At 39.5% G+C, this 230,686-nt stretch carries 218 protein-coding genes and 1 tRNA gene (2 of these 219 cut by a window edge); 134 read left to right on the forward strand and 85 right to left on the reverse strand.

Annotation, left to right across the window (positions count from 1 at the left end; all coding sequences use genetic code 11):
* Positions 1–292, reverse strand: partial view of a hypothetical protein gene (locus IA57_RS09250; protein ID WP_036122393.1) — the 5' portion only. It extends 62 nt beyond the left edge of the window; only the first 292 of its 354 coding nucleotides appear in the window; it begins with the start codon at positions 290–292; its stop codon lies off the left edge, out of view.
* A 139-nt stretch (positions 293–431) separates the two neighbouring features.
* Here IA57_RS09250 and IA57_RS09255 point away from each other — a divergent pair, with 139 nt between their 5' ends.
* The 9 genes from IA57_RS09255 to IA57_RS09300 all read left to right on the forward strand — a co-directional run bounded on the left by IA57_RS09255 (position 432) and on the right by IA57_RS09300 (position 10,546).
* On the forward strand, positions 432–2,048 hold the full coding sequence (locus tag IA57_RS09255; RefSeq protein ID WP_036122394.1) for a CTP synthase: 1,617 nt from the start codon (positions 432–434) through the stop codon (positions 2,046–2,048).
* Between the two features lie 74 nt (positions 2,049–2,122).
* Complete coding sequence (yidC, locus tag IA57_RS09260; protein WP_036122397.1) at positions 2,123–4,024, forward strand: membrane protein insertase YidC; 1,902 nt, start codon at positions 2,123–2,125, stop codon at positions 4,022–4,024.
* 75 nt (positions 4,025–4,099) lie between these two features.
* Positions 4,100–4,810, forward strand: a complete 711-nt coding sequence (locus IA57_RS09265; RefSeq protein WP_036122400.1) for a toxin-antitoxin system YwqK family antitoxin — start codon at positions 4,100–4,102, stop codon at positions 4,808–4,810.
* A 288-nt stretch (positions 4,811–5,098) separates the two neighbouring features.
* The gene (gene mnmA / locus IA57_RS09275; RefSeq protein ID WP_036122406.1) at positions 5,099–6,298 is read left to right on the forward strand and encodes a tRNA 2-thiouridine(34) synthase MnmA; all 1,200 of its coding nucleotides are present in this window, start codon (positions 5,099–5,101) and stop codon (positions 6,296–6,298) included.
* A 9-nt stretch (positions 6,299–6,307) separates the two neighbouring features.
* Positions 6,308–7,252: an NAD(P)H-dependent flavin oxidoreductase gene (locus tag IA57_RS09280; RefSeq protein WP_036122409.1), complete on the forward strand. Its 945-nt coding sequence runs from the start codon at positions 6,308–6,310 to the stop codon at positions 7,250–7,252.
* Positions 7,253–7,369: 117 nt separating this feature from the next.
* The gene (locus IA57_RS09285) at positions 7,370–8,755 is read left to right on the forward strand and encodes an MATE family efflux transporter (protein WP_036122411.1); all 1,386 of its coding nucleotides are present in this window, start codon (positions 7,370–7,372) and stop codon (positions 8,753–8,755) included.
* The gene (locus IA57_RS09290) at positions 8,742–8,972 is read left to right on the forward strand and encodes a hypothetical protein (protein ID WP_036122414.1); all 231 of its coding nucleotides are present in this window, start codon (positions 8,742–8,744) and stop codon (positions 8,970–8,972) included. Before IA57_RS09285 ends, IA57_RS09290 begins: the two co-directional genes overlap by 14 nt.
* A gap of 3 nt (positions 8,973–8,975) precedes the next feature.
* Positions 8,976–9,548, forward strand: coding sequence for a phosphatase PAP2 family protein (locus IA57_RS09295; RefSeq protein ID WP_036122416.1), 573 nt, complete (start codon positions 8,976–8,978; stop codon positions 9,546–9,548).
* A gap of 56 nt (positions 9,549–9,604) precedes the next feature.
* Positions 9,605–10,546: an NAD-dependent epimerase/dehydratase family protein gene (locus IA57_RS09300; RefSeq protein WP_036122417.1), complete on the forward strand. Its 942-nt coding sequence runs from the start codon at positions 9,605–9,607 to the stop codon at positions 10,544–10,546.
* Here IA57_RS09300 and meaB read toward each other — a convergent pair.
* Both meaB and IA57_RS09310 read right to left on the reverse strand, forming a co-directional pair.
* On the reverse strand, positions 10,541–11,629 hold the full coding sequence (meaB, locus tag IA57_RS09305; protein WP_036122419.1) for a methylmalonyl Co-A mutase-associated GTPase MeaB: 1,089 nt from the start codon (positions 11,627–11,629) through the stop codon (positions 10,541–10,543). The genes IA57_RS09300 and meaB overlap by 6 nt on opposite strands.
* Positions 11,613–12,188 (reverse strand): DUF2911 domain-containing protein, encoded by a 576-nt coding sequence (locus IA57_RS09310; RefSeq protein WP_036122422.1) that lies wholly within the window; start codon positions 12,186–12,188, stop codon positions 11,613–11,615. The genes meaB and IA57_RS09310 overlap by 17 nt, the downstream gene beginning before the upstream one ends.
* A gap of 172 nt (positions 12,189–12,360) precedes the next feature.
* Between IA57_RS09310 and IA57_RS09315 the strand changes: the two genes are divergently transcribed.
* The 4 genes from IA57_RS09315 to IA57_RS09330 are packed head-to-tail and all read left to right on the forward strand — an operon-like array spanning position 12,361 to position 15,670.
* On the forward strand, positions 12,361–12,912 hold the full coding sequence (locus IA57_RS09315) for an RNA polymerase sigma factor (protein WP_036122429.1): 552 nt from the start codon (positions 12,361–12,363) through the stop codon (positions 12,910–12,912).
* Positions 12,896–13,465, forward strand: coding sequence for a hypothetical protein (locus tag IA57_RS09320; protein ID WP_036122431.1), 570 nt, complete (start codon positions 12,896–12,898; stop codon positions 13,463–13,465). The genes IA57_RS09315 and IA57_RS09320 overlap by 17 nt, the downstream gene beginning before the upstream one ends.
* Positions 13,466–13,469: 4 nt before the next feature.
* Complete coding sequence (locus IA57_RS09325) at positions 13,470–14,951, forward strand: hypothetical protein (RefSeq protein ID WP_036122434.1); 1,482 nt, start codon at positions 13,470–13,472, stop codon at positions 14,949–14,951.
* 26 nt (positions 14,952–14,977) lie between these two features.
* Complete coding sequence (locus tag IA57_RS09330; protein ID WP_036122435.1) at positions 14,978–15,670, forward strand: peptidoglycan DD-metalloendopeptidase family protein; 693 nt, start codon at positions 14,978–14,980, stop codon at positions 15,668–15,670.
* Here IA57_RS09330 and secA read toward each other — a convergent pair.
* The 5 genes from secA to IA57_RS09355 form a co-directional block, all read right to left on the reverse strand.
* Entirely contained in the window at positions 15,667–19,023 is a 3,357-nt protein-coding gene (gene secA / locus IA57_RS09335; protein ID WP_036123288.1) for a preprotein translocase subunit SecA, read from the reverse strand. The two genes, IA57_RS09330 and secA, sit on opposite strands and share 4 nt — an antisense overlap.
* A gap of 153 nt (positions 19,024–19,176) precedes the next feature.
* Positions 19,177–19,398 carry a DUF2795 domain-containing protein gene (locus tag IA57_RS09340; RefSeq protein ID WP_007648604.1) on the reverse strand — a complete coding sequence of 74 codons (222 nt, stop codon included), beginning with the start codon at positions 19,396–19,398 and terminating at the stop codon, positions 19,177–19,179.
* Between the two features lie 138 nt (positions 19,399–19,536).
* Positions 19,537–20,109 (reverse strand): cob(I)yrinic acid a,c-diamide adenosyltransferase, encoded by a 573-nt coding sequence (locus IA57_RS09345; protein WP_036122439.1) that lies wholly within the window; start codon positions 20,107–20,109, stop codon positions 19,537–19,539.
* Between the two features lie 53 nt (positions 20,110–20,162).
* Positions 20,163–20,945 (reverse strand): O-methyltransferase, encoded by a 783-nt coding sequence (locus IA57_RS09350; RefSeq protein WP_036122441.1) that lies wholly within the window; start codon positions 20,943–20,945, stop codon positions 20,163–20,165.
* Positions 20,946–20,954: 9 nt separating this feature from the next.
* The gene (locus tag IA57_RS09355; protein ID WP_036122445.1) at positions 20,955–22,820 is read right to left on the reverse strand and encodes an ABC-F family ATP-binding cassette domain-containing protein; all 1,866 of its coding nucleotides are present in this window, start codon (positions 22,818–22,820) and stop codon (positions 20,955–20,957) included.
* Positions 22,821–22,926: 106 nt separating this feature from the next.
* Here IA57_RS09355 and IA57_RS09360 point away from each other — a divergent pair, with 106 nt between their 5' ends.
* The 12 genes from IA57_RS09360 to IA57_RS12380 all read left to right on the forward strand — a co-directional run bounded on the left by IA57_RS09360 (position 22,927) and on the right by IA57_RS12380 (position 34,930).
* Complete coding sequence (locus IA57_RS09360) at positions 22,927–23,721, forward strand: polysaccharide biosynthesis/export family protein (protein WP_036122448.1); 795 nt, start codon at positions 22,927–22,929, stop codon at positions 23,719–23,721.
* A 1-nt stretch (position 23,722) separates the two neighbouring features.
* Complete coding sequence (locus tag IA57_RS09365; protein WP_036122452.1) at positions 23,723–26,188, forward strand: polysaccharide biosynthesis tyrosine autokinase; 2,466 nt, start codon at positions 23,723–23,725, stop codon at positions 26,186–26,188.
* Between the two features lie 735 nt (positions 26,189–26,923).
* Positions 26,924–27,769 (forward strand): ABC transporter permease, encoded by an 846-nt coding sequence (locus IA57_RS09370; protein WP_036122454.1) that lies wholly within the window; start codon positions 26,924–26,926, stop codon positions 27,767–27,769.
* A 138-nt stretch (positions 27,770–27,907) separates the two neighbouring features.
* The gene (locus IA57_RS09375) at positions 27,908–28,267 is read left to right on the forward strand and encodes a four helix bundle protein (RefSeq protein ID WP_036122456.1); all 360 of its coding nucleotides are present in this window, start codon (positions 27,908–27,910) and stop codon (positions 28,265–28,267) included.
* Positions 28,264–28,440 (forward strand): hypothetical protein, encoded by a 177-nt coding sequence (locus tag IA57_RS12660; protein WP_169738985.1) that lies wholly within the window; start codon positions 28,264–28,266, stop codon positions 28,438–28,440. The genes IA57_RS09375 and IA57_RS12660 overlap by 4 nt, the downstream gene beginning before the upstream one ends.
* On the forward strand, positions 28,437–29,657 hold the full coding sequence (locus IA57_RS09380) for an ABC transporter ATP-binding protein (RefSeq protein ID WP_229730302.1): 1,221 nt from the start codon (positions 28,437–28,439) through the stop codon (positions 29,655–29,657). Before IA57_RS12660 ends, IA57_RS09380 begins: the two co-directional genes overlap by 4 nt.
* Before the next feature lies 1 nt (position 29,658).
* The gene (locus IA57_RS09385) at positions 29,659–30,720 is read left to right on the forward strand and encodes a DegT/DnrJ/EryC1/StrS family aminotransferase (RefSeq protein WP_036122459.1); all 1,062 of its coding nucleotides are present in this window, start codon (positions 29,659–29,661) and stop codon (positions 30,718–30,720) included.
* A gap of 10 nt (positions 30,721–30,730) precedes the next feature.
* The gene (locus IA57_RS09390) at positions 30,731–31,672 is read left to right on the forward strand and encodes an LbetaH domain-containing protein (RefSeq protein WP_036122462.1); all 942 of its coding nucleotides are present in this window, start codon (positions 30,731–30,733) and stop codon (positions 31,670–31,672) included.
* A 7-nt stretch (positions 31,673–31,679) separates the two neighbouring features.
* Positions 31,680–32,159, forward strand: a complete 480-nt coding sequence (locus tag IA57_RS09395) for a DapH/DapD/GlmU-related protein (protein ID WP_036122465.1) — start codon at positions 31,680–31,682, stop codon at positions 32,157–32,159.
* Complete coding sequence (locus IA57_RS09400) at positions 32,156–33,088, forward strand: glycosyltransferase family 2 protein (protein ID WP_051881027.1); 933 nt, start codon at positions 32,156–32,158, stop codon at positions 33,086–33,088. The genes IA57_RS09395 and IA57_RS09400 overlap by 4 nt, the downstream gene beginning before the upstream one ends.
* Positions 33,089–33,108: 20 nt before the next feature.
* Positions 33,109–33,972 carry a glycosyltransferase gene (locus IA57_RS09405; protein WP_160171688.1) on the forward strand — a complete coding sequence of 288 codons (864 nt, stop codon included), beginning with the start codon at positions 33,109–33,111 and terminating at the stop codon, positions 33,970–33,972.
* Positions 33,973–33,979: 7 nt separating this feature from the next.
* Complete coding sequence (locus IA57_RS12380; protein ID WP_051881028.1) at positions 33,980–34,930, forward strand: glycosyltransferase family 2 protein; 951 nt, start codon at positions 33,980–33,982, stop codon at positions 34,928–34,930.
* Positions 34,931–35,000: 70 nt separating this feature from the next.
* Here IA57_RS12380 and IA57_RS09415 read toward each other — a convergent pair whose 3' ends face one another.
* The gene (locus IA57_RS09415) at positions 35,001–35,222 is read right to left on the reverse strand and encodes a hypothetical protein (protein WP_169738984.1); all 222 of its coding nucleotides are present in this window, start codon (positions 35,220–35,222) and stop codon (positions 35,001–35,003) included.
* A 267-nt stretch (positions 35,223–35,489) separates the two neighbouring features.
* Positions 35,490–36,239, reverse strand: a complete 750-nt coding sequence (locus IA57_RS09420) for a hypothetical protein (RefSeq protein ID WP_036122475.1) — start codon at positions 36,237–36,239, stop codon at positions 35,490–35,492.
* 532 nt (positions 36,240–36,771) lie between these two features.
* Between IA57_RS09420 and IA57_RS12385 the strand changes: the two genes are divergently transcribed.
* The 22 genes from IA57_RS12385 to IA57_RS09530 all read left to right on the forward strand — a co-directional run bounded on the left by IA57_RS12385 (position 36,772) and on the right by IA57_RS09530 (position 60,633).
* Entirely contained in the window at positions 36,772–37,737 is a 966-nt protein-coding gene (locus tag IA57_RS12385) for a glycosyltransferase family 2 protein (protein WP_051881029.1), read from the forward strand.
* On the forward strand, positions 37,716–38,693 hold the full coding sequence (locus IA57_RS12390) for a glycosyltransferase family 2 protein (RefSeq protein WP_051881030.1): 978 nt from the start codon (positions 37,716–37,718) through the stop codon (positions 38,691–38,693). Before IA57_RS12385 ends, IA57_RS12390 begins: the two co-directional genes overlap by 22 nt.
* Position 38,694: 1 nt before the next feature.
* Entirely contained in the window at positions 38,695–39,627 is a 933-nt protein-coding gene (locus IA57_RS12505; RefSeq protein ID WP_160171689.1) for a glycosyltransferase family 2 protein, read from the forward strand.
* Positions 39,628–39,728: 101 nt separating this feature from the next.
* Positions 39,729–40,925: a glycosyltransferase family 4 protein gene (locus IA57_RS12395; RefSeq protein ID WP_051881031.1), complete on the forward strand. Its 1,197-nt coding sequence runs from the start codon at positions 39,729–39,731 to the stop codon at positions 40,923–40,925.
* A 155-nt stretch (positions 40,926–41,080) separates the two neighbouring features.
* Positions 41,081–41,338, forward strand: coding sequence for a GIY-YIG nuclease family protein (locus IA57_RS09445; protein WP_036123310.1), 258 nt, complete (start codon positions 41,081–41,083; stop codon positions 41,336–41,338).
* A 293-nt stretch (positions 41,339–41,631) separates the two neighbouring features.
* Positions 41,632–43,029: an asparagine synthase-related protein gene (locus IA57_RS09450; protein WP_036122478.1), complete on the forward strand. Its 1,398-nt coding sequence runs from the start codon at positions 41,632–41,634 to the stop codon at positions 43,027–43,029.
* Positions 43,026–43,883 (forward strand): glycosyltransferase family 2 protein, encoded by an 858-nt coding sequence (locus tag IA57_RS12400; protein ID WP_051881032.1) that lies wholly within the window; start codon positions 43,026–43,028, stop codon positions 43,881–43,883. The genes IA57_RS09450 and IA57_RS12400 overlap by 4 nt, the downstream gene beginning before the upstream one ends.
* Position 43,884: 1 nt before the next feature.
* Entirely contained in the window at positions 43,885–44,898 is a 1,014-nt protein-coding gene (locus tag IA57_RS09460; RefSeq protein WP_036122481.1) for a glycosyltransferase family 2 protein, read from the forward strand.
* Positions 44,895–45,953, forward strand: coding sequence for a glycosyltransferase family 4 protein (locus tag IA57_RS09465; protein WP_036122483.1), 1,059 nt, complete (start codon positions 44,895–44,897; stop codon positions 45,951–45,953). Before IA57_RS09460 ends, IA57_RS09465 begins: the two co-directional genes overlap by 4 nt.
* Positions 45,950–46,798, forward strand: coding sequence for a sulfotransferase family protein (locus IA57_RS09470; RefSeq protein ID WP_036122486.1), 849 nt, complete (start codon positions 45,950–45,952; stop codon positions 46,796–46,798). The genes IA57_RS09465 and IA57_RS09470 overlap by 4 nt, the downstream gene beginning before the upstream one ends.
* 4 nt (positions 46,799–46,802) lie before the next feature.
* A complete protein-coding gene (locus IA57_RS09475; protein WP_036122489.1) occupies positions 46,803–47,966 on the forward strand; it encodes a glycosyltransferase family 4 protein in 1,164 nt (387 codons plus the stop codon).
* Positions 47,967–47,975: 9 nt separating this feature from the next.
* Positions 47,976–49,070: a hypothetical protein gene (locus tag IA57_RS09480; protein ID WP_036122493.1), complete on the forward strand. Its 1,095-nt coding sequence runs from the start codon at positions 47,976–47,978 to the stop codon at positions 49,068–49,070.
* Positions 49,036–49,893, forward strand: a complete 858-nt coding sequence (locus IA57_RS09485) for a sulfotransferase (RefSeq protein ID WP_036122497.1) — start codon at positions 49,036–49,038, stop codon at positions 49,891–49,893. The genes IA57_RS09480 and IA57_RS09485 overlap by 35 nt, the downstream gene beginning before the upstream one ends.
* A 21-nt stretch (positions 49,894–49,914) precedes the next feature.
* On the forward strand, positions 49,915–51,348 hold the full coding sequence (locus IA57_RS09490; RefSeq protein WP_036122500.1) for an MBOAT family O-acyltransferase: 1,434 nt from the start codon (positions 49,915–49,917) through the stop codon (positions 51,346–51,348).
* 2 nt (positions 51,349–51,350) lie between these two features.
* On the forward strand, positions 51,351–52,229 hold the full coding sequence (locus tag IA57_RS09495) for a hypothetical protein (protein ID WP_036122503.1): 879 nt from the start codon (positions 51,351–51,353) through the stop codon (positions 52,227–52,229).
* A gap of 104 nt (positions 52,230–52,333) precedes the next feature.
* Positions 52,334–53,653, forward strand: coding sequence for a glycosyltransferase family 2 protein (locus IA57_RS09500; protein ID WP_036122506.1), 1,320 nt, complete (start codon positions 52,334–52,336; stop codon positions 53,651–53,653).
* Between the two features lie 236 nt (positions 53,654–53,889).
* On the forward strand, positions 53,890–55,002 hold the full coding sequence (locus IA57_RS09505; RefSeq protein WP_036122509.1) for a glycosyltransferase family 4 protein: 1,113 nt from the start codon (positions 53,890–53,892) through the stop codon (positions 55,000–55,002).
* Between the two features lie 277 nt (positions 55,003–55,279).
* Positions 55,280–55,576, forward strand: a complete 297-nt coding sequence (locus IA57_RS09510) for a GIY-YIG nuclease family protein (protein ID WP_036122513.1) — start codon at positions 55,280–55,282, stop codon at positions 55,574–55,576.
* 123 nt (positions 55,577–55,699) lie between these two features.
* Positions 55,700–56,845: a glycosyltransferase gene (locus IA57_RS09515; protein WP_084176760.1), complete on the forward strand. Its 1,146-nt coding sequence runs from the start codon at positions 55,700–55,702 to the stop codon at positions 56,843–56,845.
* The gene (locus tag IA57_RS09520; RefSeq protein WP_229730301.1) at positions 56,829–58,202 is read left to right on the forward strand and encodes an O-antigen ligase family protein; all 1,374 of its coding nucleotides are present in this window, start codon (positions 56,829–56,831) and stop codon (positions 58,200–58,202) included. Before IA57_RS09515 ends, IA57_RS09520 begins: the two co-directional genes overlap by 17 nt.
* Complete coding sequence (locus tag IA57_RS09525; protein ID WP_036123323.1) at positions 58,162–59,178, forward strand: glycosyltransferase family 4 protein; 1,017 nt, start codon at positions 58,162–58,164, stop codon at positions 59,176–59,178. Before IA57_RS09520 ends, IA57_RS09525 begins: the two co-directional genes overlap by 41 nt.
* A gap of 57 nt (positions 59,179–59,235) precedes the next feature.
* Positions 59,236–60,633, forward strand: a complete 1,398-nt coding sequence (locus IA57_RS09530) for an exopolysaccharide biosynthesis polyprenyl glycosylphosphotransferase (protein ID WP_036122516.1) — start codon at positions 59,236–59,238, stop codon at positions 60,631–60,633.
* A gap of 44 nt (positions 60,634–60,677) precedes the next feature.
* Here IA57_RS09530 and IA57_RS09535 read toward each other — a convergent pair whose 3' ends face one another.
* On the reverse strand, positions 60,678–61,844 hold the full coding sequence (locus IA57_RS09535) for a lipoprotein N-acyltransferase Lnb domain-containing protein (protein WP_036122519.1): 1,167 nt from the start codon (positions 61,842–61,844) through the stop codon (positions 60,678–60,680).
* A gap of 17 nt (positions 61,845–61,861) precedes the next feature.
* A complete protein-coding gene (locus IA57_RS09540) occupies positions 61,862–62,935 on the reverse strand; it encodes a putative type IX sorting system protein PorV2 (RefSeq protein WP_036123326.1) in 1,074 nt (357 codons plus the stop codon).
* A gap of 127 nt (positions 62,936–63,062) precedes the next feature.
* On the opposite strand from IA57_RS09540, the gene IA57_RS09545 reads away from it, so the two are divergent.
* The 3 genes from IA57_RS09545 to IA57_RS09555 are packed head-to-tail and all read left to right on the forward strand — an operon-like array spanning position 63,063 to position 65,087.
* On the forward strand, positions 63,063–63,815 hold the full coding sequence (locus IA57_RS09545; RefSeq protein ID WP_036122521.1) for a CDP-alcohol phosphatidyltransferase family protein: 753 nt from the start codon (positions 63,063–63,065) through the stop codon (positions 63,813–63,815).
* A 9-nt stretch (positions 63,816–63,824) separates the two neighbouring features.
* Positions 63,825–64,694, forward strand: coding sequence for a DUF808 domain-containing protein (locus IA57_RS09550; protein ID WP_036122524.1), 870 nt, complete (start codon positions 63,825–63,827; stop codon positions 64,692–64,694).
* Positions 64,695–64,706: 12 nt separating this feature from the next.
* The gene (locus IA57_RS09555; RefSeq protein WP_036122527.1) at positions 64,707–65,087 is read left to right on the forward strand and encodes a DUF1428 domain-containing protein; all 381 of its coding nucleotides are present in this window, start codon (positions 64,707–64,709) and stop codon (positions 65,085–65,087) included.
* A 13-nt stretch (positions 65,088–65,100) separates the two neighbouring features.
* Here IA57_RS09555 and lptB read toward each other — a convergent pair whose 3' ends face one another.
* The 4 genes from lptB to IA57_RS09575 form a co-directional block, all read right to left on the reverse strand.
* Complete coding sequence (gene lptB, locus IA57_RS09560; RefSeq protein ID WP_036122529.1) at positions 65,101–65,844, reverse strand: LPS export ABC transporter ATP-binding protein; 744 nt, start codon at positions 65,842–65,844, stop codon at positions 65,101–65,103.
* A 75-nt stretch (positions 65,845–65,919) separates the two neighbouring features.
* Complete coding sequence (locus IA57_RS09565; RefSeq protein WP_036122532.1) at positions 65,920–66,267, reverse strand: carboxymuconolactone decarboxylase family protein; 348 nt, start codon at positions 66,265–66,267, stop codon at positions 65,920–65,922.
* Positions 66,260–67,087, reverse strand: coding sequence for a twin-arginine translocase subunit TatC (tatC, locus tag IA57_RS09570; protein ID WP_036122536.1), 828 nt, complete (start codon positions 67,085–67,087; stop codon positions 66,260–66,262). Before tatC ends, IA57_RS09565 begins: the two co-directional genes overlap by 8 nt.
* A complete protein-coding gene (locus IA57_RS09575; protein WP_036122539.1) occupies positions 67,087–68,052 on the reverse strand; it encodes a KpsF/GutQ family sugar-phosphate isomerase in 966 nt (321 codons plus the stop codon). Before IA57_RS09575 ends, tatC begins: the two co-directional genes overlap by 1 nt.
* A 197-nt stretch (positions 68,053–68,249) precedes the next feature.
* Here IA57_RS09575 and recQ point away from each other — a divergent pair, with 197 nt between their 5' ends.
* Together recQ and IA57_RS09585 are read left to right on the forward strand one after the other, a co-directional pair.
* On the forward strand, positions 68,250–70,451 hold the full coding sequence (gene recQ, locus IA57_RS09580; RefSeq protein WP_036122542.1) for a DNA helicase RecQ: 2,202 nt from the start codon (positions 68,250–68,252) through the stop codon (positions 70,449–70,451).
* A 93-nt stretch (positions 70,452–70,544) separates the two neighbouring features.
* Positions 70,545–71,477, forward strand: coding sequence for a peptidylprolyl isomerase (locus IA57_RS09585; protein ID WP_036122544.1), 933 nt, complete (start codon positions 70,545–70,547; stop codon positions 71,475–71,477).
* Positions 71,478–71,540: 63 nt separating this feature from the next.
* On the opposite strand, the gene IA57_RS09590 is transcribed toward IA57_RS09585, so the two are convergent.
* Complete coding sequence (locus IA57_RS09590; protein ID WP_036122546.1) at positions 71,541–72,104, reverse strand: thioredoxin family protein; 564 nt, start codon at positions 72,102–72,104, stop codon at positions 71,541–71,543.
* Between the two features lie 48 nt (positions 72,105–72,152).
* Between IA57_RS09590 and IA57_RS09595 the strand changes: the two genes are divergently transcribed.
* Genes IA57_RS09595 through IA57_RS09605 form a run of 3 tightly spaced genes read left to right on the forward strand, consistent with a single transcriptional unit; the run spans position 72,153 to position 74,431 of the window.
* Positions 72,153–72,488 (forward strand): tRNA-binding protein, encoded by a 336-nt coding sequence (locus IA57_RS09595; RefSeq protein ID WP_036122549.1) that lies wholly within the window; start codon positions 72,153–72,155, stop codon positions 72,486–72,488.
* Between the two features lie 3 nt (positions 72,489–72,491).
* Positions 72,492–73,394, forward strand: a complete 903-nt coding sequence (locus IA57_RS09600; protein WP_036122552.1) for a bile acid:sodium symporter family protein — start codon at positions 72,492–72,494, stop codon at positions 73,392–73,394.
* A complete protein-coding gene (locus IA57_RS09605) occupies positions 73,391–74,431 on the forward strand; it encodes a 1-acyl-sn-glycerol-3-phosphate acyltransferase (protein ID WP_117595845.1) in 1,041 nt (346 codons plus the stop codon). The genes IA57_RS09600 and IA57_RS09605 overlap by 4 nt, the downstream gene beginning before the upstream one ends.
* Positions 74,432–74,470: 39 nt before the next feature.
* Here IA57_RS09605 and IA57_RS09610 read toward each other — a convergent pair whose 3' ends face one another.
* The gene (locus IA57_RS09610) at positions 74,471–74,854 is read right to left on the reverse strand and encodes a PUR family DNA/RNA-binding protein (RefSeq protein ID WP_117595847.1); all 384 of its coding nucleotides are present in this window, start codon (positions 74,852–74,854) and stop codon (positions 74,471–74,473) included.
* Between the two features lie 125 nt (positions 74,855–74,979).
* Positions 74,980–76,728, reverse strand: coding sequence for an ABC transporter ATP-binding protein (locus IA57_RS09615; protein WP_036122558.1), 1,749 nt, complete (start codon positions 76,726–76,728; stop codon positions 74,980–74,982).
* Between the two features lie 142 nt (positions 76,729–76,870).
* Here IA57_RS09615 and IA57_RS09620 point away from each other — a divergent pair, with 142 nt between their 5' ends.
* From IA57_RS09620 to yajC, 4 genes are all read left to right on the forward strand, one after another.
* Entirely contained in the window at positions 76,871–77,974 is a 1,104-nt protein-coding gene (locus tag IA57_RS09620; RefSeq protein ID WP_036122561.1) for a Leu/Phe/Val dehydrogenase, read from the forward strand.
* Between the two features lie 80 nt (positions 77,975–78,054).
* Positions 78,055–78,999, forward strand: a complete 945-nt coding sequence (gene nusB / locus IA57_RS09625; RefSeq protein ID WP_084176746.1) for a transcription antitermination factor NusB — start codon at positions 78,055–78,057, stop codon at positions 78,997–78,999.
* A 62-nt stretch (positions 79,000–79,061) separates the two neighbouring features.
* A complete protein-coding gene (locus IA57_RS09630; protein ID WP_036122566.1) occupies positions 79,062–79,556 on the forward strand; it encodes a DUF1573 domain-containing protein in 495 nt (164 codons plus the stop codon).
* A gap of 1 nt (position 79,557) precedes the next feature.
* Positions 79,558–79,851 (forward strand): preprotein translocase subunit YajC, encoded by a 294-nt coding sequence (yajC, locus tag IA57_RS09635; protein WP_036122568.1) that lies wholly within the window; start codon positions 79,558–79,560, stop codon positions 79,849–79,851.
* Positions 79,852–79,902: 51 nt separating this feature from the next.
* Here yajC and IA57_RS09640 read toward each other — a convergent pair whose 3' ends face one another.
* Entirely contained in the window at positions 79,903–80,499 is a 597-nt protein-coding gene (locus tag IA57_RS09640; RefSeq protein WP_036122570.1) for a YdeI/OmpD-associated family protein, read from the reverse strand.
* A 179-nt stretch (positions 80,500–80,678) separates the two neighbouring features.
* Here IA57_RS09640 and IA57_RS09645 point away from each other — a divergent pair, with 179 nt between their 5' ends.
* On the forward strand, positions 80,679–83,081 hold the full coding sequence (locus IA57_RS09645; RefSeq protein ID WP_036122572.1) for a TonB-dependent siderophore receptor: 2,403 nt from the start codon (positions 80,679–80,681) through the stop codon (positions 83,079–83,081).
* Positions 83,082–83,087: 6 nt separating this feature from the next.
* On the forward strand, positions 83,088–84,224 hold the full coding sequence (locus tag IA57_RS09650) for a PepSY-associated TM helix domain-containing protein (RefSeq protein WP_036122576.1): 1,137 nt from the start codon (positions 83,088–83,090) through the stop codon (positions 84,222–84,224).
* A 34-nt stretch (positions 84,225–84,258) separates the two neighbouring features.
* On the opposite strand, the gene pepT is transcribed toward IA57_RS09650, so the two are convergent.
* Entirely contained in the window at positions 84,259–85,500 is a 1,242-nt protein-coding gene (gene pepT / locus IA57_RS09655) for a peptidase T (RefSeq protein WP_036122579.1), read from the reverse strand.
* A gap of 73 nt (positions 85,501–85,573) precedes the next feature.
* On the opposite strand from pepT, the gene IA57_RS09660 reads away from it, so the two are divergent.
* From IA57_RS09660 to IA57_RS09700, 9 genes are all read left to right on the forward strand, one after another.
* Complete coding sequence (locus IA57_RS09660; protein WP_036122582.1) at positions 85,574–86,593, forward strand: quinone-dependent dihydroorotate dehydrogenase; 1,020 nt, start codon at positions 85,574–85,576, stop codon at positions 86,591–86,593.
* A gap of 1 nt (position 86,594) precedes the next feature.
* Positions 86,595–87,212: a LysE family translocator gene (locus IA57_RS09665; protein ID WP_036122585.1), complete on the forward strand. Its 618-nt coding sequence runs from the start codon at positions 86,595–86,597 to the stop codon at positions 87,210–87,212.
* A 52-nt stretch (positions 87,213–87,264) separates the two neighbouring features.
* Positions 87,265–88,128 (forward strand): hydroxymethylglutaryl-CoA lyase, encoded by an 864-nt coding sequence (locus IA57_RS09670; RefSeq protein WP_036122587.1) that lies wholly within the window; start codon positions 87,265–87,267, stop codon positions 88,126–88,128.
* A 150-nt stretch (positions 88,129–88,278) separates the two neighbouring features.
* Entirely contained in the window at positions 88,279–89,436 is a 1,158-nt protein-coding gene (locus tag IA57_RS09675; RefSeq protein ID WP_036122590.1) for a porin, read from the forward strand.
* A 101-nt stretch (positions 89,437–89,537) separates the two neighbouring features.
* Positions 89,538–90,065: an FMN-binding protein gene (locus tag IA57_RS09680; RefSeq protein ID WP_036122591.1), complete on the forward strand. Its 528-nt coding sequence runs from the start codon at positions 89,538–89,540 to the stop codon at positions 90,063–90,065.
* A 1-nt stretch (position 90,066) separates the two neighbouring features.
* Positions 90,067–90,576, forward strand: coding sequence for a hypothetical protein (locus IA57_RS09685; protein ID WP_036122594.1), 510 nt, complete (start codon positions 90,067–90,069; stop codon positions 90,574–90,576).
* Positions 90,577–90,660: 84 nt separating this feature from the next.
* A complete protein-coding gene (locus tag IA57_RS09690) occupies positions 90,661–91,365 on the forward strand; it encodes a hypothetical protein (protein ID WP_036122596.1) in 705 nt (234 codons plus the stop codon).
* 72 nt (positions 91,366–91,437) lie between these two features.
* Positions 91,438–92,910, forward strand: coding sequence for an IMP dehydrogenase (guaB, locus tag IA57_RS09695; RefSeq protein ID WP_036122599.1), 1,473 nt, complete (start codon positions 91,438–91,440; stop codon positions 92,908–92,910).
* A 53-nt stretch (positions 92,911–92,963) separates the two neighbouring features.
* A complete protein-coding gene (locus IA57_RS09700; RefSeq protein WP_036122601.1) occupies positions 92,964–93,605 on the forward strand; it encodes a sterol desaturase family protein in 642 nt (213 codons plus the stop codon).
* Here the strand turns inward: IA57_RS09700 and IA57_RS09705 are convergent.
* On the reverse strand, positions 93,602–94,273 hold the full coding sequence (locus IA57_RS09705; RefSeq protein ID WP_036122603.1) for an SIR2 family NAD-dependent protein deacylase: 672 nt from the start codon (positions 94,271–94,273) through the stop codon (positions 93,602–93,604). The genes IA57_RS09700 and IA57_RS09705 overlap by 4 nt on opposite strands.
* Before the next feature lie 58 nt (positions 94,274–94,331).
* Between IA57_RS09705 and IA57_RS09710 the strand changes: the two genes are divergently transcribed.
* A complete protein-coding gene (locus tag IA57_RS09710) occupies positions 94,332–94,988 on the forward strand; it encodes a TrmH family RNA methyltransferase (RefSeq protein ID WP_036122607.1) in 657 nt (218 codons plus the stop codon).
* A gap of 36 nt (positions 94,989–95,024) precedes the next feature.
* Positions 95,025–95,399 carry a VOC family protein gene (locus tag IA57_RS09715; RefSeq protein WP_036122611.1) on the forward strand — a complete coding sequence of 125 codons (375 nt, stop codon included), beginning with the start codon at positions 95,025–95,027 and terminating at the stop codon, positions 95,397–95,399.
* Here the strand turns inward: IA57_RS09715 and IA57_RS09720 are convergent, their stop codons facing one another.
* The 4 genes from IA57_RS09720 to IA57_RS09735 form a co-directional block, all read right to left on the reverse strand.
* Positions 95,400–96,188 (reverse strand): carboxypeptidase-like regulatory domain-containing protein, encoded by a 789-nt coding sequence (locus tag IA57_RS09720; protein ID WP_036123332.1) that lies wholly within the window; start codon positions 96,186–96,188, stop codon positions 95,400–95,402.
* Between the two features lie 291 nt (positions 96,189–96,479).
* Positions 96,480–98,222: a DEAD/DEAH box helicase gene (locus IA57_RS09725; protein WP_036122614.1), complete on the reverse strand. Its 1,743-nt coding sequence runs from the start codon at positions 98,220–98,222 to the stop codon at positions 96,480–96,482.
* A 211-nt stretch (positions 98,223–98,433) separates the two neighbouring features.
* Positions 98,434–98,895, reverse strand: a complete 462-nt coding sequence (locus IA57_RS09730; protein ID WP_036122615.1) for a hypothetical protein — start codon at positions 98,893–98,895, stop codon at positions 98,434–98,436.
* A gap of 82 nt (positions 98,896–98,977) precedes the next feature.
* Positions 98,978–99,553, reverse strand: coding sequence for a non-canonical purine NTP diphosphatase (locus IA57_RS09735; RefSeq protein ID WP_036122618.1), 576 nt, complete (start codon positions 99,551–99,553; stop codon positions 98,978–98,980).
* Between the two features lie 163 nt (positions 99,554–99,716).
* On the opposite strand from IA57_RS09735, the gene hpf reads away from it, so the two are divergent.
* Complete coding sequence (hpf, locus tag IA57_RS09740) at positions 99,717–100,016, forward strand: ribosome hibernation-promoting factor, HPF/YfiA family (protein WP_036122621.1); 300 nt, start codon at positions 99,717–99,719, stop codon at positions 100,014–100,016.
* Here hpf and rlmH read toward each other — a convergent pair.
* A complete protein-coding gene (gene rlmH / locus IA57_RS09745; RefSeq protein ID WP_036122624.1) occupies positions 100,013–100,486 on the reverse strand; it encodes a 23S rRNA (pseudouridine(1915)-N(3))-methyltransferase RlmH in 474 nt (157 codons plus the stop codon). The two genes, hpf and rlmH, sit on opposite strands and share 4 nt — an antisense overlap.
* Before the next feature lie 3 nt (positions 100,487–100,489).
* Positions 100,490–101,191 carry a hypothetical protein gene (locus IA57_RS09750; protein WP_131505682.1) on the reverse strand — a complete coding sequence of 234 codons (702 nt, stop codon included), beginning with the start codon at positions 101,189–101,191 and terminating at the stop codon, positions 100,490–100,492.
* A 146-nt stretch (positions 101,192–101,337) separates the two neighbouring features.
* On the opposite strand from IA57_RS09750, the gene nadC reads away from it, so the two are divergent.
* The 3 genes from nadC to priA are packed head-to-tail and all read left to right on the forward strand — an operon-like array spanning position 101,338 to position 105,595.
* Positions 101,338–102,195: a carboxylating nicotinate-nucleotide diphosphorylase gene (nadC, locus tag IA57_RS09755; RefSeq protein ID WP_036122631.1), complete on the forward strand. Its 858-nt coding sequence runs from the start codon at positions 101,338–101,340 to the stop codon at positions 102,193–102,195.
* Between the two features lie 3 nt (positions 102,196–102,198).
* Positions 102,199–103,137: a YihY/virulence factor BrkB family protein gene (locus tag IA57_RS09760; RefSeq protein WP_036122634.1), complete on the forward strand. Its 939-nt coding sequence runs from the start codon at positions 102,199–102,201 to the stop codon at positions 103,135–103,137.
* 1 nt (position 103,138) lies between these two features.
* On the forward strand, positions 103,139–105,595 hold the full coding sequence (gene priA / locus IA57_RS09765) for a replication restart helicase PriA (protein ID WP_036122637.1): 2,457 nt from the start codon (positions 103,139–103,141) through the stop codon (positions 105,593–105,595).
* Positions 105,596–105,598: 3 nt separating this feature from the next.
* Here priA and IA57_RS09770 read toward each other — a convergent pair whose 3' ends face one another.
* Positions 105,599–106,294, reverse strand: a complete 696-nt coding sequence (locus IA57_RS09770) for a LytR/AlgR family response regulator transcription factor (RefSeq protein ID WP_036122639.1) — start codon at positions 106,292–106,294, stop codon at positions 105,599–105,601.
* A gap of 194 nt (positions 106,295–106,488) precedes the next feature.
* Between IA57_RS09770 and rpsF the strand changes: the two genes are divergently transcribed.
* The 5 genes from rpsF to hisS all read left to right on the forward strand — a co-directional run bounded on the left by rpsF (position 106,489) and on the right by hisS (position 109,690).
* Positions 106,489–106,827: a 30S ribosomal protein S6 gene (gene rpsF, locus IA57_RS09775; RefSeq protein ID WP_036122642.1), complete on the forward strand. Its 339-nt coding sequence runs from the start codon at positions 106,489–106,491 to the stop codon at positions 106,825–106,827.
* A gap of 2 nt (positions 106,828–106,829) precedes the next feature.
* On the forward strand, positions 106,830–107,129 hold the full coding sequence (rpsR, locus tag IA57_RS09780; protein ID WP_036122644.1) for a 30S ribosomal protein S18: 300 nt from the start codon (positions 106,830–106,832) through the stop codon (positions 107,127–107,129).
* A 12-nt stretch (positions 107,130–107,141) separates the two neighbouring features.
* The gene (rplI, locus tag IA57_RS09785) at positions 107,142–107,603 is read left to right on the forward strand and encodes a 50S ribosomal protein L9 (RefSeq protein WP_036122648.1); all 462 of its coding nucleotides are present in this window, start codon (positions 107,142–107,144) and stop codon (positions 107,601–107,603) included.
* A gap of 121 nt (positions 107,604–107,724) precedes the next feature.
* The gene (locus IA57_RS09790; RefSeq protein ID WP_036122649.1) at positions 107,725–108,192 is read left to right on the forward strand and encodes a DUF6495 family protein; all 468 of its coding nucleotides are present in this window, start codon (positions 107,725–107,727) and stop codon (positions 108,190–108,192) included.
* Positions 108,193–108,319: 127 nt separating this feature from the next.
* On the forward strand, positions 108,320–109,690 hold the full coding sequence (hisS, locus tag IA57_RS09795) for a histidine--tRNA ligase (protein WP_036122651.1): 1,371 nt from the start codon (positions 108,320–108,322) through the stop codon (positions 109,688–109,690).
* A gap of 67 nt (positions 109,691–109,757) precedes the next feature.
* Here the strand turns inward: hisS and IA57_RS12590 are convergent, their stop codons facing one another.
* A complete protein-coding gene (locus tag IA57_RS12590; protein WP_036122654.1) occupies positions 109,758–118,115 on the reverse strand; it encodes an HYR domain-containing protein in 8,358 nt (2,785 codons plus the stop codon).
* A 690-nt stretch (positions 118,116–118,805) separates the two neighbouring features.
* On the opposite strand from IA57_RS12590, the gene IA57_RS09805 reads away from it, so the two are divergent.
* Positions 118,806–120,251: an ATP-binding protein gene (locus IA57_RS09805; RefSeq protein ID WP_036122657.1), complete on the forward strand. Its 1,446-nt coding sequence runs from the start codon at positions 118,806–118,808 to the stop codon at positions 120,249–120,251.
* 77 nt (positions 120,252–120,328) lie between these two features.
* Here the strand turns inward: IA57_RS09805 and IA57_RS12640 are convergent, their stop codons facing one another.
* Entirely contained in the window at positions 120,329–120,466 is a 138-nt protein-coding gene (locus IA57_RS12640) for a hypothetical protein (protein ID WP_160171690.1), read from the reverse strand.
* Between the two features lie 60 nt (positions 120,467–120,526).
* Positions 120,527–120,600: transfer RNA gene (locus IA57_RS09810), tRNA-Met, on the reverse strand.
* 178 nt (positions 120,601–120,778) lie between these two features.
* On the opposite strand from IA57_RS09810, the gene IA57_RS09815 reads away from it, so the two are divergent.
* Both IA57_RS09815 and IA57_RS09820 read left to right on the forward strand, forming a co-directional pair.
* Positions 120,779–121,165: an START-like domain-containing protein gene (locus IA57_RS09815; protein ID WP_036122659.1), complete on the forward strand. Its 387-nt coding sequence runs from the start codon at positions 120,779–120,781 to the stop codon at positions 121,163–121,165.
* A gap of 69 nt (positions 121,166–121,234) precedes the next feature.
* On the forward strand, positions 121,235–122,083 hold the full coding sequence (locus IA57_RS09820) for an aminotransferase class IV (protein ID WP_036122661.1): 849 nt from the start codon (positions 121,235–121,237) through the stop codon (positions 122,081–122,083).
* Here the strand turns inward: IA57_RS09820 and IA57_RS09825 are convergent.
* The 5 genes from IA57_RS09825 to IA57_RS09845 all read right to left on the reverse strand — a co-directional run bounded on the left by IA57_RS09825 (position 122,076) and on the right by IA57_RS09845 (position 126,626).
* Positions 122,076–122,636 carry a YqgE/AlgH family protein gene (locus IA57_RS09825; RefSeq protein ID WP_036122664.1) on the reverse strand — a complete coding sequence of 187 codons (561 nt, stop codon included), beginning with the start codon at positions 122,634–122,636 and terminating at the stop codon, positions 122,076–122,078. The two genes, IA57_RS09820 and IA57_RS09825, sit on opposite strands and share 8 nt — an antisense overlap.
* A 128-nt stretch (positions 122,637–122,764) precedes the next feature.
* On the reverse strand, positions 122,765–123,037 hold the full coding sequence (locus IA57_RS09830) for an HU family DNA-binding protein (RefSeq protein ID WP_036122667.1): 273 nt from the start codon (positions 123,035–123,037) through the stop codon (positions 122,765–122,767).
* Between the two features lie 196 nt (positions 123,038–123,233).
* Complete coding sequence (gene fmt / locus IA57_RS09835; protein WP_036122670.1) at positions 123,234–124,184, reverse strand: methionyl-tRNA formyltransferase; 951 nt, start codon at positions 124,182–124,184, stop codon at positions 123,234–123,236.
* Positions 124,174–126,084, reverse strand: coding sequence for a RecQ family ATP-dependent DNA helicase (locus IA57_RS09840; RefSeq protein WP_036122673.1), 1,911 nt, complete (start codon positions 126,082–126,084; stop codon positions 124,174–124,176). The genes fmt and IA57_RS09840 overlap by 11 nt, the downstream gene beginning before the upstream one ends.
* On the reverse strand, positions 126,084–126,626 hold the full coding sequence (locus tag IA57_RS09845; protein ID WP_036122675.1) for an AAA family ATPase: 543 nt from the start codon (positions 126,624–126,626) through the stop codon (positions 126,084–126,086). Before IA57_RS09845 ends, IA57_RS09840 begins: the two co-directional genes overlap by 1 nt.
* A gap of 91 nt (positions 126,627–126,717) precedes the next feature.
* Between IA57_RS09845 and IA57_RS09850 the strand changes: the two genes are divergently transcribed.
* From IA57_RS09850 to murA, 3 genes are all read left to right on the forward strand, one after another.
* Positions 126,718–127,011: a DUF493 family protein gene (locus IA57_RS09850; protein WP_036122678.1), complete on the forward strand. Its 294-nt coding sequence runs from the start codon at positions 126,718–126,720 to the stop codon at positions 127,009–127,011.
* Between the two features lie 62 nt (positions 127,012–127,073).
* The gene (locus tag IA57_RS09855; RefSeq protein ID WP_036122681.1) at positions 127,074–127,706 is read left to right on the forward strand and encodes a DUF4290 domain-containing protein; all 633 of its coding nucleotides are present in this window, start codon (positions 127,074–127,076) and stop codon (positions 127,704–127,706) included.
* Between the two features lie 9 nt (positions 127,707–127,715).
* Entirely contained in the window at positions 127,716–129,026 is a 1,311-nt protein-coding gene (gene murA, locus IA57_RS09860) for a UDP-N-acetylglucosamine 1-carboxyvinyltransferase (RefSeq protein ID WP_036122683.1), read from the forward strand.
* Between the two features lie 53 nt (positions 129,027–129,079).
* Here murA and IA57_RS09865 read toward each other — a convergent pair whose 3' ends face one another.
* Genes IA57_RS09865 through IA57_RS09885 form a run of 5 tightly spaced genes read right to left on the reverse strand, consistent with a single transcriptional unit; the run spans position 129,080 to position 132,396 of the window.
* Positions 129,080–130,384 carry a cryptochrome/photolyase family protein gene (locus tag IA57_RS09865; RefSeq protein WP_036122685.1) on the reverse strand — a complete coding sequence of 435 codons (1,305 nt, stop codon included), beginning with the start codon at positions 130,382–130,384 and terminating at the stop codon, positions 129,080–129,082.
* Positions 130,377–130,958 carry a pseudouridine synthase gene (locus IA57_RS09870; RefSeq protein ID WP_036122688.1) on the reverse strand — a complete coding sequence of 194 codons (582 nt, stop codon included), beginning with the start codon at positions 130,956–130,958 and terminating at the stop codon, positions 130,377–130,379. Before IA57_RS09870 ends, IA57_RS09865 begins: the two co-directional genes overlap by 8 nt.
* Positions 130,955–131,419 carry an SRPBCC family protein gene (locus IA57_RS09875; protein ID WP_036122691.1) on the reverse strand — a complete coding sequence of 155 codons (465 nt, stop codon included), beginning with the start codon at positions 131,417–131,419 and terminating at the stop codon, positions 130,955–130,957. Before IA57_RS09875 ends, IA57_RS09870 begins: the two co-directional genes overlap by 4 nt.
* Positions 131,420–131,884 carry a TspO/MBR family protein gene (locus IA57_RS09880; RefSeq protein ID WP_036122694.1) on the reverse strand — a complete coding sequence of 155 codons (465 nt, stop codon included), beginning with the start codon at positions 131,882–131,884 and terminating at the stop codon, positions 131,420–131,422.
* Positions 131,884–132,396 carry a glutathione peroxidase gene (locus IA57_RS09885; RefSeq protein ID WP_036123335.1) on the reverse strand — a complete coding sequence of 171 codons (513 nt, stop codon included), beginning with the start codon at positions 132,394–132,396 and terminating at the stop codon, positions 131,884–131,886. The genes IA57_RS09880 and IA57_RS09885 overlap by 1 nt, the downstream gene beginning before the upstream one ends.
* 187 nt (positions 132,397–132,583) lie before the next feature.
* On the opposite strand from IA57_RS09885, the gene IA57_RS09890 reads away from it, so the two are divergent.
* Positions 132,584–133,429, forward strand: a complete 846-nt coding sequence (locus IA57_RS09890; RefSeq protein ID WP_036122697.1) for a DUF2911 domain-containing protein — start codon at positions 132,584–132,586, stop codon at positions 133,427–133,429.
* An 83-nt stretch (positions 133,430–133,512) separates the two neighbouring features.
* On the opposite strand, the gene IA57_RS09895 is transcribed toward IA57_RS09890, so the two are convergent.
* The 9 genes from IA57_RS09895 to IA57_RS09935 all read right to left on the reverse strand — a co-directional run bounded on the left by IA57_RS09895 (position 133,513) and on the right by IA57_RS09935 (position 143,019).
* A complete protein-coding gene (locus tag IA57_RS09895) occupies positions 133,513–135,195 on the reverse strand; it encodes a sodium:solute symporter (protein WP_036122701.1) in 1,683 nt (560 codons plus the stop codon).
* Between the two features lie 108 nt (positions 135,196–135,303).
* Positions 135,304–137,826: a PIG-L family deacetylase gene (locus IA57_RS09900; RefSeq protein WP_036122703.1), complete on the reverse strand. Its 2,523-nt coding sequence runs from the start codon at positions 137,824–137,826 to the stop codon at positions 135,304–135,306.
* A 104-nt stretch (positions 137,827–137,930) separates the two neighbouring features.
* Positions 137,931–138,998 carry a magnesium/cobalt transporter CorA gene (gene corA, locus IA57_RS09905; protein WP_036122706.1) on the reverse strand — a complete coding sequence of 356 codons (1,068 nt, stop codon included), beginning with the start codon at positions 138,996–138,998 and terminating at the stop codon, positions 137,931–137,933.
* A gap of 23 nt (positions 138,999–139,021) precedes the next feature.
* On the reverse strand, positions 139,022–139,564 hold the full coding sequence (locus tag IA57_RS09910) for a mechanosensitive ion channel domain-containing protein (protein WP_036122708.1): 543 nt from the start codon (positions 139,562–139,564) through the stop codon (positions 139,022–139,024).
* Positions 139,565–139,622: 58 nt separating this feature from the next.
* Positions 139,623–140,210, reverse strand: a complete 588-nt coding sequence (locus IA57_RS09915) for a Maf-like protein (protein WP_036122711.1) — start codon at positions 140,208–140,210, stop codon at positions 139,623–139,625.
* Positions 140,210–141,124 (reverse strand): geranylgeranylglycerol-phosphate geranylgeranyltransferase, encoded by a 915-nt coding sequence (locus IA57_RS09920; RefSeq protein ID WP_036122713.1) that lies wholly within the window; start codon positions 141,122–141,124, stop codon positions 140,210–140,212. Before IA57_RS09920 ends, IA57_RS09915 begins: the two co-directional genes overlap by 1 nt.
* 9 nt (positions 141,125–141,133) lie before the next feature.
* On the reverse strand, positions 141,134–141,664 hold the full coding sequence (locus tag IA57_RS09925) for a KdsC family phosphatase (RefSeq protein WP_036122716.1): 531 nt from the start codon (positions 141,662–141,664) through the stop codon (positions 141,134–141,136).
* Positions 141,654–142,412 (reverse strand): Rossmann-like and DUF2520 domain-containing protein, encoded by a 759-nt coding sequence (locus tag IA57_RS09930; protein WP_036122719.1) that lies wholly within the window; start codon positions 142,410–142,412, stop codon positions 141,654–141,656. The genes IA57_RS09925 and IA57_RS09930 overlap by 11 nt, the downstream gene beginning before the upstream one ends.
* Positions 142,413–142,431: 19 nt before the next feature.
* Positions 142,432–143,019 carry a Crp/Fnr family transcriptional regulator gene (locus IA57_RS09935; protein ID WP_036122721.1) on the reverse strand — a complete coding sequence of 196 codons (588 nt, stop codon included), beginning with the start codon at positions 143,017–143,019 and terminating at the stop codon, positions 142,432–142,434.
* A gap of 76 nt (positions 143,020–143,095) precedes the next feature.
* On the opposite strand from IA57_RS09935, the gene IA57_RS09940 reads away from it, so the two are divergent.
* The 3 genes from IA57_RS09940 to ccsA all read left to right on the forward strand — a co-directional run bounded on the left by IA57_RS09940 (position 143,096) and on the right by ccsA (position 147,059).
* The gene (locus tag IA57_RS09940; RefSeq protein WP_036122723.1) at positions 143,096–143,389 is read left to right on the forward strand and encodes a hypothetical protein; all 294 of its coding nucleotides are present in this window, start codon (positions 143,096–143,098) and stop codon (positions 143,387–143,389) included.
* Positions 143,390–143,398: 9 nt separating this feature from the next.
* A complete protein-coding gene (locus tag IA57_RS09945; RefSeq protein ID WP_036122726.1) occupies positions 143,399–143,788 on the forward strand; it encodes a group III truncated hemoglobin in 390 nt (129 codons plus the stop codon).
* Between the two features lie 88 nt (positions 143,789–143,876).
* Positions 143,877–147,059 carry a cytochrome c biogenesis protein CcsA gene (gene ccsA / locus IA57_RS09950; RefSeq protein ID WP_036122728.1) on the forward strand — a complete coding sequence of 1,061 codons (3,183 nt, stop codon included), beginning with the start codon at positions 143,877–143,879 and terminating at the stop codon, positions 147,057–147,059.
* A 55-nt stretch (positions 147,060–147,114) separates the two neighbouring features.
* On the opposite strand, the gene IA57_RS09955 is transcribed toward ccsA, so the two are convergent.
* On the reverse strand, positions 147,115–147,486 hold the full coding sequence (locus IA57_RS09955; protein WP_036122731.1) for a hypothetical protein: 372 nt from the start codon (positions 147,484–147,486) through the stop codon (positions 147,115–147,117).
* Positions 147,487–147,656: 170 nt separating this feature from the next.
* Here IA57_RS09955 and IA57_RS09960 point away from each other — a divergent pair, with 170 nt between their 5' ends.
* The 7 genes from IA57_RS09960 to IA57_RS09990 all read left to right on the forward strand — a co-directional run bounded on the left by IA57_RS09960 (position 147,657) and on the right by IA57_RS09990 (position 153,057).
* Positions 147,657–148,286, forward strand: a complete 630-nt coding sequence (locus tag IA57_RS09960; RefSeq protein ID WP_036122734.1) for a Crp/Fnr family transcriptional regulator — start codon at positions 147,657–147,659, stop codon at positions 148,284–148,286.
* Between the two features lie 62 nt (positions 148,287–148,348).
* Entirely contained in the window at positions 148,349–149,143 is a 795-nt protein-coding gene (locus tag IA57_RS09965; RefSeq protein WP_036122736.1) for a sulfite exporter TauE/SafE family protein, read from the forward strand.
* Positions 149,144–149,214: 71 nt separating this feature from the next.
* The gene (locus IA57_RS09970) at positions 149,215–150,627 is read left to right on the forward strand and encodes an MBL fold metallo-hydrolase (RefSeq protein ID WP_036122738.1); all 1,413 of its coding nucleotides are present in this window, start codon (positions 149,215–149,217) and stop codon (positions 150,625–150,627) included.
* A 119-nt stretch (positions 150,628–150,746) separates the two neighbouring features.
* A complete protein-coding gene (locus tag IA57_RS09975) occupies positions 150,747–151,085 on the forward strand; it encodes a rhodanese-like domain-containing protein (RefSeq protein ID WP_036122742.1) in 339 nt (112 codons plus the stop codon).
* A gap of 116 nt (positions 151,086–151,201) precedes the next feature.
* On the forward strand, positions 151,202–152,152 hold the full coding sequence (locus IA57_RS09980) for a c-type heme family protein (protein WP_036122745.1): 951 nt from the start codon (positions 151,202–151,204) through the stop codon (positions 152,150–152,152).
* A gap of 9 nt (positions 152,153–152,161) precedes the next feature.
* Positions 152,162–152,458 (forward strand): thioredoxin, encoded by a 297-nt coding sequence (gene trxA, locus IA57_RS09985; RefSeq protein WP_036122749.1) that lies wholly within the window; start codon positions 152,162–152,164, stop codon positions 152,456–152,458.
* Positions 152,459–152,460: 2 nt separating this feature from the next.
* Positions 152,461–153,057 (forward strand): methyltransferase domain-containing protein, encoded by a 597-nt coding sequence (locus IA57_RS09990; protein ID WP_036122752.1) that lies wholly within the window; start codon positions 152,461–152,463, stop codon positions 153,055–153,057.
* A gap of 5 nt (positions 153,058–153,062) precedes the next feature.
* Here the strand turns inward: IA57_RS09990 and IA57_RS09995 are convergent, their stop codons facing one another.
* Positions 153,063–154,061 carry a metal-dependent hydrolase gene (locus IA57_RS09995; protein WP_036122755.1) on the reverse strand — a complete coding sequence of 333 codons (999 nt, stop codon included), beginning with the start codon at positions 154,059–154,061 and terminating at the stop codon, positions 153,063–153,065.
* Between the two features lie 270 nt (positions 154,062–154,331).
* Between IA57_RS09995 and IA57_RS10000 the strand changes: the two genes are divergently transcribed.
* From IA57_RS10000 to IA57_RS10055, 12 genes are all read left to right on the forward strand, one after another.
* A complete protein-coding gene (locus IA57_RS10000) occupies positions 154,332–155,642 on the forward strand; it encodes a TolC family protein (protein ID WP_036122759.1) in 1,311 nt (436 codons plus the stop codon).
* Positions 155,643–155,647: 5 nt separating this feature from the next.
* Positions 155,648–156,730, forward strand: a complete 1,083-nt coding sequence (locus IA57_RS10005; protein WP_036122762.1) for an efflux RND transporter periplasmic adaptor subunit — start codon at positions 155,648–155,650, stop codon at positions 156,728–156,730.
* A gap of 62 nt (positions 156,731–156,792) precedes the next feature.
* The gene (locus IA57_RS10010) at positions 156,793–159,987 is read left to right on the forward strand and encodes an efflux RND transporter permease subunit (protein ID WP_036122765.1); all 3,195 of its coding nucleotides are present in this window, start codon (positions 156,793–156,795) and stop codon (positions 159,985–159,987) included.
* A 1-nt stretch (position 159,988) separates the two neighbouring features.
* Positions 159,989–160,294, forward strand: a complete 306-nt coding sequence (locus IA57_RS10015; RefSeq protein WP_036122768.1) for a hypothetical protein — start codon at positions 159,989–159,991, stop codon at positions 160,292–160,294.
* A 16-nt stretch (positions 160,295–160,310) separates the two neighbouring features.
* Complete coding sequence (locus IA57_RS10020) at positions 160,311–160,505, forward strand: YgaP family membrane protein (RefSeq protein WP_036122771.1); 195 nt, start codon at positions 160,311–160,313, stop codon at positions 160,503–160,505.
* A gap of 54 nt (positions 160,506–160,559) precedes the next feature.
* Positions 160,560–161,114: a YeeE/YedE family protein gene (locus IA57_RS10025; RefSeq protein ID WP_036122774.1), complete on the forward strand. Its 555-nt coding sequence runs from the start codon at positions 160,560–160,562 to the stop codon at positions 161,112–161,114.
* Between the two features lies 1 nt (position 161,115).
* Positions 161,116–161,529, forward strand: a complete 414-nt coding sequence (locus IA57_RS10030; protein WP_036122775.1) for a YeeE/YedE family protein — start codon at positions 161,116–161,118, stop codon at positions 161,527–161,529.
* Between the two features lie 77 nt (positions 161,530–161,606).
* Positions 161,607–161,945: a DUF4870 domain-containing protein gene (locus tag IA57_RS10035; protein ID WP_036122777.1), complete on the forward strand. Its 339-nt coding sequence runs from the start codon at positions 161,607–161,609 to the stop codon at positions 161,943–161,945.
* A gap of 128 nt (positions 161,946–162,073) precedes the next feature.
* Entirely contained in the window at positions 162,074–164,992 is a 2,919-nt protein-coding gene (locus IA57_RS10040) for a sensor histidine kinase (RefSeq protein WP_036122778.1), read from the forward strand.
* 3 nt (positions 164,993–164,995) lie between these two features.
* On the forward strand, positions 164,996–165,748 hold the full coding sequence (locus IA57_RS10045; RefSeq protein ID WP_036122782.1) for a LytR/AlgR family response regulator transcription factor: 753 nt from the start codon (positions 164,996–164,998) through the stop codon (positions 165,746–165,748).
* 104 nt (positions 165,749–165,852) lie between these two features.
* Positions 165,853–168,387 carry a T9SS type A sorting domain-containing protein gene (locus IA57_RS10050; RefSeq protein ID WP_036122785.1) on the forward strand — a complete coding sequence of 845 codons (2,535 nt, stop codon included), beginning with the start codon at positions 165,853–165,855 and terminating at the stop codon, positions 168,385–168,387.
* A gap of 8 nt (positions 168,388–168,395) precedes the next feature.
* The gene (locus tag IA57_RS10055) at positions 168,396–168,953 is read left to right on the forward strand and encodes a hypothetical protein (protein WP_036122788.1); all 558 of its coding nucleotides are present in this window, start codon (positions 168,396–168,398) and stop codon (positions 168,951–168,953) included.
* Positions 168,954–169,110: 157 nt separating this feature from the next.
* Here the strand turns inward: IA57_RS10055 and dnaN are convergent, their stop codons facing one another.
* From dnaN to IA57_RS10075, 4 genes are all read right to left on the reverse strand, one after another.
* The gene (gene dnaN, locus IA57_RS10060; protein ID WP_036122790.1) at positions 169,111–170,229 is read right to left on the reverse strand and encodes a DNA polymerase III subunit beta; all 1,119 of its coding nucleotides are present in this window, start codon (positions 170,227–170,229) and stop codon (positions 169,111–169,113) included.
* Positions 170,230–170,317: 88 nt separating this feature from the next.
* Positions 170,318–172,699, reverse strand: coding sequence for a gliding motility-associated ABC transporter substrate-binding protein GldG (gene gldG, locus IA57_RS10065; RefSeq protein ID WP_036122793.1), 2,382 nt, complete (start codon positions 172,697–172,699; stop codon positions 170,318–170,320).
* A 5-nt stretch (positions 172,700–172,704) separates the two neighbouring features.
* Positions 172,705–173,001, reverse strand: coding sequence for a putative quinol monooxygenase (locus tag IA57_RS10070; RefSeq protein ID WP_036122796.1), 297 nt, complete (start codon positions 172,999–173,001; stop codon positions 172,705–172,707).
* Between the two features lie 3 nt (positions 173,002–173,004).
* Complete coding sequence (locus IA57_RS10075) at positions 173,005–173,841, reverse strand: SAM hydrolase/SAM-dependent halogenase family protein (RefSeq protein ID WP_036122799.1); 837 nt, start codon at positions 173,839–173,841, stop codon at positions 173,005–173,007.
* A gap of 109 nt (positions 173,842–173,950) precedes the next feature.
* Here IA57_RS10075 and IA57_RS10080 point away from each other — a divergent pair, with 109 nt between their 5' ends.
* A complete protein-coding gene (locus tag IA57_RS10080; RefSeq protein ID WP_036122801.1) occupies positions 173,951–174,904 on the forward strand; it encodes a PhoH family protein in 954 nt (317 codons plus the stop codon).
* On the forward strand, positions 174,905–175,855 hold the full coding sequence (locus IA57_RS10085) for a phosphoribosylaminoimidazolesuccinocarboxamide synthase (RefSeq protein ID WP_036122804.1): 951 nt from the start codon (positions 174,905–174,907) through the stop codon (positions 175,853–175,855).
* A 70-nt stretch (positions 175,856–175,925) separates the two neighbouring features.
* On the opposite strand, the gene IA57_RS10090 is transcribed toward IA57_RS10085, so the two are convergent.
* Positions 175,926–176,834, reverse strand: a complete 909-nt coding sequence (locus IA57_RS10090; RefSeq protein ID WP_036123338.1) for a DsbA family protein — start codon at positions 176,832–176,834, stop codon at positions 175,926–175,928.
* A gap of 213 nt (positions 176,835–177,047) precedes the next feature.
* Between IA57_RS10090 and IA57_RS10095 the strand changes: the two genes are divergently transcribed.
* Positions 177,048–177,404 (forward strand): winged helix-turn-helix transcriptional regulator, encoded by a 357-nt coding sequence (locus IA57_RS10095; protein ID WP_036122807.1) that lies wholly within the window; start codon positions 177,048–177,050, stop codon positions 177,402–177,404.
* 45 nt (positions 177,405–177,449) lie between these two features.
* Here IA57_RS10095 and IA57_RS10100 read toward each other — a convergent pair whose 3' ends face one another.
* Together IA57_RS10100 and IA57_RS10110 are read right to left on the reverse strand one after the other, a co-directional pair.
* On the reverse strand, positions 177,450–178,595 hold the full coding sequence (locus tag IA57_RS10100) for an META domain-containing protein (RefSeq protein ID WP_051881036.1): 1,146 nt from the start codon (positions 178,593–178,595) through the stop codon (positions 177,450–177,452).
* 127 nt (positions 178,596–178,722) lie between these two features.
* Positions 178,723–179,640 carry an AraC family transcriptional regulator gene (locus tag IA57_RS10110; protein ID WP_036122811.1) on the reverse strand — a complete coding sequence of 306 codons (918 nt, stop codon included), beginning with the start codon at positions 179,638–179,640 and terminating at the stop codon, positions 178,723–178,725.
* Between the two features lie 230 nt (positions 179,641–179,870).
* Between IA57_RS10110 and IA57_RS10115 the strand changes: the two genes are divergently transcribed.
* From IA57_RS10115 to IA57_RS10135, 5 genes are all read left to right on the forward strand, one after another.
* A complete protein-coding gene (locus IA57_RS10115; RefSeq protein ID WP_036122813.1) occupies positions 179,871–181,367 on the forward strand; it encodes an aldehyde dehydrogenase family protein in 1,497 nt (498 codons plus the stop codon).
* 68 nt (positions 181,368–181,435) lie between these two features.
* On the forward strand, positions 181,436–181,798 hold the full coding sequence (locus IA57_RS10120) for a DUF779 domain-containing protein (RefSeq protein ID WP_036123346.1): 363 nt from the start codon (positions 181,436–181,438) through the stop codon (positions 181,796–181,798).
* An 8-nt stretch (positions 181,799–181,806) separates the two neighbouring features.
* Positions 181,807–183,714, forward strand: coding sequence for an acetate--CoA ligase (gene acs, locus IA57_RS10125; protein WP_036122816.1), 1,908 nt, complete (start codon positions 181,807–181,809; stop codon positions 183,712–183,714).
* Between the two features lie 75 nt (positions 183,715–183,789).
* Complete coding sequence (locus IA57_RS10130) at positions 183,790–184,374, forward strand: Crp/Fnr family transcriptional regulator (RefSeq protein WP_036123349.1); 585 nt, start codon at positions 183,790–183,792, stop codon at positions 184,372–184,374.
* A gap of 125 nt (positions 184,375–184,499) precedes the next feature.
* Entirely contained in the window at positions 184,500–185,063 is a 564-nt protein-coding gene (locus IA57_RS10135; RefSeq protein WP_036122818.1) for a YceI family protein, read from the forward strand.
* 23 nt (positions 185,064–185,086) lie between these two features.
* Here IA57_RS10135 and IA57_RS10140 read toward each other — a convergent pair whose 3' ends face one another.
* Positions 185,087–186,310: a multidrug effflux MFS transporter gene (locus IA57_RS10140; RefSeq protein WP_036122820.1), complete on the reverse strand. Its 1,224-nt coding sequence runs from the start codon at positions 186,308–186,310 to the stop codon at positions 185,087–185,089.
* Positions 186,311–186,589: 279 nt separating this feature from the next.
* Here IA57_RS10140 and IA57_RS10145 point away from each other — a divergent pair, with 279 nt between their 5' ends.
* The 5 genes from IA57_RS10145 (at position 186,590) to IA57_RS10165 (ending at position 191,485) form a co-directional block, all read left to right on the forward strand.
* Entirely contained in the window at positions 186,590–187,687 is a 1,098-nt protein-coding gene (locus tag IA57_RS10145) for a sensor histidine kinase (protein ID WP_036122825.1), read from the forward strand.
* 11 nt (positions 187,688–187,698) lie between these two features.
* Positions 187,699–189,024, forward strand: a complete 1,326-nt coding sequence (locus tag IA57_RS10150; protein ID WP_036122827.1) for a sigma-54-dependent transcriptional regulator — start codon at positions 187,699–187,701, stop codon at positions 189,022–189,024.
* Between the two features lie 363 nt (positions 189,025–189,387).
* On the forward strand, positions 189,388–190,683 hold the full coding sequence (locus tag IA57_RS10155; protein ID WP_036122831.1) for a Glu/Leu/Phe/Val family dehydrogenase: 1,296 nt from the start codon (positions 189,388–189,390) through the stop codon (positions 190,681–190,683).
* Between the two features lie 11 nt (positions 190,684–190,694).
* Positions 190,695–191,108, forward strand: coding sequence for a GreA/GreB family elongation factor (locus IA57_RS10160; RefSeq protein ID WP_036122833.1), 414 nt, complete (start codon positions 190,695–190,697; stop codon positions 191,106–191,108).
* Positions 191,105–191,485 (forward strand): hypothetical protein, encoded by a 381-nt coding sequence (locus IA57_RS10165; protein ID WP_051881037.1) that lies wholly within the window; start codon positions 191,105–191,107, stop codon positions 191,483–191,485. Before IA57_RS10160 ends, IA57_RS10165 begins: the two co-directional genes overlap by 4 nt.
* A gap of 75 nt (positions 191,486–191,560) precedes the next feature.
* Here the strand turns inward: IA57_RS10165 and IA57_RS10170 are convergent, their stop codons facing one another.
* From IA57_RS10170 to IA57_RS10200, 7 genes are all read right to left on the reverse strand, one after another.
* The gene (locus IA57_RS10170) at positions 191,561–193,102 is read right to left on the reverse strand and encodes an acyl-CoA carboxylase subunit beta (RefSeq protein ID WP_036122835.1); all 1,542 of its coding nucleotides are present in this window, start codon (positions 193,100–193,102) and stop codon (positions 191,561–191,563) included.
* Positions 193,103–193,371: 269 nt separating this feature from the next.
* Positions 193,372–193,674, reverse strand: coding sequence for a GIY-YIG nuclease family protein (locus IA57_RS10175; protein WP_036122838.1), 303 nt, complete (start codon positions 193,672–193,674; stop codon positions 193,372–193,374).
* 257 nt (positions 193,675–193,931) lie between these two features.
* A complete protein-coding gene (gene accC / locus IA57_RS10180; RefSeq protein ID WP_036122841.1) occupies positions 193,932–195,386 on the reverse strand; it encodes an acetyl-CoA carboxylase biotin carboxylase subunit in 1,455 nt (484 codons plus the stop codon).
* A gap of 44 nt (positions 195,387–195,430) precedes the next feature.
* Positions 195,431–195,913 (reverse strand): acetyl-CoA carboxylase biotin carboxyl carrier protein subunit, encoded by a 483-nt coding sequence (locus tag IA57_RS10185; protein ID WP_308418514.1) that lies wholly within the window; start codon positions 195,911–195,913, stop codon positions 195,431–195,433.
* Between the two features lie 32 nt (positions 195,914–195,945).
* Positions 195,946–196,641, reverse strand: coding sequence for a PrsW family intramembrane metalloprotease (locus IA57_RS10190; RefSeq protein WP_036122843.1), 696 nt, complete (start codon positions 196,639–196,641; stop codon positions 195,946–195,948).
* A gap of 4 nt (positions 196,642–196,645) precedes the next feature.
* Positions 196,646–197,194: an NUDIX hydrolase gene (locus IA57_RS10195; RefSeq protein WP_036122846.1), complete on the reverse strand. Its 549-nt coding sequence runs from the start codon at positions 197,192–197,194 to the stop codon at positions 196,646–196,648.
* A gap of 272 nt (positions 197,195–197,466) precedes the next feature.
* Positions 197,467–198,555 (reverse strand): M42 family metallopeptidase, encoded by a 1,089-nt coding sequence (locus IA57_RS10200; RefSeq protein ID WP_036122849.1) that lies wholly within the window; start codon positions 198,553–198,555, stop codon positions 197,467–197,469.
* Between the two features lie 129 nt (positions 198,556–198,684).
* Between IA57_RS10200 and IA57_RS10205 the strand changes: the two genes are divergently transcribed.
* Together IA57_RS10205 and trhA are read left to right on the forward strand one after the other, a co-directional pair.
* Positions 198,685–199,359 (forward strand): DUF4294 domain-containing protein, encoded by a 675-nt coding sequence (locus IA57_RS10205; RefSeq protein WP_036122851.1) that lies wholly within the window; start codon positions 198,685–198,687, stop codon positions 199,357–199,359.
* A 5-nt stretch (positions 199,360–199,364) separates the two neighbouring features.
* The gene (trhA, locus tag IA57_RS10210; RefSeq protein ID WP_036122852.1) at positions 199,365–199,991 is read left to right on the forward strand and encodes a PAQR family membrane homeostasis protein TrhA; all 627 of its coding nucleotides are present in this window, start codon (positions 199,365–199,367) and stop codon (positions 199,989–199,991) included.
* 13 nt (positions 199,992–200,004) lie between these two features.
* Here trhA and IA57_RS10215 read toward each other — a convergent pair whose 3' ends face one another.
* The 3 genes from IA57_RS10215 to IA57_RS10225 are packed head-to-tail and all read right to left on the reverse strand — an operon-like array spanning position 200,005 to position 201,868.
* The gene (locus IA57_RS10215) at positions 200,005–200,433 is read right to left on the reverse strand and encodes a DUF4268 domain-containing protein (RefSeq protein WP_036123356.1); all 429 of its coding nucleotides are present in this window, start codon (positions 200,431–200,433) and stop codon (positions 200,005–200,007) included.
* 19 nt (positions 200,434–200,452) lie between these two features.
* Positions 200,453–201,136, reverse strand: coding sequence for a ZIP family metal transporter (locus IA57_RS10220; protein WP_036122854.1), 684 nt, complete (start codon positions 201,134–201,136; stop codon positions 200,453–200,455).
* A complete protein-coding gene (locus tag IA57_RS10225; protein WP_036122858.1) occupies positions 201,137–201,868 on the reverse strand; it encodes a class I SAM-dependent methyltransferase in 732 nt (243 codons plus the stop codon).
* A 91-nt stretch (positions 201,869–201,959) separates the two neighbouring features.
* Here IA57_RS10225 and IA57_RS10230 point away from each other — a divergent pair, with 91 nt between their 5' ends.
* From IA57_RS10230 to IA57_RS10240, 3 genes are all read left to right on the forward strand, one after another.
* Complete coding sequence (locus IA57_RS10230; protein ID WP_036122860.1) at positions 201,960–203,117, forward strand: THUMP domain-containing class I SAM-dependent RNA methyltransferase; 1,158 nt, start codon at positions 201,960–201,962, stop codon at positions 203,115–203,117.
* A 100-nt stretch (positions 203,118–203,217) separates the two neighbouring features.
* A complete protein-coding gene (locus IA57_RS10235) occupies positions 203,218–203,427 on the forward strand; it encodes a hypothetical protein (RefSeq protein ID WP_036122863.1) in 210 nt (69 codons plus the stop codon).
* A 17-nt stretch (positions 203,428–203,444) separates the two neighbouring features.
* Entirely contained in the window at positions 203,445–204,080 is a 636-nt protein-coding gene (locus IA57_RS10240; protein ID WP_036122866.1) for a hypothetical protein, read from the forward strand.
* A gap of 73 nt (positions 204,081–204,153) precedes the next feature.
* Here IA57_RS10240 and recG read toward each other — a convergent pair whose 3' ends face one another.
* Positions 204,154–206,253 carry an ATP-dependent DNA helicase RecG gene (gene recG / locus IA57_RS10245; RefSeq protein WP_036122869.1) on the reverse strand — a complete coding sequence of 700 codons (2,100 nt, stop codon included), beginning with the start codon at positions 206,251–206,253 and terminating at the stop codon, positions 204,154–204,156.
* A gap of 97 nt (positions 206,254–206,350) precedes the next feature.
* Between recG and IA57_RS12730 the strand changes: the two genes are divergently transcribed.
* The 3 genes from IA57_RS12730 (at position 206,351) to IA57_RS10260 (ending at position 210,990) form a co-directional block, all read left to right on the forward strand.
* Positions 206,351–208,042, forward strand: coding sequence for a peptide-N-glycosidase F-related protein (locus IA57_RS12730; protein ID WP_229730291.1), 1,692 nt, complete (start codon positions 206,351–206,353; stop codon positions 208,040–208,042).
* A gap of 89 nt (positions 208,043–208,131) precedes the next feature.
* Positions 208,132–210,090, forward strand: a complete 1,959-nt coding sequence (locus IA57_RS10255; protein WP_036122872.1) for a M1 family metallopeptidase — start codon at positions 208,132–208,134, stop codon at positions 210,088–210,090.
* A gap of 9 nt (positions 210,091–210,099) precedes the next feature.
* Positions 210,100–210,990, forward strand: coding sequence for a patatin-like phospholipase family protein (locus tag IA57_RS10260; protein WP_036122874.1), 891 nt, complete (start codon positions 210,100–210,102; stop codon positions 210,988–210,990).
* A gap of 3 nt (positions 210,991–210,993) precedes the next feature.
* Here IA57_RS10260 and IA57_RS10265 read toward each other — a convergent pair whose 3' ends face one another.
* Complete coding sequence (locus tag IA57_RS10265; protein ID WP_036122877.1) at positions 210,994–211,512, reverse strand: DUF7935 family protein; 519 nt, start codon at positions 211,510–211,512, stop codon at positions 210,994–210,996.
* A gap of 62 nt (positions 211,513–211,574) precedes the next feature.
* Positions 211,575–213,137: an FMN-binding glutamate synthase family protein gene (locus IA57_RS10270; protein WP_036122880.1), complete on the reverse strand. Its 1,563-nt coding sequence runs from the start codon at positions 213,135–213,137 to the stop codon at positions 211,575–211,577.
* 138 nt (positions 213,138–213,275) lie between these two features.
* Here IA57_RS10270 and IA57_RS10275 point away from each other — a divergent pair, with 138 nt between their 5' ends.
* Complete coding sequence (locus IA57_RS10275; protein WP_036122883.1) at positions 213,276–215,597, forward strand: ATP-dependent helicase; 2,322 nt, start codon at positions 213,276–213,278, stop codon at positions 215,595–215,597.
* Positions 215,598–215,600: 3 nt separating this feature from the next.
* Here IA57_RS10275 and IA57_RS10280 read toward each other — a convergent pair whose 3' ends face one another.
* Complete coding sequence (locus tag IA57_RS10280; protein WP_036122885.1) at positions 215,601–216,464, reverse strand: alpha/beta hydrolase; 864 nt, start codon at positions 216,462–216,464, stop codon at positions 215,601–215,603.
* 54 nt (positions 216,465–216,518) lie between these two features.
* Here IA57_RS10280 and IA57_RS10285 point away from each other — a divergent pair, with 54 nt between their 5' ends.
* Positions 216,519–217,139 carry an L-threonylcarbamoyladenylate synthase gene (locus IA57_RS10285; protein ID WP_036122886.1) on the forward strand — a complete coding sequence of 207 codons (621 nt, stop codon included), beginning with the start codon at positions 216,519–216,521 and terminating at the stop codon, positions 217,137–217,139.
* Between the two features lie 58 nt (positions 217,140–217,197).
* Here IA57_RS10285 and IA57_RS10290 read toward each other — a convergent pair whose 3' ends face one another.
* From IA57_RS10290 to IA57_RS10300, 3 genes are all read right to left on the reverse strand, one after another.
* A complete protein-coding gene (locus IA57_RS10290; protein WP_036122888.1) occupies positions 217,198–218,055 on the reverse strand; it encodes an OmpA/MotB family protein in 858 nt (285 codons plus the stop codon).
* A 106-nt stretch (positions 218,056–218,161) separates the two neighbouring features.
* Positions 218,162–219,142: a glycosyltransferase family 2 protein gene (locus IA57_RS10295; RefSeq protein ID WP_036122891.1), complete on the reverse strand. Its 981-nt coding sequence runs from the start codon at positions 219,140–219,142 to the stop codon at positions 218,162–218,164.
* Complete coding sequence (locus IA57_RS10300; RefSeq protein ID WP_036122893.1) at positions 219,139–219,585, reverse strand: type I restriction enzyme HsdR N-terminal domain-containing protein; 447 nt, start codon at positions 219,583–219,585, stop codon at positions 219,139–219,141. Before IA57_RS10300 ends, IA57_RS10295 begins: the two co-directional genes overlap by 4 nt.
* Before the next feature lie 26 nt (positions 219,586–219,611).
* Here IA57_RS10300 and holA point away from each other — a divergent pair, with 26 nt between their 5' ends.
* The gene (gene holA / locus IA57_RS10305) at positions 219,612–220,616 is read left to right on the forward strand and encodes a DNA polymerase III subunit delta (RefSeq protein WP_036122896.1); all 1,005 of its coding nucleotides are present in this window, start codon (positions 219,612–219,614) and stop codon (positions 220,614–220,616) included.
* On the opposite strand, the gene IA57_RS10310 is transcribed toward holA, so the two are convergent.
* From IA57_RS10310 to uvrA, 7 genes are all read right to left on the reverse strand, one after another.
* Entirely contained in the window at positions 220,613–221,092 is a 480-nt protein-coding gene (locus IA57_RS10310) for a hypothetical protein (protein ID WP_036122899.1), read from the reverse strand. The genes holA and IA57_RS10310 overlap by 4 nt on opposite strands.
* 5 nt (positions 221,093–221,097) lie before the next feature.
* Positions 221,098–221,478, reverse strand: coding sequence for a DoxX family protein (locus IA57_RS10315; RefSeq protein ID WP_036122902.1), 381 nt, complete (start codon positions 221,476–221,478; stop codon positions 221,098–221,100).
* Between the two features lie 17 nt (positions 221,479–221,495).
* Complete coding sequence (locus IA57_RS10320) at positions 221,496–223,106, reverse strand: class I SAM-dependent methyltransferase (RefSeq protein ID WP_036122906.1); 1,611 nt, start codon at positions 223,104–223,106, stop codon at positions 221,496–221,498.
* 81 nt (positions 223,107–223,187) lie between these two features.
* On the reverse strand, positions 223,188–225,599 hold the full coding sequence (locus tag IA57_RS10325) for an alpha-ketoacid dehydrogenase subunit alpha/beta (RefSeq protein WP_036122909.1): 2,412 nt from the start codon (positions 225,597–225,599) through the stop codon (positions 223,188–223,190).
* 180 nt (positions 225,600–225,779) lie between these two features.
* Positions 225,780–228,605 (reverse strand): gluzincin family metallopeptidase, encoded by a 2,826-nt coding sequence (locus IA57_RS10330; RefSeq protein ID WP_036122911.1) that lies wholly within the window; start codon positions 228,603–228,605, stop codon positions 225,780–225,782.
* Positions 228,606–228,743: 138 nt separating this feature from the next.
* Positions 228,744–229,430 (reverse strand): LOG family protein, encoded by a 687-nt coding sequence (locus tag IA57_RS10335; RefSeq protein ID WP_036122913.1) that lies wholly within the window; start codon positions 229,428–229,430, stop codon positions 228,744–228,746.
* 33 nt (positions 229,431–229,463) lie between these two features.
* A protein-coding gene (uvrA, locus tag IA57_RS10340) for an excinuclease ABC subunit UvrA (RefSeq protein ID WP_036122917.1) crosses the window boundary here: on the reverse strand, positions 229,464–230,686 show its 3' end. 1,612 nt of this gene lie beyond the right edge of the window; the window shows 1,223 of its 2,835 coding nt (coding positions 1,613–2,835); the start codon falls outside the window, past its right edge; the stop codon is at positions 229,464–229,466.

The following is a 230,686-nucleotide window of genomic DNA, read 5'->3' on the forward strand; positions in this document are numbered from 1 at the left end:
GTATAAGGTTGTCCTTAATAACATACCACTCGCTTACGTCCAATTTAAAATCATCTTGTATGGCGGTATACCTTACACAAGCTTTGTGTTTGTTGTACATGGCATCGTGAATCACAAAGGTGTGGTTTAAAAACTTATTTTTGTTGTTATAAACTAATTCAAGGTAGGTTTGTTGGCCTTCTATGGTTCCAAAAGGGCTAGTATGTTTAAATTTTTCCGAAATGGGCAAGCTGTTAATCGCGCCCGCTTCCCAACACGAAAACCATTTTTTTATTAAACGTTCTGTTGCCATAGCTGTTTAATCTTGTAAGCTAAGATAAGCAATTTGGCACTTAAGAAATTACCGATTTAAATTATTGGGTTTATTTAGTACAGCAATACTTTAATAACAGTTTTAATTTCGTAAATTTGCCTGCGTTTAAAAACGCAAGATGACAACAACTACGAAATACATTTTTGTTACAGGAGGGGTAACCTCTTCATTAGGAAAAGGAATTATTGCAGCCTCTTTGGCAAAATTACTTCAAGCACAGGGCTACCGTACAACCATCCAGAAATTGGATCCGTATATTAATGTCGATCCAGGAACCTTAAACCCATACGAACATGGCGAGTGCTATGTTACCGAGGACGGTGCCGAAACCGATTTGGATTTAGGCCATTACGAACGATTTTTAAACGTAAACACCAGCCAGGCCAATAACGTAACCACTGGGCGTATTTACCAGAGTGTTATAGAAAAAGAGCGCCGTGGAGAGTTTTTGGGGAAGACCGTTCAGGTTATTCCACACATTACCGATGAAATTAAAGAACGCATTCAAATCCTTGGCAAATCGGGCGATTACGACATTGTAATTACCGAAATAGGAGGGACCGTTGGCGATATAGAGTCATTGCCCTACATTGAAGCAGTTCGCCAATTAAAATGGGATTTAGGCGAGAACAACGGTATTGTTATTCATTTAACCTTAATTCCGTTTCTATCGGCAGCAGGCGAGCTAAAAACCAAACCGACCCAGCACAGTGTAAAAACATTGATGGAGAGCGGGGTGCAGGCCGATGTTTTGGTTTGCCGTACCGAACATGAACTGCCTAACGATTTGCGTACCAAATTGGCCTTGTTTTGTAATGTTAGGGAAGAAGCCGTTATTCAATCTATCGACGCATCAACCATTTACGATGTGCCTAACCTAATGCTAGAGCAAGGTTTGGACAAAGTTGTTTTAAAACGATTGGCCCTAGAGAGTGCCAAACCAGATTTAACCCAGTGGAACCAATTCTTACAACGTCATAAAAACCCAAAATCAGAAATTACCATAGGACTAATTGGTAAGTATGTTGAGCTTCAAGATTCTTATAAATCTATTTTAGAAGCCTTTATTCACGCTGGCGCCGAAAACGAGGTAAAGGTAAATGTAGAGGCCATTCATTCCGAGCATCTAAACGCCCATAGCGTAAAAGAAAAGCTATCACATTTAAACGGTGTTTTGGTAGCACCAGGCTTTGGCGAGCGTGGTATTGAAGGTAAGATTGCTGCCGTGCGTTATGTACGTGAGCACAACATACCGTTTTTCGGGATTTGTTTGGGCATGCAAATGGCCGTTATCGAGTACTCTAGAAATGTGCTAGGCCTAGAAGATGCCAATTCAACAGAAATGGACCCCGAAACCACCCATCCTGTAATTAATTTAATGGAAGAACAAAAGCATGTAGAAGACAAAGGGGGGACCATGCGTTTGGGAGCTTGGACGTGCGAATTAAAAGCGGGCTCTATTGCGAGTGCTGTATACAACCAAGAGCTTATTACCGAAAGACACCGCCATCGTTTTGAGTTTAACAGTGCTTACCGCGAACAATTAGAAACCGCAGGCATGACTCCTACAGGGTTTAACCCCGATACAGGACTGGTAGAAGTGGTCGAAATCCCTTCACACCCTTGGTTTGTAGGCGTGCAGTATCACCCAGAATACAAAAGTACAGTTGCAAAACCACATCCGTTGTTTGTGGCATTTGTTAATGCTGCCTTACAGCATAAAAATAATAATTAAGTGCCACTATGGCATTATAAATGGTTTAGGATAGGTTTTTGATTTAAACCCATCTTGAGATTTTAAGTAGACATATGGAAGAAAAAAAACTGGATATTAACTCTATAATAGGGTTTGTCTTAATTTTTGGAATTTTAGTATACATGATGTATACCAGCCAGCCAACCCCAGAAGAGTTGGAGGCTCAAGAAAAAGCAAAGCAAGAACAAGTAGAAGCCGAAGCGCAGACTGCCGCCAAACAGCAGGACAAAGTCGTGTCTTCAGAAGACTTTACAGCGCCTTCGCCTACCGATTCGTTAAAATTAGAGGCCCTTAAAGGAAAATTAGGCGCATTGGCCTATTCTTCTACGTTGCCATCGGCAAAAGATACCCACACCGTGGTAGAAAACCAGGTGCTGGCGCTAAAGTTTAGCAACAAAGGGGGGTATTTGTCGGAAATAAAACTAAAAGAATTTGTCAATTTTAAGGCCGAGCCAATTTATCTTGTAAAAGATGGCAATACAGATTTCAATATTAATTTTGGCACCACCGACAACAGAACGCTAAACACACGGGATTTATTTTTCGAGCCTACCATTACCAAAAATGGCGAGAATACCGTAGTGTCTATGAAACTTAAAGCGGGCCCACAACAGTATCTAGAGTACCGTTACGAGTTAAAGCCAGACGACTATATGATAGACTTTACCATCCGTTCACAAGGAATGGGTAATGTTATTAACGGCTCGCAGGCAATCGATTTAAATTGGGACCTACAAACCTACCGCCAGGCCAAAAGTATTTCGTACGAAAACCGTTATACCGAAATGGTTTACGAATACGATGGTGGTAAAGACAGTTACTTAGGCCAAAGCGAACTAAGCGACGATACCGAAAGCAGCGTGACCTACGTGGCTTACAAGCAGCATTTTTTCTCTTCGGTATTATTGGCAGACGAACCGTTTTCTACAGCTAGCTTAGTGTCTAGAAATTTGGTTAAAGACGAGACCATCGATACGGTTTACACCAAGGCATTTGCATCTAAACTGCCTTTAGAACTTAAAGGCGGCGAGCTTAACAAAACCATGGATTGGTATTTTGGTCCCAGCGATTACGAAGTGTTAAGCAGCTATAACCGTAACCTCGATGAAATTATGCCACTGGGCTGGGGGATTTTTGGTTGGATAAACCGTTATGTGTTCATTCCAATGTTTAGCTTTTTAAGCGGCTTCCTACCTTATGGTATTGCCATTATTGTAATGACCATCTTAGTAAGATTAGTCATGTCGCCCGTAACATACAAGTCTTATGTGTCCCAGGCTAAAATGAAAATCCTTAAGCCAGAGATTACCGAAATTAACGAAAAGCACAAGGACAACCCCATGAAAAAGCAACAGGAAATCATGGCCCTGTACAGCAAAGCAGGCGCAAGCCCAATGGCTGGGTGTTTACCGGCATTAATGCAGCTGCCTGTGTTTTATGCGCTGTTCATGTTTTTCCCATCGGCTTTTGATTTAAGACAAAAACCGTTCCTTTGGGCCGAAGATCTCGCGTCTTACGATACCATCGTTAATCTGCCATTCAACATCCCATTTTATGGCGATCACGTAAGTTTATTCCCCATCTTAGCGTCTGTGGCCATCTTTATTTACATGAAAATGACAACAGGACAGCAAATGGCCTCGCAACCCACACAAGAAGGGATGCCAGATATGGGGAAAATGATGAAGTATATGATTTATATTTCACCATTAATGATGTTGTTCTTCTTTAACAACTATGCTTCTGGATTAAGTTTGTACTACTTTATCTCTAACTTAATTACCATTGGTATTATGTTGGTAATTAAAAACTACATTATAGACGAAGATAAAATACACGCTAAAATTCAGCAGAATAAAAAGAAGCCTAAAAAGCAAAACCGTTTTCAAAAGAAAATGCAGGAAATGATGGAGCAGGCAGAAGAGCAGAAAAAAGCGCAACAACGAAAAAAATAAAGATAAAGCTGCCTTTTTTGGCAGCTTTTTTGTTGTAATATTATAAAGGATTAACCGTTATTAAATAAAAAGAGTATGCGAAAAATAGTGGGTTTTATAGGCGTGTTGTTACTCGTGGTCAATGGGGCTTTTGCTCAAGCAGTCAACCAATTTGATGCCAATGGCAAACGCCACGGCATTTGGAAAAAGAATTTCGAGGGCACTCAAGTACTGCGCTATCAGGGCGAGTTTAACCACGGTAAGGAAGTAGGCGAGTTTAAGTTCTATAAAAACGTTAACAACAAAGCGGTTTTAACAGCCTCAAAACAGTTTAAAGCCGATAGCGACATAGCGCTAACCACATTTTACGCATCCAATGGCAAAGTGGTAAGCAAAGGGCAGGCCATTGGCAAAACCCGAATAGGCAAATGGACCTATTTTCATAACAACTCCGATAAAATCATGACTCAGGAGCATTACAACAGCAACGGAAATTTAGATGGCGAGAGCATGATTTATTACGAAAATGGCCAGACGGCAGAGCACAGCCATTTTAAAGACGGCAAATTACACGGGCAAGCACTGTGGTACGACGAGTCTGGAGCACTTATAAAAGAATACAATTATATTGAAGACAAGTTGCACGGAAAAGCCAATTTTTATGGCCCCAAGGGGGAACTAAAACTAAAAGGACAATATAAAAACGACAGGCGCGACGGCATTTGGACCTATTATAAAAACGGCGTTGTAGAAAAAGAAGAAGACTACACCAGGAGAAGCAAAAACCCCTATAAAAAACAAGAATAAAACCCTAGGGTTTACCGCATAAAAAAAGCTCCTTATTTCAGGAGCTTTTATATTATTTAGGTATTTCACATGATGAGTAAGCTATTAATCAATCCAAATGGGGAAGTTACCTAAACATAAGTGGCTGCAATATAAATAAAAATCATACGTTTTCACAAAAAAAATACCATAAAAATGAAAGTTTTTATTTAAGTAATTGATAGTTAGCGGGTTGTTTTCTTTGGGGTGCAGCAGAAAGCGACCAGCTATTAATTTTCCTCTTAAAATAATGTATCTTTGCAACCAATTATGAATAAGAAAAAACGTGTTATAGTAGGCCTTTCCGGAGGCGTAGATTCCAGTGTAGCAGCGTACCTTTTAAAGGCGCAGGGCTACGAGGTTATAGGCCTTTTTATGAAAAACTGGCATGACGATACCGTAACCATATCTAACGAATGTCCTTGGTTGGAAGACAGCAACGACGCCATGATTGTTGCCGAAAAATTAGGCATTCCGTTTCAAACGGTCGATTTAAGCGAACAATACAAAACGCGCATTGTAGACTACATGTTTAATGAGTATGAAAGGGGGCGAACACCAAACCCCGATGTGCTTTGTAACCGGGAGATTAAATTTGATGTTTTTATGAAAATTGCCCTCGACCTAGGAGCCGATTATGTGGCAACAGGACATTATTGCCGTAAAGGCACCACTCTGGCAAGCAATGGCGAAGAAGTTTACCAATTATTATCAGGGGTCGATACCAATAAAGACCAATCGTATTTCTTGTGTCAGCTGTCGCAAGAGCAGTTGTCAAGAGCCTTATTTCCCATAGGGGAACTAACAAAACCAGAAGTGCGGCAAATAGCGGCAGAACAAAATTTAATCACAGCCGATAAAAAAGATTCCCAAGGACTTTGCTTTATAGGAAAAGTGAGGTTGCCAGAATTTCTTCAACAGCAGTTAAAGCCCAAAGAAGGTCTTATTGTTGAGGTGCCGGCAGACCATGAAAAATATACCGATAAAGCACCCGAATTTGCCTCTAAGGAAGCCGAGCTAAAATACCTGTCCAGAAAACACACCTACACCTTAACCGATGGCAAGGTGGTAGGCAAACACCAAGGCGCCCATTTTTTTACCAAAGGGCAACGCAAAGGGCTAGGGGTTGGCGGTACCGTAGCGCCTTTATTTGTAATAGACACCAATGTTAAGGATAACATTATTTATACCGGCCAAGGCAACACACATCCGGGATTGTACAAACGCGGCCTTTTTATAACCAACGATGAGCTGCATTGGGTTAGGGAAGACCTCGCGTTAACCACCGGCCAAACCATGAAGGTTATGGCACGCATTCGCTACAGGCAACCTCTACAGGAAGCCACACTGCACAAAGTAGACACCGGACTTTATGTGGCATTTAAGCAGCCGCAGTCCGCCATAACCGAAGGCCAGTTTGTTGCATGGCATTTAAACGACGAGCTTATAGGCTCAGGAGTAATATCGTAAAGGGTTTATATGAAACACAATAACATAACACAACTGTTTAACATTCAACATCCAATTGTTCAAGCTGGAATGATCTGGAATAGCGGATGGCGTTTGGCAGCCGCTGCTAGTAACGCAGGTATTTTAGGCTTAATAGGAGCCGGAAGCATGTATCCTGAAGTGCTTCGAGAACACATTCAAAAATGCAAGAAAGCCACCCAAAAGCCTTTTGGGGTTAATGTGCCCATGCTGTATCCGGATATTGAAAAAATCATGGACATCATTGTTGAAGAAGGCGTGAAAATTGTATTCACTTCTGCCGGAAACCCTAAAACCTGGACCAAGTGGTTACAGGACAGAGGCATTACGGTTGTTCATGTGGTAAGCAGTGTTAAGTTTGCACTTAAAGCACAAGAGGCTGGGGTCGATGCCGTAGTTGCCGAAGGCTTTGAAGCAGGCGGGCACAACGGCCGCGACGAAACCACGACCTTAACCTTAATTCCTATGGTAAAGGAGCAATTGGAAATTCCTTTAATTGCTGCAGGGGGTATTGCCACTGGGCAAGCCATGCTAGCGTGTATGGTATTAGGAGCCGATGGCGTGCAGGTAGGAAGTCGTTTTGTTGCGAGTGAAGAAAGCTCGGCCCACCAAGCTTTTAAGCAGGTTGTTGTCGATGCCAAAGAAGGCGATACCCAACTTACCTTAAAAGAGCTAGCACCGGTAAGGCTCGTTAAAAACAAATTCTATCAGGACGTTCAGGAGCTGTATAGAAAAAGCCCTTCAATAGAAGAACTAAAAGAATTGTTGGGACGTGCGCGGGCCAAACGTGGCATGTTTGAAGGCGATTTAGAAGAAGGCGAACTGGAAATAGGCCAAATAGCAGGCCTTATTCATGAGGTAAAGCCTGTCGCCCAGATTGTCGCCCAAATGCTAAACGAATTTGAAGTCGCTAAAAAAAATGTGTCAACCCTGTAATACGAGTTGTCTAATGCACTTTTAGGGGAAATTATCTTCTTTTACGGTTAAGGAATTAAAGGTTTTTTTAACGAAAACAAAACGGGTTATCAAAACCTAAAACTTTACTTTTGCCAAATGGTTTTGAGCAACTATACAAAAGAATTTCGTTATAACTGGAAACTGGCAGCACCAGTAATGTTAGGGATGCTAGGGCATACCTTTGTTAGTTTTGTCGATAACATTATGGTGGGGCAGCTGGGAACGGCAGAATTGGCAGCCGTATCTTTGGGCAACAGCTTTATGTTTATTGCCATGTCGTTGGGCATTGGCTTTTCTACAGCCATAACACCTTTGGTAGCAGAAGCCGATGCCGCCAAAAATTTTAAGCAAGGAAAATCGGCTTTTAAACATGGATTACTTTTGTGTTTGCTGTTAGGCATAGCCTTGTTTTTGGTCTTATTCTTTTCAAAACCTTTAATGTACCTCATGAAACAGCCCATAGAGGTAGTCGAACTGGCATTGCCGTATCTAGATTTGGTAGCCTTTTCGTTAATTCCCCTAGTGGTTTTTCAGGCCTTTAAGCAGTTTAGCGATGGCCTGTCCATGACCAAATACCCCATGTACGCAACCTTATTGGCCAATGTGGTAAACGTACTGCTAAACTACATGCTTATTTTTGGGAAATTTGGATGTCCTAAACTGGGCATCGTAGGGGCGGCCTACGGCACATTAATCTCTCGAGTAATTATGGTCGCGTTTTTATGGGTGCTGTTAATGAACCATCACAAATCAAAAGACTTTGTAACCAACATTAAAATTTTTGTTTGGGACAAGCTCATGTTAAGAAAGCTTGTCAATCTAGGCTCGCCTAGTGCCATGCAAATGTTTTTTGAAGTGGCCATATTTACAGCGGCCATTTGGTTGAGTGGGCTGTTGGGGAAAAATCCACAAGCAGCCAATCAAATAGCCCTTAACCTATCATCAATGACCTTTATGGTGGCTACAGGCTTAAGTGTTGCAGCCATGATACGGGTAGGGAACCAAAAAGGCTTGCAAAACTACTTGGAGCTACGCCGCATAGCCATATCCATCTTTTTACTCGGCATTATTTTAGCCTGTGTTTTTGGCCTGTTCTTTTTAATCATGCACAACCAGTTGCCCAAGCTGTATGTCGATTTTGACGATGTCGTAAACTTTAAGGACAATACAGAAGTGGTCTCTATTGCAGCCACCCTTTTAATTGCCGCGGCTATTTTTCAGATAAGCGATAGCATTCAAGTTATCATGTTGGGCGCCCTAAGAGGACTGCAGGATGTAAAATTACCAACCCTAATCACTTTTATTTCGTATTGGGTGGTGGGCTTCCCCATAAGTTATGTTCTAGGCAAAGAAACCGCTTATGGTAGTTTCGGAATTTGGCTAGGCTTGTTGGCAGGGTTAACAACTGCCGCAATTTTATTGTATATTCGTTTTAATTTTCTGACTAAAAAACTAATTGATTCAAAACATGGAGCTTCCTAAATTTTTATTGGGCGACAATACCGATCTCCCAGATACAGCGTTTGTAATACATACCGATTTCCCGAGATTTATCTTAAACCTTGAAAACGATGATGTTGAGTGGTTGGAAGATTTTGACCAACACGACCAAAAGGAACTGGAAACCGAAGCCGAAAACCTAATTCAACAAGCGCTAGACTTTTACGATAGGGAAGTGGCACGCTACGAAGCAAACTAAGCGATGTTAGAACAGTTACTGCAATTCGATACCGATTTGTTTTTGTACCTAAATAAGTTAGGCACAGAAACTTGGGATGGCTTTTGGATGTTTTATACCACCAAGTTTAACTGGATTCCGTTTTATGCCGTTCTTTTGTACTTTATTTTTAAACAGGAAAACCGCAAGATGTTTGTTGTAATCCTATTGCTTGTTGTGGCCATGGTTACTTTTACCGATCAGGTAACCAACTTGTTTAAACACGGCTTAATGCGCCCTAGGCCCTGCCATGAGGAGGCGCTGCAAAGCCTAATGCGTTTGGTTAAGCCGTATTGCGGCGGAAAATATGGCTATTTTTCTGGCCACGCCTCCAATTCTATGGCCGTAGCCATATTTAGTGGCTTACTGTTGCGCAAACGCTTTAAAAACGTTATTTGGATGATGATTGTTTGGTCTATTGCCATGGGGTATAGCCGCATTTATATCGGGGTTCACTATCCGTTAGATGTGTTAAGCGGCCTGGTGTTTGGTGCGCTTTCAGGCTATATGTTCTATAGGTTGAGCCTTTTTTTAAGAATGAGGTTCCGTTTGGCTTAGCAACTAGTAAAACCAATTTTTAACAGACCTTTTTAAAGGTGTAGTTTACTTTAATTATGAAAATACTTGTAACAGGTGCTGTAGGGTTTATAGGCTCTCATACTGCCGAACGGCTATCGGATTTAGGCCACGAAGTAATCGGGGTCGATAACTATTCGCCTTACTACAGTGTGGCGTTAAAACAGTTAAATGCCCAGGCCCTTAAGCAAAAAAACATAACGATTATCGATACCGATCTTAGAGAAGCGAATTTAAGCTCAAGGCTTCCAAACGATATTGATTACATTTTTCATTTTGCTGCACAGCCCGGCATTTCAAGTACCTCTACGTTTGAAGATTATTTTAGCAACAACATTCTCGCCACCAAGAACCTGATCGATTATGCCTTAGCACTACCGGCGTTAAAGCTGTTTGTAAACATAGGCACCTCTTCAATTTACGGTTTAGAAGCGACCTATCCCGAAGAGAAAGCACCCAAGCCGGCATCGCATTATGGCGTAACCAAATTGGCAGCAGAGCAGTTGGTGCTTCAAAAATCACGCGAAAAGCAATTGAAGGCCTGTTCGCTGCGGTTGTATTCGGTTATTGGCCCAAGAGAACGCCCAGAAAAAATGTACACCAAGCTTATTGCTAACGGACTTAACGATGAGGCTTTCCCGCTTTTTGAAGGCAGCGACAAGCACCTGCGCAGTTTTACCTATGTGGGCGATATTGTAGACGGCGTGGTATCGGTTATTGGTAAGGAGGCGGTTGTTAATGGCGAAATTATTAATTTAGGGACAGAGGTCGAACACACCACCCAAGAGGGCATCGAGACGGTAGAACGTGTTTTGGGAAGGTCAATAAAAATTGAACTGATGCCAAAACGTCCGGGCGACCAATTACGCACCAAAGCCAACATCGATAAAGCTAGAGAATTGTTGGGGTATACCCCCCAAACCACGTTGTTAGAAGCTGTAGAAAAACAGGTGGCGTGGTATAAAGAAAACCTGTTATAACGCTTTTTCTAAGGCCAATAAATATTCGGCGGCAGCAAAAGGCGTCGTTTTATTCTGCGCTACAAGCGCTAATTGTTCGGCTAAGGCAGTCTTAATTTTCGTATGGTTAAAAAACCGCTGATTTAGCTGCTCTTCTATGGTTTGCATTAACCAAAACTTGTTTTGTTCTTGGCGATGATGCTCAAAAAAACCGTTGGATTTGGTTTGGGTTATGTAGGCCGATAGCAGCTCCCATATCTTATCGATGCCCTCGTGTTTTAAGGCGCTACACAAAGTAACTTTTGGCGTCCAGCCAGAAGCCTTTTGAGGATAAAGATGCAATGCCCGGTTAAATTCTACCTTAGCGAGTTTGGCAGCCTTAATGTTATCGCCATCAGCTTTGTTTATGGCAATGGCATCGGCCATTTCAATAATGCCGCGTTTTATGCCTTGCAATTCATCGCCCGCACCAGCGAGTTTTAACAGTAAAAAGAAATCGACCATACTGTGTACGGCGGTTTCGCTTTGTCCAACCCCAACCGTTTCAATAATAATGGTATCAAAACCGGCTGCCTCACATAAAATAATGGCTTCCCGGGTTTTTCTGGCAACACCACCTAATGCATTTCCAGAAGCAGAGGGCCGTATAAAGGCATTGGGGTTGTTTACTAGGGCTTCCATACGGGTTTTATCGCCCAAAATACTGCCTTTGGTTACCGTACTACTGGGGTCTACGGCCAAGACGGCCACTTTTTTCCCCAGAGTGGTTAAATAGCTGCCAAAGGCTTCAATAAAAGTACTTTTACCTACCCCCGGAACCCCTGTAATGCCAATTCTGGTCGAGGCATTGGCATGTTCCAAACAGCGCTGTATAATGGCCGAAGCCTTTTTGTAATGCTCGGGGTTTTGACTTTCTACAAGGGTAATGGCCCGACTTAAGGCCGTAATATCTCCCTTAATAATGGCCGCGGTAAGCGCCTTGGCAGAAAGTTGCTTTTTGCGTTTTTGCTTAATAAAAGCAATATGCGCGGCATTGGTAATCTCTGGATCGGGAACACCACCTTGCTCATTTAGGGCTGATATGTGCTTATTTTTTTTCGTCAAATTGTGTTAAGGGAACGGCAATTTTTACATTGTCCCAAGCCATGGTTAACGATAGGTCGTCTAAAGCATTGTCAAAACCAATCGTAAATTGTTCAACAACAGTGTTTAGCTCCTCAACGGGAACTTCAATATCAATCATGTCGAATTTGGGATCGCGCATGGGGTTCATTTCCATGTCTACACCCCAAGGGTATTGTTTGGCATTAAACATCACATGCCAGCTGGAGTCGCTAGGAATGGTCCATAGCGTATATTTTCCTGCCGGAAGCGAATCGGTATGCACTTTTAGGGGCTTGTTGGTTTCAAAAGTAGTGGCCTCGTTTGCCCCGGTACGCCATACCTTTTTGTAAGGTACCAAGCCGCCAAAAACCTCACGCCCACGTTTAGAAGGCCTGTTGTAAAATACGTTCAGCTTCAAATCGTTTTTGGTAAACGATATGGTGTCTTTCGGGCTTAAGGGCTTGCTTAATAGGCTGTCATCAATAAAATAGGCGTATATAAAAACTCCAACGGCAGCCAGAACCAAGAGCCGTAAAACCCACTTCAAAAATCTATTCATAAGGCAATCGTCATTTAAAATTTAAAGATAACTAAAAGTCCTTCCCAGTAAAAGGAAACGGTAAAATCTTAACGAAATTTTTAATACCTTAAAAAAAACGTTTCATTTTTTGCAACAATACAATTTTGTTGTCGTCTTTAAGGTGAACTAAACCAATAACCAAAAAAGCCCAATGCTTAAAAACGGCATTATTAAACAATGTAAACAGAATAACCGTATGGCACAAATGCAGTTGTACAACCAGTACTGCAATGGTATGTATATTGTGGCCTACAGATTCTTGAAAAACAAAGCCGATGCCGAAGATGCGGTGCAGGAAGCTTTTATAAAGGCCTTCTCTAAACTCCATCAGTTTACAGAGGATGTTACTTTTGGTGCTTGGTTAAAACGTATTGTCGTTAACCGCTGTATCGATGTTTTAAAGTCCCAAAAACAACAGGTGTTGAACTTAGAGGACAACCACCTTAAGGTGGTCGATACCGCAACAGACGACAACTGGTTGGTCGACGACAGTGTGACCGTAGAAGCCGTAAAGCAGGCCATTGAGGATTTGCCCGACAAGTACAGATATGTTGTTATGCTGTATTTGTTGGAAGGCTACGACCATCAAGAGATTGCGAGCATTTTAGATATTTCTGAAGTGGCTTCACGAACACAACTGTCTAGAGGCAAGAAAAAATTACAATTACGTTTAAAACCTTTAAAAGATGGCACAAGACATTAAATCGTTGCTTAAAAACAATCAATCAAGCGAACAGATTCAAATGCCGGAAGGGCATGATAAGCGGTTTTTAGAACGCCTAGAGGCCTCATTCCCTCAGGCTACAGTTTCCAAACGCGCCTCTTGGCGGTGGCAAGCCATAGCGGCCAGTATGGTGGTTGCTTTGGGCTTGGGCTATGTGGTATTTCAGGAGTTAAAAACACCGGAAACGCAAACCGTAGTGCATACCAAAACAGCTGAAAGCCCCACTAAAACGCTAGGCGATGTGTCTCCAGATTTAAAGAAAGTCGAGGATTACTATCTGGCCAGCATTAGCTACGAGCTTTCTAAAGTTAAGGTCACCCCAGAAAACAAGGAACTTTTTGATGGCTATGTAGGCCGTTTAGAGGAATTAAACAACGAATACCAAAAACTGTCTGACGAGCTTACAAAAAACGGGCCTAACGAATTTACCGTAAACGCCCTGATTAACAACCTTAAAATGCGACTGAATTTATTGTACCGCTTAAAGGAACAATTGCAAGCGTTTTCAGACCACAATCAAAAAACAATTTAAACACATGAAACCTTTAAAATATATAGTAAATCTGTGCTTGGCCTGTTTGGTTTTGCCAGCGGTAGCACAAGAAAGAATGGAGAAAATCTCCCAGTCGATAAACGTTAACGAAGGCGTGACCATCGATTTGAACACCAGTTATACCAATTTGGAAATAGATACCTGGAACAAGGACATTATAGAAATTGAAGCCTATATTGAAAGCGACAAACTTTCTGAAGCAGCCTTAAAAGATGCCATCGATGCTTGGCAATTGGATATAGATGGTAGCAAAAGCCATGTTACAATAAACACTGCCGGTAGTTTTGGCTCCTGGGATGGAGATGCCGCTTTTTTCGATGGCGCTTACCGCGATAAGCTTCGCCAATTGGAGTTGCAACTGGCCAACATTCCAGAGCCTCCTTTAGTAGAAGCGTTTAATTTACCAGAGATGCCGCCACTACCCGAAATGCCTGCCTTACCCGCTTTGCCCGAGGGCATTGAAACGCTTAAGTTCGATTACGATAGGTATAAAAAAGAAGGGGAATCCTACTTGGATAAATGGAGCGAGGAGTACGGTGAGAAATTTGGTGAAGAATATGCCGAGCGCATGGAAGCTTGGGCCGAAGAGATGGAAAACAGTCCGGATATGAAAGCCTTCGAAAAGCGCATGGAAGCCTGGGGTGAGCAGTTTGGCGAGCAGTTTGGCGAACAGATGGAAGCTTGGGGCGAACGTTTTGAAGCGCGCATGGCGCAGCGTGAAAAGGCGATAGAAAAACGCCACGAAGCCCATGAAAAAAGAGCCCAACACCGCGAGCAGTTTCAAGAGGCACGCGAAGCACAGCGTCAAGCCCGTATGGAGGCCAGAGATCATGCCCTAGAAGCCAGAAAGCAAGCCCATTTTGAACGGTCTGAAAATCAAGAAGTCCTACGAAAAACCATTCGGATAAAAATGCCCAAAAAAGCTAAGTTACAGCTTAATGTAAGGCATGGGGCACTAAAGTTTGTTTCAACTGTAAAAAACACAAAAGCCGTATTAACCCATACGGCTCTTGTTGCCAATAGCATTGATGGAAGCCAGACGTCCATCAATGTATCGTATTCGCCTGTACAAATACAGCAGTGGCACGCTGGCGAACTGCTGCTAAACTTTGTAGATGTGGCCAATTTGCAAATGGTTGACCAATTGGTGTTAAACGCCAATTCGTCTAATGTGCAATTGGGGAAAATAAACAACAATGCCGTTATTTCAGGGAGTTTTGGCGATTTGAATATCGCAAACATCAGCAACGACTTTAACACCATTAATGTTGTTTTAGAAAATAGCGACGCCCAGCTAAAACTACCAACAACCAATTACAATTTGCAGTATGTGGGCAAACACTCCAAGTTAGAGCATCCAGACAACGCGGCCCAAAATACGCTAACCAATTTTTCTACAGGCGACTTTTCAAGCCATAAAACCATTGTGGTGAATGCCAAGTTTAGCGAGGTGGTTATGGAGTAGTTCCAATAGTTTGTTATTTTTGGGCTATGAACCCAATTACTTTCCATCAGTTTTTAGAAACCTTAAGCCAAGAGTCGGCTTCTGTATTAAACCCAGAATTGCAACCTCAGGATTATGTCCCGATTAACCTTTCTGAAACCAACCCGCAGCTGCACACATTTAACGTGGCGTCTTCTTTAGCGTGGGAGGCTTTTATCCAGGCACATTTAAACACACATCAGGCTAAGGTTGCTTATGGCGGCTATTTAGAACAGCGCAATATTTATAAACGCAGCGGTTATTTTAATCCGTCTAGTAATAATGTGGAGCGCAACATACATCTAGGTGTCGATTTCTGGCTAGATGCCGGAGAAGCTATTTACGCGCCATTAGAGGCCACCATACACAGTTTTAAAAACAACACCAATTATGGCGATTATGGGCCAACCATAATTTTAAAACACGATATGGGGCAGGAGGTGTTTTATACCCTTTACGGGCATTTAAGCATGGCGTCAATTGATGGTCTTACTGTTGGAAAAACATTAAAAAAAGGCACGCCCTTTGCCACTTTGGGGGCAGCAGAGGTTAATGGCGATTATGCGCCGCACCTCCACTTTCAAATTATTCGTGATATGGAAGGCTACCAAGGGGATTATCCTGGGGTATGTAGCAAAAAAAATCTGGACAAGTTTGCTGCAAACTGTCCAGATCCTAATCTTTTATTAAAGGTATATTAATCTTCTACAAGTACCCAATCGCCTTTTTCCAGTAATGGAATGGCTTGCTTGTACTTAAGCGATTTGTTTTCGCCGCTCATCACGTGTTTTATGGTAACACGGTCGTTACGGCCAATTTTTGGTTTGTCGCGTACAATGGTTTCTATAGGCTCGGCCTGTTGTTGGGTATTCCCAGCAGCACGGCTTTGGGCAGCGCGTTCATCCATGTTGGGGATGTCTTCTTTAGAGGTTTCCAATTGCTCTTTTTGGCGGGTTTGTTTGGCCTCGCTAATGGCATTGGCATCTTCGCGGGGAAGCTCGCCTTTAAACAAGAAGGAAATCACATCTTTGTTTACTTGGTCAATCATGCCCTTAAACAACTCAAAGGCTTCAAACTTATAGATTAATAATGGGTCTTTTTGTTCGTGTACGGCCAATTGCACCGATTGTTTTAACTCGTCCATTTTACGTAAATGGGTTTTCCAAGAGTCGTCAATAATCGCTAAGGCAATGTTTTTTTCAAAGTCGGTAATTAACTGCTTTCCTTGAGTATTATACGCTTTTTCCAAATCGGTAACCACCTGTAGGGTTTTTACGCCATCGGTAAAAGGCACCACAATGCGCTTAAATTTATCGCTTTGGTTTTCGTACACATTTTTAATTACGGGGTAGGCCAGTTCGGCATTGCGGTTCATTTTTTCGCGGTAATGCGCAAAGGCGGCTTTGTAAACAATCCCGGCAATTTCTATAGGTGTTTTTTTGTTAAAATCGGCCTCGCTTAGGGGCGCACTCATAGAAAAGTAGCGAATCAGTTCGAACTCAAAGTTCTTAAAGTCGTTTGTCGCTTTGTTGGCTTCTGCAATGTTCTCAGACGTATCGTAAATCATGTTGGCCAAATCCACACGCAAGCGCTCTCCAAACAAGGCGTGGTGGCGGCGTTTGTAAACCACCTCACGTTGGGCGTTCATAACATCGTCGTATTCCAGTAGGCGTTTACGTACCCCAAAGTTGTTTTCTTCTACTTTCTTTTGGGCGCGTTCTATAGATTTTGAAATCATAGAATGCTGAATCACTTCGCCTTCTTCAAGCCCCATACGGTCCATCATTTTGGCAATACGTTCGCTACCAAACAGACGCATGAGGTTGTCTTCTAACGACACGTAGAATTGCGAACTTCCAGGGTCACCTTGACGACCTGCACGACCACGTAACTGGCGGTCTACACGTCTGGAGTCGTGGCGCTCGGTACCAATAATAGCCAATCCGCCGGCGGCTTTTACCGCTTCGGTTAATTTAATATCGGTACCACGACCAGCCATGTTGGTGGCTATGGTTACCTGTCCTGGGCGGCCTGCTTCGGCAACAATATCGGCTTCTTTTTTATGTAATTTGGCGTTTAATACGTTATGAGGGACTTTTCTAATGCTTAGCATTTTTCCTAGTAACTCACTAATCTCTACCGAGGTTGTACCAATAAGAACCGGGCGTCCGGCTTGCGATAAGGCGGTAACCTCCTCGATAACGGCATTGTATTTCTCGCGTTTGGTTTTGTATACCAAATCCTCACGGTCATCGCGGGCAATGGGTTTGTTGGTAGGAATTTCTACCACATCCAATTCGTAAATTTCCCAGAATTCGCCAGCTTCGGTAACGGCAGTACCGGTCATACCGGAAAGCTTGCGGTACATTCTAAAGTAGTTCTGTAAGGTCACCGTTGCAAAGGTTTGCGTAGCGGCTTCAATTTTTACATTTTCTTTGGCTTCGATAGCTTGGTGAAGGCCATCGCTATAACGGCGGCCATCCATAATACGACCCGTTTGCTCATCGACTATCATTACCTTGTTGTCCATAACCACATATTGAATGTCTTTTTCAAACAGGGCATAGGCTTTAAGCAACTGGTTTAAGGTGTGTATGCGTTCCGATTTTATTCCGAAGTCACGGAAAAGGTCTTCTTTGGCTTCGGCTTCGGCTTCTTTAGAGAGGCCTTGGCTTTCTATTTTAGAAATTTCCATACCTATTTCCGGCATGATAAAGAAGTTGGGGTCGTCGGCACCAGAAAGGTATTCTACCCCTTTATCGGTAAGCTCTATTTGGTTGTTCTTTTCATCAATCACGTAATATAAGGCTTCGTCTACCTTAGGCATTTCGCGATTGTTGTCCTGCATGTAGAAGTTTTCGGTTTTCTGAAGCAGTTGTTTAACCCCTTCTTCACTTAAAAACTTAATAAGGGCTTTGTTTTTTGGAATACCTCGGTACACGCGCAACAGCTGAAAGCCGCCTTCTTTGGTATCGCCATCGGCAATAAGCTTTTTGGCATCGGCCAATACACCCGTTAGGTATTTGCGTTGTACGCTTACAATATCGTCTACTTTGGGTTTTAGTTCGTTAAACTCGTGGCGATCACCTTTAGGAATAGGCCCCGAAATGATTAAAGGGGTACGGGCATCGTCAACTAACACCGAATCCACCTCATCTACAATAGCAAAGTGGTGTGGGCGTTGTACCAAATCGTCTGGAGCATGCGCCATGTTATCGCGCAGGTAATCAAAACCAAATTCGTTGTTGGTACCATAAGTAATATCGGCATTATAGGCTTTTTTACGCGCTGCCGAGTTGGGTTTGTGGTAGTCTATACAGTCTACGGTTAGCCCATGAAACTCAAAAATAGGCGCCATCCAAGCGCTATCACGTTTGGCTAAGTAGTCGTTTACGGTTACTAAATGCACCCCTTTTCCTGCTAGGGCATTAAGGTATACGGGTAGGGTAGCCACAAGGGTTTTACCTTCCCCTGTTTGCATTTCTGCAATTTTTCCTTGGTGCATGGCCACACCGCCTATGAGCTGTACATCGTAATGAATCATGTCCCAGGTAATGGCTTTTCCGGCGGCATCCCAAGAATTGGCCCAAACGGCCTTGTCATCTTCTAGTACAACATAGCTTTTGTCGCCCGAAAGCTCCCTGTCGAAAGCGGTTGCGGTTACGGTTAGCGAGGGGTTGTTGGTAAAGCGTTTAGCTGTTTCTTTAACAACGGCAAAGGCTTCGGGGAGGATGTCGTTTAAAACGGCCTCGGTAGCGGTGTAAATCTCATCCTTAATCTTATCGATATCTTGGTAGATTTCATCGCGTTTATCAATGTCCTCGGTATTTTGGGCTTCTTCTAGTAAGGCGTTTATGTTATCGTTGAAAGGCTTACGGGCTTCGGCAATTTGTGCTTTAAAGCTTTCGGTTTTGGCTCTTAGGGCGTCGTGCGACAACCCTTCTAGGGCACTTTCAAACGATTTTATTTTAGTTACGATAGGCATGATAGCCTTAACGTCCTGTTTAGATTTGTCTCCGACAAATAGTTTTAGTACAGAATCTAAAAAACTCATGTGTGTTATGTTTATTTTATAGGGTTGGCTTATGGCCAACTCCTGTGGGTGCTCGTTTAACCTAAGGGGTTATAAGTAAGATAACCGTTGTTCAGGTTGTGTTAAGTACACAAAAAAAGCCTCTTTTAAGAGACTTTTTTGTGTTTGTTTATATTAATATTCGTCCTCGTTCCAGAGGTAATCTTCGTCTGTTGGGTAATCAGGCCAGATTTCCTGGATCGATTCGTATTGATCGCCTTCGTCTTCTATAGACTGAAGGTTTTCTACTACTTCAAGTGGGGCTCCAGTTCTAATGGAGTAGTCAATCAGCTCATCTTTAGTAGCTGGCCATGGAGCATCACTTAAGTAAGATGCTAATTCTAAGGTCCAATACATTTGTAATTCGGTTTTATTTTTCTGCAAAAATAAATTTTTACATCAAAAAGTCAAGAAAAAAATGAATTATTTATACAATAATAGAAAGAACGCTTTTTTGCTGTTGAAAGCCGTTGGAAATCCTGGTGTTTTTTTTAGTTACAATTTATCAGGAATCCATTTAATTTCTTTAGCGTTTAAGTCGTAGGTCAACTTTCGTGCCAACACAAAAAGGTAGTCAGAAAGGCGGTTTAAATACATTAAAACCTTATCGTCTATGGGGCTTATGTCGTTAAGTGCAGCAGCTAAACGCTCGGCACGTCTACAAACACAGCGTGCAATATGACAGAATGACACGGTTTGGTGCCCGCCAGGAAGTACAAAATGTGTCATGGGTGGGAGCGCCTCATTCATAGCGTCCATTTCTTGCTCTAAAACGGCAATGTTTTCTGCTGAGATTTTAGGGATGTTTAAACGTTCTTTGCCACTTTTAAGTACGGCTTTTTCCGGGTCGGTGGCCAATATGGCTCCTAAGGTAAACAAGCGGTCCTGAATGTGGGCTAACAAGTCTTTATGGTGTTGTGCGATAGCCTGATCTCTAATTAGGCCAAGGTGCGAGTTTAACTCGTCTACCGTGCCGTAACTTTCAATGCGAATGTGGTGCTTGGGCACTCGTGTTCCTCCAAAGAGGGCTGTGGTGCCTTTATCGCCGGTTTTGGTGTATATTTTCATCTGTGGTATGCGGTATGTTTTACGTTCGCTAAAGGTAGCAAGTAATCTGCCAATTAGAAAAGGAAAGGGAGTCTAATTTTAAAATCTTGTTTGGCCTGTTCTTTTCTGAAAAAAACCAGCCCCCATAAGAAGGTGTCTATGGTAACGGTCACTTTGGGGTGTGTTTTTATAAGCTCCCATGCGGCGGCCATGTCTGGATTCCAATTAATGTCATCAAAAATAAACACAGTATCGTTATGGGCGTGTGGCAAAAGGGTCTCAAAATAGCTTAAAGTGGCTTTTTGGGTGTGGTTGCCATCAAAAAATACCAAGTCGTAGGGGGGGTACTGGGGAAGTTGTGTTAAGACTTCTGAAAAGGAGCCGTTAAGACAGCTTACATTGGGATAAGCTTTTAGGTTTTGCTGGGCCAGTTTGGCCAGGTTGGGGCAGCCCTCAATGGTGGTTACACGATGGTTTGGGGCTCCTATACCCAGCGCTTGTGTGGCTAGGCCTAAGGAGGTCCCCAGTTCTAGGGAGTTACGGCATTTAAAGTACTGGCTTAGGCGGTACAGCAGTTTGGTTTTCGCCAAGGACGAGCCCGAATGTCTGGCAATAGTGGCAATTTTACGGTCGGGCGTCTTGCTGCGTTTCGATCCAGGGCCGAGGTCGGTAATGCTAACAATCGCTTGGTTTTTAAGGAGGGTCTGCCTATAGCTTTTTAATTTGCCGTAGGCAGCGTATGGGGTTTTGTCGTATAGGCACTGGGTAATTAATTGGTATACAAAAGGCGAGTGCACGTCATGCTCGTTGGTGGCATGCAACAGGAATTTTAGGTATTGGGTTAGTTGAAACATCATAGAATGCGACTAGTCTTCCAGTTTAGAGGATAATTCAAACCAGCGTTCTTCCTTAAGTTCTATATCGTTTATAAGCTCCTGAAGTTCCAACGAAAGCGTATTGATGTCCTCCTGTGTTAAATCGGGGGAGTTAAACTTGGCTTCCAAGGCTTTTTTGTCGAAGGCTAAGGTGCTTAGTTTGCTTTCTATGCTTTTAAGTTCTTTTTGTTCGTTGTAGGAAAGTTTGCTTCCGGCATCTTCCCGCCAGTTGGTTTTTTCCTTTTTTACGGGAGCTTCTGCTGCTTGGGGCGCTGGTTGGCTGCTTTCGTAAGCCCTGTAATCGGAATAGTTTCCGGGGAAATCCTCGACCACACCTGCTCCTTTAAACACAAAAAGGTGGTCGGTAATTTTATCCATAAAATAGCGGTCGTGCGAGACCACAAGCAAGCAGCCTGGGAAATCCAATAAAAAGCTCTCCAACACATTAAGGGTAACAATATCGAGGTCGTTGGTGGGCTCGTCTAAAATAAGCACATTGGGGTTTTGAATTAATACGGTACACAGGTACAGGCGTTTTCGCTCGCCACCACTAAGTTTTTCAACAAAATCGTATTGCTTTTTACGGTCGAATAAAAAGCGTTCCAAAAGCTGCTGCGCACTAATTTGGCGTCCTTTTTTTAGCGGGATGTAATCGCCAAATTCCCGAACCACCTCAATCACTTTTTGCTGGGGTTTTATAGTTATGCCCTTTTGGGTATAGTAGCCGTATTTAACGGTAGATCCCACAATAACCTTCCCTTGGTCTGGGGTGTCTGTTTGTGTAAACAGGTTGAGGAATGTGGATTTTCCGGTGCCATTTTTGCCTATAATGCCTACGCGCTCGTCGTTTTTAAAGGTATAGTTAAATTTATCCAACAGCACTTTGTCGCCCAAGCGTTTGGAGACGTTGTGAAACTCGACCACCTTATTGCCCAGCCGCTCCATATTAAGTTCGAGTTGCACCTCGTGGTCATCTCTGCGCTTTTTGGCCAGTTGCTTGATGGTTTTAAAGTCGTCTATTCTGGACTTGGACTTGGTTGTTCTTGCTTTGGGTTGGCGGCGCATCCAGTCCAATTCTTTTTTATAGAGTTGTTTGGCCTTGCCGGTTTCAACGGTTTCCCGTTCTATTCTGGCGTCCCGTTGCTCTAGGTAGTAGCTGTAATTGCCTTTGTAGCTGTAAAGTTGGCCTTGGTCTAGTTCTAGAATTTCGTTGCACACCCGTTCTAAAAAATAGCGGTCGTGCGTTACCATAAACAAGGTAATGGCCGCTTTAGCAAAGTAGGCTTCCAGCCACTCTATCATTTCCAGATCCAGGTGGTTGGTGGGCTCATCTAAAATAAGCACATCGGGTTTTTGCAAAAGGGCCATGGCCAAGGCCAAGCGCTTTTTTTGTCCGCCAGACAGATGCTTTATTTTTTGGGAGAGGTCCTCCAGTTTTAGCTGCGAAAGGATTTGTTTGTATTGGGTTTCAAAATCCCAAGCCTGGTGCACATCCATCAGGTCGAAAGCCTTTTGGTAGGCTTCGGTATCTTCGGGCTGTTTTAGGGCTTTTTCGTATTGCGCAATGATTTTTAGCGTTGGGTTATCGGTATTAAAAATACTTTCCTCTATGCTTAGGTTGGGGTCGAGTTTTGGCTCTTGGGGCAGAAAGGCCTTTTTTATGTCGTTCCTATAAATAATGCTTCCCGTATCGGGGGTGTCATCGCCGGCCAACATGTTTAAAATAGAGGTCTTTCCGGTGCCGTTTTTAGCGACCAATGCAAGTTTTTGGTCTTTGTGTAGGCTAAAGGAAAGGCCCTCGAACAAGGTGCGTTCGCCGTAGGCTTTCGAAATGTTTTCAACAGTTAGGTAATTCACTTAAATCAGGCTTTTTGCAAAGAAACACATAAATGCCAAAATTAAAGCCATAAGTTTTGTTATTCCTTGTTAAAAGTTATATTTGTGAATAAACATGGTTTTGTTCATGAAGACATTAAGGGGGCTTTTCCTACTGTTGTTAGCCGTTTTTTCGGTATCCTGTATCCCGCATAAGGATACCTTATATTTTGTAAACAAGTCGATGGCCTTAGATTCCTTACAGGTGGTTAAGGAAATGCAAAAGCCGTATCGGGTGCAAATAAACGACATCCTTACCATACGGGTAAAGGCTCTGGATCAAGACAATGTGCGTATTTTAAATCCCATAGACAGTCCTAACCTAAACATGACCAGCGGCGAGAAGTCGTATTACGATGGCTTTACGGTCGATGCCCATGGAAACATACGCATGCCTACCTTAGGAACGATTAATGTGTTGGGGTATACCACCGAAGAGATTGAAAAACTTTTAGAGACCAAATTATTAAGCGAGCAGTTTAAGGCCACGGCCAACATATTTGTTACCGTAAAATTAGCTGGAATGCGCTTTACCGTTATGGGCGAAGTGGGCAGCCCGGGAACCAAAACCTTGTTTCAGGAGCAGGTGAATATTTTTGAGGCCATTGCCAATTCGGGCGAGATTCCGGTAACGGGCAACAAAAAAGAGGTGTTAATTGTTAGGCAGTATCCGCAGGGGCAAAAAGTGCATCATATCGATTTAAACGATACCGCCGTAATGCAATCGCCATTTTATTACATTCAGCCCAACGATATCATTTACGTAAAACCGCTAAGGCAGAAAACCTGGGGTACTGGGGAGACCTTTATGCAAAATGTGGCTACCGTAGCCACCTTACTCTCTTTAGTAACCACTTCTATTTTACTTTTTAACCGTTTGTAAGATGGCGTATACCGAATTTGACGATCAGGATTTTCAGGATAAAGGGGGGATAACCTTCGATTTTAAAGGCTACCTGTTTAAGGTGCTTAACATGTGGAAACTGGTGGTTTTAAGCATTGGTTTGGCCCTGATTGTCGCTTATTTGATTAATGTGCGCAAGCAAAACGTTTACCGTTTAAGCTCGTTGGTATCTGTTGAAAACGAACAAAATCCATTCTTTACAGCCAATACCAGCATTTCCTTTAACTGGGGCGGCGTTTCGGGAAAGATGGGAAAAGTAATTACCTCCTTACAAACCCGTACCCATAACGAAAAGGTGGTAGATAGCCTGCAGTATTACATGAGTTATCTGGTGGAGGGGAAGTACCATATGGTCGACATTTATAAAAAAGCCCCTTTTGTGGTGCATTTAGATGCGACCACGCCACAAGTACTGAATAAAAATCTGGGCATTCGGTTTATCGATTCGGAGCGCTTCGAGCTTTTTGCCGAGTTCGCCAGCAACCAGGCTACGGGACAACGCTACGATACTAAGGAAAAACAGTCGGTCGAAACACCACAAGGAGCCTTTAAGAACACCTATCGTATGGGAGAAGCCATTGACTTGCCTTTTTTTAAGGCAACCCTAACATTAAGAAATGCACGCCCCATTAAACCGGGAAGCGTTTTTTATGTTCGTTTTTTAAACTTCGATGGCGTAGTAAATGCCTATAAAAACCGCATTAAGGTAGCGCCTTTTAACAAAAGCTCTTCGGTATTGCAATTGTCGTTGTCGGGGCATAATAAAGATAAGCTGGTGGATTACCTAAATGCCACCACCAGAATACTAAGTGCGTTAGAGCTGGAGCGAAAAAACCTGTATGCATCAAACACCATTAAGTTTATTGATAGCAGCTTGGCTAAGGAAAGTCTGCGTTTAAAGGATGTTAACGATGAGATGAACAATTTCAGACGACAGAACAAGGTGTTTAATGTAAGCAGTGAAATGACTGAAACCTCTGCGAGGCTAAAAGACTTTGAGCAACAACGGGAAGAGGAGGGCAATAAGCTAAAATATTTAGATGCTCTAGAGGATTATTTACGCACCAAAACCGATTATACCAACATAGCAGCCCCAACATCGGTGGGGATTAATGAGGGGAATATTTTAAGCAGCGTTACAAAAATCACCCAATTGGCCATCGAGCGCCAAAACTTGGAGTATACCACCAAACCCGATTCGCCTTTGTTTATGGATTTGGATCGGCGTATCGATTCGGAAAAGAACGTGCTTTTAGAAACCCTAAACGCCACCAGAAAAACCATCAATATTTATTTAAGCTCCATTAACCGCAACATTGCACAGTTGGAAGGAAAGCTTAATGAGTTGCCACAGGACGAGCAGGAATATTTAAAAATTCAGCGCAAGTTAAGCATTAGTCAAGAGGCCTATAATGTGTATATGAACAAGCGCAGTGAGGCCGCTATTGTTAAGGCTGCCAATGTCTCGGATATTGTTACCATCGATGAGGCTAAAGACATAGGAGGGGGGTTGATAGGCCCTAACAAATCGCTAAATTATATGATGGCGTTAATGATTGGGTTTTTCACCCCCATGCTGCTTATTTTTATCATTTATTTGTTAGATAGCACCATACACGGCTCCGATGAGGTTGAACGCTTGTCGTCCATTCCCATTCTTGGACTGTTGGGAAAATACCGCTATCACAACAATTTGGTGGTGTACGAAAAACCCAAATCGGCCGTATCAGAATCCTTTAGGGCCATTCGTTCCAGCTTGCAGTTTATTTTGAACAGGACTAAAAAAGAAGGTGCAAAGACCATACTCGTCACATCTTCGGTAAGTGGTGAGGGCAAGACCTTTTGCTCGATAAACATCGCGACTGTTTATGCACTTTCAGGAAAGAAAACCATACTGTTGGGACTGGATTTAAGGAAGCCTAAGATTTTTGATGATTTTAACCTGAGTAACGACCGCGGCGTGGTTAATTACCTAATAGGCGACAATACAATTGAAGAGGTGATTAATACCACCCACATTGAAAATCTGGATGTGGTGGTATCTGGGCCGGTACCCCCAAACCCCTCCGAGCTGTTAATGGGAGACCCTATGGATGCGCTTATCGCACAACTAAAGGCCACTTACGATATTATTGTTTTAGACACTCCACCCTTGGGCTTGGTAACCGATGCTTTAGAACTGGTAAAATATGCCGATACTTCCATTTTTATGGTGCGTTTGGATTACACCAAAAAAGGCATGCTACAACTTATTAATGCCAAATACCGCGCCGGAGAGATTAAACACATTAGTTTTGTGCTGAATTTCTACAAGCACAAATCCAACCAAAATTATGGTTACGGTTACGGCTACGGTTATGGTTACGGCTATGGCGTGTACGGTAAAGGGTATTTAGAAACCGAAAAGCCCTCGTTCTGGAAACGCCTGCGAGCCATTTTTAAATAAGTTTTTTAAGAGACCTTCATGCACTGCGTTGACACTTCGATTGCACTCAGCGTGACAATTCTGAATGACATGGGCTGTTTTAAGTTTAAAAGCGTTTTCGTTTTACGATTCACCACTCACAACTCCCGTCTTGATTCTTAATACTTAATTCTTAATTCTTGCTTCTCACGCTTCACGCCTTTATTGTGTTTTTAAGAGATTCTTCGTTTCGCTGGCGCTCACTCTGAATGACATGGGCTTTTTTTAGAGGGGTCTGAGCCCCGGCCCTAAAGGGGGAATCTTGTTTTGTTTTATTTATTTGAGAAGGTCTGAGCCCCAGCCCTAAAGGGGGAGTCTTGTTTTGTTTTTTCTATTTTATTGTGTCTCTTTTTGCTGTTTTTTTCCGTTTTATACCTTCTTGCTTATTATGCTCTTTCTCCTTTTTCATTAATAATCCTCCAATTTAATTATTAATATATTTCTCCTTTTGCAAACATAGGATGACATGGGCTGTTTTAAGTTTAAAAGCGTTTTCGTTTTACGATTCACCACTCACAACTCCCGTCTTGATTCCTGGCTCTTAATTCTTAATACTTAATTCTTAATACTTAATTCTTGCTTCTCACGCCACACAACCCACAACATCATATCAACCATAAAGCTCCAACAAACTTACCCCATGCGTTTTTTTATACGAGAGTTTTTGTTTGTCATAGCAATTGTTATCTTAGCCTTTAAGAAGTATTTAACAACTGTATGGGCTTAGAAACGCGCGTGTACCAAAAGGAAAATAACCTACGGTTTGGAAAGCTGTTACGGGCATCGTTAACCGATATGGTGTCCTCCCGGTTTTTAGCCACCCAATTAGCGGTTCGCGACATAAAAGCCCAGTACCGTCAATCGTATTTTGGGATTTTATGGGCCTTTATTACACCATTAACCACCGCTTTTGTTTGGATATTCCTTAACAGTACGGGTACCATTAGGCTAACCGATACCGGAGTGCCCTATCCGGTGTATGCGTTTTCAGGAACCTTGTTGTGGTCTATTATTAAAGAGGCAATCAATACGCCCATCTCTAGCACCAATGCAGCAAAATCTATTTTAACCAAGATTAATTTTCCTAAGGAAGCCTTAGTGGTGTCAGGGATTTTTAAGTTGCTCTTTAACAGTGCGATAAAAGTCCTTTTGCTAGTCGTGTTTATTTTTGTGTTTGGTGTCGGGTTTCATTGGAGTTTATTACTGTTACCGTTTGCGTTATTAGCCGCGGTATTTTTTGGAATAACCATAGGCTTGTTTTTAACCCCTATTGGCATGCTGTATAAAGATGTAGGGCGATTGATTAGTTTCGGACTAGGGTTTGTCATGTACGTCACACCTGTAGTATATGCTATTCCTAAAGAGGGTATTATGAGAAGCATCATGCTATGGAATCCGTTTACCCCTGTTATCGTTACGGCGAGAGACTTGGCTTTAGGACAACCATTACAGTTTTTACCCTATTATATCGGATTATTATTAGCTTGTGTGCCACTGTTGTTTGTAGGCTTGGTGTTTTATAGAGTGTCTATTCCTATTATTGTAGAACGAATGAGTGCGTAGAGGAGGTGTTAGTTATCAGTTATCAGTTATCAGTTATCAGTTATCAGTTATCAGTTATCAGTTTTCTGTTACAACCGACAACCGACAACCCACAACCGACAACCCACAACCGACAACCGACAACCGAAATAAAGAAAAATGAAAAGTTATAAAGATTTAGAGGTTTATGTGTTAGCTTTCCAATATGCTATTGAAGTACACGAATTAACATTAAAGCTCCCTAAGTACGAACTTTACGAGCAAGGAAGTCAGTTGAGAAGATCATCTAAATCTATAAAAGATAATATTGTTGAAGGCTATGGGAGGCGTGGTTACAAGCAGGACTTTATTAAGTTTTTAGTGTATGCACATGCATCGCTTTTAGAATGTTTAAGCCAGTTAGAAATGATAGAGCAGTTATACGAATTAGACGTAAATGATTTAATTTCAAAATATGATGCCTTAGGAGCAAAAATATATAGTTTTAAAAATTATGTAGAACAACATTGGAAAGTTTGAAGTTCTCAGTTAACAGACAACCCACAACCCACAACCGACAACCCACAACCCAAAACCGACAACCGATAACCGACAACCCGCAACCCACAACCGAAAACAGACAACCGAAAACAGACAACCCACAACCCACAACCGACAACCGACAACCGATAACCGACAACAGTAACAATTGAAGAACAACGAACACAACATACAATCCGATAGGGAAGTCCTCGTAAAAGTAGAAAACCTCAGCAAAAAATTCTGCAAAGACCTCAAGACCAGCTTATGGTATGGTGTTAAGGACTTGGTAAGCGGGGTTCGTGGCAACAAGCACGAGCGCGAACTGCGCCCCAAAGAGTTCTGGGCGGTAAAAGATGTGAGTTTCGAGCTGCGCCGTGGGGAGTGTTTAGGCCTGATAGGGCATAATGGCGCAGGAAAAAGCACCCTGCTTAAAATACTAAACGGCCTCATTAACCCCGATGCCGGTAAAGTCACCATCAAAGGCCGTGTGGGGGCACTTATAGAGTTAGGGGCTGGCTTTAACCCCATACTTACAGGGCGCGAAAACATTTATAACAATGGGGCGGTGTTAGGGTTTTCACGGCAAGAAATCACCCAAAAGCTAGACGACATTATTGCGTTTGCCGAGCTAGAGGACTTTATCGATATGCCCGTACAACATTACAGCAGTGGCATGAAAGTACGCCTAGGCTTTGCGGTAGCGGCCCAAATGGAACCCGATGTCTTGATTATTGATGAGGTGTTGGCGGTGGGAGATTTAGGGTTTGTATTAAAGTGTTTTAAGCAAATTGATACTATTTTGCCCAACACGGCTATCGTATTTGTAAGCCATAGTATGCCTATGGTGTCCCGTATTTGTAACCAGATGATTTTAATGGAGCATGGAAAACCTAAGTTTCAAGGAACTAATGTTGCTAAAGGCATAGATTTGTATTATACGCGGTTTGCTAATAATGAAAGCAATGTGGTGTTTGATGATGGGAGTTTAGAGTTTTTGTCCCACAATTGCGATTTAGAACAAGGTCAAGTGTTGAGAGGACAAGATATAGGAATAAGCCTTTGTTTTGCTATAAAGAAAGGAGCTCTTAAAGTGGTACCTACCGTATATATGGAGATAAAGGATAAAGATTTAAGGCCTGTGGCAGGAGTGCAAAGTGGCCAAGAATCTATTGAGGTTAAAGATGCCAAGTATTTAAAGTATTATTTTACCATTAAAAACTCAATGTTTACACTAGGGGCTTATGGTATTGATATTAGTGTAAAAGATGCTGAAAGCAACAGCCCCATTTTGAGGGTGAACAATTTTATAAAATTTTCGGCTGTAGGAGATAAGAGTATGTGGGTTCCCTTTGAACTACAAACAGATGTAGCTGTAGAACTTAAATGATATGATAAACGTAACCAAAACCTTTTTACCCCCTCAAGAGGAATATCAAGCTATTTTACAACGGGCTTGGGATACGGGTTGGATGACCAATAGAGGCGTTTTGGTACAAGAACTTGAAGCTAAACTAAAAGACTATTTAGAAGTTGGCAACATCATAGCCATGACCAATGGCACCTTGCCGTTACAAATAGCAATAAAAGCCTTAGGGTTAACAGGGGAAATTATTACCACCCCCTTTAGTTATGTAGCTACGACCAGTAGTATTATTTGGGAAGGCTGTACGCCTATTTTTGTAGATATCCATCCAGAGTATTTAACTATAGACGAGACCCAAATAGAAGCCGCAATAACCCCAAAGACCACAGCCATATTGGCAACACATGTCTTTGGAAACCCCTGTGATGTAGAAGCGATACAGGTTATTGCTGATAAGTATGGGTTAAAAGTGATTTACGATGCCGCCCATTGTTTTGGGGTAAAATATAAGGGGCAGCCTATTTTTAACTATGGCGATGTGAGTACCTGTAGTTTTCATGCGACCAAGTTGTTTCATACGGGAGAAGGAGGCGCTTTGTTTTGCAAGCCTGAGTATTACGATGTCATGTTTTCCCATCACAACTTTGGGCATGAGGGACAGGAAGCCTTTAAAGGTTTGGGAATAAATGCCAAGATGAGCGAACCCCAAGCAGCTATGGGCTTGGCGGTACTGCCGTATATGGAAACCATTTTGGAACAGCGAAAACAAGTAGTGGCATCTTATAATGAGGCTTTGGCTAGTTTGCCTCTAAAACCATTAAAATTACGGGAAGGCACCCAGTGGAATTATAGTTATTACCCGGTGATTTTTGAAAATGAAACACAGTTGCTCAAGGCTAAAATAAAGCTTAACGAAAATAACATATTTCCTAGACGCTACTTTTACCCAAGTTTAAATACCTTACCGTATTTAAAAACTGATGCAATGCCAATAGCAGAAGCCATATCTAAACGGGTAATGTGTTTGCCGTTGTATCTGGGATTATCAAAAAATCAAATAAAGGGTATAGTGAGTAAGTTTATTTAAAAAAATATAAATGAAATTAGATTTTAAAGAAATAAAGGAATTTTTAAATAAACATGCAATTTCATTTAAGTGTAATGATTCGATTGTAGGTAAATATGAATTAGCTTCTTTGTTTAATCCTGTTGATTTCGGGTTTTATTTTTTTACAGGCACTGATGCTAAGATATTACAAGTAAATCATTCTTTGTTTCTTGTTTCTAATGATTTTAAGGTTACTATGGACTGTTCAAATCAGTATGTTTATTTACTTGAACATGACCCGCAACATGTTTATTACTTAATAATGCTTGAGTTTTTTGGAACTAAATCAACAGGTGTTATAGCAGCTACATCAAGAGTCGATCCAGAGGTGAAACTAGGCAATAATGTGCAGATTGATGATTTTTGTGTTATTGAAAAGGATGTTATTATTGGAGATAATGTTATTATTGGTAGTCATTGTAAAATTCATAAAAACAGCGTAATTCGAAAAAATACTATTTTAGAAACCATGTCTGTAATTGGAGCTAGAGGTGTTGCCTGGGTGTGGGATAAAAATCAAGAAGAGAAAATATTACAGCCGCAGTTAGGCGGGGTAGAAATAAAAGAAAATTGTTTTTTAGGAGCTAATACAGTAATTGTAAGAGGTTCTATTAATGAAAAAACAACTATAGGGGCTAGCTCCTATTTAGCTCCAGGTTGTAGAATTGGGCATGGTAGTATTTTAGGAAATTATGTGCATTTAGCTAACAATGTAATTACAGGAGGGAATACAGTTATTGGAGATTATTCTTTTGTAGGGTCTGGAGTTGTTTTTAGGCCAAAAATTAAAATACATGCCAAAACCATAGTAGGGGTTGGAGCCGTTATTGTTAAAAACACAAGTGAGGAAAATAAACTTTTAAAAGGAGTGCCAGCTCAAGAATACGATATTCAAAATCAAATGTCTGGTATGCCTAAGCCAAAACAATAAATTTATTATGATTTCAAGTAAAGCAAAAATAGGTGAAAATGTAGAAATTGGTAACTATGTAGTAATAGAGGATGGCGTAGTTATAGGAGATGGAACCATTATTAAAAATTATGTTGAGTTAAGGGAAAATACAATTATTGGAAAAAATTGCTTCATAGATTCGAGAGTAAGTACTTCAGGGAACTGTATTATTGGAGATAATGTTACTTTAAGGTATGATTCTATTATTGCAAGAGGTTGTGTGATAGGAAGTAATACTTATGTTTCTCCTAGAGTAATGACAAATAATTTAGATTCGGGTAAAGAAGCAATTGGAGGAGCAAAAATAGGAGAAAATTGTTTTATTGGGACAAACACAGTTTTGCAACATGGAATAGTGGTTGGAGATAATTCAATAACTGGCTCTATGTCTTTTATTACAAAGGATGTACCATCTAATGAAATTTGGATTGGGATCCCTGCTAAATTCTATAAAGAAAATTTATGAGGCCGTTACTAAGTGTTTGTGTTGTAACCTACCAACATGTTAATTACATCAAACAATGCCTAGATGGCATTCTCATGCAGGAAACCACATTCCCATTTGAAATTATCTTGGGGGAAGATGAAAGTACAGATGGTACCCGTGAGATTTGTATAGACTATGCCAATAATTACCCCGATAAAATAAAACTGTTTTTACGCTCACGTAAAGATGTGATTTATATAAACGGCAACCCTACAGGACGTTATAATTTTATAGAAAATTTAAAAGCTTGTAGCGGTAAATACATTGCTTTATGCGAAGGAGACGATTATTGGACAGACCCTTTAAAGCTACAAAAGCAGGTAGATTTTTTGGAAGGAAATGAAGATTTTACCATATGTTTTCATAAGGTGAAATTGTTGAAAGGTAGTGAACTAGAAGAATCGGATGATATTACAATTGAAAGGTATAATAAAATAAAAAAATTACCAGTTACTATAAATGAATTGCTGCGTTATGGTAATTTTATACACACCCCTTCTGTAATGTTTAGAAATACATTAAAGGAATTCCCTTTTGAATTATATTCGTCTCCTATAGGAGATTATTTTCTATATATTATTTTGGCCAGTAATGGTTATATAAAACGATTGGAGGATGAAATGGCGGTTTATAGAGTAGGTGTTGGATTATATTCTGGTTTAAATGCTCTATCTTATCAAAAAAACATTTTGAAGTATCAATCATGTATTTTATCATATTTAAATAATGATGAGTATAAAAATTTGCTTTTAGCAAAACAAATACATTGTATAGATGAGTATTTTAATCAATTTAGTCGCAAATTGCCTAATGATAATATTTTAATTAAGAAATTAAGTTTTAAAAAATTGGTAAAACTACTTGTGTTAAAAATAAAGAATAAATGTATTCTCAAAAAATCTACATAATTATTGTATCCTACAATGGGATGAATTGGATAGATCAATGTCTAAAAAGCTGCGGTGATTATCCTGTAATTGTAGTTGATAATGCTTCTGCCGATGATACGGTAGGTTTTATAGAACAGCAGTTTCCAAACGTCACATTATTAAAACAAGACACCAATTTAGGCTTTGGGCAAGCCAATAATTTAGGTGTTAGTTATGCGCTAAACCATGGTGCAAAGCAGGTGTTTTTGCTTAATCAAGATGCGTATTTGGAAGAGACTACCATTACACAGATGGTAGAAGTACACAAACAGTATCCAGAGTATGGTGTTTTGAGTCCGATGCATTTGAATGGTAGAGGTGATACTTTAGATTATAATTTTCTAAATTATATAAAACGCTCTAAAACATTTTTAACAGATTGTTTTTTACCCCAAAAGTCTACAAATAAAAATCACTTAGTAGAGATAGAGTTTGTAAATGCCGCATTATGGTTAATTTCTAAGGAATGCTTAAAAGAGGTAGGTGGTTTTAATCCTTATTTTTTTCTATATGGTGAGGATAGAGATTATATTAATCGGGTTCATTATAAGGGGTTTAAGCTAGGTGTGGTTTTAAATACCTTTGGGTATCACGATAGAGTTCAAAAAGACTCCATATCTAAATCACAAAAAATTGATACCACTTTATTTGAAGTACAACTATTAAACCCAGCTTCAAAAGTTAACTTTAAAGATGAAAGCATTATATTGTATAAATCTTTTATTAAAAATCTTTTCAGATTAAAGTTTAACAACTGCAAGCGTATTTTAAAGAAGTTGAACGTATTACGTTCCAATTTAAATGAATTAGAGACCTATTCGAGTTTGAGTAAGTCTAATAAAAAATTTTTATATATAAAGTAGTTTTTTTTTGAAAGCAAATAAACGAGTATCTATTATCATTCCAGCCTACAACCGCGCCCATTTAATAGGCGAAACTCTAGAGAGTATTTTGGCACAAACCTATGCCAACTGGGAATGTATAATTGTTGATGATGGCTCTACTGATAATACGGTTAAGATGGTTTCTAGCTATGTGGCAAACGATAATCGGTTTAAGTTGTTTGAGCGCCCAAATACCAGATTGAAAGGGGCTAATACGTGCCGAAATATTGGTCTGGAACAGGCGCAGGGTGATTATGTGGTGTTTTTTGATAGTGATGACTTAATGACGCCAGATCATTTGGAAACTAAAATTCAAGCTATAGAAATAGGTGATTTTGATTATTGTATAACCAAAACCGAGTATTTTAATTATGATACTGATTGTCTTGCTGAATATTACAAGTTTGATACTTGCGAAATTACACCTTATAATTACGTAAGTCAAATGATAAATTGGTTAACCTTAGACGTTTGCATAAAGGTATCCATTGCTAAATCTATATCTTTTAATGAAAATTTACAGTCAGGACAAGAATATAACTATTACTGTAAATTGGTACATAAATCTGTAAATGCTAGTTTTATTGATAAAGTTGTTTCTTTACGTAGGCATCATGAGCAATCTATACGGGCTGGTTTAGATGATAAGTTTAAATTAACTCAAAGTTATTGTAGAGCAAAATGGCATACTTATTTAGACATAAAACATCAAGCGAATAAAGAAACACGTTTGTTGCTATTGTGTATTTGTTTGCATGCTACTTATAAAGAACGACAGATTTTAGTCGCAGAAAAGAAGTTGTTTTATTGGCAAGTGTTTAAGGAGTTAGGAATAAGAGGTATGTTTTTAGGACCTATGTTATGGTCTTATAACGTTTTTGGGAAAGGGTATGTGTTTAGAAAAGAGTTGTTTAAGGCCTTTCCGGATTTGCCGTAGTGAGTCGTGGTTTGGTGGGGTTAAAAGCCAAGACAGGGAAAGTGAGTATTGCGGTGTGAGAGATTTTGTATTAGGCTGATTTTTTATCATTGGTTGTTTTTATGCCATTAACCATGTTAAAAACCTCTTTGTAGTCTAACCCCATATAATCACAGAACTCGCGTATGGTGAGTGCTTGGTGTTTTTCTTTTTCGTAAACATCTTTAATCGTACGCACTAGTGTTTGTGCTGTTGTTTGCGATTTTCCTATAATTATAGCAACCTCTTTAGGGTATATGCATAATCTTTTCATTCCCATTATACAATAAATTAAATTTCTCTTTGCTTTTTAGATTCATCGTTTTCATAATAAAAAAATTTAAAAATAGTTTGGTTTTTAGCAATTTAGGGAAACTCATTAAGAGTTTTAACATTTCGTGTTAATTCTTCTTAACAGCTTATCAACATTTAACACAATTACTCCTACAAAAAGTAATATCTCTATCGTGTTTTTTTGAGACTTTATAATAAAACACCAAGCCAATAAACCATATTAGCCTGGTGTTTAAACGCTACACAACTATACTACCTCTAAAATTTGTAAGGCATTAAAGGTTCCGTTTTTAAGCAGATACTGCACGTTGTTAATTTCCTGGAAAAAAGCCACCTTAAGTAAATAAAAGGCCTGCCCACTTCCAGTAGCTGGTGCTACGGGCGTTAGGGTAACGGTTGTTGCCGTGCCATTAATAGGCAGGTTTTCTATGTTACTTAATTGCATGTCCTTAGTTTCGGTATCGAAATCTAGATTTAGAAATCCACAACTAAACTCGACATGTGTTGCGCCTTCAGGGATGTTTAACTTTTGATCTGGTGTTAGATCATCTATTATCACTTCGCCTGTTGCGGTGTTTAACGTCCAATCGCTTAGCAACACTTCAGATAGGCTTGATTTTCTATTAAAATCGAACCCTTTTAAAGGCAGTTTTCCTTCTGGTGTTTGAATGCCTACAGCTACATTTCGCTTCCCTCGTATTGATGTTAGGTCGGCATTTTTTACTTGCGACATCACTTGTGTTAATCGGGATGCTAACTTACTGTCTTTAGCATTAGACACCATATCAATAATAGCTCGTCTTAATAGCTTTCCGCTGGAAGCGCTAGACCCGAACTCGCTATTGTTTTCACGTGTTCTTTGAAACGCTGGGTCGCTTTTAATACGGTCTTTACTTACGCCGCCTTTGGTTCTCATGCGGTATCCGTCTTCGGTCTTGTAGAAGTTTACATCGTCTAACGATCCTTCTACTTTAAAAAGGCTTTTATATTTAGCCATAACTTTAAATATTTATGTATGCTATTGTGCATACGAGTTAAACAAAAATGACATTGCGTTGCTATAGCTTTTTAATTGGTGCACCTATGTATGAGCTCCTACATATAAATTTCAACTGCAAGATCTATTAACGACAATGCTTGAGACAAATATATTTTATACTCCAAAGTCTCTTTTTTGATTTTTAGGTGTTTAGGGTGTAGTTGTTTTTCTTTTATGTTTTATCATTTTTTTGATGTTTTGATATGCGGTTCTTTGTTTTAGAGGGCTTTTGATTATAAATGGTTCTTATTTTGATTTTTGCTGTTTTTCGTTGTTTTTGCTGTTTTTTAGTGTTTTTCGTGTTGTGATTCTGTTGGGTATTTGTACGGACTATGTACGGCGTATCTACGGGGTATGTACGGCGAAGTGATGAGACGTGACCCGTCCTAAAATAACTATACACAAACCACGTGTATGAAAACATCAAAACAACCAACTAATACCTAAATACTCACAGCGGTTCATTATATTAGCTATCTAATTATTAAACATGCCAGAACACCCACTAGTTTCCATTATTATCCCTACCTATAATAGGGCGCATTTAATAGGTGAAACCTTAGACAGTGTGTTAGCACAAACCTATGCCAACTGGGAGTGTCTTGTGGTGGATGACGGTAGTGCTGATAATACCGAAGATATTTTAAAAACCTACATAAGGAAAGACTCACGCATACAATACCATAAACGACCGGACAGCCATTTACCAGGAGGTAATGGGGCACGAAATTATGGGTTTGAGTTAAGTAAAGGCGAGTATATACAATGGTTTGATAGTGATGATTTGATGTTGCCGGGGTTTATTGAAAGAAAGATGGATGTATTTACAAAAGACTTAGAGCTTGTAATATGTTCTGGGTTTTATGTGAGTAGTAGTTTAGTTAAACAAAACAGTATTGATTTAAACCTTCAAACATTTTTGTATAAAGATTATGTTTTGTGGGATGTCCATATATTAACACCATCAGTTTTATTTAGAAAAAACTTTTTAGAGGATAAAATGTTATTTAGTGATAAAATAACCAGAGGACAAGAGACAGAGTTTTTTTCCCGTTTGTTTTTTAAATTACCAGCGAAGCGTTTTAAAATTTTACATGCCCCTTTATTTTTATATAGACAACATAAAAACACAAAAACAGCTGTAAATAAAGAATATATTTCAGAATTTAAGTATTCTCAAAGCTATATTTATTTAGAAAACCTTAAACGGTCTATAAAGATAGAAGACAAAGAACTAATTACACATTGCGTGCAAACACTTTTGATACATTTTAATAAAGGTTTAAAATATAAAGATGAAGCCACAACAGAATATATTTTCACCAATTTAGTTCCAATTTTGAAAAACAGTCAGTTTAAGTTTTATTTAGAATTCAAAATCATAGGTGGGTTGATGTTATTATTTAAAGCAAGTAGTTACCAAGTTTACAAACGATGGAAGGATATAAAAATATGATAGATGCTCCTTTGATATCCGTCATCATCCCTACCTATAATCGTGCCCACATTATTGGAGAGACGTTGGATTCTATTTTAGCCCAAACTTACACCCATTGGGAGTGCATCGTGGTGGACGATGGGAGTACGGATGGTACAGAAGACCTTATGGCAGAATATATGGAAAGAGATATTAGGTTTCGGTATTACCACAGACCGGCTGAAAGGCCTAAAGGACCTTGCAGTTGTCGCAATTATGGGTTTGAACAAAGCAAGGGTGATTATGTTAATTTTTTTGATAGTGATGATATTTATAAACTCAAAGCATTGGAGACTTGGTTGGGGCATTTTAAAAATGATATAGACACTGTTGTTTCTAAAGTTGAATTGATAAGATTTAATGATTATAAGCTATTAAAGACTTATGATATAGCTTCAGATAAGCTCTTGGAAGATTTTTTTACTGGCCGTATTAATTTTTTTGTTTGTGGGGCGTTATGGAAACGGGATTTTTTGATAAATAAAAAAATGCTTTTTGATGAAACTCTTAGAAATGGAGATGATTGGGACTTTAATTTAAGAATGCTATATAACAATCCACGTATAATATTCCTAGACTCTGCCATAGTGCAAAATAGGGTTCATGAGAACTCTTTATCAAAAGAAAGATCGAAGCTTAATAAGGATGAGCTTAAATCTTATTTCACTACCTTAACATTTCATTTGCAGGAGATAAAAAAAGAACCATCAATAGATAAAGCATTGGTCGAGGATTATGTAATATCAAGATACTATGCCTATTTGAAATTGGCTTTAAGAAAGGGAGATGGAGTCAAGTTTTATATTTTTTTGGAATTAGTGAAAAGGGAGTTTTTATTAAAATATTATCTTCTAATACCTAGAACTATTATGGGATTTTTGATTTATGTTTTGTCTAATAGAGGGTATAACCTGCTGAATCTTAAAAATAAATAAATTGGAATCCTTAATATCTATCATTATACCAACATATAATAGAGCACATTTAATAGGTGAAACAGTTGAATCGATACAAAATCAAACGTATGAGCAATGGGAGTGTATTATTGTGGATGATGGTTCTACTGATGATACTGAGGAAGTAGTTTTAAAGTATATAGAAAAGGATATGCGCATCACTTACTACAAAAAACCAAGCAATTTGCCTAAAGGGCCCTCGGCTGCCAGGAATTACGGGTTTACTAAAAGTAAAGGGATGTATATTAATTGGTTTGATAGTGATGATTTGATGCATCCTGAAAAGCTGGAAACAGATTTAAAACATTTAGCTTCTGGGGATTTTGATTTTACCATTAGTCAGTCTTCATTTTTTAGAAAAAACGGAACGCCAAAGAAAATGTATTGGAACACCTCTCTTTGGAGTGAAGACCCCATTAATGATTTTATAACCAAAAAAATAGGATGGAGCATTAACGTACCTTTATGGAAAAAAATAAGTTTGGAAAGGTGTCAGTTGAAGTTTGATGAAAAGCTAATGACAGGAGATGATTTTAAATATCATATACAGGCCATGCAATTTGGATTAAAGCCAATAGTAACTAATCAAGTTGCAGTTAGGCAAAGAGAGCATGACTCTAGACTGAATAACTATCCTTTAAAAGCACCTTATAAATTAAAAGTTAATGAATACTTGATTATTAATAAAAATGATTTGAAATTAACCACAGAGACGGTATTTAGTCTAAAGGTGCAATTTCATAAGCAGTTTACTAGTTTGTTAAAGCATAAAGAGTTGTGCAAGGCTTATACTTGCATAAAAAAAAGGAGCTTATATGATTTAAGTTTCTCTCAAAAGAAAAGACTGTACGTGGGGGTGTTGATGGGGGGGGTATATAAAGTATTTGGGATAGGATATTCCTTTCTTAAATAAGGGTTTAGATAAAGATGATTCTTTTAATATAAAAGATGAAATTAAGATGTGGTTGATTTGGAGCTTCTGAAAAATTTAAGAAGTTTAATTAGTTGAAAATTATGAGGAAACAGCTTAAAATAGCCATTTACACAGGCACCATCCCGTCATCAACCTTTATCGAGCATCTGATAGAAGGGGTTGCCAAGCACCATAAGGTCTTGTTGTTTGGCACCATTAAAAAGGCGGTACAGTATAACAACCCCAACATGACCATCATCGAAACCCCAACCAAGCAATTTAAAAATGTGTGGTTAACGGGTATTAGAAGTTTTAGGTTGCTTTTCAAGTCACCAAAACTATTAAATATGGCCATTCGTCAAGCCTTAACCTATACAACACGCTACGAGCAGTGGATGCGGTTTTCGCGTTTTGTTCCGGTGTTATTACATCAACCCCATGTATTTCATCTACAATGGGCCAAAAAACTCTCGCGTTGGCTCTTTTTACAAGAAGCCTATGGGGGCAAAGTGGTGGTGAGTTTACGAGGCACACACATTCATATTTCGCCAAAAGCCGATGCCGCTTTAGCCCAAAGTTACCACGATTACTTTCCAAAAGTCGATGCCTTTCATGCCGTATCGCAAGATATGAAAACCGAGGCTTTGTCTTATGGAGCAACAGCAGACAACGTTAAAACCATTTACACGATATTACCAGATGCTGTATTTAACCATTTTACACCTGCTAAAGCAGTTAATGAAACTCTAAATATAGTTTCTGTAGGGCGTTACCATTGGGTAAAAGGCTACGATTATGCGCTTAAAGCCATTAAGTTGTTAAAAGCACAAGGGATTCAAGTAACGTATACCATTATTGCCTCAAAGCCAGTACCAGAAGATATGCTGTTTATGGTTAATGATTTGTCCCTAGAAGATGTTGTGGTCTTTAAAGATCATGTGCCTCAAGACGCATTGTTTGCCTATTTAAAAACATTTGATCTGTTTTTGTTACCCAGTTTAAGTGAAGGCATAGCGAACGTCGTTTTGGAAGCTATGGCTATAGGTCTTCCAGTAGTTTCTACCAATTGTGGTGGTATGCCCGAAGTGGTGCTACCTAACAAAACAGGTTGGTTGGTACCTATTCGCGATCCCGAAGCTATGGCACAAGCCATTACCGATATGCATAAAACCCCTAACGAGCAATTACAAACCATAACCCAACAAGCACACGATTTTGTAAAAACGCAGTTTAATGCTAAAGATAGTATACAACAGTTTTTAGCGTTGTATGAAGCGGTTGTTAGGGAGCATAAATAGATAACTTTCACATCTTTGTTGTGCTCCTGTCTGCCTATAGTTAGATATTTCAGCACTTTCCTGTTCACAACTTTTTGTCATGCTGAACTTGTTTCAGCATCTCTTTTATTTAAAACCAATTAATTTTTGTACTTTTTAAGTAAACACAAAAAAGCTTGAAGAGGACGTATCACAATTACTGGGTTTACATTATAACTAATAAACCAAGAGGCGTCCTATACATAGGAGTAACAGGAGGGATTGATGATAGAATGGAGCGTCATATAAAGGGTGAAGGAGCCGCGTTTGCAAAAAAGTATAATCTTACTAGATTGGTGTACTATGAAGAATTTCAATATGTGGAAGATGCTATAAAACGAGAAAAGCAATTGAAAAATTGGCATCGAGGTTGGAAAATTAATTTAATCGAATGAAATAATCCTAATTGGAAGAATTTGTGGAAACCTTTAGACCCTGAAACCAGTTCAGGGTGACAGGTTTTAATTATATTTTGGCTAACTTTTGTTTCCGCACTTTCTTGTTAATAATTGTCTGTCATGCTGAACTTGGTTCAGCATCTCTTAAAAGTTGTGAGACCCTGAACCAAGTTTAAGGTGATTTTATTTTTTGTAATCTTCACCACCCACTACTCACATCTCACATCTCACTACTAACTACTATTTGCAATCTCCACACTTATAGCTATATTAGAGCTCTCGAGGAAACCATGACCATAAAAACACCCATCATACCAACCCAGCAAACGTTTGCGAAGCGTAACGCCCCACATAAGCTAAACTTACAAGCCATTTGTGTGTTTGCCGCAACAGGCTTTTTTTTAGACCAGGACACCTACTGGACCGATGAGGTGGTCTTACCGCCGGCAACAACAAACAAGCTAGATAACCAAGGGGTTTTATTGGAGTCTAAACCGTGGTTTTCTTGGTACAACACACCAAGGGAACGCCCGTTTCAGGAGGTGGTCGACGAATTTTCGGAACTGTTTAAGACCATTGTGGCTGAACAAATAGGGGAGCAACCCGTTATTTTACCATTGTCTGGCGGACTAGACAGTCGTACCCAGGCGATTGTGCTTAAAGAACTACAAGCCAACGTACAGGCCTATAGCTACCAGTTTGAACAAGGCTATAACGAAACCAAAATAGCCGAGCAAGTGGCCAAACAGAGTGGGTTTGCGTTCGATGCATACACCATTCCCAAAGGCTATTTGTGGGATAAGATAGATGACTTGGTAAAAATGAATCAAGGGTACTCCGATTTTTGTAGCCCGCGTCAATTGGCCGTGCTCAACCAATTAAAAGCCTATCAAGGCGTCTTTTCGTTAGGCCATTGGGGCGATGTGCTGTTTGATGATATGGGAGTGGCCGAAGAAATCTCGCTCGAACAACAAGTAGAAGTAGTGATAAAAAAAATAACCAAACGTGGCGGTTTGAAATTGGCACAAACCTTATGGCAGGCTTGGGGACTGGAAGGCAACTTTTACGATTATTTTCATGCCCGTATTAAAACCCTGTTAGCACAAATAAACATCCCCCACAGTGCCAATGCCCGCATACGCGCCTTTAAAAGTTTGTATTGGGCGCCGCGATGGACCAGCGTTAACCTAGCTGTTTTTAAGGATGCCCATCCCATAACCTTACCCTATTACGACCATAGGATGTGTAAGTTTATTTGTGAAATACCCGAGCGCTACTTGTCAGCACGCCAAATACAAATTGCCTACATCAAACAAAAAGCCCCTAAATTGGCAAAATTAACGTGGGATTTGTACCATCCGTGTAACCTGTATAATTACCAAACCTATTACACCTATAAAGGCCTGCCAGGGCGAGCGAAACACGCCTTACAGTACCGTGTAAAACGCTTTTTAGGGCAGACCACCATACAGCGCAACTGGGAATTACAGTTTTTAGGGAAAGATAACGACCACCATTTGCAACAGGCTTTGTTTTCTAAAGCATTTAAAACCTTTGTACCTTCCAAAGTAACCCAAGAAATGTATCATGGGTTTACATCTAAAGACCAAGTGCATTATGCCCATGGGGTAAACATGTTGCTGACTTTGTCGAAGTGGAATGACTTGCAAAATAGTAGTAAAGTATGACAGTATCAATTATACTACCTAACTATAACCATGCACCTTATTTAGAGGAGCGTTTAGACAGCATACTTAATCAAACTTACACCAATTTTGAACTCATTATTTTAGACGATAATTCTTCAGATAATAGCTTGGATATTTTACAAGCTTTCAAAAGCCATAAAAAAGTGAGTCATTTTATTGTCAATAGAAAAAATTCAGGATCACCTTTTGAACAATGGAAAAAGGGATTAGATTTGGCTAAAGGCGATTATGTTTGGATAGCAGAAAGTGACGATAAAAGCGATTATGATTTTTTAGAATCACAATTAAGAACAATTAATAGAGAACAGGCTGATATTGTTGTGGCGGCAACACAAAAGTTTAATTCAAAAGATGTTTTAGGGGAGGTAAAGCACCCTATTTTTAGAAATAAATTTAAGCTGAGTTATACTATGGATGATATTTTATATTGCCCATTACTTAATGTTAGTGCTATGCTTTGTAAAACTCATTTAGTTAAGAAAGCAATTTTTTTTAAAGACTTTAAATTAATTGGAGATCGTGTGTTTTACCATGAAGCTTTTTACAATTGTAAGTTTGTTTTTAATACCACTACAAATTCCTACTTTAGAAAAGAAGGAGAAAGCGTTTCTACATTAAAGTTTAAGGGAATAGATTATTTGAAAACGTATTTTAAGGAACATTTACGGTTTATTATTTATGTATATAATGACCGACAAATTTCAAAACAACTGTTTAATAGTTACCTTACAAGGTTTTTTAATCGTGTGAGGCATAGAACAAAAAGAAAAGAAAAGTTTGGTTTTAAATTTTTCAGTATATACTTACTATACATAAAAAATCTAAAAAGATAGTATGACTGCAGCCATTGTTATGACCGTAAAAAATGAAGCGAGATTATTACGCAGTAATATTTTATATCATTTAGGGATAGGGGTTAAAAAAGTGTTTGTTTACTTTGACGGTACTACAGACAATGGGCGAAGCACTATTATAGATTTGGATCATGTGGTTTGTACTAACAGTGTATCGGTTACTTCTATGCAACAATATGATTTTTTAGCCCCTTTTTTAACAAAAGCTAAGTTGCACCATACCGCAAGGCAATGCCTAAATACTTATCATGCATTATTACAATGTAAGCAAGAAGGGATTGATTGGTTGGTGTCTTTAGATGCTGATGAACTTTTACTAACACCAGAGTTAGGAAATCAAACACTTCAAAGTTTTTTAAAAAGCGCCTCAAGTTTAGATTTAGATGTGGTTAAATTACAGCCTATGGAAGTTGTGAATAGACAAATGCATTATAATAATGTTATAATAGAAGAAACACTCTTTAAACGACAGAAAAACTTCACGTCTAAATGGGATCAAATTTATAGACGCTTTTACAATCCTTATACTACATCTTATGAAAAGAAATCGTATTGGCTGGGTCATACTATGGGAAAAGCTATGATTCGGGTTGCTGCAGGAATTATGCCCAAAACAGTTCATAGATACCAAAAGATTGATGGCGCAAAATTGCAAATAAAAACTATGGGACATGTTTTACATTATCATGTATATGATGCTGAGGATTTTATTAAAAAGTACAAAAACTTTAAGCATCGCCCTGATACTTTTTTAAGCGGTCATAAAATAGAAGATCTTAAGCAGCTATGGATAACTTTAGTGAATGATTCGAAATATAGTCAGGAAGATTTAGAGTATTATTATAAAACCAATGTTCTTTTTGATACCAAAGCTGAAAAACGCCTATATCGAACACGTGTGTTTAATGTTCTAAAACGCAAGGAGTCTGCCGTAGTACAAATCACGCACCCCAAGACTATTTTGGAAGAGCAACTTAAACACGATAGGCTATGAGCATACAGCCTAAACATATACTGTATACAATCCCTAATTTTGACACTGCAGGGAGCCAATATGTATTAACCTATTTAATAAAACATTCCCCAAAAAATTATACAGTTTATATAGGTGTAGATAAGGCCATTGCACTTGTTCCAGATGTCGTTCCAAAATCACAACGCTTACTCATAAAAAAAAGTGGCGATTTATGGCGGGATGCCTTAAAGTTTTCAAAACAACTAAAAGCAAATAATATAGATATAATTCATTCTTGGGATTATAGGTCGGAATTAGTTGAAGTAATAGGGGCAAGATTAGCTAGAGTGCCTTACATTTTTACTAAAAAAAACAATGCTTGGAATAAACGCTGGCATATAAAAAGTTTGTTAGCTACACATATTGCTTACGATAATCCCGATATGAAAATGCGATTCTTTAATTACTGGTATTTGGGTAAGAAAATAAGTTTTATTCCACATGGAGTAGATATCAACCAATTTCAACCTGAGATAAACAGAGAATTAAAAACATCAAGTTTTAATATAGGCTGTGTTGGGCAAATTAATAAAAATAAAAACCAAGAGTTTTTGGTGTCTTTATTGCCTGAGTTACCACAATTTGTAAGGTTGTATCTGTATGGTAAATATGATTCTGCGTATTTAGAATATTTAAAAAAAATAGCTGAAGAATTAGGGGTGATAAACCGAGTTACTTTTGGTGATTATATATCAAATAATGAGCTTCCAAAAGTATTGACGCAATTGCAGGTGTTTATATTACCGTCTAGGCAGGAAGGGTTGCCAGTTGCTGTTTTGGAAGCCTTGGCATGTGGTGTGCCTGTACTGTGTTCAGATTCAGGAGGAGGCGCTAGGTATATATTTAGGCTAGGTAAAGGAGGTGATGTATTTCAATTAAATGATAAGGATAAAGTGTTAAAGTGGTTAAAACAATGTTATACAAACAGTACATTTTATAATAAAAAACAAACAGAAGCTCGCGAAGTGGCCGAAATGTTTAATGCCGATTATGAGGTAGAGGCTTATCACAAGTTATATGATAAATTATTATGAAAACATATAAAAAGCACTTAGTTATTGTAGGGTCTGCAAGGAGTGGAACTAGTTGGTTGGCAGAGCTTATTGCGCGGCAATATCGCTATCGTTTGTTGTTCGAACCAGAACATCCTATTAATACAAAGCAAGGCGCGTTAATTTGTGACCAGTTTTTTACTGAAACTTATAATACCCCAGCCGCCAAGGCTTATTTAAAAAAGGTTTTTGCAAATAGAGTAGATAGCGACTGGATAGGTCAATTAAGCCATAGAAAATATAAAAGACATTTGTGGCCATTTATTCCAAAGCAGTATATTATTAAATTTGTGCGCTGTAATTTATCCGCAAAGTATGTTAACGAACACTTTAAAATTCCTTTAATACATATTTTACGAAATCCTTATGACGTAATTGCTTCGCAACAGCGTGTGGCTTTTCCTTGGCTTTTTAATTTGGAGTATTTTAAAGAACAAGAGCATTTAGTTGATTTGGTTCTTGAGCTGTTTGGCTTTGATTTAAAAACCATAACTCAATATAGCAACATAGAAACTCTAGCAATTAGGTGGTGTCTGGAAAATGTTATTCCCTTAGAAGTGCAAGATGCTTATAAATTTAAGTCTAGAATTGTAAGACACGAAATATTAACAAGTCGGGTTGGGGAATTTCTAGATTTATGCGACTTTTTTCATTTAAACCCAATTCAAGGCATCGAAAGAGAGTTTCATCGTCCATCAAGTAAAACACACCCTAAAAGTCAGGTTAGAAAGCAAGGATATAAGCCCAATAGACTCACAAATTCAGATATAAAAAAAGTAAATGCTATTTTAGATACTTTTGAAACGCAATTATACCCTAGACAATAACCTTATGAAAATCGGCCTCGTTTTATCGCAAGCACCCGCATATTCCGAAACCTTTTTTAAGGCAAAAATTAAAGGCTTACAAAAAAGTGGATTTCAAGTGGTCTTGTTTTGTCAGAATAACAAAACAGGGTTTAAGGGGTGCGAGCTCAAGCTGTTTTCAAAAGTGGCTAAAAACCCCATACTTCAAACCGCCTATATGCTGCGCGTATGTTTGGGGTTACTCCCGTATTGGCGACGTGTAAAAGCATGGTATCACCTAGAGCAACCAAAACAATTAAAAACATTTTTAAAGCAGGTCTATATAAACGCCCCAATTTTAAAGTCAAACTTAAACTGGTTACATTTTGGCTTTGCTACCATGGCATTACAACGAGAAACACTAGCCAAAGCCATAGGAGCAAAAATGGCGGTAAGTTTAAGAGGGTATGATATAGAAGTGTATCCGTTAAAGCATTCAAATTGCTATCGTTTATTATGGCAACATGTCAATAAGGTACATGCTATTTCTAGGTATTTGCTTGAAAAGGGGTATGGCCTAGGATTGCCTAAAGCAACATCACATGCCATTATTACGCCAGCCATTAATACGAATTTGTTTAATAACCAAAACGTCAACCAGAGGAGTGCCCCGTTACAAATAACGACCGTTGCTCGGCTACACTGGATAAAGGGGTTGTTAGAAACCTTGGAAGCACTAGCGCTGGCCAAAGCACAAGGGCTTGATTTTAGGTATCAGATAATAGGGGAGGGTACCATGCGGGAAGAATTGTTGTTTGCCATGCATCAATTAGGACTTCAAAAACAAGTTACTTTAATGGGAAAGATGTTGCCTCATCAGGTATTAGAAGCTTTAAAGCGAACGGGGGTTTACATACAGTATAGCCATTCTGAAGGGTTCTGTAACGCGGTATTAGAAGCCCAAGCCATGGGGTGTTTGTGCTTGGTGTCTGATGGTGGTGCGCTTCCAGAAAATGTCATTAATGGCAAAACCGGTTGGGTGGTGCCCAAACAACAGCCCAAACACTTGGCTAAAAAGCTCTTAGACATTGTTGCATTGCCCCAAACCACCAAACAGCAGCTAAGCCAACAGGCCAGAAACCGCGTAAAGACACAGTTTACGTTAGCACAGCAGCAAGAACATTTCAAGCAATTTTATCAAACCATCTAAAGTGTGCTAATGAAGTTGTATTACCCACAAGACCATTATAATGCAGCCCATAGGGGCGAAGTGTTTCCTTTACTAAAACCATTTCTAAAGGCAGAGGGGTTTACCGATGCCGAGCGGATAAAATTGTACGGGGTTTCCCAACAGGATTACACGTTTGTAAATAGCATACAAGAGGCCGAAGTGGTTATTTTGCCCATGTCGTGGAATTACTATATAGAATTTAAAAAAATGGATATGGCAATGGCTTTAATTAATAAGGCTAAAGAGCACGACAAAATGGTTTGGACTGTTAATTTGTACGATATAGGGGTGAAACTTAAAGGACTTGAAAACATTAAGGTTTTTAGAACGAGTGGTTTTCGGTCAAAATTACCAAACTGGCATATAGGTAGACCTGTCTTTATAGGAGACCCTTTGTTTAGGTTAAATAGGTTACAAATTCCTTTTTCTTATCCCAAATTTCGTATTCGTCCTTTAATTGGTTTTTGTGGATTGGCTAGTGGAAGTAAATATAAAAGGCATATGGATTTGCTGAAAATAATGACTAAGAATTTTTTAAGCATGATAGATTTGAGTCATTATGAAAGGGATACTTTACTATCGGCAGCTTACGAACGCTTTGGAATGTTAAAACAGTTAGAGTTAAATAAAGAAATAGATACAGTCTTTATTTATAGGAATAATTATAGGGCAGGGGCAAGAACTCATGAAGATAGGGAAGCGTCATCTCGTGATTTCTTTAAAAACATTATAGCTTCTCAATACATTCTTTGTATGCGAGGTGCCGGAAATTTTTCAGCGCGGCTGTATGAAACCTTAGCCATGGGACGCATTCCGATTTACGTAAATACTGATGGATTGCTACCTTTACAGGATGCTATAGATTGGAAACAGCATGTGGTTTGGGTAGAATATAAGGATAAGGATAGCTTATATGAGAAAGTTCTTGAATTTCATAAAAGTTTAACCGAAGAAGATTTCTTGCAGTTATGTAGAGCAAATAGACAATTATGGGAGTCTAAATTAAAAATGGCCTCTTTTTTTAAATATCACTTAGCAAAACATAAGAATGAAGATAATATTATTGATAGGGCAAAGGGTTAGGAGTGGAACAAATTTTATAGCGTCTACATTAGGGCAACACCCTGATATAGTTATGGTGCCCGAGAGTACAACCTTAGGCGAGTTCAATTTGTTTAGATCTAATGAGATAAAACATGTATATAACCAAATTTCGGGAGCAAGTTTTGGGCTCAATTTTAACCAAGAAGATGAAGCGTTATTTTTTAAAAAATATGGAGAAATGTGGATTGAGGTTTTATGTGAAAAATACAACTTGCCTAAGGATAAGGTTATTTTTATAAAGAGCCCCATATTGTCCAATGTTGAATTGTGGTTGAAAGCTTTCCCTAATGCTAAAATTCTGATTGTTACAAGAGATGGTAGAGATAATGTAATTTCGTCTGTTAAGACATCTAATGATTTTAGGTCATGGCATTCATTTTGGCTTAAATTTAAAAAAAGAGCTAATTATTTTTCTGGGCGATCTTTTATAAACCATACAAAGGATTGGAGAGATACGGCTAGACAAGTTTTTAGACTTTCTCCTCATAATAATTTAAAAGTTATGAAATACGAGGAGCTTAACAATTCTAAAAAGGGGGTAGAGGATATGCTAAGATTTTATGGCTTAAAAATCAATGAGAATATCTTAGAGCGTTGTTTAAAAGCTCCAGTTGTTGGTAGTTCTGTAGGAGTTAACAGTAACGGCATAAGGAAGCCTAATTGGAAGCCGGATCAGGAAAAGTCAAAATTTGTTTTCTCTAATAAATGGGTGTTTTGGGGAATGGGAAAAAGAATGGTTTTTAAGATGTTAGCGGGTAAAGAACTAAAAGAACTTGGCTATGAGACAGATAATAAGTGGTAGTCCTTTAATTAAGCTTTAAGTATGATTTTTAACTCACTGGATTTTGCACTCTTTTTACCTTTGGTGTTTGTTTTATATTGGTTTGTATTTAATAAGAGTTTGCAAAGGCAAAACATATTGGTGGTTATTGCTAGCTATGTGTTTTACGGTTGGTGGGATTGGCGCTTTTTATCTTTAATTATATTCAGTACGCTCGTAGATTTTTTTATAGGGAAGCAATTAGGAAAAACCTTGTCTTCTTCTAAACGTAAACTTTTACTATGGGGGAGTATCGTAGTAAACATAGGTTTTCTGGGGTTCTTTAAATACTACAATTTTTTTGTTGATAATTTTATAGACGCTTTTGCACTTTTCGGCCAACAAATTTCACCTAACAGTTTAAATATTATTTTGCCCGTAGGCATTAGTTTTTATACCTTTCAAACACTTAGTTATACCATAGATGTATATCGTAGGCGGTTAGAACCTACAAAAGATATTGTGGCTTTTGCAGCCTTTGTTTCCTTTTTTCCTCAATTAGTTGCTGGCCCTATAGAGCGGGCGACACACTTGTTGCCACAGTTTAAGCATAAAAGGGTTTTTAATTACACTAAAGCTGTTTCAGGTATACAATTAATCGTTTGGGGACTGTTTAAGAAAGTGGTTATAGCCGACAATTGTGCGCAATTTGCAAACGATATTTTTGAGAATTATAACCAATATTCAACGGCAACATTGGTTTTAGGGGCGGTATATTTTGCATTTCAGATTTACGGTGATTTTTCTGGCTATAGCGATATTGCTATTGGAACGTCAAGACTATTGGGTTTTGATTTAATGAAAAACTTTGCAACCCCATATTTTTCTAGGGATATTGCCGAGTTTTGGAGACGATGGCATATTTCCCTGTCCACATGGTTTAGAGATTACCTTTACATTCCCTTAGGAGGCTCTAGAGGCGGAACTTTTATGGTGATACGTAATGTGTTTGTCATTTTTTTAGTCAGTGGGTTTTGGCATGGAGCCAATTGGACTTTTATTGTATGGGGCTTTTTAAATGCGCTGTATTTTTTACCTTTAATACTTTTAAAACGCAACAGAGTGCATACAAATACCATTGCTGAAAATACTTGGTCGCCCTCTTTTAGGGAAATAATCCAAATGGGCACTACTTTTGCTTTAACCTTGGTAGCTTGGATTTTTTTTAGAGCAAATTCTGTTACTGAAGCTTTTCAGTATATAAAACGTCTATTACTGTTCGAACTAGATATGGAACGTTTAACTATCGAAAGGTTTTCTGTAGAAATCCTGCCTTTAATTGCCTTACTTGTAGTAATTGAATGGTTTTCTAGAAATAAAGAACAGCCATTACAAAATGTAAAATACCCCATGCTGTTTTGCTGTAGTTTGATACTCTTGATTTTTATGTTTGGAAGTTATTCACAGTTGTATGAATTTATATATTTTCAGTTTTAAACATGTCTAAATTTTTAAGGTATATTTTTATTTTACTGGGTATTAGTTTATTAATGCTTGTAGTTTTAGATGCTTTGTATACTTATGTTTATACCCATCCAAGACATGTGAGAAATAAAGTAATCTGGATGAAAGAGATTCCATCTTCAGAAAAGTTTGACTACGCTGCTTTTGGCTCTTCCCGTACGTTTTATAACCTCGACCCATTGCAGATTGAAAAAGAAACAGGACTTAAGGGTGTTAATATGGGGTATCCAGGAGCAAATACTTTTGAAATTATGTTGATGGTAAAAATGTTTCTACAAAAATTTGAAGTGAAACGTATATTTATACAAGTCGACGACCAATACAATAAAAGCCATTATGATAGGACAGCTATTATTCCTTTTATGCCATTTATACATGATGATATTATTTATGAAAACATTAAGAAGGTTGAAACAAATGCAGTATACTTAAAGTATATTCCTTTTTATAGGTACATGAAGTATGATTCTAAATTAGGGTTTAGAGAGTTAATGATGACCAGTTTTAATGAAGTTAACCAATTTGAGGTAAATTACGGGTATGCGCCTACAATGAAGAAAAACATGAAAGAAAGTAATAGCCCATACAAGTTTAAATTAAAGGATGTTAAAAACAAACATATTGTCGAGCTTTTAAGGGTGTGTAAAGAGGAGCAGGTGGAGGTTATGTTTTACACATCGCCCATATATAACCCTGAGGGCAATTTAGAACTTCTCAATACCCATTTGCCAAATTATAAAGACTTTTCTAATTCAATTCTTGCCCATGATATGTTTAATGATCCTTATCATTTAAATACCTCAGGGACAAAAATGTTTACTAATTTATTCATAACAACTTATTTTGAGAATTGATTTTTATGAAACAGGAAGTTCAATATAAAAATAATAGGTTTCTTTTATTTTGGGAGTGTCATATAATGCCTTCGGTAAGATGTAACACCTCTAAACATTAGTATATGCTATTCCAGTTCTACAAATACATCCAGCCTACCCATTATTTCTTGTTGCGCCAAGAGGTGGGCGGAGTATTTCCAAACCCAGAAGGGTTACCCAAAACGGTGTTAGAACAAGTAACACCATTGCCCTATGCCAGCCCTTTAGCGCAAGCCTACGATAAGTCGTGGCAAGCCCTACAAAAAGGATGGGTTGGAGCAGCAGCACCCTTAACCCATATAGAGCCGCTTTCGGTATTGGACAACTACCAGTTTGTTCGGGCCTATTTTAAAACCCCTTGGGTATGGTATGTGTTGTTGCTTAGACTGTTAGCAGGTAAGCACCCCTTAAACGAATTACAGGCCTTTTTAAAAAGCAGGCACATGCCTAAAGCCTCACTCTACAAGCCTCAATTGGCACAACCGGAATGGCATAGCATAGCTTGGCCAAAAAACCAACCTTTGGTAAGCGTGGTTATCCCTACCTTAAACCGATATCCATATTTAAAGGATGTGCTAAAAGATTTGGAAAAGCAGGAGTATAAGAACTTTGAAGTACTGGTTGTCGACCAATCCCAACCGTTTCAAGAGGCATTTTATAACGACTGGCCGTTCCCCTTAAAGGTCATTCGCCAAAAGGAAAAAGCCTTGTGGCTGGCCAGAAATACCGCCATAAAACAAAGTCAAGGCGAATATATTTTACTGTTCGATGACGACAGCCGCGTGGCCCCCGATTGGATAACAAACCACCTAAAAGGATTAGAGGCCTTTAAAGCCGACATATCGTCGGGAGTTTCCATATCTAAAGTAGGAGATAAAGTCCCTGAGCATTATAGTATATTTAAAATAAGCGACCAGTTAGACACAGGCAATGCGATGATTAAAAAAGCGGTGTTTAAGAAAATAGGACTGTTCGACAGACAATTTGAAAAGCAACGAATGGGCGATGGGGAGTTTGGTGCACGGGCGCATGTTCATGGCCTGCTAAACGTGTCTAACCCCAAAGCCAAACGCCTACACCTAAAAGTGGGCACAGGAGGGTTGCGCGATATGGGCAGTTGGGATGCCTTTAGAACAAAAAACCTGTTAGATCCCAGACCCATACCAAGCGTGCTCTATTATTTTAGACGCTATTATGGAAATCAAGCCGCCAAATATGCCATTCTAAAAACCGTACCATTATCCATAATGCCATATCAATTTAAAGGGCATAAGGTTTTAAAGGTTGTAGGAGTTTTTGTTTCCCTGCTATTGCTGCCCTTGGTGGTTTTTCAAGTGTTTAAAAGTTGGCGTTTGGCGAGTAAAAAGTTAAAAGAAGGCCCGATGATTGAAGCATTAGAATAAAAAATGAAGTAAAGAAGCCACATAAAAGCAAACAACACCTCATTGCGAACCAAGTGAAGCCATCTGTTTATTACAACGCTAAAACAAAAAGATTGCCATACTTCAGTACCAACAACCGACAACCAACAACCAACAACTAGCAACCAACAACCAACAACCGACAACCAACAACCAACAACCGACAACCAACAACTAACAACCAACAACTAACAACCAACAACAGACAACCAAACCCAATGAAAAAAAACATCCTCATAGTCACTTCCGAATTCCCACCCTTACCAGGAGGCATAGGAAACCATGCCCATCAGTTGGCCTTTCATTTGTCTCAGCAAGGGCATCAGGTCACGGTTTTGGCCGATTACAGAACCTATGAGCAGCAAGAAGAAAGCCAGTTCGATCTTCAGCAGCCCTATACGGTTAACAGAATTTCTAGAAAAAAGAACCGCTGGTTAATGTACCTAAACCGAATTAAAAGCTATCGCCAAATGTACTCAAAAGCTGATGTGGTGCTAGCCTCAGGGAAGTTTTCACTTTGGTTGGTAGGCTTGGGGTCTGTAGGCTTTAAAAAACGCCCTAAATTAGCAGTTTTACATGGGACGGAGGTGAATTTTCAAAAACCACTGTTAAAATGGAGTATCAATCAAGCGTTAAGGCAATTCCATAAAGCCATTGCAGTGTCTCAGTTTACAGCCAACTTGGTAAAGAACTTACCTTTGGAGGTACAAATCATCCCCAATGGCATTACCTTGGAAGATTGGCAGCAGCAAAAAACCGTTCAAAAACGAGAGGAGCAGGATTTCCCCATTTTAATAACCGTTGGGAACTTAACCGAACGCAAGGGGCAGGCCAATGTAATTAAAATGATGCCACAGCTGTTAGAGCAGTACCCAAACCTTCGCTACGACTGTGTGGGGCTACCTACCGAATTAAAAGCATTAGAACAGCTAACTCACGAACTTGGCGTAGCCGAACGGGTACACTTCCATGGCCGATTATCAGATCAGGAGTTAAAAGAGAAACTCCTCCAAAGCGATGTGTTTGTAATGTTAAGCCAACAAACAAGCGCCGGCGATGTAGAGGGGTTTGGCATAGCTATTTTGGAGGCCAATGCCTTGGGTATTCCAACCATTGGGGCTTTGGGGAGCGGGATAGAAGCGGCCATTGCACAAGGGAAATCAGGATTTTTAGTGCCTAATACAGATGCTCAAGCCTTTGAAAAAGCACTGCAAGCCATCTTAAAGGCCAAAGAGCAGTTCCGCCAAGGCGCTTTGCAACGAGCAGAAGCCCACAATTGGAAAGTAATTGTAAAACAGTATCTGGAGGTGATAGAGGCGTTGTTCGTTTAAAGAATTCCTATTTAGAAGCAAGGTGCCTAACGTTTTTCATGTTCAAATTATAATACAATTAATAAATAAAGTAACATTGTCATGCTGAACTTGTTTCAGCATCTCTTTTCAATATTCTTTTTAATAATAACAAGCCCTTGAAACGCTTGCCTGTCGTTATAGAGGAGTTCAGGGTGACAGGTTTTAATTATATTTTGGCTAACTTTTATTTCCGCACTTTCTTGTTAATAATTGTTTGTCATGCTGAACTTGGTTCAGCATCTTAATTTTTAAGTTTGTGGTAAAGCGAGCCTATCATAACTATTGGGTCTATATTTTAACAAATAAGCCAAATGGAACACGTTATATTGGAGTGACGGGGGGTATAGATGATAGGATGGAAAGACATGTTGAAGGTAAAGGAAGCTCCTTTTTAGCAAAATATAAACTTAAACATTTAGTGTATTATGAGGAATTCCAATATGTGCATGAAGCCATAAAAAGGGAAAAGCAATTAAAAAATTGGCACAGACAATGGAAAATTAATCTTATAGAGAAAGTGAACCCTGAATGGCAAAATTTATGGAAACCTTAGCGTAGAAAAGATCCTGAACCAAGTTCAGGATGACAGGGTGTTCATAATTAACATAAATTCCCCCAGACCACTAAAATAATAACTCAGGAATCTTATATTTGAAAGGATAACGTACACATGCTTTTGAAACTGCTCATTATTTCCCATACCGAACATTATCAGACTGCGGAAGGCACCATAGTAGGTTGGGGGCCAACAGTTACCGAAATCAACCACCTAACAAAGGTCTTTGATGAAATTACCCATGTGGCCATGTTGCATCGGGGAGAAGCACCGCCAAGTGCACTGCCATATACGAGTCCTAACATTAAATTTGTAGCGCTGCCGCCATTAGGTGGACAAAGTTTAAGCGCAAAAATGCAACTGCTTACACAGGCGCCAAAAGTATTACGTACGGTTTCTAGAGAGTTAAAGCAAGCCGATTATTTTCAGTTTCGGGCGCCCACAGGGATAGGGGTTTACCTCATGCCGTATTTAACGTGGTTTGCCAAAACCAAAGGCTGGTATAAGTATGCCGGAAATTGGAACCAAAAGCACGCTCCCGTAGGATATGCCATACAGCGTTGGTTGTTAAAACAGCAGCAGCGCCCAGTAACCATCAACGGACAATGGCCAAACCAACCCAAACAGTGTATCACGTTCGAAAACCCTTGCCTAACCGATGCCGAACTAACCTTAGGGGAAACCTTGGCCAAAACCAAGGTGTTTTCGGAAAAACTTAACCTGTGCTATGTTGGGCGTTTAGAAACCCCAAAAGGGGTAGGACGTATTATTGAAGCCTTAAAGCTGCTGCCCCAAGCTTTAAAACAACGTATAGGAACCGTACATTTGGTAGGCGATGGGCCAGAGCGACCTAATTTTGAAGCCGAAGCCAAGAAAGCTGGTGTGGATATAACGTTTCATGGGTATTTGCCCCGAAAGGCCGTGTTCGAGATATATAAAGCCTCACATGTTTTTGTAATGCCCACAACAGCCTCCGAAGGATTTCCTAAGGCCATTGCCGAAGCCATGAACTTTGGGTGTGTGCCTGTGGTATCATCCGTATCGGCCATTGGGCAATATATAACGCATGGGGTTACAGGGATTTGTCTGTTAACACCTACGGCACAGGGGTTGGCAACCCAATTGGAACAGGTGTTGGGCATGGAGTCTAGCGCTTTAAGTGCCATGCTTGCCCGTCAGCGTGAACTTGTAACCCGTTTTGGATTTACACATTATAACACCCGAATTAAAAATGCTATATTAAGCCAATTTGAGAGTAACGTTTAGAGATTATAACGCCGATAATTATTTAACCCTAATCCTGTTACACATAGGAATGGGCTTGGCTTTGTATGCCATTCCGGTAGTAGGAAAACTTATTTTTGTTGGTGCTTTTTTGTATTTTTTCCTGAAGATAGTTATGGTTCCCAAAAAGGAAAAAACCCGTGCAGTTTTGCTGGGTTGCGCTTATTTTGTAGGAGCTGAGGTACTGTTCAGAATGACCAAATCGGGCTTGTCGTACGAAGCTTCAAAATACATTGTCATCCTGTTTACCTTAATGGGCATTTTTTACCGCGGGGTATCGGGTAAAGGGCATCCGTATTTTATGTACCTTATTTTGTTGGTGCCCGCTATTGTTGTGGCTTCCATAACCTTAACATTCGATGCGCGTTTTAGAACCAACATCGCCTTTGTGTTAAGCGGCCCAGTGTGTCTGGGAATTGCTGCGTTGTTTTGTTACGATAGGAAAGTGTCGCAATCGCTGCTATTAGAGGTGTTAAATTACATGGTGTTGCCCATTATTGCGACCACCTGCTATTTGTTTTTGTATACCCCAAGCATAAAGGATGTGCTTAGCAGTACGGCATCAAACTCGGCAGCCTCTGGAGGGTTTGGCCCGAATCAGGTTTCGACGATTTTGGGTCTGGGCATGTTTGCCATGGTGGTTCGTATTTTTTTAAGGTCGCCAGGTACAGTCCTAAAAGTGCTTAACCTCGTGGTGTTTGGTGCTATGACCTATCGCGCGTTTGTAACCTTTAGCCGTGGCGGCGTTATCGCTGCTGTTATTGTTGTGGCAGCCTTCCTGTGGGTGTTGTTTTGGCGTTCGAATGCGCGTCAAAAAAACCAAATTGTAGGGTCGTTTGCGCTTTTTGTTGTTGCTGCAGCAGTGACTTGGATGATTAGTTCGCAGCAAACCATGGGACTATTAGATAAACGTTATGCCAATGAAGATGCTTTAGGGCGTGAAAAAGAAGATGTTGCTACGGGACGTCTAGACCTGTTTATGGAAGAAATGGAAGGCTTTTTGGGGCATCCGTTTTTTGGCGTTGGTGCCAGCCGAACTAAAAATATGCGTGTAGAAGCAGGAATAGGGCATTTGCCCTCCCATAATGAGATAGGACGCTTACTCTCTGAACATGGTATTATGGGCATATTAATCCTGCTTATTTTAATCTTTACGCCTTTGGCCTACCGGACGACCAATAACAGAAACCTATTTTTTTATGCTTTTTTGGCCTTTTGGTTTGCCACCATCAACCACTCGGGCATGCGTATTGCCGCCCCATCCTTTGTTTATGCACTAGCTCTTTTAAATGTCACGTATGCTAAAAAACATCCTGTACATAGGAAACAAATTAAGTAGTCCCAAGAGCAATGTCTCTTCCATAAGCACCTTAGGGCCTTTACTGGAGCAGGAGCACTATAGGGTGTATTATGCGTCTGCTAAAGTTAACAAGCTGGCCAGGCTTTTCGATATGGTTAAACAGGTTGTGTTGTTAAGGCATCGGGTAGATGTTGTTTTAATAGATACCTATAGCACGTGGAATTTTTATTATGCCCTTGTGGTATCTCAGCTTTGCCGCCTATTTGGCTTGCGTTACATCCTTAGTTTAAATGGAGGCAATTTACCGTATCGTTTGCAGAAGTTCCCCAAATGGAGCAACTTACTTTTTAAACCGGCATACCGCATGGTGTCGCCATCGTTATATTTAAAAACACAATTCAAACAGTATGGCTATCCTGAAGTTACGTACATCCCCAATAACTTGCTGCTTGCGCAATACCCCTTTCAGGAGAAAACATACCATACCGTAAAGCTGCTATGGGTACGTTCTTTTTCGAAGATTTATAACCCTAGCATGGCCGTTCGGGTGCTAAAGCAATTGCTAGACGATGGGGTAGCGGCATCGCTTTGTATGGTGGGGCCAGACACCGGCGATGGGTCTCTGCAAGACACCAAGGCGCTAGCAGAATTGTTAGGGGTTAGGGTAACCTTTACCGGAAAGCTTTCAAAACCCGAATGGATTGCTTTGGCACAGGACCATAACATGTTTATAAACACTACAAATTTCGATAATGCACCTGTGAGTGTCCTTGAGGCCATGGCGCTTGGGCTGGCTGTTGTATCGACCAACGTTGGTGGCATGCCCTACTTAATCACCCATGGGCAAGAAGGGGTGTTGGTGCCGCCAGAAGCACCAGAAGCCATGGCAAATGCGATAAAAACATTGGCCACGCAGACAGTAAAAACCAAAGCGATGGCAGTTTCAGCTAGGAAAAAGGTAGAACGTTTTGACTGGCCGGTAGTAAAAACCCAATGGTTTGCGCTTTTGCAATAAGAACGCTTGGATAAGTTATAGAACTTATTATCTTTAACAGCAACTTTTGTTTAACCAATGGCCAATCGCGTAAAACGAATCCATTTTAACATTTCAGAACGAAAGGTTCTGCTTAGAATGGTCGATATAGTAGCTGTGTTGGGAATGTTGTTCCTGGCAGGCTATTGTTTTGCCTTCGATTACTTTAAATTTGCTTGTGAAAACTGGTCTTGGAGTCTGGTTTTAACCCTTTATTTAAGTGTCTTTGGCACCGTGTTCGAACTTTACGACCTAAAACAGGCCAGTCGTATTGATAAGGTAATCTCCAACATTGCCCTAACCACCTCTACAGTTGTCCTCTTTTATTTGCTAACCCCTTATTTTACGCCTTCTTTGCCCACCAACCGCTTACAACTGGTTTATTTTTACGTGGCCATCTTTTTAGCGTTGCTACTTTGGCGTTTGCTGTATCTTAACGTTATTTCGAAACCCCGATTTTTTAAAAAGGTGCTGTTGGTTGGCGAAACAGCCAACATTCAAAACATTGTAGAGGCTTTAAGACAAGCCGATTCCAATTATAAAATAATAGGCTTTATAAATTGTGAAGCATCTAAAGCCGAAGCCATAAAATATAAAGGCCTAACAGAGTACCAGCCCATGGCCTTACACGAGGTTATCCGGGAGGAACAGGTCTCGGAAATTGTTGTCGCAGCATACCAGGCAGAAGCCATTATTCCTGAATTATACGACGAGTTGATAGCCTTGCTAGAACACGGCTTTGCCATTAAGGAATTCACCCAAGTTTATGAAGATATGACCCAAAGGGTGCCCGTGCAATTTGTAGGGAAAGATTTTTATAAGTACTTCCCCTTTAGCCGTAACAACCGAAACAAATTTTATTTGTTCTTCCATCGGGCTATGGATGTGTTTATCGCTGCTGTTGGAATACTGGTTGGGCTAGGGCTAATGCCTTTTGTTTTGTTGGGGAATGTTTTTGGCAACCGCGGCCCTTTGTTTTATTCGCAAGAACGCGTTGGCATGCATGGCGAGCACTTTAACATTGTAAAATACAGAACCATGGTTAAAGATGCCGAAACCCAAGGCGCCGTTTGGGCCACCAAAGGCGATGTAAGGGTTACGCCTTTTGGCCGGTTTTTAAGAAATACCAGATTGGATGAGTTCCCCCAGTTTTTTAACATTCTTAAAGGCGATATGAGCTTGATAGGCCCAAGGCCGGAACGTCCAAGCTTTGTTAAGGAGTTGGCAGAGGTTATCCCTTTTTACAAAACCCGCCATATGATTAAACCCGGGCTAACGGGTTGGGCGCAGGTTAAAGTGCGCTATGGGGCTTCGGTTCAGGACAGCCAAACCAAATTGCAATACGATTTATACTACATTAAACACCGAAGTTTTATGCTGGACATTAAGGTGTTGGTAAAAACATTAAGCACCATACTGTTTTTTAGAGGCCAGTAAGAGGGGCGAAAATAATTGGAGTATCCCTATTAGAGCACAATAAACTAACGGCTGCTTTTAATTAAAAAAACATACCTAAGCATGAGCGCAAGCAGTAAGGGCATGAGCGCAAACGCAAACTGTTGCACCCCGCTAATCCAATGCAGTCCCATAAGCGCTAAGCATATAACAAGCAGTTTAAGGTATTTGCGGACCCATGGTTTTAAAGGGGCCTTTTTCCAAACCGATGTTATGATAATAAGGTTAAGCGGGAACGCCCAAAGCAGGTTGTAATTGTTGGCAGTAGCTTGGTGGTTGGTTGCGAACCACAACAGCATAAGCGCAATACCGATACAGCCTGTTATGCCAAAAATAAGCACATCCAAACCTCTGCTGCGTGTTTGGCGTTTGGCATCGCGATAGGTGATGTAACCTACTATACCACCCAGTATTAAAAAGATGACCAAAGGGCTAAACATTAAAGCGCTTAGTGAGGTGGTTTTGGCCGTTGTTGTAGGCGTGTGTATGGGTCTTGATGTGGCGACCAATGGGGTTTGGTTTAGGGTGGCACCTTCGAAAAGTGTGTGTATATACGCCGGGAGAAACATGTGTTCTTCTAGGTTGGCCGTTTTGTCTATTACAGCCCCTAAGGCAATATCAATACCCAAGCTGCCCCAGGTGTTCCAATGTAGGTTGTCTTGAATTAAGGTGCGAAACGTTTTTGGACTAAAGTTGGCCGGTGGGTTAAACACAACAGGCTCCTGGGCCGTTTGCACCACGACTTCTTTAATTTTTGTCGCGCAGTTATCGTAAAAGAAATCGTAAAGATAGTACCGGTTTTCGGGCTTGTAATTGTTGTTTAAAAAACTATAAAGCGCTTGTTTTTGTGCTTGTGAAAGTTGCAGCACTTGTTCTTGAATGCTGCGGTTTTGCCAGGTGTAAAACCCGTAAATGTCTTTGTAATTCGATTTTCCTATCGCGTAGTTTAACTTACCGGTAGCAAATTTTAAATAAAAATTAGGGGTGTTAAAATCAAAACGCCCATAATCAAAAGTAATGTCTAGGTTGTTTGTGGGGTCTTTTATACGAAAGGCATTGTGGCCAAAAGCATCGTTTAGACTGCTTCCCGGACCAATGGTTAAAACGCTTATTTGCGCCTGATTGGAAAGGGGGCGGTGCTGGGCTTGTAGGGTAAAACCAATAAGCAGAACAAGCCAAAAAAACTGTTTCATAGCGGGGTGTTTTTTTACTATCGAAAGATACTAAAATCCAATTTTAAGGAAAAGACATTGGAGTATAAAGCGACACTTTGGTCACCAATATCGGTAAAGGCATAATCTATTTGAATGCCCTTATATTTAAACCCAACACCCATGCTGGGCTGAAAACTTAGGCGCTCGCTATTATCGTACTCCAGTTCGTTTTGGAAATTACCCAAGCCGCCTCTTAAAAACACCATATCAACATAGCCAAACTCCAAGCCCAAAGCAGGGTTAATACTGGCAAACGATGTAGAAATAATGTCGTTGGTCTCTTGAAACCTAACGTTTAAGTCCAATTCGGCTAAGATGGAATAATCGTAGCGGACAATAAATTTTTTGGCAACGCCTATTTGCAGTTTCGGAATGGTAATTTCGGTGGTTTCGGGAAGTTCTTGGTTTTCACCTTCTACAGCATTTTGTACGGTAGCAAATTCATCTTCATCGATACTCCAGGCATTGTATGTGGTGGTAATGTCCCTGGCCATAATACCAAATTTCCAGTCGTTTCGTGTTTGAAACTGAATGGCGGCATCTAGGCCAAAGCCCCAAGAGGAGGCAAAATCGCCAATAATCCGGCGTATGACTTTAGCGTTAATCCCGTAGTTTACCCCTTCAAAAGGAAGCGCTCGGGCATAGCTGAAGGTCACACCATAGTCGGCGGTAGAAAACGTGCTAATGCGGTCGTAATTTATTTGGCCTTGGTCGTCTATTAATTGGGTGGTGTTTAGAATATCGTCAACCGCAAAGCGTATTACCGATAGCCCAATGCTACTGCGGTCGTCCAAAGGCATAGCAAAACCTATGTAATCGTAATTGGCAATGTTGGCAAAATAGCTGGAATGCATAAGGGCAAGGGCTTTATCTTCCAGATGAAGCAGACCGGCAGGATTCCAGTAGCCCGAGTTAACATCGGCACTGTGGGCCGTAACAGCATTGGCCATGCCCAAAGCAGCCGCATCAACCCCAATATTCATAAATTCGTTAGAGTATTTTCTTGCCGTTTGGCTAAACATACAAACGGTTACTATAAAACAGCTTAGCGTAGCCAGAAACTTTTTCAAAAACAATTTTTTATGCAAATATGCTATTATTTTTCAATATATTAAACTTGAAAAGGCATTAGATATTGTGCGGTTTTTGTTTTAGACGCAAATAGTTTGCTATTTTTACACCAGATAATTTTTTAAGATGAAGAAACACCTTCCCAATGCTCTAACGTTATTAAATCTGCTTTGTGGCTGTTTTGCCGTAGTTTTGGCTGTAAACAACAATTTTGTTGCTGCCGGACTGTTTGTGTTTGCAGGTATTTTTTTCGACTTTTTTGATGGCCTAGCAGCACGAGCCTTAGGGGTGCAGAGTGCCTTGGGCGTACAGTTAGACTCTTTGGCCGATATGGTAACCAGTGGCTTGGTGCCTGGTATCGTGATGTTTAAATTGTTAACGCTGGCTAGCGATCAGGCTGCATTGGTAGAAATTTCGGGCGGCTGGGAGGCGGCAAACACCTGGCAGGGGTTTGCATTTGCACCAATAGCGTTACTGGGATTTTTAATAACCTTGGCATCAGCCTATAGATTGGCCAAGTTTAATATAGATGAAGACCAACAAACCTATTTTAAAGGCTTGCCCACACCAGCTAATGCCCTTTTAATTTTGTCGCTCCCCATGATTATCGAATACCAACAAAGCGATGCCATGAATGCCATTATTGTTAATGTGTGGACCTTAGTTGGGGTAACGCTAGTAAGCAGTTATTTGTTGGTAAGTCCTATTAAATTATTCGCCTTAAAATTTAAAACATGGGGGTTTAAACCTAATGCCGTGAGGTACATATTTATTATCCTAAGTCTAGTGGCTCTGCTGTTGTTTCAGTTTGCGGCCATTCCTTTAATTGTTCTATTGTATTTTATGCTATCGTTAACGTCCCAATCTCAAATTGTATAACACTATTTTATGGCTTCAGGTATTTTTGCATTATTGGATGATATTGCCGCATTGATGGACGATGTGGTGGTTATGAGCAAGGTAACCACTAAAAAAACAGCAGGCATTTTAGGAGATGATTTGGCGGTGAATGCCGAAAAGGCTTCCGGATTTGTGTCTTCTAGAGAGTTACCTGTGTTATGGGCCATTACCAAAGGATCGTTTTTAAATAAGGTGATTATATTGCCCATCGCTTTTTTGTTGAGTGCCTATTTGCCTTGGATGGTAACCCTTATTCTAATTTTAGGAGGCTTGTATTTGGCTTATGAAGGCGCAGAGAAAATATACGAATATGTGGTGCCCCACCAGCATAAAGATGAAACCAAAGCGACACTTGCCGAGGCGCCTTCTGAAGCCTTGGAGCAGGCAAAAATAAAATCGGCCATTGTTACCGATTTTATCTTATCGGTAGAGATTATTATTATAGCCTTAGGGGCTGTTATGGACCAAACGTTAACCGTACAAATTTTAGTGGTTACCATAGTGGCCTTAATAGCCACCGTTGGGGTTTATGGCATTGTCGCCCTTATTGTTAGAATGGACGATTTGGGCTTGGTGTTAGTAACCTCCAGCAAGGGGCGTAAAACTTTTGGGTACCATCTTGGGCAAGGGCTAATTAAAGCATTACCAATAGTGGTAAAGAGCTTGTCGGTAATTGGTACCATAGCCTTGTTGCTTGTAGCAGGAGGTATCTTTGTCCATAACATTGCTTTTTTACACCATGTTATGGAGCAATGGCCTAGCCTGATTAGGGATTTTTTAATAGGGCTTGTTGTAGGAATCGCAGTTTTAATTTTAGTTACAGGGTTTAAAAAGCTACTAAAACTAGTTAAACCATAAGGTAGAGATTACATGGCAAATTATATTGATGGTTTTGTTTTTCCTATCCTTCAAAAAAACTTGAACGCCTATCGCGATGTCGCTGAAAAGGTAGCTGAAATTTGGAAGGAATATGGTGCCTTGGCTTACTTTGAGTATGTTGGTGACGATTTAACTCTAGAAGGAACGCGTTCTTTTATGGATGTTTTAGAAGCAAAAGAAGATGAAGTGATTGTATTTGGTTGGGTTGTTTTTCCTTCAAAAGAGGTTCGGGATCTGGCCAATAAACAAGTGCCTGAAGATTTGAGAATGACAACATTGGTAGCGCCATTAACCCAGCCGGAGCGATTAATTTTTAATGCCAGTAGAATGGTTTATGGAGGCTTCCAGGCGCTCGTTAAATCAAACGAATAGCGCGTTTTGGGAATTAAATGTTTCTAATTTTCTTTTTGCGCAGTTCAAAATTCTGCCCTAGGTACACTTTACGCACCATTTCGTCATTTGCCAGTTCTTCTGGTACACCAGCTTTTAAAATGCGTCCTTCAAACATGAGGTAGGTTCTATCGGTAATGGCTAGAGTTTCCTGCACGTTATGGTCGGTAATAAGAATTCCAATGTTTTTCTCGGTTAGCTGTGCCACAATACGCTGAATGTCTTCAACAGCCACAGGGTCTACACCGGCAAAGGGTTCGTCTAATAAAATAAAACTGGGGTTCGTGGCCAGAGCTCGGGCAATTTCTGTACGCCGGCGTTCACCACCAGAAAGGAGGTCACCACGGTTTTTGCGAATGTGTCCTAAGCCAAACTCTTCAATTAGCGCTTCCATTTTTAGGTGCTGTTCTTTTTTACTTAGCTTGGTAAGCTGTAGCACGCTTAAAATATTGTCTTCAATACTAAGTTTTCTAAACACCGAAGCTTCTTGGGCCAAATAGCCAATACCGCTTTGAGCCCGTTTGTACATGGGAAATTTGGTAATGTCGGTTTGGTCTAGAAAGATGTTGCCGCCATTGGGTTTTATTAAGCCCACAATCATGTAGAACGAGGTTGTTTTTCCTGCACCATTGGGGCCCAACAGCCCAACAATTTCACCTTGGTTAACTTCCAAGGAGACGTTTTTTACAACTTTTCGTCCGTTGTAGGACTTCATTAAATTTTCGGCTTTTAACTTCATAGGATGAAAATCTCTGGGGCTAAAATAGTAAAAACGTTAGAGATTGGTTTTTGTATTGGGCAATTTATTATAAGTTTAACGCTGTTCTTCTAAAGCTTCAAGATACTCGTAAGCACGTCTTAAATGCGGAATAACAATGGTGCCACCAACCAAAGTTGCAATGCCAAGGGCTTCGGCAATTTCGGCTTTAGAGCCTCCAGCATTTACCGTGCCTTCTAAGTGGTACTTCACACAATCGTCACATCTTAACACCGTAGAGGCGACCAGCCCTAAGAGCTCCTTGGTTTTTACGTCTAAGGCGCCTTCTTGGTAGGCATTGGTATCTAAATTAAAAATGCGCTTTATTAGCTTGTTGTTGTCTTCAAGAATGCGCGCGTTCATTTTAGAACGATAGGTATTAAACTCGTCTATAATATCAGCCATGTTGTTTCTGTTTTTGCTTTTGTTCTTTTTTTAGAACAACTTTTGAAATGTAAATACTTACCTGGTATAGAATGAGTATTGGAATGGCCACAATAACCTGACTTGCAATATCTGGCGGCGTTATAACAGCCGAAAGAATGAGCACAATAACCAGGGCAAATTTTCGATATTTTTTCATGGCTTGGGGGGTAACCAGACCAATTTTGGTTAAGAAGTATATGATAATGGGGAGCTCGAAAATAATTCCCGATGCCAAAACCGAAGAGCGCACCAACGAAATGTAAGAGCTGATATCGATTTGGTTGTCGACCATTTCGGAGATGTTGTAATTCACCAAAAAGTTGATGGAAAGCGGGGTAACAATATAGTACCCAAACAGCACACCAATAAAAAATAAAATTGAAGATATAATGATAAACCCCCTAGAATGCTTGCGTTCGTTAGGGTGTAAGCCCGGACTTAAAAACTTCCAGAATTGGTAAACAACATAAGGAAAGGCAATAACCAAACCGCTAAAGATTGCCGTCCAAATATCGGCAGAGAACTGTCCGGCCATGGTACGGTTTTGTATGATTAGCGGAAGCTCTTCGTTACAGAAAGAGGTGTCTACACCAATATAGTTGGCCGATTGGCACAGCATGTTATAGGTGGGGAAACTCATGTCTAGCGGCGCGAAAATAATCAGGTTGAAAATTTCCTTGCTAAAAATAAAGGCTACAGTAGCCGCTGCCAAAATACCAAGGGTTGCCCGTATTAGGTGCCATCTTAAATCTTCCAGATGATCTAGGAACGACATCTCATCTACCTGCTTTTTTGCCATTATATAATCCCTTCTTTAATTAAATCGTGTAAGTGCACCACGCCGGCATAGTTGCCCTGGTCCTCAACCAAGAGTTGCGATATGCCGTTTTCTTCCATAAGTTCCATGGCATCGACTGCTAGAGCATCGGCGGCAATGCGCTTGGGGTTGGTGCTCATGATGTTTTTGGCTGTTAGCGCCATAATATTGTCGGTTTTGCTTAGCATACGTCTTAAATCGCCATCGGTAATAATACCAATGATTTTGCTGTTTTCAACAACAGCCGTAACGCCAAGCATTTTTTCAGAAATTTCTATAATCACATCCTTGAGGGAAGTTTCTGGACTTACTTGGGGTTTTTGGTTGATTTCCGAAAGATCGTTAACACGCAAATACAACTTCTTACCTAGAGCGCCGCCGGGGTGGTATTTGGCAAAATCTTTGCTAGAAAACCCTTTTAGTTCCAGCAGGCAAACGGCCAAGGCATCGCCAATAACCAATTGGGCTGTTGTGCTTGTTGTAGGAGCCAGATTGTTTGGGCACACTTCTTTTTCAACATACGCATTTAAAACAAAATCGGCCTGTTGCCCTAGAAACGAATTTTTGTTGCCTGTTAAGGCAATCATTTTGTTTTTGGCATTCTTAATTAAAGGCACCAACACCTTAATCTCTGGCGTGTTGCCACTTTTAGAAATGCAGATAACCACATCGTCTTCAAGAATAAGTCCTAAATCGCCATGAATGGCATCGGCAGCATGCATAAATACCGCTGGGGTTCCTGTCGAGTTCAGGGTGGCTACAATTTTTGTGGCAATTATGGCACTTTTTCCTATGCCCGTTATAATAACACGGCCGTTGGAATGGTAAATGGTATTAATGGTATTAACAAAATCGTCGTCTATTAAGTCGGCCAAATGGGCTATAGCTTTGCTCTCTTCAAGAATGGTGTGCTTTGCCGTTTTGATGATGGCATTTTTATTATTCAAAATTTATCATTTTTTTAAGTTGACGCTTTTAAAGATTTTTTTATCTTTAAAGTATTAGAAGGCTAGTTTGCCAAGTTGGATTATAGCCTTGATGCAAAGCTAAATAAAAAAATAAGAGGGATTTTAAAATGTATGCATATTTCGTATCGATGCCTTTTATTTTTAATTTTTAAAACCGTATATATTAAATTTTATTCATGGGGATTGTTGAAAGTGACTTACATGCAGCTTTAAAAAAATATTTTGGCTTCGGCAAGTTTAAGGGCTTACAAGAAGATGTTGTAAAGAGTATTTTATCACGGCAAAATACCTTTGTAATTATGCCTACAGGTGGCGGGAAGTCGCTCTGTTACCAACTGCCAGCGCTTATGCAGGAGGGTACGGCCATTGTGGTATCGCCCTTAATTGCTTTAATGAAAAACCAAGTTGATGCCATTCGCGGCGTATCGGAAGAGTGGGGTATTGCCCATGTGTTAAATTCCTCTTTGACCAAAACCGAGACCAAACAGGTGAAGGCCGATATTGTTAATGGGGTTACCAAATTACTTTATGTCGCCCCAGAATCGCTAACCAAAGAGGAGCACGTCGATTTTTTAAAGACCCAGAAAATATCGTTTATGGCCATAGACGAAGCCCATTGCATTAGCGAATGGGGGCACGATTTTCGTCCGGAATACCGCAACTTACGCCAGATTATTATGCGTATTGGCGATAACATTCCTATTATTGGACTTACGGCAACAGCAACCCCTAAAGTACAGGAAGATATTTTAAAAAACCTAGGCATTACCGATGCCAATACCTTTAAGGCCTCATTTAACCGGCCTAACCTATATTATGAAGTACGCCCAAAAACCAAACAGGTCGATGCCGATATTATTCGGTTTATAAAACAGCACGAAGGCAAATCGGGTATTGTTTACTGTTTGAGCAGAAAGCGCGTAGAAGAACTCGCACAAGTACTTCAGGTAAACGGCATAAAAGCCGTGCCCTACCATGCGGGACTAGATGCCAAATCGCGAGCGAACCACCAGGACATGTTCTTAATGGAAGAAATAGATGTGGTGGTGGCAACCATAGCCTTTGGTATGGGGATAGATAAACCCGATGTGCGGTTTGTAATCCATCACGATATTCCTAAAAGCATAGAAAGCTATTACCAAGAAACAGGCCGCGCCGGGCGCGATGGTGGCGAAGGCCACTGTTTGGCCTTTTATGCCTATAAGGACATAGAAAAGTTGGAAAAATTTATGTCTGGTAAGCCCGTAGCCGAGCAGGAAATAGGCCATGCCCTCTTGCAGGAAGTTGTTGCCTATGCCGAAACCACAATCTCCAGACGAAAGTTTATCCTGCATTATTTTGGTGAAGCGTTTGATAACGCTACCGGTGAGGGAGGCGATATGGATGATAATGTACGCTATCCCAAAAAGCAACACGAGGCTAAAGACGATGCTGCCCTAATTTTAAAAGTGGTCGATAAGACCAACCAAAAGTACAAGGCTAAAGACTTGGTTAACGTACTGGTCGGTAAGGCCAATGCCTTAATTAAATCGCATAGAACTGACGAGCAGCCCTTTTTTGGTACTGGGAACCACAAAGAAAAAGCCTATTGGATGGCGCTAGTACGCCAAATTCTGGTTGCGGGATATTTAAAAAAAGACATTGAAACCTATGGGGTTATTAAGCTAACCCCGGCAGGAAAACAGTTTATTGCTTCGCCAAGTTCGTTTATGATGACCGAAGACCACGATTTTAGCGATGCTTCAGACGGTCAGGTTATTACTGCGGCCAAAGGCGGCGGCGGTGTGGCCGACGAGACCTTAATGCGCATGCTTAAAGACTTGCGAAAACGCAATGCCAAAAAATTGGGCGTGCCCCCGTTTGTCATCTTTCAGGACCCCTCGTTAGAAGATATGGCGCTTAAATACCCCGTTACTTTAGATGAGTTGAGCAATGTACACGGTGTGGGCGATGGGAAAGCCAAAAAATACGGTAAGGACTTTATTAAACTTATTTCGGATTACGTAGCGGAAAACGGAATTAGCCGACCAGATGATCTGGTTGTAAAATCGACCGGAAGCAACTCGTCACTTAAATTATACATCATTCAAAACATAGATAGAAAATTGCCGCTAGATGACATTGCCGCATCGAAAGGGATGGAAATGGCCGATTTTATCAAGGAAATGGAAGCCATAGTTTACTCGGGAACCAAGTTGAATATAGACTATTGGGTAGACGATTTGCTGGACGAAGACCAGCAGGACGAAATTCACGAGTATTTTATGGAAGCCGAAACCGATAAAATAGATGTAGCCATTGATGAGTTTGATGGCGATTACGACGATGAAGAACTCCGGTTATACCGCATAAAATTTATTAGCGAGGTGGCCAATTAGCCACTGTAGTGTTTTCATCTGATATCCATCTTTTAAAAACTTCTTCCTTCACGTGGTAATTAGTATCTTTGCAGCTCATTAAAAATAAAGCACATGCAAGACGGATTATACGCAAAATTCAACACGACAAAAGGTGCCATTTTGGTAGCCTTGGAATTCGAAAAAACGCCAGGTACGGTAGGTAACTTTGTAGCTTTGGCCGAAGGTCAATTAGAAAACTCGGCAAAAAAGCAAGGCACACCGTATTACGACGGCTTAACCTTTCATCGTGTTATCCCAGATTTTATGATTCAGGGCGGATGCCCATTAGGAACCGGAACAGGAAACCCAGGTTATCAATTTGACGATGAGTTTCATCCGGATTTAAAACACAATGGCCCTGGGGTACTTTCTATGGCCAATGCAGGTCCAGGTACCAACGGTAGCCAGTTTTTTATCACCCATGTGGAAACTCCTTGGTTGGATGGCAACCATACGGTTTTTGGTAAGGTTGTAGAAGGACAGGACGTGGTTGATGCCATTGCCCAAGGCGATAAAATTGATACCTTGGAAATTGTACGGGTAGGAGATGCCGCCGAGAAATTTCATGCGATTGAAGCCTTTAGAACCTTTGAGGGAGCTAGAGAAAAACGCATTGCAGAAGAACAAGCTGCAAAAGATGCCGAGCTAGATAAACTGGCCGCAGGCTTTAAAAAAACCGATAGCGGACTCCGTTACCAAATTATTCAAGAAGGCAACGGAAAGCAACCTGCAAAAGGCAGCACGGTTAAGGTGCATTATAAAGGACAGTTGGCCGATGGTACGGTATTCGATTCGTCCTATAAAAGAAACCAACCTTTAGAGTTTGCCGTAGGGGTAGGCCAAGTTATCCCGGGTTGGGACGAAGGTATTGGCTTATTAAACGTAGGCAGCAAAGCGCGCTTGGTAATACCAAGTGATTTAGGCTACGGAAGCCGTGGTGCTGGAGGCGTTATTCCACCTAATGCTACCTTGATCTTTGATGTAGAACTTATGGATGTTAAGTAAGTTTCTGTAGTAGAGAATAACCATATATAAAAAAAAGCCGCTTTATTTAGCGGCTTTTTTTTGTTACTGTTCAGGTTTCCATTTAATATTACAGCCAATACTGGGCTTTTGTGTTTTTGTGTTTTCTTCATGGTTTAAAAGGCATTCTAGGGCGTGCCTTATATCTGCTCCAGTAACGGGAATTTCGTTGCCTGGTCTAGAGTCGTCCAATTGGCCGCGATAAATCAGTTTTAAATCTTGGTCAAACACATAAAAATCTGGAGTACAAGCAGCGTTATACGCTTTGGCGACTTTCTGGGTTTGGTCGTAGAGATACGGGAAAATAAAATCCTGATCTATGGCATTTTGCTTCATTTTGTCTGGCGCATCATCGGGATAGTTGGCAACATCGTTACTGGAAATAGCAATGGTGTTAATCCCTTTACTTTTATAGTCTTTTGCCAATTGGCTTAACTCGTGATTAATGTGTTTAACAAAAGGGCAATGGTTGCAAATAAAAGCCATTAAAGTGCCATTAATGCCTTTTAGGTTGTCTAGCGAAAAGGTTTCTCCAGAAACGGTATCTTGCAAGATAAAATGAGGCGCATTGGTGCCTAAGGGAAGCATATTTGAAGGAGTTCGTGCCATTTTTGTGTGCTTTTTTTCAAATGTCGCAAATATTTATACTTTTAGAAAATGAAAAAACCCATAAATTTTGAAGATTTTGTTAAAATAGATCTTCGCGTAGGTACAATATGTGCTGTTAACGATTTTCCAAAGGCTAGAAAACCAGCTTATCAGTTGGTTATAGATTTTGGCCCCTTAGGAATTAAAAAATCCTCGGCACAAATAACAACCTTATATAGTAAAGCCGATTTGCTAAACAAGCAAATTGTTGCTGTTGTTAACTTTCCTAAAAAGCAAATCGCTAATTTTATGAGCGAGTGCTTAGTGGTAGGCGCAGTAAAAGAAGCCGATGTGTTTTTGCTTAGCCCAGAACATCAGGTCCCTAATGGCAGTAGTATCTCGTAATTTATGCAGGAGTTAGATTTGGTAAAACTAAACTTTAGTACCCAAGGCCTGTGGGTTTTAAACATCGCCTTGGCTATTGTAATGTTTGGTGTTGCCCTTGGCATTACGTTAGACGATTTTAAGCGCTTAATCAAGTTGCCTAGGCTGTTGTTTTTGGGGCTTTTGTCTCAGTTTGTTCTGTTGCCTCTGGTCACTTTTGCTTTTGTTTGGGCGACCAACCCGCAGCCTAGTATTGCCTTAGGCATGTTTATGGTAGCAGCTTGCCCCGGTGGAAATATTTCTAATTTTATGACCCATTTGGCTAAGGGAAATACAGCATTGTCGGTAAGTTTAACAGCTTTTACAACACTTATGGCCATTGTAATGACCCCATTTAACTTTCAGCTTTATAGCAGTTTGCACCAACCTACGGCTGGCCTATTACGGGATGTGGCACTAAGCCCTGTGGAGGTGTTGAAGGTTGTTGGAATGGTTTTAGGATTGCCCCTAATTTTGGGCATGCTTGTTAGATACCGATTTCCAGAGCGAGGTATTAAGCTGTCTAAAGGGTTAAAACCGTTTTCTATTGTGGTGTTTGTAGCCATTGTATGTATCGCTTTTTCTAAAAATTTTGATGTTTTTACAGGCTACGTAGATCGCGTATTGGTCTTGGGCATTGGCCATAACATCTTGGCTCTATTTTTAGGGTGGTGTTTGGCCAAAAGCTTTGGTGTTTCGCTTATGGACAGAAAAGCCATAACGCTGGAAACGGGCATACAAAACTCGGGCTTGGGGTTGCTCTTGATTTTTACTTTTTTCGATGGGTTGGGCGGCATGGCCATTATGGCTGCTTTTTGGGGCATTTGGCATGTGGTTTCGGGCTTGGTTTTAGCGTATGTATGGTCTTTTAAAACAACAACCCATTGAAACATATTTGGCTACATACGGTAAGAGCCTATGTGCGATTGGGCTTGTACTTTTATTACAAAAGGATTAGGGTTGTTAGGCAGGCGCCTATTCCTAAACAGGCACCTATTATTTTTTTAAGCAACCACCAGAATGCTTTGGTCGATGCCCTTTTAATCGCGACAACCAGCACCCGATTTACCTATTTTTTAACCCGAGCGAGTGTGTTTAAGCACCCTATTGTAGCCAAGTTGTTAAGTAGCGTACAAATGCTTCCTGTGTTTCGGGTAAGGGATGGCTGGCAGACCATTAAAAACAATCACAATACTTTTGACCATTGTGTGGCATTGCTTGGCCAAAACAAAACAGTGTCGCTTTTTCCAGAGGGCAACCATAACATAAAACGCACTGTTAGGCCATTAAGCAAAGGGTTTACCAGAATTGTTTTAGATACGTTAAAGGCTCACCCCACTTTAGAGCTTAAACTTGTACCGGTGGGATTAAATTATCGGGAGGGAACAAGGTTTCCCGATGCGGTTACGTTAATGTACGGGAAAGCGATAGAGGTTCGGGAGCTGCTTAAAACCGAAACAAACGACCAAAAGGCTTCTATGCTCTTAAAGCAAAACGTTCAAGAAGCTCTAAAAACACTAACCACACATATTGCTCCAGAGCATTACGAAACGCATTTGGAGCACTTGCATGAACAGCAAGCAGACTTTTTTTATCCAGAACACCTAAACGCTAGCTTGGCTTCGGGGGGTGTGACCTACACCGGGCCAACATATAAAAGGTCTTTTGGTATGTTAAGAGGTGTTTTTAAAAGATTACTAATATTTAATCTGTGGTTGCCCTTTTTGGTTTGGCGTTATAAGGTGCTTCCAAAAATTAAAGAGGTGGAGTTTATTGCAACCTTTCGGTTTGCTTTGGCCATTACTTTGGTGCCGTTATGGTTGTTGCTGGTAGCTTGTATTGTAGGCGCTGTTTTTGGATGGGCGTTTGGAGCGTGGTATTTGGGGGCATCCTTAGCCTTAGCCTTGGTGTATGTTAAGATGTAGCAAAAAAAAACTGCTTGGAGAAAGCAGTTTTTTAGTGGGTTAAATATCGTCAAAATCGATATCGGTGAATTTTTCAGGCGATGTTGTTGCAACCACCTCTTCAGAGTCGAAGGTGTCGTTATCGCTATCAAAATGTTCCTTTTTAAAATCTTTTTGGTGTCTTTCGCTAATAACTTCTTCTCCTTTTTCGTTAATGATATAATCGGTCATTTCCTGTAGGATATCATTAAATTCGCTAAAATCCTCTTTGTATAAGTAGATTTTGTGTTTTTTGTAATGGAAGGAGCCGTCGTCGTTTGTAAATTTTTTACTTTCTGTAATGGTTAGGTAATAATCTCCTGCTTTTGTAGATCTTACATCAAAGAAATAGGTTCTTCTCCCTGCTCTTAATACTTTTGAAAAAATCTCTTCTTTCTCCATCATAATCATTTAAATTCGTATTGTTTTGTTAAAAACGTAATAAATTAAGTTGTCCAAAAATCTAAAAAAAATACAAATCGACCAACAAAAATGCCATTTCTTTTTAGGGGACTATTTTCCTGTTAAACTTATTCGCTTAACTGTTTTAAATATAGGTCTTTATAATATCCGTTCTGTTTTACAAGCGAGCTGTGGTTGCCACTTTGTATGATGTTTCCGTTGTCTAGGACAATAATATGATCGGCATTTTTTGCCGAAGAAACCCGGTGGCTTACAATTATGGTTGTTTTGTTTTTTGAAAGGGTGTTTAAGTGCTTGAGGATTTTCTCTTCGGTTTCTGTATCTACGGCCGATAGCGAGTCGTCTAGCAGTAATATTACGGGGTCTTTAACAATGGCACGGGCAATAGAAACACGTTGTTTTTGCCCTCCCGATAGGGTAATGCCCCTTTCGCCCAGCACCGTATCGTACCCTTTGTTAAACTTAACAATGTTTTTATGAACTTGGGCTTGTTTGGCCGCCGTGATAACATCTTCATCGGTGGCATCTTCCTTACCAAACTTAATGTTGTTTTTAATGGTGTCGGAAAACAAGAAGGCATCTTGCGGCACATAGCCAATGGCATTTCTTAAATCGGTGAGGTTTATGTGGTCTATGGGTTTTCCGTCAATTAATAATTCTCCACCTTCAATGTCGTACAAACGGCCAATTAAATCAAGGATGGTCGATTTTCCTGAGCCTGTTTTACCAATAATAGCAAGGGTTTTGCCTTTTTCTAGAGTGAAAGAAACGCCCTTTAAGGCCTGAATGTTAGTATCGTCGTAGGTAAAGGACACATTTTTAAAACTAATGTTTCCTTCTATAACATGGCGCTCTTGGGTTTTGTTGGCAATTTCTGGGGTGAGTTTTAAAAAGGCATTAATGCGTTTTTGGGAGGCTTCTGCCTGTTGAACAATAGAGGTTACCCAGCCCACCGTAGCTACAGGCCAGGTTAGCATGTTAACATAAATAATAAACTCGGCAATGGTGCCTAAGCTTTCAATTTCCCCATCGATGTATTGTTTACCGCCTATGTAAATAACCATTAAATTACTTATACCAATGAGGAGGATCATCATAGGAAAGAAAAACGACCTTACTTTAACCAAATCGAGTTGCTTTTGACGGCTCTCTTCAGAAAGACTATTAAAATCTGCCGCTGTTTGAGGTTCTATCCCATAGGCTTTCACAATTGAAATGCCGCTAAAAGTTTCTTGGGTAGAAGACGATAGCTTAGACAGGTATTCCTGTACAACCGTACTTCGTTTATGGATTTCCTTACTTAGTTTGTATATAGCTACCGATAGGATAGGGAGGGGCAACACCGTGTACAAGGTTAGCTTAGGCGCTTGGTTAAACATGTAAATAAGGGCAATAATAAAAAGCGTAATGGTGTTAATGCTGTACATAATGGCTGGGCCAGCATACATGCGTACGCGGCTAACATCTTCGGTAATACGGTTCATTAAATCGCCGGTGCGGTTTTGCTTGTAAAAGTTTAAGGACAGTTGTTGGTACTTTTGGTATACTTCGTTTTTAAGGTCGAATTCAATATAACGCGAAACGTTAATAATGGTTTGTCGCATTAAGAAGGTAAAAATACCAGCCACAATCGAGGCGCCAATAATTAAGAGGATGTTTTCTAGTAAGGCCTGCTTAAAAACCGAAATATCTGTTATGGTATTGTTATTCCAGTGTTCTACCACGGTAAAAATCTCACGAACAAGTCTAGGGGTGAAAAGCAGAAAAATTCTGGCAACGATAGTAATAACAATGCCAAGAATGATTCGATATTTATATTTTAAAAAGTATTTATTAAGGTGCTGGAGTTCTTTCATTTGTTTAATTAGTACGAGCTACATTTTCTTTGTATTGTTTTTTTATTTATTGGTATAGTATGTTGCACATTTTATAAGATTAAGTTAATTTTGCACCGTGTTTTTGAAGAATTCTCAAAACACTTAATTATAACAAATTATTATGTTAACAGAGGTGAAAAAAAACAGCAAAGAACTTATGGCAGACCCAGTTTTTGGTCAGCTTTCATTTGACAATCACGAACAAGTCGTTTTTTGTAGCGACAAAGATACGGGATTACGAGCAATTATAGGTATTCATGACACAACTTTAGGCCCAGCCCTTGGTGGGACTAGAATGTGGGCCTACCAAAACGAATGGGAAGCTTTAAACGACGTGCTTCGTTTATCACGAGGGATGACCTACAAATCTGCGATTACAGGGTTGAACTTAGGAGGCGGAAAAGCCGTGATTATTGGCGATGCCAAAACACAAAAAACACCTGAGTTAATGAAAAAATTTGGGGAGTATGTGCACTCGTTAAGCGGGCGCTACATTACGGCCGAAGATGTTGGAATGGAAACTAGCGACATGGATTTGGTTCGTGAAGTGACTCCTTATGTTACTGGAATTTCAGAAGATAAAGGCGGGTCGGGCAACCCATCGCCTGTAACAGCCTATGGCGTTTTTATGGGCATGAAAGCTGCTGCAAAACATAAATTCGGTACCGATTTATTAGAAGGTAAACGTGTTTTTGTTCAAGGAATTGGGCACGTTGGCGAAGCGTTGGTAGAGAATTTAGTTGAAGACGGTGCCATAGTAACCATAGCCGATATAAATCAAGAGCGTTTGGCGTATGTGCGCGACAAATACGGAGTTACCATTTACGGCGGCAACGACCTTTACACCGAAAGCATGGACATTTATGCACCTTGTGCTTTAGGAGCCACTATAAACGACGATACGTTAAGCAAATTACAAGCTAAAGTAATTGCCGGTGCTGCCAACAACCAATTGGCCATAGAGGACAGACATGGTAAAATGTTGCAGGACAAAGGCATCGTGTACGCTCCAGATTTTTTAATCAATGCAGGAGGAATTATTAATGTTTACGCCGAATTGGAAGGGTATAACAAAGCCGAGATTATGCGTAAAACGGAAAATATTTACAACACCACCTTGGAGATATTAAACCATGCCGATGCTAACGGCATAACCTCTAACCAAGCCGCTTTAGAGCTGGCAAAAAAACGCATAGAGGCCAGAAAGCAAGAAAATAAAAGCTAATTGTATTAAAAATACTATTTTTGTAGGGCAAAACTCTTTAAAGGGTTTTGCCTTATTTAATTGTAATAAAGTTCTTTTAAATGCTTAATAGAAGACACATTCGAATAAAAGTCATGCAAACTGTTTATGCCTTTAAAGGCGGCGAGAGCGGTGCTTTCGATAAAGAACAGAAGTTTTTGTTGCAGAGTTTAGACAAAACATACAACCTATACCTTTTAATGCTGTCTTTGCTTATAGAGGTTCAAAAAAAAGCCCAGGATCACCTCAACAAGAGCATGCAAAAGCACTTGGCTACCGAGGCCGATAAAAACCCCAACAGAAAACTGGTTAACAACGAAGTTTTACAACTGCTAATGGCTAGCGAACCATTGCAAGAAGCTCTGGAAGATTATAAAATAACCCACTGGCATTTTGACGATGAGTATGTCGATATTGTGTTTAAAGAGCTGTTGGCCAGCCCACTTTATGCCGATTACATGAAAACCAGAGTGTCCGACTTTAAAGAAGATAAACTCTTTTTAATCGACCTTTACCGCGATATTATTGCGCCAAACGAAAAACTTTACGATTATTTAGAAGATACCCACATGACCTGGGTAGACGACTTACCCCTAGTTAACACAGCCATTTTAAAGCTGTTACGTAAAGTTAAACCCAATGCCCCTTCGCGTTTCTTTACACCAGAATTGTATAAAGACGATGACGATAAGGATTTTGCCGTGTCTCTGTTTAGAAAAACTATACTAAACCAAACAGCATTTAAAAAAATTGTTGAAGACCGTACCAAAAATTGGGATTCCGACCGTATTGCCGACATAGATTATGTGTTGCTTATAATGGCCATATGCGAAATTAACAAATTCCCGTCAATACCAGTAAAAGTAACTATTAACGAGTATCTGGAAATCGCCAAAGAATACTCTACTCCCAAAAGTAGTATCTTTATTAATGGAATTTTAGATAAGCTTGTAAAAGAGCTTCAAGAAAGCGATACCTTAAATAAAACAGGGCGGGGGTTGATGTAAACAGAATAAATTAGTACATTTACTGACTTTAAAAATAAACATTAAATTAAAAAATTAGCCCAATGAAAAAAGTAGTATTAGGTTTAGCAGCCCTTTGTATGGTTGCTTTCACGTCTTGTAAAGAAGATGCTTCGAAGAAAATTGATGAGAACAATGTAGCAGAAGCAGCAGAAAGAGATGCCAACGCTTCTAAGTTTCCTGTAATGACTTTCGAAAAAACCGAGCATGATTTTGGTGAAATTGAGAGCAAAACACAAGTAGAAACTGTTTTTAAATATACTAACACAGGTGAAGCACCATTAGTAATTACCGATATTAAAAGTACCTGTGGTTGTACCGTTCCTAAAGATTGGGACAAAGCACCATTGCAACCAGGCGATACTGGCGAGTTTACTGTAAAGTTTAACGGCTCTGGAAAAAACAAAGTAACCAAAACGGTTACAGTTACTGCCAATACTAAAACTGGTAATGAGCAAGTAAAAATTACAGCTTTTGTAAAAGCAGACCCTAATGCCGCCGTTCAACCAGCTAAAGCAATGGTACCACAAGTAAAATAATATGGGAGAAGGGATTGCAAGTTTTTTGCCTTTCATCTTAATGTTTGCTGTGATCTATTTCTTTATGATCGCACCGCAAATGAGAAAGCAAAAACAAGAAAAAAAGTTTGCCGCCGAACTTAAAAAAGGCGATAAAATAATTACTAAAAGTGGCTTACACGGGAAGATTGTTGAGTTAAACGACAAAGACAGTTCTTGTGTGATAGAAACCCTAGCAGGAAAAATTAAATTTGAACGCTCGGCAATTTCTATGGAGTTAAGCAAGAGCTTAAATGCCCCTGCAAAAACAAAGTAACCCACGTTTATATAAAATTAAAGCGCCTCCAAGTGGAGGCGCTTTTTTTGTTTAACAATTTTTGTATTTGTCGTACAAACCACAACCTTGTAAAATAAGCGGTTTAATTTTATCCAGTCTAGAGTGTTTGGTCGCCTCTCTTTTGGCGCTTGTAATATAGTCGCAGTACTCCCTTTGTTTTCCCGGTGTTAAGGCGTTAAAGCTTTGCAATAGGTTTTTTTCCTGTTTTAAAGCAGCTTTAAGAAGTTCCGGAACCTCTACAGTGCGGCCCTTTTTTTCTGGTTTAAGCTGTTTGCCTAGTTTTTGATTTTCGATGGCTTCTTTAACATAGGCCAGAACCAAGTTGGCATCAATATCTGCAAGTTTAGTAAAGCGCATTTGGCGTAAGGCTTTGGTTTTTTCCTGTGCCTGCTCCAAAACGTTTTTTTCATCTTTTAAAAACACGCCGTTAAAAAACCAAATGCCAAAATGGTTTTTAAAGGCACCTAAACCAACAGTGTTTTTGCCATCGACAGTGTAAACCGGCGCGCCCCATTTTAAAGTTTCTTCCATAGCGGTAGAGCGCATAATTTGCCGCAATTGTGTTAAGGCCTCAGCAAATTTTTCGTGTTTTTCAATGTATCCTTCTACCGTAGTAATTTTTCCCATAAGGCTATTTTCAGATTTTGAATATTAAAATACAAAAAAAAGTTTTTTTAACGAGACTTATAATCAATCCCTTACAATTTCTTATTTAAAATAATTCTAAATAAATTTTTTTATGTCTTTTCTGAATGATAGTTTTGCGCATCTATTTAAAACAAGTCTAAATAAAAATAATACTCAAAATGCAAAAATGTTTACTGCTGTTTACTTGCCTAATGGCTCAACTTTGTTTGTCGCAAGCAAGTGTAACAGGAACCATAACCGAAAATAATGGAACGCCCATACCTTACGCTATTGTAAGTCTTTCAGAAGGTGCTTATGTCACCACCACCGATGAGGAGGGGCGCTTTATGTTACGAGAAGTTGCTTTAGGTACTCATAACATCACAGTCACATCAATGGGGTTCAATCCCATACAACAAAGCATTTCTATACAAACGCCTACCGTACACACATTTAATGTTTCAATGACCTTTAATAATGCCTTAAATACCGTTGAGGTTTTTGGAAGACGTCTTAAAAATCCAGATAAAATTGAAGCGTTAACACGTTTGCCTCTTGAACCTTATAAACAAATACAAAGCATCTCGATTATTGGCGAAAAGCTAATTGCAGATCAGGGAAACCTAACCATATCCGAAGCGACCAAAAATGTGCCTGGCGTATACACGTTTGCTACCTATGGCAACAAACGCGAAAGTATGTCGTCTAGAGGGTTTAGAGGAATTCCCATTCTTAAAAATGGGGTGCGTGTACACTCCGATTTTCGGGGTGTAGGCATCTTAACCGATATGCAAGGAGTAGACAACATTCAGGTGCTTAAAGGCGCTGCTTCTGTAACCCAAGGGGTCGCTACCGATCTTGGAAGCCCGGGAGGGGTGGTTAATATTGTTACCAAAACCCCTAAATACGATTTTGGTGGAGAAGTATCCCTACGGGTTGGAAGTTTTGGACACGTAAGGCCTACGTTCGATGTTTATGGCCCAATCGGGCAGTCTAAAAAAGTGGCTTTCCGGGTTAATGGCGCCTTAGAGCGCGCCGATAGCTACCGAAGCAAGATTTCTTCTGAACGGTTTTACATTAACCCATCTTTAGAATGGAAGATTGACGATAAATCGACCTTAACCTTGGAAATGGATTATTTTGATGACAGTAGAACCCCAGATTTAGGTACCGTAAACTTAGCAGAAAATGATGTGAATGCCATTTATAATTTGCCTCACGAACAATTTTTAGGGTTTAAGAACGATCGCTCGATAACACAAAACAGCACTTATGCCATACGGTTTAACAGACAGTTAAACAAAACATGGAACATGAAAGCTGCGTTTTACAAATCGCATTTGCAGTTAGAAGATAAAGGAGCAGGCCTAGGAAATGCGGTGGACGTAAATGGCGTAACAAATTATAACATGAGGACACGGAGCTATGCGGTATCGTCCAGATCAGACGACAATAGTGTTTTGCAGGTAGACCTTATAGGAAACGAGGTGTATACTGGAAAAATAAAGCACACCCTTCAAATGGGGTTCGATTACCGAGCGTCAAGCTACCAAACAAGCAGCCATACAGGAGGAACTTATGATACCAATGGCGATTTTGTACCGTTTTCAGATACTATAGACGTATTTGCTGATAACACACATACATTGCCTAATTTAGCTCTAGGAAATACGCGTTTGGGAGGCGGTAAAACAAGAGCTTTAGGAGTGGTAGCGCAAGATGTGGTGTCCTGGACCAATTGGTTTAAAACCTTTGTTGGCCTACGATACAGCACTACCGAAACTATAGGAGAGGTCGAGAACACAAAAAGCGACGCTTTTAATCCGTTAGGGGGACTTGTCTTTACACCAATCTCACAAATCAACATCTTTGCGTCGTATACCAATAGTGCTTACCCACGAACCGCAGCCAGATTAGGCGCCAATGGCGAACCTTTAGGAAATGAGCGTTACGATCAATTGGAGGCTGGGGTTAAAACCACTTGGCTAGACGATAGGTTGCGATTTAATGTCACGCTATTTAAAATAAACAACAAAGACATAAATCTACCTGTTTACGATGATACCTGGTCTACCATTCTGTATTATGAAAAAGGAGGGAATGACCAACGTCAAGGGGTTGAAGTAGAATTAACAGGCCGTATTTTAGATAACTTAGAAGTGATTACGGGCTATAGTTATATAGATGCACAGTACAAGGCTCATACGGCTTATGTTTATGGATCATCTCCTTTAAATACGCCAAAACATACTGCAAATGCGTATGCCAATTACCAATTTAAAGGTGCTTTAGAGGGGCTGTCGTTGGGAGCAGGAGCCTATTATACGGGAGAACGCCCTATAAACGATTGGAGTTCTGGTGCTGTTACCCATCAAGGCATTGTACCCAACCAAAAGCCTTTTCAGGTAGCTGCTTATACCTTAGTTAATGTCCAAGCCGCATACCAATTTAACGGGCATTGGAAAGCCAAGCTTTTGTTAAACAATGTGTTTAATGAAATAGGTTACAACGCCTATAGAACGCGGTTTATTAACCAAACAGACCCGAGAAGTTTTGCCGCAGTATTAACCTATTCGTTTTAAGAAGGGATGGCCAAAAAAAGTTATACATTAAAAACGTTTATTAACGACATCCACTTGTGGCTTGGTATCGCAAGTGGTGTTGTTTTGTTCTTAGTTTGTTTAAGCGGTACCATTTTAACTTTTGAAAAAGAGATAAAATCGGCTTTGGCAGAAACCCTAGAGGTAACGCCAAACGAAGGCGGGGCGTTGCCAATGGAAACATTAATCGCTAACCTAATACCTAAGGGACAGGTTTTAAGGGTAACCATACCGGCAGAAATCAACCAGCCGTATGTGTTTAGGGTTAAAACATCGCCTAGCGATAGGCGCGGCACAGTTGTTTATGTAAACCCATTTACGGGAGCTGCCTTACAACCGGAGAAGGGGCCTTTAGACGCTTTTTTTATGAGCATGTTTAAAATGCACCGTTGGATGCTTATGGACATTTCAATAGGGCGTCCTATTGTGGGCGTAGCAACTATTATCTTTCTTATCCTATCGGTAACGGGGCTGGTGTTGTGGTTTCCTAAAAAACTAAGTTGGAAGCAATTTAAGCCCAGGTTTAAGATTAAATGGTCGGCCAGTTGGAAGCGCATTAATTACGATTTGCACAATACCTTGGGATTTTATGCGTGTATTTTTTTAATCATCATGGCTTTAACAGGATTAAACTGGTCGTTCGATTGGTACAGAGCGGGTGCTAGCCAGGTTTTGGGTGCCAAAGTTTTTGATAGGAGCCAGCCTCAATTTAGCCTGAATGCAAGTGAAGCGCCAGAGCTGCCCTTAAAAAACATTCTTACGGTTGTTAACCAGTCGTTTGACTATAAGGGCGATGTTACCTTAAGTCTGCCTTCAGAAAAGGCCGATTTTTTCACCATAAGAAAGCAAAACGCCAAAGGGTTTTCGCCAGTGGTGAGTAACCGTTTGGTGGTGTCTAAACAAGGCGAGGTGTTGTTTAAGGAGATTTTTTCTGAAAAACCATGGAATGCTCAAATAGCGGCCTTGATTAAACCCATACATACCGGCGAGATTTTTGGCAGTTTTTCTAAGGTGATTTATTTTCTGGGGTGTTTAATAGCGACGAGCTTGCCCATAACGGGAACGCTTATTTGGCTGAATAAACTTAAAAAGAAACGTAAAAAGAAAAAAGCAGCCACGGTTTAGTGGCTGCTTTTATAGGAATTTTAAAAACGGTGTTTTATTGGTGTTTTGCTGCGGTTAATTCGGCGATTTTGCAAATAACCTCGGTCGCTTTAATAATGCTTTCTACAGGCACATATTCGTAACGCCCATGAAAGTTGTGGCCACCGGCAAAAATGTTGGGGCACGGCAAGCCCATATAGCTTAGTTGCGACCCATCGGTGCCACCGCGAATAGGCTTAATAATAGGCTCTATGCTCAGTTGTTTCATGGCATCTTCAGCAATATCGACTATGTGTTTTACGGGCTCGACCTTTTCTTTCATGTTGTAGTATTGGTCTGTAATCTCGATATGAACTGCTTCGTTTTCGTATTGGGAGTTTAGCTCGTTGGCCAATTTTTCCATAACGTCCTTGCGCGCCTCGAAATGATCTTTGTCGTGGTCACGAATAATGTATTCCAAAACAGTTTCTTCAACATCGCCTTTTATGTTGTGTAAGTGGAAAAACCCTTGGTAGCCTTCGGTGTGTTCTGGTGTTTCTAACCTAGGCAGCGAGTTAATAAACTCTGTGGCAATGTACATGGAGTTTATCATTTTGCCCTTGGCATAGCCAGGGTGTACAATTTTTCCTTTAATTTTTACAACAGCTCCAGCCGCGTTAAAATTTTCGTATTCTAATTCGCCTACTTGGCTGCCATCCATGGTGTAGGCCCAATCGGCACCAAATTTTTCGACATCAAATTTGTGTGCTCCGCGCCCAATTTCTTCATCTGGGGTAAAGCCTACCTTTATTTCGCCGTGTTTTATTTCGGGGTGCTGAATTAAATATTCCATGGCCGAAACAATTTCGCAAATCCCTGCTTTGTCATCGGCTCCTAAAAGTGTTGTGCCATCGGTAGTAATTAATGTTTGTCCAATATACAGCTTTAGGTCGTCGAAATAGTCTGGAGAGAGTACAATGCCTGCTTCTTTATTTAATAGAATGTCATTGCCGTCGTAATTAGGAATGACTTTAGGGTTAACATTTGCCCCAGTAAAATCTGGCGAGGTATCGAAGTGGGAAATAAAACCAATGGTTGGTACGTGGTGCTCAACATTGCTAGGCAAGGTGGCCATAATGTAAGCATTTTCGTCTATGGTTACCTCGGTTAAGCCAATGGCTTTAAGTTCGTCTACCAGTTTATTGGCCAAATCCCATTGCTTTTCGGTACTTGGTGTGGTATTCGATTTTGGGTCGGACTCCGTGTCAATCGTTACATAGCTTATAAAGCGATCAATAATCTGTTGTTTGTTTATCATTGTGAAGTTTTGTGGTAGTTAATAACAAAAATCGTTTTCAAAAATACTATTTTTGTGCCACAATTCTTATATAATGTACAAAGCTTTCATACGCCCAATTTTTTTCTTGTTCGATCCAGAGAAAATTCACCACTTTACCTTTTCGCTTATCCGTTTTTTAAACAAATTGCCTTTTGTGCCTGCCCTTTTTAAAAAGTTGTATTGGGTAGAAGACCAGCGCTTAGAAAAGCAATTGTTTGGGCTTACATTTAAAAATCCGGTAGGATTGGCCGCTGGTTTTGATAAAGATGCTAAGCTGTATAGTGAGTTGGGAAATTTAGGATTTGGTTTTATAGAAATAGGTACTTTAACCCCAAAGGGACAGCCTGGAAATCCCAAGAAACGTTTGTTTAGGTTAAAAGCAGACAATGCTATAATTAACCGCATGGGCTTTAATAATGGTGGGGTAGATGAGGCCGTAGCGCGCTTAAAACAAAACAAAAACGTTTTAATAGGCGGTAATATAGGGAAGAATAAAGTGACCCCTAACGAAGCGGCTACCAACGATTATGTGTACTGCTTTAATGCCTTATTTGACTATGTTGATTATTTTGTGGTGAATGTAAGTTCACCAAATACCCCTAATTTAAGAGCTTTGCAGGACAAAGAGCCCTTAACCGAATTGTTACAGACTTTAAAAGATCTGAATGCCAAGAAGCCTGAGCAAAAGCCCATACTGCTTAAAATAGCACCAGATTTAACAAATGACCAATTAATGGATATTATTGATATTGTTCATACAACCAAGATTGATGGGGTAATAGCCACCAACACAACAATCTCTAGGGATGGTTTGCAGTCTGAAAACAAAACCGAAGCCGGAGGTTTAAGTGGTAAGCCACTAACCAATAGATCTACAGAAGTTATTCGGTTTTTAGCAGAACAAAGCAACAAGGCATTTCCTATTATTGGTGTAGGCGGTATTCACTCGGCTGCCGATGCCTTAGAAAAATTAGATGCTGGTGCCGATTTGGTACAGTTGTACACTGGTTTTATTTATGAAGGCCCCAAACTGATAAAAAGCATTAACAAAGCCATATTAAACCGCCTGTAGGTTGAATTACGATATTCTCATATCGTTTGTATTGGCCACTTCGGCTTTGGCCATATCGCCGGGCCCAGATAATATTTATGTGCTGTTGCAAAGCATAACCCACGGCAAGTTCTCGGGGTTGGCAACGGTAGCGGGGTTAATTTCTGGCTGTTTGGTGCACACCACCCTTGTGGCTTTTGGCGTTTCGGCAATTATTAAGGAAAACGAAAGCCTTTTTTTGGTTATTAAATTATTTGGAGCGGCATATTTGCTTTATCTAGCTTTTAAGGTGTTTAAAAGCCATGCCGAGTTGCATTTAGACAACAAAGGTGTGCCCAAAAAAAGTTTGCTTCAGCTTTTTAAACAGGGGTTTGTTATGAATGTGCTTAACCCCAAGGTCTCTTTGTTCTTTTTAGCGCTATTTCCCGGTTTTTTGTTTGATGCTACTTTAAGCCCTGTATTACAGTTTTATGTGCTTGGCGGCTTGTTTATGTTGGTTTCTGCGCTTATTTTTTCGGCTATAGCCATGCTTTCAGGACTCATTTCAGACTATATAAAGCACCATGCCAGCATAGGGATGTATTTAAAATGGCTTCAAATTGTGGTGTTTGTATTGATTGCGGTTTTAATTTTAATATAGAGTTACAGAAAACATTTTCGTACAATACAATCTTTATTATCTTTGAACTTCTATGAACGAGCACGTAAAAATCATTGAATGTCCCCGAGATGCCATGCAAGGCATTAAAGCATTTATTCCTACCGAAAAGAAGGTTCAATACATCCAATCACTATTACGTGTGGGGTTTGATACTATTGATTTTGGGAGCTTTGTTTCGCCAAAGGCCATTCCGCAAATGGTTGATACGGCCGAGGTGCTTTCCCGCTTAGACCTGTCGCAGACCACAAGCAAACTCTTGGCTATTATTGCAAATTTACGTGGTGCCACCGATGCGGTTACGCACAGTCCCATTAAATATTTGGGATATCCGTTTTCCATTTCAGAAAACTTTCAAATGCGTAATACCCATAAAACCATAGCGCAATCGGTAGACATTTTGAAGGGCATTTTAGAGCTTGCTCATACCCACGATAAAGAAGTGGTGGTATATATTTCTATGGGCTTTGGCAACCCTTATGGCGACCCTTGGAATGTTGACATAGTAGGCGAGTGGGCAGAGAAATTGGCCAGCATGGGCGTACAGATTTTATCGCTTAGCGATACGGTAGGCACATCAACCCCAGAAAGTATCGATTACTTGTTCTCAAATCTTATTCCTAAATACCCCAATGTTGAGTTTGGGGCGCATTTACACACCACGCCAAGTACCTGGCACGAAAAGATAGATGCGGCATATCTGGCAGGCTGCAGAAGGTTTGATGGTGCCATTCAAGGGTTTGGCGGCTGCCCAATGGCCAAAGATGAGCTAACGGGTAATATGCCAACCGAAAAGCTACTTTCTTATATGACGTCTAAAAAAGTAAACCGCTTAAATGCGATGAGTTTTGAAAGCGCCTATAACGAAGCCACAAAAATCTTCACGGTGTACCATTAATCGGTTAAAATTAAAATCTTGTCATTCAGCAAGTTGTTAAATTTATTTAAAATTAATCTAAATAAATTTTGGATGTTTGTTATGCAGCAGTATTTTTGCCGCAGAAAATATAATTAATTTAAATTAAATCTAAATAAAGCTAATCGAAAGATGAAAAGATTTTTACTAGGCGCCTGTTTTTTTATTACAGCAATGACAGTAGCCCAAACCGTTCCAGATTCACTTAATACCAATCCTCAAAGTCAGCAAAATGCTGCGCAGCGTATCCTTTCGGGTAACATAAACTCTGGTGTAACCGTTGGGGGGTATGGCGAGATTACATACAACCAGCCAGAAGGCGATAATGGCGAGTTGGATGTACAGCGTTTGGTTTTATTATTTGGTTATAAGTTTAACGATAAAGTACAGTTTGTAACAGAAGTTGAGCTAGAACACGTAGAAGAAGTTTATGTAGAGCAAGCATTTTTACAGTATAGCTTAAGCGATAACATTAATTTAAGAGGGGGACTTATGTTGGTGCCAATGGGAATTGTAAACGAGTACCACGAGCCTACCACATTTAATGGTGTAGAGCGCCCTTCAATAGACGGGAGCATTGTGCCTACCACCTGGCGTGAAATAGGTGTTGGTGTGGCCGGAAGAATTAACGATGCTTCGTTGCGCTACCAAGCCTACTTGTTTAATGGGTTTGCCTCTGTAAACAACGGGAAGTACCTTGGTGGAAGCAATGGGTTAAGAAATGGCCGCCAAAAAGGAATTAAGTCTACTGTAGACTCTCCTAATTTCGCTGCCAAACTGGATTATTACGGTTTGCCAGGCCTTAGATTAGGCTTATCGGGGTATTTTGGACGCACACAAGCAGAAGACGATGTCGAGCAACTAGACGGATCTAGCGTAGGCCTATCGATGGTAGGTGCCGATGCACGCTATGCTTACAAACGCTTTACAGCCCGCGGACAATTTATTTATGCCAGTTTAACCGATACCGAGGCCTATAACACACTTTATGGAGCCGATTTAGGGAGCGCCCTACAAGGTTGGTATTTAGAAGCAGCATACAATTTATTGCCCCTAGACAAAACACAACAGTTGTTTGCCTTTGCCCGTTATGAAGATTACGATACCCACGCTTCTGTAGCTGGCGGTTTGCTAAGAAACGACGCTTACCATAGAAACGAATGGACCTTAGGGTTAAGCTATAAAATAGCACCAGGAGCAGTCGTTAAGGCCGATTATCAAATAAAAGATAATGCCACGGATGTCGATTTGCCAAATCAGTTAAACATCGGATTGGGTGTATGGTTCTAACCCCACAAGTTATATTATAAACTAAGCCAATAGCTAAAGTAACCTGTTTTTTACTTTAGCTATTTGGCATTTTTAAGCCCCAAAATAAATACCTTTGCATTATGAAATTAAATGTGGTCCTTATACTAACTTTTACCTTAACGTTGGCTACGACTTTCTTGTTTAATGGCGATAAGAAAAAAGTAACGAAAGAAGTAAAAGCTGCTTTTGGTGTAGAAACCTTTCAAATAACACCAAAGGTTTTTCCTGAGGCCGAGACCAATAAACTACCAGCAACATTTAATGCCGATACCTTTTTTGAAATTAAAAAAGATGAAGCTTTATTAGGGTATGCTTATATGTCGAATGCGCCAAGTAAAACAGACACTTTTGATTATTTGGTTTTGTTCGATGCCAATTTAATTATTAAAAAAACTAAGGTATTGGCATATCGTGAAGACTACGGTGGCGAGATAGGAAGCAAACGTTGGTTACGGCAGTTTGAAGGCAAAACCACTTCAGATAAACTGGTTTACAAAAGCAACATTGTTGCGATTTCTGGGGCGACCATTTCGGTGCGATCAATGACCGCAGCAGTAAACCAGCTTTTAAAATCATTACAAATTCTACAATCAAAACAGTTATTGTAACATGGCTTTAAGCGGTTCCCTACGTACGTTTCCCAAAGAGCTTAAATGGCTTATAGGTGCCTTTATTGTTGTATTGAGCATAGGTTTTTATACTGGGTTGTTGTTTGTAAACGAAACCACTCACGCCAAACCTGCAGGCATTGAAGAGCAGTATTTGGGTAACGAAGACCAGGAAGAGGTGGCCGTAATGAAGTTTAAAAAAAGCGATAAGGAAATGCTTACTTTGGTGCACAACCACATGCTATCCCTGTCGGTTATTTTCTTTTTGTTGGGACTAATTCTTTATACAACAAAACTCCCTAAAAAATTAAAAAGTGTTTTGATGGTCGAGCCCATTGCTTCTGTAGTGTGTACCTTTGGTGGGATTTATTTTCTTTGGAAAGGCGTCTTATGGATGAAATACATTGTCATGCTCTCAGGTGCTTTAATGACCCTGTCGTATACGCTGGCCGTAGCCATAATCTTATTTCAGTTGGTGCAAAAGCCCAAACCTAACACTGCCCAAGATTAAATAAACTGCGATACTTAAAAAGTCTTGGTGTCTATCAAGTTTAAGTAGGTATTTTCTTGTACATTTATGGTTTAATTTATCGGTATGAGATACGTTTTGATAGGTTACTTTTTGCTGTTTGCCGTGCAGGGTTATTCTAAGGAATGGGAAACTCTTAAGCACTATCAAGACCAAACAGGTTTAATTTCATTAACCCATACCGATTGGTTAAAGCAAGACAGAAAGCGAAACACACTGGTGTGGCAAAATGCCAATCGGCATAATTTAAAACACAACCTGTTTAACGAATACCAAACCATACCAGAACGACGGGATTTCTATTTATGGTATTATAAGGCTGTAGCACGTAAAGGACACCAAGTGGTTTGGCCTAAAATGGCGCACTATATTTCAAAAAAGTTACGGTTAACCATGGCTTTTCCGTTTAAAATCTTTACAGATAAACCCGTTAGGGATTATAGCGTACTAGGCAGTAAAACGGTTTTTAACGAGGCTTTTAAAACAATGGGGCAGTTGCTTTTTTCTGAACAGATTATGGTAGGCGAACAAGCCTTGGAGTGGGATAAGGCTGTTTTACAGAGCGAACAATACCAATGGTTGGTACCCGTATACGAAACTATCGATAAGAAAACCAAAAGGACCATTACAAAAATAGCTCAAGGCAAGTGTCTTTATGCCTTTTTGGTGCCCAAACCCATACGGTTTAAAGGCGACCTTTCCAGTACCGATGACCGGTACCAATACGCTTTAAATGATTTACGGGCCTACTGCCAAAAGCATTACAAATAATTTAACGAGAAGTTAAAACGTATTCGTCTATAATATTGTATATTTGCATGCAATTATAATCGTAATTGCATCATGACAGCACATCAAAACAAGATACTAGGAGAAGGTTTAACCTACGATGATGTTCTTTTAGTTCCCGCCTATTCAGAAATCCTTCCACGCGAAGTAAGCATTAAAACAAAATTCTCACGTAACATTACGCTTAATGTGCCTATTGTATCGGCTGCTATGGATACTGTTACAGAAAGCCGTATGGCCATTGCTATTGCTCGTGAGGGGGGTATAGGTGTACTTCATAAAAACATGACTATCGAGCAACAGGCTAGTAAGGTAAGGCGTGTAAAACGTGCTGAGAGCGGTATGATTATAGACCCAGTAACCTTACCATTAACAGCTAAAGTGCAGGACGCCAAGCAAAACATGGCTGAGCATAGCATAGGAGGAATTCCTATTGTAGACGATCACGGCATACTAAAGGGCATAGTAACCAACCGTGACTTGCGCTTTGAAAAAAACAATAACAGGCCAATTGTAGAGGTCATGACCTCAGAAAATTTGGTGACAGCTGGTGAAGGAACGTCGTTAACAGATGCAGAGGTCATTCTTCAAAACAATAAAATTGAAAAACTTCCTGTAGTCGATACCAATAACAAATTAATTGGGTTGATTACCTTTAGAGACATTACAAAATTAACACAAAAGCCCAACGCCAATAAAGACAAGTACGGTAGGCTACGAGTGGCTGCAGCTTTAGGGGTAACAGCCGATGCGGCAGAACGCGCCGAAGCCTTGGTAAATGCAGGGGTAGATGCTGTTATTATCGATACGGCCCACGGGCATACAAAAGGTGTGGTTGCGGTGTTAAAAGATGTCAAAGCCAAATTCCCAGAATTAGATGTGGTTGTAGGTAATATTGCCACACCAGAAGCAGCTAAATATTTAGTAGATGCAGGAGCCGATGCTGTAAAAGTAGGGATTGGCCCAGGATCGATTTGTACAACACGTGTTGTTGCTGGTGTCGGTTTTCCGCAGTTTTCGGCTGTGTTAGAAGTAGCGGCAGCCATAAAAGACAGTGGCGTTCCCGTTATAGCCGATGGCGGTATACGATATACAGGCGATATTCCTAAGGCCATTGCTGCAGGTGCCGATTGTGTTATGCTAGGATCGTTATTGGCAGGAACCAAAGAATCTCCAGGCGAAACCATTATTTACGAAGGCAGAAAGTTTAAATCGTATCGCGGCATGGGATCGGTTGAAGCCATGAAACAAGGTAGTAAAGACCGTTATTTCCAAGATGTAGAAGACGATATTAAAAAATTGGTTCCCGAAGGTATTGTAGGCCGTGTTCCTTATAAAGGAGAATTGGTAGAAAGCATCCATCAATTTATTGGTGGGTTAAGAGCAGGTATGGGCTATTGTGGTGCTAAGGACATTGCAACCTTAAAAGCTACAGGGCAGTTTGTGAAAATTACCGCAAGCGGAATTCACGAAAGCCACCCCCATGATGTAACCATTACCAAAGAGGCGCCTAATTATTCGAGATAGCTATTGTAAAAGTATTTTTGTATTTTTATCCTTATTAGGAGAATACAAGAATCATGAAATCGAAAGTTGATACGCAGTATCAGGTGGGTGAGGCTCAGATATTTAGAAATAAATTTTTAGAGCGTCTTACAAAAACCGATTTAAAATCGAATGTCCTTGTTTATGGTATTGTTATCGCGGCATTAATCTACTTCGCAATAGCAAAAATAGGGCTGTCGGTTACTGTGTTTTTAGCTTGGTTTTTTTTCGGTATTGCCTTCTGGACCTTAGCCGAGTACCTGCTTCACAGGTATTTATTTCATTGGGTTAACGAAAACAGATTTGTTCAGCGGTTTCACTTTATTATGCATGGGTCGCATCACGAGTTTCCAAAAGACAAACAGCGATTGCTTATGCCGCCAGTACCGGGGCTTATCCTGGCTTCAGTGTTGTTTGGGGTGTTTTATGTGGTGTTTCTAATTACAGGCTACACCCATTTGGTTTATGGGTTTTTCCCCGGATTTTTTCTAGGGTATTTAATGTACTCGTTTGTGCACAGGGCCATACACGTTAGTCGTCCGCCAAAACGTTTTAAAAACTTGTGGTTACACCATAATCTGCATCATTATCAATATCCAAACAAAGCTTTTGGGGTGTCTAATACCTTTTGGGACAAAGTTTTTGGTACCATGCCGCCAAAACCTAAACAGCATTAAATAAGCGCAGTTAATTTTTGCATGCCCGTTGTGGCCTTTTCGGCGATAAGCTGAATGTGGTTTCCTATGTTGGGTGCTGGATGCGGGTCTATATAATACACCCTTGCCGATTTTGGGGTGTAAGCCATTAAACTAGCCGCAGGATAGACTTGCAACGAAGTTCCTATAATAACTAAGATATCGGCCGTTTGGCAGATGTTTATAGCTTCATCAATTAGCGGTACGGCTTCGCCAAACCATACGATGTGCGGCCGTATTTGATGGCCTTTTTGGCAGAGATCCCCTAATTTAATATCTGCTTTCCAAGGGAAAACATCGGTTTCATTATACGTGCTTCGCGCTTTTAAAAGTTCGCCATGTAAATGCAGCACATTGGTACTTCCGGCACGCTCGTGCAAATCATCGACATTCTGGGTAATGATGGACACCTGGTAAGTCGTTTCTAAATCTGCCAAAGCCCTGTGGGCTAAATTTGGGGAAACGCTAAGCAGTTGCCTGCGGCGTTGGTTGTAAAAATCCAAGACCAATTCGGGATTTTTTGCAAAGCCGATGGGCGAAGCTACTTCCATAACATCATGACCTTCCCAAAGCCCGTTGGCATCTCTAAAGGTCTTTATGCCACTTTCTGCGCTCATGCCAGCGCCTGTAAGCACAACAAGGTGTTTCATGGTGTAAAATTGAAATTGTTGACAACTGCAAATTAAGATTTTAAATTATCTTTGAAAAATGATTGATATTAAACTTCTAGACTATTTAGAAAGCTATCTAACCCCTAACAGAAAGCAACGCTTTAACCGCGTGTTAGCGCAGCGAACCAAGCATTTTACGGTTGCTACAGAAGACGTTTATCACATGCACAACACAAGTGCCGTAATTAGAAGTTGCGATGTGTTTGGTATTCAGGACGTGCATGTTATTGAAGAGCACAATGCCAAACGCATAGAAAGTGAAATTGCTCTGGGCGCCCAAAAATGGGTGGATGTTTACAGGCATAAAACAGCCTTGGGTTGCATAACATCCTTAAAAGAAAACGGTTACCAAATTGTGGCAACCACTCCGCATACCAACGACTGCCAGCTGCACGAGTTTGATGTTTCAAAAAAAACCTGTTTCTTTTTTGGGCGCGAAGTTAATGGGCTTTCTAATACTGTTATGACCCATGCCGATGGTTTTTTAAAAATTCCTATGGTAGGCTTTACCGAAAGTTTAAACATTTCGGTATCGGCTGCCATTATCCTGCAACAGGTTACAACACAAGTAAAACAAACAGGCTTAAACTGGCAGTTAACACAAGAGGAGTTGTTGGAGAAGCGGTTTGATTGGGCTCGAAAATCCTTGAAAAATTACGATAAGCTGGTGAAACATTATTACGAAAACCAATAGATTGCTTATCTTTAGGAACATACAATTCCTAGCGTTATGACACACAATATGGTTGGCTGGTTTGAAATTCCTGTTTTAGACATGGAAAGAGCCAAAACATTTTACGAAACGGTTTTTAAGATTAGCATTCAAGTTGTTGATTTTGACGGTTTGTTAATGGGGTGGTTTCCCGATAGGGGGCAAGCACATGGTGCCAATGGCACTTTAATTAAACAAGCTACTTATGTGCCAAGCGAAAAAGGTACCTTGGTATATTTTATTTCTGAAGATGTTAATAACGAGTTGAACCGTGTGGTCGCTGCCGGCGGTAAACTCTATCAGCCTAAAACGCAAATATCGCCCGAACACGGGTTTATGGGAGCTTTTATAGACACCGAAGGGAATAGGGTAGCCCTACACTCTGTAAAATAATTAAAAGCGGCCAGGTTTTCTGCTTCGGCTAAGGACTTTGTATTCTTCGTAGCATTCGCTAATAGCATCGAGTATTTGCAGGTCGTTAGCTTCCTGTATAAACCCTTTGGAGTAATTGCATTGACGTACAATTTCATCTAGATCAACGCGGTCTACCTGTAAAAGTGCCATAAGCATTTCTCTGTCAAATCGGTTGGCTAAGATGTTCCTAATTTCATCGTCCTGTTTCATTTTCTTTAGCTTACGCATTTCGTTAGGCTGTTTGCCAAACATGCGGTGGAGAAAATCGGCCGGATTAAATATAGCGCCCAATACTTTGGTTACCCCATTTTTGTTACTTCCGGCTTCATAGCCCGTTGATGGCAACCCAGAAATGCTATAGCGGTAATTGGTGTTTATGGGGATTTGCTTAATGTCGACCGCCAAATATCCAGTAAGCTTGAATTCGTGAATGACAACTTCTTCAAGTGCCAGAGCAAGTTCTGTAAGCTCTATTGTCGATTCGCCGTATTTTATCCAGTCGTTGGTAACCCGTACTTTAATCGATTTAAACCCCAAGTAAGAAAAGTGAAGGGTGTCGTTGGCTTTTGCGGTAAGCTTAAAGCGCCCTTCAGAATTAGACGATGTTCCTTTTACCTCGTTTAGGTTTACAATATTTACATTTTCTAAAGGTTGGCCGTTTGCCGAGTTTAAAACCTTGCCCTTAACAAAAGTATTTGTTCCCTCTTGGCCCGTGGCAGACAGGGTGATTATAAAAAAACTTATGAAAAGGTATAAGTAGAGTTTCATAACATGCGAATTGATTGTAAAAATAGGAAACTTAAAATGAAATTCACTTTTTTTGCATTTTTTTATGATTAATGTTTTATAAAAAAAATACGCAGATAAGGCATGCATAAGATCATTAAAAGGTAGGAAAAAGCTGAGGATTAAAATACAAGCGGTTTTTGTATGCTTTGCCCATTTAATAAGCCTGTAAGAATTGAAAGAAACTGGGTGATTTTCGCAAGAAAAGTCTTTAAAAATATGGGGTATAAAAAAAGAGCCCACTATTGTGGGCACTTTATATTACAATGCTAATTATTTACGTCTAGAGCGTCTTGGTCTTGATGATGCTCCACCAAAGCCAGAACGCTTTCCTCGTGGTGCAGAACGATCGAAACCTTTGTTGTTTCCGCGTTGCTTTCTGCCATTGCCACGTTGGCGTTTTCCTTTTTTTCCTTGGCCTTTTTCTTCGGTAATTTCAACACTTATTTTTCGGCCGTTGTATTCTAGGTTGTTAAACGTCTCCAATACCTTCTTTTCGTGGGCGGTTTCGGTATTGAAAAAAGAGAACGTTCCCATAACATCTACTTTAAAGACATCGTCTTTGCCAAGCTGTAGGATGTCTCTAAGCATGTCCTTAAGTTCCATCCAGTTAAAGCCATCTTTCTTTCCAACGTTAATAAAGAATCTGGTAGACTGTTCGTTGCTGGTGTCACGTTCGCTGCTATGTGAGGCTTCAAGATTAAGGTCTTGGGCATCTTTATAGTAGTTATAAAAACGTGTAAATTCAACAGAGAAGAACTTTTTTATCAACTCTTCTTTGGTAACTTCCTCGAACAATTGGTTAATGCTGTCTAAATAACCGTCTATTTTATGGTTAATTTCGGTGTTGTGCACTTTATTGGCCAAGGACATAAGTTGTACCTCGCAGATTTCCATACCGCTTGGGATGTCCTTTTTTATAAAATCCTTTTGAATTTTTCTTTCTATGGATTTAATGCGTCTTAGTTCACTTTTTGCTACTATAACCATAGAAACCCCTGTTTTTCCAGCACGTCCGGTACGCCCACTACGGTGCGTATAGGTTTCTATTTCGTCTGGCAACTGGTAGTTAATTACGTGGGTTATATCGTCTACATCAATACCTCTTGCGGCAACATCTGTAGCAACAAGCATTTGGATTTGCTTGTTTCTAAAGGCTTTCATAACTAAATCACGTTGGTTTTGGCTTAAATCGCCATGTAAGGCTCCTGCATTGTATCCGTCTTCTATTAATTTTTCGGCTACTTTTTGGGTGTCTCGTTTTGTACGGCAGAAAACCACCGAAAAAATATCTGGGTTTAAGTCGGCCAAACGCTTTAAGGCTAGGTAGCGCTGTCTGCCATTAACCACATAGTATTCGTGGCTTACCTGCTCGCTTCCTACGTTTTTGGCGCCAACCGTTACCTCTATGGGGTTGTGCATGAATTTTTTGGCAATGGTTGCAACCTCTTTAGGCATGGTTGCCGAAAACAACCAAGTGCTTTTGTCTTTTGGCGTGTGCGAAAGGATGTCGGTAATATCTTCGTAGAAGCCCATGTTAAGCATTTCATCGGCTTCATCTAAAACGGCATATTCTATTTTAGAAATATCGACCATTTTACGGCCAATCATGTCTTTCATTCGTCCTGGGGTAGCAACAACAATTTGCGCCCCTTTCTTTATTTCTTTAGCTTGCTCGTTTATGCTTGCACCCCCGTAAATAGCGACTACATTTAAACCGTTACAGTATTTGCCATAAAGTTTAAGCTCGTTGGTAATTTGTAAACAAAGCTCGCGGGTAGGTGAAAGAATAAGCCCTTGTGTGGTGCGGCTGTCAATATTTATTTTTTGCAGCATAGGAAACCCAAAAGCTGCGGTTTTTCCAGTACCGGTTTGTGCAAGAGCAACTAGATCGCGCTCTTCGCTTAAAAGGGTTGGAATGGCTTTTTCTTGAACTTCACTAGGGGTTTTAAATCCTAAATCGGTAATGGCTTGCAATAGGTCGCTGTTAAGACCTAAATCTTGAAATGTGTTCATTTGTTTTAAGTAAGTATTCGATTGTAATGTGTAGTGTTACCTAGAAGCGAATCGACATACTTAACCTTAAAACTTCTTGCAACACATCCTCACCTTGAGGAATTTATAACGCACTATCCTGCGTTTCAGGCTGCAAAGATACACTTTTATTTGGGAAGTGATTTTTTTCGCTAAAAAAAGCTAAAAAATCACTTTGCTTTATAAATAAAAACTACTGATGATAAGCTGCGTTATGCGCTAATGCGTTACCACAGCTGCTGCAATTTCCTGCACTGCCAGATCCGCCACTACAGCCGTTGCTACAGGTGTAATGCCAAAGTCCGGCAGCATTTTGTCCAGATGGGGTGTTTGTAGGTGTGGCAAAAGGACTTGACGATGTGTTTGTTGGCGCGGCTTTTTGAGTGTTATGATAAGCTGGGTTATGTGTTAAGATGCTTCCGCAAACCGAACACATTCCTGCAGAATTTGATCCGCTATTACACCCTTTATCGCAGGTGTAATGATATACAATGTTTTTGTTTTCTGTTGTATTGGTTTGTTTAGGCTTGCTGGGTGTTGTTGCTGTTGTTTTGGTGCTTTCTTCTTTAGGAGCAGCTGTTTTAGCTTCGTCCTTACATGAAAAAAAACTGGTTAAACAAAGGCATAATACTATAAAGGTTTTAAAATATTTCATAAGGCTATTTTTTGTGAGTGGAAATATAAGACTTATTTTTTTCAACTTAAGGCTTTTTAAGTATTGTTATTTAACGAGGGTGTTAGTGGTTGTTTAAAAATGCCACTAATTTAGAGACGGCTTTTCCGCGATGTCCAATACGGTTTTTTTCTTCTAAAGATATTTCGGCAAAGGTTTGGTTGTAGCCCTCGGCTTTAAAAATAGGGTCGTAACCAAAACCGGCGTTACCATATTTTTTTGTAGTGATTTCGCCTTTGCAAATACCTGTAAAGGTGTGTGTTTTGCCGTTTAAAATTAAAGCGATAACGGTTTTAAACTGTGCGCCTCTATTAGGCTTGTTGTTAAGGTTGTCAAGTAGTTTTTCCATATTGTCGTTGGCGTTGCGTTGTGGCCCGGCATAGCGAGCAGATAACACTCCAGGGTCGCCATTCAAAGCCTCAACCTCTAGGCCTGTATCGTCTGCAAAACAGTCGTAACCATAGTGTTGTTTTATGTATTCTGCCTTTTGCAGGGCGTTGCCAGAAATGGTGTCTTGAGTTTCAGGAATATCTTCTAAGCAGTTAATGTCTTTTAGTCCCAACAGTTTAATGTTGTTCGGGATAAGCTGTTGTACTTCTTTAATTTTATTGCTGTTGTTTGTGGCAAAAACAAGTGTCATGGCATGGTTATTTTGCATGTTAAGGGACAAAGATAAAAACCCTGTTTGGCTTCTGCCTTTTTTTGATAAAAAATTGGATTAACTATGACAATTTTCATGTTTTATTCCTATTTTAAGGTCTAATTTTGATAATATAATTAATAACCCAATAACCTATTGAATTATGACTGTAAACATAAGATACGTCAATATGGACGCGAGTGAAGCGCTTACCGCTTATACCGAGAAGAAGTTAGCGCCTTTAACCAAGAAGCACGATTTTTTAATTACTTGTGATGTTGCTTTTAAGCTAGATAACAACCACAAAGACCAAGGACATATTTGCAATATGGAGCTTAGTCTCCCTGGTCCACGTATTTTTGCCACTTCGACCGAGAAAAATTTTGAAATGGCCGTTAAAGAGACCATTAGCGATCTTGAAAAGCAGTTAAGTAAGCGCAGGCATACGTTTCAAACCCACTAACGGTGGTGGTATGGCTCATTTCTTAAAATAGTGAAGCCACGATATAGCTGCTCGATAAAAAAGAGCCGTATCATTTGATGGGAAAAGGTCATTTTACTTAATGACAGTTTCCCATCACTTTTATTATAAACCTCTTGCGAGAAACCGTAGGGGCCGCCAATAACAAATACCAGCTGTTTAATTCCAGAGTTCATGTGTTTTTGAAGGTAGGATGAAAATGCCTCAGAAGTCATGTGTTTGCCATTTTCATCTAATAAAATCAAAACATCGGAAGCTGAGACTTTGGAAAGTATTTGCTCGCCTTCCTTTTGTTTTTGTTGGGCTTCGCTTAGGTTTTTAGCGTTTTTAATGTCGGGAATGATTTCAAATTCGAATTTAATGTAAAACCCCAGCCTCTTTTGGTAATCTGCCATTAGGGTTTGTAGGTTTTTATTATCGGTTTTTCCTATGGCAATAAGTTTAATGTTCATAATTTAAAAGCAGTGGGTTAAGGTGTTGGGGGTGAATTGTGTTTTAAAAACACCCAAGGCTTTTTTGCCGTGTATTAGGCTGTTCTTCCAGTCATTTTTAAACGTGCTCCAATCGGATTGTTTTAAAATTTGATCGATTTGATTGTCGGACAAATGGCTGCCTAAAAGCATAAACTCGCCATCAGGCTTTAAAATAAGGGCGCAATTGTCTTGTGCAATTTTAAAGAACAAGTTTTTAAAAAGCCCGCTGTCTTTTAACCAAACGTCTGAGTTGAAAAGGGGCTCAATGTTTGGAGGATTAGGTTGATACATGCTGTAAAACGCAACGGGATAATCGGCTTCTAACTGTTGCTTGCACTTTTTGGCAGATACTTCTAGGTGTTTTATTTGTTTTTTTACCCGTCTAGGTCTATGGAGCGAATTACTGGTGGTACTACCTTTAAAAAGCTTTTCCTTTGGGGTTAACCCTAGTGTGTTTACGTTGTCGGTATATTTAATAATGATTGTTGAACCTTCGGGAATGGCCTTGTTACTATCCCTGATGAGTACTTTTTTTATTTGTTGAAAATGGGTTTCAGAAATTTCACCAAACTTGTAGCGATAAAGGATTTTCTGGATAATTAACCCCTCGCTACTGTAGGTTAAACACTTAAACATAATGTTATTGCACTTTTCTTTAAACGCTTGTTCCGAAATTTCATTCATATGTTCATCAAGGTAGACTTCTTGCTGCGAGAAGATTATGGTGCTTGTTAGAAGAAATAAAGCGCTTAGAATGTATTTTTTTAGATGCATTGAAAAAGAATAATTAAAAATGCTATATTTTTATGGTATTCAAAATAACAAAAAAAATGATTTCCGAAGCGCAATTTAATAAAGAAATAGATCTCATTATAGCCAATGCCGTTAGGGAGGATGTTGGCGATGGCGACCATAGTTCGCTAGCGTGCATTCCTGAAGATGCTATGGGCCAAGCCAAGCTGCTGGTTAAGGACGAAGGCATTATTGCAGGAGTAGAGTTTGCCAGAATGGTTTTTAAGCATGTTGATAAACGACTGAAAATGAAAACGTTTATAAACGATGGCCGCAGCGTAAAGTACGGAGACGTGGTGTTTTATGTGCAAGGGCCATCGCAAGCCATTCTAAAGGCAGAGCGATTGGTGCTTAATGCCATGCAACGCATGAGTGCTATTGCCACCAAAACCAAAACGTTTGTAGATGTTTTGGAGGGCACCCAGACCCAAATATTAGATACCCGAAAAACAACACCAGGCATACGCGCACTAGAAAAATGGGCCGTAAAAATAGGAGGAGGCGTAAACCACAGGTTTGCCCTTTACGATATGATTATGCTTAAGGACAATCATATCGATTTTGCTGGAGGTATTACCAAAGCTATAAGCAAAACCAAACAGTATTTGTTAGACCATGAAAAAGATTTGAAGATTATTGTTGAGGCCCGCGATTTGGATGAAATAAAAGAAATCTTGAAGAGCGATGGTGTTTACCGAATATTAATCGATAATTTTAATTTTGAAGATACTAAAAAGGCCGTTCAGCTTATTGGTAACAAATGCCAAACCGAATCGTCTGGCGGGATTACCTTAAAAACTGCTAGACAATATGCCGATTGTGGGGTAGATTATATTTCTTCAGGAGCATTAACGCACTCGGTTTACAACATGGATTTAAGTTTAAAAGCGGTGTAATCTATGACCAAGCCTATTGAGGACAAACTAAAAAAAATACCTCTTGTTAATCTTGTTGTTAGGTTTTTTAAGGAAATTAAACTGCCGGGTTTCGAGGGCTTGTCCTTGTACGACCTTCTGGAGCTGTACGTATTGGGTATTGCTAAAGGCGCTTTAACCACACGTGCCAGCGCTATAGCATTTAGCTTTTTTACAGCCCTGTTTCCGTTTTTGCTGTTTGTGCTTATTATTATCCCGTACATTCCTATCGATGATTTTAAGATAGAATTTTTAAGGTTTTTAAATTCCTTTTTACCACCAAGTACGTCAGATTTTTTCTTTCACAATATTTTCGAGAATATAGACAGTACCCAACGTGGCGGTTTACTTTCATCGGTGTTATTGGTATCGGTTTTTTTAATGGCCAACGGGATTAGTGCGGTATTTTCCGGGTTCGAAAACTCGTACCACGAGCAACTGTCTAGAAATGTGGTAAAGCAGTACCTGTATGCTTTGGGGGTTGCCTTAATTTTGGCATTCTTATTAATACTAACGGTTTTGGTTTTGGGGTATTTTCAAATTTATGTTATTGGCAATTTAGAGAATTATGGGGTGGTTAAAAATGTAGATACCTGGATGATTTTAGCAAAATACGGCTTTTTTGTACTCATGGTTTATCTGGCCACGGCCATACTGTATTATTTTGGTACTAGGGAAGGGAAGGCTTCCAAGTTTTTTTCGATTGGTGCGGTATTAACCACGGTTTTAATTATTGTTAACTCTTATTTGTTTGGTATTTATATTGAGAATTTTTCCAAGTATAATGAGCTGTATGGCTCCATAGGGGCATTGCTTATTCTACTGTTTTACCTTTGGCTTAATTCCAATATGTTGCTTTTGGGATACGAACTTAATGCCTCTTTAAATCGTTTGCGTAAGATTAACGAAAAAAGTATTTTTTAATATGGCAAATTTTATAGATGTCATATTGCCCATTCCGGTTCCCAATACGTTTACGTATTTGGTTTCACCTGCCGAAGCCCAATTTTTAGCCCCAGGAATTAGGGTGTCTGTACCGTTTGGAAAAACCAAAATTTACACCGCTTTGGTTTACCAAATTCATAACACCCCGCCAGAAGTGTACGAGGCTAAGGAAATCCATCAAATTTTAGACGACACCCCAATAGTTACTAAACAACAACTAGAATTTTGGCATTGGATAGCCGCCTATTATATGTGTGCGGTGGGCGAGGTTATGCGCGCCGCGTTGCCTAATGCTTTTTTGTTGGAGAGCGAAACGGTTATTAGCCTAAAACAGGGTGAAGCTTTTAACGCCCATGATTTAAAGGATGACGAGTTTTTAATTTATGAAGCGCTTCAGCACCAAAGCTCGTTAAGCATTCATGAGGTGTCTCATATTTTAGATAAAAAGAATGCTCTTCCAGTTATTAAGCGTTTGTTAGACGGGCATGTTGTTGATGTTCAGGAGGAAGTGTACGAGAAGTATAAGCCCAAATTGGTACGCTATGTTAAGTTTCCCGAACGGTTACAAACAGAAGCTGCCCTTAGAACGGTTCTGGACGAATTAAACCGAGCACCAAAACAGCGAGAGGTGGTTTTAGCGCTATTCTCTTTATTGGCTAAATCGCAAAACCCTATAAAACTTAAACAGCTTACCGAAGCGAGTAAGGCTTCGCCAGCCATTATTAAGGCTTTAATAGACAAGGATATTTTCGAGGCGTATTATTTGCAAATGGATCGGGTGCAATTTACAGGTGAAAAAAGCGCCGATATAAAAACATTAAACCCGCAGCAAAAGCAGGCGCTACAAGAAATAAACCAAGCTTTTAGCGCGCAACGCCCAGTATTACTTCACGGTGTAACATCTTCGGGCAAAACGGAGGTTTATGTTAAATTAATTCAAGAAATCCTGGCGCAAAAATCGGGGCAAGTACTGTTTCTGGTTCCAGAAATAGCTTTAACCACGCAATTGGTAAACCGATTGCAAGGGTATTTTGGCGAGGAAGTTGCGGTTTTTCATTCAAAATACTCAACCAACGAGCGCGTAGAAGTCTGGAATCAGGTGTTGGAAGGTTCGCCAAAGGCAAGAATAATCTTAGGCGCGCGTTCGGCTGTATTGTTGCCTTTTAATGATTTAAGGTTAATTGTGGTCGATGAGGAGCATGAGCAGTCGTACAAACAATTTGACCCGGCACCCCGATACCATGCACGCGATGCAGCCATTGTTTTGGCTCGGATGTTTAAAGCCCATATTTTAATGGGTTCTGCAACCCCTAGTTTAGAGAGTTATTACAATGTTCAGCAGCATAAATATGCTTTGGTTGCCCTAAAAACAAGATACAATAATGTATTAATGCCCGAAATAGAGCTTATAGATATTAAGGACAAGCATAAACGCAAACGTATGACCGGGCATTTTAGCGATCGTTTAATCGAAGCTATGGAAGAAGCGTTTAAGGCTGGTTTTCAGGTGATTTTATTTCAAAACAGAAGGGGTTTTTCGCCCATTGTAGAGTGTGTTAGTTGTGGGCATTCGCCCCAATGTCCTAATTGCGATGTAAGTTTAACTTACCATAAGTTTAAGGGGCAATTGCGTTGCCATTATTGCGGGTATTATGCAGTTATGCCCAAAACATGCGAGGCTTGTGGTAGCCCAGAGGTAGATACGAAAGGCTTTGGAACCGAACAGGTAGAAAAAGAAATTCAGGAGCTATTTCCAGAGGTTAAAGTAGGGCGGATGGATCTGGATACCACACGTGGAAAATACGGTTATGAAAAAATTATCACGGCCTTCGAGCAGCAAGAGCTGGATGTTTTAGTAGGCACACAAATGCTAACCAAGGGGTTGGACTTTAGGCATGTGAAACTTGTAGGGATTATGAATGCCGATAACATGTTAAACTTCCCGGATTTTCGAGCCCATGAGCGCAGTTTTCAGCTGATGTTGCAAGTATCGGGTAGGGCAGGCCGTACAAAAGAAAGAGGTAAAGTGCTTATTCAAACCTATAACCCGAACCACAACATTCTTCAGCAAGTGTCGACCAATGCATATGATGAGATGTTTAAAGAGCAAATGGACGATAGGCATAATTTTAAATACCCGCCTGTTTATCGGCTTATTAAAATTACGTTCAAGCACCGCAACTACAACAAGGTAAACGAGGGGGCAGATTGGTATGCAAAATCTTTACGCATGGTATTTAAGGCGCATGTTTTGGGGCCTGTGTTTCCGCCAGTTTCCAGAATACGCAACCAATATATAAAGCACATTTTGGTAAAAATACCTCCGGGGCAATCTTTGGCAAAAACAAAAGAAGCTATTGTTAAGATTAACAACAGCTTCATGAGTGTTAAGGTATTTAGGTCAGTTAGAGTAATATTAAATGTCGATAACTATTAAATTTTAAATGTTATTTAAAGCGTCAACAAGTTGTGTTTTCTTGTTTCGGCTTAGCGGAATTTCATAAGCGCCAACTTCTACATTTTTACTGTTAAACCTGTCAATTTTGTCAAGATTTACAATGTAGGATTTGTGGATTCTTAAAAACTTCCCTTCTGGTAGTTCTTTTTCAAAGGCTTTCATGGTAGAAAGTACAACAAGGCTGGTTTCTTCGGTAACCAATTTCACGTAATCGCCAAGAGCTTCAATCCATTTAATGTCTTTAATATAGACCTTACGTTTTTTTAGGTTACTTTTTACAAAGATGTGTTCGCCCTCGCTCTCGTTAAAGTCCATTTTTAGCTTGTGCTGCTCAATGGCTTTATCTACTGCTGTATTAAAACGTTCTTTGGTAATGGGTTTGTGCAGGTAATCGGTGGCGTCGTAGTTAAATGCTTTAAACGCATATTCGGTTTTACCAGTTACAAAAATAATTTGGGGCTTGTTGTTCAAGACATCCAAGAGCTCGAAGCCGTTAAGCACGGGCATTTCAATGTCGAGAAAAATCAAATCGACCTTATGGTTGTTCAGGCCGTTTTTGGTTTCAAGGGCGCTGTTGTATTCAGCAATTAGGTTAAGCGCCGGATGGGTTTCAATTAATTTAACAATTGAAAGACGCTGTATTGCTGAATCGTCAACTACTACACAATTTAGAGTCATAACATTAATATTTCGGTTAAGGTATCGACAATAGTACGAATAATTCGGTTAAAAACCAAAAAACATCGTTAAAATACATGTTTTAACATTTTTTTAACACTGGTAAATTGGGGAATATAATTCGGAGTTTTGTTGTAAGATATAAATAAAATAATTATTTTTGCACCCATTTTAACATTAAAATAGATTTTAACATGAATCATTATGAAACTGTTTTCATCTTGAATCCCGTTTTATCTGAAACACAGATAAAGGAAACAGTAAAGAAATACGAAGATTTTCTTGTTTCTAAAGGTGCAAAGATGATATCGAAAGAAGATTGGGGCTTAAAAAAATTAGCCTACCCAATTCAAAACAAAAAAAGTGGGTTTTACCACTTGTTTGAGTACACTGTACCTGGAGATGCGATTACGCAATTAGAAGTTGAGTTTAGACGTGACGAGCGTTTTATGCGTTACTTAACGGTAAAATTAGACAAGCACGCTGTAGCTTGGGCTGAGGAGAGAAGAAAAAGAAACAAACAAAAAGCTTAATTATGTCAACATCTATTGAACAACAAGCAAAAGGAAAAAAAGACGGTGAGATTAGATACCTAACACCGCTTAACATTGAGACCTCTAAGGACAAAAAATACTGTCGTTTTAAAAAGTACGGTATTAAGTATATCGATTATAAAGATCCAGATTTCTTATTGCAATTTGTAAACGAGCAAGGTAAAATCTTACCACGTCGTTTAACTGGAACATCATTAAAGTATCAAAGAAAAGTATCTGTTGCCGTTAAAAGAGCGCGTCATTTAGCGTTAATGCCATACGTGACAGATTTATTAAAATAAAATATCATAACAATGGAACTTATATTAAAACAAGACGTTGAGAATTTAGGATTTAAAGACGATATTGTAACAGTTAAGAACGGTTATGGTAGAAACTTTTTAATCCCTCAAGGACAAGCTGTTTTGGCTACAACTTCTGCAAAAAAGGTGTTGGCCGAAAACTTAAAGCAAAGAGCTTTTAAAGAAAAGAAGGCTATCGAAGAAGCAGAAAAAACTGCCGAAGCGATTAAAGCATTAAGCATTAAAATTGCTGCAAAAGCAACCGAAGGCGCTTCTGCTGGAGACAAGTTATTTGGTTCGGTAACCAAATTAAACCTTGTTGAGGCTTTAGAAAAAGAAGGGCACACCGTTGATAAGAAATTTATCAGCATTGTTGGTGGTAGCATAAAACGTTTAGGACTTTATACTGCTGGTGTTCGTTTACATCGCGAGGTAACCTTCGATATCGAGTTTGAGGTTATTCCAGAAAACTAAACAACAATTTCTATATAAAAAGCCTCAACCTGCGTTGGGGCTTTTTTTTTAGTTTAAGAACAGATAAATCATTTTTTAATATTAATCATTTCTCCCTTTTAGGGAGATTAAGAGAGGCTTTATGAAATACGCAAGACTCACCAAAGAACAGTTTGAAGAATTAAATAAAGAGTTCATTAATTTTCTGGCAACCCAGTCTATTACAGCCGATGAGTGGCAAGATATAAAAGCAAACAAACCCGAAGTGGCCGAAGAAGAACTGGACGTGTTTAGCGATTTGGTGTGGGAAGGCGTTTTAAAACAGGTAAATTATGTCGAGCATATATCGCCACAGCAAATGCATCTGTTTTACTTTGCCGAAGACCACATGCATGCCATAGCCATAAAACTAAGCAATGGCATTGATATTACAACAAACGCTGGCTACGATTGGCTGCGTGAAAACTTAATGGATGACAATGTTGAGTTTCTTCAAGCCAAAAAAGACTATTCAGACGATAGAAATGCAGACAAGTTCGAGCTTATAAAACAAGGCGGGACCATTACAAAAGGCGATTTGTTTACCTATTTTAACAAGTTGATAAATTAATTTGTTATCGCCTTCGTTCCGTTAGATTTGTGATTTCCTTCGTAGGCAGGAATCCATTTCAAATTAAAACGATATTTTTGTTAATTAGTAACTAAAAAAGAGATTCCTGCTTTTGCAGGACGTTAGTATGGCACAAAAACCAAGCATTCCAAAAGGCACCAGAGATTTTAACCCAGACCAAGTTGCCAAGCGCAACTACATTTTTAACATCATACAAACCCAGTTCGAGCGGTTTGGATTTCAGCCTATAGAAACCCCGAGTTTTGAAAACTCCGAAACTCTAATGGGAAAGTATGGTGAAGAAGGGGATCGGTTAATTTTTAAGATATTAAATTCTGGCGATTTCTTAAAGAAGGTAGAAGAACCACTTTACACCGAAAAGGACGCCGTGAAATTAACGCCTAAAATTTCCGAGAAAGCCTTGCGTTACGATTTAACCGTACCCTTTGCACGCTATGTGGTACAGCACCAAAACGAGATTGAGTTTCCGTTTAAGCGCTACCAAATGCAACCGGTTTGGCGTGCCGATAGGCCGCAAAAAGGCCGCTTTAGGGAGTTTTACCAATGCGATGCCGATGTGGTGGGAAGTACATCACTTTGGCAAGAAGTTGAATTTGTACAGCTATACGATGCGGTATTTACAGCCTTACAGCTGGAAGGTGTTACCATAAAAATTAACAACCGTAAAATTCTCTCAGGAATTGCCGAGGTTATTGGGGCTAGCGATAAGTTAATCGATTTTACCGTAGCTTTAGATAAGTTAGATAAAATAGGCGAGGAGAAGGTAAAAGAGGAGATGCTTTCAAAAGGGATTTCTGAAGCAGGGATAAATAAACTCCAACCACTCTTTGAGTTGCAAGGCGATTTTGCTTCGCAAATAAAACAACTACAAGATATTTTAAGCGCTTCTGAATCAGGGAAAAAGGGCATTGAGGAACTTCAGTTTATTAATACGGCCATTACCGAAATAGGATTGCAAACTGCTAGCTTACAGCTTGATGTTACTCTGGCACGCGGATTAAACTACTATACTGGAGCTATTTTTGAAGTCGCTGCTCCTAAGGGTGTAAAAATGGGCTCGATTGGTGGCGGTGGAAGATACGATGACCTAACGGGTATTTTTGGTCTTAAAAATATGAGTGGCGTAGGCATAAGCTTTGGTTTGGATCGGATTTATTTGGTTTTGGAGGAATTGAACCTTTTTCCGGATGCAGTAAATAAGAACATTAAAGCCCTGTTTATAAATTTTGGCGATAAAGAAGCCCTGTATGCCATGACAGCAATTAAGCAGCTGCGTGAGCAAAATATTAATACAGAACTTTACCCTGACACGGCTAAAACGGGCAAACAAATGAAGCATGCCGATAAAAGGCAAATACCGTACGTGGTTTTGGTAGGTGAACAGGAAATGGCAAATTCAGTATTTACGTTAAAGCATATGGCATCTGGCGAGCAGAAGCAATTGGACATACAGGGGCTTATAGCAGCACTGTCTTAAACGTAGGATGATAAATACAAAAAAGGTCTCGATTTCTCGAGACCTTTTTTTATGTAAAGCATGGTGTTTAATTAACTATAATTTTCTTGGAAATAGAACCTCCCGATTTGGTGTCTACTTTTACAATATATCCACCTTGAGAAACTCTGGTAACAGGGATTTTAATCTCGTTTCCAAACGTTTGATTATCGTTGTTCCAGGTCATTACAGTTTGTCCTAATATTGAAATAAGGGTCACCTGTTTAACGTTTACGTTGGTTGGCGTTTTAATTAAAATTTCGCTAGAACTGTTTAAGTAGTTAACCACAATCTGCTGGGTGTCAAGATCGGCAACAGACAGCGAGTTATCGGCAGTAAACGTTACAAAGTACCTGTTGTTGTAGGTGCCAGCCGTTAAGTTAAACGTGTACGGCATGTTGTTTATTTGGTGGTAGCTATCTTCAACAGCATCGTAAATAAACACATCAATATCATCGTCAAAATGCTCTAGGCTTTCTAGGTCAATTTCAACAGTATTGTTGTTTGCCAACACAACCTTCAGTGGATACATGTTTTCGTCGTTAAAGGCGTTTACCCCTTGTATGACGTAGGATTTGTTATCGATAACAAAAGAGACATCGCTAGGGAAGTCGTCAATGTTTTCAGCATCATAACCATAATCAAAACCTGCCGATGCGTTGCTGTTAGGTATAAACCCTAATAGCAAGTGCCTTTTAGAGGTGTTTTGTTCATTGGTTCCTATTTTGGCTGTTAGCCTAATAAGTTGTTTGTTAGAAGCCGGCATGCTTTCTGAGGAAGCCTGCGCGGTATTATTAGTTGTTCTAGCAAATATGGATACGTTAGGGTCGGTCTCGGTTCTAAAAATTCTTTGAGAGTTGTGAAACCTTACTTCACCTCCAGGTGTTGTGTCGGCCCCTATAAAGAACCCTTGTCCTACGGGTATGTATTGTGTAGGTGTTAAAGAGGAAGACCCTAAACCACTAATCTCGTAACCATCAACAGTAATTGGTGGGGTAACGGGTGGGATGCCTTCGGTTAGGTTTCTTACGGCATATCCCCCTTGATAATCTGCTAGGATGTGCGTGTTGTTTGATGCATAATGCACCCAGAAATATAAGGATCCTTCAATACTGCCTGAGGTATCAGGATTGGCATCAGAAGGTGAGCCATCAGGATTTGTATCCGGGATATTATCCTTAATAAAGGCATCGGCATCTACGGCAGAAGGATAGGGGTTCCCGACAAGAAGGGAGTTTCCGTTGGGAAGGTTGTTGTAAATAATAGAGCCGTTGTTTGGCTTACCAACAAACACATAGTTTTGGACGTCTGTAACCGGGTCGCCAACGCCACTACCTTTCATGGTATAGCCTAAACCGGGACTTAGTGTGCCGTTTTCAGTAAGATGATCCCACTCTGAATAGGTGTTAGAGACACCATAAAACGCATAGATCCATCTTCTAGTTATGGTTATTGGGTTTGTTGCGCCAGTAGCATTATGTCCTCCAATCCAAGCGATATTTTGAGGGGTGTTGGTATTACTGCCATCGCGTAAAATACCTGAAATACTAAATGGGGTGTTGTTGGCAGAGGTGTTAATGGTACTTACAGGCGAACTCCAGTAGTTGTAGTTGTATAAATTACTGGTCCCTTGTTGGTCACGTTCCAGCTTTCCGCCACTTGAAACATCCAAGATGCTATTTTGGTCTTGTAGCAGTTGGGATTCGCCAACTAGATCTATATCGCCGTCAAGTAGCAAATAATGGGTAACGCGTAAACTTCTTCCTAAATTGGTTTCGTCTTGTGTACTTCCAGGGTCTGCAATGGTTAATTCCTTGTTTGCTGTTTCTGATAGTAAGCCTAAAACAGTTATGTTCTTGTCTCCAGAGTTAATGTCGTGGTTGGTTCTAACAATGTTCCAATCGATTGGAGTGTCATCAATACCATTGCTGTTAGGGGTATCCCAAACACTAAAGTGGGTCCAAGTATCATCATCGGTCCAGTTTTGATTGTCAACTCTTGAGGTATAAGGTAAGGGTGCTGTTTGATTTTGATTGGAGAAAATATTCATCAATCTACCCTCGGCACCTTTATTTGCTGCTAGCGCGCCACATCCTTTATCCATTCTGTAATAGCCATTAAGATTGGCCCAATTTAAACCAGGGATGTCAAGGGGTATAACTTCACCACGTACAGCACCGGCATTATCGCGAATTTCTTGGTTCATCATCATTCTTATTTGGTCTACATTTAGTGCTGTATTCCATATTCTTACTTCATCTATCCAGCCATGAAAGTTTTTGGTTGAATTGTTGTCTGGGCCTGCAACGTTATCGACAGCGCCTAAAATACATTCAGTTGTAGCAGGTGTTGTTTCAGGAGGATTTACTGAGCCACTTATTGTTCCCACATCAATACCATCAACATACAATTTATAGGTGCCATTAAAAGTGACCGCTATATGGTACCATCTGTCTGTGCCAATTTCATAGTTTGAAGTTATGTTTCCGTTTCCTGAAGGGGAGTACCAATTAAACTGTACAAGATGGTCTACAATGCTGAAGTCGTAACCTGCATTGTTAACCGAATCTATCTTTTTGGATAATACAGTTCTTGTTTCGTTAGTGCTATGTGGTTTTACCCAAGCTTCTACACTAAAGTTAGAGTTTGCATGTAAATCTTTTAAATCATAATTATCTTCAAACGAGATGTAATCGTTAGAGCCATCAAAATCTATGTTATCACAGTTGTTTACAACAACATCTATTGTGCTGGGGCAGCCTGCAACGGTCCATGTTAACCTATAAGTTCCTGGGTCAGCGGTAAATGTTGAATTGGGTTCGCCAGGATTGGAAAATGTGTAGTTGTTGCTGCAAGGGTTTGATAGTGGTTGTGCAGTCCAAAATCCATTTTCGCCAGTACCTGGGTAATCGGTATCGCCATTAGCTAATACAGGCAATTGGTAGTTAGAATCCCATGCTCCATTAGCATGGTTTTGTAAGGCTGTTAATCTATTGTCGTAGGCATTTAATTGAACAATATCTCCGCCGCAATCACTGGAAATTTGCGTATAATTTTCGCCCGCATAGGATAAACTGGCACTTACGTTAATAAACTCAGTTCCCTCATCTCCATCAGAGCGACAACCATTAATTAAAGAGGTAACACCATAGGTTTGTATTCCAGGCGTAACAGGCGTAATTGTTGTTGTTGATCCTGTAGTAACAACAACACCGTTTTCGTCAGTCCATTCAATCACTTCATCTACAGGAGCTTGAGGGATAGTAATATTTTCTAATGCCCAAGCACTATTAGCTGTTCCATGGTACGTAAACTTAACTCGCAAGCCAACACGACCAATATAATCTTGGAGGTCAATAGAAACATGATTATCAACATAGGTTTGAGGTCTTCCATTACATCCACTAGGGCCGCCACCACCAAATCCTTCGTCGCCGAAAGTAGTACTGCTTGGGCCTGTGTAATTATATGTAGGTCCTGGATCTAAAGTTATTGGGTAGGTAGCGCCATCATCTAGTGATAATTCAATTTTCACCCAGGCACCAGCCTCTAAAAAATAAGCCTGATCAAACTCTAAAGTAGCTGTTGAAAGCCCTAGTGTATTAAATATTGGAGTTTCTAGAGTTGTTAACGGAGTTATTGTATGATTTGGGCTGTCATATGGTGGAATACCACTTGCAATTCCAAATTTGTCGCCTTCAGGTGAATCATAACATTTATTGTTAAAATTTTTAGGGCCATTAGTACCTTTCCAATAAGTGTCATTTCCAGTATTTCCGCTTGCATCCCAAGCTGCCATACCATCAACTAGCCAACCTAAATTATTAAGGTTTGAAGTATTAAATAGGCCTCCTTCAGTTAAGTCAGGATTAATCCCAAACTCACTTTGTGCCACAACTGTTATGTCGTTGCCTAAACAAATATTTAAATCACCATGATTAATAATAGTTGGAGGAATATCTGGTGGAATAACAGCTAAGTATACTATGTTTGATCTTGCTTCGCAACTACCAATAGCAATTACAGCTCTTATTAAAGTAGTTTGTGTTATAGGAACAGAAGTATATGTTGTATTTGTTGTATTATTTGAAGGAAAATTCCAACTAATCCCACCGTCAGTAGAAACCTCATAACCAATAATATTTCCTGAATAACCACTTAAATTTAGTAAAGCATATTGAGGTTCATCAGGACAGGCTGTTACTTCTATAATATTAGAGTCAGGATTTGTATTAATAGGGTTTCCACTTCCATCAACTAAATGACCAATCAAAGTTCCTCCTGTAATGGTTGGACTTGTTACGGTAACGGTTGCTGTACAGGTATCAAAATTCCCTCGGTCATCTGTTACGGTTAGGGTTATTACGTTTGGTCCTATATCGGTACAATCAAAGGTTGATTGGGATAAGGTATAGGTTAAATTGCCTACATTACAATTGTCGGTAGATCCGTTATTGATTTGCGATGCCGTTATACTGGCTGTACCTGTGGTATCGCTAAGTGCCACCGTTATATTTTGGCAGTTGGCAACAGGGTCTACAGAATCATTAATAAAAACGGTTTGTGTGGCTGTATCCTCATTTCCATTCCCATCATTAAATGTCCATATAATGTAATACAGGCCTTGGGCAGTATAGGTTAATGGGGATGAAGTTGTGCCGGTTATCACACCACCACAGTTATCTGTTGCTGTAGGCACTGGTACAGTGGCGCTACATTGCTCTTCAATCGTAGATAAGGTTGGTATAACGGGTGTTATGTTATCTTCCACGGTTACCACAGCTATACAGGTATCGGTGTTCCCTACAGCATCGGTTACAGTTAAGGTAACATTGTTGTTTCCTAAACCTGAACAGTCAAAAGCAGTTTGCGAAGCCGAAAGGGTTACTGAGCCACAGTTATCCGAAGAGCCATTATTGATGTCAGCGGCTACGATGGATGCATTTCCAGCAGCATCTAATTGAATGGTTATGTTTTGGCACACAGCATTTGGGTTTTCATCATCTACCACAGTAACATCAAAAGAGCAAGTAGCCGTACGACCAGCGGCATCAGTAATTACAAAAGTATTAGCAGTCGTTCCGACAGGGAACTGACCACCGGACGCGATACCCGCTGTTTGCGAAAGCGTAGCACCAGGGCAGTTATCATCAGAAGTAATGCTGTATGTTACAGTAGCAGAGCACTGTCCGCTATCTACAGACACGTTGTGCATATCACCAGGACATGAAATAGTAGGGTTTTCATCATCTACGACAGTAACATCAAAAGAGCAAGTAGCCGTATGACCAGCGGCATCAGTAATTACAAAAGTATTAGCAGTCGTTCCGACAGGGAACTGACCACCGGACGCGATACCCGCTGTTTGCGAAAGCGTAGCACCAGGGCAGTTATCATCAGAAGTAATGCTGTATGTTACAGTAGCAGAGCACTGTCCGCTATCTACAGACACGTTGTGCATATCACCAGGACATGAAATAGTAGGGTTTTCATCATCTACGACAGTAACATCAAAAGAGCAAGTAGCCGTATGACCAGCGGCATCAGTAATTACAAAAGTATTAGCAGTCGTTCCGACAGGGAACTGACCACCGGACGCGATACCCGCTGTTTGCGAAAGCGTAGCACCAGGGCAGTTATCATCAGAAGTAATGCTGTATGTTACAGTAGCAGAGCACTGTCCGCTATCTACAGACACGTTGTGCATATCACCAGGACATGAAATAGTAGGGTTTTCATCATCTACGACAGTAACATCAAAAGAGCAAGTAGCCGTATGACCAGCGGCATCAGTAATTACAAAAGTATTAGCAGTCGTTCCGACAGGGAACTGACCACCGGACGCGATACCCGCTGTTTGCGAAAGCGTAGCACCAGGGCAGTTATCATCAGAAGTAATGCTGTATGTTACAGTAGCAGAGCACTGTCCGCTATCTACAGACACGTTGTGCATATCACCAGGACATGAAATAGTAGGGTTTTCATCATCTACGACAGTAACATCAAAAGAGCAAGTAGCCGTATGACCAGCGGCATCAGTAATTACAAAAGTATTAGCAGTCGTTCCGACAGGGAACTGACCACCGGACGCGATACCCGCTGTTTGCGAAAGCGTAGCACCAGGGCAGTTATCATCAGAAGTAATGCTGTATGTTACAGTAGCAGAGCACTGTCCGCTATCTACAGACACGTTGTGCATATCACCAGGACATGAAATAGTAGGGTTTTCATCATCTACGACAGTAACATCAAAAGAGCAAGTAGCCGTATGACCAGCGGCATCAGTAATTACAAAAGTATTAGCAGTCGTTCCGACAGGGAACTGACCACCGGACGCGATACCCGCTGTTTGCGAAAGCGTAGCACCAGGGCAGTTATCATCAGAAGTAATGCTGTATGTTACAGTAGCAGAGCACTGTCCGCTATCTACAGACACGTTGTGCATATCACCAGGACATGAAATAGTAGGGTTTTCATCATCTACGACAGTAACATCAAAAGAGCAAGTAGCCGTATGACCAGCGGCATCAGTAATTACAAAAGTATTAGTAGTCGTTCCGACAGGGAACTGACCACCAGACGCGATACCTTCTGTTTGCGAAAGCGTAGCACCAGGGCAGTTATCATCAGAAGTAATGCTGTATGTTACAGTAGCATAGCACTGTCCGCTATCTACACACACGTTGTTCATATCACCAGGACATGAAATAGTAGGGTTTTCATCATCTACCACAGTAACATCAAAAGAGCAAGTAGCCGTACGACCAGCGGCATCAGTAATTACAAAAGTATTAGTAGTCGTTCCGACAGGGAACTGACCACCAGACGCGATACCTTCTGTTTGCGAAAGCGTAGCACCAGGGCAGTTATCATCAGAAGTAATGCTGTATGTTACAGTAGCATAGCACTGTCCGCTATCTACAGACACGTTGTTCATATCACCAGGACATGAAATAGTAGGGTTTTCATCATCTACCACAGTAACATCAAAAGAGCAAGTAGCCGTACGACCAGCGGCATCAGAAATTACAAAAGTATTAGTAGTCGTTCCGACGGGGAACTGACCACCAGACGCGATACCTTCTGTTTGCGAAAGCGTAGCACCAGGGCAGTTATCATCAGAAGTAATGCTGTATGTTACAGTAGCATAGCACTGTCCGCTATCTACGGATACGTTGTCCATATCACCAGGACATGAAATAGTAGGGTTTTCATCATCTCCCACAGTAACATCAAAAGAGCAAGTAGCCGTACGACCAGCGGCATCAGTAATTACAAAAGTATTAGTAGTCGTTCCGACAGGGAACTGACCACCAGACGCGATACCTTCTGTTTGCGAAACTGATGCACCCGCACAATTATCGTTAGAAGTAATGCTGTATGTTACAGTAGCATAGCACTGTCCGCTATCTACAGATACGTTGTCCATATCACCAGGACATGAAATAGTAGGGTTTTCATCATCTACCACAGTAACATCAAAAGAGCAAGTAGCCGTACGATCAGCGGCATCAGTAATTACAAAAGTATTAGCAGTCGTTCCGACAGGGAACTGACCACCAGACGCGATACCTTCTGTTTGCGAAACTGATGCACCCGCACAATTATCGTTAGAAGTAATGCTGTATGTTACAGTAGCATAGCACTGTCCGCTATCTACAGATACGTTGTCCATATCACCAGGACATGAAATAGTAGGGTTTTCATCATCTACCACAGTAACATCAAAAGTAATATTTATAGGAGTTACACCATCAGTTGTCGAAAGCGTTATGGTTTGTACAGTTCCAACACCGCTAATAAGTGTCCCGATAGCAGGTGTTTGTGTTACGGTAGGTGTAACGCAATTGTCGGTAGCTGTAGTTAACCCTGTATAGTCGGGAATAGAAAATTCGCAATTGGCATCGGTATTTTCATTTCTATTAGCCACAGGAGAAAGCGTAGGCGCTTCATTATCGGTAATGGTAACGGTAAAGTTGTCTGACTCTTCAGTGGGCAATCCGCGATCTGCTGTATAGGTTATGGTTGTTATTCCTACAGGGAAGTTGTAATTAGGAATGGTATTAGTGCCATTGTCTATTACAGCGCCAGTCATTTCCCACTCAAGTGTGATGGTGCTGGGATCGTAGGTGGGTGTTAAATCGGCCGAAGCAACGGTGGCCCCACATGTGCCAATCGTATTGTTCTGGGAGACATCTGTAGGACAAGCCAAGTTGAGCACTAAGGGTCTAAACGAGATGTATTTGGCCAAATAGTGCTGGTTGTTTTCTAAAGAAAGGTTGGCGATTTGGGAATTTTTGGTTGTGTTATAATCAAGGAATTCCCCATCAAATCCGCTAGGCGTTGTTGCAGCGTAGGTACCCCAAATAACGACAAGAAGTAGTTGAAAAAAGTAGTATTTCCTCATAATTTACTAATAGATTAGTATTAACAAAATTGTTTAATCTTTAAATTGGATTAATTGACTTATTGTTTTGCTATTAATCAGTCATTAGAGGGAGTTCGAAGCAAAACTAACTGTTAACGGGCAACTAATTTAAAAAACTCGACAAACTACTTTTTTATTAGTTGTAGTCTAAAAAATGGAGCCAGTTGTAACGGCTTTACTTTTACATCGTACCTAACAAATATAATTATTATTTTTAATGGTGAAACAAATGGATGAAAAAAAAGTGCTGACAATCAGTGTGTTTTGCTTGTTTGGGGCTGTTTTTTCCGTTTTAGACCATAATTGCCTGTTATGCCAAACTACTTCTTTCATACTTAATCCATACACTAGCCATACCGAAGCCATACTTAAGCTATACAAGACGTGAGACGTGAGACGTGAGACGTGAGATGTGAGATGCCCCGTCCTAAAATAACTATACAGGCTGCTACACGATACCATCTTGTTATGTATGAGTTATTTGTTATTTGGCACGCGATACACTTGTACTGGGTTTATTGAGGTAATCGTGCGGTAGTGGGGGGGGGTATTACGGATGCACAGCTTAGAAATATAATTAAGTATTTTTTAGTTAAAAGTGTTAAAATGTAAAAATAAACATAAATAAAAATCCTTATTTGTTACATTTGTGGTAAATTAAATAGGTTAATGATTTTTAAAGGGCTTATTCCAGAGCATAGAATTATAGAAAGATTGCGGTATGAAAATCCTTGGTGGGTAACCAAAACCATCCCCGAAGTCTTTAAAATAATGTCAAAAAGACTTTATTTCGATTTGTTTTTGCCTTTTGTGACGGAAGAAGTGGTAAAACGCGCTGTCGTACTAATGGGGCCGCGTAGGGTGGGGAAAACAGTGATGCTTTTTCATTGCATTGATAGTTTGCTTGAGCAAGGTGTAGATCCGCAGCAGTTGTTTTTTGTGGGTATTGATAATCCTATTTATGTCAATCTTGGGTTGGAAGACATTTTATTGTTGTATCAAAAAGCAATGAATCTCGATACTTTTAAGGGTTGTTATGTCTTTTTTGATGAAATTCAGTACTTAAAGGATTGGGAAAGGCATTTAAAAGTATTAGTAGATTCGTATCCAGAAACTAAATTTATTGTCTCAGGTTCTGCTGCGGCAGCTCTTAAATGGTATAGCACAGAAAGTGGCGCAGGCAGATTTACAGATTTTTTGTTGCCGCCTTTAACCTTTCAAGAATACATTCATCTTAAGAAATTAAATCATTTAATGTATGATGATGTCATTGAATATGCTAATAAACCTATTGCATACAGCCTTACACACGACCTTAAAGAGTTGAATAAAGAATTTCTCAACTATATTAATTTTGGTGGTTATCCAGAAGTGGTATTATCAGAAAGAATACAGTCGGATATGGGGCGCTTTGTAAAAAATGATATTGTAGACAAAGTACTTTTAAGAGATTTACCCAGTTTATATGGTATACGAGACGTGCAAGAGCTCAATCGCTTCTTTACTTATCTAGCGTACAACACTGGTAATGAATTTTCTTATGAAAGTATGGCGCAAGAAAGTGGCATTAAAAAAGATACCCTAAAAAAATATTTGGAATATTTAGAAGCCGCCTTTCTCATAAAAGTACTTAATAAAGTAGGTATTAATGCAAAACGACTAAAACGTGTAACCAAGTTTAAAGTGTATCTCACCAATTCGTCCTTGCGTACAGCCTTGTTCTCGCCAGTTTCTGACACTGACCCAGAAATGGGCAATATGGTAGAAACCGCCATACTTTCACAGTGGATGCACTGTGAGCAGCTAGACCTTACTTATGCGCGATGGAAAGAAGGCCGTGGCGAAGGTGAGGTAGATTTAGTATTGGTAGATGATAAAAGCTATAAGCCTGTTTGGGGTGTGGAAATAAAATGGAGCGATCGCTATTTTGATAAAATTAAAGAACTTAAAAGTTTAAAAAACTTTTGCCAAGAAAATAATTTAGAGGCTGCCGTAGTGACCGCTATTAATAAAATGGGTGTGCAAGAATTAGAAAGCGTAAAACTCACTTTTATTCCCGCCTCGGTTTATACTTACAACGTAGGGCAAAATACATTACAACAAAAAACACTGTAGAATTATATGTAGTTCCTCCCGATACCGCACGATTACTTTAATAAACTCAGTACAGAAGTATTGTGTGGTTTCCTTACTTATACCAAATGTTGAACCACTACAATATGATTAACAAGCCCTTGCCAGCCAGCATAGGCTATGGTGCTACTGTACCCGTCATCTTTCCGGTTTAAAAGCAAAAAACAATAATGGTAGTGGGTTTTATGTGTTTTCACTTTCCCCAAGTTTAGGCCATAAAAAAAGTCCTGTACTTTCGTACAAGACTTTTATTGCTGTAGCGAGACCGAGATTTGAACTCGGGACCTCTGGGTTATGAATCCAACGCTCTAACCAACTGAGCTACCTCGCCATATTTCCTGCGAAAGCAGGAATCTTAATAGCACTTCCTAGTATGCCCTAAAAAGTGGCTGCAAATATAAAAACAAATTTGATTGAAGCAAACATAAACCGTCTAAAAAATTTAAAAAATAGTTTTAAAACTAATTAATTAATCTATATATTGAGCAGATAAATTTTTATTTTAGAATATGGACGACAAGATTAAATTTGAAATGGAATTTCCCATTCATGCCTCACCGCAACTGCTTTACCAATATATATCAACGCCTTCGGGATTATCAGAATGGTTTGCCGAAAACGTAAACTCCAGAGGCGAACTTTTTAAATTTATTTGGGACGGTACCGAGGAGCAGGCCAAACTATTAAGTAAAAAAAGTGGCGAACGCGTTAAATTTAGATGGTCGACCGATGAGGATACCTCGTACTATTTTGAAATTAAAATTCAAGTCGATGAGATTACCAAGGACGTCTCTGTTATAATAACCGATTTTACAGAAGAAGATGAGGTTGACGAAGCTAAAATGCTTTGGGAAAACCAAATCTCAGATTTAAAGAAAGTCTTGGGTTCTGTTTAAGAAGTTTCAACAAAGTTACCATATATTTGCAAATCCCGATTCTTTCGGGATTTTTTTAGAGACTTACTTATGATAAATTTTAACGGCACGGTTACCAATAACACAACAACCATAGCGTACAACAATAGAGGCTTTGCCTATGGCGATGCACTTTTTGAAACCCTTAGAGTTGTACATGGTAAAATACTTTTTCTGGAAGCTCATTACTTTAGGCTTATGGCCTCGATGCGTATTTTGCGTATGGAAATTCCTATGAACTTCACCATGGAATTTTTTGGCGAAGAAATCATGAAGGCCATAACAGCCAACAAGCTATCCGAAACTTCGGCCCGTGTTAAGGTTACAGTATATAGGGGGGAGGGCGGACTTTATTTGCCCACAAGCAAAACCGTAGGCTATGTTGTTTCGGCCACACCTTTGGCCTCAGATTTTTACCTGCTGGACGATAGCACTCCTTATGAAGTCGATTTGTTTAAGGATTACTACGTATCTCCAGACCTGCTGTCTACCCTAAAAACAACCAGCAAGGCCATTAATGTTATTGGCAGCATTTACGCCAACGAAAACGACCTAGATAACTGTTTGCTAATAAATACCGATAAGCATGTTGTTGAAGCTTTAAATGGCAACCTGTTTTTGGTAAAAGGCAACACCATTAAAACACCACCAATATCCGATGGCTGCCTTAACGGGGTTTTAAGAAAGCAGTTGCTAGAGGTTATAAAACTGTTGCCCGATTATACACTTACAGAAGCTTCGGTATCGCCTTTCGAGCTGCAGCGTATGGATGAAATGTTTATTACCAACGTAATAACCGGCATTCAGCCCATTACAAAATACCGCAAAAAGACGTATACTGTAAATGTGGCCAAACAGTTGTTGCAAAAATTAAATGTAAAAGTTAGGTTGGCTAATTAAAACTCGGGTTTTCCGGGGCATTAGACCAAATGCTATATTCGCCACCCAGCTCTAGCATTTTTTCTTTCCAAAACGAGTGGTAGTCTTTTTCTATAATGGCTTTTTTGTAGATGTTTTCTGCAATAACCCAAGAGTTTAGTTTAAGCTCTTCGTTTAATTGGTTGGTAGACCAACCAGAATACCCAAGAAAAAACTTAATGTCGCGGCTGGTGAGTTTTTTGTTTAGGATAAGTTCTGCAACCTGATTAAAATCGCCACCCCAATAAATGCCCAAAGAAATTTCTATGCTGTTGGGGATAAGTTCGGGAACCTTATGAATAAAGTATAGGTTGTCCTGTTCTACCGGACCACCGTTATAAATATGAAAATCTGCTGGAACAGATGGAATAATATCGCCTAGAGTAAAATCGAGGGGTTTGTTTAAAATAAATCCTATGGAACCTTCCTCAGAATGATCAGCCAAAAGCACGATAGACCTGTTAAAAGAAATGTCACCAATTATGGAAGGTTTGGCGATTAATAAATTACCCCTTTTTGGCTGAAGTGTTATCATACGGGTTGGGATTAATATTCTAAAGCTAATAAAAAATTGTTAAAAATCAAATCTAAAAAAACGATAATTAAAAAAGCCTTCTGTTTTGTGAGAAGGCTTTTTAATGATTTTCTTAATAAAACTAAGGCTTAGTTTACAGCGTTAGATAAATCTGAACCTGCTTTAAACTTCACTACGTTTTTAGCTTTAATCTTTATTGTTTTTCCAGTTTGTGGGTTTCTTCCTTCTCTTGCCGCTCTTTTAGAAACTGACCAAGAACCAAAGCCTACTAAAGAAACTCTATTTCCTTTTTGTAAAGCACCTTCAATTTCAATTAGCATACACTCTAAAGCTTTTTTAGCAGCAGCTTTTGTAATTCCAGCGTGTTCTGCCATTGCATCGATTAAATCTGATTTGTTCATAAATTTAAAATTTAATTATTAATACATTATTGGTTAAACATGATTTTTGTTAAATCCTCTACAAATTTATACGGATTATGCAACCACGCAAGTAATGGCAGGGCAAATGCCCCATTTTGTTAATAACTTGCCCTATTTGTTAATAACCGGTATGCATTTTGTCGATGTTTTTTGTTTTGTCAGTGATAATAAGGGATTACAGCACTTTGGCATTTTCCTGAAATTGAAAACCGTTTAATAAGTCCCTGCTATTCATTTTTCGTTTGCCAGGTAGTTTTATGTCGTCAATTATTATAAACCCATCTTTTACGGCAATTTTTATTTCTTTTTTTGTGGTTCTTACCGTTCCTGTTTCTAAGGTGTGTGCCTCGTTGGATATGTTGGCCGAATAGATTTTTATGTCCAACAGCTCCTCACCATTTTTAAGCATGGTCCAAGCAGCAGGGTAAGGACTTAATCCTCTAATTTTATTGTAGATTACCTGAGCTGGTGCTTCCCAATCAATTTTGCAATTGGTTTTGTTTAGCTTGTAAGCGGTTTTAATGTCTGGGGTTTCGGACTGGGGCGTGGTTGTTGCATGACCATCTTCTATAAGTTTTACCGTTTCTAGTACCAAATCACTGCCTATGGCCATTAACTTGTCGTGAAGGCTACCGGCATTCTCATCTGGTAGAATGGCTGTTTCTTTTTGAAGGATCATCGCACCGGTATCAATCTTTTCATCAATAAAAAAAGTAGAGACTCCAGTTTTGTCTTCACCGTTTATAATGGCCCAGTTAATAGGCGCTGCCCCTCGGTAGTTGGGCAATAGCGAAGCGTGAAGGTTAAAGGTGCCCAGGGCTGGCATTTGCCACACTACTTTAGGGAGCATTCTAAAGGCCACAACTATTTGCAGATTGGCATTAAGGGCTTTTAGGGCTGTAATAAAATCGGGGTCTTTAAGATTGGTGGGTTGTAAAATGTGTAAATCGTGTTGCTTGGCAAAAGTCTTTACGGCACTTTCGTTAAGTTTTCTGCCCCGGCCCGCGGGTTTGTCTGGTGCCGTAATAACGCCTACAATATTATAGTTATGGTCCAATAGGGTTTTTAAGGTTGCCACAGCAAAATCTGGGGTGCCCATAAAAACAATTCGTAATTTATCTGTCATTGGTGTTTATTTTATATGTGTTTTGAACCGTTACCCGAATCATGCCTTCTTCTAAAAGCTGCTTGATGGCTTGGTGAATGGTCTTTTCGGGTAATTTAATGTGCTCTGCTAAGGTTCTGGAGTTAGCGTCTCCTGCTTTTAAACGTGCCAAAATTAGGGCTTTTACCTGTGTTGGGTCTGGCTGTGGGGCACTTTTTTTACGAATACAAACCGAACACGTCCCACAAGGGGTTGCATCATTTTCGTCAAAATAGGCGAGTAACTGAATGCTTTTGCATACTTGATCATTTTCAATATATCCTACTACGGCGCTAATTTGCTGGTGTTTTAACTGGTTTTGTTGCTTGATGATATGGGAAATCCTGTTAATGGTTTTATCGTCTTCACGAGGCTCAATAAACGTAATTTCCGCATCGGTGGTGGTTAAATGTAATTGTATTATACCGTCGTACTCCAATTGTTTAAGAACGTAAACAACATCATCTTCAGAGATGCTAGATTTATTAGATACCAGAACCGTATTGATTTTTATGTCGTTTTCAAAAATGCCGCCATACGTTCTTAAAATGGTTTTTACGGTTAGATTAACCTTTTGCGATTGGTTTTCCAAATAACCAAATAATCCCGTATCGCTAACCACAAATTTTACGGTGGTTTTGTTGTTGAATTGCTTCGATAGGGTGACGATGCTCGTTCGGTCTAAGGTAAGCAAGGCGTTGTAGGCTAAAAGATTGTTTAGCTCGTATGTCTTGCAAAAAAGGTTGAAATTAAAATCGAAAACCGCATGCTCGCCCTCGCCATAAGAAATTTGAAAATAGTTGCATAGCTTTTTATAAACATGCTTTACATGAGCTACGGTTGGTAAGCAATCTAAAAATTGGTTTTTAAGCAACAGTTTGTCACTGTTGTTGGTTAATATAACGGCAAACGCTTTTTCGCCATTTCTTCCTGCTCTTCCCGCTTCTTGAAAGTAACTTTCTATGCTTTCGGGCAAATGTAAGTGGATTACAGTTTTCACATCGGGCTTGTCTATGCCCATACCAAAAGCATTGGTGGCTACCATGACCATTTTTTGGTTGTTAATCCATAGCGCTTGATGGTGGTCTTTTTCTTTGTTGGAAAGCCCGCCGTGGTAGTAGGTGGCAGAAAACCCTAATTGCTCCAGTTTGGTCGCAATATCGATGGTCGCTTTTCTGTTTCTTACATAAACGATTGAAGGGGCTTGGTTTTTGGTTAAAATGGTTTGTAAACGATAAAGTTTGTCTTCCTCATGAAACACCATAAAGGCCAAATTGGGGCGCTTGAAGGATTGTTTGTGGATTTTAGGCGCTATAAAATCCAATTCGGCAACAATATCCTTAATTACAGCTCGCGTTGCCGTGGCTGTTAGGGCAATGCAATTAACATGTGGTTTTAGTTCGCGTAGGATTTTAATGTTTTTGTAGGCTGGTCTAAAGTCGTTTCCCCATTGGGAGATGCAATGGGCCTCGTCTACGGCAATTAAATTCACATTCATTTGTCTCAGGCGATCCTGCACCAATTCTTGTTGTAGACGTTCTGGCGATAAATACAAAAACTTGTAGTTGCCGTAAATGCAATTGTCCAGCATGGTGTCTAGGTCGCTATACGAAAGTCCGCTGGTTAGGCACATGGCTTTAATGCCTTTGTTGTTAAGCTGCCTTACCTGGTCCTTCATTAAGGCAATTAATGGCGAGATTACAACGCAAATGCCATCTTTAACCAAGGCTGGAATTTGAAAACACAACGATTTTCCGCCTCCCGTAGGCATAAGGGCCAGAGTGTCGTTGCCGTTTACAACATCGTTAATTACAACGTCTTGTAACGGTTTAAATGCGGTATACCCCCAATAGCGTTCAAGTATGTTTATGGGATGCTGCACTAGCGTAAATTCAGTTTTTCAAGCAGAAAGTTTGCACGATTCTCAATAGAGTCGAAAGGCACATCGGTTAGGTCGTAGTTCAGTTTTTTATAGGTTGCTAACAGGTGTTCGTGAATTTTCTCTGCCTGTTGAAAATTCTCGTAACGTTCATTATCACTTTCAAAAATGGTTTCCCAAGGTGCCAGTACAAATATGGCATCGTAGCGGTGGTTTTTACTGGTTTCAATAAAATGTTGGGGGTAGGTTTCGTTGGCATACTCCATGTATGCCAAAACGTCTGGTATGCCACGATCTAAAAAAATCAAGCTGGATGTTGCCGTTTCGGCGGCTTTAAATTGCAACTGTCTGCCTTTAAGCAACCGTTCGCTAAACAGTAGGGGGTTGGTAAGGAAAAGCTGTTCTACGCCTTCTTTTCTGGCCTCAAGGATAACGTCTCTAGAAACTTCATCAAAGCAAATAAAGCCACGGTTTTTTAATTCGTTTATCAAAGAGGTTTTTCCTGTTCCGGGCCCACCGGTTATAACAATTCTTTTTGTGTTCAAAATTGGCAAGATTTTAGCTGTAAAAATCGTAATTTAAAAGGGAAATAAAAAATAGAAACCAAAGTGTATCTTTGTTAAAGACAAAACAACGATGGAATTAAATAAGAAAACAGCAGAATTTTACGAAAAACTAAAGCAGCAGCTATACGAAACCACGTCATGGCCAGCAGAATACTTGTATAAATTTATAGTGGTATCAGACTCCCAAAAAATAGCCGAAATCGAGGCCATTTTCGATAATATGGGAGCAGTAATCCATACAGCAACGTCTAAAAACGGGAAGTATACCAGCGTGTCTGTAAACGTTTTGCTACGGGATCCGGAGCAGGTTGTAAAAAAGTATATCGAAGTTGCAGAAAAAGTAGAAGGCGTTATTAGCCTATAGTTTTTTTTTGTACTTTGCGCTAAAGGAAAAGACTTCATAAAAATTTTAACCCTCAATACATTTTGATAGCACAATTAGAATATAATTCAGAACGCGAACATTTGATTATTCCCGAATATGGTAGGCATATTCAGAAAATGATAAAGCATGCCAAAACCGTTGAAAATAGAGACGAAAGAAACAAAGTGGCCAAAGCCATTATAGATGTGATGGGCAATTTGCAGCCCCATTTAAGGGATGTTACCGATTTTCAGCATAAACTTTGGGACCAGTTGTTTATTATGGCCAATTTTGAGCTGGATGTAGACTCGCCGTTCGAAAAACCTTCTAAAGATAAATTACTAGAACGTCCAGACCCTTTACGTTACCCACAAAACCACCCCAAATACAGGTTTTATGGCAACAACATAAAGACCATGATCGATGTGGCTTGCACTTGGGAAGATGGCGATAAAAAAGACGCCCTAATCTATACCATTGCCAACCACATGAAAAAAAGCTACTTAAACTGGAATAAAGATACCGTTGAGGACTCCGTGATTTTTGGGCATCTGCATGAACTGTCAGAAGGAAAAATCAATCTAAAAACTTCCGAAGAGGATCTTACCGATGCGTCTAGCCTAATGCGTGGAAGCAACAAACAACGCACCAGCAAAAAGACCAACAAGAAAACCAGAAATCGCAAACGCTACTAAACACATGTTATGGGAATTTTTAAAATTGAAGGCGGCCACCAATTAAAAGGAAGCATTCAGCCCCAAGGCGCCAAAAACGAAGCCCTACAAATTCTTTGTGCCGTATTGTTAACGCCAGATAAGGTAACCATAAAGAACATCCCAGATATTGTTGATGTTAACAAACTAATAGATCTTTTGGGCAATCTCGGGGTTAAAATCGAGAAGCTATCAGAAGCCACCTATACATTTCAGGCAGACGAGGTGAATTTAAAATACCTAGAATCTGCCGCATTTAAAGAAGATGGTCGTGGCCTTCGTGGTTCTATCATGATTGTTGGGCCGCTGTTGGCACGTTTTGGAAAAGGATATATCCCAAAACCGGGAGGCGATAAAATAGGTCGCCGCCGTTTGGATACCCATTTTGAAGGGTTTATTAACTTAGGCGCCAAGTTTCGCTATAATCGCGAAGAGTATTTTTATGGGGTAGAAGCCGATACCTTAAAAGGCGCATATATGCTACTCGATGAGGCTTCGGTAACTGGAACCGCCAACATTGTTATGGCTGCAGTTTTAGCCGAGGGCACAACCACAATTTACAATGCAGCTTGCGAACCTTATTTGCAACAGCTTTGCAAGATGCTGAATAGGATGGGAGCAAAAATTTCTGGCATTGGTTCAAATTTATTAACCATAGAAGGTGTTAAAGCTCTTACAGGAACTGAGCATACCATGCTGCCAGACATGATTGAAATTGGCAGTTGGATAGGCTTGGCAGCAATGACCAAAAGCGAACTGACCATTAAAAACGTAAGTTGGGACGATCTGGGACAAATTCCTAATGTTTTTAGAAAACTAGGCATTAGCGTAGAAAAACAGGGCGACGATATTTACATTCCCGCACATACCAATGGCTACGAAATACAAAGCTACATCGATGGTTCGATATTAACCGTTGCCGATGCGCCGTGGCCAGGGTTTACACCAGACTTGTTAAGCATTGTTTTGGTTGTGGCAACCCAAGCGAGAGGCAGTGTTTTGGTGCACCAAAAAATGTTTGAGAGCCGCTTGTTCTTTGTTGACAAGTTAATTGATATGGGGGCGAAAATTATTCTTTGCGATCCGCATAGAGCCACTATCATCGGGCACGACTTTAAATCGCAATTAAAGGCCACCACCATGACCTCGCCAGACATACGCGCCGGAATTTCGTTATTAATAGCGGCTTTGTCTGCTAAAGGAACGTCTACCATTCATAATATTGAACAAATTGACCGTGGTTACGAGCATATTGTAACACGCTTGCAGGCCATTGGCGCCAAAATTGAACGCTTAGATTAAACAATTTATATTATCATAAATAACTAAAAACGTCTGTATTTTCAGGCGTTTTTTTAGTTTAAAGCATTTTTATAAGTTGCTAAGCAACGTTCACGTGCTTCTTTATGATCTACAATGGGTTTAGGGTAGGTTAGTTCCTGATATTCGGGCACCCACTTTTTGATGTATTTATGGTCTTTATCAAATTTTTTAATTTGCGTCGTGGGATTGAAAATTCTAAAATAAGGAGCAGCATCAACACCAGACCCAGCTACCCATTGCCAGTTACCAATATTACTAGCCATCTCATAATCGTGAAGTTTTTCGGCAAAATAAGCTTCGCCCCAACGCCAATCAATTAGTAAATGTTTGCATAGAAAACTACCTACTAACATTCTAACGCGATTGTGCATATAGCCTGTTTTGTTAAGCTCTCGCATTCCAGCATCTACCAAAGGGTATCCTGTTTTGCCATCGCACCAAGCTTTAAACTCGGTTTCGTTATTGCGCCACTCAATACGATCGTATTTTGGTTTAAAGCTTTTGTTTTTCGTATGTGGAAAGTGCCACAAAATCTGCATAAAAAACTCACGCCAGATAAGTTCTTGCCAAAAGATTTCATTGTTTTCGGCAATGGCTTTTTTCACTATTGCTCTAATACTTACTGTTCCAAAACGTAAATGTGGTCCTAAGTGAGATGTAGCATCTTTTGCTGGAAAATTGCGGGTAGCTTCGTAGTTTTGAATAAGCTCTGGCGACACAGTATATGGTTTTATAGTTTGATTAGAGATTGTAAAACCTAGGTCGTTTAAACTGATGTTTGGTAAATGGTTTTCTTTGATTACATGTTTTAGAAGCGGTTTTGTATTATAGGTTTTTAATTGAATGGTTTTAAAATTGGCTTTCCAGGTTTTCATATAAGGTGTATACACCACATAAGGATCACCATCGTTTTTTACTACCTCATTTTTTTCAAAAATTACTTGGTCTTTGTAAGTTTTGAAAGCGATATTCTTATCTTTTAAGAACGTTTCAATATTCTTGTCACGTTTTTTAGCATAAGGTTCGTAATCGTGGTTGGTAAATACGGTGTTAATGGTATAATTTGCCGCCAGTTTTTTAAAAACATCAATAGGCTTTCCTTTGAAAAGCGCCAAACCACTATTATGTTTACCTTCAATATAACTACGCATTTGCTGCAAAGTGTTGAATATGAACGTTACGCGCGCATCGTCTTTAGGTAGTTTGTCCAAGATTTCGGTATCGAAAATAAATATTGGTAGGACAGGTAAACGGTTGTTTAAAGCATGAAATAGGCCAACATTGTCTTCCCATCGTAAATCACGACGAAACCAAAATATGTTTATGGTTTTACGCATTAGGTAATTCGTTTTCTTGTAAAGGTTTGTGTTTTCCTGGGTTTAAATCTAAATGAATGGTTCCTATACGAACGCGAACCAAACGCAAGGTAGGAAAGCCTACTTTGGCCGTCATTTTACGTACTTGCCTAAATTTTCCTTCGGTAAGTGTAATGCTTACCCAAGAAGTAGGGCCATGACGAGAGTCGCGAACATGGCGCTTTTCTATAGGGAAATGATTTGGATTAATATTGGTAGTTACTTGGCAAGGTTTTGTGTGGTATGGCTTTCCGTTAATACTAATGGTAACACCAGTTTTAAGTTGATTTAAAGCGTCTTCTGTAATTACACCATCAACTTGTGACAGATATTCTTTTTCGACTTTGGAGCTATTTATGTAATGACTTGTTTTACCACAAGTTGTTAATAGTAATAAGCCTTCAGAAGTTTCGTCAAGTCTACCAATGGCCATAGTGTTTTCGGGAAACTCACCAAGTTCGCCCAAGAGCTTTTTGTTACGACGTTTATTTTGATTATTAACAAACTGACTTAAATACCCGTAAGGCTTATGTATTTTAAAATGTTGTTCCATCATTTAAATTCACCAAATAAGTCAATGAGCTTTTTTTGCCTATAATTGAATATTTCGTTTAGTTTTGGTTTTACCAATACAGGATGAAAAAGTTGTCCTAGAACCCCAAAAGGAAGTTTATAGTGAACAATATCTTCCATTTCAATACCACCATTAATAGGTTTTATAAAATGTTTATGATGCCATAAGGCATAAGGCCCAAAACGTTGTTCGTCTACAAAATAGGTGTTGTCTTTAACATGAGTGATTTCGGTAACCCATTTTGTTTTAATACCAAAAACCGGTGTTACTATATATTGAATGATTTGTCCAGGAAACATTGCTCTGTCGGCTCCAGACAAAATATCAAAACTCATATAATCTGGTGTAATGGTTTTTAGGTTTGCTGGATTGGATAGAAAAGTCCAAGCTTCTTCAACAGAAATAGGTAATTTCTGAGTGGTATGTAACGTATATACCTTCATTTAATTATTTATAAAAATATATGTGTTTAAAGATGTAGCTAGTAATAACCAAATTAAATAGGGGAGTAGTAAATACCGCATGCGTTTCATATAATCTAGTTGGTATTTTATGTAAAAATATCCTATTACTAGCGTAAGTAAACTTATAATAACGAGCCCTAAAAAAACTAAATGTTGATTAAAAAAAACATAGTTCCAACTAACATTTAAAATAATTTGTATACTAAACAGTATTTTTACAAACTGTGATTGAAAATCTTTAAATAAATACGCCAAATACACGGAGAAACATATCATAATAGTACTCCAAGCTACCCCAAAAACCCATCCTGGAGGTGTCCAAGGCGCTTTGTTTAAATTAAGGTACCATTGCGATTGCGGGCCATTATCCATTAACCAACTACCCAAGGCCAAACAGCCAAAATTGATAACTAAAAATAGTATGATTAATTTGGCCGTTTTCATTATTTTAAATGTTTGGTAATCTTCTTGCTTAAGGGCTTTGTCATTGAGTAAAATACATCAACAAAATGGCCGTTTTCGTCAATAAGATATTTTTGAAAATTCCATTTAACCGATGAGTTTTTTGTGCCATTAAGATCTTTATCTGTTAGCCATTTATAAAGTTCGTGTTGATTATCACCTTTTACATCTATTTTTTCAGTCATTAAAAAGTCAACACCATAATTAGATTGACAGAAATTTTGGATTTGAGTTGCCGAACCCGGTTCCTGACTTCCAAATTGATTGCAAGGTAATCCAATAACAACAAGTTTATCTTGATAGGTTTCGTGAAGTTTTTGTAAGTCTTCGTACTGCGGTGTAAAACCACATTTAGAAGCCGTATTAACAAACAATATGTGTTTGCCTTTAAAATCAGATAAATCTACAGGATCCCCAGAAAGACTATTAATCTCAATATCGTAAATAGATGTTTTAGGCTCTTGAGCTTTGGTTTTACAATTAAAAAGTACCATAAAAGTTAGTATTGGAATGATTGTTCTCATATAAAAGTTAAATATACAATGTTCAACAAAAATAAATAAAAGTTAGACAAAAATATAATCTTTTGCTTTTATTTAAGGGTTCATTAACAATTAAAAGGTCACTTAATTTGTAATTTTAGCCTAATAAAATTTAAAAAACATATTAATACTAACTACAATGAAAAAATTATTACTACTTGTTGCTTTAGTTGCATTTACAATTAATGCCAAAGCACAAATTGAAACACCACAGCCAAGTCCAGCTAGTAAGTTGGAGCAAAAGGTTGGTTTAACAGATGTGACATTAGAATATTCGCGTCCAGGAGTTAGAGGACGAACCATTTTTGGCGACTTAGTGCCATACGGAAAGTTATGGCGAGCTGGTGCCAACAAAAACACTACGGTGACGTTTAGCGACGATGTAACCATCGCAGGTAAAACAGTAAGTGCGGGGTCGTACGCCATCTTTATTACCCCATCTAAAACATCATGGGATGTGTTTTTCTATACTGATACCAACAACTGGGGAACCCCACAAAACTGGGACGAAAGTAAAGTAGCAGCAAAAGCAACGGTAGAGACTCATGAGGTACCATTTAGTGTTGAAACGTTTACCATTGATGTAAACCAAATTACCAACAATGGTGCTGCGTTAGAGTTTATTTGGGAAAAAACCTATACCGCGGTACCATTTTCTGTGCCAACAGGTGAAAAAGTAAGTGCTGCAATAGACCGTGTTATGAATGGTCCTGGTGCAAACGATTATTACGCTGCTGCAGTTTACTATTTAGAAGAAGGTAAAGATATTAACCAGGCCAAGCAATGGATAGACAAAGCTTTATCGTTAGTAGAAACGCCAAGGTTTTGGCAATACAGAAAGCAAGCTTTAATTTATGCCGAAGCTGGCGATAAAAAAGGTGCCATAGAAGCCGCTAAAAAATCGTTAGAGGGCGCCAAAAAAGCAGGAAATGCCGATTATGTTAAAATGAATACAGACTCCTTAAAAGCATGGGGAGGGCTGTAATTCGTCTTAAATAAAAAACAAAAAAGCGCGACCAAATGGGTCGCGCTTTTTTGTTTTAATAAAACAGACAAAACGTTGTGGGGTTAGTTGTTGTTAAAAAACGCCGTTTTTTGAAATACGGCTGCTAAGACCATAACCAGTATGCAGCCAAATAAGTTTAGCCATAAATAGGGCATCCAGTCTAACCACCAGCCTATAATAACAACAATTTGTGTGATAATAGCGGCTGTAAAAACAGCATTTCCACGAATTTGCTTAAAGAAAAAGGCCAGCAAGAAAATGCCCAATACGTTGCCGTAAAAAATAGACCCTATAATATTTACCAACTGAATTAAATTATCGGCCAAATAAGCCACACAGGCCACAATAATGGCAAGAACACCCCAGCTTAAGGTAAACCATTTGGTGGCTTTAACATAGTGGTTTTCAGTTTTGTTTTGTGCAAAATTACGCTTGTATAAATCTAGAGCAGTGGTCGATGCCAAGGCGTTAAGCTCGCTAGCGGTACTAGACATTGCCGCGCTTAAAATTACGGCTAGCAATAAGCCTATAAGGCCACGTGGCAGATTGTTCAGAATAAAATGAATAAAAACATAATCCTTATCGTTGGTCTCTACATCTAGGGCGTTTTCTTGGGCGGCTTTTTCAATAAGAAGCTTGGCTGCTTCACGATTGGCTTCAGATTTGGTGTTGAGCTGTTTAATGGCTTCTGCAAATTGTGGGTTGTTTGTAGAAACGTAGCCGTTAATTGCCGTTTGCTTTTCATTGAAAATAGCCGTTTGGGCATTTTCTAGAGCGGTGTATTCCTGAGCGTAACCAGAATTAGAAATGGCTTGCTGCGCTGCAGGATTAAAGTTAATGGGGGCGTGGTTAAATTGGTAAAACACAAACACCATAACCCCAACCAAAAGGATAAAAAACTGCATGGGCACTTTTAACAGACCATTAAAAATTAAGCCCATTTGCATTTCCTTTACCGATTTCCCTGAAAGATAGCGCTGTACTTGGCTTTGGTCGGTGCCAAAATAAGAAAGCGCTAGGAAGGTTCCGCCAATTAAACCGCTCCAAAGGGTGTAACGGTTTTCCAGGTTAAACGAAAAATCCAAAACATCCATTTTACCACTGGCCCCAGCAATATCCAAAGCTTTACTAAAGGTGATATTTTCTGGGAGGTAGCTTAAAATTAAAAAGAAGGCAATAAACATGCCCGTAAAAATAACTGCCATTTGATGCTTTTGGGTCATGCTTACGGCTTTGGTGCCGCCAGAAACGGTATAAATAATAACCAAAACGCCAATAATAATGTTAAGTGTGGTAAGGTTCCAACCCAAAACAGCTGAAAGGATAATAGCCGGTGCATAAATGGTAATTCCAGCGGCCAAGCCCCGCTGTATAAGAAACAGAATGGCCGTAAGACTGCGTGTTTTTAAGTCGAAGCGATTTTCTAAAAACTCGTAAGCGGTATAAACTTTTAAACGGTGGTACAACGGAATAAAGACCATGCAAATGATAATCATGGCCAGGGGTACTCCAAAATAAAATTGAACAAAGCCCATGCCGTCGTGAAAGGCCTGTCCCGGAGTAGATAAAAATGTGATGGCGCTAGCTTGGGTAGCCATGACAGACAAGCCTATGGTCCACCATTTCGAGCTGTTCCCACCACGAACATAATCTTGAACGTTTTTACTGCCTCTAGTTTTCCAGGTGCCGTACCCAACAATGGTAAGCAATGTTCCTGCCAATACAATCCAATCGAGTAGTTCCATATTAAAAGGCTTGCATGATTAGGTAAAACACAATAATGTAAACGGTATTGGCTACTAAAACCAAGGTGTATAGGTTAGACCATTTTTGTTTGGGTTGTTGTGCCATAGTTAGTCGTTTAAGGTTTGGTCTTTGTTAATGTTGCTTTTTCCTAAAGAGAGCATGTTGGCAAACAATCTATAGGTTCCAGAAACCCCTGCAGGAAATGCCCTAAAAAAGCTCAGGCCGGTATAGATGTAATGTCCTTTGCCATATTTGGCAACCAACAGGCTTCCTTTTTTTACCGATTCACCCTGATCTTTCATAGCGAGAATGGGGGTAAAGTGGCGGTCCCATTTGTTAGGGAAATATAGGCCTCGTTCTTGCGTCCAGCCTTCAAAATCCTTTTGGGTAATGTGGTTGGGGAAGTTTAAAATGGCGTGTTTGGGTTCTAAAAAAGAAACTTTAGCGTGTTCATCGGTTACGCGGTCGCGGGAAAGCTCTAAGGGGTATGGCGCCAAAGTGTTTGTTTTTAAGGCATGACTGGTGTTGTATTGCACAATCATGTTACCACCTTGCTTTACAAAATTGAATAAGGTTTGTTGTTTAAACTTTAAGGCCTCTACGGTATTGTAAGCGCGAATACCAATTACAACAGCATCAAAACGCGCTAGGGTTTCAGTCGAAATGTCTTCTGGAGCAAGGATGGCTACGTTATATCCAAGTTGTTTAAGGCTTTCCGGAACCACATCGCCAGCGCCTTCAATATAGGCGATGTTGTCGCCTATTTTTTTAATATCTACACGAACCACTTTGCTTTCGCTGGGCAATAAGACCGTTTGAAACGGAATGTGGTCGTAATCAATTTCTACAAGCTCTTTGGTGTATAAGGTTTCGTTAATGTTTACTACGGGGCTAATAAACCCTTCGCTTTGGTGCTCTGGAGGGGTGATTGTAAAGTGCAGTGTTTGCTGTTCGCCTTTGCGAGCAAGGCTTAGCTTTTGTGTTTTGGGCGATACATCCCAGCCCTCAGGATGTGCGATATGAATTTGGCCTTCAAGATGGTCCTTCCCAGCTTTAACAGTAACCGAAATATCTTGCTGATTGGCATTGTTGAAAATAATAACCTTTTCGGTAATCTTTGCCGAGGCTGCCGGTACAATTTCAAAAGGCTTGTAAACTTCGCCCTTTACGGGGTCGTTGTATTTGTAGATGACCGGTTTTGTAAAGGCTATGGGCGTGCCCTCGATGGTTAGGTTAAACGTTACATTAAACACCCGTGGCGTTTCTGGTAGGCCTATTTTGTTCATATCTTCTACATGATACATGCCCAGACTTCCCTTTTGGGTAAGCCAATAGGGGGTGGTTGGCGCCTGGTTTTGGGGAATGCTTAGGGTGTCGTTAAACCCAAAAGCAGTGTTGTGTTGCAAGGCCATGTTTTTGGTAACTTGATGGTTTGGGGTTTGGTAGCTAATCAATTCAATTTTAGCATGGCTTCTGTTAATGGTTTCCAATTGCAGGTCGATGGTTTCTCCTGCTGTGGCTAGATTGGTACTGGCTACGGCTTCTAGATACAGTCCAGAACAGGCTGCAATAATATGTTTTATTTCTTTGGTTTTAAGTTGTTTCCAATGGTCGTCTTCCAGATTTTGGATTAGCCTATAGGCTTCCATAAGTTTAGGAACAGAGGCCGATGGATTTGTAAAGTTGAAGTTGGTTTCAACATCTTTTAAAAGGCTACCAATGGCCTGACCACCTTTTACGCGATTCCAGGAGGTGTCTATGCCTTCAAAAACGGCATTGGTTGTTGGTTTGTCGCCTTTTACTAGCTCGATGTACTCCATTTGTGTGCCTCGTGTACCAGTGTTTCCAAACCCTTGAGATTTATGCTGGCTGCGGCTTAAGGAAGCAATCTCAGAGTTGCTCAATCCCAATACAGGGTAGTAGGTGCCTATGTCTATGGCGAGCATGTTGGATTTATCGGCCTGATTAAATTTTTCTTCACTGCCATAAAACCACCAAGAGGTGTTAAAAAAGGCACGTTTGGGCTGCCATGGCGCTGCAATCTTTAAATGTTCGGGGTATTTTTCGGGCTTGTTGGCCATTTCAAAAGCCTCTAAGCTTAACATGGCCGAAGCCGTGTGATGCCCATGTGTTTTTCCTGGGCTTCGATGATCAAAACGGTTAATAATAATATCGGGCTTAAATTGTCTAATGGCCAGAACCACATCACTTAACACTTCATTTTTATTCCAAATGTCTAGGGTTTCGTCTGGGTGTTTGGAGTAGCCAAAGTCGTTTGCCCGAGTAAACCGTTGTTCGCCTCCGTCAATATGTCTGGCGGTAAGCAATTCTTGGGTTCTAATAACTCCGAGAATTTCACGAATTTCTGGGCCAATAAGGTTTTGGCCGCCATCGCCACGCGTTAAGGACAGGTATCCGGTTCTTGCATGCACCTGATTAGAAAAATAGGAGATAAGACGGGTGTTCTCGTCATCGGGATGGGCGGCAACATACAATACCGAGCCTAGAAAATTAAGCCTTTTAATGCTTTGGTAAATCTCTGAAGCATTGGGTTTTTTTGGGGCTTGGGCTGTGACTTTAAGAATTGAAAAAGCAAAAATTAAGGAGAATAGCCGTAACGTTTTAATCATGGTTAGTGTTTTTCAGTGTTAAATATATAAAGAAAACCAGCGCTTAGGCTGGTTTTAAAATTTCTTTAACTCATGGTGTGGGACTTAATGGGGATAAGAGGTGTTTAGAGCCACCTTTTTTTTCTGAAATAATAAAGCATGCCTATAAAAATAACGATCATCAATCCCCATACAATATAATAGGCGTTTTTGTAATGAAGCTCTGGCATGTGGTCGAAATTCATGCCGTAAATGCCGGCAATAAAAGTAAGCGGAATAAAAATTGTGGCGATAATGGTTAAGACTTTCATGACTTCGTTCATGCGGTTGCTAATGTTGGTCATGTACAAGTCCATTAAACTCCAAATCATTTCCCGGTAAATGTCTATGGTGTCTGATAATTGAATGATGTGGTCGTAGATGTCGCTGTAAAACTGTAAGGTTTTTTCATGTACAAACTTGGTGTTGCTTTTTTCTATTCGGTTAATAATTTCGCGAAGCGGAAAAATAGCACGGCGTACTTTTAAAAGTTCTTTTTTTAGGTTAAGAACCTGTTGGCTCATCTTATCGGTGGTGGTACCTTCAAAAAGCACATCTTCAATATCTTCAATTTTGTTGCCGAGGGTTTCTGAAACGATGTAGTAATGGTCTACAATGGCATCGATTAGTGCATAAAGCAAATAGTCTGACCCCAGCCCTCTTATGCGTCCTTTACCATTGCGAATGCGTTCCCTAACGGTATCGAACACATCGCCTTCGGCTTCTTGAAAGGTCAGCACGTAATTGCTACCCATAACCAAGCTAACTTGTTCTATGGAGATGTCCTCATTGGCATTGTAGTAGAGCATTTTTAACGAAATGAAGATGTAGTCGTCGTATTCGTCAATTTTTGGGCGTTGGGAGGTGTTTACAATATCCTCTAGCACCAAGGGGTGCAGATCGTAATGCTGGCCTATTTTTTCGATGTCCGCGATGTGGTTTAAGCCATTGAGGTTTATCCAGGTAATGGTATTAGAGGACTTAAACTTAAAAGCTTCTTCTACATTGTTAAGTTCTACCTCTACAACTTGTTGGGGGTTGTAGTCGAAAGATTCTATAAAGAGCTTTTCAGAAACTTTATCGCCGGTATATACAATAGCCCCGGGGACCTGGCCAACATGCTTTTTGTATTTAGAGGTTCTTTTTTTTGCCATAAGAACATAAAAATAAACAAATTTTATAAAGCATCGTGGCCGTCGTCGTGGTTATTCTCCATGGCGTCTTTTTTTAATAGGGTAACGGGTTTTTGCAGGATGAGGTTGTTGGGGTAGGTAACCAGATCGCCGTCATCTAAACGTAAATGCAACTGAAAGGCCCCAATATCTTCTATAATAGCTTTTATGGGAAAATCTTTGTCGTGAATTTCAATTTTATCGCCAACCTTATAAGGGAAATTAAAAAACATGATAATGCCAGAGGTAATGTTGCTTAAAATAGACCATATAGCAAACAGGCCAATCCCGATAACCGCAAAAACAGATGAGAATACTAACGCCAGATCTTTAAACTCTACCCCCAGAATAAGGGTTTCCACCAAAGTGGCAATAAGAACTAAGGTTACAGTTACGTAGCGGTTTATTAATTGAATACGGGCTTCGTTAATCCCGCTTTTTTTGCCAATTTTCGTTATTGCAAGCGTGGCCATAAACCTAATGATAACCAAAATGCCAATTAGAATAACCGATTGAATTAGTTCTGTTTTATAGGTTTCGAAAAACATAATTGCGAGGATAAAGATTGTAAAACAAAGATAGCTTACAAAATGGATTAGTGTTGGTTTAATCTAAATTATTTAGGGTACTATAAACCAAATCTGTTGGTAGTCCTACAACATTAAAATACGACCCTTCTATGCGGGTAATGCCTATAAGGCCTATCCATTCCTGTATGCCGTAAGCCCCTGCCTTATCAAAGGGTTTATAGGTTTTTATGTAATGTTCTATTTCTTCCCGGCTGAGCTCTTTAAACGTTACCTTAGAAATGGAGTTTACTGTTTTTTGATATGCCTTTCTGGTAAAGCATACCGAGGTGATAACCTCGTGCGTGCTGCCGCTTAGCGCACTTAGCATAAAAAAGGCTTCAGTTTCAGAAGTAGGCTTTCCTAGGGCTTTGTTATTGTGCCATACAATGGTATCGCTAGTTATTAGGAGGTCGTTGGCGTTAAGCTCGCTTTTAAACGGTAATGCTTTTAGTTGTGCCAGATAATCGCTAATTTCAAAATGGCGTAGTCTAGAAGGATATTCCTCTTTTATGGGTTTTACCTTAATCTCGAACTGCAATCCCAAATCTTTAAAAAACTGTTGCCTTCTGGGAGAACCAGAGGCTAGAATGATATGATAGTCTTTTAATTTGTCGTTTAGTAGCATTACTTTAAAAGGATAAAGCGGTATAATAGCATAGATAAGATACCGAAAAACATGACTAATTTAAGCAAATTGGCAATTAAATGGAGTTGTTTTTTGGTTTCAGCCGAAAATAACTTAATAGCCACAAAAATTAAGGGGCCTATAATGCCGACTAAAAAATAGATAACGGCCAATGTTTGGTGGTATAAATAGGTAGCCGTATAGTAAAGTATGGATGCAATGGGCAGTAACGATAATACAAAAGCTATTTTTATAGCACGATCACGCCCAATGGCAATGGGTAGGGTGTTCATGCCGGCTTTGTAATCGCCGTCAATGTCTTCAATGTCCTTAACCATTTCCCTTAAAAAATTAATAAAGAAGGCAAACATGGCATAGTCTAAAATAATTTTAAAGAAGGTCGATTGGGTTTCTTGGTTGTGTGGGGTAACAGCTGGAAGCAGATCGAAAATACCAACAATAACTATACTTAAGGCTACCAATAAAGAAATTATGACATTTCCCGCTAAAAGCACCTGTTTTAAATAGCTGGCATAAAAATACAAGGACGCCGAAACGAAGACAAACAACCCAAAAAAGACGTCTTTACCTACCGATGTTGCAACATAATACCCTAAAAGCACACCCAGAATATTGAAGGCAAAAAACAGGTTGTAAGCTAATTTTTCTGAAACAGATTTTCCAATTAAAACACCATGGGGTTTGTTAACCAAATCGGTTTCAACATCGTAAATGTCGTTAATAATATTTCCTGCTGCAGCTAGGCCTACCGAGGCCAATACCAAAAGGGTGAATTGCAGGCCGTTTAAAGCGGTTGCAACCCCAAAAGGTTCTAAAAGCGCATATTTTACCAAAATTTGAGCCAAGGCAATCATGCCCAGGTTTTTCCAACGGATGAGGTTTAAAATATTCATGTGCAGGCGTTAGTCGTATTTCGCATCAAAATTACCATTCCATTTTTCCTGTACTTTAAGCACCTGTTCTATAACATCGCGAACGGCACCTTCGCCCCCTTTTTTGTGCGATACGTATTTAGAAATTCCTTTAATTTCCGGAACGGCATCTTGTGGGCAACACGGCAGGCCTACCATGGTCATGACAGGCAAATCGGGGATGTCGTCGCCCATATACAGTACATTTTCTGCTTTAATGTTGTAAATGTCTAAATATTCGTCCAGTTGTTCAATTTTATTGTGAGCACCTAGGTAAATATCTGTTACACCCAAACCGCGTAATCTTTTGCGAACGCCCTCGTTGGTTCCGCCAGAAATGATACAAACATTAAAACCTGCTTGCAAGGCCGTTTTTAGAGCAAACCCATCTTTAATGTTCATGGTGCGAAGCATTTCGCCTGTTGTGGTAATGGTAATGGTGCCATTGGTTAAAACACCATCAACATCAAAAATAAAGGTGGTAATATGCTCTAGGTATTCTTTGTAGCTTTTATTTTCCATGTGTTTTTTTTATTGAAGCTGTTAACAGCTGGTATAGGGTTTTGTGGTTGGGGTTTTCTAATAGTTTTAGGTGACGTTTTATGGTCTTTTTGTCGTTTCTTACAGCCGGGCCGGTTTGCGCCATGTAGGGCGAGACGGTTTGTACTTTTTTGGCAGTTTCCATGATTAAGGGTTTTAAAATATCGAAATCGATGTTTTTTGCATCGCTTATCTCATGGGCAATACGGTACAATTGGTTGGTGAAATTATTTACGAACACAGCCGATAGATGTAGGGTCTGGCGCTGTTCGGTATTAACTCTATACCATTTGCTTCCTATGGCTTCGGCAAGGGTTTTTAAGGTGCCAATGTCTGCTTTGTCTAAGGTTTCTATGCAAATAGGAACGTTGGAAAAATCTACAGGGGCTTCCTTGGAAAAGGTCTGTAGCGGATAAAAAACCCCGCGTTTCAGTTTCTTGTCCAATTCATGAATGCCCACACTGCCAGAGGTGTGTATTACCAAACGGTCATTAAAAGGTAGGGCTGCCGATAAAGCACCAATAGCATCGTCGTTAATGGCCATAAGGTAAACATCGGCAATTTGCAAGTCCTCTATAGCGTTGGTGATGACCACCTCGTTTTTATAGGTGCTTATTTTAGATAAGTCGCGATTGTACCATTGCTTTACCGTTAGGTGGTCGCTGTGTTTAAAAGCGTTATATAAATGCGTGGCTACATTGCCAGCGCCAATAAGACAAATTGAAATCATGCCGCTAAAATAAGGATATTTAAATATATACTTTGTGGCGTTTAAGGGTTAATTCGCCATTTTTTTCTAATTGCTTAACCGTTCTAATAACCGTTTCAACACGTAGTCCGGTAAGGTCGGAAATTTGTTGGCGGGTAAGGTTAACTTCGTAAAGCCCGCTGGTATTGCTTGATGTTTTTAGGTGATTTAAAAGCGTTAATACCCGATGTTCTGGTGGGTGAATGGAAACTTCTTGTATAATTTTTGCTTTGTAAAGCATGCGGTTACATAGCATTTGGGTAAACTTTAAGTGAATGTCTGGATGCTGTTTTAAAAGTGTTAAGAAGGTGTCTTTAGGGAGCACATACACTTTAGCATCTGAAAGACACATGGCACTGGCCGGGTAGTTAAAATCGCCAAATAACGGGGGTTCGCCAAAAGATTGGGTGTCTTCAAAAAAACCTTGAATAAACTCTTTGCCGTCTTCGGTAAGGTTAAACATTTTTATACTTCCCGTTTTTATTTGATAATAAAACTTAGGGGTTTCGTTTTCATTAAAGAGCACACGGTCCTTAGAGAAGGTTTTTAACGTAGCTTGGTGTTTTTCTAAAAGCGGTTCGGGTATCATAGCCTTATGATTTGAATCATAAAATAACAAAGATAGGCTATAGATATTTGTAGCACTAAAACAAAAAGATAAAAACATGGAACTTTACAACAAGCTGTATACCGATTTTCGCCAGAATTATACCATGAACATTGCCCTAACCATAATTTTACAAAGCTGCATAGGTTCTATAGCAGCCATGTATATTTTAATGAATAGCACGCAGGAGTCTTTCCAAATTGTACAATTAAGTTTGTGTGTTATTGTATCGATGCTCTACAATGCCACTATTTTTGCCCAATTAAAAACCAAAACAGTATTCAATGCCTTAATTCTTTCGTTAGTTGTTAATGTGGCTTTAATAATTGTTAATGTAGCACAGCTGATGTAATTTTGCTATATGAAGACAGACATAACTACCCGAGAGGATGTTAATACTTTGGTGCGTACGTTTTACAAAGCCATTAGAGCACACGAGGTATTGGCTCCTTTTTTTGAAACAGCCATTACAGATTGGGACGAACACATCGAAAAGCTCACTGACTTTTGGGAAGCGAGTTTATTTTTAAAAACAAAGTATTACGGCAATCCGCTGCAAGCACATATAAAGGTCGACAAAACCAACGACCATACCATAACCCAAGAGCACTTTGGACTTTGGTTAAACCTTTGGATAAACACTGTAGATACTTTGTTTAAGGGCGATTATGCCGAAAATGCCAAAGGCAAAGCACGAAAAATGGCCACTTTCATGTACATGAATATTTTTATGGCCAGATCATCATCTTAATAATTTTAACACCTACAACTCGTGCCCAAAACACAAAAAGTGAACAAAAAGCCTTACCTTTGCGCGAGCTAAAAATAAGCCAAGGACTATGTTAAATAAACTTGCCAAAACCCTGTTCTCTACCAAACTTACTGCCGTACTTTTTATTGCTTTTGCAGCTGCAATGGCCATAGGAACATTTATGGACGCAGGACAAGATACGTCGCCAACTGCTTACACCAGAAATATGATTTACAACACCTGGTGGTTCGAGGCCATTATGGTTGTTTTTGTACTTAATTTCTTAGGAAACATAAAAAAATACAGACTTTGGCGCAAGGAAATGTGGGCTACCCTAATCCTGCACTTGTCGTTTATTTTAATTCTTGTTGGTGCCGGAGTTACCCGATACATTGGGTACGAAGGCATGATGGGCATACGGGAAGGCGATACCGAAAACACCTTCCTTTCACGCGAAACCTACATTACCGCCTATATAGATGGCGATTTTGAAATAGATGGCGTGCCACAGCGCTTACCCAGAGAATGGGAAGTAGATTTTTCGCATAGAATGGAAAATACCTTTAAAAGAACAGCCGTTTATAACGGGCAAAAGGTGACTTTCGAGTTGGAAAAATTTATTCAAGGCGCCGAAATGGACGTCGTACCATCTAACGACGGCGAAGCATATTTAAAAATTGTTGAAGCAGGCGGCGGCGATCCCCACAATCATTTTTTAAAATCGGGTGAAGTACAGAACATTCACAATGTGTTATTTTCTTTAGATAAACATGTTGATGGCGCGGTTAATATTACCAACAATAATGGCGAATTAACCATAGAATCGCCTTTTGAAGGCGAATATTTAACCATGGCAACCATGGCAAGCGGACAATTGGTAAAAGACTCAGTGCAGCCCTTGGTATTGCGCTCTAGATATGTTATAGGAGACTTGCAAATGGTGTTCCCAAAGCCCGTAGTTACAGGTGAGTTCGATTTGGTTAAAAAATCACAACTGCTTAAGGGCGATGAAGATGGTGTGGTGCTTAGCGTAACCTCTAATGGCGAAACCCAAAAAGTAAATCTGTTAGGTGGGCTAGGGCGTAGCAACCCCTTCGAGCAAGTAAAAATTGCCGGTCTAGATATTGCTGTAAAATACGGCTCTAAAATTCGTGAGCTGCCTTTTAGCGTAAAGCTTAACGACTTTATTGCCGATCGCTATCCAGGAACCGAAAACAGCTACTCGGCTTTTGCCAGTGAAGTAACCGTATTAGACGAGCAGGAAGGTAATTTTAATTACCGCATTTATATGAACCATATTCTAGACCATAGAGGATACCGCTTTTTCCAGGCAGGTTTCGACCCAGACGAAAAAGGGACTAAGCTTTCTGTAAACCACGATTTCTGGGGTACTTGGATAACCTACATTGGCTACTTTTTACTGTATATTGGGTTATTGGCCATTTTGTTTGATAAGAACACTCGCTTTGCCGACCTGAGACGTCAATTGAAAAAAGTAAAGGCTAAAAAAGCCGGACTAAGTGTTATTGTACTGTTGCTATGTTTTCAAGGTATGGCGCAAAGCCAACAAACCAGTCACCTGCATAGCAAGCCTAGTAAAGCGCAAATAGATTCTGTTATTGCGGCCAACATTGCACCCAAGGCACATGCCGATAAATTCGGGCATTTGGTTATTCAGGATATCGATGGGCGTATGATGCCAGTAAATACATTTGCTTCTGAAATGCTGCGCAAGCTAAGCAAACACAATACCTATAACGATCTGGACGCCAACCAAGTGTTTCTTTCCATACACGAAAGCCCAATGCTTTGGTACAATGTGCCACTTATTTATTTAAAACCTCAAAAGGCAGATTCTTTACGTAGCATCATAGGTATTCCTAAAGAACAAAAGTATGCTGCTCTGGTCGATTTCTTTTCAGAGCGAGGCGACTATAAACTAGGGCCGTATCTTAAAGATGCCTATGAGGCACAAGTGCCCAATGCTTTTCAAAAAGAATTTAAAGATGCCGACCAAAAGGTTAACTTGCTGTACAATACCATAGAAGGTTACGCCCTAAGAATTTTTCCTATTCCTAACGACGAGAATAACAAATGGATTGCCTCAATAGAGTACAGACGGGATGGCTTTAACGAGAAAATCTCCGATTCTCTCTACGGCAACTTTGTGAATAGTGGTTTTGGGGCATATTTATTCGCCTTAAACGAAGCCAAAAAGAGCAACGATTTTAAACAGGCCAACGACCTTTTAGAGGCTTTTAAGAAAACACAGCATAAGTTTGGCGGTAACGTCATGCTTTCAGACGAGAAGATAAATACCGAGATTAACTATAATAAATACGATATTTTCCAGAGGTTGTTTAGCTGGTATATGTATGTGGCCACCATTATGTTTGTGGTACTTATTATTCAGATTTTTAATTACAAAAACAAGTACCTCTCGTTGCTGGTAAAAATATTTGCGGGCATTATTGTATTCCTGTTTTTATTGCATACAGTAGGCTTAATAGCCCGTTGGTACATTTCTGGGCATGCCCCTTGGAGTGATGCCTACGAATCCATGATTTACGTGGCTTGGGCAACCATGCTATTCGGGTTGATTTTTGGAAGAAAAAGCAACCTAACCATTGCCGCTACAGCTTTTGTAACATCTATGATTTTAATGATTGCCCACTGGAACTGGATGGATCCTTCAATTGCCAATTTACAACCTGTGTTAGATAGTTATTGGTTAATGATTCACGTTGCGGTTATTGTGGCCAGTTACGGGCCATTTACATTGGGTATGATTTTAGGTTTGGTATCGCTATTCTTAATGATTTTTACCACCAAGAGCAATAAAAAACGCATGTTGGTTAACATTCAGGAATTAACCATTATAAACGAAATGGCACTAACCGTAGGGCTTGCTTTATTAACCATAGGAAACTTTTTAGGCGGCATGTGGGCCAATGAAAGCTGGGGACGTTACTGGGGTTGGGACCCTAAGGAGACCTGGGCCTTAATTAGTATTATGGTGTATGCCTTTGTAATTCATATGCGATTAATTCCTGGATTGCGAAGCAGGTTTGGGTTTAACTTGGCGTCTATTATTGCGTTTGCAAGTATTTTAATGACGTATTTTGGCGTGAACTTTTACCTGGCAGGCTTGCACTCTTATGCTAGTGGTGACCAGATTATAAGTTTGAAATTTATCGGGATTGCCTGTGCTATTGTAGCGGTAATAGGTGTTTTAGCTTATGGCAAATATGTTAAGTTTTATAAAAAATAAGTTGGGTTTACCAATAAGAAATAAAAAAGCCAATCTTTTAAGATTGGCTTTTTTATTAAAGTTTAATGGGTGTTTTGTCTAAATTAAGATCGTCCAACATGTCTTGGGTAAACTTATAATGCCCGCGCCTAGTTACAATTTTAAACCTGTGGTCTTTCATGCGGGTAAGCACATCCAAAAACCGCCATTTCGATTTCAATAATTTAGGCTTTTCAGATTTCAGGCTAATTTCAAAATAATGCTTTCTACCAGATTTTTCAGCAACAATATCTGGTGTAATGGTAATATCGCTACCTTTTTTAAGGTAGGATTTAGGCGCTTCGTAACCCTCTAAATCAGCTTTAATATTACTAAAGCCACGATTTTCCAGATAAGCTAGGGTTTCCTTTAAAAAAAATTCGTTTTCAATTTTGTCTTGTGATATCATGCTATTAAATTAATAAAAAAAAATCACTTCTTGGGTTAATGCACTGTTAAAAAACAAGTTAGGGTTGTTAGGCTGGAGTTTAAGCCGTGCTAACAGTATGTGTTGCTAAAGGTTTCCGTTTAGAGGTTACAAAAAATAGTGTTAATTTGTGCTGCTAATAACTTGTGGTCATGAATACGTTTATAGAGAATTACAACTACCTTTTTGAAGAAGAACTCCTTGACGAAATATTGCAAGTTGGGGTGTTTAAGGAAGTCTCTAAAGATGACCCCATATTGGGCATTGGCGAACATGTGAAGTTTATGCCCCTTATTATATCTGGAGCTATTAAAGTACTTCGTGAAGATGAAGAAGGCGAGGAGCTTTTACTTTACTTTCTTGAGGTTGGCGATACCTGTGCCATGACCTTAACCTGCTGCATGGGGCAAAAGAAAAGTGAGATCATTGCCGTGGCCGAAACCAATTCCAGTATCATGATGATTCCCGTTAAGTTTATGTCGCTGTGGATGGCCAAATACAAAAGCTGGCAAAACTTTATTTTGCAAAGCTATAATAACCGTTTGGTCGAACTTTTAGAAGCGATAGATACCATTGCCTTTTTAAAAATGGACGAGCGCATATACAAATACCTTAAAGACAAAGCTATGGTAAACCACAACGACCTGGTAACGGTAACGCATCAGCAAATAGCAAACGATTTGCACACATCTAGAGTTGTGGTGTCTAGATTGTTAAAATCGCTGGAAAATCAGCATGTTATTGAATTGCAGCGTAATGCAATAAAAGTTTTAAAACTGTAACCATTGTTACGGGGCTCTTAAATAAAGACCTTTACCTTTGCATGGTTAAACGATTGTAACTTTTGGAAGATATTTTAGGATACATAGGTGCCTTGGTGATAGGCTTAGTTTTAGGGCTAATTGGTGGCGGCGGATCCATATTAACGGTACCTCTATTGGTTTATTTGTTAGGATATAGCCCCGTTGTTGCCACGGCGTACTCGCTTTTTGTGGTGGGGTCCTCCTCTTTGGTAGGGGTTGTTCAAAAACATCGTAGAAAGCTTGTCGACTTTAAAACGGGGTTTACCTTTGTGTTTCCTTCTTTTTTGGCAGTTTACCTGTCCAGACGTTTTTTAGTCCCCTTTATTCCAGAGCAAATCTTCACCATTAATTCTTATGTGTTTACTAAGGATATGGTTATTATGGTATTTTTTGCTTTGGTTATGTTTTTGGCTTCCATATCAATGATAAAAAATAAAAAAAATCTGGAGCACAGCATTCAAAAAAAGTCACAGGCGTATTACAAAACGTTTGTTCAAGGGCTCTTTATAGGGGTAGTAACAGGTATAATAGGCGCTGGAGGCGGATTTTTGTACGTGCCAGCTTTAGTGTTATGGGCTGGATTAGACATGAAAAAAGCCGTTGGAACCTCGTTGGTAATCATTGCTTTTAACTCTTTAATTGGGTTTACCGGAGATGTTCAAACCTTAGCAATAGAATGGCAGTTCTTATTAACCTTTTCGGCAATAACCATTGTAGGAATACTGCTGGGCGGCTATTTTTCAAAATACATCTCCAACAAAAAACTAAAGAAAAGCTTTGGGTGGTTTGTGATGGTAATGGCCCTCTATATTTTAATCAAGGAAATCATGGCTTAGCGTATAATGTAACCTAAGTGGCAAACCATATAAAAAAACATTAGTATTTTTGAATAACTAAAATTACAACAATGAAGATAGAACAAATATATACAGGCTGTTTAGCACAAGGTGCCTACTACATAGAAAGCCAGGGCGAAGTGGCAATTATAGACCCCCTGCGTGAAGTGCAGCCTTATTTAGACAAAGCCGCCGAAGATCAAGCCACTATTAAATACATTTTTGAAACCCATTTTCACGCCGATTTTGTTAGTGGACATGTCACTTTATCAAAGAAAACAGGAGCACCAATAGTATATGGTCCTAATGCAAACCCAAGTTTTGATGCCGTAATAGCCAAAGACGGACAAGAATTTAAACTTGGAGATATAACCATAATAGCCTTGCATACACCAGGACACACTATGGAAAGTACAACCTATCTTTTAAAAGATGAAAATGGTAAAGACCATGCTATTTTTAGTGGAGATACGTTATTTTTAGGAGACGTTGGTCGTCCAGATTTGGCCCAAAAAGGTAAAGAGTTAACACAAGAAGATTTAGCAGGCTATCTGTTTGATAGTTTACGTCAAAAAATTATGCCTTTGGCAGACGAGGTTATTGTTTATCCTGCGCATGGTGCCGGATCGGCCTGTGGGAAGAATATGATGAAAGAAACGGTAGACACTTTAGGTAACCAAAAGAAAATGAATTATGCCTTACGTGCCGATATGACTAAAGAAGAATTTATTAAAGAGGTTACCGATGGCTTAGCACCACCACCAGAGTATTTTCCGCTTAATGTTAAAATGAATAAAGAAGGTTACGAAGATATTGATGAGGTGTTAGAGCGTGGCACAAAAGCATTATCACCAAAAGCTTTTGAAGTAGCTGCCAATGAAACAGGCGCAATTGTGTTAGATGTTCGTCATCAAACAGAATTTGTAAAAGGCCATATTCCAAGATCCATTTTTATAGGGATCGATGGTGGGTTTGCCCCCTGGGTTGGTGCTTTAATCGCAGATGTTAAACAACCCATTTTACTGGTCGCCGATGAAGCTCGTGTAGAAGAGACCGTAACGCGCTTATCCCGTGTGGGGTTCGATAATACGCTGGGGTATTTAGAAGGTGGGTTTAACGCTTGGAAAGCCGCAGGCAAAGAAGTAGACCAGTTAGAGTCCATCTCGGCCGAGACATTTAAAAAACGCTTAGAATCTGATGATATTCCGGTATTTGATGTAAGAAAAGACGGGGAGTTTGTATCAGAGCATGTTAAAAACGCCCACCATACACCATTGGATTATATTAATAATTATCTATCGGAATTCCCAGAAAACAAAGACTTTTACGTACATTGTGCTGGCGGATACCGCTCTGTTATAGCGGCGTCTATTCTTAAAAGCAGAGGAATTCATAACTTAGTAGATGTAGCAGGAGGCTTTAAAGCCATTAAGGACGCAGGAATTCCTGTAACCGATTATGTATGCCCTACCACGCTAAAATAATTTAGTGAGGGTATTGATTAATAGCTGAAGAGCGGGATTTCCCGCTCTTTTTTTTGTAACATAGGTTACCAAACAACTCGTCTTTAGGTTGTAATTTTACATTAAAAATAAATTAAAACATGTCATTACTATCAATGTTATTTAGCGCCAAGGCGACCCATAAAAATATTAATGTGTTGCAGCCAGATGCGTTTAAAACACGTATTTTAGAACATAAAAATGTTCAATTGGTTGATGTTAGAACAGCAAAAGAATTTAAGTCTGGACACATAAAAAACGCCAAGAATATCGATTTTTACTCAGGAGGGTTTCCGGCTGAGTTCGAAAAATTAAATAAAACCCAACCCGTTTATGTTTATTGCAGGAGCGGTGTTAGAAGCAGGCAAGCAGCCAATAAGTTGGTGAAAATGGGCTTCTCTGAAATTTACGATTTAAAGGGTGGGTATTTAAGCTGGTAATTATGTTATTATCAAGGTTAAGCAAGCGCTTCATGCGTAGGGATGTTTGCCTTCAGAAGATGGGCGTTTGTTTTTAAAAAAAGTGCAAGTTGTGTAATCGGAAAAATTGAAAAATAATGGTTAACCTTAAAATGTTACTCGTGCTAGTCCTAGTACTTACGGGGTTTAGTTGCAAGGAGAAAACAGAGTCTAAAATAACGCAACAGGCCGAAATGCTAGTGGCAGAGCAAGACCACCCAGGAAAAGCCTTGTTAGAGACCAACTGCTATGTGTGCCATAGCCCAACAGCAACTTTCGAGAATAGGATTGCACCGCCAATGTGGGCCGTAAAGCGACACTATTTAGAAGACGGTATGGGTAAAGCGGCATTTGTTGCAGCCCTTCAGAATTGGATGGAGAATCCCACACCCGAGAATGTGAAAATGCCTGGGGCTGTAGAAAAATTTGGTATCATGCCCAAGATGCCCTTGTCTAAAGAGCACATGGCTCAAATTGCCGATTACCTATATACATTCGATGTAAAACAGCAGGGACATGGCAAACACAAAAAGGCTAAAGCTGCAAAACCTGAAATACAGGGTGAGTCTTACGAAGAAAGGGGTATGGCTTATGCCATGCTTACAAAAGGCCAATTGGGAAAAAACCTTATGGGAACCATAAAAAAAGAAGGAACTTTGCAGGCGGTGTCTTTTTGCAATGAAGTTGCTTACCCCATAACCGACAGCGTGGCTATGGCTCATAAGGTGCAGATTAAACGGGTGTCCAACAAAGCCCGAAACCCCAAAAATAGTGCTAATGCCTATGCTACGGGTTTAATAGAACAGTACACAAAAGACATGGAAGCGCAAAAAACACCCAAAGCGGTTGTGATAGAACAGGATTCAACAGTTAAATTTTACGCTCCCATAACCACAAACACCATGTGCATACAATGCCATGGAACTCCTGGCCAAGATATAAAACCAGAGGTGTATTCCAGAATAAAGCAATTGTACCCCAACGATTTGGCTGTAGGTTATGATGTAGACCAAGTGCGGGGCCTTTGGGAAATTACCATGAAAAAATAAAATTAACGTATGAGCAGTTTTTCAGAAATTATAAATCAAGATCGTCCAGTTTTGGTCGATTTTTATGCCGAATGGTGTGGGCCATGTAAAACGATGGCTCCCATACTTAAGCAAGTAAAAGAAGCTTTGGGCGAATTGGTTGCTGTTATTAAAATAGATGTCGATAAGAACCAAAATTTAGCAGCCAAGTACCAAGTGCGGGGCGTGCCAACACTAATGGTGTATAAAAACGGGCAACAGCTCTGGCGGCAGTCGGGTGTGGTACAAGCTTCAGAGTTAATAACGCTTCTTAAAACCCATACCTAATAATGAAGCACCATTTAAATGCAACGTATTGGGACAATAGGTATAAGGATGAAAAAACAGGATGGGATTTAGGGCGCATTTCTCCACCCTTAAAGCACTACATAGACCAATTAGAAGACAAAACGGTAAAAATACTAATCCCGGGAGCCGGTAATTCCTACGAAGCAGAGTATTTGCACCGTCAAGGTTTTTTAAATGTTTATGTTCTAGACATCTCTAAAACGGCTTTGGCTAATTTTAAAAAGCGCGTGCCAGACTTCCCTGAACACCATTGCCTACACACCGATTTTTTTAATGTTAAGGAGGCTTTCGACCTCATTATAGAGCAAACTTTTTTTTGTGCCCTAACGCCTAGTTTAAGGCCAGCTTATGCTAAAAAAATGGCGCAGCTATTACATCCTTCAGGTAAGTTGGTAGGTGTTTTGTTTGGTGTGCCTTTAAATAGTGATACACCTCCCTTTGGCGGAGAAAAAGCAGCATATTTAGAGTTTTTTAGTAGCTTGTTTTCCATTCGGGTTTTAGAAAAGTGCTACAATTCTGTGCCCGAACGTTTGGACAAGGAACTGTTTATGATACTTTGCCCATTACAACCCCAATAAAATTGTTAATTCCCTTTAATTCGAGACCAAAGGGCGGCCATTAATTGTCGGGCATTCTCTCGATTTCTAGGTTGTTCTGTAAACGTTACTACACCGTTAGGGTGTGTTTCAATTAAAAATCGGAAAACAAAGTCTTGGGAGCTAGGTTCTAAACTCATTAGCCCAAAGCGCAAGTCGTTAAAATACAACTGCCCATTATTTTCGGAAATGGTATACCAACCTTCAGAAATGGCAATCATTCGCTTTACTTTTTCATGGAGAATCAAATCACCCAACAGAGCTGTGTTTTTGGGGTAGGCTGTAAAGGACATGGGCGCCGTGTCGAAAAACGAATAACTTCCAAGGAGATAATGGTCTTTGGTCTCAACATTGGCGTTCCACAAAATGGTGTTTAAGGGGGACGGCCTTGTGTCCATTTTTATATACGTTATGTTTTGATCGGTCAACGCTTTTTCAAATTGAAGGTAAGCAAGCCCTTTTAAAATAACCGTTATAAAAAGATAAGACGAACTTAAAATTAACCCTAAATAGGTGTAAAACCGCCTTTTTTTAGAGGTGCGTTTGTACCACATGGCTATGAGCAAACAGCCCAGAAAAGGAAGCGTGTATAGCGGATCTATCACAAAAATATTCTTATAGGCCAGCCTTAAATCTAATGGCCAGAATAATTGGGTGCCCCATGTGGTATGGGCATCTAAGAGCGGGTGGGTTAAAAATGCCCAAAAAAATAGCCAGGCCCAGTCTTTAACGTGTTTATGAGTTTCGTATTTAGAAACCAACCAGCCAAGGGCAGGAGCAAAAAGGACACAAAAGACAATAGAGTGTGTAAACCCACGATGAATTTCCAAGGCAGTAACGGTATCGGTAACATGCGAAGCCAGCACATCAAGGTCTGGTATAGTTCCAGCAATGGCCCCGTAAAGCATGGCTTTATTGCCTACTTTTTTTCCCATAACAACCTCTCCAACGGCTGCACCTAAAACAATTTGAGTTAACGAGTCCATATAAAAAATAAAGTGCAAATCTAATCATTTAATCGAAAAGAAATCCTCAATACCAGATAGGGTTTTCGTTAAACATATCGTCCTTATAACAGCATTTCGGTTTTAAGGCTTAAAATACCATTATAGCTCTGTGTTTCGAATAGTTGGCTTCAAGAAAACACGTTGTTTCGGGATGTAAATAGCGTTTTAAAATGTGATTCTCTTGGTAACATATGTTACTGACACGGGTTGTCTTGTGCCGTATTTTTGTGGTATAAAATGTAATAACGTATGAAACGCAAAATATACACCATAGCAATAGCCCTTTTTGGTCTTGTTTCAGGACTGCAAGCACAGCAAATTGTGCCTGTTTCTAAGGCCGACGTATTGGGTAAGGTGCAGGAAAGTAATAGAACGCTAAAAATATCTGAAGCGGATTTTAATCAAGCCAAGGCAGATTTTCGTCAGACCAACGCTGTTTTTTTACCAAACATTTCGGTGTCGCATACCGGCATGTCTACCACCAATCCCTTGGCAGCATTTGGAGCAAAAATCAATCAGGAAATTGTGAGTCAGTCAGATTTTAATCCAGCGTTGTTAAACGATCCCGATCAAATTCAAAACTTTACAACAAAGTTTGAAATTCAACAGCCTTTATTAAACTTCGATGGCGTTTACCAACGTAAGGCAGCCAAATTAAAAATGGAGGCCATGGCATTGCAGCAGCTGCGTACCAAGGATTATTTGAGCCTGGAGGTCGAAAAAGCCTATATGCAATTGCAGTTGGCCTATAAAACTGTAGCGGTAGTAGAAACGGCCTTAAAAGCGGCAAAGGCCAATAAGCAATTGGCCGACAACAGCTTTAAGCAAGGCTATCTCCAGAAGGCCGATGTTCTTGCTGTTGAGGTACGTGTTTCTGAAGTAGAAAGCCAATTGCATACAGCAGAAAGTCATGTAAAAAATGCATCGGATTACCTGTCTTTTTTAATGCATGAAGACCAGGAGGTTGTTTATCGCCCCTTAGATAGCCTACAGGTTGAAGTTGTTACCCTTAACCCTAAGGATGTAATTTCAGAAGAACGTTCAGACATTAAGGCCATGGCGCTATCGGCCGATGCTTATAAGACCATGCTTAAAGCCGAGAAAATGAATTTTTTACCACGCTTGAACGCCTTTGGAAGCTATGAATTGTACGACGACCAGATGTTTCAGGGGCATGCTAACGGCTATGTTTTTGGCGCCCAATTAAGCTGGAATATTCTTAATGGAGGCAAACGTTTTGGGAAAATCCAAAAAGGGCAATCGACTTACGATAAATCCAAATTCCAATACGAACAATATAAATCCAAAAGCGATATGGAGCTTAATAAAGCATGGCGAGCGCTAAACGATACCGAAAAGAAATTGAATTTAACGGCATTGGCTTTAAAACAGTCTAAAGAGTCTCTTAGAATTAGAACAAATCGTTTTGGAGAAGGCCTAGAAAAAACATCCGATTTGTTAATGGCCGAAACCCAATACGCACAAAAACAACTAGAATATTATCAAACCATTTATCAATATAACTACGCACAAGCCTACGTGCAGTTTTTAACACAATAAAAATTATGAAAACATTACATAAACTCTCTTTTTTAGCCTTGTTGTTGGTGGCTTTTGGCTGTAAGGACGATGCGGTGAAACCTGCTTCAGAAAATCTAAATGCCCCAATACCCGTAGAAGTAGCTACCGTTGCGGTTAACGGCAATGCCTCAAAACTGCAGGTTAGTGGTAAGGTTCAGGCGGTAAACAGTGCCGATCTAAGCACCAGAATAATGGGGTATGTAGACCGCGTGTATGTTAACGTTGGCGATAAAGTTAAGCAGGGTCAGTTGTTAATAGCCATAAACAATGCCGATTTGCAAGCGAAATTAGCCCAAGTAAACGCAAGCATTGCCGAGGCTACAGTTGCTTTCGATAATGCAAAAAAAGACTACCAACGTTTTCAAAATCTGTTTGCAGAAAGTAGTGCTACCCAAAAGGAATTGGATGATATGAAAGCCCATTTTCAAATGGTCCAAGCCAGGTTAACGGCTGCAAAACAAATGCGAAACGAAGTGCAAGCGCAATTTACCTATGCTAAAATAACCGCACCTTTTAATGGGGTAGTCACTCATAAAAGCGTTAAGCAAGGCGATATGGCCAATCCGGGAATGCCTTTAATTTCTGTAGAAGGTCCTAAGCAACTTGAGGTGGTGGCCATGGTACCAGAAAGCGAAATAGCCCAAGTAAAAAACAATACCGAAGTTACTGTATTGGTAGCTTCAATAAACAAAGCTGTAAGTGGGCTGGTAACCGAGGTGAGTACTTCGGCCAAACATACAGGAGGGCAGTACCTTGTGAAAGTTACCATAAAGGAAGCGGATGATAGCCTGCGTTCGGGCATGTTCGCAACAGTCGAATTCCCTGTTGAAAGCACAACCAAAGCACAAGACCGTGTTTTAATTCCTGTGTCGGCCTTGGTAGAACGCGGACAGTTAAAAGGTGTGTATACCATAAGCCATAACAACACGGCCATTTTACGTTGGTTGCGTTTGGGTAAAACCTATGGCAATGCGGTTGAGGTTCTGTCGGGGCTGTCTGCAAATGAGCAATATATAGTGTCTCATCAGGGCAAGCTTCAAAACGGAACAAAAGTAGAAGTTCGATAATTAAAAAGAATAACTGTGCTAACAGGCATTTGCTCAATAGCACAGCAAAAACATAAAGTAACATGAAAGAAGGATTAGCAGGAAAAATAGCCAAAGGCTTCATCGATAGTAAGCTTACCGTATTGTTGATGATTGTGTTTATGGTTATTGGGGTGTATAGTTCGTTTTTAATACCCCGAGAAGAAGAGCCCCAAATAGATGTCCCTATGGCCGATGTTTTTGTGGGATATCCAGGAGCCAGCCCAGCCGAGATCGAATCTCGTGTAATCGCCCCTCTAGAAAAGATTATTTCTAACATAAAAGGGGTGGAGTATGTGTATTCTACATCTATGGAAGAGCAGGGCATGGTCATTGTTCAGTTTCTTGTAGGTGAAGATATAGAGCGCTCTTATGTGCAGCTGTACAATGAAATTGCCAAGCATATGGATGCCATGCCGCAAGGGGTAACCATGCCATTAATAAAAACACGGGCTATAGACGATGTGCCCATGCTTGGGTTAACCCTATGGAGCGAAAGCTACGACGACTACAGGTTGAAACAGGTGGCGCAAGAAGTGCGCAACGACATCGAGAAGATTAACGATGTGGCCATCACCAAAACCATAGGAGGACGCGATAGGGAGCTGCGTATTGTTTTAGATAAAAATAAAATGGCAGAAGCCGGGGTCGATTTTCTTTCGGTAGCAAATATGATAAAAGCCAGCAACCAAAAAATGGGCTCGGGGGCTTTTAATCAGGCCGACGAGCAATTTATTGTAGCCACTGGCGATTTCTTAAAAACAGTATCCGATGTAGAGCGCTTGGTTGTGGGTGTTGTAAAAGACCAGCCTGTATATTTGCGACAAATAGCCGCCGTAATTGATGGGCCAGAAGTGCCGGTAGATTACGTAAGTCTAGGGTTTGGCCAAGCAAGCGATAACATAGCAACTTATAAAGCCGAATATCCTGCGGTAACCATTTCTGTAGCCAAACGAAAAGGCGCCGATGCCATGAAGGTTGCCGATGTTGTTATGGCCAAGATAGACCACCTAAAGCAACAGCTGTTGCCTGAGGACATTCACATTGAAACAACAAGAAATTACGGCGAGACAGCTTCTCAAAAAGTGTCTGAGCTATTAATGCACCTTATAGGAGCCATTATAGCTGTAACCATTGTGGTTATGCTAGCCATGGGATGGCGCGGAGGCCTGGTTGTATTTTTGTCTGTGCCTATTACATTCGCCTTAACATTGTTGAGCTATTATTTATTGGATTATACCTTAAACCGCATCACCTTGTTTGCGTTGGTGTTTGTAACCGGTATTGTTGTAGACGACTCCATTATTATTGCAGAGAACATGCATAGGCATTTTAAAATGAAACGCTTGCCCTTTAAACAAGCAGCGCTTTATGCCATTAACGAAGTAGGGAACCCTACCATATTGGCCACATTTACCGTAATTGCATCGGTATTGCCAATGGCTTTTGTATCGGGTTTAATGGGGCCTTATATGAGCCCTATGCCAATAGGAGCTTCTATAGCCATGCTGTTATCGCTTTTTGTGGCATTGACCATAACACCTTATTTGGGATACTTGTTTTTGCGTGAAAAGGAAAAGAAAAACCAAGATGAGGTGGCAGAAAAAACCATTTCCGATACCCTAATCTATAAAGTATACGAAAAGTTTGAAAAACCACTGATTGAAAACAAAACCAAGCGTTGGGTGTTTTTAGGAATAACTACAGCCTTATTATTGGCCTCGGTAGGGATGTTTTTTACAAAATCGGTGGCGGTAAAGATGTTGCCTTTTGATAATAAGAATGAATTTCAAGTAGTTATTGATATGCCCGAAGGAACAACCTTAGAGCGTACAGCGGTAGTGGCTAAAGAAATAGGGCAGTACCTGTCTACCCGCCATGAAGTTGTTAACTATCAAAGCTACGTAGGTACATCGGCGCCTATAACGTTTAATGGCTTGGTACGCCATTACGATTTGCGAGGCGGAAGCCACATGGCAGACATACAGGTGAACCTAACCGATAAACACGACCGAAGCGCGCAAAGCCACGATATCGTAAAGCTTATGCGTCCAGACATTCAACAAATTGCTTCAAAATACGGTGCCAATGTAAAACTGGTTGAAGTACCTCCGGGACCTCCTGTTTTATCTACCATTGTAGCCGAAATTTATGGCCCAGATTACGAGAAGCAAATAGCAGTTGCCGATTCTGTAAAAACCATCTTGAGCCAAACCACCGATGTGGTGGATATCGACTGGATGGTCGAGGCAGACCAACCAAAGTACGAGCTTATTATAGACAAGGAAAAGGCCATGTTGTATGGTGTTGCTCCCCAACAAATTGTACATACCATGCATACAGCCCTGGCCAATAAGCCTATCTCTGCTTTGTACGATGAAACAGCGGTTAACCAAGTAGGGTTAGTATTGGCTTTAGATGAACAAGAAAAATCGACCATAGCGGCTATATCACAGCTTAAAATAGCGTCTAAATTAGGACAAATGATCCCTATTTCCGACTTGGTAGAGGTGCGCAAAACAACCAAGGCTAAAAGCATTTACCGTAAAAACCAAAAGCGGGTGGTTTACGTGCTTGCTGATATGGCAGGGGAGTTGGAAAGCCCGGTTTACGCTATTCTTGGTATGACCGATAAGCTTCAGGACATACAGCTGCCTAATGGGTACAGCATGGATGAACTTTATATAAAGCAACCCGAGCATGAAGATAATTTTACGGTAAAATGGGATGGCGAATGGCAAATAACCCTAGAGGTGTTTAGGGATTTGGGGCTCGCTTTTCTTGGGGTAATTATTATTATTTACATCCTTATTGTAGGTTGGTTTCAAAACTTTAAGGCTCCTGTGGTTATGATGGTTGCCATACCGCTTTCTATGGTGGGTATTGTTTTGGGACATTGGTTGTTGGGTGCCTTTTTTACCGCAACGTCTTTTATTGGTATGATTGCTTTAGCCGGTATTATGGTAAGAAACTCGGTGCTGTTAATAGACTTTGTTAACCTAAGGTTGGCAGACGGTGTGCCATTAAAACAAGCGGTAGTCGAAGCTGGAGCCGTAAGAACAACGCCTATTTTACTAACTGCGGGAACAGTGGTTATTGGGGCTTTTGTCATCTTGTTCGATCCAATTTTTCAAGGGTTGGCCATCTCTTTAATGGGCGGAACTATTGTATCTACCGTATTAACCTTATTAGTTGTGCCTTTAGTGTATTATATGATAGAACGTAAAAACCATAAGTAAAATGAAATTAGTAATTATAACACTGGTTGATGAATATAAAGAGTCTGTTTATAAGTTATTTAAACAGTCTAATATTAACGATTTTAACGAGTCTGACATTGCTGGGTTTAAGCTAGGAGGATCTTCCAATTTAGGAAGCAACTGGTTTGCTGGACAGAAGTTTGGTACAGATTCAGAATTGTTTTTCTTTTTTGCAGAACAGCAAAACATCGATTTACTTTTTAAAAACCTTAAAGCGTTTAACGCAACAATAGAAGAAGAAAATGCTATTAGAGCTGTTGTTGTTCCTGTTGAGCAATTTATTTAAACTAAAATAATTAATTATGATGAATAGATATATTAGAGTAATAGCCGGAACATTTGTTATTATAAGTGTTTTATTGGGAATGTATGTCAATGAAAATTGGCTGTGGTTTACCTTGTTTGTTGGTGCCAATCTTTTACAATCAGGTATTACAAAATGGTGCTTAATGGAAGATATCCTTCAGAAATTAGGCGTTAAGAAGGACTGTAATTAAACTTCAATTTTCCATAATCTATTTTTAGCTGTATTTTTGCTTAAAAAATAGATTATGGAAATTATTTATGAGCCTTGGCCTTGGTATATATCGGGCTTTTTAATTGCCGTTACAATGCTTTTATTACTATTGTTAGGCAAAAAATTTGGCATGTCGTCTAACCTAAGAACTATGTGTGCCATAAGTGGCGGTAATAAGTTTAGCCATTTTTTCACATATAATTGGCGCAACGATTTGTGGAACTTAATTGTTGTTTTTGGCGCTGTTATAGGGGGCTTTTTAGCATCACATTATTTGTCTCTTGAAAATGATATGCCTCAAATAAGTACGCACACCTTAGAAGCTTTAAATAATCTTGGAATAGCTTCAGAAAATCACTATTTACCCGTAGAATTATTCTCTTTTGAAACTTTAAATGTAAAAACTTTAGCTATACTTATTGTAGGAGGCTTTTTAGTGGGCTTTGGAGCTCGTTATGCCGGTGGTTGTACCTCGGGGCATGCTATTTCTGGTTTAAGTAATTTACAACTCCCTTCTTTAATTGCTGTAATTGGCTTTTTTATAGGTGGCCTAATTATGGTGCATTTAATTTTCCCTTTAATTTTTTAAGATGAAACAGATTGTATATTTATTAGTTGGTGTGGTGTTTGGTATTATCATGTATAAGTCTGAAGCGGCTTCATGGTTTCGTATTTACGAGATGTTTCGGTTCGAATCTTTTCATATGTATGGTATAATAGGAACAGCTTTAGTATTTGGGTTGCTTTTTGTTTTTATTATTAAACGCTTCCGTATTAAATCGTTTAGTGGTCAAAGCATTTATATTCAACCCAAAGAAAAATCATTTACACGTTATATAGTAGGTGGTATTTTATTTGGGTTAGGATGGGCGTTAGTAGGAGCGTGTCCTGGCCCTATTTTTGTGCTTTTAGGCGCTGGTTTTTTACCCGTTATAATTGTTCTTGCTTCTGCAGTTTTGGGAACATTTGTTTACGGTTTGTTATGTGATAAACTTCCCCACTAATTTTTAGGTTTAAAGCTGTAACATTTTTAATTGTTGTACGTCAAATAGGCACATCAATCAAAAACACAAAAACCATCATGAGAGAAGATAAGCAACTTTTGGTTATAACCCATTTAAGTCAGTTGTTAACTTGTATTACAGGGTTTGGCGGGTTAATCGTGCCGTTGGTCTTGTGGTTAACACAAAAGGAGACCGTTTATAGCATGGATGTGCAGGGCAAGCGTATAGTAAACTTCCAGTTAAGTTTAATTATCTATTCATTAATCTGTATTCCTCTTATTTTGTTATTAGGAGTAGGCATTTTAGGGTTAATAGTTATTGGACTTATATCTATAGTTTTTCCTATTATTAATGCTATTAAAACAAATAATGGCGAAATACCAAAATATCCTTTATCTCTTAATTTTATTAGTTAGTTATTATCGAGGTAAATAAAACGCCCATAGCAATATGGGCGTTTTTTTATTTAGAAAAAAAACGACTGCTTACAGAAAAAACAAAGCTTGATTAGTTAATTAAATATTAAGTTTGCTAATTATAAGCTATGCAATTAATAATTAGATATATACTTTTATTTAGTTTGTTGGGTTTTGGAAATGCTATTGATGCTCAAAATCCTGTGGTGCAGCATATGTCTAAAATATCTAATTTACCAGATGTAGAATTTTATGATATTTTAGAGGATAATAACCACTACATCTGGCTTGCAGCAGATAAAGGCTTATACAGATATAACGGTAAAATTTATCAAAAATTTACAAATTCAAAGCAAAGGGTTAACTCATTATTTCAATTAAAATTAGATGAAAAAGGAAGACTTTGGTGTATTAATCTTTATGGGCAACTTTTTTATATTGAAAACGATAAACTAACCCTTTTTTACGATGCAAATGAGCTAGTAAAAGGACAATTATCACCTTTTGAAATTACAAGTAGATCAATACGATTGTTTACTGTAGATGGTATTTATGATATCAATTTTAAAGATAAAAAGGCAAATAGGCTTTTTAATGGTATGTCTGTTAGTGAGAGTTCTTTTAAGGGTATATCTTATGTAATCAAGATAGATTCTCATGAGAAACCTTCAAAAGAGAAGCAAAACTGGTATCAAATTAAAGATAATCATATAAAATTACTAATAGAGCTGACTTCAACATACAGAATGCAGTCCCCAAAGGTTTATGCCTTTAAAAACTCTGCGCTATTAAATTTCAAAGAACAAGGTAAAAATCAACTTTATTTATACAGAGCTCAAGCAGATAAAGTCCTTAAACTTAAAACACCAAAAAACCTTGAAGATGTAACTATTTATAATATTTTATTGTTAAATAATCACTATTGGTTTTTGACAACTTCTGGGGTATTTATATTTCAACTAGAGAAAAATAAGTTAAATTTTAAAGAGCAATTGTTTAGTAGCGAATCTGTTACTGATGTATTAGTAGATTTTAATAAAAATTATTGGTTTACTACATTGGATAATGGTGTTTTTGTGTCTTCTAACTTAAATATTAGACATCTTAATTTAGAGAATACAAAAGACAAAATTACAGCTGCATGTGCATTAAATAAAAATCAATTTTTACTTGGAACAAATAGTGGTAAGTTGCTGTTTTATAGTAATAATCAAGTTTTTAAAACCCTGAAATTACCTGGTTCTAAGATTATTGGTAATTTATTTTTCGATGCCTCATATAACCAAGTTATTGTTAGTATTAATGCATCAGAATCTTACAGTATCGATTTGAAAACATTTACTGTAAAAGACGAAGAAAATAAGTATTCTGTTGCAAAAACATTCTCAAAGATTAATAATAAAAATCTCTTTTATGGTAGTTATAAAGAAGCTATAATTTATAACCAACCGTACACTTCAGATTCAACACAAATTATTAGAGAAAGTAGAGTAAAAACCTCTGAAGTTTTAAATAATAAACTTTTTGTTTCTTTTATAGATGGTTTGTATCAATTTGATGTGAACAGTTTCTATTCAAAGGAAATTAAACTTGAAAATGAAAGTATTTTAGTTAATTCAATTACAAAAATTAATAATGAAATCTGGTTAGCAACACAGCATAATGGTTTGTATTGTTTTAAGGATAACCAATTGATTTCAAAACAAAATATATTACCAAAGCAAATTCAGATAAATACACTAAAATCTGATGGTGAATTTCTATGGATTTCAACAGATGAAGGTTTTTACAGATTTCAACCAAAAACTAATGCATTAAGAAGCTTAAATACCCAAGATGGCTTAACATTATCGGTAGATAAATTTATTATTCTTGAAGATTATTTGGTGGCTATTTTTCCTAATTCGTTTTACTTAATGCCAAAAAACGACATGCTTTTTAAAGCGTTTAAAACCTCTAAGGTTTGGATAGAGTCTGTTAAAATTAATGACAAAGATACCCTAGTTAATACCAACTATAATTTACCATATAACTTTAATAATTTAAGGTTTGATTTTAACTCTAACGGATTTCAATCTAACAAGCATGTTAGTTACAAATACCGTATAAAACCTATTGACACAACATGGCGAGAAGTGCCTTTAAATGCCCATTTTGTAGTGTTTAACAGTCTGTCTAACGGTAAATATACATTTGAGTTGCAAGGGCAAAATATTAGCAGTAAAGACATACAATTTGCAAACCCTATTACTTTTACCATTAATAAGCCATTTTGGGAAACATACTGGTTTTATGCCCTTGTTTTGATAATTATTGTTGGTTTGTTTTGGTTGTATTTTAGAAAGCGATTAAAACAAAAAGAAACACAACGAATTGCAGAAATTGATAAGATTTTAATCGATAAGAAAATTACTAATCTTCGATTGGAAAACTTGCGTTCTCAAATGAATCCGCATTTCATCTTTAATGCTTTAAATTCCATTCAAGATTATATCATTTCAAATGAAAAAGAATTGGCAAGCTCTTATTTAGTGAAATTTAGCCGATTAATTAGAATGTATTTGGACTACAGCCAGCAAAACGAAATTACCTTAGAAGAAGAATTAAAAGCCTTAAAGCTTTATTTAGAGTTAGAAAAGGTTCGTTTTGAGGATGAATTAGAATATACTATTTCGGTTGATAATCAGTTAAAAACAAAACAGATAAAAGTACCTTCGTTATTCATTCAACCTTATGTTGAAAATGCCTTAAAACACGGATTATTACACAAATTAAACGACCGAAAATTACATATTGAAGCGAAAATTATTCAGGAAAATAAATTAGAAATTACGGTTGAAGATAACGGAATTGGTCGCGCACAATCGGAAAAATTAAAACGACCAAACCAACAGCACAAACCCTTTGCGACTAAAGCTAATGAGGAACGTGTGCATCTTTATAAAAACAAATTAAAACGTGATATAGCCATAACTACAACCGATTTGTATGACGAGAACGACGTCGCTGCAGGTACAAAAGTGGTCATCACGATGCCAATACAATAAGATATGAAAGCGATAATTATAGACGACGAAAAACGCGCCAGACATTTACTATCTAATTTGCTTACAGAACATTGCGCAAGTATTACTAGCATTGAAGAAGCGCAAGATTTAGCATCTGGTGTAGACTTGATTAAAACCAGTAAACCTGATGTTGTCTTTTTAGATATTGAAATGCCAAATCAGTCTGGATTAGATATTTTAGAATACTTTCCAAATCACATCGATTTTAAAATCATTTTCGTAACGGCATACAATCAATATGCGATTGAAGCTTTCAAATTATCGGCTGTAGATTATTTGTTAAAACCAGTAGATACAAATGAGTTAAAAGAAGCAGTAACAAAAGCTGAAGAAGCGATAAAAGCCAATAATTTAAACGACCAGTTAAACAAGTTACGCGATTCATTAAAGCAACTATCCATGGATAAAATTGCTTTAGAAATCCCAAAAGGCATCATGTTCGCATCGCATAATGATATCGTCTATTTTGAAGCCGATGGCATGTACACCAACGTGCAACTTATGGATGGTAAACAAAAAACCATTTGTAAACCCTTAAAGCATTTTGTAGAGCAATTAGAACGCAATGCGATGTTTTTTAAATGTCATCGGTCGTATTTAATCAACTTAAAATATGTAGATGAATTGGTTAAAGATGATGGCGATTACTTACTAATGAACAATCAAAAACGCATTCCAATTTCAAAATCTAAACGCGATCAGTTTTTGGACGTGATTAAAGAAACGTTTATGTGATTTTCATTCAGAAAGAAATTAGAGCTATTCAGAAAAATCTCACTTAATTTAGCCTTGTTTGATTGTTGTTTTGTAGTTGAATATTAAAATAAATCTCAACTACAATGAAAAAAACATTACTCTTATTAACCTTTTTAATAGCGACTGCATCGTATAGTATACATGCGCAAAATGTTAACATTCCCGATGCTAATTTTAAAAGCTATTTATTAGCAGACGCAGCCATTAACACCAATAACGACTCAGAAATTTCTGTAGCAGAAGCACAAGCATTTTCTGGTGAATTATTAATTAATGGTTTGTCAATTTCAGACTTAACAGGAATAGAAGAATTTATAAACATTACACGATTAGATTGTTACAATAATAATTTAACGTCTATCGATGTAAGCAATAATCTAGCATTAACACGTTTGCACTGTTCTGATAATCAAATAGAAACGTTGGATATTAGTGCAAACACATCAATTACAGATATACAATGTCATAACAATGGTGTTTTATATGAATTAAACATTGCCAATGGTAATAACAGTAACATTAACTGGATGAAAGCTTATGGAAATAGTTTATCATGTATTCAAATAGATGCTGGTTTTACACCACCAGCAGAAGCCGGAATATATAACCAAGGTTGGACTAAAGGTACCTCTGCATTTTATAGTGAAGACTGTGCTGCATTAAATCAAATTGTAAATATTCCAGATGCTAATTTCAAAAGTTATTTAGTAAACAATAATAGTATCAATTTAAATGGTGATACTGAAATTACAGTGGCAGAAGCACAAGCTACAACAGAGCTACTTATCAATGGTTTGTCAATTTCAGATTTAACAGGTATTGAAGCCTTTACCAATTTAACACGTTTGGATTGTTACGCAAATAATTTAACGACTATTGATGTTAGTAATAACACTAATTTAACACGATTACATTGTGCAGATAACCAAATTACCACACTAGATGTTAGTGATATTCCTACATTAGAGCAAGTTCATTGCCAAAACAATCAATTGGTAGAGTTAAACGTAGCCAACGGAAATAACAGCAATTTTAGCTACATGAAAGCGTATAATAATGCAAGTTTAACATGTATTCAAGTTGATGCAGGTTTTTCACCACCAGCAAATAGTGGTCAATATAACCCAGGGTGGACTGTAGACGGTCAATCGAGTTACGGTGAAAACTGTATTCCTTCTATATTTTACGTAAATGCCAATGCAATAGGTGCTAACGATGGTAGCTCATGGGCAGATGCTTTTACAAATGTAACTGACGCTTTAGCACTTACCAATTTAAATGATGCTGTTTGGGTAGCAAAAGGAACCTATACATTAGCAGATAAAAACACACCAATAGCTGTTAGTACAGATGAAGTGGATATTATTGGAGGTTTTGCAGGAACCGAAACGACTCTAGCTGAAAGAGATATAACAGCTATTCATACTACAAATGCTACCATTTTTACGGGAGATATAAATGGTGATGATATTGATGGAGATTTTTCATCGAACAAAACAGATAATGCAGAGCGTTTATTTGAAGTAACAGCTAGTGATGTGACTTTTGATGGGATTATTTTTGAAAATATTTACGATACATCTACATCTGGTGGTGTTGAAGAAAACGGCGTAATCTTTATTCCTAATAGTTCAAGTATTAATAACTTAAAAATTAAAAATTCGGTATTCAGAAGTAATTATTCTAATGGTTATTTACTTAAAATGAGAACATTAAACGGAGGCTTACTTATTGAAAACACCAAGTTTATAAATAACACCATTGTTAATAGAGGATTGGTTTATGTGCAATCTGATAGTACAAACGGCTATATTTTTACACGTTGGGCTAACGTTTTAGTTGCTGATAACGATATTAATGTTGCGGCTTTAGATATTTACAGAGAAGATTGGAATAACGGAAGCACTTTAGATGTTATAATTAATAATAGTACGTTTGTTAATAATGATTATAATGGTACTTATGGCAATTCTATAACGGCATCAGGTAATGGTAGTGTAAACCTAAATGTTAATAATACTATCTTTTGGCAGAATACAGTTAATGGTACAGCAGCAACTAGAGATATTTCCAACGGATTAGTTTCTACTTACGATGTGTTTATTAGAAATTCTATTGCAAATGTATCATCAAATGCCGGAACTTACGGGGGGACATTTAGTGCAACAAACGTAACAACTTTAGATCCAGCAACAGATAATTTAAATTTAGATGCCGAATACAAACCAACATCAGCTTCAAATTATATTGTTGATCAAGGTGATAACGCTTACTACGATGAAGCTTTATTTGGCGATTTAGATTTATCAGGTAATGATAGGGTTTTTAATACTACAATAGATTTAGGAGCTTACGAGTACAATTCTACATTAAGTGTTGATGATATTTCTTTAGATGAAAACACAGTAAAGTTATATCCAAATCCAGCAACAGACGTTGTAAATATTAAAACAAATCAAACTATTAAAAACGTAAGAGTTTTTAATGTAAATGGTCAAAAAGTACTTGAAATCGCTAATCAATCTCAAATTAATATTTCTAATTTACCAACAGGAATGTACTTTTTAAGCATAAATACTAACCAATCAAACCAAACAATAAAAATCTTAAAACAATAATTTTTAAAATGAAAAAATTAAACAAACTTGTAATTTTATTTTGTCTTGCTTTAACTGCATTAAATTGTTCTTCAGACGACGATAACAACACAGAACAACCTCAAAATACAAATGTTATTACTTTAAATAATGAAACTTATGTTGTTAATAGCGTTATCGTGGAGCCTGCATTAGGCGATAATACATATGTAAGTTTTTCTAATAAGACAGAAACTGAACTTTTAGATGCCATAAATAATGGGACTCAACTTGATAATGTTAATATATTTGGTATACGCATTAATCAAAGTCCATTAGCAGAACAAACATATAGTTTTTCTGATATGTCAAACTTTCAATTTGAAGAAAACGCTCAAATTATTAATGGAGAACTAGAAGACGGAAATATATTACTTGATAGAAATAATATAGATACCAATTTAAATGCTTCGACAGGAAGTTTTACATTAGATTTATATACTGTTGATGAAATTGAGCTTAGTTTTCAGTTTACAAGAAATGATGGTATAATCATTAATGGAAGTTATAAAGGGAGTTACATTAGTATGGATAATACAGATGGTTAAACGAAATTGCTATTAATTAAACATTAGGGGAAATTGTTTAAACGCTCACTTTTTTAGTGAGCGTTTTTCATGTTAAGTAATTGAGAAGTTAAAAATAATGCACAAAAAAACCGTAACCTAATGTTACGGTTTTAATATATAATATTGATGTATTATTTTAGCTATTAAGCATAACAGGCATAACAAGCATGGTTACTTGTTCGCCTTCATCCAGGCCATCCACAGGAGTTAAGATACCAGCCCTGTTTGGTAAGCTCATTTCAAGTTGTACTTCGTCTGATGTCAGATTGTTCAACATTTCAGTTAAAAAGCGTGAGTTAAAACCAATTTGCATATCGTCGCCCTGATAATCACAGGTTAAACGCTCTTCGGCTTTGTTGCTGTAGTCGATATCTTCGGCAGAAATGTTTAATTCGGCTCCTGCAATCTTTAAGCGTATTTGATGAGTCGTTTTGTTCGAGAAAATACTAACACGCTTAACAGAGTTTAGGAATTGCGTTCTGTCTATCGTTAATTTATTTGGGTTTTCTTTAGGGATAACCGCTTCGTAATTTGGGTATTTACCATCGATTAAGCGACAAACCAATACGGTGTTGTCAAAAGTAAATTTAGCGTTACTTTCGTTATATTCTATGGTGACGTGCTCTTCGCTTCCGGCCAATATGCCTTTAAGTAAGGTTAAAGGTTTTTTAGGCATGATAAACTCTGCAACTTGCTGTGCCGTAACATCTTCTCTTGTGTATTTAACAAGCTTGTGGGCATCGGTGGCTACAAAGGTTAGATTATCTTGCGAGAACTGAAAAAACACCCCACTCATTACCGGGCGTAAATCGTCGTTCCCAGCAGCAAAAATGGTTTTGCTAATGGCTGTGGCCAAAATATCGCTCTCAATGGTTGTTGTACTCGGGTCTTCTAAAGAAACAGGCTTTGGAAATTCGTTTCCATCGGCATAGGCTAAACCGTATTTACCGTGGTTAGAACTAATCTCGATAGCATGATCATCGCCAACAACAAAGGTTAGCGGTTGTTCTGGAAACGTCTTTAAAGTATCTAAAAGCAATCTTGCAGGAACAGCAACACTACCATTGTCGTTACTTTCTACATCAAGGGTAGAAGACATGGTGGTCTCTAAATCACTGGCAGAAATGGTTAAGTTGCCGTTGTCAAGTTCAAATAAAAAATTGTCTAATATAGGTAAGGTGTTTGAGTTATTTATAACGCCACCCAGAATTTGTAATTGTTTAAGCAAGTAAGTACTTGATACTATAAATTTCATGTAATCCTAAACGTTTTATGTTGAAAAAATCTTAATACAAATATATCCCTTTGAGACTAATATAGGAAACAAACTTATTAACATTATGTTAGGTGTATTTTCGTTTTCTAAGGGCATTGAAGACGATGCCGAAAAGTCCAAGAAAAACTAAAGGGAGCACAATGTTTATAAGCTGCCACATGGTTTTTGATTGCCCAATTTTTTCTTGATCCAGAAACGCCACATTAATTTCCTTAGAACGAATGTTTATAAGTCCGTTATCGTCCAGAAGGTAATTAACACAGTTTAGAAGAAATTCCTTATTGCCGTACAGTTGCCCAGAGCCTCTGTCGAACCCTAGTTCTAAAGGGCCATTTTTTCCTAATTCGTTTTTAATAACATCGCCATCGGCTATAAGAATCATTTTGGTTGCGATGCTTTGGTCTCTATCGCGATCAAGTGAAAAGGGTTTTATCCTATTAGCATAAGCCGACGTAAATTCACCTTCCAATAAAACCGCCAAATTTTGATTGGGTTTGGTATACTGTTTAGGGTCTGGTTCTGTGGTCGTCATGTCTAGGGTAATCTCTCTAGGCACGCCGTCTGTCCTGCTCAATACCGAGCTTTGTAGTAAAACGGTTTTTTTAACAGCGTTTTTTAAGGTGTCTATTTGGTTGGCAAAATCAAACTTTACCAAATTAATGTTATTAACAATTGGGTGGTCGCCAAGCGGGTTAACCAAAGGAGAATAAAACCAAGGGAACTGTTGAAATCTAGCCTCGCTACCCTCGCCAATGGCCAAGGTTATAGGGGCAGAGTACAGGTCGTTAACCAGTACAGGGTTAATGCGCGCACCGTACTTAAAAAACAAATCGGTAAGGTTTAAATCCCGTGGTGTGGCAATGGCTTTGCCCGAGTTGGTGTACAAACTATCTTGGTCCATGGCAACAGCATCCATTAGCCACAAGCTTTTTCCGCCACCCATGGTGTATTGGTCTAAAACAAACTTTTCGTGTTCTGTAAACGCTTCTGTAGGTTTGGCTGAAATAATTAAGTCGTATTCTTTAAGCGCATCTAAGGTTTTTTTAGGGGCTTGGGCAACACTATCTAGAGTAAACGGGGCAATGTAGTAGTAGTCGCGAATGGTCTTTACAAAGTCGAAAAGGTATTTATCCTCCAGTTGGTTGTTGCCTTTTAGTATGGCAACTTTTTTTCGTTTTGGATGAATTAATTTGCTAAACCCGTCGGCAAAAGCATATTCTAAATGCTGTACCGAGTGGCTTACCAATTCCTGTTGCGACCCGCCCAGCTTATTTTTAATTAAGGGAATTTTTACCGTGGTACCGTTGTAGCTGGCTAGTGCCCAAGGAAAAATAACCTCGTAACTGCTTTTGCCACTCGTTTCGACAGCAAGTTGCATGGGGGTTAAGCCACGCTGGGTTAGCTGTTGGATGTTTTTGTTTTTTGTCGCCTCATCTTCAAGGGGATTGATAAAGCTAAATTTTATCTGCTTATTTTTTGTAGAAAACTCTTCTAATAGCTGCTTGGTTTCGGCTTGAAGGCGTCTAAATTCCGAGGGAAAATGGTCGCTTTCCAGGAACACATCAACAACAATTGGGGTTTTGGCTTCGCTAATAATGTTTAGGGTGGCTGGGTCTAACGTATAGCGGTTGTCCTGGGTAAGATCAAAACGGCCGTAAGCATATTGTCCAACAACATTTAATCCTAAGATAACAAGCACCCAAACAACCAATTTAGGCAAAGGTTTTGTGGCCTTTTTTCGGTTGTTTATTTGCATTGCAGTAATTAGTAAAAAAAGGGCGGTAACACTTAAAAAGTAAATGATATCGCGGGTGTCTATTACACCGCGCCCAATGCTTTTAAAATGGTAGCTAATGCCCAATTGCTCTACGAGGATGCTAGAAATAAGGTCGGCAACCCCTTCAAAACCAATATAAAACAAAAAGCACAAGAAAACGGCTAGGATAAATGCAACAATTTGATTGTTGGTAACTGCCGATGAGAATATGCCCATACTGGTATAGGAGGCCACAAGAAATAAAAGCCCAAAGTAAGCCCCAACGGTGCTTCCTAAATCTAAATTCCCTACGGGATTGCCCAATTGGTGCACGGTAAACACATACAGTAGGGTAGGTGTTAAGGCGATAACAATTAAAATAAAGCTACCTAAAAACTTCCCCAGAACAAGTTTAAACAGGCCAATGGGTTTTGTAAGCAAAAGCTCGAGGGTGCCTTGTTTTTTTTCTTCGGAAAACGAACGCATGGTAACCGCGGGAATAAGAAAAATTAAAATCCACGGCGCTAAAAGAAAAAAGGGCGATAAGCTGGCAAACCCACTATCAATAATATTGAACTCACCTTTAAACAACCATAAAAATAACCCGTTTAGCAGTAGGAAAATGGCAATGACCAAATAGGCTATTGGCGATGCAAAAAACGAATTGATTTCTTTTTTAAGAATGGCAAACATAAACGTTATTTTAGACTGTGAAGTTTATCAACGCTCCAAGCTTCTGGCTTGGTATTAAACAGGGGTTTGGTTTTAGCCCAAACACTTTTAAACAGCGCAGAGTGCCTATAGCGCTCTAAATCGGCCTCGCTTTTCCAATAGCTATAGGTGAAGAATATATGAGGGTATTGTTTGTCGCGGTAAAGTTCTAAAAACATACAGCCTTCAAAATCTCTGATGTGCTGTTTTACGGCTTCAAAATTAGCGAGAAAGGTGTCTGTTTTTAAAGGGTCGAATCCCATTTTTACAATGCGAACTAACATAAATTATTCATTTTTAAAGTTAACGGTAATCGTATCCATTTGGTTTAGTCCCATAAGGGTCGAGGCGCTTCCAGAAGTTTTGCTATTGCTTTTGTAAATGGCAATTTCCAGATAACCAGAGGCATTAAAAACAACCACCCCCTTGCCTTCGTCTTGGCGTTTTTCAATAGGGATGTCGAAGTTTACAATATCGCTGTATTTTTCATGAATTTTTTTAAACATATGGTTTCGGGCATAAATTTCAAAATCCCGCCCCTTTCGAGTGGTTTCAAAAAATCCTTTTTTTATGTTGGTAACCACATTTCCGTAGTTATTAACGTAAACAACACTTCCTATAATCTGATTGTTTTCTTCATTTAAAAACGGGTGCAGATTTTTTATGGGCTTTATTTGGGTTATGGCTTTGCCAATAACCTCCAATGTGCCGCCACGGGCAATGTGGCAAGCCACTTTTACAAACACATCAAGCACAGGAAAACTGCTTTGTATTTTATCGTGTATGTTAATCTCCACAATTTTTTCTGGTGCAATTTCAGCACAAATCATGCTCATAATACCATTGTTGGCACAAATAAAATAATGCCCGTCCAGTTTTAGGGCAATGTGTTTGTTTTCAACCGTTAATTCAGAGTCTATCCCAATAATATGAATGGTACCTTTAGGAAAACTGCTAAACGCGTTTTGAATGATATAGGCCGCCTCGGGAATGTTAAATGGCGATATGGCATGCGAGATATCAACAATTTTAACCTCCGATAGCTCGCTGTATATGGCGCCTTTAACCGCCCCCGCAAAGTGGTCTTTTTCACCAAAATCGGTTGTTAATGTAATTATTGCCATAAAGATTGTTGATATTTTTTTAACTTAACCCAACGTAAAATTGTGTAGCTTTGTTGTAAGGCAAATCTAATAAAACTTAACTGAAAAAATTAATTAAATTGCTTAGCTTTTGAACGAAATCATCATAGAACTTGAAGAGGTATCTCCTAAAGAATTTTTTGGAGCCCAAAATGCCAACATCGAACTTTTAAAACGATACTTTCCAAAATTAAAAATTGTTGCCAGAGGAAACAAAATCAAAGCCTATGGCGATGAGGATTTACTCGAAGAGTTCGATAGGCGCTTTAACATGCTCATGGAGCATTACGTAAAGTATAATAAGCTAGACGAAAACATAATAGAACGGGTGTTAACCAGCCAAAGCAGGGATGATTACGAAACCAGTTCGCAAAGTGGTGAGGTTATTGTTCATGGCGTTAATGGCCGCCTAATTAGAGCGCAAACCGTTAACCAAAGAAAACTGGTTGAGAGCATTCGGAACAACGACATGGTATTTGCCATAGGCCCGGCCGGAACAGGAAAAACCTACACTGGCGTAGCCCTAGCCGTACAGGCGTTAAAAAATAAAGAGGTTAAACGCATTATTTTAACAAGACCGGCAGTAGAGGCAGGAGAAAACCTCGGGTTTTTACCAGGCGATTTAAAAGAAAAATTAGACCCCTACATGCAACCGCTTTACGATGCGTTGCGCGACATGATACCCGCCGAAAAGCTAGCCCATTATATTGAAAACGGTACCATACAAATAGCGCCGTTAGCCTTTATGCGTGGGCGTACACTAGACCATGCGTTTGTTATTTTAGACGAAGGCCAGAACACCACCCACAACCAGATGAAAATGTTTTTAACACGTATGGGAAAAAACGCCAAATTTATGCTAACAGGCGATCCTGGACAGGTCGATTTGCCCCGCCGAACCATTTCAGGCTTAAAAGAAGCTCTTTTGGTGTTAAAGGATGTAAAAGGCGTGGGCATTGTATTTCTGGACGATAAAGACGTGATTCGCCATAAATTGGTTAAAAAGATTATAGAAGCTTATAAAAGTATAGAGAATAGAGAATAAATGAATAATACCATAACACAAACCAACTTTAATTTTCCTGGACAAAAAAGTGTTTATAAAGGGAAAGTACGTGAAGTTTATAATATTAATGACGAGCAATTGGTTATGATAGCCACCGATAGGCTAAGTGCTTTTGATGTGGTTATGCCCAAAGGCATTCCCTACAAAGGGCAAATTCTTAACCAGATTGCTACAAAAATGATGAAGGCAACAGAAGATCTGGTGCCCAATTGGTTAACAGCCACGCCAGACCCCAATGTTGCGGTAGGGCAGTTGTGCCAACCGTTTAAGGTAGAAATGGTGATTAGAGGCTATTTGTCTGGCCATGCGGCTAGAGAATATAAGGCTGGTAAGCGCCAAATATGTGGGGTTGCTATGCCAGAAGGCATGCAGGAAAACGATAAATTTCCACAACCCATAATTACTCCGGCAACCAAGGCAGAAATGGGCGATCATGACGAGGATATTTCGCGAGAAGACATTCTTAAACGCGGTATTGTTTCGGAAGAGGATTATGAAGTTTTAGAAGACTACACCAAAAAACTGTTTCAGCGAGGCACCGAAATAGCCGCCTCAAGAGGTTTGATTTTAGTAGATACCAAATACGAATTTGGAAAAACCAAAGACGGCAAGATTGTGCTTATCGATGAAATTCATACGCCAGATTCTTCGCGTTATTTTTACACCGAAGGCTATCAAGAACGTCAAGATAAGGGTGAAGCCCAAAAACAACTCTCTAAAGAGTTTGTACGCCAGTGGTTAATTTCCAATGGGTTTCAAGGGCTTGAAGGGCAGGTGCTTCCAGAAATGAGCGATGCGTATATTAAAACGGTAAGCGAGCGCTACATAGAGCTATACGAGCATATTACAGGGGAAACGTTTGTAAAAGCCGACGTTTCAAACATTCAAGAACGCATAGAAACACACGTTTTGGCGTATTTAAAACCCTAGTTGTTTAAAAAAACATTCCCCTAGGCTAAAACATAAAGCTTAGGGGAATTGAAACTACAAGTAGAAAGATTTACTTTAATTGCCAAAGGGCACCATTTTTAGTTGAAAGCTTTTCTAGCTTTCCTTCAGAAGTTAACTTATCAAGCATGTTTTCACTCGCTATTCTATCTGTTTCAGAAAGTACAGAAAACTCTTTGGCTGTTAACGATTGATGTTTTGAGAATAAAGCCGCCCAATCTTTTTTATAGGCCGTTTGCTCTAATGCAGGGTTAATTTTTAAAAGGGCCTCTTGGTATTGCTCAAAAGGTCTAGCGCCATATACAATTTCATGGTTTCCAGATTGGTCTACAAAGTACATGGAAGGGAATCCTCTAACGCCGTAGGCTCTGGCTATTTTTAGGTCTTCTTCAAAAAGTTTTTGTGCTTGGCCGTTAAAATCTGCTTTTAATTGTAATGGGTTAAGGCCTACTTCTATGGCTGCAGTTTCTAGGTGCTCCCATTTGGCAATGTTTTGCTTTTTTAGGAAAACCATTTCCCTAATCTCCCTTAAAAATAAAAGAGCTTTTTCTTTGCTTTGTAACTCGGCAGCCTTAAATGCTATTGAAGGCGGGTAAGATGAATGTAAAGGGTCTTCCAGCCAAAGATCGCCATCTATAGGCATGTCGTAATACACACTAACCTCGTCCCAGTGTTCGGCCACATCTGCAGGTTTGCTTATGCCGCCGCTATTATAGCTCCAATTGGGAAGTAGGCCTCCCATTCGGTACTCGATATCTATATGGGAACCGTAGGTTAACTTTAGTTTGCGTAATTGTGGCTCAATACCCCAACAGGAAGAGCATATAGGATCGGTAAAATAAACGATTTTGGTTTTTTCGGTCACGATATTCTCTGCGGTCTCGGCATGGGCGTCCTTGGTTGTAGGCAGTTCGCATAGCCCTTCTTTTGGGTCGCATAGTAAAGGGTTGTCTGTTTTCATGGCTTGTTTTTTTGAGGTTTGGCATCCTGTTAAGATGCTTGTTAAACATAAAATCAATAAAAGTCTCATGGGCATGACTTGTTTTTCAAAACAAAAATATTTATAAAATACAGCTTAGTTACCATAGGTTTCCTTTGGGAAAGTACTTTCCTTTTGGAAACTCACTTAATTTAAGGCTATCTTTGCAGACGCTAGAATGTACAAGATATTATAATGAAAAAAGAAGCTTTTGTAAATAACACGACGGTTTGTAAAATGAAAATACGCGCCATTACCGACACCATGGATTTGTTGTCTGGAAAATGGAAGTTTCATATAATAGGCACCTTGTTAGAGGGCCAGTCGCTTGGCTTTATGGAATTGCAACGCGAGATTGATGGGGTTGGTGCCAAAATGCTTTCAAAAGAATTGAAAGATTTGGAAATGAATAAGTTAATAAGCCGCACGGTTATGGATACCAAACCCATAACGGTAAAATATGCCTTGACCGATTATGGGAAAACACTACGCCCTATTATTGACGAAATTGCCCATTGGGGAGTGGCATACCGCAATACCATAACAAACTAAATTTAGGCTATTTGCCGCCAATGTCTGCTTTTCTATTAGGGTTTGTTAATCTATTTTTTTAAATACCAGCAACTCGTTATCAGGATTAGAAAGCGTTAAGCGGTTATTGCCTATGCTGTAGGTTGTTGTACGCTCTAGAGCAAGGATAAACTCTTGTTCCTTTTTATTGTCTGGCAAACACATTTTTTTTGTGATGGCCATGTTTGTAAAACGAAGCTTGTTTCTTTCTGAAAACAACTTGCCTTTAAAGGTATTACACCCCGTTAATCCCATAAATAAATTTTCGTTGGCGTTTATTTCCATTGATGGTAGCGTTTTTCCGAAGGCTTCTTTGGTAACCGCTTGCCCATTTAGAGTTTCTAAAACCCAAATATCGTGCAACCTGTAGTTGGTAATGTATTGGCCACAGCCCTCTAGTTTGGTAAATTGGGTGGCTTTTCCTTTTTTATAATCTATACTTACCGAATAGGGAAAAGTTTTACCCGACATAGAATTGTTGCAGTCTTTCTGACTAATTTGAATATAAACCTCGGCCAACTCGGTTTGTAAAGCATAGCGCTTAACATTGCTGTCCTGTGCATAATCGGGTGTTGCGTGTGGGGTTAAAATTGAGTCGTTGGGCATTTTAAGCTTAATAATTTTGTCTGTTATGCTTAACTGCCAAAAAGGTTCGGTGCCGTTGGCTTTAAAATAAACGTCTGTTGCTTTGTTTTCCTCGCTTAAGGAGTTGCTGCTTGTTGTATTTTTTGTGTTTGGCGTTTCCTTTGCCGCAGAATCTATTGCTTTAAACCGCAATAAAGGCGCTTCATTAGCCATGAGGGTTAGCTTGCCTTCCAAATCGAAGCTAAAGGCATTTACCTTTTTCATGGCATTTAAAAAGAGACGTTCGCCTTCGCCACAATACATCATGGTAGTTGGTCCAGGAGTGCCAAAAGTAATGGTTGTTTCAGTTAGTTTATAAGGCGCTGTATACCCATTGCAGCTGTTATTGCCTGCTACCTGCTGTGTTTCTTTGTTAAACGTTAGGTAAGGTTTTTTGTTGGGAAATGCTTCTTGAAAATTGGTCTCGGCAAGAAATTCCAGTTCCCAAGTTGTATTGTACAATGCGTCGCTTGTTTGTTTGTCGTTTGAAACACACGATTGTAAAATTAAGGCTAGGGCAAAACATGTAATTGAAACAATTTTTTTCATGGTTTTAGTGTTTTTTTAAGGCGTTGCTTATAGGCTAATATAATAAATATAAAACTTAAGCAGCCGTGCAAGGGGCGATTAAGAGCATGTAGATTTTTGGTTAGAAAAGGAGCTAAAACCCCTGTTTTTATTTGCTTATAGAGGTTTTAAACTGCTGTGGTGTCATCATTTCCATTTTTTTAAACTGGCGGTTAAAGTAGCTGGTGTTGTTAAAGCCTGATTTAAAAGCAATTTCAGACATTCTTAAATGCTGCGACTCCTTGATGAGTTTTTTAGAGAACTTTATCTTTTCAGAATTGATATAATCTATAGGCGATACGCCAAGGGTGTTTTTAAATTTCTTATGAAAATGAGACGTGCTCATACAGGCTTTTTCGGCAAGCAGATCAACGGTAATGTCTTTGTTGGTCAGATTCTCCTTAATGTATTTAATCACCATGCCAATGCGGGTGTCGCTAAAAATATTGTCGGTATGATTAAGTAAAAAAGCCTTGGCCTTGGTTTGTAGCAAGCGTACAATAAGTTCTTGTATCATTAAATCTAATAAAACATCTTTAGAGGTGTTGTTGTTGGTAAAGGTGTAGACCAAGCGTTCGATTAAATGGTTAACATCGGTGTTGTTTATTAAGTGCGAGGCATTGTGGTCTAGGGTCCAGTTGTTGTTTTCGCGTTCAATACTTGTATGGTGATTAAACTTTTCGACCACTTCATCAATTTTAGAGTGGTCAATACCAAGAGCCAGGCATTGTGTGGGCGTCTCTTTTCTGGCCAACGGAAAATCGATAATCATTTCCTTGTTGGTAGGCATAACAACAGATTCGCCAGGGAAAAAATCAAAGGCAGGTAACCCATCAATATGCATCACCTTTTTTCCAGTAAGCATGCTTGCAATAACGGGAAAATCGAACTTTAAAGCTACTTTTTCGGCGTATTCATAAGTTTCAAAAATGTTCAACTCAGCATACTCGGCATTGTATGTGGTTCTGTTTTCTACTAAGGTTGTTAGTTTTCTATGGGCTCTATGGTTTTTTAAAAGATGTTGCATACTCAATATTACAAAAAAAAGCAGCTGTTTTTATTAAGTGTGATAGATATGTTCAACAATTTAATAAATATGTTCAAGATTTTTAGGAATTCATAAAATAACTTTATAAAAATTAAAAAATAAGTCAGTTAAAACCTGTTAACGGTGTCATAATTGTAAAAAATTAAGAATATCTTTACTGGTGTTAATGTTTTGATTTTTAGCAAATTAATAATTTAATTAAAAATATTATGAGTTATTCTAAACCAGAATTTAAAGAAAAGTACGGCAACTTTATAAATGGCGCATTTGTAGAGCCCGTAGGCGACGATTATTTTGAAAACCGATCGCCAATAGACAACAGCTTGATTGCCAAATATCCAAGATCGCAAAAAGAAGATGTAGAACTCGCATTAGATGCTGCAAATGCTGCTAAAGAAAGTTGGGGCAATACCCCGGCAGCAGAGCGGGCCGCTTTGTTGAATAAAGTAGCCGATATTATTGAGGCCAACTTAGAAACATTCGCGTTGGTAGAAACCTGCGACAACGGTAAGCCCATTCGCGAAACCTTAAATGCCGATGTGCCTTTATCTGTAGACCATTGGCGTTATTTTGCGGCTTGTATTCGTGCCGAAGAAGGCTCGGCTACCGAGTTGGATGCCAACACGCTGTCCATGAATATTAAAGAGCCTTTAGGGGTTGTGGGGCAAATTATCCCATGGAATTTCCCATTGTTAATGTTATCGTGGAAATTGCCACCTGCACTAGCCACAGGAAACTGTGTGGTATTAAAGCCCGCAGAGCAAACACCAGCATCGGCAACCTTATTAATGGAGAAAATAGCCGATGTATTCCCTCCGGGTGTGGTAAATGTGGTTCATGGTTTTGGTCCAGAAGCAGGTAAGCCTCTAGCGTCCAGCTCGCGTGTAGATAAAGTAGCGTTTACTGGCGAAACTACAACAGGACAACTTATTATGCAGTACGCTTCTAAAAACCTAAATCCCGTAACAATGGAATTGGGTGGGAAGTCGCCAAATATTTTCTTTAACAGTGTGATGGATGCAGACGATGCTTTTTTAGATAAAGCCATTGAAGGCGCTGTGCTGTTTGCCTTTAACCAAGGCGAGGTGTGTACCTGCCCGTCCCGTATATTGGTGCAGGAGGATATTTACGATAAATTTATGGCGCGTGTAGTGGCTCGTACAAAAGCTATTGTTCAGGACAATCCTTACGATGTGAATACAATGGTGGGGGCTCAAGCCTCTAACGACCAGTACGAAAAAATACAATCGTACATAAATATAGGTAAGGAAGAAGGAGCTAAAGTACTTTGTGGTGGCGAGGCCAATAAAGATGGCGATTTGGCTAAAGGCTATTTCATAAGACCTACCATTTTAGAAGGCCATAATAAAATGCGCGTGTTCCAAGAAGAGATTTTTGGTCCAGTAGTTTGTGTAACCAAATTTAAGGATGAAGCCGAAGCCTTAGAGATTGCTAACGATACCCTTTACGGTTTGGGGGCAGGAGTGTGGACCCGCGACGCGCACCAATTGTACCAAATACCACGTGCCATAAAAGCAGGGCGTGTTTGGGTAAACTGTTACCATGCTTACCCAGCACATGCACCGTTTGGCGGGTATAAAAAATCTGGTTTCGGTAGAGAGAACCACCTTATGATGCTGTCGCACTACCGCCAAACAAAAAACATGCTTATTTCATACGACAAAAATAAATTGGGATTCTTTTAATAGAAGGCGTTGATTAATAGTAGGGCTGAATACTTATGGTTCAGCCTTTTTTTATTAAATTTATAGATATGGAACGCGTAGCAATAACAAAACAGGCAGCAGCAGTTGTAAATCAGCTTAAGGAAAAACATGGCGACTTGATTTTTCATCAAAGTGGCGGCTGTTGTGATGGGTCGGCACCAATGATTTTTGAAAAAGGCGACATGTATCTGGACGAGAGCGATGTGCTTTTAGGGCAGGTGGAAGGGGTTAATTTTTATATGAACCAAGATCAGTTTGCGTATTGGAAACACACCCACCTTACCATAGACATCACCGAAGGGCGTGGTGCTAGTTTTTCGTTAGAAATTCCCTTAGGGCTGCGTTTTATTATAAAATCCAGACTATTAACGCAAGAAGAGGAAAACCACTTTAATAAAAAGCAAACTTAAAAAAACACATGAGTAATTACCACATAAAACATTTAGAAGAATATTATCAAGTTTATCGTAAATCTGTTCGCAATCCAGAAGTTTTCTGGGAAGAAATAGCTGAAGAGCATTTTTTATGGCGAAAAAAATGGGATAAGGTTTTAAGTTGGGACTTTGCTAAGCCAGAAATAAAATGGTTTGAAGGGGCCAAGCTAAACATTACTGAAAACTGCATCGATAGGCATATTTACACCAGAGGAGACAAAACCGCCATTATTTTTGAACCAAACAACCCCGAAGAGGCAACCCAGCATATTAGCTATAGAGAATTGCACGATAGGGTTTGTCGGTTTGCCAATGTGCTAAAAGATCAAGGAGTTAAAAAAGGCGATCGGGTATGCATTTATGTGCCCATGATTCCAGAACTTACCGTAGCAATATTGGCTTGCGCCAGAATAGGTGCAATACACTCTGTGGTATTTGCAGGCTTTTCTTCAAAAGCATTGTCAACACGAATAAACGATAGCGATTGTAAATTGGTAATTACGGCAGACGGCTCGTATAGAGGTGCTAAAACCATAGATTTAAAAGGAATTGTAGACGAAGCATTGGAAAGTTGCCCAGGGGTAAAAACAGTGCTTGTGGCAAAACGCATTAATAGCGCTATAGAAATGAAACCTAATCGCGATTATTGGTTACAGCCGTTATTGGACGATGCCTATCACGATTGTGATCCGGAAATTATGGATGCTGAAGATCCCTTGTTTATTTTATACACCTCGGGTTCTACAGGAAAACCAAAAGGCATGGTACATACCATAGCAGGGTATATGGTTTATACCGCTTATACGTTTAAAAATGCCTTTCAGTACAGAGAACATGATGTGTTTTGGTGTACGGCAGACATAGGTTGGATTACAGGGCATAGCTATATTGTTTATGGGCCTTTGGCCAATGGGGCAACCTCGGTAATGTTCGAAGGTGTGCCAAGCTACCCAGATTTTGGTAGATTCTGGGACATTGTGCAAAAGCATAAAGTAAATCAGTTTTATACCGCGCCAACAGCCATTAGGGCTTTGGCAAAGCAAGGTGCCGAATTGGTTGAGAAATACGATTTGTCGTCTTTAAAAGTGTTGGGGTCTGTGGGCGAGCCTATTAACGAAGAGGCTTGGCATTGGTACAACGATGTAGTAGGGAAAAACAAAAGCCCTATTATAGACACTTGGTGGCAAACCGAAACAGGCGGCATGATGATTACACCCATTCCATTTGTAACACCAACCAAACCAACATTCGCAACTTTGCCCTTTATTGGTGTTCAGCCTGCTTTAATGGATGAGACGGGTAATGAGCTAAAAGGCAACCAGGTAGAAGGACGTTTATGTATTAAATTTCCTTGGCCCGGTATAGCGCGCACCATTTGGGGGAACCACCAGCGTTATAAGGACACCTACTTTTCAACGTTTGAAAACATGTATTTTACGGGCGATGGTGCCCTTCGGGACGAAGTGGGGTATTACCGTATTACCGGTCGTGTAGATGATGTTATTATCGTATCGGGGCATAATTTAGGAACAGCGCCCATAGAAGATGCCATAAACGAACACCCGGCTGTGGCAGAAAGTGCTATCGTAGGTTTCCCGCATGAGGTTAAGGGCTCTGCATTGTATGGCTACATTACTTTAAAGGAAGTAGGCGAGAGCAGGATGCACGATAATTTACGAAAAGAGATTAACCAATTGATATCCGACAGAATTGGCCCTATTGCCAAACTAGACAAAATACAGTTTACCAGCGCCTTGCCTAAAACCAGAAGTGGTAAGATTATGCGCCGCATTTTACGTAAAATAGCAGAAAGAGACACGTCCAATCTTGGCGACATTAGTACATTGTTAAATCCAGAAGTAGTCCAAGAAATACAAGAACGTGCTTTATAAGCCATAGGGCGTGCTATTTTAAAAAAACACCTTATATATTTAAGGTGTTTTTTTATTTTTACATAAAGTATGGCCATGAATTTTAAACCACTGTTAGATTATATTGCCCAATATGTTGCTCTTTCTGAAGAAGAAAGAGATTTTTTGGTTAGCAAACTTAGATACCGAAGGTATTTAAAAGGGCAGTTTATTTTGCAGCAAGGCGATGTTAGTAAAACCGAATGCTTTATTGTAAAGGGGTGTACCAAGATGTTTTTTGTTGATGATGAAGGGCAGGAGCATATTGTTATGTTTTCTATAGAAGATTGGTGGACGTCCGATTTGGGGAGTTTTAGCGCACAAATCCCTTCCGATTTTAACGTGCAGTGTCTCGAAGATACCGAAACCATTCAATTCCACATAGATGTTATCGAGGAGATTTTTGAGCGCATTCCCAAAATGGAACGCTTCTTCAGAAAAATAATCGAAAAAGCCTACGTGTCTTCCCAAAAACGCATTGTTCGTAATTTTAGCATGGCAGCCAAAGCGCGTTATTTGTACTTTAGGGAAACTTATCCTAAAATGGAACGCCGAATACCACAATACATGATTGCTTCGTACTTGGGTATTACAAAAGAGTTTTTAAGCAAGATAAAAAGCCAGCTGGCCTACGATGATTAAGGAGGATTTACAGCCCAAGCCTTAATGTTAAACTAGATTAACATGATTTGATAAACTGGTTTATTTTGAGTCATGTAGATATTTAAGAACTTTGTATCAACAAAAATGTAAAAAAACAAAATACAATGAAAACATTAGTCACTACAGCGCTTATAGCATTCGCAACATTTACAGCAACCGCTCAAAAACAAACTAAAACAGTTCATACAGACGAAAGCCAATTGGTGTGGAAAGGATACAAGGTAACCGGATCGCACGAAGGAACCATAGCCATACAATCGGGAGCTTTAGAGTTTGAAAACGATGTTTTGGTAGGCGGCGAATTTGTTGTTGATATGACCACCTTAGGATCGACAGATTTATCGGGAGAGTATAAAGATAAATTAGACGGCCACTTAAAAAGCGATGATTTTTTTGGTGTAGCTACTTATCCAACAGCAACCTTAACATTTTCAAAAGTAACGCCAACAGGTAAAAATGCTTACCAAGTGCAGGGCGACTTAACCATTAAAGGACGCACCAACCCCGTAACATTTGAATTGTCTGTTTACGGAAGCAAGGCCAATGCCGCGTTAAAAGTAGATCGTGCTAAGTACGATGTACGTTATGGATCGGCAAGTTTCTTCGACAACTTAAAAGATAAAACTATTTACGATGAATTTGATCTTGTAGCTGACCTACAGTTTTAAGTTCAATGATTGATTGATAGCGATTAAACCGCCTCTGCTACAGGGGCGGTTTTTTCTTTGGAAAAAAACATTAAAACAACCGATAGTAAACCACATACAGAAAATCCAATAAATAGTGGCAAAACACTATTAGAAACAAAGCTTCCTATGTAATTGGCAATAGGCACGGCCATAACCGTAGATAGAAATCCGTTAATAGCAGCACCAACCCCGGCAATATGCCCAACGGGCTCCATGGCCAAAGAACGCAGGTTGCCAAATAAAAAGCCAATGGCAATAAATTGTGAAGCAAAAAACATAACCAGCACCGAAAGGTCTGGGTTTTGACCGTTATAAAAAATAACCACATAAAGAATGGAAATGGCGCAAAATGCCAAAGCCGCAGTTTTAGCAATGGCCTTCATGCCAAAACGCATAACCAAAGCACTGTTTAAAAATGTGGCAAAACCAATGGAAATGGCTAAGCTGGCAAAGATATAAGGAAACAGGTCTGCGAGGTGGTATTGTTCTTCAAAAATATATTGTGAGGTGCTGAGGTATACCATAAACGAACCGGTAATCAAGCCGGATACCAAGGTGTAAACCACAGCGCTTTTCTGTTTAAAAAAAGCTTTGGTGCCATTTACAAAAAGTCCTACTGATAGCTTAGAGCGTTTTTCTTTAGGCAGAGTCTCAGGTTGTTTTTTCCAAAACCAATAAATTACCAAAACCCCGTAAATTAAATTCAGGTTGAAAATGGAATGCCAATCAAAAAACGTGATTAAAAACTGCCCTAAAGTTGGCGCAACAACAGGCACTAATATAAAAACCATTACAACTATCGACATGACCCGAGCCATATAATCGCCGCTGTACGTGTCTCTAACCATAGAAATACTTATGGTTCTAGGAGCGGCCAAACCAGCACCTTGTAAAATACGACCAAAAATCATCCATTCAAAACTTTGGGTCGAAACGCAGATAATGCTGGCAACGACAAAAAGTGAAAACCCAGCGTAAATAATGGGCTTTCTGCCGTAGCTATCAGATAGCGGCCCAAGAATTAATTGCCCAATACCAAGTCCTAAAAATATCATGGTAATTAGCAATTGGTTTTTGCTGGGGTCGGTAACATTTAAATCGTGCGCAATGTCTGGCAGAGCAGGAAGCAGAGCGTCAATACTTAGGGCTACAATAGCCATTAACGATGCCATTAAGCCTACAAATTCTATGTTGAGGCTGTCTTTGGTTTTAAGATTGTTTTGCATCTTTCAAAGGTATCATAAAAGCAGCTCGTATCCTGCTGTTAATACACGTTTGTTATAATTTTAACAGTTGCTTAATGGGAAAGCCTTCTTCAAGGCTTTGTGTCTAGACCTTCAATAGACTTTTTCTATTTAAAGTAAGCCTGTAAAAACCGTTTATATCATGATTTTTTAGAGAGGTATTTTAACGCTTTAGAGGTAAAAAAACAATGTTACATAGATTAACAATCTTATCTTTAAGATAAAGGTGTCTTCTATAGAATAAAACCGTAATTTTGCATCATGGAGGAACCAATTTCTACAGAAGATAAATTAAGGGAACGCATAAAAGAACTCACGTGTCTTTACACCATTAGCTCGTATATTGCCAATGCCGACCTTAATAACCTAACCCCAACGCTAGAGGCGATAGCCCGTAGCTTGTGCAAGGCAATACAGTTTCCAGAAGAGGCTGTTGTAGAGTTGTTTCTGGATGATATTTATGTTGAGTGGGGCAAAGATGCCACAGAAAAAGTATTTATGCTTTCGGCAATAAAAGCATTTAATCAGCCCATTGGTTCTGTAAAAGTAGGATACCCCAAAGAAGCGTATTCCAGCAACAGTTTTTTAGAAGAAGAAAAACAAATGCTTAATGCCGTTGCTTTAGAATTGGGCGATTTGTTTGAACGCAAGCAAATTGTAGAAAGCGATATGCGCTCTAAACGGCAAGTAGAGCGTGTAGATAGGTTAACCATTTTAGGTGAAATAACCGCGGGCATTGCCCACGAGCTAAACACCCCTTTGGCCAATATTCTTGGGTATGCCGAATTGTTGAAAGACGAGCTGCAAGGCAACAAAAAAGCCCTTACCGATCTGGAGCGAATTATAAGCAGTACCATTTATTCGCGTGAGGTTGTTAAAAAACTCATGTTTTTTTCTTGCGACATGCCACAGCACAAAACACAAACCAATATTGTGCCCATTATTACAGATGCCGTAAAGCTAATAAAACCTAATTTTAGCAAAAAGCAAATCGATTGTCGGGTGATAACCAGCTCAGAGGACATCCCGTATAAAGTCGACACCATACAATTAACCCAAGTGGTGTTTAATTTGGTGATTAACGCCATATATTTCTCACCAGAAAAAGGCACTATTTTAGTAGAAGTATTTGAGGACAAAAAGCACGTTTACATAACCATTTCAGACGAAGGCAGTGGTATACAAGCAACAGATGCCGAAGCTGTTTTCAATCCGTTTTATACCACCAAGCCGGTAGGCGAAGGCTCTGGGTTGGGGTTAAGCGTGGTTCATGGCATTGTAAAAAGCCATAAGGGCGACATATCGCATAGTCCCAATACGCCCCAAGGAACCATTTTTAAAATCAGTTTTCCAAAATAAAGATTACGTACATGCCATTACAAAAGGAAAATATATTGATAGTAGATGATGATGTTCATATTTTAGAGCTCATTCAGCGTCATTTAAAATCACTTAACTACCACACCTATAAAGCCATTTCGGTTAAAGAGGCTGTAGAAGTCCTTAAAGGAAAATCGATAGACTTACTAATTACCGATTTAAACATGCCGGGGGTAGGCGGTATGGAATTAATCAAGTACACCTCAGAACATTACCCGCAACTACCCAAGCTAATCGTTACTGGATACCCATCTTTAGACGATGCAAAGCAGGCCATGCGCTCTGGCGTTGTAGATTACTTAACCAAGCCCTTTACAAAAGACGAACTTAAGGTGGCTGTTGGTAAATCGTTGGCAGGATTAAAAAAGCGATCAGCTCCTACAAAATCACAGCCAAGTGCGGTTAGTTATGGCGATATTATCGGGCAATCGGAAGCCATAAAAAATGTTACCGATATTATAGAGCGCGTAAAAGACAACAAAGCTACTGTAATGATAACAGGCGATAGCGGTACCGGAAAAGAACTGGTGGCAAGGGCCATACATTATATGGGGAAATTTGCCTCGGCACCCTTTGTGGCTGTAAACTGCGGAGCCATACCCGAAAACCTTCTGGAATCGGAATTGTTTGGGTATGTAAAAGGCGCCTTTACAGGGGCTAACGAAGATAGAAAAGGCTTTTTTCAGGCCGCCAACAAAGGCACCATTTTTTTAGATGAAATAGGTAACGCCTCCATGGCAACACAATTGCGGTTGCTTAGAGTGTTACAGGAAAAGGAAATTACCCGAGTGGGGTCGAAAAAAACAGAACCGATTGATGTAAGGGTTATTGCGGCCACCAATTTTAACTTAAAAGAACGTATAGAGAAAGGGAGCTTTAGGGAAGACCTGTATTACAGGCTTACCGTTGTAGAAATTGAAGTCCCCAAACTTAAAGACAGAAAAGAAGACATCACCTTATTGGTAGATAAGTTTTTGCAAAAATATGGCGTAGAATATAAAGATAGGTTGTTAACCATGACCCCTGAGGCTTTAAACGCCTTAGAGCGGTATTCGTGGCCTGGAAATATAAGGGAGTTGGAGAACATTATCCAGCGAGCCGTGATTATGTGCGATAAGCAAATTACACTTCACGATTTGCCGGATTTTCTCAAGTATACCATAGAATTTCCAGAAAATAACGACACGTTGTTGCCGCTTAAAGATATAGAAAAACAATACATACTTAAAGTCTTGGCATTTACAGAGAATAATAAATCAAAAGCGGCCAAAATTCTTCAAATTGACCGCAAGACGTTAAACCAAAAAATACAATAGATTATTTCTGGGGAAAATCTCCACAGTGGGTAAAAATTCCCCAATGCAACACAATGCTGTTTGTTTAATAAAATCACGTTAATAATATGGATACCAGTTAGTTACATAATATTTCAGACCCAAGCTAACCTTTATGGCACAGCAATTGTTTTATAGCAGGCAATAATAAAATCGCAAAAATGAGAGAAAACAGTTTATGTGTTAATTGTAAGTTCAATACAGATTGTAGCTTAACGCCCAATAAAAGTTTTATTTGGTCGTGCAATGAATATGAGTTAGCGGAAACAAAACAAGAGACTCCTAAGAGTCCATCATTCGAAACATCAAATAATAAAATAGTAGAATTTGTCTAAAGTAAAAAATATGACATTAATAAAAGAATTGAAGAAGAAAGACCAGCCAAAGCAAGGAATGCTTGAAAATGTAATGAAGCAATTTGATTCAGCTTCTAAATTGGTAGGTCTTAATGAGAATATTAAAAAAATCCTTTCGGTAACCAATAACGAATTGATTATTCACTTTCCCGTACGTATGGACAACGGTGATGTTGAAATTTTTAAAGGTTACCGTGTACAGCACAACAATGCCCTAGGAGCCTATAAGGGCGGGCTTCGCTACCACCCAACAATCGATATAGATGCTGTAAAGGCGTTAGCCATGTGGATGACTTGGAAGACTTCTTTAGCTGGCCTACCTTACGGAGGCGCAAAAGGAGGAATTCAACTAGACCCTAAAAAATATTCAACATCAGAGCTTGAGCGTATTACAAGACGTTTTGCGTATGCTCTAGGAGAGAATATTGGCCCAGAGCACGATATTCCAGCACCAGACGTAAATACCAATGCACAAACCATGGCCTGGATTGCAGATACGTATATGTCTACAAAATCGCCTTCAGAGCGTTCAAAAAACCAACACGTTGTAACCGGTAAACCAATAGGTTCAGGTGGGTTAGAAGGCCGCGACAGAGCCACTGGTTACGGTGTGTTCTTAACCATTAAATATTGGGCAGCTAATAAAAATGTATCCCTAAAAGACAAAACCTTTATCGTACAAGGATTTGGTAATGTAGGGTATTGGGCCGCCTATTTTATGGAGCAAGAAGGCGCTAAGCTAGTAGGTGTTCAAGATGCATACGGCACCATTAAAAATGAAAAAGGTATTCCTGTAGAGGCTCTTTTAGATTACTCTAAAGCGAATGGTGGAAGCATAGTTGGTTTTGACCAAGCGCAGGATATGGACAAGGATGATTTCTTCGGATTGGCTTGCGATATCTGTATTCCAGCAGCATTAGGAAACCAAATTACCAAAGAAAACGCCAACGATATTAAAGCATTTTTAGTAGCCGAAGGCGCAAACGGACCAACAACTGTAGAAGCCGAGAAAATTTTACTTGAAAAAGGTATAGATGTTATTCCAGACATACTTTGTAACTCTGGTGGGGTAATCTGCAGTTATTTCGAATGGTTACAAAACCGAAATGGCGAGCTTTGGGAGCTAGAAGAAGTCTTGGTTAAACTAGACAAAAAGCTAAAAGAAGCTTTTAGAAAAGTTACCGAAACTTCAGAAGCAAAAGGTATAGACATGCGTTCTGCCGCTTATGTAATAGCCATAGAGCGTATAGAAAGAGCTTATGTACAACGCGGAATTTTCCCTTAATTAATAGCAATATGAAGTACGGAACCTTAATGTTAGAAAAAAAAGAGTTTGTAACCTTAAAACGTTTGTTGAATTTATCTGCTGAATACAAAGAAGACACCAGAAAATATTCAGTTAAGCGTTTGGCAGAAGAATTAAAAAACGCCAAGGTTGTAGATGAAAGTGATTTTCCTGAAGACGTTGTACGCTTTAACTCTTTGGTTACAGTATCGACAGAGGATAATGGTTGGGAAACAACATTCCAACTGGTATTGCCTACGGAAAGCCATGCAGCAATGAGTCGGGTTTCGGTATTGGCACCAATGGGATCTGCCGTTATGGGGTATGCAAAAAACGATACCATGGAATGGGAGTTCCCAGCTGGGGTTAAAACTTTAAAAATAAAAAACGTTCAACACAAAATAGAAGAAGAAATACAACTATGATGAGACTTGAAACTTATTTTGAACACGATTCAGACGATCAAATCCTGCAAAAACGTAGTCATGACGAGCTTAAATTATGGTTGCAGCAAATAAACTATAATGTGGAAGAAAGTGATAGGTTGGCTAAAATATCATCCAACGTGCTTAAAGATAGGGCTTTAAGAGATGCTTTTTTGGAAATGATTACTTATATGCAAGATGTTTTAAAAGAATTGAAAGCTTATGAGAAATCCATGCCTAATTATAAAGAATGCGATCATTTAGAGTGTGATATGTTCTATATAAACAAACATCAAAGTATAGGTCATAAATACTTAAATACAATTAAAGGCTATCAAAAAATAAAGGATACATTCTATTCCCAATTCTTACACTAAGTACTTGATTTATTTAGATGTTGATTGGTAGCAAGAGGCCAAAACGTTAAGTTTTGGCCTCTTTTTTGCTGTTTTTTATAACGGGATGTTGCCGTGTTTGCGCTTTGGGGCGTCGACATGTTTGTCTTCTAGCATGGCAAATGCTTTAATAAGCTTCCTTCTGGTGTCTTTTGGTAAGATAACTTCATCTACAAAACCACGCTCGGTAGCACTGTAAGGGTTGGCAAAGCGGTCGGCATATTCGGCTTCTTTTTCCTTCCACTTGGTTTCGGGATCTTCGGCGGCAGAAATCTCTCGTCTAAAAATAATCTCTGCAGCTCCTTTGGCCCCCATAACAGCAATTTCGGCACTTGGCCATGCAAAGTTCATATCGGCACCAATATGTTTGGAGTTCATAACATCGTAGGCACCGCCATAGGCTTTTCTGGTAATAACTGTAACTCGCGGTACGGTAGCTTCGCTAAATGCATACAGCAGTTTGGCCCCATGTACAATAATGCCATTCCACTCTTGGTCGGTTCCAGGCAAAAATCCAGGAACGTCTTCTAGGACTAACAAAGGAATATTAAAACTGTCGCAAAACCGCACAAAACGCGCTGCTTTTTTCGAGCTGTTTACATCTAACACTCCAGCCAAGAACATGGGTTGGTTGGCAACAATACCAATGGATTTTCCGCCTAATCTGGCAAAGCCAACAATAATGTTCTCGGCATGGTCTTTATGGATTTCATAAAACGAATCTGTATCGATAATGCCCGAAATCACATCGTGCATGTCGTAAGGTTTATTGGCATTGTCTGGAACAATATTAGATAATTGCTCACGAATTTCATCGTTTAATTCGTAGGGTAGTGCTTTAGGCTTTTCTTGGTTGTTTTGTGGTAGATAGCTTAGCAGTTTTTTTACATCTTCTAGGCAGGCTACATCGTTGGCAGAGGTTTTATGGGCCACCCCCGATTTTGTGGAGTGCGTACTTGCCCCGCCCAATTCTTCGCTGGTAACGGTTTCGTTGGTAACGGTTTTTACCACATTGGGGCCAGTTACAAACATGTAGCTGGTATTTTCTACCATTAGGGTAAAGTCGGTCATGGCGGGCGAGTATACGGCACCACCGGCACAAGGCCCCATAATGGCCGATAACTGTGGGATTACCCCCGATGCTTGAACGTTGCGGTAAAAAATATCGGCATAGCCACCAAGCGAGCGCACGCCTTCTTGAATACGTGCCCCACCAGAGTCGTTTAAGCCAATAATTGGCGCACCAACCTTTACGGCCAGATCCATAATTTTACAGATTTTCTCGGCATGGGTTTCCGATAGGGAGCCGCCAAATACCGTAAAATCCTGAGCGAACACATAAACCAAACGCCCGTTAATAGTGCCATAACCCGTTACCACACCATCGCCATAAAATTGCTGTTTGTCCATGCCAAACTCTTTGGTACGATGGGTAACAAGCGCGCCAATCTCTTCAAAAGAGCCTTCGTCCAATAAGTATTGTACGCGTTCTCTGGCGGTGAGTTTTTTCTTTTCGTGTTGTTTTTCAATGCGTTTCTTACCACCGCCTAAAAAGGCTTCGGTAAGTTTATTATTAAGATCTTTTATTTTGTCTTCCATAGGTGTTGTTTTCAGTTTTTAGATTCCGCATTGTTGTACGTAATGACAGGGGTAACATGCTTTTTGTCATTCTGTGCTCCGACGCAGGATCCACTGCGTTTATTTTTCTTGGATTCCGCATCGTAGTGCGGAATGACAAGTTGAATGTATTTTGTTATTCTGCATTATGATGCAGGGTTTGTTTATTTCATTTTTTTGATTCCGTATTGTTGTACGTAATGACAGGGGTAACATGTTTTTTGTCATCCTGCGCTACGACGCAGGATCCATTAATATATCCAATCTTTAGCTAAATCATTCCATTTGCCATTATCTTTTTCAATAAGGTCTATTTTCCATTGTCTGTTCCAATTTTTTAATTGCTTTTCTCTTTTAATGGCATCGTTCACATACTGAAACTGCTCAAAGTAAACCAATTTATCTAATTCATATTTTTTAGTAAACCCTGCTCTCAATTTGTTTTTATGCTCAAACATTCTGCGTTCTAAGTCGTTTGTCATGCCAATATAGAGTGTTCCATTTTTTTTGTTTGAAAGAATATATACATAAAATTGATAATAATTTCCTTTCATTTTAATGTTTTTAGATTCCGCATTACCAAATCAAGTTTGGTACAGGCTCTGTGCGGAATGACAATGTGATTATGTTCTGTCATTCTGCGCTACGACGCAGGATCCACTGCGTTTATTTTTCTTGGATTCCGCATCGTAGTGCGGAATGACAAGTTGAATGTATTTTGTTATTATGATACAGGTTTTTTTGTTTCATTTTTTTGATTCCGTATTGTTGTACGTAATGACAGGGGTAACATGTTTTTTGTCATCCTGCGCTACGACGCAGGATCTACGTTTGGTACGCGTAGTTGTTTTTTGTCTTCTAAATATTGTTTCACGGCAATTAGAGCAGCCATACGGGCTTCGTCCTTTTGATTTTCTTGTAAGGCTTCTGGTGAATAGTATTTCTTTACAAAATGCGTATCGAAATTCCCAGAGCGAAAGGCTTCATGTTGGCATACAAACGTTCCAAAGGGTAGGGTTGTTTCTACCCCTTTTATATGGTAGTTGTTAATGGCTTTTAACATGACTTCTATAGCTTCTTCACGAGAATTTCCATAGGTAATTAATTTTGAAATCATGGGATCGTAATAAATAGGAATATCCATTCCTTCTTCAAAACCGTTGTCTACGCGAATGTTATCACCTTCGGGAAGTTGGTAGGTTTCTAGTTTGCCTACACTTGGCAGGAAATTGTTTAATGGGTCTTCGGCATAAACACGTAACTCTAAAGCGTGGCCTTTAATGCTTAAGTCGGCCTGCTTAATAGGAAGCACTTCACCGCGAGCCACACGAATTTGATACTCTACTAGGTCGGTGTCTGTAATGAGTTCGGTTACAGGGTGTTCTACCTGTAGGCGTGTGTTCATTTCTAAAAAGTAGAAGTTATGTTGGTCGTCTAATAAAAACTCAACGGTTCCGGCGCCTACATAGTCGCAGGCCTTAGCCACGCTTACTGCAGCCTTACCCATAGCGTCTCTAAGCTCTGGTGTTAAAACTGCCGATGGCGCTTCTTCAACTACTTTTTGGTGGCGGCGCTGTATGCTACATTCGCGCTCAAATAAGTGTACAATGTTTCCATGGGTATCGGCCATGATTTGTATTTCAATATGTCTTGGCGAGGCCACATACTTCTCAATAAATACCGAACCATCACCAAAGGCATTAACGGCTTCACTAATGGCGCGATCCATTTGCGATTCAAAATCGGCTTCCTTTTCAACAATACGCATCCCTTTTCCGCCACCGCCAGCAGAGGCCTTTATTAAGATAGGGAACCCAATGTCTGTGGCAATATTTTTGGCTTTAGAAATATCTGTAATGGCTTCGTCGGTTCCAGGAACCATAGGAATATTGTAAGCTTTTACGGCTTCTTTGGCAGCCAATTTACTTCCCATAACTTTTATGGCTTTGCTTTTGGGGCCAATAAAGATAATGTTGTTGGCTTCGCATAATTCGGCAAAGTCGGCGTTTTCAGAAAGAAAACCATAACCGGGATGAATAGCATCTACGTTAAGGTCTTTGGCGACTTGTATAATTTTATCACCTAATAAGTACGATTGATTGGAAGGTGCTTCGCCAATGCAAACCGCTTCATCGGCAAATTTTACGTGTGGTGATTGCCTGTCTACAGTAGAATAAACGGCTACTGTTTTAAGTCCCATTTTTTTAATGGTTTTCATGACTCTTAATGCAATTTCACCGCGATTGGCAACGAGTATTTTTTTCATTGAAAATATGTTTTCAATTTTCACAAAGGTGAAAATCTAATGTGTTATTCGAATTCTAATAATAATTGATTTTTATCTACAGCATCGCCTTTGGAGACCGAAATGGATTTTATAACGCCATCTCTAGGCGAGGTGAGGACATTTTCCATTTTCATGGCTTCTAAAATCAACAGGGTGTCATCTTCTTTTACTTCCTGTCCAACGCTAACATTAATATCTAAAATAAGGCCAGGCATAGGGGCTTTAATGTTGTTAATGTGTTTGGTGACCCCTAGTTCGAAGCCCATTTCTTTTATAAGGCGGTCCAAGGTGTCTTCAACATTAATGGTATAAACCGTGTTGTTTATGGCTACTTGATAGGTTTTGTTGTTGAGGTCTTTTGAAAGGACTTGGGCTTTATAGGACGTGTGTTGTTGTAACACGTGATAGGTGTTTTTGGTGGTGGCAATGGCGTCTAGATTTGAAATATCGTCTTGAGAGATTTCAAAGCTATCTACGCCATTTACGGTAACATGGTACATGTGCATATATCTGTTTTTTGTGGTGTAAATATAAGGATTTATAGGTGTTTTTTACGGTCAGCTATTTTAAAGTGTGACCTATTTTGGTGACGTTTAATAGCTTTTCTGGATAAAATGAGACCGATACCCAAGGATATGAAGGCGCCAACCCAAACACCGGGAATAAAATCGATAAACAAGAAAAAGTCGTAAGCCCCATGAAAAATAATGGCAAGGAGTAAGCCTAACAAGTTAAGCAAGCCTCTGTTTTTACCGGCAAATTTTGCTTTACCCATAAAATAGCCCATTAAAATACCAAAGGTGGCGTGTGCCGGAACTGCAGTAAAGGCTCGTAGTAAGGCCGTTTTATAGCCGCCGTCTAAAACATACATGATATTCTCGGTAGCGGCAAACCCCATGGATACCATAACGGCGTACATAATACCATCGTAAGGTTCGTTAAAAGCAGGTTTAGGTTGGTTGTAAAACCGAACGACAATATACTTGCTAAATTCTTCGGTAAAGCCAACAATAAAAAAGGCTTTTATAAATTGTTGAAACACTACAGAACTATCCAATGGTAAAATGTAATCAAAAATCACATACATGATCGTGGTGATAATAATGCTTATAAATGCACCAAACAAAAAACTGTAGAGTAGGAGCAGTTTGGGTTCTTTTTCGTATTTATCTTTAATATAGATGTATAGAATAATGGTGAAAACGGGGGCGAGCGCAAAAATAATAAGGTTCATATCGCTAAAGTACAATTTTAATTTGGTCTAAAATAGCAGTGTAGTAACTTGAGTTTGATGCTATAAAATGGTTGTTGGTTTGGCTGTGCTTTAGGAGGCCTTCAAACATGCTAGTACTAACAAGTTTTAAGTTTTCAACCTCATTGGGTTGGGGTTTTAATTGTTCTATGGGTATTTGTAATTTAGCAATAAAGGTGTGGTGAAATTCATTGTCAATAATACCATTGTCATAATGTTGAAAACACGGGAACACACCTATTTTAAGTAATTCATGTTCTTGTAAGGTTAAGCCTATTTCCTCTTGTGTTTCTCTTATGGTTGCTTGCTCTATGGTTTCTCCTGCATCTACATGACCTGCTACAGATACATCCCAAAGTCCAGGACAAATGGCTTTTGTAAAACTGCGTTGTGCCAATAAGATTTCACCTGCTTTTGTGTATAACCATAAATGGGCTGTGTTATGGTAATGGCCCTTGCTGTGAATGATTGATTTTAAAGCTGTTTTACCTGTTGGGTTACCAGAGGCATCAACAATGTCAATGAATTCATCCATAGAAAAAATAGTTGGTCATATCGAGCGGAATCGAGATGCTTTTTTTGATGGACAACTTTTTGAGTTCTCGACTACGCTCGAACAGACATATTTTGTTTTATTCAACTGTTAGATTGCCACGACCTAAAGGTCTCGCAATGTCGGGTTGCGGTTTTTCGATTTCAGCTTCGTTTTATCTTCAGCTTCTATACTTTGTCACTTTGGTGCTTTGAAAATCAGAAACTTTGCCACTTCAATTTTGTCTTCAAGGCCTCGCAATGACATTCACTATCTTATTTAAAATATGAAAACGTATCGCCTTCCTCAATCTTCAATAAGGTTTCATAAATCAGTTTAATAACGTTTTCCACATCATCACGATGTACCATTTCTACGGTAGTGTGCATATAACGTAATGGTAACGAGATTAAAGCAGAAGCCACACCGCCATTACTATATGCAAAGGCATCGGTATCGGTTCCTGTAGCTCTCGATAAAGCAGAGCGTTGGAACGGGATGTTTTTTTCTTCGGCAGTATCGGTAATTAAGTCGCGTAGTTTTTGCTGTACAGCAGGCGCATAAGCCACAACAGGACCAAGACCTAGTTCCAAATGACCTTCTTTTTCTTTTTTAATCATTGGGGTCGTGGTATCGTGCGTCACATCGGTAACAATGGCCACGTTAGGCTTTATGGTTTGGGTAATCATTTCTGCACCACGTAAACCAATTTCTTCTTGTACCGAGTTGGTAATGTACAGCCCAAAGGGTAGTGTCTTTTTGTTTTCATGTAGCAAACGTGCCACTTCGGCAATCATAAACCCGCCCATACGGTTGTCTAAAGCGCGACAAACAAACTTATCGCCATTTAAAATATGGAATTCATCGGGGTAGGTAATTACGCAGCCTACATGTACGCCCATTTTTTCAACTTCCTCCTTGTCTTTAGCGCCAACATCAATGGTAATGTTTTCTAGGGTTGGAGCTTGTTCTTTTGCTTTGTCTCTGGTGTGTATGGCAGGCCAGCCAAAAACTCCTTTAACAATGCCGTTTTTTGTGTGGATGTTTACCACCTTACTTGGTGCGATTTGGTGATCGCTACCACCGTTTCTAATAACGTGAATTAAGCCATTGTCGGTAATGTAGTTTACGTACCAAGAAATTTCATCGGCATGTCCTTCAATAACCACTTTGTATTTGGCATCGGGATTAATTACGCCAACGGCAGTTCCGTAAGTGTCCGTAATAAAAGTATCAACATAAGGTTTTAGGTAGTCCATCCAAAGTTCTTGTCCGGTCCATTCGTAACCTGTTGGAGCAGCATTGTTTAAATATTGCCCTAAAAATGTGATGGATTTTTTATTGAGTATGCTCTTTTTTGCCATAAAATAATTTTTGCACTAAAATAATAATATTAATACGATTTTAAGGGTTATGCCTTTGTAAATTGTTAATTTTAAACCCAGTTTTTGGAATGGTTTTAGATAATTAATTGTCTATATATTTTAAAACACGTGGCAAGACAAATCATCTACATATTACTATTGTGGCCCATTTTTGGTTTTGGTCAAGGGAGCCTTGAACCTGAAAAGGACTCTCTGGAGGGTAAGTATATTATTGTTAAAGGCGATTCTATACCCCGAAAGGCCATTGATTTAGAAGAGGTTATGATTCTTCATAAACTGAAATTTGATGACAAGCTAGCAAGAAGGCGGTATCTTATTTTAAGACGAAAAACCATAAAGGTGTTTCCGTATGCAAAATTGGCTGCCGAACGTTTGGAAACATTAACGCAGCGTTTGGCCGATATAGAAAACAAACGAGAGAAGAAACGCTATACCAAAATTATTCAGAAATATATAGAAGAAGAATTTACCGAAGAATTGAAGAACCTAACCAAAACCGAAGGGCAAATCTTGGTTAAGCTAATTCATAGGCAAACAGGAGTTACAACTTTCGATTTGGTTAAGGATTTACGCAGTGGCTGGCGGGCATTTTGGTACAATAGCACAGCAAACGTGTTTAACATATCGCTTAAAGAAACGTTTGATCCCGAAAACGATAAAGAAGATTACTTGATTGAGGATATTTTACAGCGAAATTTCCAGAATGGTACGTTAGAATACCAGAAATCTGCCTTGGAGTTCGATTTTTACGAACTCACCAATAAATGGCTGGCTAACAAATAGTAACCATGCGTATACAAACCCCTCTTGAAGAGAAACTTAATGCAGGAACACATGCTATAGGTGCGTTGTTTGGCCTTGTTGCCCTAGTGCTAATGGTGGTTTACCAAACCAACAAAACCCATTGGGGCTTGTTTAGTGTAACGGTGTATGGGGCCTCTATAGTTTTGCTATTTTCATTTTCTACCTTGTACCATTATTTTCAACGGGAAAAATTAAAACATTACTTTAGGGTTTTAGACCACATTGGCATTTACGTATTAATTGCAGGTACTTATACTCCTGTTAGTTTAATTGCGTTAGAGCATAGCAAGGGATGGCCGTTGTTTTGGTGGGTTTGGGGTATTGCTGCCTTTGGCCTTGTTTTAAAGCTTTTTTTTACAGGGCGCTTCGAAGTTTTCTCGCTACTACTGTACCTAGTTATGGGGTGGCTTATTGTTTTCGATTTTAACTCGCTGTCCGAGAGTGTTGGCGCAAACGGGGTGTTGCTGCTTTTTATGGGCGGGCTAGCTTATACGGTGGGAATTGTGTTTTACGCCATAGAGCGTATACCGTTTAATCATGTTATATGGCACCTATTTGTACTAACGGGCGCGGTATGCCATTTTTTTATGGTGTTTTTCTTTGTTATTTAAAGCCAGAGCAATTCTAAGGCTTAATAATGTCTTTATATTCTTCAAAAAAGGCTTCAAAAAGAATCATGTTGGTGTTAAAAAAAACCATCACATCTTGCCAGCTGTTTTTGTTGTGAATGCTAACCTTGCCTTCTAAAGGGAGGTAAATTCTGGAGATTTCTTTCCCATTATCTAAGAAATATTCCTCTTCGTAAATAATATCTGGTAAATATTCATTGGTAAGAATCGTTTTTAAAGCAACTAATTTTTCCCAACACATAATGCGATTTTCCAAATCGTCCTCAAGGTCTAAGGTAATAAAGGCTTTTTTGGTATCGAAATGAAACTTAAAGCTTAAGCCTTTTATTTTGGTATGGTATAAAATCCATTTCCGGGGGAAGGATTTCCCAAAACTGGTCCAAAATTCTTCACGTAATTGTCTGGAGGCTTCTTTTGAAAACACGGTTTTGTTTCTTTTTAATTTAAATAATATAAGCAATGCCAATGCCTAACAGGATGGCAATGAGCTTGCTATAGCTGAGCTTGTGATTGTGGCCGGCTTCATTCTCAAATAAAATAATGGTAGCAATATGAAAAAAGATACCTATAACCAAAGCGTGAATGCTTAACAGCAAGGTTTCGTTCATGTCTACCTGGTTGGAAATAAAGGTGCCTATGGGAGTCATTAATCCAAAGAGCGTTAAAAAAATGACCATTTGAATTTTTGAGAATTTAGATTGCACCAAAAATGAGGTAATTAACATGGCAATTGGAATTTTATGAATTAACACACCATAAACCATGTCGTTGTGCTCGTGAATAGGGAAGCCTTCTAAAAAACTGTGTAGGCACAAACTTAAAAACAATAACCAAGGAAACTTGTTGTTGTGTTGGTGAATGTGTATGTGCCCATGTTCGGCCCCTTTCGAGAAAAACTCCAAAATTACCTGTAGCAAAATGCCCAGCATAATAAATACTCCTGTATGTTTAGCATTTAGGTGGTGGTAAACTTCTGGCAAAAGCTCGAATAGGGTCATGGCGAGTAAAAATGCGCCACTAAATGCCAATAACGGCTTTAGGTAGCCCTTTTGCTGGTGTTTAAAAACAGTTACTAGAACAACGCCAAGAACAACGGCTAGCATGGGTAAAAGATAAGCTGTAATCATTTAATTGAAAATCATGATTAAACGTTCGGATGTTTTTGGGCTAAATTTACTTAAATTATAATCGCCAAACACATCCAGTAAATAAATACCGGCGGCATTAAACATGTGTTCAAAGTCTTTTAGTCGCAATGCTTTTACGCGTTCTTTAAATTCGAAATGCTGACCTTCGTCTGTAAAGGAAATGGTTTTAACAATGTGCCCGTCGCTATAGCTTCGCTTTTGGTTAAAGGTAATGCCATTGATGTTTTTTTCGTCCTCGGCAACTAAATGATCGAGTACAAAATCGACATTCATAAAATCGATAACGCCAAAACCATGGGGTTTAAGGTTGTCTTTAATGGCCTTAATGGTTTTTAAATTATTGCTGTCGTCTTCAAAATATCCAAAACTGGTAAAAAGGTTAAAAACAGCATCAAACTTTTCGCCATAGGGTAAGGACATGTCGTGAACCTTAAACGTTAGGCGGTCATTTTCAAATTGCTTGGCGTGGGCTATGCTACTTTCAGATAAATCTGCACCAACCACATTATAGCCTAAGCCATTTAAAAAAACGGCGTGTCTTCCTTTGCCGCAAGCAAGGTCTAAAATTTTACCATCTTCAGGTAAATTTAAGTAGGCCGTTAGGTTGTTCATAAACAATTCGGCTTCTTTATGGTCGCGGTCCTTATACAGTGTGTGGTAGTAAGGGGTGTTAAACCAAGAGGCGTACCATTGTGTTGTATCTTTTGTCATAGGCGTTTTTCGAACTGAGCCGTCTCTTTTTTGTTTTAGGCTTATCTTGCCACAAAAATACTGTATTTTTGCATTCTATTTTTTATAAGAAATGGAGAATAATTTTAACATGGTTGCCAAAACCTTATTTGGCTTTGAAGAATTACTAGCTAAAGAGCTAAGACAATTAGGTGCTCAAGACGTGAAAGTGGGGGTGAGAAACGTAAGTTTTGTAGGTGATAAAGGCTTTATGTACAAGGCCAATTTGGGTTTGCGTACAGCAATAAAAATATTAAAACCTATTAAAACGTTTCAGTTGCACCATGAAGACGATTTGTATAAGATGGTCTATAAGTTGCCATGGGAGAAGTATTTAAAACCAACGGGAACTTTAGCGGTTGATGCTACGGTACACTCCAACGTGTTTAAGCACTCGAAATACGTGGCGTTACGTACCAAGGATGCTATTGTTGATAAGTTTAGGGATACCACAGGAAAACGCCCCGATGTGGATTTAAGGTTTCCCGATTTAAAAATAAATGTCCATATCGATAGGCAGCGTTGTACCATTTCCTTAGACAGCTCTGGCGAGTCTCTGCACCAACGTGGGTACAAATTGGCAACAAACATAGCGCCAATTAACGAGGTTCTGGCCGCCGGTATGATTATGCTGTCTGGCTGGGATGGACAGAGCGATTTTATAGACCCCATGTGTGGTAGTGGTACCATTTTGGCCGAAGCCGCTATGATTGCCTGCAACATACCGCCAAACTTAATGCGTAAAGAGTTTGCTTTTGAGCGTTGGCAGGACTGGGATGTCGATCTTTTTGAAACGATTGAAGCGTCACTACTGAAGAAAACACGGGATTTTCACTACAAAATTATAGGGTACGATAAAGCCCCGTCTGCAGTAAGAAAAGCCAAAGACAACATAAAAAATGCGCATTTAGAGGATTTTGTAACCATAGCGCATGAAGATTTCTTTAAAACCGAAAAGCCAACAGAAGGCAAGTTGCACATGGTATTCAACCCGCCCTATGGCGAGCGTTTGGAGATTAATATGGAGCAGTTTTATAAAGCCATTGGTGACACCCTAAAGCAAAGCTACCCAGGAACGGATGCTTGGCTCATTACATCAAACTTAGAAGCGTTAAAACACGTTGGTTTGCGCCCCTCAAGAAAAATAAAACTGTTTAACGGAAAACTAGAATCCCGTTTGGTAAAATACGTGATGTACGAAGGCAGTAAAAAAGCCAAATTTAATAGCTAACAGGTCGTGCAAACAATAAAAATTGTAAAAAAACACTGATTAAAAAAACCAAAAGACCAGTGTTGTTCGTAACTTTAACACGAACACTAAAATATCTTATATGAAAACAATTATCAAAACAATGCTTTTGTCCTCTGTAGTTTTTGTGTTATCGTGCAGAGACGATAATAAAGAAAAAGAAGCAGAAGAAACACAAGCCGTTGTCGAGCAAATTGAAGCTGCAGAAGTAGAAGTAAAACAAGCTGCCGAAAACGTTCATGAAAATGAAGAAGCGCTTAAAACAGCTATGAAAGAACTAGATAGTATCTAAATAAAAAAAAGAAAACCATGAAAGTGATAAAAAGAATGGCTTTGCTTGCCGTGTTGCTAACGTTTGCGTTAAATACAGCAACGGCTCAAGAAAAAGCAAATAAAAACAAAATAGAGAAAGCAGTAAAAAACGAAGCGAAAGCTGTAAAGAACGATAAGGTTAAAGCAACCAAAGAAAAAGGCAAAGCGCTTAAATCTGAAGCCAATGAAATGGCTAAAGAGAATAAAGAGCAAGCGAAAGAGCAGGCTCAGAAAATGAAGGAGAAAAAAGAGGCGCTACAACACGAGGCGAAAGAGGTTAAAGGAAAAGCCCACGCTTACGGCCAAAATAAAGAAGGCTTATCCGGACGCGAGTTTGGACAGGCTAGAGCTGCAGAAGCTAAGTCTATGCTTAAAGAAGAAAAGCGTAAGTTAGAAGAAGATGAAGTAACGTTAGAGCGCAACAAAAAACGCATATACGAGGCCAGAGAACGTTTGCGAACAACTAAAGAAGAAGGTGAAATTTCTGAAGAGGAGCTAAAGCTTAAAGAGGAAAAAATCTTGAATGCCGAACGAGCATTAAAAGACTTCGAAGCGGCCATTCAAAAAAAGAAAGCCGTTATAAAGGAGCAGGGTGTTTTACTTTCTAAGCTTTACCAAGAGGAAAAACAATAGGCTTTCTTCAAAAAAAATAAACATTAAAGTGCTACAGTTTTGTAGCACTTTTTTTATGGCGTGGTAAAAGCTGTTAACTAATGTAGTTCCAGATGTTTTTAAACTTGCTAAGCTGCCTGTAGGTCTCCAAAACAACTTTGTTTTTAGGTAAAGCTAACTTTGGATCTTCTTGCAAGAGTTTTTTAGCGTAATAACGCGCACTTTGTAAAATAGCCTTGTCTTTAATAATATTGGCAATTTTAAGGTTAAGAACGCCGCTTTGTTGCGTTCCCATAATATCGCCTGGGCCGCGAAGCTTTAAATCCACTTCGGCAATTTCAAAGCCGTCATTTGTGCTAACCATGGTCTCTAAACGGGTCTTACTATCGTTAGAGAGTTTATGACTGGTCATTAAAATACAATAACTTTGTTCGGCACCTCGGCCAACACGGCCCCGTAACTGGTGGAGTTGCGATAGGCCAAACCGCTCGGCACTTTCAATAACCATAACCGATGCGTTAGGCACATTAACACCCACCTCAATTACCGTAGTAGCTACCATAATTTGCGTTTCACCTTTGGCAAAACGTTGCATTTCATAATCCTTGTCGGCGGGTTTCATTTGTCCATGCACTATGGAAATTTGATATTTTGGTGCGGGAAAATCACGGGCAATACTTTCGTAACCATCCATCAAATCCTTATAGTCCATTTTTTCGCTTTCTTGAATTAATGGATATACGATATATACCTGCCTGCCTTTGTCGATTTCATCCCGAATAAATCGGAAGACTTTTAAGCGATTATTATCGTATCTATGCACTGTTTTTACAGGGCGCCTTCCCGGAGGTAATTCATCGATAATCGAGAGGTCTAAATCGCCATAAACCGACATAGCCAAAGTGCGGGGAATAGGGGTGGCCGTCATGACCAAAATATGTGGTGGATGGTCGGTGCCTTTATGCCATAATTTGCTTCTTTGCGCCACACCAAAACGGTGCTGTTCATCTATAATGGCGAGTCCTAAATGTTTAAATTTCACCTTGTCTTCAAGTAAGGCGTGCGTGCCAATTAAGATCTGTAAATCGCCATTTTCTAAAGATTCATGAATGTGTTTTCTTTCTAAAGTGTTGGTTGAGCCTGTGAGTATTTTTATACTGATATTCAGCATGTTACACCAATCTAAAAGTCCGTTATAGTGCTGAACTGACAAAATTTCAGTCGGTGCCATTAGACAGGCTTGAAAACCGTTGTCAAGTGCGATTAACATTGACATGAAGGCGACTATTGTCTTGCCCGAACCTACATCACCCTGTAATAAGCGGTTCATTTGTGCATGGCTCCCCAAATCTTGTCTAATTTCTTTTATAGCGCGCTTTTGGGCATGGGTTAAATTAAAAGGTAAATGGTGGGTGAAAAATGTGTTAAAATAATTGCCGACTTTATCAAAAGTGTAGCCTTTAATTTTCGATTTGTGAATAAGGTTTTTTAAAATTAATTGCAGTTGAATATAGAACAATTCCTCGAATTTTAAACGAAATTGTGCTTGGGCTAAAAGGGCTTGATTTTTTGGAAAATGCACATTTAAAACCGCCTCATTTTTTGGGAGTAAATTTAGGGCGTTTAAAAGGTCGTCCGGAAGGGTTTCTGCAAACTTGTTTTTGGATTCTAAAAACAGCTGCTGCATAATTTTATTTACCACCCTATTGGTTATGCCTTTATTGGTTAATTTTTCGGTAGACGGGTAAATAGGTTGCATGGCAACACGCAAACTTTTCTTGTGATCTTCCAGTGGTTCTATGTCTGGGTGGGGCATGCTAAAGGTGCCATTAAACCAATTGGTTTTTCCAAAAATAACATAAGCCTTGTTTGGGGTTAGGCTGTCTCTAATCCATTTTTGCCCCCGAAACCATACCAATTCCATTGTGCCGGTATCGTCCTGAAAGGTTGCCACTAAACGTTTTCCGCGTTTTTGGGCCACTTCCCGAAACCGTACAATCTTTCCAATAATTTGAACTTCAGAAGAGTTTCGCTGCAGCTCGTTAATCTTGTAATAGTGCGTGCGATCCAAATACCTGTTGGGAAAAAGGTTAAGCAAATCTTGATAAGTGTAGATGCTTAACTCTTTTCGCAAAAGATCGGCACGGTTGGGGCCAACGCCTTTTAAATAGTCTATGGGAGTTTGGAGGTTGATATTTTTTTAAGTTTTATTGGCACTAAAATAAAGTTTTATTAATGTTTTTTTTAATTTGTACGCATTAATAATTTAATAGCACAACAAAATTAAACGTATGAAAAAAATTAAAACAGGTTTAGGCGTAGTTATTATGTTGCTTGTGGCCTTAAATATTGGCTGTAGCAAAGATGATTCTTCGGGTAATACAGCTACGGAAAAACCAGTGATTACCTTAGCAGGACAGTTTACCAACTTTGGCGAGGTAGATGTGTTAAGCGTTTCGGCTTCCCAGTCGGTAGACGTTTCGGCTCAGCATTTAACAGAAGCATTAACAGTTACGGCTTCGAGTAACTTTCAAGTGTCCTTAGACGATGTAGATTTTAGCAATACTGTGTCGTTAAGCCCAAGCGAAGTAAATACTGAAACAATAACCCTTTACGCGAGGTTTTCACCTCAGGAAACAGCTATAGGTCCTGTATCTGGAACGCTTACGTTTCAAAGTTCAGGAGCAGATCAAAAAACGCTTAACATGCAGGGCGCTGGGGCGAGCATCGCACCAATTATTGTAACCGACCAAGCCAGTTTAAACTTTGGAGATGTGCAAATGAACCAGATCTCAGAGGCCGCTATGTTGACTATTACCGGCGACCACCTAGAAGATGATATCACGCTTACGGTAACAGGAAATTTTGAAGTTTCTGGCGACAATGTAACCTACGATAGCTCGTTGACCATACCAGCAGTTAATGCCAATGGCGCTAATACCGTTTATGTTAGGTTTTTACCAACGGAAATAGGGAGCGCTATGGGTGCTATAGCCATTCAAAACGCTTTAACAACTAATGTTGATGTGACTTTGATTGGAAATGGCTTGCCTGTAACGCATAATTATGTAACGTTTAACCAACAGCCTTTAGCTTTTGGTAGCGGTTACAGCCAGTCTGCCGTTCAAACGTTTAACTTGCCATCAGACCTGAGTAACATTGCGCAAATTAAAATGTTTTTGCAAATCGATTGCCCGTCTTCAGGATGTGACGATTGGGATAGGTTCGCGAATGTAAAAGTTAAGGACGTAGAGAGTGGTAATTGGTACGAAATAGGCCGATACATCACGCCTTATTGGACCGGAACGCAACAATTGGATAGAGGGTTGGAGTTTGACGTTACCGATTTTAAATCGCTTTTAACAGGTGCTGTAGAATTAAGAATTTATATCGAAAATTGGACCGATAAAGCAGATTTAATCACTGTAGATTTCGATTATATTGAAGGCACGCCAGACTACCCTTATTACGCCGTATCGGAGGTGTTGGGTTATCATATAAACTCTATTGATGGCGTGCCTTACGGCGTGCCTCATAGTTTTGATTTAGATAAATCGGTAAGCATTCCTGCCAATGCCGAAAGCACACATTTAAGAACCGTTATTTCTGGTTGGGGGCACGCAACACCAGCAGATGGAAGTAGACCTTGCGCCGAATGGTGCTACCGTACCCATAATGTTTTAATAAACGGGTCTGGCATGTTTAGCCACTATATGGGGCCATTGGGATGTGCCGCTAACCCTGTAAGCAACCAAAACCCAGGAAACTGGCAGCCTGATAGAGCGGGGTGGTGCCCAGGTATGGCTGTACCTGCCCGTATTGATGCGTTTGGGTCGTCTATGGCTGGAAGCGCCTTTACGTTTGCGTACGATTTTGAAGATTGGACTAATGACGGTAATAATGGTGGAGCCTTTTATGCAACATCAACTTACGTTGTTGTAAAAAGTACCACGCCAATAACCAAGCCTACAGTAGCCGATTAAACCCATATTGCGATAAGATTTTAAAAAGCACGTTAAATTTTTTTAACGTGCTTTTCTGTTTTGGACAGGAATTTGTTACTTTTCAAAATATGAAACACCTTACATTACTCGTTGCTTTTGTGGTAAGTGCTTTTGCTACTGCCCAGCAAACAGAATATGTCGATTTTAAGCGTTTAACAGCAGATTTAAGGTTTAATGCGGAAACGTCATCTGTTTACGGAAACTTGGCCTATGAATTTAAAATACAAAAGCCTGTAGACGCTATTTATATCGATGCTATTAACATGCGTTTTGAAGAAGTGCTACTTAACAATACCGCTGTAGAATGGCGCAACGACGGTGAAAAACTTTGGCTGCTAAAAGCATTTAAACCACAACAAACATATCGGTTAACGTTTACTTACCAGGCAACGCCCAAAAAAGCCATGTATTTTGTAGGGTGGCAAGACGAGGCTCCTAATCAAATTTGGACTCAGGGACAAGGGAAATATACCAGCAATTGGCTGCCTAGTATCGATGATGTTAACGATAAAATAGAGTTCGATTTAACGGTTTTATCTCATAAAGAGAATCAGGCTATTGCTAATGGTAAATTGTTGCAGAAAACAACGGTAAACGATTCGATGGCCAAATGGCATTACGACATGAAACAACCCATGTCCAGTTATTTGGTAGCGTTAGTAATTGGTAAGTATCAAAAGAAAACAGAATTCTCAAAATCGGGCATTCCTCTAGAGATGTATTACTACCCAAAAGATTCCAACAACGTAGAACCCACATACCGGTATACGAAACAGATGTTCGATTTTATGGAGGAAGACATAGGGGTGGCGTATCCTTGGCAAAATTATAAGCAAATTCCGGTGCACGATTTTTTATATGCGGGCATGGAAAACACCAGTGCCACCATTTTTTCCGATGCTTTTGTTGTTGATTCTACAGCCTTTAACGATAGGAATTATGTAAATGTAAATGCGCACGAGCTAGCCCACCAATGGTTTGGTGATTTAGTAACCGCAAAAAGTGGTGAGCACCATTGGCTGCAAGAAGGATTTGCAACCTATTACGCCCTGTTAGCCGAAAAAGCCGTGTTTGGAAAACAGCATTATTATTGGCAATTATACCAATACTACCACGAATTGGTAGCACAGGACAGAGATGGTTTGGCAACGTCCTTGTTAAACCCAAAGTCCAGTAGTTTAACATTTTATAAACGCGGTTGTTGGGTGTTGCACGCTCTAAGAGAAAAAATAGGCGATAAGGCGTTTAGAACTGCTGTTACGCAATACCTACAAAAACATAAGTTTAAAAATGTAGAGACGCAGGATTTTATTTCTGAAGCTGAAAATGTAAGCGGTCAGAATTTGTCCGATTTTGTAGCACTCTGGATCGAAGGTGAACGTTTTCCCGAAGCAGAAGCCAAAACCTTACTCATGCAGTCTGCATTTATACAAGAATACGAAATGGTCGATTGCGAAGCTGTTACTTCTAAATGTGAGTATTATTTAAACTCGGGTGTTTCCGACCAGGCTAAAGCAAAAATTGTAAGGCAGCAGCCACATTTGGTAACTTCAGAAACGTTTAAAAATGGGTTAAAGGTAAGGCAGGCCATAGCCGAAAGTCTGTCTAAAATTCCGCAAGCTTTAAAGCAGGATTACCAAAGCTTGCTCGACGATATGTCGTATAAAACTAAAGAGGCAGCCTTATATCATCTGTGGGTTAATTTTCCCGAAGACCGAGCCACTTTTTTTAACAAAACCAGAACAGCGTTTGGCGATGCCACAAAAAATGTACGGCTGTTGTGGTTGGTGCTGGCCTTATCAACCCCAGATTTTGAGCCGGATAACGATGTAATGTATTACAATGAATTGGTAAATTATACCGCCCCAGTTTATAATTATGAGCTGCGCATAAGTGCATTTCAGTATTTAGAGGCTTTAAATGCATGCCACAGTACATGCAAGGCCAATTTAACTCAAGCGATGACGCACCACAACTGGAGGATGGTAAAATTTGCTAAAGCCCTAAACGAACGATTAAATAAATAACCTACTATTATGAGAGCATTAGTAATTTCGGGAGGTGGCAGTAAAGGCGCGTTTGCTGGCGGTGTGGCCCAATACCTTATGGAAGAAAAAAAGAAGACCTACGACATATTTTTGGGTACATCAACCGGAAGTTTGTTGGTGCCTCATCTAGCAACAAACGACATTGGCAAGCTCTACGACATTTATACCAATGTACAACAGCACGATATTTTTAGTGTGAGTCCCTTTGTGCAGCGCAAAAAAGGGGATAGGGAATACGTGTCTATCGATTTTGTAAATTCCCTTTGGCAGTTTATTCGAATGAAACGCACGTTTGGAGAAAGTAAGAGCCTAAAACGAAACATTAAACGCAATTTTACTAAGGCAGAATACGACCAGATAAAAGCAACCAAACAGGACTTGGTGGTAACGGTATCAAACCTATCGAAAAATAAGGTTGAATATAAGTCCATTAACGACTATAGTTACGAAGCATTTTGCAATTGGATTTGGATTTCCTGTAATTACATTCCGTTTATGTCGCTGGCCAAAGTAGATGGTTATGAGTATGGTGATGGCGGCCTGGGTTGTGTAGTGCCCATTAGAGAGGCGATTCAACGTGGGGCAACCGAAGTCGATGCTATTGTTCTAGAGTCTGAAAATATGGAGCACAACAAGGTGTTGGGGAAAAACCCTTTCTCACTTATGATAAATTTATTCGACCATTTACTAAACCAGGTAGAACGTAACGATATTTTAATTGGAAAACTGGCAGCCAAAAACAACAACGTAAAGCTTAATCTGTATTATACACCCACACAATTAACCGAAAATGCATTAATATTCAGTAAGCGATTAATGACCAAATGGTGGGAACAAGGTTACGAATACGCCCAGCAGCGTTTCGAGAAAGTTAATTAGCTTTTACCACATGTCGCTAATCTCATTCTTTAAATAGGCCAAGGCCACATCGCTAGGAGCTTGTTGCTCCATAAGGTTGGTAAGGATAACTTCACGTAGGCTGTTGGCATCGGTAGCGCCATCTGTCTTATTGGCTTTTCTTATAGATTGAATGGTTGCATTTTTAGCAGTATTAATAATGCCCCAACATTCACTGCTCACATAAATTTGCTGTGTTAAATTATGCTCAAACTCTTGTTCGATGGTTGCTATAAGTAATGTTTCGTAATCGTGCTTATCATTAGAGGTAGGCTGTACTCTAACCAATAATCTGTTTGGAGAAATGCGCTCTAAAAATAGCGCCATGCGCTCGTAGGCTTGAAGGCGAAGCGGCAGGGCTTCTTTTTGCAGGTCCTTTTGGATTAAAAAATTCCTGCGGTTGGTTTCATTGTATAAATGCTCCCTAAAAAACATGTAAGCTATTGCACCGGTTACTAAAGTTGGGATGCAGTACATCAATAAATTGATAAGTTGGTTTTCCATTGAAAAATTGTTTGATACAAACTTAATCTAAATCACCTATTCTAAAAATGGTTTAACAAAAATTATGCGTTAGCACCTCCGCCAAGATATTTACAGTCTTTTAAATCTTGCATGCTGGTAAAGGGTACTTCAGTCTTGTTGTAGTAATATGTTTTGTCTAGCTCTTTGCTTAGGTTGTGGTCGTCTACGTTTACATCAATATCATGCATTTTAAATTGGCAAGGATGTTCGTAGCCTGCTGCATGAGTAATTTCAATAAATTCTTTCCTAAAAGTTTTAAAATACTGGGCCAAGCGTTCGGATTTTAAAGGGACGTTAATGCCATTTTGCAGCCATTTATTTTGTGTGGCAATACCACTAGGGCAGCGGTTGGTATGGCAAATTTGAGCTTGTATGCAGCCAATGCTCATCATGGCTTCGCGAGCCACGTTTATGCAGTCGGCACCCATAGCAAAGGCCATGGCTGCTTTGGCTGGAAACCCTAATTTTCCACTGCCAATAAATACAATGCGTTCTGTTAACTGATGTGTTTTAAACAGCTTGTACAGGTCGCTAAAGCCATATACCCAAGGTAGGGAAACGTGGTCTGCAAAACTTGGTGGGGCAGCGCCGGTACCGCCTTCGCCACCGTCTACGGTAATAAAGTCGGGGCCTTTGTTGGTGGCTTTCATAATTTGAGCCAGTTCTTCCCATTGGTCTAATTTTCCAATAGCAGCCTTAATGCCTACGGGCAACCCGGTTTTTTCGGCAATGGCTTCAATAAAATCGACCATTTCTGGAACGTTAGAGAATGCCGAATGGTTGGGTGGCGATAACACGTCCTTGCCAATTTCGACATGGCGAATGTTAGCAATCTCTTTGGTGATTTTATTTCCTGGTAATACGCCACCTTTACCTGGTTTGGCGCCTTGCGAGAGCTTAATCTCTATAGCGCGGACAAAAGGATTGTTATTAACAAGTGCAACCAATTTTTCCATAGAGAAGTTGCCGTCCTTGTCGCGTACACCAAAGTAACCCGTGCCAAAATGAAAAATAACATCGCCGCCATGAGAGTGGTAAGGCGATAGACCGCCTTCTCCAGTATTGTGGTAAGCCCCAGCAATCTTAACCCCTTTGTTAAGCGATTCGACAGCTTTGGCCGATAAAGACCCAAAACTCATAGCCGAAACATTAATAACCGATGCTGGCCTATAGGGGCGTTTACGGTTGTTATGTACACCCATAACCTTGGCACAAGGCAAAAAGGTTTTATCTGTAGCATTGGGATGGTTTTTATCAATTTTAAAGGGCATCATGGCATTGTTGATAAAAATATGCTGATGGGCGTAAATATCCCTATCAGTTCCAAAGCCTTCGTAGTTGTTCTCATGCTTGGCCGAGGCATAAATCCAACCGCGTTCTATACGGTTAAAAGGCAATTCCTCGCGGTTGTTGGCCACAAAATATTGGCGCATTTCTGGACCAATACTCTCTAGTATATAACGCAAATGGCCTACAATGGGAAAGTTATGGCTAATGGTGTGCGATTTTTGCACAAAAACATCACGTAGCGCAACCAAGAAGAGTACAATAATAACCCACATCCACCAACTAATGCTGCCTAAAAAACTTAAAAAAGAATCCATAAAACGTAACTTAATTTTTGTTAAAGATATTAAAATTGAAGTAACCCTGCCTTTAAAAGTTGTTTATAATTATTAGCAAAAACCTTTAATAAAAAGGGTTGTATTGGTTATTTTCACACTTTTAAATGAGATTGAAAATTGGAGAAGTATTTAAGTCAGTTGAATGATGCCCAGCTAGCACCAACGCTACAAAAAGATGGGCCAATGATCGTAATTGCCGGTGCGGGTTCTGGAAAAACCAGGGTGCTCACATACCGCATAGCATATTTAATGCACCAAGGGGTCGACCCGTTTAATATTTTGTCCTTGACCTTTACCAATAAAGCGGCACGCGAAATGAAATCGCGTATTGCCCAAATTGTAGGCGATAGTGAAGCTAAAAACCTTTGGATGGGGACCTTTCACTCGGTGTTTGCTAAAATTTTGCGCATAGAAGCCGATCGTTTGGGATACCCCAGCAACTTTACTATATACGACACCCAAGATTCCGATAGGTTGATTCGCGATATCATTAAGCAACTCAATTTAAATAAGGACATTTATAAATACAAACAGGTAAGATCCCGGATTTCTTCCTATAAAAATAGCCTTATTACCGTTAAGGCTTATTTTAATAATCCAGAGTTAATAGAGGCCGATACCGCGGCAAGACGCCCCAAAATGGGCGATATTTACAAAGAATATGTCGAGCGTTGCTTTAAAGCAGGTGCTATGGATTTTGATGACCTGTTGTTAAAAACCAACGAACTATTAACCCGTTTTCCAGATGTTTTGGCTAAATATCAAGACCGCTTTAGGTACATATTGGTTGATGAGTACCAAGATACCAACCACAGCCAGTACCTCATTGTAAGAGCCCTGTCGGACCGCTTTCAAAACATTTGCGTAGTGGGCGACGATGCGCAAAGTATTTATGCTTTTCGTGGTGCCAATATTAACAACATTCTAAATTTTCAGCGGGATTACGACGATGTGAAAATGTACCGTTTGGAACAGAATTATCGGTCTACCAAAAACATTGTCAATGCTGCAAACTCCATAATAGACAAAAACAAAACCAAGCTCGATAAGGTTGTGTGGACGGCCAATGATGAAGGGCAGAAAATAATCGTAAACCGCTTATTAAACGATGGTGATGAAGGGCGTTTTGTGGCAAGTTCTATTTTCGAGAACCAGATGCAGCACCAGCTTAAAGCACAGGATTTTGCGGTACTTTACCGTACCAATGCCCAATCTCGTGCCATTGAGGATGCATTGCGAAAACGAAACATTCCTTACCGCATTTACGGCGGGTTGTCGTTTTATCAGCGTAAGGAAATCAAGGATGTGCTTTCCTACTTACGCTTAATTATTAACCCAAAAGATGAAGAAGCCCTAAAGCGTGTCATCAATTTTCCCATGCGGGGCATAGGCCAAACAACCCTCGATAAGCTAATGGTCACGGCCAATCACTACAAGCGCTCTATTTTCGAGGTGATGAAAAATCTCGATAAAATCGATTTGAAGGTCAACTCTGGAACCCGACAAAAGCTTTCAGATTTTGTTACCATGATAGAAAGCTTTCAAATCATGAATCAAACGGCTAATGCGTTCGAGCTTGCAGAGCATGTTGTAAAGGCCTCTGGACTTATTAAAGAGTTCAACAAAGACCAAACCCCCGAGGGGATTGCCCGTATAGAGAATATAGAGGAAATGCTTAACGGGATGAAAGATTTTGTTGAAGAACAAAAGGAATTGGCAGATACAACAGGGTCTTTAACCGAATTTTTAGAAGATGTTGCCCTGGCTACCGATATGGACAACGATAAAGACGATGGTGAGAAAGTGGCGCTAATGACCATTCACTTGGCTAAAGGACTGGAATTTCCGTACGTGTATATTGTTGGTATGGAAGAGGACTTATTCCCAAGTGCCATGAGTATGAATACCCGTAGCGAATTGGAAGAGGAGCGCCGGTTGTTTTATGTGGCCTTAACCAGAGCCGAAAAGCAAGCCTATTTAACCTATACCTTATCGCGTTACCGCTGGGGAAAACTAATCGACGCTGAACCCAGCCGTTTTATTGAAGAAATAGACGCACAATATTTAGAATTCTTAAAGCCAAAAGAACATCAACAACGGGCTAACCCCATGTTAGACGCCGATATTTTTGGCGACATAGAACCCGATAAAATCCGGTTTAAAAAGCCTAAAAAACGAACGGCAGAAAAGACCCCACCAAAGTTTATTCCGCCTAAAAAACTAAAACCTGTTTCGAAGGCTAGTCATGGCGGTGAAGGAGCCAACTTGTTTGATGGTCAATTAAGCAAAGGCAATATTGTTGAACACATGCGCTTTGGTAAAGGAGAGGTTTTAAAAATTGAAGGAAAAGGCCCCGATACCAAGGCCGAGATTAATTTTGAAAATGGCGGGGTTAAAAAATTATTGCTTCGCTTTGCCAAGCTTGAAATCTTGGGGTAAAGCTTATAAGTGGGTATCTATAAAAACAGAGAGTTTATTCATGGTGTCCAGTAGGTTTTGACCGGTCCAACCATGACCTTCATTTTCGTACAATGTAAATTCGTGAACCACGTTAAGTGCGTTTAGTTTATCTCTCATGGCAGTCCCTTGAGAGGTTGGTACTAAAGGGTCTTGCCCACCATAAAACATTATGGTTGGTGGGGCTAAGGCGGTAACTTGATGGTACGGACTTACTTCTTGTAAATATGCTGTAGTGGCAGGTTCGCCATAAAGGGTTAACATTTTTTGTAGTTCGGGACTGGAGTTGTTTAGATAGGCATCGTCAGTAAAATTTGTAGGCCCAACAAGATTGGCAACCATAGTTATGTTGCTATTGGTGTTGTGGGCATAGCTCCATAACATGCTTAAATGCGCTCCAGCACTCGCACCTATAAAACCAAATTCATCACCAATAACATAGGTGCTTTGTTTGCTTGTTAAGTGATTGACAACTTTGGTTATATCGTGAATTTGCATGGGGTAGGGCGGTGTGTTTTCGTTGGCTAGCCGGTAATTCATGTTTGCAACGGCAAGGTCTGGAAACTGGCTTTTAAGGTAATCTTTAAAACCGTTCATGTCACTTTTATCTCCCGAAGTCCAACCGCCACCATGAACCAAAATAACAACTTTGGTGTTTAAGGTACGATGGGCGGGTAAATAGAGGTCGAAAGTTTGTTCAGGATTGTTTCCATAGGGAATGTTGAGGGTTTCGCGGTATTCTAAATCCTGTGGCACAGAATTGCCTTGAGGGGTGTTTTCATCTACGGAACACGACCATAAAATAAGCAGGAGACCGATTGTTAAAGCGATATTTTTTGTAAATTTCATCTTGGTTTAGAAATTTATACTAATAAACACAAACGCCTTTTTAAGAGAGATATTATGGCCGAATTAATAAAAATTTATGAAGAAAACCCCAATCCTAGGGAAATTAAGAAAGTGGTAGAGGTTTTAAAACGAGGCGGTTTAATTATTTATCCCACCGATACGGTTTATGGCTTAGGTTGTGATATTACCAATAAAGAAGCCTTAGAGCGCATCGCCAAGATTAAGGGCGTGAAGCTGGAAAAGGCCAATTTTTCTTTTATCTGTAAGGATTTAAGCAATTTAAGCGATTACGTTAAACAAATAGACACTTCGGTTTTTAAAATATTAAAGCGTGCACTCCCTGGGCCTTATACGTTTATTTTGCCTGGAGCAAAAACGTTGCCCAATGTATTTAAGAAGAAAAAAACAGTGGGTATACGTGTGCCCGATAACAAAATTGTTTTAGAGCTTGTCGATACATTGGGACACCCGATAATTTCGACATCCATTCATGATGAGGATGAGATTTTAGAATACACCACAGACCCCGAATTGATTTACGAAAAATGGGATAAGCTGGTCGATGTGGTTATTGATGGGGGGTATGGCGATAATGTGGCCTCTACAGTAATCGACCTTTCGGGAGATGAGCCTGTAGTTGTTAGGGAAGGCAAAGGCTCCTTAAATATTTTTTAAATAAAAAAAGCCCAACATCTGTTGGGCTTTTTGTTTATATGCTTTTTTTTGAAGCGGCTTAGTTACCGGCTTCAAGGTTTTTCATTTCCTGCTCGATCATTTCGTAAAACTCATCGATTTTAGGTAAAATAACAATTCTTGTGCGTCTGTTGGCAGCTTTTCCTTCGGCTGTATCGTTTGAGGCTACAGGAACGAAAGAGGCACGACCAGCAGCAATTAGCTTGGCCGAATCTACACCTAAGTCTTCAAGCACGCGAACAACAGAAGTGGCACGTTTTACACTTAAATCCCAGTTGTCGATTAATGGCGGTTTGTTGTAAGGTACAGGATCGGTATGGGCTTCTACCATACACTCGAAGTTAGGCTTGCTCTTTACAACCTTAGCCACTTTTCCTAATACTTCTTTTGCGCGATCGTTTACAATGTAGCTACCGCTTCTAAATAACAATTTATCGGCAATAGAAATAAACACAACGCCTTTTTCTACATTCACTTCAATATCTGGATCGTTAATGCCAACTTCTTTTTTCAGACTTGTTACAAGTGCTAGCATAACACTGTCTTTTTTGTTAACAGCATCTTGTAAACGGTTTATCTTAAGGTCTTTTTCCCTAAGGCTTTCTAAGGTTTTTTCAACATTAGAAGCCCCTTTGGTGGTTAGCATGGTAAGATCCTTATTGCTTTGAATTAAGTTGTCGTTAGATTTCTTAAGGTCAGAAATGCGCTCTTCTAAAGAGGTTACGCGAGATTCGGCAGAAGCTTTATCGGCTAAGCAGGAGTTAAGCTTAACAGTGGCCGAATTCAGTAAATCTTGAGTTTCTTTTTGTTTTGCTTCAAGTGCGGCATATTCTTTTTTAGAAACACAAGATCCTAAAAGTAACATGGCAAAAACACCCAATAACATTGTTTTTCTCATAGTTGTTATTAATTAAAGTGGTTATTAATTTAACATATCAAAATTATGTAAAAGATTGCTAGGATTTACGGGTCTTAACAAAAACTTTAACATTTGTTGTTAACAATTAAAACGTCTTATTTTTATTTACGAAATAGGACCAAACAATGGATGTTTTGTTGTAGTAAAGTTCCCTTTTGGGGTGCCTTTTTCTAAACTTTAAAAGGGCACTCAAATGAGCATAATAACTAAAATGAGCTTTTATAATGGCAAAAGTGTGGGTTGGTTTTAGTTGCAACAGATACTGAATGCCAGCCACACCATCTAAAACCAATCGGGTAAACACTAAAGGGAAGAGGTTGCCTTTTGCGTTTTTGGTTAGGGTAAACAAACTGTTTCTAAAGTTTAAGAATGTTTTTTTGGGATTGGTGTTTTTTAGGGTAGCGCCTCCTACGTGGTACACTGTCGAGGCTCCCACATAAGTTGCACGATGGCCTAGATTAAATGCACGCCAACATAAATCAATCTCTTCCATGTGGGCAAAAAAAGAGGCGTCAAAACCATTTAGGGCGTTAAAAATATCTTTTCGTATAAAAAAGCAGGCCCCAGACGCCCAAAAAATATGAGATGTATCGTTGTATTGCCCGGTATCTTCTTCTATGGTGTTAAAAATACGGCCGCGGCAGTAAGGATAGCCTAATTTATCTATAAAGCCCCCTGCAGCACCAGCATACTCAAAACGGCTTTTGTTGTTGTAGTCTTTAATTTTTGGTTGAACAATGGCTGTTTTTGGGTTGTTTTTAAATGCTTTAAGAATGGGGTCAAGCCAATTTGGGGTCACTTCAACATCGCTGTTTAGCAGGCAAAACACATCAGCATTAACCTGTTTTAGGGCATCGTTATAGCCTTTGGCATACCCGCCGTTTTCTTGGTTTTGTATAATTTTTACCGAAGGAAAATGGGCGTTTACAAAAGCTACAGAGGCATCGGTAGAGGCGTTGTCGGCCACATAAATATCGGCGTCTTTGGAATGCTCCAAAACCGTAGGTAAAAAGGTTTCGAGCAATGATTTTCCGTTCCAATTTAATATTACAAGGGCTATTTTCATGTGTTGTACTCTGGAAGCTCCCTTAAAAAGTTATAACATTCGTGTTCAAAATCCATTTGGCAATAATAGTGATTTAATCCGTTGGTAACCATTAAATATGTTGCGTTTAACGCCATGTTGTAGCGGGCAATTTGATCGAAAGTCTCTTGGGTAATCTTAATTTTTGGAGCTTTACATTCCACAACCAGAAAAATACTGCCATCGGTATTAAAAATAACAATATCGTACCGTTTTTTTAAGCCGTTTACCCGCAGCTCCTTTTCAACATTGATAAGAGATTTAGGGTAGTGCTTTTTTTCAATTAAATAATGAATGCAGTGTTGCCTAACCCATTCTTCGGGTTGTAAAACCACAAATTTTTTGCGAATAACATCGAAAATGGACGGTTTATTTTCGCTATTTTTGAAACGAAACGAATATGTAGGGAAGTTAAGCCTTTGCATAACGCAAATTTGAGAATTTTTTTTAAATGGACGAAGTAAAACAGCTTGTTACCGATATAAAACAGAAAAGGTTAAAACCCATATACTTCTTAATGGGGGAAGAACCCTATTATATTGACCGGGTTACCGAGTTTATTGAAGGCCACATTTTAACCGAAGAGGAAAAAGGGTTTAACCAGATGGTGCTGTATGGTAGGGATGTTGCGATAGACGACATTGTAAGTAACGCCAAGCGGTTTCCTATGATGGCCGAGCACCAAGTGGTTATTGTTAAGGAAGCACAAGATTTATCGCGAACCATAGAAAATTTAACGGCTTATGCCGAAAACCCGCAGCCCACAACCATTTTGGTTATAAACTACAAGTACAAAACCATCGATAAGCGTAAAAAACTCTATAAGGCCCTTAAAAAAAGTGGTGTTGTTTTTGAAAGCAAAAAACTTTACGATAATCAGGTTCCAGATTGGATTAGGCGAGTGCTTTCGGGGAAAAGCTACGGCATTACGCCAAAAGCAGCTCAAATGCTTGCCGAGTTTTTAGGAACCGACCTTAGTAAGATTAGTAACGAACTGGATAAACTTATGGTGCTGCTTCCTGCAGGCACGCAAATTACCCCAGAGCATATTGAAGCCAACATAGGAATAAGTAAAGACTATAATAATTTCGAGTTGCACAAGGCTATAGGCGATCGCAACAGCGAAAAGGTGTTTCAAATTGTGAAATATTTTGGCGAAAACCCAAAGGACAATCCCATGATTGTAACCGTAAGTTTGCTTTATACGTATTTTTCAAGGTTGTTAAAGCTTCATGGATTAGGCGATAAATCGGCTAGAAATGTTGCTTCGGCCTTAAAGGTGAATCCTTATTTTGTTAACGAATATTTGGTAGCTGCCAGAAATTACCCCATGCGTAAGGTAAGCGCCATTATTGCCGATTTGCGTACTTTTGATGGCAAGAGTAAAGGGGTTGGCGCCAATGCCGTGCCACAAGGCGACTTGCTTAACGAATTAATGGTGCGAATTTTAAATTAAGCTGCGGTTAACGCCTCTAGTTCCAACAGATAATCGTGTTGCAAATCTTCGTGTAGGGTTTCAATTTTCTTCTTAATGGTTATAAGCTGCCTGTGGTAAAGGTTGTTTAAAGCTGTATTTTTAAAAATACTAGGCGTTAGGGCTTTTAGGTTTTGGCAAAAATATAGCAGAAGCTCTACCTCGGTAGTTTTGGAGTTAGAGTATCTGCTATATGTTTTAATGTGTCTTAAAATTTTCCGAATGCTTTTTTTCATATAAAAGTAACTGTCACAATTTATAGTTTGAAACTCTTCATCTAAAGTTTCGATAATAGAGGCGACGTACTGGTCTTCGTTATGGGCTTCAAAAAGTAAATAAGTTAATAGTTCTTTATTTTCCTTTTTAAAGCGCCCCAATCTAAGACAAAGCTGTAAAAGTTCGTCTTTAGAGCATTGTTGTAGTTCTTTTTTAATATGGCTTAAGCGTTCGGCTTTCATTGTGTTTAGTTGCCTTTGCGACCATCAATAGACAAGCGCCCTGGGCCAGCCAAAAATATAACGGTAAAAGCAAAAAGGTACAATAAGGCCATTTCCTTTTTAGCCAAAGGGTCGGCTCCGTGTACCACAAATGCGGCAACCAGCATGGTAATGGCAGCAGGAATGGCAGCAAGCTTGGTTTTAAGTCCAATAAGAATTAAAATGGGGGCAACCACTTCGCCTATTAATGTTAGGACTAAAGAAACGGTTGGGCTAAGGCCTAGTGGATCTGGAAAACCAGAAGGGTCTGATAGCATACTAATTTTGGGGATGCCATGTGTTAACATCATGCCTGAAAAGCCAATACGTAAGATGGCTAAAGCTAAATCGGTGAAATTTTTGTTCATTGTTTTTATTTTGATATTTATTGGGTTCCTTTTAAGAGATTAACGCTTACAGTAGCAAGCGCGTTATCTGGAAATGCCGATGCGTAAGCTGGATCGGGATAAAGACCGGCTTCTTTGGCAATGGTTTTAAACACGTCCATTTCTACAATATATTGGTCGCTATAACCATGGGTAGCATCGTAAGCGGTGGCCGCTATTTTTCCTAAGTTGCTGGCGGCAAGTTCTGGTGCTATGGTATGCAATTCTATAAGCAATAGTCCAAAACGTTCGACATAAGGTTTCCATTTGCTAAAATGTTCCCGTAGCGAGTCTTCTACTAAATTATTATTAATGCGCTTGCCGTTATGGGCGTATGCTCCAGAAGATTTGCTGATGGTTTTAGTAGGGTGTTTTGGAGGTTCCCAAATGCGGTTGTGGTCGAGAAAAGTACGAACATTTAGCAAGTCGCTAAGTTTTATGTTGTAGTCTTCGGCCAGGTCGTTGGCTAGCAAATCGGGTCTGCCAATATCGCCCCAAATTACTTTGGCCCAAATATCGGCCTTAATTAAATTGGCTCGGGTAACTTTTAAGGCGGCTTGGTTAAAATCGGCGCCAACCAATAGTAAGGGGTGTTCTTCTAACATTTTGCCGCGAAGGGTTTGGTGCTCGATGACTTCAAAAATATGTTGAATAAATGCACCGTTGCCACAGCCCATATCTAAGATGCCCTTGGGTTGCTCGTCTATAGGTTTGTTAAACAACTTGATAATAATTTTATCGACCACCTTAAAATACGTGGCATGTGCACCGCCACTTCCCCAAACATTCATTTCGCGGTGTACGTGTTTTTCGGTGTCTCCCGGGGTTTGGGTTTTTAATACCAGTGGGTTTCCAAAAATCAATTCGTCTAAGGCCACAAAGGTTGGGAGGTAGGATACCGTTACCCCATAGGCAGTAGCGCGCTTGGCAAAAAACAAGCCTTTTTCTGTAAATTGATAAGTGTCTTTTTTCTTGTTGAACCACCCCAAATGCGCAAAAAAGTCTAGAATTTTTTTAAAGCTTTCGGGATCTTTATGGTATTCTTCGGCCCTAAAAGAGGCTTCCATAAAATATTTATGAAACAGGCCATTAACCCCAAGAAGCACTATAATGGGAGCTATAATTGCACCTTCAATATGTTTTAATATGTGTTGTTGTATGGTATTGGTTTGGTGTGCTGAAAGCCCAAAATGGTTTTCGAATTTTTTAAAAATGCGCTCTAAAGCAATAAAGGCATCGACCCCAATGCGGCCATCTTCAGGAAACTTAACCGAATAGGCGAGCAGCTTAACCGCATCTTCATAATGTTTAACTAGCTCAAAAGCCTCGTGGCTATGCGCGTTAATTTCGTATGAAACGGTATTGGTAGCGTTGTTTATATGTTGTGTAAGCCAGCCTTGCGAGCAAAGAATACGAAGCGCGACATTAAGGTAACCTTCGTTGGCGTTAAAGGTTTGTGTTAGCTCGTTTAATGTGATGTTTTGTTTCTCAAGAAGCTGTTGTAGTACCCCGTGTTTATATAAAGAAAATGCCGTTGTAGCTGTAACAATACCATCTAAATGCATAAAGATGGTTGCGCGAAGTTTGGCCTTGTCGGGTTTTGTGAGCATTTCTTTTGTTTTAATTATACAATATAAAAAAAACCTTTTAGGTTTTGCCTAAAAGGTTTGTTCTATATAAAAATAAGGCGGTTATTTTAGCTTTGGGAAATCGCTTGGGCTAACTTCGTTCATCAGGCTATAAACCGCTTCAAAAATATCTTCTGCTGAAGGTTTTGAGAAATAATCACCATCTGTACCGTATGCTGGACGGTGTTCTTTTGCAGCAAGTGTTATGGGCTTGCTATCTAAATGAACGTAAGCGTTTTGCGTGTTTAGTATTTCGTTTAGGATGTAAGCCGAAGCTCCACCAGGAACGTCCTCGTCGATAACCATTAGCCTGTTGGTTTTGGCAACACTCTTTACAATGTCGTGGTTTAAATCGAATGGGAGTAAGCTTTGTACATCGATAACTTCGGCATTAATACCAACTTCAAGAAGTTCCTTGGCTACATTGGCTACAATTCGCAAGGTAGATCCGTAGGATACCAAAGTAATGTCGGTACCTTCCTTAATGGTTTCAACCACGCCAATAGGAGTTTTAAATTCGCCCATATTGGTAGGCATTTTTTCTTTTAAACGGTAGCCGTTTAAGCACTCGACAATTAATGCAGGTTCGTCGCTTTCTAAAAGGGTGTTGTAAAACCCTGCAGCTTTGGTCATGTTTCTAGGAACCAAAACGTGAATGCCTCTAATTAAATTAATAATGCCGCCCATTTGCGAGCCAGAATGCCAGATGCCTTCCAATCTGTGACCACGGGTACGAACAATTAAAGGTGCTTTTTGGCGGCCTTTGGTTCTGTAGTGTAGCGTTGCTAAATCGTCGCTCATAATTTGAAGGGCGTATAGAATATAATCTAGATACTGTATTTCGGCAATAGGGCGTAGCCCACGCATGGCCATACCAATACCTTGTCCAAGAATGGTGGCTTCGCGAATGCCGGCATCGGCAACTCGCAGTTCACCATATTTTTCTTGAAGTCCTTCAAGCCCTTGGTTTACGTCGCCTATATTTCCGGAGTCTTCACCAAAAATAAGAGCCTCTGGGTATTTGCCAAAAATGGCATCGAAGTTGTCTCGTATAATAATTCTAGCATCAACCTCTTGGCTGTTGTCATTATAGGTAGGCTTTACCTCTTGAATAGCAAGCGCCGATTTGTTAGATTGACTTAACAAATGCGAGCTGTATTTAGGTTGTACTTTTTCTGAAAGCGCCTGTAACCAATTAATCAATTGGTTTTTTTCGTTAGAATCTTCGCCTATAACGTAGCGCAGCGATTTGCGTACGGCGGTAAAGATGTCTTTTCTTATGGGTTCGTCTATGGCCTTTAAGTTGTTTGCTAGTTTTTCTATAAACACCTTGTTGGCACTAGATTTGGCGAGGTTTAACAGCAAGTCAATGGCCTCGGCTTGTTCGCTGTTTATCGGGGCTATAAAGCTTTCCCAAGCGGCTTTTTTACCGTTTCTAACGGCTTTTTTAATGGTTTTTTCAAGCTCTGTTAATTCGGCTTCGGTAGCGATGTTGCTGGCCAAAATCCATTCCCGCATTTGGGCGTTACAGTCGTATTCTTTTTCCCATTCTAAACGTTCTTTGCTTTTGTAGCGCTCATGCGATCCCGAGGTAGAGTGTCCTTGGGGCTGTGTAAGCTCATGTACGTGAATTAACACTGGAACATGTTCTTTTCTAGCAATTTCGCTAGCCTCTTGGTAGGTTTCGATTAACGAAACATAATCCCAGCCTTTAACTTTTAGAATCTCGTAACCCTTATCTTTTTTTGTTCTTTGGAATCCTTTAAGGATTTCCGAAATGTTTTCTTTAGTTGTTTGGTACTTGGCGTGTACCGAAATGCCATACTCATCGTCCCACACATTTATAACCATAGGCACTTGTAGCACCCCGGCAGCATTGATGGTTTCGAAAAACAGACCTTCGCTTGTACTGGCGTTTCCTATGGTTCCCCAAGCAATTTCGTTGCCGTTTTCCGAAAAGTTATCGGTATTAATGCCTTCAACATGTCTGTAAATTTTAGACGCTTGTGCCAAGCCCAGCAAACGCGGCATTTGCCCTGCGGTAGGGGAAATATCGGCGCTGGAATTTTTTTGTTTTGTAAGGTTTACCCAGTTGCCATTTTCATCTAAACTATGCGTAGTAAAGTGCCCGCCCATTTGGCGACCAGCCGACATGGGTTCTTCTTGTAAACTGGTGTTTGCATATAAGCCAGAGAAAAACTGTTCGATGGTTAATTGCCCAATGGCCATCATGAAGGTTTGGTCGCGGTAGTACCCAGAGCGGAAGTCGCCATCTTTAAAGGCTTTTGCCCAAGCCAATTGTGGGACTTCTTTTCCGTCTCCAAAAATTCCAAACTTAGCTTTTCCTGTTAACACTTCCCGACGCCCTAACAAGCTACACTCTCTTGAGGTAACGGCAATTTTATAGTCGTTGATGACTTCTTTTTTAAAGTCTTCGAATGATAGGTCTTTTTTAATGTCTGGGTTTGTTTGCATAGCTGTAATTTGAATTCTCGCAAAGGTAGTTAATTATTGCGTGAAATGCAATTGCATTATTGGTTGGTTTTTTGAATATTTATTAAAAATTATCTTCTAGGTGAAGTTTCTTTTAGAATATATTCAGTAAAAACAAATATCGATGCGAATTTCGTAAACAATTTGACGCGTTTTTGCTTTTTAATACCACCGCCTAGAGAATAGCCCAAATAGGGTTTGTATGTCTAGGGCAATGATAAACCGTATTTTTTGATCGTAATTGGGTTGTGCAATTTCCCAGCCTAGGTTAGAGTAGATGGGGAAGTACAGCTCAAAATAATCGTCTACTAGGCTAAACCTAACTCCAGAATCGTAAACAAATTTGGCCGAGTCGTAATGGTTTTTTACAAATCCGGCATCGCCATAGGCATGAATGTACCGCCAAATGGTTGTGCTACCATTAAGTGTGGAAATCCATTGGTTGGCAAAAGGGGTGTTTAATTTAGATTTGAATCCTCCCTCCGATATAATAAGCTGTTGGCTAAACAGGCCTGTTTCTTCCGATCTGCCGTAGTAGTTGTAATCAAAAAGGTAATCGGTTGGGCGGTCTAGAGCAAAGCTAAAAAAGTCGGATGTCTTGTAGGTTTTGTTGTAAAAGAAAAACCCAGAAAACCACCTTAGTTTAAATTGCCTGTTGCCTTCGGTAAGCTTTCTGTACTCGTAGTTAAACGACAGTTTGCCAAACTTTCTGGCCAGTTGAATGTCGGTATTCCAGGCATTGTAGTTTTTTAGGTTGGGGTCGCTTTGGCCATAATTTATGTTAAAAACACCATAGCTAGGTTCTTCTTCTAAATTGAATTCCCCTGTGGGGTCTTCTTCGCGATCTATACTAACGTAACGTAGCGAGAGGTATTTTTTCTTGTTGTCTCGTAGGTTGGTGTAATCTCTAAATCTAAACTGTAAATAGGGGGTAAAGGATGTGTAGGATAGTTCTGGAGCATAGTTTGAGTATTCTCCTGTAATGCCGTATCTAATAAAATAGAGGTTGTTGTTTTCTCTGTTATGGGTGTAGCTAAACTTGGCCTTTCCTCTTAAATGCTTGCTTTTTAGTCCGTAAGTGGGCCTAAGGTCGTAATGAAAGGGTTTGTTTAGTGCTGTTTTGTTGTAGAGTTTAATGCCTGGAGAAACGCCATCGTACAGGTTGTAGTCAAATTGCGGCATAAAAAACACTTGGTTGTAATAAGGGTCTTCTATATCCATAAACAGCCTAAACTGTAGCGGCCTGTTGTTAAACAAAAATCCTTTGGTCGATTTCCAGTTGTCTCTTAGGTTGTACTCCGGAATGGCGTTATCGTAGTTTAAAACAAGCTTGTCGATGTTGTTTTTAGGAATGGTAACCGTTTTTTCTTGATCGATGTTTTCAATCCAGTATTTAGATACCACACTATCGTTGCTAATGCCAAATAAGGATATGGGCACGCCCATGTTTTCCCGTTTGTTTTTTATGGTAATGCTTATGGAATCTTTGTTAGATTTTGCCCGCGTAATTTTAAAGTCGATTTTTTCCTTGGTTTTAAGGTAGTCGGTAAAAAACCAACTCACGTCCTTGCCGGCGTTTTGTTCAAGCAGCTTTTTAAAGTCTTGGGTACTGGTTTGCTTTAAGGCGTATTGGTTTAGGTAATCTTTAATGGTGCCTTCTAGAATGTTCGGGTCGAGATATTCGTTTAAGTAATGCAGGCCAACACCAGCTTTATATTTGTTAGCAATGTTTTTATTAAATTTTAAAAGTGAGTCTTTTTGCATAAGCAGCGGTTGGTCCAGATTTCTTCTGGCCATGTGCATGTACAAAAAGTTGTATTGGTCGTTAAAATCCAGTTGTGCAGCATGAAATGAGCGTATGCCCCATACTTTAGAAAGGGTGCCAAATATTTTCATGTCGGGGTAGTGCTCTTCAACATACGCCATAAGGAAATACGTTTGAAGCCCATCTATAATCCATTGGTCTTTTCTGGGGTTGGTAATTAAAATGTTTTCCAGGTAGTTGTTAAGCGCCGTTTTTAAAATTTTAAGCTCATACTGAAACCTGTCTGGAAAAGGCCTAATAAAGCTAGGCAATAGGTTTAAACCGTAAATGGGGTTCTTTTTGTAATCGATTTCTGTTAGCAGTAGTTTTTCATGCGGATAGGGCATGAGGTGTTCGTGCAAGAATTGCGAAACGTTATTAACCACCATAACCTTGTCTATCATCTCAAGATCCTCATCGTTTATGTTAGATACAACGGTTAGGTAATCGGTTTCAACAGTATTGAAGTTGTTCTTTTTTTGAAGAAATAATTTTGAATTGATACGATTTTCACCCGATAGAACCACAGTTTTTAAATGGTCGTTTTCAAGAGTTTCTACCACATTCAGTTCAGATGTTAGGGTGTAGGCTTTGGGGTAGGTTGCTTTTATGGAAATGTTGGCTTCTGGAGCAAATAAATCGTCTAAATCTTTGTTGCTGTAATGTTGCCAAGCACCATTAAAAACAGCTGGGGTTATATACCAATAGCGCAGGTTGTAATCGCCGTTTGTTGTAACGCCATAGCGTGTAAATTTATCGTTCGGTACCTGAACGATATACTGTAAGCTTAGGGTGTAGCTTTTGTTGGGGCGTAAAGGAGTGTTTAGGGCAACTTTAATAATATCGGGGTGGTCTTTCATGCGGTTGTAGGCCACCTCGGTACCCTGTTGTTTTATAGCGGTAATGACCGAATATCCTCTGTCTTCGTTCTTGGCAAAATGAAATTCGGTTTTGTATTCTTCGGCAAACCTATTGGCTAAAGGTGTTGTTTTGCTGGAGTAGCTATGGCTCCAATCGGTTAGGTAAATGGTGTCTAAAACACGATTAGAGGTATTGTGGTAGGTTATGGTTTGCGCTATTTTTATGTGCTTTTTTTCAACGTTAAAATCAGCAGCTATTTCAATGCTGTTTTGCCCCCAAAGCGCTGTACTACTTAATCCTATAAAAAAGGGGAGTAGCAGCATATTTTTTAGTAAACTTGAAATAAAATGAAATCTAAACAACAGGAAATAGGATTAAGTTTTTTTTATTGAAGATACTCGAAAAAGTAAAAGCATACCACCAACAAAATGTTAAATGATATGCTTTTGTATTTGTTATGATTAGAAGTTAGGGCTTAAGCCGTACTTGGTATAGAACTCGTCGAGAATATGGATGACTTCGTCTGGGGTGTCGACCAAATGAATTAAGTCCATATCTTCTGGGCTAATATTTTTAGCGGCTACCAAAGTTGTTTTAACCCATTCTAGCAGCCCGCCCCAAAACTCTGATCCTACCAGAATAACCGGGAATTTCTCTACTTTTTTGGTTTGTATAAGTGTAATGGCTTCAAATAGCTCGTCTAATGTTCCAAAGCCTCCGGGCATAACAACAAACCCTTGCGAGTACTTTACAAACATAACTTTTCTAACAAAAAAGTAGTCGAAATCTAAGCTTTTATCAGAATCGATATAAGGGTTGTCGTGCTGTTCGAAAGGGAGGTCGATGTTTAGACCCACCGAAGTTCCGCCAGCAATATGGGCACCTTTGTTACCGGCCTCCATAATACCGGGGCCACCACCTGTTATTACACCATACCCTTGATTAACGATTTTCTGGGCAATCTCTTCGGTTAGTTTATAGTATTCTTGATTGGGTTTGGTTCTGGCCGATCCAAATATAGATACACAGGGGCCAATGCGGCTTAGTTTTTCATAGCCGTTTACAAACTCGCCCATAATTTTAAATATGGCCCAAGAGTCGTTGGTTTTTATTTCGTTCCATCCTTTATGATGTTGTTCTTTTCTCATGTAAAATGTTATATGGTTATTTCGTTTTTAAAGCTAATTAATTAATTCTTTTTTAAGAAATTTTGCCGTGTAGCTTTTTTTGTCTTTAATAATTTCTTCGGGTGTGCCTTGGGCTACAATTTTTCCGCCGCCTTTTCCGCCTTCGTAGCCAACATCAATAATGTGGTCCATCATTTTAATCACATCTAAATTGTGCTCGATAATTAAAACGGTATTGCCCTTGTTGGCGAGTTTGTTAAGCACTCCCATAAGCACTCTAATGTCTTCAAAATGCAGCCCTGTGGTGGGTTCGTCTAGAATGTAAAACGTGTTTCCTGTGGCGCGCTTGCTCAATTCTGTAGCCAGCTTTATGCGTTGTGCTTCGCCGCCAGAAAGTGTTGTGCTTTGTTGGCCAAGGGTAATGTAACCCAGACCAACATCTTTTATGGTCTTTAGTTTTTTGTGGATTTTAGGAATGTGCTCAAAGAAGTCTACGGCCTCGTTAATGGTCATTTCTAGTACCCCGTTTATCGATTTGCCCTTATACCTAATTTCTAAGGTTTCTCTATTAAAACGTTTGCCTTGGCAACTTTCGCACTCGACATATACGTCTGGTAGGAAATTCATTTCTATAACCTTTAAGCCTCCACCTTGGCAGGTTTCGCAGCGCCCGCCTTTTACGTTAAAGCTAAAGCGCCCGGGTTTATACCCGCGAATCATGGCTTCTGGAATTTTGGCAAATAAACTGCGTATTTCGCTAAACACCCCAGTATAGGTTGCCGGATTGCTTCGTGGTGTTCTGCCTATGGGCGATTGGTTTATGTCTATAACCTTATCTATATGCTCCAAGCCTGTTATTTTTTTGTAGGGCATGGGCTGTTTTACGCCGTTAAAGTAATGGGCGTTCATAATGGGGTAGAGGGTTTCGTTTATCAGGGTCGATTTGCCGCTACCCGAAACTCCGGTAACCCCTATCATTTTTCCTAGCGGAAATTTGGCCGTTACATTTTTTAAGTTGTTGCCAGTACAACCACTAAGAACAATAAATTTTCCGTTGCCTTCACGGCGTTTTTTGGGGACTTCAATGGTTTTACTACCATTTAGGTAATCGGCTGTTAGGGTGTGGTGTTTTTTTAGTTCGTCGGGGTTGCCAATGCTAATAATTTCGCCGCCGTGTTTCCCTGCTCGTGGGCCAATATCAATAACATAATCGGCGCGTTCTATCATATCTTTATCGTGTTCAACAACGATCACCGAGTTGCCAACGTCGCGGAGCG

Source organism: Mangrovimonas yunxiaonensis, from assembly GCF_000733475.1.
Lineage (GTDB): Bacteria > Bacteroidota > Bacteroidia > Flavobacteriales > Flavobacteriaceae > Mangrovimonas > Mangrovimonas yunxiaonensis.

Coding starts and splice junctions, on each gene's coding strand:
- IA57_RS09255 (WP_036122394.1), top strand. CDS start 432: ATGACAACAACTACGAAATACATTTTTGTTACAGGAGGGGTAACCTCT.
- yidC (WP_036122397.1), top strand. CDS start 2,123: ATGGAAGAAAAAAAACTGGATATTAACTCTATAATAGGGTTTGTCTTA.
- IA57_RS09265 (WP_036122400.1), top strand. CDS start 4,100: ATGCGAAAAATAGTGGGTTTTATAGGCGTGTTGTTACTCGTGGTCAAT.
- mnmA (WP_036122406.1), top strand. CDS start 5,099: ATGAATAAGAAAAAACGTGTTATAGTAGGCCTTTCCGGAGGCGTAGAT.
- IA57_RS09280 (WP_036122409.1), top strand. CDS start 6,308: ATGAAACACAATAACATAACACAACTGTTTAACATTCAACATCCAATT.
- IA57_RS09285 (WP_036122411.1), top strand. CDS start 7,370: ATGGTTTTGAGCAACTATACAAAAGAATTTCGTTATAACTGGAAACTG.
- IA57_RS09290 (WP_036122414.1), top strand. CDS start 8,742: ATGGAGCTTCCTAAATTTTTATTGGGCGACAATACCGATCTCCCAGAT.
- IA57_RS09295 (WP_036122416.1), top strand. CDS start 8,976: ATGTTAGAACAGTTACTGCAATTCGATACCGATTTGTTTTTGTACCTA.
- IA57_RS09300 (WP_036122417.1), top strand. CDS start 9,605: ATGAAAATACTTGTAACAGGTGCTGTAGGGTTTATAGGCTCTCATACT.
- IA57_RS09310 (WP_036122422.1), bottom strand. CDS start 12,188: ATGAATAGATTTTTGAAGTGGGTTTTACGGCTCTTGGTTCTGGCTGCC.
- IA57_RS09315 (WP_036122429.1), top strand. CDS start 12,361: ATGCTTAAAAACGGCATTATTAAACAATGTAAACAGAATAACCGTATG.
- IA57_RS09320 (WP_036122431.1), top strand. CDS start 12,896: ATGGCACAAGACATTAAATCGTTGCTTAAAAACAATCAATCAAGCGAA.
- IA57_RS09325 (WP_036122434.1), top strand. CDS start 13,470: ATGAAACCTTTAAAATATATAGTAAATCTGTGCTTGGCCTGTTTGGTT.
- IA57_RS09330 (WP_036122435.1), top strand. CDS start 14,978: ATGAACCCAATTACTTTCCATCAGTTTTTAGAAACCTTAAGCCAAGAG.
- secA (WP_036123288.1), bottom strand. CDS start 19,023: ATGAGTTTTTTAGATTCTGTACTAAAACTATTTGTCGGAGACAAATCT.
- IA57_RS09340 (WP_007648604.1), bottom strand. CDS start 19,398: ATGTATTGGACCTTAGAATTAGCATCTTACTTAAGTGATGCTCCATGG.
- IA57_RS09345 (WP_036122439.1), bottom strand. CDS start 20,109: ATGAAAATATACACCAAAACCGGCGATAAAGGCACCACAGCCCTCTTT.
- IA57_RS09350 (WP_036122441.1), bottom strand. CDS start 20,945: ATGATGTTTCAACTAACCCAATACCTAAAATTCCTGTTGCATGCCACC.
- IA57_RS09360 (WP_036122448.1), top strand. CDS start 22,927: ATGAAGACATTAAGGGGGCTTTTCCTACTGTTGTTAGCCGTTTTTTCG.
- IA57_RS09365 (WP_036122452.1), top strand. CDS start 23,723: ATGGCGTATACCGAATTTGACGATCAGGATTTTCAGGATAAAGGGGGG.
- IA57_RS09370 (WP_036122454.1), top strand. CDS start 26,924: ATGGGCTTAGAAACGCGCGTGTACCAAAAGGAAAATAACCTACGGTTT.
- IA57_RS09375 (WP_036122456.1), top strand. CDS start 27,908: ATGAAAAGTTATAAAGATTTAGAGGTTTATGTGTTAGCTTTCCAATAT.
- IA57_RS09385 (WP_036122459.1), top strand. CDS start 29,659: ATGATAAACGTAACCAAAACCTTTTTACCCCCTCAAGAGGAATATCAA.
- IA57_RS09390 (WP_036122462.1), top strand. CDS start 30,731: ATGAAATTAGATTTTAAAGAAATAAAGGAATTTTTAAATAAACATGCA.
- IA57_RS09395 (WP_036122465.1), top strand. CDS start 31,680: ATGATTTCAAGTAAAGCAAAAATAGGTGAAAATGTAGAAATTGGTAAC.
- IA57_RS09400 (WP_051881027.1), top strand. CDS start 32,156: ATGAGGCCGTTACTAAGTGTTTGTGTTGTAACCTACCAACATGTTAAT.
- IA57_RS09405 (WP_160171688.1), top strand. CDS start 33,109: ATGAATTGGATAGATCAATGTCTAAAAAGCTGCGGTGATTATCCTGTA.
- IA57_RS09415 (WP_169738984.1), bottom strand. CDS start 35,222: ATGAAAAGATTATGCATATACCCTAAAGAGGTTGCTATAATTATAGGA.
- IA57_RS09420 (WP_036122475.1), bottom strand. CDS start 36,239: ATGGCTAAATATAAAAGCCTTTTTAAAGTAGAAGGATCGTTAGACGAT.
- IA57_RS12385 (WP_051881029.1), top strand. CDS start 36,772: ATGCCAGAACACCCACTAGTTTCCATTATTATCCCTACCTATAATAGG.
- IA57_RS12390 (WP_051881030.1), top strand. CDS start 37,716: ATGGAAGGATATAAAAATATGATAGATGCTCCTTTGATATCCGTCATC.
- IA57_RS12395 (WP_051881031.1), top strand. CDS start 39,729: ATGAGGAAACAGCTTAAAATAGCCATTTACACAGGCACCATCCCGTCA.
- IA57_RS09450 (WP_036122478.1), top strand. CDS start 41,632: ATGACCATAAAAACACCCATCATACCAACCCAGCAAACGTTTGCGAAG.
- IA57_RS12400 (WP_051881032.1), top strand. CDS start 43,026: ATGACAGTATCAATTATACTACCTAACTATAACCATGCACCTTATTTA.
- IA57_RS09460 (WP_036122481.1), top strand. CDS start 43,885: ATGACTGCAGCCATTGTTATGACCGTAAAAAATGAAGCGAGATTATTA.
- IA57_RS09465 (WP_036122483.1), top strand. CDS start 44,895: ATGAGCATACAGCCTAAACATATACTGTATACAATCCCTAATTTTGAC.
- IA57_RS09470 (WP_036122486.1), top strand. CDS start 45,950: ATGAAAACATATAAAAAGCACTTAGTTATTGTAGGGTCTGCAAGGAGT.
- IA57_RS09475 (WP_036122489.1), top strand. CDS start 46,803: ATGAAAATCGGCCTCGTTTTATCGCAAGCACCCGCATATTCCGAAACC.
- IA57_RS09480 (WP_036122493.1), top strand. CDS start 47,976: ATGAAGTTGTATTACCCACAAGACCATTATAATGCAGCCCATAGGGGC.
- IA57_RS09485 (WP_036122497.1), top strand. CDS start 49,036: ATGAAGATAATATTATTGATAGGGCAAAGGGTTAGGAGTGGAACAAAT.
- IA57_RS09490 (WP_036122500.1), top strand. CDS start 49,915: ATGATTTTTAACTCACTGGATTTTGCACTCTTTTTACCTTTGGTGTTT.
- IA57_RS09495 (WP_036122503.1), top strand. CDS start 51,351: ATGTCTAAATTTTTAAGGTATATTTTTATTTTACTGGGTATTAGTTTA.
- IA57_RS09500 (WP_036122506.1), top strand. CDS start 52,334: ATGCTATTCCAGTTCTACAAATACATCCAGCCTACCCATTATTTCTTG.
- IA57_RS09505 (WP_036122509.1), top strand. CDS start 53,890: ATGAAAAAAAACATCCTCATAGTCACTTCCGAATTCCCACCCTTACCA.
- IA57_RS09525 (WP_036123323.1), top strand. CDS start 58,162: ATGCTAAAAAACATCCTGTACATAGGAAACAAATTAAGTAGTCCCAAG.
- IA57_RS09530 (WP_036122516.1), top strand. CDS start 59,236: ATGGCCAATCGCGTAAAACGAATCCATTTTAACATTTCAGAACGAAAG.
- IA57_RS09535 (WP_036122519.1), bottom strand. CDS start 61,844: ATGAAACAGTTTTTTTGGCTTGTTCTGCTTATTGGTTTTACCCTACAA.
- IA57_RS09545 (WP_036122521.1), top strand. CDS start 63,063: ATGAAGAAACACCTTCCCAATGCTCTAACGTTATTAAATCTGCTTTGT.
- IA57_RS09550 (WP_036122524.1), top strand. CDS start 63,825: ATGGCTTCAGGTATTTTTGCATTATTGGATGATATTGCCGCATTGATG.
- IA57_RS09555 (WP_036122527.1), top strand. CDS start 64,707: ATGGCAAATTATATTGATGGTTTTGTTTTTCCTATCCTTCAAAAAAAC.
- lptB (WP_036122529.1), bottom strand. CDS start 65,844: ATGAAGTTAAAAGCCGAAAATTTAATGAAGTCCTACAACGGACGAAAA.
- IA57_RS09565 (WP_036122532.1), bottom strand. CDS start 66,267: ATGGCTGATATTATAGACGAGTTTAATACCTATCGTTCTAAAATGAAC.
- tatC (WP_036122536.1), bottom strand. CDS start 67,087: ATGGCAAAAAAGCAGGTAGATGAGATGTCGTTCCTAGATCATCTGGAA.
- recQ (WP_036122542.1), top strand. CDS start 68,250: ATGGGGATTGTTGAAAGTGACTTACATGCAGCTTTAAAAAAATATTTT.
- IA57_RS09585 (WP_036122544.1), top strand. CDS start 70,545: ATGCAAGACGGATTATACGCAAAATTCAACACGACAAAAGGTGCCATT.
- IA57_RS09590 (WP_036122546.1), bottom strand. CDS start 72,104: ATGGCACGAACTCCTTCAAATATGCTTCCCTTAGGCACCAATGCGCCT.
- IA57_RS09595 (WP_036122549.1), top strand. CDS start 72,153: ATGAAAAAACCCATAAATTTTGAAGATTTTGTTAAAATAGATCTTCGC.
- IA57_RS09600 (WP_036122552.1), top strand. CDS start 72,492: ATGCAGGAGTTAGATTTGGTAAAACTAAACTTTAGTACCCAAGGCCTG.
- IA57_RS09610 (WP_117595847.1), bottom strand. CDS start 74,854: ATGATGGAGAAAGAAGAGATTTTTTCAAAAGTATTAAGAGCAGGGAGA.
- IA57_RS09615 (WP_036122558.1), bottom strand. CDS start 76,728: ATGAAAGAACTCCAGCACCTTAATAAATACTTTTTAAAATATAAATAT.
- IA57_RS09620 (WP_036122561.1), top strand. CDS start 76,871: ATGTTAACAGAGGTGAAAAAAAACAGCAAAGAACTTATGGCAGACCCA.
- nusB (WP_084176746.1), top strand. CDS start 78,055: ATGCTTAATAGAAGACACATTCGAATAAAAGTCATGCAAACTGTTTAT.
- IA57_RS09630 (WP_036122566.1), top strand. CDS start 79,062: ATGAAAAAAGTAGTATTAGGTTTAGCAGCCCTTTGTATGGTTGCTTTC.
- yajC (WP_036122568.1), top strand. CDS start 79,558: ATGGGAGAAGGGATTGCAAGTTTTTTGCCTTTCATCTTAATGTTTGCT.
- IA57_RS09640 (WP_036122570.1), bottom strand. CDS start 80,499: ATGGGAAAAATTACTACGGTAGAAGGATACATTGAAAAACACGAAAAA.
- IA57_RS09645 (WP_036122572.1), top strand. CDS start 80,679: ATGCAAAAATGTTTACTGCTGTTTACTTGCCTAATGGCTCAACTTTGT.
- IA57_RS09650 (WP_036122576.1), top strand. CDS start 83,088: ATGGCCAAAAAAAGTTATACATTAAAAACGTTTATTAACGACATCCAC.
- pepT (WP_036122579.1), bottom strand. CDS start 85,500: ATGATAAACAAACAACAGATTATTGATCGCTTTATAAGCTATGTAACG.
- IA57_RS09660 (WP_036122582.1), top strand. CDS start 85,574: ATGTACAAAGCTTTCATACGCCCAATTTTTTTCTTGTTCGATCCAGAG.
- IA57_RS09670 (WP_036122587.1), top strand. CDS start 87,265: ATGAACGAGCACGTAAAAATCATTGAATGTCCCCGAGATGCCATGCAA.
- IA57_RS09675 (WP_036122590.1), top strand. CDS start 88,279: ATGAAAAGATTTTTACTAGGCGCCTGTTTTTTTATTACAGCAATGACA.
- IA57_RS09680 (WP_036122591.1), top strand. CDS start 89,538: ATGAAATTAAATGTGGTCCTTATACTAACTTTTACCTTAACGTTGGCT.
- IA57_RS09685 (WP_036122594.1), top strand. CDS start 90,067: ATGGCTTTAAGCGGTTCCCTACGTACGTTTCCCAAAGAGCTTAAATGG.
- IA57_RS09690 (WP_036122596.1), top strand. CDS start 90,661: ATGAGATACGTTTTGATAGGTTACTTTTTGCTGTTTGCCGTGCAGGGT.
- guaB (WP_036122599.1), top strand. CDS start 91,438: ATGACAGCACATCAAAACAAGATACTAGGAGAAGGTTTAACCTACGAT.
- IA57_RS09700 (WP_036122601.1), top strand. CDS start 92,964: ATGAAATCGAAAGTTGATACGCAGTATCAGGTGGGTGAGGCTCAGATA.
- IA57_RS09705 (WP_036122603.1), bottom strand. CDS start 94,273: ATGAAACACCTTGTTGTGCTTACAGGCGCTGGCATGAGCGCAGAAAGT.
- IA57_RS09710 (WP_036122607.1), top strand. CDS start 94,332: ATGATTGATATTAAACTTCTAGACTATTTAGAAAGCTATCTAACCCCT.
- IA57_RS09715 (WP_036122611.1), top strand. CDS start 95,025: ATGACACACAATATGGTTGGCTGGTTTGAAATTCCTGTTTTAGACATG.
- IA57_RS09720 (WP_036123332.1), bottom strand. CDS start 96,188: ATGAAACTCTACTTATACCTTTTCATAAGTTTTTTTATAATCACCCTG.
- IA57_RS09725 (WP_036122614.1), bottom strand. CDS start 98,222: ATGAACACATTTCAAGATTTAGGTCTTAACAGCGACCTATTGCAAGCC.
- IA57_RS09730 (WP_036122615.1), bottom strand. CDS start 98,895: ATGAAATATTTTAAAACCTTTATAGTATTATGCCTTTGTTTAACCAGT.
- IA57_RS09735 (WP_036122618.1), bottom strand. CDS start 99,553: ATGACACTTGTTTTTGCCACAAACAACAGCAATAAAATTAAAGAAGTA.
- hpf (WP_036122621.1), top strand. CDS start 99,717: ATGACTGTAAACATAAGATACGTCAATATGGACGCGAGTGAAGCGCTT.
- rlmH (WP_036122624.1), bottom strand. CDS start 100,486: ATGAACATTAAACTTATTGCCATAGGAAAAACCGATAATAAAAACCTA.
- IA57_RS09750 (WP_131505682.1), bottom strand. CDS start 101,191: ATGAATGAAATTTCGGAACAAGCGTTTAAAGAAAAGTGCAATAACATT.
- nadC (WP_036122631.1), top strand. CDS start 101,338: ATGATTTCCGAAGCGCAATTTAATAAAGAAATAGATCTCATTATAGCC.
- IA57_RS09760 (WP_036122634.1), top strand. CDS start 102,199: ATGACCAAGCCTATTGAGGACAAACTAAAAAAAATACCTCTTGTTAAT.
- priA (WP_036122637.1), top strand. CDS start 103,139: ATGGCAAATTTTATAGATGTCATATTGCCCATTCCGGTTCCCAATACG.
- IA57_RS09770 (WP_036122639.1), bottom strand. CDS start 106,294: ATGACTCTAAATTGTGTAGTAGTTGACGATTCAGCAATACAGCGTCTT.
- rpsF (WP_036122642.1), top strand. CDS start 106,489: ATGAATCATTATGAAACTGTTTTCATCTTGAATCCCGTTTTATCTGAA.
- rpsR (WP_036122644.1), top strand. CDS start 106,830: ATGTCAACATCTATTGAACAACAAGCAAAAGGAAAAAAAGACGGTGAG.
- rplI (WP_036122648.1), top strand. CDS start 107,142: ATGGAACTTATATTAAAACAAGACGTTGAGAATTTAGGATTTAAAGAC.
- IA57_RS09790 (WP_036122649.1), top strand. CDS start 107,725: ATGAAATACGCAAGACTCACCAAAGAACAGTTTGAAGAATTAAATAAA.
- hisS (WP_036122651.1), top strand. CDS start 108,320: ATGGCACAAAAACCAAGCATTCCAAAAGGCACCAGAGATTTTAACCCA.
- IA57_RS12590 (WP_036122654.1), bottom strand. CDS start 118,115: ATGAGGAAATACTACTTTTTTCAACTACTTCTTGTCGTTATTTGGGGT.
- IA57_RS09805 (WP_036122657.1), top strand. CDS start 118,806: ATGATTTTTAAAGGGCTTATTCCAGAGCATAGAATTATAGAAAGATTG.
- IA57_RS09815 (WP_036122659.1), top strand. CDS start 120,779: ATGGACGACAAGATTAAATTTGAAATGGAATTTCCCATTCATGCCTCA.
- IA57_RS09820 (WP_036122661.1), top strand. CDS start 121,235: ATGATAAATTTTAACGGCACGGTTACCAATAACACAACAACCATAGCG.
- IA57_RS09825 (WP_036122664.1), bottom strand. CDS start 122,636: ATGATAACACTTCAGCCAAAAAGGGGTAATTTATTAATCGCCAAACCT.
- IA57_RS09830 (WP_036122667.1), bottom strand. CDS start 123,037: ATGAACAAATCAGATTTAATCGATGCAATGGCAGAACACGCTGGAATT.
- fmt (WP_036122670.1), bottom strand. CDS start 124,184: ATGACAGATAAATTACGAATTGTTTTTATGGGCACCCCAGATTTTGCT.
- IA57_RS09850 (WP_036122678.1), top strand. CDS start 126,718: ATGGAATTAAATAAGAAAACAGCAGAATTTTACGAAAAACTAAAGCAG.
- murA (WP_036122683.1), top strand. CDS start 127,716: ATGGGAATTTTTAAAATTGAAGGCGGCCACCAATTAAAAGGAAGCATT.
- IA57_RS09865 (WP_036122685.1), bottom strand. CDS start 130,384: ATGCGTAAAACCATAAACATATTTTGGTTTCGTCGTGATTTACGATGG.
- IA57_RS09870 (WP_036122688.1), bottom strand. CDS start 130,958: ATGATGGAACAACATTTTAAAATACATAAGCCTTACGGGTATTTAAGT.
- IA57_RS09875 (WP_036122691.1), bottom strand. CDS start 131,419: ATGAAGGTATATACGTTACATACCACTCAGAAATTACCTATTTCTGTT.
- IA57_RS09880 (WP_036122694.1), bottom strand. CDS start 131,884: ATGAAAACGGCCAAATTAATCATACTATTTTTAGTTATCAATTTTGGC.
- IA57_RS09885 (WP_036123335.1), bottom strand. CDS start 132,396: ATGGTACTTTTTAATTGTAAAACCAAAGCTCAAGAGCCTAAAACATCT.
- IA57_RS09890 (WP_036122697.1), top strand. CDS start 132,584: ATGAAAAAATTATTACTACTTGTTGCTTTAGTTGCATTTACAATTAAT.
- IA57_RS09895 (WP_036122701.1), bottom strand. CDS start 135,195: ATGGAACTACTCGATTGGATTGTATTGGCAGGAACATTGCTTACCATT.
- IA57_RS09900 (WP_036122703.1), bottom strand. CDS start 137,826: ATGATTAAAACGTTACGGCTATTCTCCTTAATTTTTGCTTTTTCAATT.
- corA (WP_036122706.1), bottom strand. CDS start 138,998: ATGGCAAAAAAAAGAACCTCTAAATACAAAAAGCATGTTGGCCAGGTC.
- IA57_RS09910 (WP_036122708.1), bottom strand. CDS start 139,564: ATGTTTTTCGAAACCTATAAAACAGAACTAATTCAATCGGTTATTCTA.
- IA57_RS09915 (WP_036122711.1), bottom strand. CDS start 140,210: ATGCTACTAAACGACAAATTAAAAGACTATCATATCATTCTAGCCTCT.
- IA57_RS09920 (WP_036122713.1), bottom strand. CDS start 141,124: ATGAATATTTTAAACCTCATCCGTTGGAAAAACCTGGGCATGATTGCC.
- IA57_RS09925 (WP_036122716.1), bottom strand. CDS start 141,664: ATGGAAAATAAAAGCTACAAAGAATACCTAGAGCATATTACCACCTTT.
- IA57_RS09930 (WP_036122719.1), bottom strand. CDS start 142,412: ATGATTTCAATTTGTCTTATTGGCGCTGGCAATGTAGCCACGCATTTA.
- IA57_RS09935 (WP_036122721.1), bottom strand. CDS start 143,019: ATGATACCCGAACCGCTTTTAGAAAAACACCAAGCTACGTTAAAAACC.
- IA57_RS09940 (WP_036122723.1), top strand. CDS start 143,096: ATGGAACTTTACAACAAGCTGTATACCGATTTTCGCCAGAATTATACC.
- IA57_RS09945 (WP_036122726.1), top strand. CDS start 143,399: ATGAAGACAGACATAACTACCCGAGAGGATGTTAATACTTTGGTGCGT.
- ccsA (WP_036122728.1), top strand. CDS start 143,877: ATGTTAAATAAACTTGCCAAAACCCTGTTCTCTACCAAACTTACTGCC.
- IA57_RS09955 (WP_036122731.1), bottom strand. CDS start 147,486: ATGATATCACAAGACAAAATTGAAAACGAATTTTTTTTAAAGGAAACC.
- IA57_RS09960 (WP_036122734.1), top strand. CDS start 147,657: ATGAATACGTTTATAGAGAATTACAACTACCTTTTTGAAGAAGAACTC.
- IA57_RS09970 (WP_036122738.1), top strand. CDS start 149,215: ATGAAGATAGAACAAATATATACAGGCTGTTTAGCACAAGGTGCCTAC.
- IA57_RS09975 (WP_036122742.1), top strand. CDS start 150,747: ATGTCATTACTATCAATGTTATTTAGCGCCAAGGCGACCCATAAAAAT.
- IA57_RS09980 (WP_036122745.1), top strand. CDS start 151,202: ATGGTTAACCTTAAAATGTTACTCGTGCTAGTCCTAGTACTTACGGGG.
- trxA (WP_036122749.1), top strand. CDS start 152,162: ATGAGCAGTTTTTCAGAAATTATAAATCAAGATCGTCCAGTTTTGGTC.
- IA57_RS09990 (WP_036122752.1), top strand. CDS start 152,461: ATGAAGCACCATTTAAATGCAACGTATTGGGACAATAGGTATAAGGAT.
- IA57_RS09995 (WP_036122755.1), bottom strand. CDS start 154,061: ATGGACTCGTTAACTCAAATTGTTTTAGGTGCAGCCGTTGGAGAGGTT.
- IA57_RS10000 (WP_036122759.1), top strand. CDS start 154,332: ATGAAACGCAAAATATACACCATAGCAATAGCCCTTTTTGGTCTTGTT.
- IA57_RS10005 (WP_036122762.1), top strand. CDS start 155,648: ATGAAAACATTACATAAACTCTCTTTTTTAGCCTTGTTGTTGGTGGCT.
- IA57_RS10010 (WP_036122765.1), top strand. CDS start 156,793: ATGAAAGAAGGATTAGCAGGAAAAATAGCCAAAGGCTTCATCGATAGT.
- IA57_RS10015 (WP_036122768.1), top strand. CDS start 159,989: ATGAAATTAGTAATTATAACACTGGTTGATGAATATAAAGAGTCTGTT.
- IA57_RS10020 (WP_036122771.1), top strand. CDS start 160,311: ATGATGAATAGATATATTAGAGTAATAGCCGGAACATTTGTTATTATA.
- IA57_RS10025 (WP_036122774.1), top strand. CDS start 160,560: ATGGAAATTATTTATGAGCCTTGGCCTTGGTATATATCGGGCTTTTTA.
- IA57_RS10030 (WP_036122775.1), top strand. CDS start 161,116: ATGAAACAGATTGTATATTTATTAGTTGGTGTGGTGTTTGGTATTATC.
- IA57_RS10035 (WP_036122777.1), top strand. CDS start 161,607: ATGAGAGAAGATAAGCAACTTTTGGTTATAACCCATTTAAGTCAGTTG.
- IA57_RS10040 (WP_036122778.1), top strand. CDS start 162,074: ATGCAATTAATAATTAGATATATACTTTTATTTAGTTTGTTGGGTTTT.
- IA57_RS10045 (WP_036122782.1), top strand. CDS start 164,996: ATGAAAGCGATAATTATAGACGACGAAAAACGCGCCAGACATTTACTA.
- IA57_RS10050 (WP_036122785.1), top strand. CDS start 165,853: ATGAAAAAAACATTACTCTTATTAACCTTTTTAATAGCGACTGCATCG.
- IA57_RS10055 (WP_036122788.1), top strand. CDS start 168,396: ATGAAAAAATTAAACAAACTTGTAATTTTATTTTGTCTTGCTTTAACT.
- dnaN (WP_036122790.1), bottom strand. CDS start 170,229: ATGAAATTTATAGTATCAAGTACTTACTTGCTTAAACAATTACAAATT.
- gldG (WP_036122793.1), bottom strand. CDS start 172,699: ATGTTTGCCATTCTTAAAAAAGAAATCAATTCGTTTTTTGCATCGCCA.
- IA57_RS10070 (WP_036122796.1), bottom strand. CDS start 173,001: ATGTTAGTTCGCATTGTAAAAATGGGATTCGACCCTTTAAAAACAGAC.
- IA57_RS10075 (WP_036122799.1), bottom strand. CDS start 173,841: ATGGCAATAATTACATTAACAACCGATTTTGGTGAAAAAGACCACTTT.
- IA57_RS10085 (WP_036122804.1), top strand. CDS start 174,905: ATGAATAATACCATAACACAAACCAACTTTAATTTTCCTGGACAAAAA.
- IA57_RS10090 (WP_036123338.1), bottom strand. CDS start 176,834: ATGAAAACAGACAACCCTTTACTATGCGACCCAAAAGAAGGGCTATGC.
- IA57_RS10095 (WP_036122807.1), top strand. CDS start 177,048: ATGAAAAAAGAAGCTTTTGTAAATAACACGACGGTTTGTAAAATGAAA.
- IA57_RS10100 (WP_051881036.1), bottom strand. CDS start 178,595: ATGAAAAAAATTGTTTCAATTACATGTTTTGCCCTAGCCTTAATTTTA.
- IA57_RS10110 (WP_036122811.1), bottom strand. CDS start 179,640: ATGCAACATCTTTTAAAAAACCATAGAGCCCATAGAAAACTAACAACC.
- IA57_RS10115 (WP_036122813.1), top strand. CDS start 179,871: ATGAGTTATTCTAAACCAGAATTTAAAGAAAAGTACGGCAACTTTATA.
- IA57_RS10120 (WP_036123346.1), top strand. CDS start 181,436: ATGGAACGCGTAGCAATAACAAAACAGGCAGCAGCAGTTGTAAATCAG.
- acs (WP_036122816.1), top strand. CDS start 181,807: ATGAGTAATTACCACATAAAACATTTAGAAGAATATTATCAAGTTTAT.
- IA57_RS10130 (WP_036123349.1), top strand. CDS start 183,790: ATGAATTTTAAACCACTGTTAGATTATATTGCCCAATATGTTGCTCTT.
- IA57_RS10135 (WP_036122818.1), top strand. CDS start 184,500: ATGAAAACATTAGTCACTACAGCGCTTATAGCATTCGCAACATTTACA.
- IA57_RS10140 (WP_036122820.1), bottom strand. CDS start 186,310: ATGCAAAACAATCTTAAAACCAAAGACAGCCTCAACATAGAATTTGTA.
- IA57_RS10145 (WP_036122825.1), top strand. CDS start 186,590: ATGGAGGAACCAATTTCTACAGAAGATAAATTAAGGGAACGCATAAAA.
- IA57_RS10150 (WP_036122827.1), top strand. CDS start 187,699: ATGCCATTACAAAAGGAAAATATATTGATAGTAGATGATGATGTTCAT.
- IA57_RS10155 (WP_036122831.1), top strand. CDS start 189,388: ATGACATTAATAAAAGAATTGAAGAAGAAAGACCAGCCAAAGCAAGGA.
- IA57_RS10160 (WP_036122833.1), top strand. CDS start 190,695: ATGAAGTACGGAACCTTAATGTTAGAAAAAAAAGAGTTTGTAACCTTA.
- IA57_RS10165 (WP_051881037.1), top strand. CDS start 191,105: ATGATGAGACTTGAAACTTATTTTGAACACGATTCAGACGATCAAATC.
- IA57_RS10170 (WP_036122835.1), bottom strand. CDS start 193,102: ATGGAAGACAAAATAAAAGATCTTAATAATAAACTTACCGAAGCCTTT.
- IA57_RS10175 (WP_036122838.1), bottom strand. CDS start 193,674: ATGAAAGGAAATTATTATCAATTTTATGTATATATTCTTTCAAACAAA.
- accC (WP_036122841.1), bottom strand. CDS start 195,386: ATGAAAAAAATACTCGTTGCCAATCGCGGTGAAATTGCATTAAGAGTC.
- IA57_RS10185 (WP_308418514.1), bottom strand. CDS start 195,913: ATGCACATGTACCATGTTACCGTAAATGGCGTAGATAGCTTTGAAATC.
- IA57_RS10190 (WP_036122843.1), bottom strand. CDS start 196,641: ATGAACCTTATTATTTTTGCGCTCGCCCCCGTTTTCACCATTATTCTA.
- IA57_RS10195 (WP_036122846.1), bottom strand. CDS start 197,194: ATGGATGAATTCATTGACATTGTTGATGCCTCTGGTAACCCAACAGGT.
- IA57_RS10200 (WP_036122849.1), bottom strand. CDS start 198,555: ATGGCAAAAAAGAGCATACTCAATAAAAAATCCATCACATTTTTAGGG.
- trhA (WP_036122852.1), top strand. CDS start 199,365: ATGCGTATACAAACCCCTCTTGAAGAGAAACTTAATGCAGGAACACAT.
- IA57_RS10220 (WP_036122854.1), bottom strand. CDS start 201,136: ATGATTACAGCTTATCTTTTACCCATGCTAGCCGTTGTTCTTGGCGTT.
- IA57_RS10225 (WP_036122858.1), bottom strand. CDS start 201,868: ATGACAAAAGATACAACACAATGGTACGCCTCTTGGTTTAACACCCCT.
- IA57_RS10230 (WP_036122860.1), top strand. CDS start 201,960: ATGGAGAATAATTTTAACATGGTTGCCAAAACCTTATTTGGCTTTGAA.
- IA57_RS10235 (WP_036122863.1), top strand. CDS start 203,218: ATGAAAACAATTATCAAAACAATGCTTTTGTCCTCTGTAGTTTTTGTG.
- IA57_RS10240 (WP_036122866.1), top strand. CDS start 203,445: ATGAAAGTGATAAAAAGAATGGCTTTGCTTGCCGTGTTGCTAACGTTT.
- IA57_RS12730 (WP_229730291.1), top strand. CDS start 206,351: ATGAAAAAAATTAAAACAGGTTTAGGCGTAGTTATTATGTTGCTTGTG.
- IA57_RS10255 (WP_036122872.1), top strand. CDS start 208,132: ATGAAACACCTTACATTACTCGTTGCTTTTGTGGTAAGTGCTTTTGCT.
- IA57_RS10260 (WP_036122874.1), top strand. CDS start 210,100: ATGAGAGCATTAGTAATTTCGGGAGGTGGCAGTAAAGGCGCGTTTGCT.
- IA57_RS10265 (WP_036122877.1), bottom strand. CDS start 211,512: ATGGAAAACCAACTTATCAATTTATTGATGTACTGCATCCCAACTTTA.
- IA57_RS10270 (WP_036122880.1), bottom strand. CDS start 213,137: ATGGATTCTTTTTTAAGTTTTTTAGGCAGCATTAGTTGGTGGATGTGG.
- IA57_RS10280 (WP_036122885.1), bottom strand. CDS start 216,464: ATGAAATTTACAAAAAATATCGCTTTAACAATCGGTCTCCTGCTTATT.
- IA57_RS10285 (WP_036122886.1), top strand. CDS start 216,519: ATGGCCGAATTAATAAAAATTTATGAAGAAAACCCCAATCCTAGGGAA.
- IA57_RS10290 (WP_036122888.1), bottom strand. CDS start 218,055: ATGAGAAAAACAATGTTATTGGGTGTTTTTGCCATGTTACTTTTAGGA.
- IA57_RS10295 (WP_036122891.1), bottom strand. CDS start 219,142: ATGAAAATAGCCCTTGTAATATTAAATTGGAACGGAAAATCATTGCTC.
- IA57_RS10300 (WP_036122893.1), bottom strand. CDS start 219,585: ATGCAAAGGCTTAACTTCCCTACATATTCGTTTCGTTTCAAAAATAGC.
- holA (WP_036122896.1), top strand. CDS start 219,612: ATGGACGAAGTAAAACAGCTTGTTACCGATATAAAACAGAAAAGGTTA.
- IA57_RS10310 (WP_036122899.1), bottom strand. CDS start 221,092: ATGAAAGCCGAACGCTTAAGCCATATTAAAAAAGAACTACAACAATGC.
- IA57_RS10315 (WP_036122902.1), bottom strand. CDS start 221,478: ATGAACAAAAATTTCACCGATTTAGCTTTAGCCATCTTACGTATTGGC.
- IA57_RS10320 (WP_036122906.1), bottom strand. CDS start 223,106: ATGCTCACAAAACCCGACAAGGCCAAACTTCGCGCAACCATCTTTATG.
- IA57_RS10325 (WP_036122909.1), bottom strand. CDS start 225,599: ATGCAAACAAACCCAGACATTAAAAAAGACCTATCATTCGAAGACTTT.
- IA57_RS10330 (WP_036122911.1), bottom strand. CDS start 228,605: ATGCTGCTACTCCCCTTTTTTATAGGATTAAGTAGTACAGCGCTTTGG.
- IA57_RS10335 (WP_036122913.1), bottom strand. CDS start 229,430: ATGAGAAAAGAACAACATCATAAAGGATGGAACGAAATAAAAACCAAC.